Raw genomic sequence first — 225,415 nt, 5'->3', positions numbered from 1 at the left:
GGCCACCGCATCGCGCACCGTCGCCGGCCGCAGGCCCCAGATGCGTGCAACGACCGCCGTCTTGTTGCCGACGGTCGTCAGCGCATGTTCGCGGATTTCGGCTCCCGACATGCCGGCGGCCATGCCGGCCCCCATGATCGCGCCCATCGACGAACCCGATATCGCCACCGGGCGGATGCCGAGTTCGTCGAGCGTCTCGATGATATGGATGTGGGCAAGTCCGCGCGCGCCACCGCCGCCGAAAGCGACGGCGACCGTTGGAAGATCGCTGATCGCAGGCAGTTTCGGACTGATGATCTCTGCCTGCTGCACGCCCCGCCCCCGCTTATTGCGGCTGATACCGGAAGAAATGTACCCTCGTATCGCCAAAGATGCGGTTTTCGAGGAAAACATAGGAAGGATGCACGGATACGACAATATCGGCGCGTTCCTCGAGCACCGCGATCGCGCCGGGCCTGAGCCAGCCGCCGCCGGCCGCCGCCGCCATCGCCTTTTCGCCGAGGCCTTTGCCATAGGGCGGGTCGGCAAACAGCATGTCGAAAGCTTCGAGATTGCCGACGCTGCCGAGATCGGTCGCATCGCGGCGCAGGATGCGCGTGCGGCCGTGCAGGCCGAGCGCATCGATGTTTTCCCAGAGCAGCGCCCTGCCCTCGACGCTGTTTTCGACGAAGAGCGCGTGACGACAGCCGCGTGAAACGGCTTCGAGACCGACCGCGCCGGTTCCGGCAAAAAGGTCAAGGATCCGGGTGCCATCGACGCATTCCGGATAGGCATGGCTCAATATATTGAACAGGCTCTCGCGCGTCCGGTCGGCAGTCGGCCGGATCTCGTTGGATTTTGGCACGGCGAGAGGCCGCCCGCGAAATTCACCGCCGACGATCCGCACCGCGCGTCATTCCCTTTCCTTTTCCACTACCTCTGGACGGCCCGCCCGCGGGCCTGTCGCCGCCCGGTCTGTCGCCGCCTGATTTGGCGTCCTTCGGCTTACCGGAAAAATTCTTGGCCGCGCCCGGCTTGGCGCCAAAGCCCTTGCCGCGCGGCTTATCGCCCGAAGACCGGCCGCCCGCAGATTTGTCGCCGAAGGATTTCTCGCCACGCGGACGCTCGGAGCGGCCTTCGCCGGCAAAACTTCTGGCTGCGCGCGGACGTTCATCACCGTCCTCGCGCGGCCTGCGTTCACCCCGCGGCTTATCGCCGAAGGGGCGGTCGCCACGCGAAGGACGATCCCCGAAAGGCCGGTCACCGCGCGGACGCTCCGAACGGGCCTCACCGGTGGAGGATCTGGCGGCACGAGGACGTTCGTCACCATCGCCACGCGGTTTGCGATCCCCGCGCGGCTTGTCGCCGAAGGGCCGGTCGCCACGCGAGGGACGATCACCGAAAGGCCGATCGCCGCGCGGACGCTCGGGGCGGCCTTCACCGGCAGAGCTTCTGCTACGCGGACGTTCGTCACCCCCTTCACGGGGCCTGCGGTCGCCGCGGGCCGGGCGGTCGCCAAAACCGCGCTCTTCACGGCCCGGACGATCCCCGAACGGACGCTTGCGGCCGCGGGCTTCGCCTTCATCCTTGCGATTGGGCTGCTCGCTCGAGCGGATCCATTCGCCGTCCTCTTCGCGCACCCGATTGATCTGTGTGCGCGGGCGATCCTCGATATGTTGGGAACCGCTGCTTTTTGCCGGCACCTGCTCGCCGCGCCGGCGCGCGGTCTGCTCATTCTTGGCAGCTTTCGCCGCAGCTTTTTCGCCGAGCGGCCGGGCGCCCGGCGCCATCCAGACATTGGCGCTGCGGCGCTGGCCGAGCGGCTGGGGACGTTTCGGCTTGTCGTCGTCGAAGCGGCCGCCATCGCGGCGGTCGTCATCTCTACGCCCGCCACCGCGGCGATCGTCGCGCTTGGTGTCGAGGCGGCTCAGCGCCCGTTCGCGCTTGTCCTCGTCGCGGCGCGGACGCTGCTCGCGCCTTTCCGGTACTGGGGCTTCAGCCCCTTCCTCGGCGGCAACCGCCGGCGCGTTATAGATCGGCGCATCGAAATTCGCCTTGGCTTCCTCGATCAGGCGCGGGCCGAGCTGGTCGCGAAGCGTGCGGCCGCGCACTTCGATGACATGGCCTTCCGGTAAGTCGCCGAGCTGGAACGGGCCGTAGGAGATGCGGATCAGACGATTGACGTCAAGGCCGAGCGCGCCCATCACGTTCTTGATTTCGCGGTTCTTGCCTTCGCGAAGACCCATGGTGATCCAGACGTTCGAGCCCTGCGTGCGGTCGAGCGTCGCCTCGATCGAACCGTAGAGCACGCCGTCGACGGCAATGCCGTCCTTCAGCTTGTCGAGAGCGTCCTGATCGATGTCGCCATGGGCGCGGACACGGTAGCGGCGCAGCCAGCCGGTCGCCGGCAGCTCGAGCGCACGGGCAAGACCGCCGTCATTGGTCAGCAGCAGCAGGCCTTCGGTGTTGATATCGAGACGGCCGATCGACATGACGCGCGGCAGTTCTTCCGGCAGGTTGTCGAAGACGGTCGCGCGGCCTTCCGGATCGGCATTGGTGGTCACCAGCCCGGCCGGCTTATGATAGAGCCACAGCCTGGTGCGCTCGATGCCGCGGATCGGCACGCCGTCGACCTCGATGCGATCGGCCAGCGTGACGTTGACGACAGGGGTGTCGAGAACCGCGCCGTTCAGCGTCACGCGGCCTTCCATGATCATGCGCTCGATGTCGCGGCGGGAGGCGACGCCGGCGCGCGCCATCACCTTGGAAATGCGTTCGGCCTTGGCCTCGCCTTCGGTCTCGGCCGCGATCGCAGCCTTTGCCGGCTTCGTGCCGCCCGACTTCGCGCCGGCCTTCGGCCCGCTGTCGCGTGAAAAGGGCTTTGCGCCCGGGCGTTTTGGCTTGTCTTTGGGTGTCATTTGTTGTTTGCCTGCCTTTTGGGCCTGTCTATCAGGTCACGCATCTGCGGTTAAGTGGAAATTCTTGCGATCGTGAAGACAAATCGTTTCATGGAGATGGCGCTCGAAGAGGCACGCGCCGCCGGAGACCGCGGCGAGGTGCCGATCGGCGCCGTCGTCGTCATCGACGATATTGCCGTTTCGCGCTCGGGAAACCGCACGCGCGAGCTTAATGACGTGACCGCACATGCCGAAATCGCCGCGATCCGGCTGGCCTGCGAAGCTCTCGGCCAGGAGCGTCTTGTCGGCGCCGATCTTTATGTGACACTCGAGCCTTGCACCATGTGCGCGGCAGCCATCTCGTTTGCGCGTATCCGCAGGCTCTATTACGGCGCCGAGGACCCGAAAGGCGGCGGCGTCGACAATGGCGTGCGATTTTATGCGCAACCGACCTGCCACCACGCACCGGAAGTCTATTCCGGCTTCAACGAGGTGCAATCGGCCGATATATTGCGAACATTCTTCTCGCAAAAGAGAGAGGCGCCGTAGTCTCTACAGCGCCTCGCGTCTATTCAGGCAGATAAGGAGACTATTGCAGGAAGTTCCACCACTGCTTGCCGCTGTTGGCGATCGCCGCATCCTTCTTGCGCTTCTTCTGCTTCTTGAGTTCGGGCTCGCCGACATCATCGAGCTTTGCCGGGTCGTCGACGGTGCGGTAGCCGGGCGGCGGATCGGAAATATAGCGGCGCTGATCGACATAGGAGCCCTTCTGCAGGGCGCGGGCTTCGCGATAGGCCTTGGTCTGGGCTTCGGTCGTACGCCGGCCGCCCTCGATGGCGGAGCTTGCCAGCGGCGAGCGGTAATTCGGATTGTCGGAGTTGGCGTCGGCTTCCCCGACCAGGCGGGCGCGGGTTTCCTCCGGCGATTCAATCCACTGCGGATTGTCCTTGTTGGCGACGGTCGGCTGTGGCGCAACGAGGGTTTCCCTCTGCGCCTGGGCCGGCAGCACCAGCGTCGGGCGCGGCGTGTATTTGACGCCCTTGTTCTTCGGGTCCGGCCCGGTCAGCGACACGGACTGGCCGAGATCGTCGGTCAATTGCTCCATGGCGGTCTTGTCGGTGCCGTAGGTCGGGCTGCTGGCGCAGCTGGAGACCAGGGAGCATCCCGCCATGACAACAGACAGGCAGGCGCCCATACGGAACCAATGCGTTGCGAACATGAAAACCCTTCCAGCCACCGGTGCAATCGTTGCCCTACCGGACAACCGTCCCCCTGACGCAAAAATCCGGCCATTTTCAGGCAGCTTTTACCGGATGAACCGCGAAAACGCAATTCACCCGGCAATATTCTTCACGCGAGCCGGGCAAGCTCGCGAAGCGCGGCAGCGTCACGGGCCGAGACATCGGGATATTCCGGATCGGAACCGACATCCCTGGTGATGCGCCAGGAGCGGGCGCATTTTTGGCCCTCCGCCAGCTTCGGCACGACGCTGACCAGAGGCACCTCGGCAAGGCGGAAAGCCTCCGCCGGGCCATCGCCGGCCGCAATCTCGATTGCCGAGGTGATGCAGACTTCGGTGAAGTCCTGGCCTTCCAGCGCCTTCATCAGTTCCGGATCGGCGATGTGGACGACGGGAGCGGCTTCCAGCGAAGAGCCGATGCGCTTGTCCTTGCGCTCGATTTCCAGGGCGCCTGTGACAACCGAGCGGACAGCGCGGATCTTCTTCCACTTCTCGGCCAGGGCATCGTTGCGCCATTCCTTGGCAACAGGGGCAAACTGCTCCAGATGCACGGAAACGGCGGACGGGTTGCGCGACAGCCAGGCCTCCTCGGTGGTGAAGGGCAGCATCGGGGCAAGCCAGGTCACCATGCAATCGAAGATCTGGCGGATGACATGCAGGCTGGCGCGCCGGCGCAGGCTCGACGGCGCGTCGCAATAGAGTGCGTCCTTGCGGACATCGAAATAGAAGGCCGAAAGCTCGACATTGGCGAAATCGATCAGCGCACGGGCGATCTTCTTGAAATCGAAGGCATCGTAATTCTCGCGCACCAGCTCGTCGAGTTCGGCAAGCCGGTGCAGCATCAGCTGCTCCAGTTCCGGCAGATCGGCAAAAGCGATCTCCTCGCCCTTGTCGTGGGCAAGTGTGCCCAGCATCCAGCGGATGGTGTTGCGTAGCTTGCGATAGGCGTCGACATTGGTCTGGATGATCGTCTTGCCGACGCGCAGGTCGTCGGCATAGTCGGAGGTCATCACCCACAGACGCAGGATGTCAGCGCCGGCATCCTTCATTACTTCCTGCGGCGCGGTGACGTTGCCCTTCGACTTCGACATCTTCTCGCCCTTCTCGTCCATGGTGAAGCCATGGGTGAGGACGGCGTTGTAAGGCGCGCGGCCGCGGGTGGCTGCCGATTCCAACAGCGACGAATGGAACCAGCCGCGATGCTGGTCCGAGCCTTCGAGATAGAGATCGGCCGGCCACTTCAGGTCCGGACGGTCCTCCAGCGTGAAGGTGTGCGTCGAGCCGGAGTCGAACCACACGTCGAGGATATCCATGACCTGCTTCCAGCGGGAATGGTCATGGTCGTTGCCGAGGAAGCGCTCCTTGGCGCCATCGGCAAACCAGGCGTCGGCGCCCTCCTGTTCGAAGGCTTCGAGGATACGGGTGTTGACGGCTTCATCGACCAGGACCTCGCCCTCATCGTCGGCAAAGACGGCGATCGGCACGCCCCATGCTCTCTGACGGGACAGAACCCAGTCCGGGCGGCCCTCGATCATGGCGCGCAAGCGGTTCTGGCCGGCGGCGGGCACGAAGCGGGTGTCGTCGATCGCACCCAGCGCGCGCGAACGCAGCGTCGTGCCGTCGGCAAGCGTCTTGTCCATATAGACGAACCATTGCGGCGTGTTGCGGAAGATCACCGGCTTCTTCGAGCGCCAGGAATGCGGATACTGGTGCTTCAGCCGGCCGCGGGCAAAGAGCGCGTTGCGTTCGATCAGCGCCTTGATGACGCGGTCGTTGGCATCGCCCTTCTTGCCGTTGTCGTCGATGACGCGGGCGCCTTCGAAGCCGGGGGCGTCCGATGTGTAGAAGCCGCCGTCGTCGACCGGGAACGGGATCTTGGTGTCGATGCCGCGGGCCTCAAGCGTGCGGACAGCCGACATCCAGGCATCAAAGTCTTCGCGGCCGTGGCTGGGCGCCGTGTGCACGAAACCGGTGCCCGCATCGTCGGTGACGTGATCGCCATCGAGCAATGGCACTGGGAATTCATAGCCGCCGTCCAGACCCTTGAAGGGATGCGCACAGGCCATCGCTGCGAAGTCGGCCGCGGAGACATCGCTCAGGCGCTTGTACTGCAGCTTGGACTTGGCAAAGGACTCCTCAGCCAGTTTATCGGCAAAGATCAGCTTTTCGCCCGGACGCGGACCAAAATCGTTCTCGGCGGCCGTCACCTCATAGAGGCCGTAGGAAACACGCGCGGAAAAGGAGACCGCGCGGTTGCCGGGGATCGTCCAGGGCGTCGTCGTCCAGATGACCACGAACGCATCCTTGAGCGCAGCCGGACCTTCGACGACGGGGAATTTCACCCAGATCGTGTCGCTCTCATAGTCCTGGTATTCGACCTCGGCCTCGGCCAGCGCCGTGCGCTCGACGACCGACCACATGATCGGCTTGGAGCCGCGATAAAGCTGACCGCTTGCGGCGATCTTCAAGAGTTCGCCGGCGATGCGCGACTCCGCGTGGAAGTTCATCGTCGTATAGGGATTGTCGAAGTCGCCCTCGATGCCGAGACGCTTGAACTCTTCTGCCTGGACCTTGATCCAGCCGGCGGCGAATTCACGGCATTCCCGGCGGAATTCGTTGACCGGGACCTCGTCCTTGTTCTTGCCCTTTTCGCGGTACTTTTCCTCGATCTTCCATTCGATCGGCAGGCCGTGGCAATCCCAGCCGGGCACGTAATTGGCGTCGTAGCCGCGCATCTGGAACGAGCGGTTGATGACGTCCTTGAGGATCTTGTTCAGCGCGTGGCCGATGTGGATGTTGCCGTTGGCGTAGGGCGGGCCATCGTGCAGCACGAATTTTTCGCGGCCGGCGGCAGAGGCGCGCAGTTTCTTGTAGAGACCCATCTCCTGCCAGCGCTTGACCAGCTCCGGCTCCTTCTGCGGCAGGCCGGCACGCATCGGGAAATCGGTTTCGGGCAAATAGAGGGTCTTCGAATAGTCGATCTTTTCGGCTGTGTCGGTCATATCGGGACAATCGTTTCTGGCGGCCCAGGAAGGGGCGCAACGGCGTGAAAAAGCTGGTGACGGAAGCGCTCATATCCAAGCGCCAAAAACCCGGACCTCCCGGCCGCTTAGCGCGCGCGGAAGGCCGGGCCGATAATTCGCATCATCATTGCCAGCCGATATTTTGTCATCGCGCCGGTTCATAGGCGTTTTTGCCGGGAAAAGGAAGAGGCCGGCTGCCACAACGGAAGCAATTGAAGATGGCGCCAAATGCGCATATATATTGGGGCAAGTGGCATAAAGGTCATTCAGGGCAATGCTTGGTTTTCTTCAGACACCAGAATCGATGACTATACGCGAGCGCCTCGAGATCGCTTCGCACGGCTCCGTCCAGGTTTATGACGGAGCAATGGCATTGAAATTGACAGAACTCGGCTTTTCCGTGGAGGAAATATATCGTTTCGTCGCACCGCGCCGAACTCTGGCGAGACGCAATGCGAACGGCGAGCCGCTGACGGTCGAGGAAAACGACGGCGCCTTACGCATCGTGCGGATCGCGGACATGGCTAAGCGCATTTTCGGCGACAGAGCCGTTGCGTTCGATTGGCTGCGCAAGCCCAATCGCGGCATGGACGGCATCGCGCCGATCGATCTGCTGGAATCGGAAACCGGCGCCCGCCTCGTCGAGCAGGCCCTGCACCAGATCGACCACGGGATTTACGTCTAGGCCATGATCTTATGGCGTATCTCGAATTATGCCGATCTTTCCGGACGCGGCGGGCTGCTTGCACCGGGACGATGGCATCATCAGGGAATTCCCGTCGTCTATTGCTGTGATCACCCGTCGACTGCGCTCCTCGAAATTCTGGTACAGGTCGACCTGCATCAAATTCCGAGAGATTTTCAGCTCCTGAAAATCCGTTGCCCGGATAACATCGAAGTCTTCGATATCGGGATCGATCCTGCTGCGATCAACCAGACCAGCCTGACGCGCGACCGTGGCAACAAATTACTGGAAGACAATGAATTCTGTCTCCTGCGCGTCCCATCGGCAATCATGCCAGAGGCCGCGAATATTCTTATCAATCCGCGTCATCCGGACGCGTCGCGCCTGACGATCGAAAAAACGATCCGCTATCCTTTCGACAGCCGGCTATTGCGCTGAGGAAAAGCAGAGTTTCTGATCAAGCGCGCCGAGCGGCTTGACACCTGCAAGCAGCGCCCTCGCCTCTTCCTCATCGCGCTTAATCTGGGCGACCAGCGGATCGAGGCCGTCGAATTTTAGCTCGGGGCGGAGATAGCCGAAGAAGGAGACGGAGCAGAGCTCACCGTAGAGATCGCCGCTGAAATCGAAAAGATAGGTTTCGAGCAGCGGCGCGCCGTTCTCCGTCACCGTCGGGCGGCGGCCGTAGCTCGCGACGGCGTCGTGCAGCGTGCCGTCCTGGCGGCGGAAGCGGACGGCGTAAATGCCGGCAGCAAGTTCAACCTCCGGCGGCAGGCGCATGTTGGCAGTGGGAAAACCGAGCTGGCGGCCGAGCTTTTCGCCGTCGATCACCTCGGCCTCAACCGTATAACGATAGCCCAGCATGCCGGCGACTTCGCTGACGCTGCCTTCTTTCAGCAGCGCGCGGATATGGCTCGACGAGACGACATCGGCATTTTCGTCGCGGAAGGCATCGATCAGGGTGACGCCGAAGCCATAGGTCTGGCCGGCATTCATCAGGAAGGCCGGACCGCCCTCGCGGCCGCGGCCGAAATGGAAATCGAAACCGGTGACGACCTCAGAGGCGCCGAGCCAATCCTTGAGGATCGAATGGATGAAATCATCGGCCGAGCGCTGCGAGAACTCGTAGTCGAAGGGGTATTCGATCACCGCGTTGAAGCCCAGCGTTTCCAGGATGCGGGCCTTCAGCGGCGCAGGCGTGAGGCGAAAGACCGGGGTCTCGGGCCGGAAGACCGTGCGCGGATGCGGCTCGAACGTCAGCACCAAAGCCGGGATGCCGCGCGCCTTGGAGATTTCGAGTGCGCGGTTGAGCACCGACTGGTGGCCGCGGTGCACGCCGTCGAAATTACCGATGGCAATGACGCCGCCCTTGAGATGGGCGGGCAAGGGTTCCCGGGTTTCATTGCGGTGGAAGACGGTCATCGGCTGGCTTCTCTTTATGCAAGGCGTGTCTTCATGCAAGGCGGGGCATCCACCACTTCGGCGCGGCGTTTTCCCGATCGAGATAGGCGTTGAGGATCGCCTCGTCGGTCTCGCCGTTCAAGGTGTATTCCCGGGCGTGGATACCGCCGCTGATGTAGAGAAGGTCGAGGCCATAATTCAAGGCGCCGCGCACATCGGTCGGCATGCCGTCGCCGATTGCCAGCACGCGCTCGACGGGGAAATCGCCGCGAAGCTCGCGGGCAGCGGCCAGCGTCGCCTCATAGATCGGCCGGTGCGGTTTTCCGGCGATGCGAGTGCTGCCGCCAAGCTGCTCGTAATAGGCGGCCATGGCGCCGGCGCAGGGGATGATGCGATGGCCGCGCTCGACGACGAGGTCGGGATTGGCGCAGATCATCGGCACCTCGCGGGATTTGAACTCCAGAAGCATGTCGGTGTAATCCTCCGGCTTCTGGGTCTCATCGTCGAAAAAGCCGGTGCAGACGAGCGATTGCGCTTCTTCAGCCGGCCGGCGCTCGACATCGAGGCCGTCGAGCAGCGGGCTGTCACGCTCGGGGCCGAGCAGAAAGACCGTCTTCGGCCCTTCGGCGATCAGCCGGCGCGTGACGTCGCCAGAGGTGACGATCCGGTCATAGGCGCCGTCGGGAACGCCGATCTGGCGCAGTTGCTCGACCACCTGCCAGGAAAGGCGCGGCGAATTGGTGATGAGGACGACGGCGACGCCGCTGGCGCGGGCCGCTTCAAGAGCTGCGGCCGCCTTCGGAAACGGATCGACGCCATTGTGAACGACGCCCCAGACATCGCAGAGCACCACGTCATAGTGAGCTGTGATTTCCGAGAAGTTTTCTATCCGCCTGGCCATTCCGATTTCCCGATTTGCTTCAGTCACCGGTGACATTGCAAAGGCGCAAGGCGATGGCAAGGAATTTTCTTTGCCGTTCGCCCAGCATGCCGGTTTCGGCGGCAATCTCCGCAATTCTCCGGCCTCTTCACAATTCCGGCACAAAAATTCGTGATTGCTCTCATTGACTCCTCTCGGAGCCATCCCTAAATGCTCGTCGCTAGCACTCACTGCAAGGGAGTGCTAACATCTATCCATGTGGGCCGCTCCGGCCCGCGAATGTCATTCGATCGAGGGATTAGACAATGGCAAGCACCAACTTCCGCCCCCTTCACGACCGCGTCGTTGTTCGCCGCGTTGAGTCCGAAGCCAAGACCAAGGGTGGCATCATCATTCCCGATACCGCCAAGGAAAAGCCGCAGGAAGGCGAAATCGTCGCCGTCGGTTCCGGCGCTCGTGACGAGTCCGGCAAGGTCGTCGCACTCGACGTCAAGGCTGGCGACCGCATCCTGTTCGGCAAGTGGTCCGGCACCGAAGTCAAGATCGACGGCGAAGACCTTCTGATCATGAAGGAAGCCGACATTATGGGCATCATCGGCTGATCAGCCGCTGGCCTTTCCGACGTAGCCGACGGGTCCCAAAACCCGGACACTCGAATTGAGGAGTTTCAATCATGGCATCTAAAGAAATCAAGTTTGGTCGTACCGCGCGCGAAAAGATGCTGCGTGGCGTCGACATTCTCGCCGATGCAGTCAAGGTAACGCTCGGCCCGAAGGGCCGTAACGTCATCATCGACAAGTCCTTCGGCGCTCCGCGCATCACCAAGGACGGCGTTTCCGTCGCCAAGGAAATCGAACTCGAAGACAAGTTCGAAAACATGGGCGCCCAGATGGTCCGCGAAGTTGCTTCGAAGACCAACGACATCGCCGGCGACGGCACCACGACTGCAACCGTTCTTGCCCAGGCGATCGTTCGCGAAGGCAACAAGGCCGTTGCAGCCGGCATGAACCCGATGGACCTGAAGCGCGGTATCGACCTCGCTGTGGCCGACGTCGTGAAGGATCTCCAGGCCAAGGCCAAGAAGATCTCCACCTCTGAAGAAGTTGCACAGGTCGGCACGATCTCGGCAAACGGCGACAAGCAGGTCGGTCTCGACATTGCTGAAGCCATGCAGAAGGTCGGCAACGAAGGCGTCATCACAGTTGAAGAAGCCAAGACCGCCGAAACCGAACTCGAAGTCGTCGAAGGCATGCAGTTCGACCGCGGCTACCTCAGCCCCTACTTCGTGACCAACCCGGAAAAGATGATCGCCGACCTCGAAGACGTCTTCATTCTCCTTCACGAGAAGAAGCTCTCGAACCTGCAGTCGATGCTTCCGGTTCTCGAAGCTGTCGTCCAGACCGGCAAGCCGCTCCTGATCATCGCTGAAGACGTCGAAGGCGAAGCTCTTGCTACGCTCGTCGTCAACAAGCTGCGCGGCGGTCTCAAGATCGCTGCCGTCAAGGCTCCTGGCTTCGGCGACCGCCGCAAGGCCATGCTCGAAGACATCGCCATCCTGACCGGCGGCACCGTGATCTCCGAAGACCTCGGCATCAAGCTCGAGAGCGTCACGCTCGACATGCTCGGCCGTGCGAAGAAGGTTTCGATCTCCAAGGAAAACACCACGATCGTCGACGGTTCGGGCGCCAAGTCCGACATCGAAGGCCGTGTTGCCCAGATCAAGGCCCAGATCGAAGAAACCACCTCCGACTACGACCGCGAGAAGCTGCAGGAACGCCTTGCCAAGCTCGCTGGCGGCGTTGCCGTCATCCGCGTCGGCGGCTCGACTGAAGTCGAAGTGAAGGAAAAGAAGGACCGCATCGACGACGCCCTCAACGCGACGCGCGCTGCCGTTCAGGAAGGCATCGTCCCCGGCGGCGGTATCGCACTCCTGCGCTCCTCCACGAAGATCACCGTCAAGGGTGCAAACGACGACCAGGAAGCCGGCATCAACATCGTTCGCCGCGCCCTGCAGTCGCTGGTTCGCCAGATCGCTGAAAACGCAGGCGACGAAGCCTCGATCGTTGTCGGCAAGGTCTTGGACAAGAATGAAGACAACTACGGCTACAACGCCCAGACGTCCGAATTCGGCGACATGATCTCCATGGGTATCGTCGACCCGCTCAAGGTCGTTCGCACCGCGCTGCAGAACGCTGCTTCTGTCGCATCGCTGCTGATCACCACCGAAGCCATGATCGCCGAACTGCCGAAGAAGGATGCCCCTGCCGGCATGCCTGGCGGCATGGGCGGAATGGGCGGAATGGACATGATGTGATAGGCGAAAGCCTGCACTGATCACCATTCCGGCATCCGGAATAGGAAGGGCGGCCCTCGGGTCGCCCTTTTCTTTTGCGCTCAAAGCGATTCGGTCCGTTGCGCGCAATTTTATGGCGCGTTGCCGGCTCCTGCCCCGGAAACTTGCGCGAAACTTGCGTTGGCGCGTTTTTTCAGGCCGCCGGCCTCGGCGCGGGAATGCGGTGTTGGGGCGCCATTTCTGACCTCATATCGAGTGGAATGGTATCCAAATCGCGCGAAATTGATGTGTCGGCGCGGCTTTCCCGCTGGATAAGGCGAGAGTGGCGGCATCCCAGGGGAAAATGCCGATCCGAACACCCCTTAAAAAGCCGTTGCCGTTTGTTCAAAAGCTCCTATAAATCCGCGCTGCAATTGAAGTGCGCCTACCAAACGGGCGCGAGAGAGGATCCTTGACGTTCCGCCGGCCCGAGGGCCGCGGCAACAATCGCCGGTAAAAGCACGGGCATCATGCCTGCTGCTGCGTGATCCTGTTTTTGTGTTTACCGAGCGTGCGGCGGAGGAGCTGCATCCGAACGGGGGAACGCCTTGTTTAAGATCGCCAAAGCCAATGCAGCCGTACCTTTGACACCCGGCTCGCTGGAGCACCACAATCAAAATGACGAGATGGTGGCTCAGTTTTCGATTTCCGAGGCCTGGACCGGAGATTTGTCGAGCGGCATGCTCCGCCTCGGCGAATGGAGCGCGATGCTGCACGGCCTCTCCGCACGAGACTGCGGGCTATTGAGCCTGATCCGCTGCTATGACAGCAAGGACCGCGGCCACATCCTGGAGCTATTCGAGCAGGCGGCGACGCTCTGCTCCTCCTTCTGTTTTTCGACGACGATCATCATGCCGAACGGCTTGCGCCAGCCGCTCTTCTGCATGGGCGAGTCGAACGGGCTCGAGGAAAAATACAGCGGCAGCATGGTCGGCGTCTTTATTTTTCCGCGCTTCAAGCTCGAAGGCGCAAGGCAGATCACAAGTCCGCGATAAGACCACCCATGCAGAGCAAAAAGGCCGTCTCCGAGTTCCCCGGGGACGATCTTTGTGTTTTCCGGCAGTCCCTACTCCGGCTTGACCGGAATGTTGAGCCCCTTCTCGCTGGCCGGACGGGCGATGCAGCGCTGCAGCCAGTCCATCACGGCGGGGAAATTCGCATAGTCGAGAACCTCGCGGCCGCCGTAGAAGATATCGGCGCCGCGAACCCAGGTGAAGGTGGTGATGTCGGCGATCGTATACTGATTGCCCATGATCCACTGCCGACCCTTCAGGCGGCCTTCGAGCACGCCGAGCAGCCGCTTGGATTCGTCGCGATAGCGCTCCACCGGATAGGAATTGTTGGCGACCTTGTCGGCGGCGAATTTGTAGAAATGCCCGAACTGGCCGAACATCGGGCCGATACCGGCCATCTGGAAAAACACCCACTGGATGCATTCATAGCGGCCGGCAGCATCCTCGGGGATGAGCTTGCCCGTCTTTTCCGCGAGATAAAGCAGGATGGCGCCGGATTCGAAAAGGCCGATCGGTTTACCATCAGGCCCGTTCGGATCGATGATCGCCGGAATGCGGCCGTTCGGGTTGAGGGATTCGAATTCCGGCGACTTCTGCTCGTTGGCGGCGAAGGAAATATAATGCGGCTCATAGGCGAGCCCGAACTCTTCGAGGGCGACCGATACTTTCACCCCATTTGGGGTTTGCAGGGAATAGAGCTGGATGATGTCGGAATTTTTCGCCGGCCAGCGCTTCGTGATCGGAAATGCGGACAGATCTGCCATCGGATTCTCCTTGTTGGGCGCCGACCATAAGAGACCGGGTGCGGCAAAGGCAAGCGGCCGTCCGCAGGAGATCGTTCCACATTATTGAACGAACTGTCCGCGTCTGTTTATCTATCCATAACGGAGGAAAAGAGCGACATAGGACGCATCCGAGGTCCACACGGTGCCGGGGCACCAAGATCTCCAGAGCCATTCAAACGGAGACTGCATCCATGTCGAACGCCATTATCCTGATTGCCCGCATCCTTCTGTCTTTCATGTTCGTCCTTTCCGGCTTCATGAAGCTAACCGATCCTGCCGGTACTGCGGGCATGATCGCAGGTGCCGGCCTGCCGGCCGCAACCCTGTTGGCCTATGTCGCAGGCCTTTTTGAACTGCTCGCCGGCCTTGCGGTTCTCACAGGCTTCCAGGTCCGCATTGCCGGCTGGCTGCTGGCGGGCTTCTGTGTCTTCACGGCGGTTGCCTTCCATCTGCCCTACGCAAGTGGCGCGGATCTCGTGAATATTCTCAACCAGATCATGGTCATGAAGAACATCACGCTTGCCGGCGCGTACATATTGCTCGCCACCGTCGGTGCCGGTGCCTATTCGATTGACGCCCGCCGCGGCGCCTATGCGACTGCCTGATCCAGCAGACATCCTCCCAGACATGAGAGAACCCGCCGTCATTGAATTGACGGCGGGTTTTCTTATGCATTGATGGCTAGATCAGAGGGCGGCGCGCACCGCGTCGATAATCGCCTGCACGACGGGTTCATCGGCATGGCTTTCCTTGCGGGCGCGCACAAGGCAGGCCTGCGAATGCAGGATAACGCCGTCCTGGAGCACCTTCAGATGGTTGGCGCGTAGGGTCGAGCCGGTGGAGGTGATGTCGACGATGATATCGGCCGAGCCTGAGGCGGGAGCGCCCTCGGTGGCGCCGAGGCTTTCGACGATGCGATAGAGCTGGATGCCGTGCTGGCTTGAAAAGAACTGCTGGGTCAGGCGCCAGTATTTGGTGGCGATGGCCAGGCGCCTGGAGTGGCGGGCACGAAAATCGGCAGCGACATCGCCGAGATCGGCCATGGTCTCGACATCCAGCCAGATCTCCGGCACGGCGACGACGACGTCGGCATGGCCGAAGCCGAGGCGGGCGCAGAATTCGACGCGCTTATCCACTTCGGAAAAACCTTCCCGCATCAGATCCTCGCCGGTGACGCCGAAATCGACAGTGCCGTTGCCGAGTTCACGGGAGATTTCGGAGGCAGAGAGGAAGGCAACCTCGACATCGTCCCAGCCTTCAACGCGGCCGCGATAGGAGCGGTCGTTGCCGACAGCCGTGATCGGCATGCCGGCCCGCTCGAAGATCGCCGAAGCGTCGTCCTTCATCCGGCCCTTGGAGGGAAGCGCGATGGTGATGGTCATACGGCTGCCCTTTCGGTTTCGATGCGGTCGAGCCAGAAGGAGAAGCCGACAGCCGGAATGCGGTCCGTCGCACCGAGGAAAGTCAGGAGCCTATCGTAGCGGCCGCCGCCGGCCAGAACCGCGCTCGATCCCTCAGCCGTCACCTCGAAGACGAGACCGGTATAATAATCGAGCGGTCGTCCGAAGGCGGCGCGGTAGTCGAGACAGGAAAGATCGACGCCGGCATCGGCAAGGGCGCCGACACGACCGTTGAAGCGGGAAAGCGCATTGCCAAGTTTCAGGCCGGCAGCATCGGCAAAACCGGCCAGTGCTGCGGACGCATTGACGAGCGGTACGTCGAGCGACAGGAACTCTTCCAGCACATGGAAGGCTGCATCGTCGAGGCGCGTTTCGGAGAGGATGAGCTTTTCCTTGAGCCGCCGGGCGATCTCCAGCGGCGAGCGACCGGCATTGGTCGAATAGCCCGTCGCCTGCATTTCCTGCTCGAGATGGGCGACCAGCGCCTGCTCGTCGCCTGACGCAACAAGCTTGGCGATATCGTCGTCGAGGCCGGTGACGAATTGCGGGCTGACGAGACCGGCCAGCAACGCTTCCAGCTGCGTCATGTTGCCGAAGGCGTGGATCAGCCGCTTCTGCCAGCCGAGCGGCAGGCCGAGCGCCTGGACAACGGCCTCGAAGACCGCCTGGTCGCCCAGCGTCACCGACAGGCGCCGGCCCGGCAGCAGACGGGCGAGAATGCCGGTGGCATCGCCGATGGCGCGGGCATCGGCGCTCGGTATGTTGATATCGCCGAGATCCTCGATGCCGGCCTGATAGAACTCATTGGCGCCATCGCGGCGCTGGCGAAAGACCTCCCCGAGATAGGCGTAACGCTTCGGCGTGCCGGTCGCCGTCTCGATGTGGCGCAGACAGACGGGAATGGTGAATTCGGGGCGCAGGCAGAGGCTGGCGCCGGTTTCACTCTCCGTCATGAAGATGCGGCGACGCAGATCCTCGCCGGCGATATCGAGGAAAGGTTCGGCCGGCTGAATGACAGGCGTATCGATGCGCTCGGCCTTGCGGGCGTCGAATTCGGAAAGCAGGTCGTTGGCAAATTCGGGGAGGTTGATCAGGGGCATGGTGTCGCTCCCGGGAAAAGTCCCCTCCCCAACCCCTGCCCACAAGGGGGAGGGATTATCCCGTGGCGACCGTCGAAACAAATCGAAAGAACCGTCGAGGAAGCAGACGTTGAGTTGGGCACAGCGTCACCACTTGAAGCCCCTCCCCCTTGTGGGCAGGGGTTGGGGAGGGGTCTATTGCGCATCGCCCGCCCTCTTCCGATCCTCCGCCTGCGCCGCAAGGATTTCCCTCACCTTGGCGACCAAGTCGGCTTCCGGCGTCGTCTCCTGCGCCACGCGGGCTTCGCGCCAGCTGGCATTGTCCTCGATCTCGCCGGAGAGCCGCTTGCCCTCGATCAGATCCTTGATCTGCACCACACCGGTTGCGCGTTCGTCGCCGCCCTGGATGATGGCGACGGGGCAGCCGCGACGGTCGGCATATTTCAGCTGGTTGCCGAACTTCTTCCAATTGCCCTGGAACATCTCGGCGCGGATGCCGGCGGCGCGCAGTTGCTGCGTCATCTTCTGATAACGGCCCATCGCCTCGACGTCGCCATCCATGACGGTCACCAGCACCGGCTCGATCACTTCGCTGGCGCCAAGCTTGCCGAGGTTCTTCAGCGCCGTCATCAGCCGGGAGACGCCGATCGAAAAGCCGGTGGCCGGCACCGGCTGGCCCATGAAACGCGAGACGAGACCATCATAACGGCCACCGCCGCCGACCGAACCGAAGACGACCTTTTCGCCCTTTTCGTTGGTGACGTCGAAGCTCAATTCGGCCTCATAGACCGGGCCGGTATAATATTCGAGGCCGCGCACGACGGAGGGATCGATCTTGATGCGATCGGACTCGTAGCCTGCGCTCTTGACCAGCGCGCCAATGAAGTTCAGTTCCTCGACGCCTTCGCCGCCCTTCGACGTTCCGGCAACGAGTTCGGCGAGTCGGGCAGCGCTTTCGGCGTAGTCCTTGATGCCGACGAAGAACAGCACCTTGTCGATCTGCGCCTGGTCGAGACCGGCGCCCTTGGTGAAGTCGCCGGATTCATCCTTGCGGCCGGGGCCGAGCAGCAGCGCCACACCTTCGGGGCCGAACTTGTCGAGCTTGTCGATGGCACGCAACACGTTCAGCCGCTGGCCGGCCTTATCGTCGCCGCCGAGGCCGATCGCTTCCAAGACGCCGTCCAGAACCTTGCGGTTGTTGACGCGGATGACGTAGTCGCCGCGCTTGATGCCGAGCGCCTCAAGCGTATCGGCCATCATCATGCACATTTCCGCATCGGCCTGGACGCCCGGCGCGCCGACCGTATCGGCATCAAACTGCATGAACTGGCGGAAGCGGCCAGGGCCCGGCTTCTCATTGCGGAAGACGTAGCCGGCGCGATAGGTGCGGTAGGGAAGCTGGATCTCGTTGAAATTCTCGGCGACATGACGGGCAAGCGGCGCCGTCAGATCGTAGCGCAGCGACATCCATTGCTCGTCGTCATCCTGCAGCGAGAAGACGCCCTCGTTCGGCCGGTCGCTGTCGGGCAGGAACTTGCCGAGCGCATCGGTATATTCGAACTGCGGCGTTTCGAGCGGGTCGAAACCATAATGCTCATAGACTTCCCGGATCTTTGCCGTCATCTCGTTGACGGCGCGGATATCGCCGGCCGTCCGGTCGACGAAGCCGCGCGGCAGGCGGGCCTTGAGCTTTTGCGGTTTCTTCTGCTTGTCATTCATTTCCGGGAATTCCACTGACTGTGACAGTGGCGGTTTCCTAGCGGATTGGGCGGGGAGCGGCAAGGGCGAAGGGTCTTGAAGCCGCAAGCCGAATCGATTGAAGCAGAGGCGCCTATCAGAATGCGGATATGCTCATGATCACCGAAACGCTTCTTTATGCCGCGACATGGCCGCTGACCGGCAAGGCGCATCGCAAGTTCATCCGCTATTCCGTCAATCTCTGGTCGCGGGCCGGGCGTTGCGCCCGGGGTTGGGCCGAACATGAGACGATGAGCCGGAACGCGATCCGCGCGGCGGCGGCTGGTCTCAGGCAGAAACGGACCGCCGTCGTGCTCGGCTCCGGCTTGTTGCGCGACGTGCCGATCGACGAACTGGCAGGCGCGTTCGATACCGTCGTTCTGGTCGATCTCGTTCATCTCGCCTCGGTGCGCCTATGGCTTGCGGCCAAGGGCTATCGCAATATCACGCTGATCGAACGCGATCTCTCCGGCTATGACGATCTCGCCGCCGGCAAGGAGCCGGAGCCGCTCGGCTTCCTGCGCACCGTGCCCTATCTCGATTTCGTGGTTTCGGCAAATCTCCTGTCGCAGATCGGCCGCGGCGTAAAACGGCGCTGCGACGCCGAGGCGGCCGGAATGCCTGAAGATACGGTGGCACGGCTGATTGCGGCGCATCTCGTCGGGCTTTCGGGGCTCTCCTGCCGCCATTGCCTGGTGAGCGACATCGCCTATGCCGTCATCGACCGCAACGGCCGGACGCATGAGGAGGCCGACCTGCTGCACGGCATCCCGCCGCCGCCGGTCAAAGCCACCTGGACATGGCCGGTGGCGCCGCTTGGCGAGGAGAGCCGGGATTACCGGATCGAGCACAAGGTGATTGCCGCCTGGTGACCAGGATGTGACCGCCGATCGGCTTGGCTTGCATCCGGCATTCGCCTATATGAAGGACGATGCGCACGCTCGCTCTCATCACGATGGTTCTCGGCTGGCTGGTCTACAGCGCCATGTCTGCTTGGGCAGGCTGTCCGACCTGTGCGTCGATGAATGCACCCGCCGCCGCCGAAGCCGGCATGCATCATGAGATGGCCGGCATGCAGATGCCTGACGCGGCGGGCAAGGCGGATCCCTTGAGAGACCCTTGCACCAGCGGCAATGCCGCGCATATGCCGCTGTGCGCCGCCTGTCTTTTGCTGCCGCCGACGGTGACGGTCATGGATGGCGGAAAGTCCGTTTTCTTCTATCCCGCCCCCGCGCTTGCGCGCGCTCTGGATGACAGAAGACCCGCACCGCAGGCACCCCCTCCCCGACTGTCCTGACATCACGCTGATGCATTGAGAAGCGAGCGGCCTCAGTCGCCCGCGAACCTATTGTCAGAAAGAGGAAGGATCTTTCATGTCTCTGAAAATCATTACGTTTACCGCCATGCTCGCCATCATTGCCGCTCCCGTCCTTGCCGAAGACAAGGCCATGGATATGAGCAAGCCGATGGGCAGCCACGACGCGGCAAGCCATGCCTTCACCGAGGCGAACGACAAGATGCACAAGAATATGATGATCGAATATAGTGGCGATGCCGACGCGGATTTCGTCCGCGGCATGATCCCGCATCATCAAGGCGCGATCGACATGGCAAAGATCGAGCTTCAATACGGCAAGGATCCGGAAATCCGCAAACTCGCCGAAGGGGTGATCAAGGCGCAGGAAGCCGAGATCGCCGAGATGAACGCCTGGCTTAAGGCCCACGGCAAGTAAGTATCCCTAACCGGTGAAGGGGATTTCAGGCAAAAGGCCACGGTTCGTGCCGTGGCTGCCCCTCACCCTAACCCTCTCCCCGTTCTGACGGGGAGAGGGGACGTGCCTTGCGAGAGCGAGGTGGGAACCGAAAGGTTGCGGCATAGTCCCTTCGCCCCGCAAGCGGGGAGAAGGTGCCGGTAGGCGGATGAGGGTCCCCTGTCGGCGATCTCAGCCTTTCGGCTCGAAATCGGCCGGGCGGCGGCCGGCGCCTTGTCGCTCCAGCATCCAGCCCGGATATTCGGGGGCAAGCGCGCTGACCTCGTCGAGCTTCGTCATATCGTCCCCGTCGAGCTTCAGCTTGACGGCGGCAAGATTCTGGTCGAGCTGGTCGACATGCTTGGCGCCGATGATGACGGTGGTGACGAAAGGCTTGGCGAGGATATAGGCGAGCGCCACGGTGGCGACGCTGACGCCGTGCTTTTCGGCGACCTCACGCATGACGGCGACGCAGGCCCAGGCCTTGTCCTTATCGACCGGCGGGAAGTCGAAACTGGCGCGGCGGCCCTCGCCATTGCCGGGCGCGCCGGGACCGTATTTGCCCGACAGGAGACCGCCGGCGAGCGGCGACCAAACCATCAGGCCGAGCTTCTCCTCCTGCATCATCGGCACGATGTCGCGTTCGAGGTCGCGTCCGGCGATGGAATAATAGGCCTGCACCGTCTCGAAACGGGCAAAGCCGCGGCGTTCGGAGAGGCCGAGCGCCTTGGAAATGCGCCAGGCCTGCCAGTTGGAGACGCCGATATAGCGCACGAGGCCGCGGGACACGAGATCGTCGAAGGCGCGCAGCGTCTCCTCGATCGGCGTCACCGTGTCGGTCGCGTGGATCTGATAGAGGTCGATATGATCGGTCTGCAGACGCTTGAGGCTCGCCTCGACCGAATCCATGATGTGGCCGCGCGAGGCGCCGCGGTCGTTCGGCTTCTCGCCCATGACGCCATAGACCTTGGTAGCGATGACGACGTCCTTGCGGGGCACGTCGAGGTTCTTCAGCGCCTGGCCGAGCAGCCTTTCGGACTCGCCGGCGGAGTAGACATCGGCCGTGTCGATGAAATTGACGCCAGAGCCGAGCGAGCGCTCGACGATCCGGTCGGCGGCATTCTGGTCGACATCGGCGATGGCGCCCCACATGGTGCCCTGTTTGGCTTCGCCGAAGGTCATGGTGCCCAGGCAGATTTCCGAGACGAAAAGTCCCGTATTTCCGAGTTGATTGTAACGCATGGTCGAAAAAATCCTTTGTGTCTGCCGCAAGAGGGGCTTGCGAACCTAAGAACTTCATTTTTTGATTATTGGCCTGCGCGTGACAGGCACAGCCGTGGCTGGCTGCAGGGTGAGGCAAACTCGATGTAGTGCGGCGGCGGCGCTTTTCAACGCCGCGCCCTTTGCAGCCCGGGAAAGCGATGCCCTTGTCTCGACACAGGCGACCGATAGATTTCCGGTCATATTTCAAGAACAGGATGATTTTGGGCCGGGTCGGCCTCAGATCTGAATCCTGTTCTCAATTTTAGAGTTAGAGCATGATGTCGTCCGAAAGCCGCTCGCACTTTTCGGCATCATGCTCGAAGGTACGCATATGACGACGCGACCACTGACCACGATCGGGTTCGATGCCGACGACACGCTCTGGCAGAACGAACAATATTATCGGCTGACGGAAGCGCATTTCACCGGGCTTCTTGCCGATTTCGCCGAAGGGCCGAAGATCTCCGAGCGGCTGCTGGAAGCCGAGAAGCGCAACCTTCGCCATTACGGCTTCGGCATCAAGGGTTTTACGCTCTCGATGATCGAGACGGCGATCGAGATCACCGAAGGCAAGGTTCCCGCCGGCGTGATCGCCAAGATCCTCGATACGGGCCGCGATCTTCTTTCCCATCCTGTCGAGACCATGCCGCATGTGCGCGACACGCTGGAAGCGCTTTCCGGCAAATATCTGCTTGTGATGATCACCAAGGGCGACCTGTTCGACCAGGAGCGCAAGCTCGCCCAGTCCGGGCTCGGCGACTTCTTCGATGCCGTCGAGATCGTCTCCGACAAGACGGCCGTCACCTATCGTCGCATCTTCGCCAAGGTCGGCGATGGACCGGAACGGGCGATGATGGTCGGCAATTCGCTGAAATCGGACATCGTGCCGGCGATCGCCGCCGGCAGCTACGGTGTCTTCGTGCCGCATGAACTCACCTGGGTGCTGGAACATGTGGACGAACCGACGGAGGCGCCGCGATTCCGTAAGATCGGTCATCTCGGCGAATTGCGTGACCTGATCGACCGGCTGGCATAGGCGGGCCGCTCGCCCGCCTTTATTGCTGTTTGGCGGGCGCCTTCGGGAACAGCGACGGGCGTTCCGGCTCGGCCGGCGGCTGCGGCTGTTTCGGGGCAGCCGCCAAAGGCTCGATCAGGATGCTGAAGGGGGCGCCGAGGCCGCGGCGCGGCGACACCTTGGAATAATAGGGACGCATCAGCCAGGTGGTGTTTTCCTTGACCGTCGTCTCGAAGCTCATGCCGTCCTCGTCGGTGCCGAAGAAGGCCTCGTCATCCGGTTTCGACAGGTCGAAGATTGCCAGGAAGGCGAATTTGCTCTTGGTGGCAAAGTCGATCTTCATGTGCTGGCCGGCGCGCACCGGCAGCGTGTAGACATGGCCGTTGCCGAACTTCGTCCAGCCCTTCAACTGCATGGTGACGGCCGGGAATTGCAGCTTCTCCAGCTTTTCGCCGGGATCGAGCTGCGGCGTCTGCGCCAGAGCGGGGACCGTCAGGAGAAGGAGGGCAGCGGCGGCGATCAATGTTCTCACGGATGCATCTTCTTTCATGGTCGGACCAAAACGGCGCGCATCGCCTCGACCTCGGGCCGGCAGAAACAGCCCTCCAGATGATCGTTGACGAGGCCCATCGCCTGCATGAAAGCATAAACTGTGGTCGGGCCGACAAAGGTCCAGCCGCGTTTCTTCAGATCCTTGGAAATGATCGTCGAGGTCGGCGTCGTCGGATTGGCGACGATATGCTCGCGGTCGACTACTCCGGGCCGTTCGTTATGACCCGGCTCATAGCGCCAGAAATAATGGGCGAGCGAGCCGAATTCATCTCTCAGCGCAATGGCGCGCCTGGCATTGTTGATGGTCGAGACGATCTTGCCGCGATGGCGGATGATGCCGGCATCGGCAAGGCAGCGGGTGACGTCCTCGTCGCCGAAGAGGGCGACCTTTTCGAAATCGAAGCCGGAAAAAGCGGCACGGAAATTCTCGCGCTTGCGCAGGATGGTCAGCCAGGAAAGGCCGGACTGGAAGCCTTCGAGGCAGATCTTCTCGAAGAGGCGGATATCATCGGTGACAGGGCGGCCCCATTCCTCGTCATGATAGCGGAGATAATCCGGCAGATTGGCGTGCCAGTGGCAGCGGCTCCTGCCGTCCTCGCCGATGATGATGCCTGTCTCGCTCATGTCCGCTTCATTCCCGGGTCCGTCCGTTCGCCGGTCCGCTTGGGTTTCCGGTCATGATTCCGGCTTTACCATTTGCAAACCGTCTTTCCAAACCGAACGGTAACCCTGACGAAAAGTTTATTCGGCCGGTCGGGTTTTCATGAATCGATCTTTACCATTCGCTGGCGGATTGGGTGGCAGCGTCTTTCCCGGGCGGAACATCTCCGCCCGGGCGGACGTCTCCGCCAGCGCATTTTCGGCCATTTGTAGAGAGTCCGCCCGATGATGAAACAGCTTGTTCTTGCCGCAGCCCTGTTCGGCATATGCTCCACGGCCGCCCTTGCAGACGACCGCTACGCCACCCGTCCGCCGGTCGTGCTCAGCCCCGACCTGACCGCACCCTGGATCAACCAGCTCGGCGGCGGCACGGTTCGCCCCGTCGTCTATCAGCGACCGGTCGTCCAGTTGCAGCAGCGCGGCCTTTTCCAGCGCCGCGTCATCCGCCAGGCGCCGCAGATCGCACCGCAGACCGTTTCGGCGATCAACCCGGGCATACCGGCGATCCGCCATCCGATCGAGCCGCAATTCCTGCCGCAGATAGTCGATTACGACACTCAGGAAAAGCCCGGCACCATCGTCATCGATACCAACAACCGCTTCCTCTATCTGGTGATGGATGGCGGCAAGGCGCGGCGTTACGGCGTCGGCGTCGGCAAGCCCGGCTTCGAATGGGCCGGCGCCCACAAGATCACCCGCAAACAGGAATGGCCGGACTGGACGCCACCTTCCGAAATGATCAGCCGTGAAGCCGCCAAGGGCCACTACCTGCCGGCGCGGATGGATGGCGGTGCGGAAAACCCGCTCGGTGCCCGCGCCATGTATCTCGGCTCGACGCTTTACCGTATCCACGGTACCAACGCGCCTTGGTCGATCGGTAGCGCCGTCTCCTCCGGTTGCATCCGCTTGCGCAACGAAGATGTCGTCGATCTCTATGACCGCGTCCGCGTCGGAACCCGCGTCGTCGTCATGTAACGGCACATACAATATCTTGGAAGCCGCAAGAACAGCCGGCTTCCTTCCCCGAAATTGCTTTATCCGGCCGGGCCGATCTTGAATCGGGCAGAAGTTCATGTAGCTTCAGGCAGATTTGCTTGAGGGGAATCGATCATGATCAAATTGATGCCAGGTCTGGCCGCGGCCGGACTTGTCCTGTCCTTGATGTCTACATCCGCCTTTGCCGCGCCTACCGGCTCCGACAACACCCAGCGCCCGGCGCACGTCGTGCGTGTGGCGCAGATGCCGAAATATGTGAAGCCGCAGTTCAAGCGCAAGAAAGTGCGGCTGGTGACGACGGAAGCCGCCGGCACCGTGATCATCGATACCAACAACAAATATCTCTATCTCGTCGAAGGTAACAACCGGGCCACCCGCTACGGCATCGGCGTCGGCCGCGACGGGTTCGGCTGGTCGGGCGTCGTCAAGATCGGCCGCAAAGCCGAATGGCCGGGCTGGACACCGCCGGCCGAGATGCGCCGCCGCGAAGCCGCCAAGGGTCACATCATTCCCGCTTTCCAGGAAGGCGGCGAGGATAATCCGCTCGGTGCGCGGGCCATGTATCTCTACCAGGGCGGCCGCGACACGATCTTCCGCATCCACGGCACCAACCAGCCCTGGACGATTGGCCTCAACATGTCTTCCGGCTGCATCCGGATGATGAACGAAGATGTGACGCATCTCTATGATCGCGCCCCTGTCGGCACCAAGGTGATCGTCATCGGCCCCGGCAACAGGCAAGGCAAGGTCGCGTTCGAGGACAGAGGCATCGACGTGCTCCGCACAATGTTCGGCGGCTGAGCAACACTCACGAAAAAAACGAAAGGCGCTTTCGGATGCGCCTTTCGTTTTGCTTAGACATTGCGGCACAAAGCTGGCACATCTGCCGCAAGGTCGACTTATTTTACAATATCGGGGCTATTCAATGACATATGCGCTGCGTTCCTCAGCATCCCTGCTTGCGGGCATTGCGTTTTTCACGATCTGTTCGGCAGCCTCCGCTTCGGCGGAAGATCTGCAATTTTCTGTCTATGGCGGCTACCAGACGGCACCGCACAGCGGCGTCGATCTCTCCGACGGCACGCATTTCACCGCCGGCTGGGAAGGCAAATCCTTCGGCGCCCCGCCTTATTACGGCGGCCGCGTCACCTGGTGGCTCGAGAACTTCAACAAGCCGAACTGGGGTATCTCGCTCGATTATACCCATGACAAGGTCTATGCCGACGACGATACACTGGCCAAGACCGGCTGGTCGCATTTCGAATTCACCGACGGCCTGAACCTCCTGACGGTGAACGGGCTCTATCGCTTTCAGGATCCGAGCCGCCGCTGGACCCCCTATCTCGGCGCCGGTGTGGGCGTGAACATTCCGCATGTCGAAGTGATTCGCCCCGAAGGCAAGACCTGGGCTTATGAATTCGGCGGCGTGACGCTGCAGGCCCAGGCCGGCGTCGACTTCAAGGTGACCGACCGCTGGTCGACCTTCGTCGAATACAAGGGCACCTATTCGCGCATCGACGTTCCGATCGACAGCGGCGTGGACCTGAAGACCAACATCTTCACCAACGCCGTCAATGTCGGCGTCTCGTTCCACTGGTAATTAACTCATTAGAGCGGTCCAGCTTTTGGGGCCGCTCTATTTTTTTGCTAAGGCGCAATTCCAGACGGAAACGCGCTTCGTGGTTTTTCTGGCATTGCTCTATTTCTTGCCGCAGCTGACCTTGCCTTCGACGGCATAGGGTTTTTCACCGCCTTCGATCGTCAGGGAATAGGTGCCGCTGAAATTTGCCGCCGGCTTGCCGCGTTCGCCGGCAACCACGACCAGATCCAGCGTTGCCCCGCCGGTGTCATCTTCGCCGCCATCGAAGACCTCCAGAAGCAGATCGCCGTCGCGCGACCAATGGTTGGTCAGATGCTGCGATTCGAAAACACGCTTGCCGAACACGGTCGCCTGGGCCGGATCCTTGACAACAAGCGCGCCGCGGAAATGGTTGAGCTTGTGGCCGGCTTCGCTTTCGAAACCGCTTTCGAGCGTGAAGCGCGCTTCCTTGTCATCGGCGGAACAGAAAAAACGGCTGTCGGCATGGGCGGCGCCCGCCGCACCGAGCAGTCCCGCAAACACGATCATTCCCCGCCACATCGTCTAAACTCCCGAGACAGGCCCGACAGGCCTTTCACGTCAGCCTAACGGCAAACCTGTTAATTTTTCCGGCACAGCGCCGCCATAGGCCCAATCGAGCAGCTCGACCGTATGCAGGATCGGCATGCCGGTGCCGGTGGCGATCTGGGTGATGCAGCCGATATTGCCGGTGGCGATGATGTCGGCCTTGGTGGCTTCGATGTTTTTGACCTTGCGTGCCTTCAGCGCAGCCGAGATCTCCGGCTGCATGATGTTGTAGGTGCCAGCCGAACCGCAGCAGAGATGGCCTTCGGCGGGATCGCGCACCGTAAAACCCGCCGCCTTCAACAATTGCTTCGGCGTCAGCGTGATGCGCTGGCCGTGCTGCATGGAACAGGCGGAGTGATAGGCGATCGTGATGCCCTTCGGCGTGTGCACCGGCAGCTCGAGGGTTGCCAGATATTCGGTGATGTCTTTGGCGAGGCCCGAGACCCTCGCCGCCTTTGCGGCATAGGCGGGATCGAGGCGCAGCATATGGCCGTAATCCTTGATCGTCGTGCCGCAGCCCGAGGCGGTGATGATGATCGCGTCGAGCCCTTGCCCTTCGATCTCGCGCGTCCAGAGATCGACATTGGTGCGCGCACTGGCGAGCGCCTGGTCGGCGCGGCCCATGTGATGAACCAGCGAACCGCAGCAGACCTCGCCTTCTGGCAGCACCACCTCGACGCCGAGCCGGGTCAGCAGCCGGATCGCCGCCGCGTTGATACCGGGATCGAGCACCGGCTGGGCGCAGCCGGAGAGCATCGCCACCCGGCCGCGCCGTTCCGTTTCGGGCAGGTAGCTGCCGGGTTTTGCCATGGCTGAAGCGGCGGGGATGCGGCGCGGCGCAAGCGCCAGCATGGCGGCGAAGGGCTTGAGAGTGGCCCCCAGCATCAGCCCGGCGAAGGGCCGGCCGAGGCGGGCGAGATTGAGCGCCAGGCGAAATCGGCTGGGATAGGGCAGCACGGCGGCAAGGATCGCCCGTGTCAGCCTGTTCATCAATGGGCGCCGGTAGGTCTTTTCGATATGGGCGCGGGCGTGATCGACAAGATGCATATAGTCGACGCCAGAGGGACAGGTGGTGACGCAGGCAAGGCAGGAGAGACAGCGGTCGATATGGGTGACGACCTCGGCATCGGCCGGCCGGCCGTTTTCCAGCATGTCCTTGATCAGATAGATGCGACCGCGCGGGCTGTCGAGCTCATTGCCGAGCGTCACATAGGTGGGACAGGTGGCGGTGCAGAAACCGCAATGGACACATTTGCGCAGGATCTTCTCGGATTCGGCGACATCGGGATCGGCGAGCTGGGTGGGGGTGAAGTTGGTTTGCATTAGCGGGGCCTCCGCCTTGGGCGCGCTGTACCCGGGGCACCCCCCTCTGTCCTGCCGGACATCTCCCCCACAAGGGGGGAGATCGGATGGGATTGACGGCCTCCCCAAACAACGAAATTGCTGCGACTGCGATACGCCAGATAGGAAGCGATCGTCCCACCTCTTGCCGATCTCCCCCCTTGTGGGGGAGATGTCCGGCAGGACAGAGGGGGGTACTCCGCGCACAGGCTCATCTTCTCACCCCATCTTCCCCGGATTGAAGATCCCCGCCGGATCGAACTTCTCTTTCACCCGCCGCGACAGCATCGCCACCGCCTCGGCCTCCGGATGAAACGCCGCGGTTGCCGCCCGCACCTGCTCCGATGCACGGATCAGCGTCGCGTGGCCACCGCCGAGCGCCTTGATGTAGCGGCGGACCAGCTCGCCTTCGGGGCCGGCTTCCATGCGCAGCCAGACGAGACCGCCCTGCCAATCATAAAAGGCATCGACGCCGGCTTCGAGGCGAAGGGCTGCAACCAGCAGATGGCCGGTGCCGGGGGCGACCGAGACGCGCCAGACCGGCCGCGCCGTGCCGTCGGCATAGGGCAGCACATCGCGGATTTCTTGCCAGAGCCGGCGGCTTTCCGGCGCGTCCAGCCGCGTGACCGCTGCGAAGGCCGACATTGCTGCCGCAAGTTTTTCCAAGCGCGCGTCAACCGAACCGGCGAGACCTTCGATGCGCAGCACCGTCGCCTCGCCCTCGGGCAGGTTTCCGGCGAGGAATTTCCAGGTCACCGTCAGCGGCAGATGGGCGGCGCCGGAGACTTCGACCGGCAGCGCCATTGCCGCCGCCATGGCGTTGGCCGCCTCGGCGTCGTTGAGGCCCGACAGTACCACCGTGCGCTCGGTCTTCGGACGCGGCGGCACCCGGAAGGTGACTTCGGTGAGGAAGCCCAGCGTGCCGTGCGAGCCGGCGATCAGCTTCACGAGGTCGAGGCCGGTGACATTCTTCATCACCCGCCCGCCGGCCTTGATGATCTCGCCCTTGCCGTTGACGAAGCGTACACCGAGCAGGCTGTCGCGAGCAGCCCCCGCAACGAGCCGGCGCGGGCCGGAGACATTGGCGGCAAAGACGCCGCCGATGGTCGGCTCGCCCGATGTGCCCATGACAGGGCGATGATCCATCGGCTCGAAGACGAGCATCTGGCCACTCTCCTCAAGCGCCGCCTCGACCTCGGCGAGCGGCGTTCCCGATCGCACCGTCATGACCATTTCGCCGGGATTATAGGCGACGATGCCGGCAAGCCCGGTCGAGCGCAGCCGGTCCTCGGCGGCAACGGCATTGCCGAAGCCTGCGCGGCTATCGCCCCCGCAGATAGCCAGCGGCCGGCCGCTCCCGGCATGGGTGCGGACGATCGCTGCCGCCTCTTCCTCGCTCGTCGGCATCAGATCGATCATGCGGCGGGGCGCCCTTCGAGCGGAAAGACCTTCGACGGATTGAGAAGCCAGCCGGGATCGAAGGCGGCGCGCGCCGCCATCTGCTGGGCGAGATCGACTTCCGAATATTGGTGCCGCATCAGGTCGCGCTTCTCGATGCCGACGCCATGTTCGCCGGTGAGGCAGCCGCCGGCATCGACGCAGAGTTTGAGAATATCGTTGCCGGCGGCCTCGGCGCGGGCGGCATCCTCGGGATCGTTGGCGTTGAAGAGGATCAGCGGATGCATGTTGCCGTCGCCGGCATGGAAGACATTGGCGACCCGCAGGCCGTAATGATCGATGATCTCGGCCGTCTTTTTCAGCACATGGGAAAGCTGGCTGAGCGGCACGGTGCCGTCCATGCAGATATAGTCGGCGATGCGTCCGGTGGCGCCGAAGGCGGATTTGCGGCCCTTCCAGATCAGCGCCGCTTCGGTCGCCGACTGACATTCCCGCACCGTCTTGACGCCATGCCGGCGGGCGATCTCGACAATGTCCTTCAGCGTGGCGTCCATTTCTGCTTCCGAGCCTTCGACCTCGACGATCAGAAGAGCGCCTACGTCGAGGGGATAACCGGCATGGGCAAAGGCCTCGCAGATCTCGATCGCCGGCTTGTCCATGAATTCTATCGCAACCGGGATGATGCCGGCGGCGATGACATCGGCGACACAGGCGCCGGCCTCTTCCGAAGCTTCGAAGCCGAAGAGCACCGGGCGCGCGCCCTCCGGCTTGGCGATCAGCCGCACGGTCGCCTCGGTGACGATGCCGAGCTGGCCTTCGTGACCGCAGACGAGGCCGAGCAGGTCGTAACCCGCCGCATCCAGCGCCTTGCCGCCGAGTTCGATCACCGTGCCGTCGACCAGCACCATCCGGACGCCGAGCAGATTGTTGGTCGTGACGCCGTATTTCAGGCAATGTGCGCCGCCGGAATTCATACCGATATTACCGCCGATGGTGCATGCGAGCTGCGAACTCGGATCGGGTGCGTAGAAAAAGCCGTCCGCCGAGACGGATTCCGAAATATTGAGATTGGTGACACCGGCTTGAACCACGGCGACCCGGTTCGGCAGATCGATCTCGAGGATGCGGTTCATCTTCGACAGGCCGAGTACGACGGCATCCTCCTGCGGAATGGCGCCGCCCGAAAGCGAGGTGCCGGCACCGCGCGGCACGACGGGAATGCCGTAGCGGTGGCAATAGCGCATGACCGCCGAAACCTCAGCCGTGCTGCGCGGCAGGGCGACGGCGAGCGGCAGGCGGCGATAGGACACGAAAGCGTCGGTCTCGAAGGGAACCAGTTCGCGCGCCTCATGCACCAGGCATTCCGGCGGCAGAAGATCGGTGAGATCGGCGACGATCTGGGCTCGGCGCGCCAGGACATCGGCTCGGGGTTTGAGAAACGGGATGGCGTCGGACATGGCGTGCTCCCTAGCCCCTTTCATCGGGAAAATGACGACAGGAACCGGCGGCGAACCTTCTGCCGCCGATAAATCGGCTTAGCACTTTCCCGAAAGCGGCGCAAATGCTAAGCACTTATGCCAAAAGGGGAAAAAATCGAAAACCGTATGACCAATCTGGGCGATCTCGAAATCTTTGCCAAGGTCGTTTCGACGGGCAGCATGTCGCTTGCCGGGCGGGCGCTCGGCTTTTCCCCGGCCGTCGTCTCCAAGCGGATCAAGCGGCTGGAGGACCGGCTCGGCACCCGGCTGTTGCAGCGCACGACGCGGCAGATCTCGCTGACGGAAGCCGGCCAGGGCTTCTACGACCGCGTCCTCGGTATCCTCGCCGGGTTGGAAGAGGCGGAATTCTACATTTCCGGCCGCTCGGCGCAGATGCACGGGACGCTGAAAATCTCAGCGCCGACCTCCTTCGGGCGCATGCACATCGCGCCGCATCTGAAGGCGTTCATGGAAACGCATCCGGAGCTGGCGATCAACCTGGTGCTGACCGATGAATTCAGCGACATCGTCGGCGGCGGCTTCGATCTGGCGATCCGCATTGCCGAACTCACCGATTCGAGCCTCGTCGCCCGGCGGCTGGCACCGGTGCGCCGGCTGCTCTGCGCCTCGCCGGATTATCTCGCGGCACACGGCAAGCCTAGAGATATCGACGATTTGAAACATCATCGCTGCCTGCCGGCGCACAATGGCGACACTTGGCGGCTGAACGGGCCGGACGGAATGCTCAGCCTGCGGCCGGAGGGAATGCTGGTCACCAATTCCAGTGAGGTGATCCGCGAGGCAGTCATCTCAGGCCTCGGGATCGCGCTGCGCTCCACCTGGGATATCGGCGAAGAGCTCAAAGCCGGGAAGCTGGTGCAAGTGCTGCCCGCCTATGAGGGCTCGCACAATGTGGCGCTGTCGGCCGTCTATCCCAGCCGGCAATTCCTGCCGGCCAAGGTGCGGCTGTTCATCGACTATCTCGCCGAGCTTTACGGACCTGTCCCCTATTGGGAACGCTGACGGCGGTGCTCGCTCAGCGCGCCAGCCTCTCGATGACGAGATCCAGCAGGGCGCGCAGTCGCGCCAGGCGCTTCATGTCGCGGTGATAGCCGATCCAGGTGTCCCGGCCGGGCGGCGCCTCACCGAGATCGACCAGTTCGATGGCAGCAAGCGAATCGCCGAGAGGCCGCGGCAGGACGGCGAGCCCCGCTCCATTGGCACAGAGCGCCGCCTGAACATCGCGGCTGTTGCTGCGCATGACAATTTCGGCCCGCGGCAAGAGCCGTTGCAGCCAGCCGGCATCCGGCATGTCGCCGAAAGCTTGGTCCATGGTGACGAGGCGGGCGCCCACCCCTTCAAATGCCCTCGGGTGCGGCGCGCCGCGACGGATGTAAAGGCCGTATTTAATATGGATAAGCTTGCGGGATATGATCTCCGCTTCCGTAAAGGGCTGAATACGAAAAACGAGGTCGGCTTCGCGTCGTGGCAGGCTAAGCAGCCGGCTGTCGGTCAATAGTTCGACCACCACCTTGGGATGGAGTTGCGAGAATTCCGCCAGCACCGGCGAAAGCACATGCGCACCGAACCAGTCGGACGAGGACAGCCTGAGAAAACCACCGAGCTGGCGGCTGCCACCGGCAAGGATGCGCTCCATAGCAAGCGTCTCCTCCTCGATGCGTTCGGCACCGGCGAGCACGGCCGCGCCTTCCTCGGTCAGCACGAAGCCCTCAGTCGTGCGCTGAAATAACGTCTGCCCAACAGACGCTTCCAGGGCACGCAACCGCCGGCCCATCGTCGGTTGGGTCAAACCGAGGCTGCGGGCTGCGGCTCCGAGCGTTCCGAACCGCGCGATCGCCAGAAAAATCTTCAGGTCGCTCCATTCCATCGCGCGTATCCATCAAACAAAAATGCATGGGCTCCAGTCTTTTTCTTTTATTTTCATTCGCGTTTCAATGAGCGATCTTTCTTCCAGGAAAGCCCGTTGCGACCGTAGAGGCCGCGCGAACGAAGGAGAATTGCATGTCGAGACAATCAACGATGAAAGTGATGCTGGCGGAATCGCCGAATTCGCCATTACGGATCGCCGATGTTCCGAAGCCTGTGCCTGGTGAAGGCCAAGTCCTGGTGCGTATCTTGGCGAGCGGGGTCAATCCGCTCGATCTCAAGATCAGAGCCGGCAATGCGGCCCATGCGCGCCACCCGCTTCCGGCCGTGCTTGGCATCGATATGGCCGGCATCGTCGAAGAGATCGGACCTGGCGTCGGCGGTTTCCGTCGCGGCGACGCCGTTTATGGCATGACCGGCGGGGTCGGCGGCGTTCAGGGATCGCTTGCCGAATTCGCAGCGGTCGACGCCGCGCTGTTGGCGCCAAAGCCGCAGAACCTTTCGATGCGCGAGGCAGCCGCCCTGCCGCTGATCTCCATTACCGCCTGGGAAGGGCTGGTCGACCGCGCCGGGGTCAGCGCCGACCGCAAGGTCCTCGTGCTTGGCGGCGGCGGTGTCGGCCATATCGTCGCCCAGATCGCCAAGGCTGCTGGAGCCGAGGTCTATGTCGTCGACGGCGCTTCGAAAGCGGACTATCTCGCCGGCCTAGGTGCAACGCCGATCGATCGTGCCGCGGAAACAGTAGAAAGCTATGTCGCTAGACATACCGGTGGCAAAGGTTTCGATCTGGTCTACGACACGGTCGGCGGCCAGGGGCTCGATACGGCGTTCCAGGCCGTCAGCCGGTTCGGCCATGTGGTGAGCTGCCTTGGCTGGGGAAATCACGCGCTGGCGCCGCTCTCCTTTAAGGCGGCGACCTATTCCGGGGTTTTCACGCTGCTCCCGCTTCTAACCAGCGAAGGACGCCCACATCACGGCGAGATTATGCGGGAAATGACGAGACTGGTCGAAGCCGGCAAGGTGATGCCGAGGCTCGACCCGCACCGCTTCACACTTGACGATACCGACGAGGCACATCGGCTGATCGAAAACCGGCAGGCGGACGGGAAGGTCGTCGTCGACATCGACGGATCTCACGGTGCCGAATGACTGGAACAGGATGATTTGAGGCTCCGGTCGGCCTTAGATCTATTCCTTCGCTAAATGAGAGAGTTGCGCCTGGTGTCGTCCGAAAACACTCACATTTTTAGGCATCTTCCTCAGCACGTGAGATCAAGATAAGCATTGGCCACCATCGCGTCGATATCCCTGGGCACCGGCACGACGCAGGCTTCGGGACCGGCCTCGCCCCTGGCGATGCGTTCCAGGCAGCGGGCCTGCAGGGTGAAGCCGAGATCCATCGATTCGACCGTGTTGCCGAGCGGCCGCGGGCCGGCGAGATTGGCCATGTGGCCGCCGCCCAGCACGTGGAAGGAGCGGCCGTCCCGCAGATGGAAGGTCTCGATATGATCGGCCTCGTAGCGATCGATGCCGATGACATCGGGATGGCGGCGGAAGGCCTCGACATCGATCTCATGCGGGAAATGGCCGCCATTCATCAGGATCGCGCCATCCTTGACGAGCGGCAGGTCGGCTGCCGTGACGATGCCGGCAAACCCGGTGACGGTGACGATTATATCGGCCGAGCGGATTGCCGCCTCGCGCAGCGGCGTGGCGAAACCATCGAGATGGGCCTCGAGTGTCGTCACGGCGTCGATTTCGACGACGCTGACGGTGGAAAAAGCGTTGCGGAAACAGGCGGCCGTGCCCTTGCCGCAGGCGCCGTAGCCGAACACCGTCACGCGTTTGCCGTTGGTCGAGCGGTTGGTGAAGCGCAAATAGCTTTCGAACAGGCTTTGTCCGACGGCATGCCTGTTTTCGGCGAACTGCTTGATCGGGCTGTCGTTGATGACGAGGATCGGCATATTGAGGCGTTCGCGCAGCGGCAGCAAGCGGGTGCGGCCCGAGGTAGTTTCCTCAGTGCCGCCACGGAGATTGGCATGGGGTTTTTCCGCCGCGATGGCGAAGAGATCGCCGCCATTGTCGAGCAGCAGATCCGGCCTTTCGGCTATCACCGCTTCGAGGCTGGCATGATGGGCGGCCGGATCGATCGTCTGCGTGGCGAAGACCGTAAAACCCTGCGAACGCAGAAACTCGACCGTCGAAGGCTGGGTGCTGTTGAGATTGCCGGTGCAGACGAGGCGCGCCCCGCCGGCGCGAAGCGTCATCAGCAGCGCAACCGTCTTCGGCTCCAGATGAATGCCCGTGCCGATCGACAGTCCCTCGAAGGGCCGCGTCCGCTCGAATTCGGCTGCCGTCGCCTTCAGCAGCCGGCAGCTGCCGCCGATCCAGTCGATGCGCGTCGCGGTCTTTTCCATCATCTCATCCCTGTTGCCGATATCCCGCTATTTCTAGCGATGCCACAGGGCGGCGAATATGGAGTTTATTCTGATGTTGGAGCAGAAAAACTGCCCTTTCCGCGCCCGGATTGGCGCAGCCAGCCGGACAAAGCGGCGAAAGCCGGACGTTTTGCATCCGGCGTGCGGCAGCAGAGGCTGTAGCCGGACGGCCGGGCGATGAAACCATAGGGCGCGACCAGCTGCCCGCGCTGAAGATCGTCCTCGATCGAGGCGCGCGGCGCAAGGGCGATGCCGAGCCCGGAGCGGGCGGCACCGAGCGCCAGCAGCAAATCCTCGAATTCTTGGGCGCGGGAAAAGACGACCGGCGGCGTGCCGCTTTCGGCAAACCATTCGTCCCAGAGTTTTGGAACGCTGCGGCTCGCAAGCATCGTCAGCCGGCCCATCGCCGCCGGGCTCTCCGAGAGCGTCGCTGCAAGCGCCGGCGTTGCGACCGGACCGAACTCGTCTTCCATGAAGCGCACCGCGGTCACGCCGGCAGCCGGCCGGTATTCGCCGCCCATGATCACCGCGTCCAGTTCCGGGTGCATTTGCAATGGTTCGACGACGGTCATCGGCACGATATCGACCGCCGTATCGCCGAGGTTCGCCTGCATGTCGGCAACACGCGGCATCAGCCACCAGACGGCGAAGGCGGAGGGCACGCCGAGCCGGATGCGGCCCGGCACGATGCCCGAGAGCTCGTAAGCAGCGCGTTGCAGAATGTCGAAAGCCGCGCTCGATGCTGCGGCGAAAGCGCTCGCCTCTCCGGTCGGGACCAGCCGGCGGCCGTCACGAACAAAGAGCTTGCGGCCGAAGTGACCCTCCAGCGTGGCAATCTGCTGGCGCACCGCGCCGCGCACCACCTTCAGCTCTTCGGCGGCCTTCAGAATGCTGCCGTGGCGGCAGACGGCCTCGAAGGCGCGGACGGCATTGAGCGGTGGAAGACGCATGATTACCACGATCAGAAATGACAGTGGATCACTTGATCTTGCCATTGAAGGAAAGGCAAGACCGCGCCATATTGAACACCTGTGCAATGCGACGCATTCGAGACACGACGTGACGGATTTCTGAGCCTGCCCCAGCTCGATTTCCCTTATTGAACGGCGATCAAATCCCGTTTCGGAACGTCCGCGGCTTTGGATTGTGTAAGCTTTTCGTGATACACGTATATGAGTGATTCCTAACAACCACTGCGAAGGTGACCCGACAATTGACTCTTCTCGCCCGATTGGCATCCGATGTGCAACTGATGTTCCGGCGTCCGCCGCGACAGCAATACGGTGCGATCTGCTATCGGGTGAAAAAGAAGAGTGACGATGTCGAGGTGATGCTAATGACGAGCCGCGACACCGGCCGCTGGGTCATTCCCAAGGGCTGGCCGATGACGGGTAAATGCGCTCATGAGGTCGCCGCACAGGAGGCCTTTGAGGAAGCCGGCGTCCGCGGCGCGGTCGAGACGGAGACGCTCGGCGCTTACAGCTATTCGAAAGTCCTGCGGGACGGCGTACAGGTGGCCTGCAAGGTGCAGGTCTATGCGCTCGAAGTCACCGACATGGCGAAGAACTTCAAGGAAAAGGGTGAACGCCGCATCGAATGGGTCTCGTTCGACGAGGCGGCGGGGCGCGTGCGCGAGCCGGAACTGCGCGGCCTTTTCCTGGCCTTCAAGCGAAAGATAACTGAGCGGCTTTCGGCCAAAGCGGCAAAGCAGGGATCTGCGGGAAAGCAAATCCCGGCGGAATGAATCCTGCCATCTTGCGCTGCTAGGAAAGTGGCGTAGAAGCAGATTTCATCCCCCGGAATAAAGAATGCCGCCACGTCCCACAGTCCTCACGAAACGCACGCTCGACAAGGATCTCGACAAAATAACCCATGCCGAGGAGGCGGCGAAGCATGTTTTGCGGCGGCTGGTGGCGCCTGGCCTCGGGTTGATCTTTGTCGGCCTCGCCATGCTGTTTGCCGGTGTCTATGTGCTCGACCAACCGGGAGCGGTGCTCGTCGTGGCGGCGGCGGCGCTTGCCGGCTACATGGCGATGAACATCGGCGCCAATGACGTGACCAACAATGTCGGTGCGGCCGTCGGGGCGCGCGCCATGACGATGGGTCAGGCGCTGGTCATCGCCGCTATTTTCGAAGTTCTCGGCGCCACGGTCGCCGGCGGCGAGGTCGTCAAGACGATTTCCTCGAATATCGTCGATACCGTCGAGGTGCCGCAGGCGCTGCTCGGCTGGATCATGATGGCAGCGCTGATGGCGGCCGCCCTCTGGATCAATCTCGCAACCTGGATGAATGCGCCGGTTTCCACCACCCATGCGATCGTCGGCGCGGTGATCGGCGCCGGCATCGCAGCCGTCGGGACGGAACCGGTGAACTGGCGGGTGATGCTGGAAATCACCTCGAGCTGGATCACCTCTCCGCTGATCGGCGGACTGATCGCGGCCGGACTGCTTTATTTCGTCAAGACGCTGATCATCTATCGCGACGACAAGATCGCGGCGGCTCGGCGCTGGGTGCCGGTGTTGGTCGGGGTGATGGCCGGCGGCTTCATGGCCTATATGGTGCTGCAGCTGTCGCCCACCGGCAAATTTCCGTCTTTCACCATCATCCTTATCGGCATCGGCATCGGGCTGGTGAGCTGGCTTATTGCCCGGCCGCTTGTGCTCGCCCAGGCGCGCAATCTCGAAAACCGCAACAGCTCGCTGCGGCTGCTGTTCCGGCTGCCACTCATCGGCTCGGCGGCGCTGCTGTCCTTCGCACATGGCGCAAATGACGTTTCGAATGCGGTCGGGCCGCTTTCGGCGATCGTCCACTCGGTCGGCATCGGCGGCGGTGACGGCGTTGGCCATCCGCCGCTCTGGGTGATGCTGATCGGCGCCTTCGGCATCTCCGTCGGCCTGCTGCTGTTCGGGCCGCGCCTCATTCGCTTGGTCGGCGAGGAGATCACCAAGCTCAATCCGATGCGGGCCTATTGCGTCGCGCTATCGACCGCCTTCACCGTCATTGTCGCCTCCTGGCTCGGTCTGCCGGTCAGCACCACGCATATCGCCGTCGGCTCCGTCTTCGGCGTCGGCTTCTTCCGCGAATGGTACACCCGCCATTCGAAGCGTCGCATCGCCTATATCAGGCGCAGGGCCGAGAGCTTCGATATCGACGAGCCGGAGGATCCGAACATCCACGAGACGCGGCGGCGCTATCTCGTGCGCCGCTCGCATTTCATGACGATCATTGCCGCCTGGATCGTCACCGTGCCGGTTTCGGCAGCGCTTGCGGCAGTGATTTATTGGGTTATGTTCGCGCTTTTCGTCTGAAACTCACGGGTCCTAAATGCGCGCCAATTTCCGCATGCAACGGCTTTTCGTCGACGCGCCGCTTTCCGGCGGCGCCGCCCTCGAGGCGACTGCCGACCAGTTCAACTATCTCGCCAATGTGCTGAGGATGGAAGAAGGTGGGGAAGTCCTGCTCTTCAACGGCCGCGACGGCGAGTGGAAGGCCACCCTCACCTTCCCCACCCGCAAACGCATCCTGCTGACGGCGATCGAAGAGACGCGGCCGCAGCCGGCACCCTGCGACCTGCATTATCTCTTTGCGCCGCTCAAGGTCGGCCGCATGGATTATCTCGTGCAGAAGGCCGTGGAAATGGGCGCCGGCCTGCTGCAACCGGTCATGACCCAGCACGTACAGGGTAAGATCACCAATCTCGACAAGCTGCGTGCCAATGTCGTCGAGGCGGCGGAGCAATGCGGCGTTCTCGGCATTCCCGATGTCGCCGAGCCGGTGCGGCTTCTCGACCTGCTCGACCGCTGGCCGAAAGAGCGGCGCATCATCTATTGCGACGAGGGCGATGCCGGGCAAAACCCGCTGCCGGTGCTGTCGGCGATCCGGGAAAGGCACCTCGCGCTGCTCGTCGGGCCGGAAGGCGGCTTTTCCGAGGAAGAGCGGGCGCGGCTTCGAAGCCTCGATTTCGTCACCGCCATTCCGCTTGGACCGCGCATCCTGCGGGCCGATACGGCAGCCGTTGCGGCGCTCGCCGTGGTGCAGGCGGCGATCGGCGACTGGAACTGACGAGAAAAACGGGTGGACATGGAAATCGTTGTTATTTTTTTGATGCGTCATTGAAAGAATTTCACTTGCAACATACGTGACTTGGGTCCTAATCAGCCTTCCAGCTGCCCGGCCCCTGGGCGCCTTTTTGAATACAGGTACCCCGCATGGCCCGCGACACCACCGACCAGACACCGCTCTCTTCGGTTCAGGATCTGACCGATTATATCGCCGCCGGCAACAAGCCGCGGGAGCGCTTCCGGATCGGCACCGAACACGAGAAATTCGCCTTCTTCCGCGCCGACAACAGCCCGGTTCCCTATTTCGGCGATGCCAGCATTTCAGCCCTTTTGACCGGCCTGCAGGCGAAAAGCGGCTGGGAGCCGATCATGGACGGCGGCAACATCATCGGGCTTGCCGAGCAGAGCGGCATGGGCGCGATCTCGATCGAGCCCGGCGGCCAGTTCGAACTCTCCGGCGCACCGTTGGAAACGATCCACGAAACCTGCAGGGAATCGAACCAGCATCTGGCGACGCTGCGCGAAATCGCCGAGCCGATGGGTATTCGCTTCCTCGGCATCGGCGGCAGCCCGAAATGGACCTATGCGGAAACCCCGCACATGCCGAAATCGCGCTACGAGATCATGACCCGCTATATGCCGAAAGTCGGCAGCCAGGGTCTCGACATGATGTACCGCACCTGCACGATCCAGGTGAATCTCGATTTTTCCTCTGAAGACGACATGCGCAAGAAAATGCGCGTTTCGATGAAGCTGCAATCGCTGGCAACCGCCCTCTTTGCATCCTCGCCCTTCACCGAGGGCAAGCCGAACGGGCTGCTCTCCTGGCGCGGCGATATCTGGCGCGATACCGACAACCGGCGCTCGGGCTTGCTCGATTTCACCTTCCGCGACGATTTCGGTTTCCGCGACTATGCCGAATGGGCGCTCGATGTGCCGATGTACTTCATCGTTCGCGACGGCCGCTATCACGACTGTACCCATGTCACTTTCCGCCAGTTCATGAATGGCGCATTGAAGGGTGAGATCGCCGATCCGGCGCCGACGATGGGCGACTGGACGAACCATCTTTCGACGCTCTTCCCCGACGTGCGGCTGAAGCGTTTCCTGGAAATGCGCGGCGCCGACGGCGGCCCGTGGCGGCGCATCTGTGCCTTGCCGGCCTTCTGGGTCGGTCTGCTTTACGACGATGCCGCACTCGACGCCGCCGACCAGTTGACGAAAGATTGGAACTTTGCCGAGATCGGCGCACTGCGCGATGCCGTTCCGGCGCAAGGGCTGAAGGCTGAATTTCGCAGGCATCCGCTCTTCGACATGGCGCGCGAAGTGGTCGGCATTTCAAGGGCCGGCCTCAAGGCGCGCGGCAAGCTCAACCGGGAAGGCCAGGACGAGACGATCTTCCTGGCGCCGCTCGACGAGGTGCTCGCCAAGAAGGCGACGCTCGCCGAGGATCTGCTTTCGCTCTATCACGGCCGCTGGAACGACTCCGTCGAACCGGTGTTCGAGGATTATCAGTACTGAGCCTGCCCGGGGTCTTCGCCAACTCGGAAAACCACCCGGCAGCTTTGCAGTACGGCTTTAAGTTCTTATGGCAAAAAGCCGTTTGCACATTTCCTTTTCCGGATATAGTGGCGTGACACGCGTCACGACTCGGGGAAAGGGACCTCCATGCTGCCACTCTTCGACATGATGATGCAGGCGCAGAACGGCGCGGCGATGGAAGCGATCGCCCGCCAGTTCAACCTCGCCCAGGAACAGGCAACCAAGGCGATGGCGGCGCTGATGCCGGCCTTTTCTGCCGGCCTGAAGCGCAGCACCAGCAACCCTTATGACTTCGTCGGGCTGATGCAGGCCGTCTCCTCCGGCAATTATGCGCGCTATTTCGAGGATATGAACCGGGCCTTCACGCCGGAGGGCATTTCCGACGGCAACAATATCCTTGCCCAGCTTTTCGGCTCGAAAGAGGTTTCGCGGGCGGTCGCCGCCCAGGCCGCACAGATGACCGGCATCGGCCAGGATATCTACAAGCGGATGCTGCCGGTGCTGGCCGATACGCTGATGGGCGGGCTCTTCAAGCAGACGACCGGCCAGATGGCTTCGCCGATCAACCCCTTCGTCAATACGGCGATGGGCGAGACCATCCAGCAATGGCTTGAGAGTACCGGCTTCGCGCCGAAACCGAAGGCCGCGCAGCCGAGCATCTTCGACAATCCCTTCACACAGGCGATGCAGCAGATGTTTTCGGTGCCCAAGGCCGAACCGGCACCTCAGCCGAACCCCTTCCTCGACAACCCTTTCGCCAAGGCCTTCCAGGAGATGATGGCCGGGCTTGGGCAGCCGGCGGCGGCCAAGCAACCGGCTGCCAAGACGCAAGAGGCGCCGAAGGAAGAGGCGAAGGTCACTGCCGACAGCTATACCGAGATCCTGAACGCCATGTTCGACAGCGGGCTGGAAGTGCAGAAGACCTACCAGAGAAACCTGGAAGCGATCTTCGAAACCTACCGACCGAAGCCGCCTGAAACCAAGGCATAAAAAAACCCGGAGATGGCTTGGGAAAAGCCGGTCTCCGGGTCAAGCGGCAGGGCTATTGGCTATCACCCTGCGGGGAAACTCGACGCTCCTATTCGTTGTAGGAGCGGAAGAGCTGCAGGCGCCAGCGATTGCGCGCCGAGCGCGTCAGATGTTCCGATGGGTCCTCGAAAAAGGTCGAGGCCAGAAACGCAGAGGTCAGGTCAGCCCTGCTCAGGCCGATATCCCTCAGCTGACTGTCATTCAGATCGTGCAGCGTGTTGATCTCCATGCGATTGCGGAACCCGCGAAAGAGGGAGACCAGCGGAGCGAGGCCTGCGACCAGACGCTGGAAAAGCGTCGGGGCGAGCTTGCCGCAGTCGAGTTCTGTTGTCCGGTTTGTCATAAGCATCGAACTCTCCTTTCTCGAGGGCACGCAACAACCCACCCCTCCCGCGAGGTCGTGCGGGAAGGGATAAGGCTGAATTCTGCTTGGACAGGCAGGGCGTCTGTCCTTCACTTTGCTTGATTTGCATCCCGAAGATGCCAAAGACCTATTGATCAGTCCAACGAATGTTTCTAATGATTATCATCAGCTATCTTTATGGGTGACACAATGTCCGCGCCTCTTGATCTCGACCAGTTGCAGACTTTCATCGCCATCGTCGATTCCGGCAGCTTCACCAAGGCCGCCGACAGGGTCTACAAGACCCAATCGGCCGTTTCCATGCAGATGCGCCGTCTCGAAGAGCGCATCGGCAAGCAGTTGTTCATCAAGGACGGACGCGGCAACCGGCTGACGGTCGAGGGTGAAAAACTGCTCAACTATGCCCGGCGCATCATCCGTCTCAACAATGAGGCGATCGCCGCCTTCGACGACAACAGGCTGGAGGGGACGCTGCGCATTGGCACGCCTGACGATTATGCCGACCGCTACATGCCCGAAATCATCGGCCGCTTCGCCAAGACGCATCCGAATGTCGAGCTCTACATCGTCTGCGAGCCCTCGGTGGATCTGGCCGAGCGCATGCACAAGGGCGAACTCGATATCGCGCTCGTCACCCACAATCCGCGCGAGCGCATGTCCGATGTGGTAAGAACCGAGCCGCTCTGCTGGGTGGGTTCGGCCAACCATCCGATCCGCGACGACGCGCCGGTGCCGCTTGCCGTCGGCCGGCGCGATTGCCAATGGCGCCAGCTCGCCTGCTCGGCGCTCGATGCGGTGGGGCGCGAACACCAGATCCTGTTCACCAGCTGGTCCTGCACCGTCGTTGCCGCCGCCGTGCTTGCCGGCATGGCGGTCTCGGTGATGCCGGAATCGGCGCTGCGAACCGGCATGAAGGTGCTGAGCCAGGCGGACGGCTTTCCGGCGCTGCCGCCGGTGCAGATCGGCATCATGAAGCGCCCGGGCGTTTCGCTCTCGCTGATGAATGCGATCACCGCGCATATCACCGCCTGCCTCGACAACATCACGCCGGCCGTCGTCGACGATACGCTGGAGGCCGATGTCAAATCCGCCCAGGCACGCCTTTATCCGCGGCTGAAGGCGGCCAATATGGTGCCTAGCTGGTAAGAGGTAGAAGCTGAGTACCGTCAGGCGGCGCGCTTCGCGGTCGCGGCGAAAAGGGAAGCGCGGATGACGCGTTTCCACTCATCGAGCATGCGGCGCGCCAGGGCCTTGTCGCTGACGGCAGCAAGCCGGATGACGGCGCCGATCAGGTGGCTGAACAGGTAAGTGCGCGCATACATCTCTTCGTCGCAAAGGTCGGGCGCCAGCCGGCGCACGGCCTCCTGAAAGATGCCGGCGACGCGGCCGCTATGCTCGATGTTCAACTGCAGCAGATCCTGGTCGGTCTCCGTTCCCATCCAGACGCCGAGATAGACGGGATCATCATGGTAGGACTCGTAATACCAGTCGATGATGTCGCAAACGAGGTCGAGCGCCTGGTCGAGCGTCTGAACGTCGGCGAACATCGTCGCCGTCTTCGCCTGGATTGCCGCGGCGTGCTGGTCGAACAGAGCTTTGACGATCGCCGCCTTTTCGGGAAAATACTGGTAGACCGAGCCGATCGGCACTTTGGCGGCAACGGCAAGTTCCGTCATCCGCATGGCGCTGACGCCCTTTTCGGCAATGATCTTGGCGGCGGCGGCGAGAATGACGTCCAGCCTCTGGATACTGCGCTCCTGCTTCGGCTTCCTGCGCAAGCCGATCCGATCCATGCTTTCTACGCCCATGTCGTTCCCGTTCTTATTGTTCGCGCGGGGTAAGCATCATGCCAAATCAGCGCGTCGGGCGGGTATGACATTGCAGGTCTTCATCAGTCGTAAATGAAAACACTCGCATTTTAACGACCGGCAAAGCCATGTGAAATCAGGCCTCTAGATCATATCATGCTAATTGATCAGCGGTGGAAAGACCTGAAATAGTTGTAGGATTCTTTGACCGAAGAGATATCCATGCCACTGCCCGAGACGAGCGACAATTGCTGTCCACCCGGGCGCCTGACGAGGCTTCGCGCCGGTCCTCAGCCCATCACGATCCATGCGGCGAGCCAGACCCACATCGCTCCCAACGCCAGGTATCCAGCGGCGAAAAGCGGGCTGCGGTAGCGCAGATCGTTGCTGGTGACATGGACGGCGGCATGGGCGTACCGCAGGGCGACGAAGAGCCAGGCGAGGCCGACGGCGACGACATTATCGGACTCGGTGACATAGAGAAGAATACAGCAGGCATAGAACAGCACGGGCAGTTCGAACTGATTGGCGAGGCAGTTTTTGACGACGAGGCTTTCAGCCGGCTCGCCGCGATTTTCGCGGTAATCCGATTTCGCGACGTTGCCGGCGCGGACCATTTTTGCGCGCCGCTGCCCAAGAAGGGCATAAAGACCGTAGACCAGCGCCACATGGGCAAGGAGTGGCCAAAAGATTTGATAGCCGGTCATTTCGGCACTTCCTTTTCCGCTTTCGCATGTCGCGAGGAGCATTAGCGGAAAGGTTAAGCGGATGCCAGGGGCGGCTCGCCGCTGGCATCCTCAAAGCCGATATTGTCTTTACACCTGGGCGCTGCCGCCATCGACGAAGAGTTCGGCCCCGGTAACGAAGCTGGAATCATCCGAGGCGAGGAAGAGTGCGGCAGCGGCAACTTCCTCGGCACGGCCAACCCTGCCCATTGGCACCTGAGCCGCCAGGGCATCGAGCAAGCCCTGCTGTTGGGCTGGATCCTTACCCGCCAATTCGACCAGTCCGGTCGTTTCCGTCGGGCCAGGACTGAGCGTGTTGATCCGAATGCCGCGATCCTTCAAGTCGAGGATCCAATTGCGCGCAAAGCTGCGCAAGGCGGCTTTCGATGCGGCGTAAACGCTGAAGGCGGGTGTGCCGGTCGAGCCTGCTGTCGATCCCGTCAAGATGATCGACGATCCTCGCGAGAGCAGCGGCAAGGCCTTCTGTACCGTGAAGAGAACCCCCTTCACGTTTCGATCGAATGTGTCGTCATACTGCTCTTCCGTGATTTCGCCGAGGGGCAACATGGAGCCGCCACCTGCGTTGACGAAGAGCACGTCAACTCTCCCGGCCTCGGCCTTCACCTTCTCATAGACGCGATCGAGGTCGGCGAGATTGGCTGAATCAGCCTGAATACCCACAACTCCGCCGCCGATCTCAGCGATTGCTGCATCGAGAACATCCTTGCGACGGCCCGTGATGAAAACCCGTGCGCCCTCGGCCATGAAGCGCTTGGCTGCGGCAAGGCCAATGCCGGAAGTGGCACCGGTGATAACCGCAATCTTCGCATTCAATCGTTGTGTCATTGTCGTCTCCTTTGGTTCGACTGAAGCTGAGATATGGACGGGGGTATCGTTTCGGAATAGAAAGAATTGAAAGCCATTGTTTCAGGAATGAAATGAACAAATTTCCCGATTTCGAGGGACTGGCAATGTTCGCAAAGGTCGCCGAGGAGCGTTCTTTCGTTCGGGCTGCGCAGACGCTCGGCGTGTCGGTGCCGACGGTTTCGCGGGCCGTAAGCCGTCTTGAGCAGAGGTTGGGCGCAAGGCTCTTCAACCGCACCTCTCGACAACTCGCTTTGACCGATTTCGGCCTGCGACTGGTCGAAAGCGCCGCACGGATCTATGCCGAGGCCGAGATGGCAGAGGACACCGCCCGGGAGCTTGCCACCCGACCGAAGGGGCTCATCAGGCTTGCCGCGCCGATGGACTTCGGGACACGCTGGCTGGCCCCAATCCTGCCTGACTTTTTCGAGCTCTTTCCGGAGATTTCGATCGACCTGCACATGAGCGATGCCGTCGTCGATATCGTGGGAGACGGCTTCGATGCGGCACTCCGAATCGCGGTACTACCGGATTCGTCATTGGTCGCGCGCAGGCTGGCGCCGGTGGATCGCTTCATTCTCGCAGCACCCGCATACCTTAAACAGTACGGCGTGCCGGAACATCCCCGCGAGCTAACGGCTCACCATTGCCTCGGGTACGCCTACAGGGCGCGACAGGATGTCTGGCGCCTGCGCAATAGCGAAGGCAAGGAGGAGGTCATTTCACCAAGCGGCTCTCTCAGGGCCACCAATTCGCAAGCATTGGTTCCGATGGCGCTACGGGGCCTCGGGATCATCGAACTCCCCGAATTTCTCGCGCATGACTATCTCGTCGACGGCCAATTGACGCCAATCCTTCCCGACTGGACGCTGCCGACCGGCGCACTGTATTTCGTCACACCTTCGGCTCGGAGCCGGCCAGCGAAGGTCGAGGTCCTTGCCGATTTCATGATGGCGAGACTGTCAAATCCGGTTTGGCGGAGGAGGAACTGACGCCGCTTCAATCCCGGCCTGGCGACAGCCAACGGGCGATGGCAAGCCTGACAAGGACGATGCACGAGATGGCGAGGCTGGCGAATTTCAGCCTTGTCATCCATGGCAGCAGCTGCGCGGCAAGGCCTGCGGAAGGACTGTCGCCGAAGGCGATAAGGCTCGAGATGTTCTCGCCGTAGTCGGCGATGCCGTAGACGAAGGGCAGCAGATAAATCGCCTGGCCGACGAGCGGATGCGATCGTCCGAACCACGCGCCGAGAGGGCCAAGCTTGAGCAAGGCGAGAAATAGCAGCGCCGTCAGCAAGGCAGGAAAGATCAGTTCCGGCCCGAAATACATGGCGCTGAGCAGCTTCGCCGCAGTCTCGTTCTGATCGAGCAGCGTCTGCATGTGGAAGACGGCCGCTTCGTCGTAACCGGCGAAATATGTATCGAGCACCGCCTGCCCGGTTTCATGCTTGAAGGGAACGACGAAGCCGAAGGTCGTCCAGGCGAGCACGGCAAGGCAGAGGCCTGCGAGCAGCGCGATGATCCAAAGGGGAATCCCGCTGCCCGCCTTCATGATCAGAGACCGGCGCCCGGATAGTTCGGGCTTTCGCGGGTGATCGTCACATCATGGGCGTGGCTTTCGCGAAGGCCGGCGCCGGAGATGCGCACGAAGGTCGCGCGCTCCTGGAAATCCTTCAGGTCCTTGCCGCCGACATAACCCATGGCCGCCTTGAGGCCGCCGGCGAGCTGGTGGACGACGGCCGAGACCGGTCCCTTGTAGGGAACCTGACCCTCAATACCCTCCGGCACGAGTTTCAGCGTGTCGCGCACCTCAGCCTGGAAATAACGGTCGGCCGAGCCGCGGGCCATGGCGCCGACGGAGCCCATGCCGCGATAGGCCTTGAAGGAACGGCCCTGGTAGAGATAGACCTCGCCCGGGCTCTCATCGGTGCCGGCCAGCAGCGAGCCGATCATGACGGCGGAAGCGCCGGCGGCGATCGCCTTGGCAAGATCGCCGGAAAATTTGATGCCGCCATCGGCGATGACGGGCACGTCCTGAGCCTGTGCTGCCTGAACCGCCGACATGATGGCGGCAAGCTGGGGAACGCCGACGCCGGCGACGATGCGCGTCGTGCAGATCGAGCCCGGGCCGATGCCGACCTTGACGGCATCCGCACCCGCATCGATCAGCGCTCTGGTGCCGTCATAGGTGGCGACGTTGCCGGCCATGATGCGCACCGAGTTGGACAGCTTCTTGACGCGGGTGACGGCATCGAGGACGCGCTGCGAGTGGCCATGGGCGGTATCGACGACCAAGAGGTCGACGCCGGCCTCGATCAGCCGTTCGGCGCGCTCGAAGCCGTCATCGCCGACGCTGATGGCGGCGGCGGCGCGAAGCCTGCCCTGCGCATCCTTGGAGGCGTTCGGGTTCAGCTGCGACTTCTCGATATCCTTGACGGTGATCAGGCCGACGCAGCGGCCTTCGGTATCGACGACCAGCAGCTTCTCGATCCGGTGCGAATGCAGCAGGCGCTTGGCCTCCTGCTGATCGACGCTCTCCTTGACGGTGACCAGATTGTCCTTGGTCATCAGCTCGTGGATCTTCTGCTCCGGATCGGAGGCGAAGCGCACATCGCGGTTGGTCAGGATGCCGACGAGGCGGCCCGACTTCTCGACGACCGGGATACCGGAAATGCCGTGTGATTTCATCAGACCGAGTGCTTCGGCAAGCTTTGCCTCCGGACCGATGGTGACCGGATTGACGACCATGCCGCTTTCGAACTTCTTCACCTGGCGGACCTCTTCGGCCTGCTCGACCGGCGTCAGGTTGCGGTGGATGACACCGAGGCCGCCGGCCTGGGCCATGGCGATCGCGAGACGGCTTTCGGTGACGGTATCCATGGCTGAAGAAAGGATCGGGATGTTGAGTTCAAAATCCCGGGCGATGCGGGTCGCGATATTCGTCTGGCCGGGCATGACCTCGGAGTGGCCGGGCTGCAGCAGCACGTCGTCGAAGGTAAGCGCGTCCGCGCCGGTTGCCGTTTCAATGATGCGTGCCATGGCCAAATTCCTTCATTTAAGAAAATGCAACCTGGCCCGGAAACGAATCGTCCGCCCCGGCGGTGTGCATGGGATTGCTTGGAAGTTGGCGAGGGCTGGTAACACGTCTATGACAGGAAGGAAATAGCAAAAAGCCCGGCGTGTCCGCCGGGCTCGTCATGGGTGCCATGCACAGAGAGCAATTCCGGGAAACCCCGAACGGCTCTCGATCAGATGTCGAACTGATAGGTCTTCGGCACGAAGCGATAGCCGCCATCCTGCTTCTCGGCAAAACCGACCGCCGGGAACGGCATGTGATAGCCGAGGAAGGCGATCTTCTCGCTCGCGATCATGTCGAAGACCTTGCGGCGGGTGGCCGCTGCCTGCGCCTTGTCCATGTCGAAGCGCACTTCCCAATCCGGTCGCAGCAGCGACAGGATATAGTGATTGGCGGTATCGCCGGTGAGAACGAGGCGCTTGCCCTCGGATTCGACGTGGAAGACCATATGCCCCGGCGAGTGGCCGGCCGCCAGCATTGCCGTCATGCCGGGCGCGACACTGTCACCGTCCTTGATGAAGGTGGTCTTTTCGGCAAGCGGCGCAACATTGGCAAGCACCGCCTTGTGGCCGCCTTCGGCCGGCGTTCCCTCGCGTGCCTTGTTCGACCAGAAATCATATTCGGCCTGGCCGACGACATAGCGGGCGTTTTTGAAGGCCGCCGCGCCGTTTTCCATCAGGCCGCCGATATGATCGCCGTGCAGATGGGTGAGCGCCACCAGGGTGACGTCGTCGGTCGAATAGCCTGCGGCCTTCAGCCCCTTGGTAAGCTGGCCGGCGCCCCGTGCGCGGCCGCTTTCGCCAAAGCCGGTATCGATGAGGATGACATCCGAACCGGTATCGATGAGCGCCGGCGTATAGCCGTTCACGAATTTGTCGGCCGGCAGGAAGTTTGCCGTCAGCAGCGCCTGAACTATTTCGGGGGCCTGATTGGTCCCGAAGGTTTCATAAGGCTTTTCGGAGACATTGATGCCATCACGGACGACGGTGAACTTATAGGAACCAAGCTTGAATTGATTGATCTCGGGCAAAGGCGTCAAATTCATTTTATTGCTTTCTCCAGTCGCGGCCGCTTCGGCCTTCTCTCTCAAAATGACCGGCGCCACGAGCAGGCCGAGGCCTGCCGCAAAAAGGGTGCGCCGCTTTATTCCCGACGAAATTGCCATATGTCCATCCTTCCATGACGTGCTGCATCGCCGCACGGCCCCCGATGTCGATTCCAGCCGGATTTCTTCTGCCGACGGAAAAGACATATCTCAATCTTGACACGCGACGTTGTCGGACAAGCCGTTTCACGCAGACGTGAAGCAAACGTGTCGCCGAGGCGGATTGGGGGATTGGCAGGCTCCTGATGTGGGACTAAACAGCACGGGCCTTCCCAGCTCCCATCTGCAGCCCACCAAGGCCTCCCGACTATGAACCGCATCGTGCCGCTGATCCTCGCCGTCGCTCTTTTCATGGAGCAGATGGACTCCACCGTCATAGCAACCGCGCTGCCGGCGATCGCAGCGGATCTCAATGTCGGGCCGATCACGCTGAAACTGGCGCTGACCTCCTATATGGTGGCGCTGGCGGTGTTCATCCCGGTCAGCGGCTGGATGGCCGACAGGTTCGGCGCCAAGAAGATCTTCCGCCTTGCCATCTCGGTCTTCGTCATCGGCTCGATCTTCTGCGCCATCTCGTCCAACCTCGTCGAATTCGTGTTCGCCCGCTTCCTACAGGGCATGGGCGGAGCGATGATGACGCCGGTCGGCCGTCTGGTGCTGGTGCGCACGACGAAGCGCAGTGATCTGGTCTCGGCCATGGCGCTGCTCACCATCCCGGCGCTGGTCGGCCCGCTCACCGGTCCGCCGCTCGGCGGCTTTATCACCACCTATTTCAGCTGGCACTGGATCTTCCTGATCAACGTGCCGGTCGGCATCATCGGCATCTGGCTGGCGACGATCTTCCTGCCGGAGGTCGAGGCGACGGCGCCGCCGAAGCTTGATTTCACCGGTTTCATGCTCACCTCGCTTTCGGCCGCGGGCGTCGTCTTCGGCCTGTCGGTGGTGAGCCTGCCGGCCCTGCCGCCGATCATCGGCGTCACCGCCACCGCGATCGGCCTCATCTGCGGCTTCCTCTATATTAGCCATGCCAGACGCCACCCGGCGCCGATTCTCAACCTCGACCTGTTCAAGAACCCGACCTTCCGGGCCTCGACCCTCGGCGGCACGCTCTTTCGCATCTGCGTCGGCGCCATGCCCTTCCTGACGCCGCTGATGCTGCAGCTGGGCTTCGGGCTGACGCCATTCCAATCCGGCCTGATCACCTTTGCCGGCGCTATCGGGGCGATCACCACCAAGTTCATGGCAAAGCGCGTCTTCGCCGCTGCCGGCTTCCGCACGACGCTGCTTTGCGCCGCGATGGTGACGACCCTCGTGACCATCGTCACCGGCCTGTTCACGCCGGCAACGCCGCATCTGGTCATCATCGGCGTGCTGCTCATCGGCGGCTTCTCGCGCTCCTTCATGTTCACCGGCGTGAATGCGCTTGCCTTCGCCGATATCGACGATGCCGAAGCCAGCCAGGCGACATCGATGAGTTCGGTGATGCAGCAGGTCAGCCTGGCACTCGGTGTCGCGGTTGCCGCCGCGATCCTGGAAAGCTCGATCTATATCAGGGGAGAAGCGTTGCAGGTCGCCGATTTCCACCTTGCCTTCTATATCATCGCCGGATTGACCGTCATCGCCACCATTCCCTTCGTCAGAATGGACCGCAATGCCGGCGCACTGGTTTCCGGCCACCGCTCCAAGGTGGTGACAGTATCGACTGTTGAAGCCGAGCAGCCGGTCAAATAGGTTCAAGGTGCTACAACGTCCCTTGCGCCTCAAAAGGACACGCGGCGCTGTCGTATTATTCCGGATTTTCGCAAACGGCAGAGAGCTTGTTGCCGTCGAGATCGCGCACATAAGCGGCATAGAAATGGGCGTGGTAGGGGCGAAGGCCCGGCCCGCCTTCATCGACGCCGCCTGCCGCAATCGCAGCCGCATGGAAAGCATCGACGGACGCCCGGGTTTCCGCCGCGAGCGCGACCATGGCGCCGTTGCCTGATGTCGCCCGGCGGCGATTGAAGGGCGTCACCACCCAGAAGCGGCAGCGCGTATCGCTGTCGGCGGAATAGCCGATTTCCTCTTCCGAATAGTGCTGGCGGCGATAGCCGAGCAGCGGCAGCACGGCATCATAAAACTGTCCTGCGCGATAAAGGTCGTTGGTTCCGAGCGTGATGTACAGAAGCATGGGATCAGCAGTTCAACTCTTGAGACCGTCATCATCGGTCCGGACCGGCTGAAGATCAAGCTTTCTCAGCGTCGCCTTCGACCTTGCGCCCCTTGAAGCCCTTGGCCAGCAAAAACATCTCGACCGATTCGGCGCGTGAGGCATTCGGCTTGACATGAACGACCTGGCGGAAGTTCTGCTTCAGCATAGCGAGCAGCTCACGCTCGGTACCGCCCTGGAAGGTCTTGGTGAGGAAATGTCCGCCCTCCCCCAATACCTCGACGGCAAATTGCGCCGCGACTTCGCAGAGATGCATGGTGCGCAAATGGTCGGTGCGGTGGTGGCCGGTGGTCGGTGCTGCCATGTCGGAGATGACGAGATCGGGCGTGCCGCCGACGGCTTCCAGCAGCTTTTCCGGCGCAGTGGGATCGAGGAAATCGAGCTGCAGGATCTTGACGCCGGGCAGCTGTGCCATTTCGAGAAAATCGATCGCGGCCACACGGATATCCTCGTCCGTCGAGCCGGTGACCTTGGCGGCGATCTGCGACCAGCTGCCGGGTGCCGCACCCAGATCGATGATGCGCTTGGCGCCGCGCAGGATATGGTGCTTCTCGTCGATCTCCAAGAGCTTGAAGGCGGCGCGGGCGCGATAGCCCTCCAGCTGGGCGCGCTGCACATAGGGATCGTTGATGTGGCGCTGCAGCCATTGGCGGGAGGATGCCTTCATCTTCTTGTTCTTGACGCGCTGGCCGAGCTTGCGGCCGGTGCGGTTTCCCGCGATCGGTGCCTTGGTCATGCGTTCTCCTTATCTAGCACGCTGGCCGCGGCGGTTGCGGTTGCGTCGCCACACGCCGTCATCGGCCATCATGTCGGTGAGCAGGCCTTCCCTCAAGCCGCGATCGGCGACCCGCATGCGCGGGCTCGGCCAGCGGCGGCGGATCGCCTCGAGGATGGCGCAGCCGGCGAGTACCAGATCGGCCCGATCCGGCCCGATGCAGGGATTGGCGGCACGGCTTTCGAAATTCCAGGAGAGCAGCTTTGCCTGCATAGCGGAGACCTCGTCGTCGGACAGCCAAATGCCGTCGACCTTGCGCCGGTCATAACGCGGCAGGTCGAGATGGACGCCGGCAAGCGTCGTCACCGTGCCCGATGTGCCGATCAGATGGAAATCGCCGGTCTGGGCGACCTCGATCTCCGGGCAATCGAAGCCTTCGAGCATGCCGCCAACTTCGCGCACCATGCCTTCGAAAGCTTCCGGCGTGACGTCGCGCCCGCCATGACGCTCCGACAGCGTCACGACGCCGACCGGCAGCGATGTCCAGTGGGTGATGTGATTGGCCAGCCGGCTGTAGCGATTGTCGCCGATGCGAATGACGGCGATCTCCGACGAGCCGCCGCCAATATCGAAGAGCACGACGGAGCGGGTTTCACGCCCGACCAGCGAGGAGCAGCCGGAGACGGCGAGCCGCGCTTCGGTCTCTCGATCGATGATCTCGAGCGCCAGGCCGGTTTCGGCAACGACCCGGGCGAGGAATTCCTCACCATTGACCGCCTGGCGGCAGGCTTCGGTGGCGATCAACCGCATGCGGCGGATCTCCCGGTTTCTGAGCTTGGAGGCGCAGATCCTCAGCGCTTCGATCGCCCTTTCCATCGCCTCGTCGGACAGACGGCCGCTGGCCGCCAGGCCTTCGCCAAGGCGCACGATGCGGGAGAAGGCGTCGACCACCCGGAATTGCCCCGGGCGGGTCGGCTGGGCGATCAGGAGACGGCAATTGTTGGTGCCGAGATCGAGAGCCGCGTAGAGTTCGTCCGGCCACGCATGTTCGCCGGCCTGGCGATCCCCTGGATAACCGGAATTGCTATGACCATCCTGGCGCCCCCTGCGGCCGGCATTTGCGCTGTTCTGCGCCTCGCGCGATTCGGCGCGCTGCACCGTCTCTTCGGCGCGGCTCTCCTGCTGCGGCGGGGAAGGTTTTGCCGCCGTCAGCGGCCGGCCCTGAAGACCGCGCTTGCCGCGATGTTTGCGGCGGTTACGCCGGCTCGGCGTCTGCTCGCCTTCGGCCCGGGCAGCATTGCTTGCCGCTCTCGCCTGTTCCATCGCTTGAGGATGAGATGAACCGTCCTGCGCAGCGCCTTGGCCGCGACGGCGGCGACGCTTTCGCTTGCGGGCCGGACTTCCGGCCGCATCTTCCATCGGGCGCGCAGACTGCCCGGCATTGCCGGAAAGCTCATGCGAAGCGGGATGAGCCGCGTTGCGGGATTGCCCGCCACGCTTGCCCTTGCGGCGCCTGGACTTCTTTCCGTCCTTGCGCCCTGCCGCCGACGCCCCGTCAAATTGCGGCTTTGCGCCGCCTTCGGGGTCTTCCACGTTGTTTTTCCACCGCGCCGCGCAACTCCCTGAGGTATGCAGCAGGCGCTCGTTCGATTTTTGCGTTGCGGCAAGAATATCAGCGCCCGCCAAAATCACCAAATTCTTTTTTGTGAGCGGGATTTGGGGATCGTTTCACCGCTTCGCGGCAGCACCGAATTTTTTCAAAACGGGTATTTGCAATCCGCCCGCTTTTGGTTATAAGCGCCGCACAGCAGCCAAGCCATGCTTCGGCGGCGACTGCTGGGGAATAGTTCAATGGTAGAACGACGGACTCTGACTCCGTTAATCTTGGTTCGAGTCCAGGTTCCCCAGCCAAACAATTTCACTGATCAAACATTTGTTGAATCCAGGCGGCGACGATTTCCCGAGCGGGTTGCCGTGTTCGAACGGCTCGGGAAATTGACAGGAAAGGTGCTTCCGTCAACGGGCTGATCACCCAGACGGCATAGCGGCGATCTTATCACTGGCATGTTGCCCAGGCACCAGCCCTGCGACACCGTCTGTGTCGCAAAGAGCGGGGATAAATGCTGGTTTGCCTGATATCAGACCGCTGGGTCGGACGTATTCTCGAACTCCAGGAACCAAGCATAAGTGGCTCGGATGCCATCCTCAAGCGAGATGCGCGGCTTCCAGCCCATGTCCTGCAGCTTCTGATTGCTCATCAGCTTTCGCGGCGTACCATCGGGCTTGGAAAGATCATGAATGATCTCACCCTCATAACCGACAACGCGGCAGACCAACCGCGTCAATTCGATAATTTCGAGATCCGTCCCCGAGCCGACGTTGACGTGCTGCGAGCCCGAATATGTCTTGAGAAGAAACACCAGCGCGTCGGCGCAGTCATCGACGTGCAGAAATTCGCGGCGCGGGGTTCCGGTGCCCCACACCACCATATGCGGGTCTTTGCGAAGTTTCGCAGCGTGCGCCTTGCGGATAAGCGCCGGCAGCACATGGCTGGATGTCAGGTCGAAATTGTCGCCCGGGCCATAAAGATTGGTCGGCATGGCCGAAATATAATCGCGGCCGTATTGCTTACGATAGGCTTCCGCGAGCTTAATACCGGCGATCTTGGCGATCGCGTACCATTCGTTGGTCGGCTCGAGTGCACCGGTCAAGAGAGCCTCTTCGGGAATCGGCTGTGGAGCGAGCTTCGGATAAATGCAGCTTGAACCCAGGAACAGCAGCCGGTCCACTCCCCCCTGGTGGGCGGCTTCGAAGATGTTCGCTTCGATAATCAGATTGTCATAGATGAATTCTGCCGGATAACTGTCATTGGCGAGGATACCGCCAACCTTGGCAGCGGCGAGAATGATCGCGTCGGGTCGGTTTGCTTCAACAAATTTCTCGACCTCGTCCTGCCGCTTCAAATCGACCTCACGGCGCGTGGCCGTGATGATGCTGCAATCTTCGGATTGAAGCCTGCGCACAAGAGCACTGCCGACCATACCGCGATGACCAGCAACCCAAATCTTCTTGTTGGACAAGTCGTACACTTAGATCTCTTTCCGGCTGTTTTGCGCCTTCCAGTGCTTGACATCCTCGCGCACCATTTCGGCGGCGAGTTCGCGAACCGGGGTCTTGTGCTGCCAGCCCAGCTTCTGGCGCGCCTTGGTCGGGTCACCCAGCAGAAGATCGACTTCCGTCGGGCGGAAATACCGAGGATCGACTTCCACGAGGCACGCACCGGACGCGGAATCATAACCCTTTTCGTCTACGCCGGAACCCTTCCATTCCAAAGCAATACCGACGTCTGCAAACGCCCATTCGACAAACTGGCGGACACTCGTTGTCTCGCCTGTCGCCAAGACATAGTCATCCGGCTTGTCCTGCTGCAGCATGCGCCACATGCCTTCAACATACTCACGTGCATGACCCCAGTCGCGCTTGGCGTCAAGATTGCCGAGGAAGAGCTTATCCTGAAGGCCGAGATGGATGGCGGCTACGGCCATCGTGATCTTGCGCGTGACGAAGGTCTCGCCGCGAAGCGGGCTTTCGTGATTGAAAAGAATGCCGTTCGACGCATGCATGCCATAGGCTTCGCGATAATTCACCACGATCCAGTAGGCATAGAGCTTGGCTGCGGCATAGGGAGAACGCGGGTAAAACGGCGTCTTCTCGCTCTGCGGCACTTCCTGCACAAGACCGTAGAGTTCCGAGGTCGATGCCTGGTAGAACCGGGTCTTTTCCTCGAGCCGCAGGATACGGATCGCCTCGAGCAGCCTCAACGTCCCGATACCATCGGCATCCGCCGTATATTCAGGCGTTTCGAAGCTGACGCCGACATGGCTCTGGGCGGCAAGATTGTAGATTTCATCGGGCTGCGTCTGCTGCACGATCCGCAGGAGGTTGGTCGAGTCGATCATATCGCCATAGTGCAGAATGAAGCGTGGATGCGCCTCGTGTGGATCCTGGTAAATATGCTCGATACGGCCGGTATTGAAAGACGATGACCGGCGCTTGATACCATGCACCGTATAGCCCTTGCTCAGAAGCAATTCGGCCAGATAGGCACCATCCTGACCAGTCACCCCAGTAATCAGCGCGGTTTTTGTCATTTTTTCACATCGTCTTTCGATACAATCTTCGGGACGTGTTTATGGAAACGGCCGAACTAGCGCAACCCCCATGTGACCGCGGCCTGGCCAGCGAAATAAGCATGCTCGATCTCTTCGGTTGACGTGAGATCGGCACGATGAGACTAGAACACTCCATACTGTCAGAACTCCAAGGGAGAAAATATGATCCTGGTGACGGGGGGAGCTGGTTTCATCGGTGCGAATTTCGTGCTCGATTGGCTTGCGCTTCATGATGAACCGATCGTCAATCTCGATGTGCTGACCTATGCCGGCAATCTGGAGAATCTGGCCTCCGTCTGGAACGACCCGCGCCATCTCTTTGTCAAAGGCAGCATCGCGGATTACGATCTCGTTGCGGGACTGCTCCGGTCCCATAGCCCCCGTGCGGTCCTGAATTTCGCCGCCGAGAGCCACGTCGACCGATCGATCCACGGGCCCGAAGAATTTATCCAGACGAATATCGTCGGCACGTTTCGCCTGTTGGAGGCCATCCGCGGATTTCTTGCCTTGCAGGATGAAACCTTCCTGGAAAGCTTTCGTTTTCTCCATGTGTCGACGGACGAGGTCTACGGTTCGCTCGCACCCCTGGAAGCCGCCTTTAGTGAAGATCGCAAGTACGAACCAAACAGCCCTTATTCCGCGAGCAAGGCGGCCAGCGATCATCTGGTTCGCGCCTATCATCACACCTACGGCTTACCGGTGCTGACGACGAACTGTTCGAACAACTACGGCCCCTATCATTTTCCCGAGAAGCTTATTCCCCTGGTCATCCACAATGCCCTCTCGGGCAAACAGATTCCGATCTACGGGGACGGAATGCAGGTACGCGACTGGCTTTTCGTCAAGGATCATTGCAGCGCGATCCGACGCGTTCTGGAGGCTGGAAAAGCCGGGGAAACCTACAATGTCGGCGGCAGGAACGAACTGACGAACCTGTCGGTGGTCAATACGCTCTGCGGGATCCTTGATGAATTGAGGCCACGGCCCGACCGGGCAAGCTATACGTCGCAGATGACTTTCGTGCGCGACCGCCCCGGCCATGATCGCCGGTACGCCATCGATGCGGCCAAAATCGAGCGGGAACTGAACTGGCGCCCAAGTGAGACATTCGATACGGGCATCCGCAAGACCGTCGAATGGTATCTTGCCAATGAAGCCTGGATAGAAAACGTCACGAGCGGCAATTACCGCCAATGGATCGACCGTCAATACCAATAGGTTGGAGGACGCCAGATTTCTCGCGCCCGCTAAGGTGACCTCAATATCTGATGAAACGGTGGAGGAAACGTTTGATCGGCAGGGGTACATGACGCTGCACCCATCTGCGGAGCGCCACGGCACGAACAGGACGTAGGCCGCCGGAAAAGCCCGGCGAAATCGTCCTGATCGCATCCAGCGCTCGCATCAAGGCACGCTCGTAAGCTTCGTAAGCAACGACCGGTTCCTCGCAGACGGAGGTGTAGAATGTCGACAGTCGATTGAAATCGCCATTGGCCAGCAGCTGGAACTGATGGAAGTGATAGAAGATCAGAGGTGAGCCGTCGACCTCGATCTGACCGGACGCATCCTGCGTAAAATGCAGTTTCTCGTAATTCCAGGGGGCAACGCCGGCGCCCGGATGTTCGATGATGTGGCAATGCAGATAGAGATCCGGCCATTCGTCCAAATATTTCTGGTCGCCCATCTTGCCGTCTTCGAGGCGGTAGTAACACCATTCGATGCATTGCTCGCGCCAGCGGTCCAGGCAGCGCATTCCCTCCTCGTCGCGTCGGAAACTCACCCATTCCACGCAAAAGCGACCGTTCACCTCCCTGTCCTGCAGCCGCGGGGCAAAACGATGTTCGATAATCGCGATGGAATTATCGCCGATTTCATCGAAGATGGGTTGGATCGGCGAATAGAACAGCAGATCCGAGTCGAGATAGGTGATGAAATCGATTTCCGGGTGATGCTGCAGCACGAAGGTCGGCAGGCAGGGAGACAAGGTCCAGCAATACTCGGCGACGCCGCGCGATTTCTTGGCCTCCAGGAGTTCCGGCGTCTCCAGGTCGGCAAGCGCGATGCAGTTGATGTAGGACCTGTTGGAGGCGGTCAGTATCTCCTGCGCCTGCTGATCCATGCAGAGCACAAAAATATGCGCGTCTGGGCACCACTGGACGAGGCTCTCCATCATAGCCATGCCCTTGATGAGATAGCCACTGTCGAAAAGGGTACAGAAGTAGGTCGTCATGATTGAGATTGTTTCCTGCACAAATAGGTGCGGCTTGCATTGCCCTTGCTGCTGTCACGCGGGTCCGCATTCTCGTTCAGCGTGAAGGTCGCCAGGACTTCGAGGCCGTGAACCCGAAAGCTATCCAATAGCTCCGGCTCGGAAAAATGGATTTCCATGGTCTCGACGCCATAGGCCTGCTTGCGGAAATACTTGGTGGGTTCACCGTAGACAATGGGAGTGCGGTGAAAGATGACGTAGTCTTTGGCGACGCGGGCGCTTTCTGCAATCGCCGCTTCATAGTCGGCGATATGCAGCAGACAGCATCCCGAAACCACAACATCATAAGCATTGTCCTGATAGCTGAGCCGTGTTGCATCCTCCACATCGAACGACAGTGCCGGATAGATGCGGCGCGCCATCTCGATGAAGGCATCGGAATAATCGCAGCCGTGATACCGAAACGGCAGGCCATTTACCTCAAGCACTTCGGAGTAATATCCGCTGGAGCAACCGATTTCGAGCAACGAACCGGCCGCCGGAAGATTGTCGATCTTACGCAGCGCGGCGGTAAAGACATCGAATACATCGATGGAAGCACCGCCGCGATATTCCTTCAACTGGCGCTCGACGAGCGCTCTCTGGCGTGCAGGCAGATCATTCGCTTTCCACGATGCAGCTAGGCGCCAGCTTTCGCTGTCTCGCCGAGCTGAATCGATCTCGACGTAGTGGGACGATACCGATGCAGCCGGCAGCAGCCGTTCACGCAATCGCTTCAGCTGGCTCTTCAATACCGGAAAGCGGTTGAGAGTCGTACGAACAAATGACATCAACCCTGATTCTCCAGATGTCTCTCGAGGATCGGCATCAACTCTTTCATTCTCGACTTGTAGGTGTGATCTTTCAGCGTCCTCGCCTGGCCGGCCTTCGCGATGGCATCGGCCTCGTCGGGATGATCTATATAGTAGCGGATGAGTTCCGCGGCTTCTTCAGGACTGGAATAGGCAACGACCTCCTTGCCGACGTCGAAAATCTCACCGAGATTGTCTTTTTGGTCGGTAATGAGCAGCGATCCGACACCGGTCGCCTCATAAAGCCGCATGTTGTTGGCATTGCTCTCGGCAACATTGATATGTCGGTTGACGGTGATCCGGCTACGCGCCAGAGCGCGGTACATGTCCGGACCCCAGACTTCCCCATTATGACGCTTTCGGATGGGAGATGAGCGTGGAAGTGTCGCCGCACCATAGCCAAAAAACTGTATCGGCGTGGTTTCGGCGAGATGTTCGAGCATCGGGATCGCCTTGCCATGATGACGGCTTATGCCGCCGACGAAACTCACCGGCACGTCGCGTGGGACATCGCCGAGGATATCGAGCACCCGGGTATCGAAGCCGATCCTGAAATATTCGGATTTTATGCCCATTTCATGAAAACGAGGTACGAAATGGGGGAAGGAGGTCAGAATGAGGTCATAGGGCCGCAGAAAGTTGTCTGGCGGCAGGGGACAAGCGATTTGGCCGACGATCAAAGGCACAGTCTTTTTCAACCCCATCAGAGCATGAGGCGGAAAAAAACTGAGATCCTGACAATAAAGGACGTCCGGCTTGAATGATCGAACCCGCGCCATTGCGACTTCCAGCAGGCCGGGGAGCGCTGCCAGGCGCGCACCGATATAAGGCAGCCTAAAAAAACGATGCGGCAGTTTCATCGCCCATGGGCTGAATGGTTCGTTGTTCTCCCGCGCCCAGGCCGATTGCAGCGGAACGCAATTGCCGACGATATCGATGACATCGCAGCCGAGCTCTTTCAGGTGGCGCGAGTAGAAATCGGACGTGCCGAAAGCAGCCTCAAGCAGAGCGTCCGTCTGCTTTTGGGAGGAGGCGGACCTCAAATCCCGATTGCGATGATAATGCATCGTCAGGAATCGGGAATAGTAGGTATCGAATACGGCAATCCGCATGACGCTGATCCTAGTTCTCTGTCGCGGAGAGCCGGAGTTCGACCAGGAGACTATCGCCCTGCCCCGTTGCATCCAGAGCCCGGTTCATAAAGCCCATCATGGCGCCGGCAAGGCGTGCGCCGCGCGTAACGGTGACATTGCGGAGCTTTCGAACAAAGCTCGGGGGCTTCTGAGAACTGCCGCTTTCCGACCAGGTATTGGAGGCCCTTCCCTCCTGCCGCTGCTCCTGCGAGGTTCGCAGTTGGAGCACCGACCACAAATTGGGAGTGATCGTCCTGATGCGCTTGACATCGTAACCGGATTTTCGCGCAAGCAACGTGAAGGAGGTTCGGTTGAAATGGTTCTGATGGTACGGAATGTGCCAGTTTATCCAACGCAACTTCCAGAGCTTGCGATGAAAGGAACCGGTATTCGGGAAAGCCAATATGACGCGTCCGTCTTCATTGAGACGGCCCTTGAGGGCCGCCAGCATCGCAAGCGGATCGGGCACATGTTCGATGACCTGGTTCAGCACGATCAGATCAAATTTCTGATCTGCGAACGGCACGTCATAGATGTTGCCGATATGAACGCGTAAGCCATATTTTTCGGCAATTGTCCGAACGTTCGGATCAGCCTCCACACCCCAGCATTCCACGCCGAGCTTTTGCATCTCCAACAGAGAGAGGCAGGAGCCACAGCCGATATCCAGGACTTTCTGCCCCGGCTTGGCGAGATAATGCCCCTGGTTGTCGGTGCCGGCAGCCCACCGGCGGAATCCGGCAAGAGGTTTCTCGACAAGAGCGGCCTCTTTTTCAAGCGCATCAAAATCGATCTCCCGGCGGGGATAATAATTGCTGTAGAGCGCCGGCAGATCCTCTTCCGTCAGCCGTGGCGCAGTCGACATGTGGCCGCAAGAAACGCAGCGGTCTATCGAGTAGACGCCGGGGCAGCCGTATCGATCATCACTGATGCGCTCGATAAAGGTTCGCATCTTCGATCCGCACGCGATGCACTGCTGGTGCTGGCCGCCGCTCATATCGTTCCTTCCTTCCGTTTCGCCAATGACCTCCACGTTGAAAACGCGCGGCTGCAGGAGAAATACGCCATACGGATCGGCGCAGTTATGCGTTGCACCGGTGACCCGACAAGCGAGTAAAAAATAAGACGCTGAAACACGTTGTGCGCCGAACGCCTGCCAAACAACCGCTTTCGCCACGAAAGGCTGGACGCGTCGTTTCCATATACCGGAGGCGAATAGACGATTGCCTTGCTGCTGACAACCAGAGGCACTCCCGCACGCGCAAAGCGCATGGCGATTTCGTAGTCGGCCATGTAGTGCGGCAACAGGTTCGGTCGCATACCACCATGTCTGCGAAACAGGATCGCCGGGTAAAGCGTTCCCCGGCCACTCAGTGCATCAACACGATACTGGCGGGCGGGCGACTGTTTTTCCGTTTCGCTCAATTCCGAAAGCAGATCCCAGACAGCAAGCCGATTGATGTTGACCCTTGCCCCAATACTGACAAGCGGTGGATCCCGCCCCTCTTCATGGATGACGCTTCCGACCGCGGCTCCGCCGTTTTCTTTGGATGCCTGCACCAGCGCTTCAACAAAATTGTCGCCAAACCAGGTATCATTGTTGAGAAACAGGACATAGTCGTCCGGTCGGCAGCCGGGAAGCACATGTTTCAGTCCTTCCTCGATGGCGCCGCCCCACCAGAGATTACCGTCGCCTCGGATTTCGGTCAGATCGCTCTGCGATTGCAGGTATTTTGCGGTTCCATCGGTCGAACCGTCGTTGACGATGACGATCGTCATGGCGTCAAAGACGGTCTGCTTCCGAAGAGCTTCCAAAACCTTACGGGTATGTTCAAGGCGGTTGAAAACCGGGATAATGACGTTCACGCGCATTCGCTAGCTTTCCAGCTTCTCGAGAAACCAGCCAACATACGGCCATTCGTGCTGCTGAGGCGCTGGTGTAACGCCAATGCCCCAACGCTTCAGTTCTTGCAAGGGCGGCGGCGTCACTGAGCCAAATGTCCCGGCCGGCTGGAAACGATCCAGCACCTCATATCCATGCCTGGCAAAGCCGTCCTGCATTTCATCCGCGTTCAAGAACCATACCGGGTAGCTCGCGCTGTAGATCCACGCGGGCACATGCTGCACGAAAGGTGTGGCTGCGATATCGAACTGCGCTGCTGTCCTGTCAATCAGTATGAACTTGACGCCCTTCGACAGAAGATTTTCAAGATATTCAAGAGGGTATTCAAGATATTGGAGAACGCCGGACAGCAGAACGACATTGGGCTTCACCCGATCAATCGCCTCATCCAGACTGTCGGAAAAGCTCAACCGCGCATCTTCAAATTCCGTTCGGCCCGCGATCACAAAATGCGGCTGCTCGACGACGCACCATTTCAGTTCCGCAAGATGCGCCAATGCCGAGCGGTGCTGAAAATAAGAACTTCCCAACGCGCCCCCAAAATCGACCACCCTCAAATGAAGATCAGACCGGGATGCAACATAAAGAAGCCAGGCAAGCAGGGGGTGCGAATAGCTTCTTTCCGTGAAAACGACCGTGTCTCGCTCATATTCGGCACGACCCTGAACAACTGCACGTGTCGCTTCAACAACTTTGGCAAGAATAGCCGGCGCGTCATATCCATCTGCAGCAGCCAGTGCCGAGCGCCAATCGTTGTGAGGCCCGTCGAAAACGACGTTGTGACGCCGAAATTCGCTCAAAACGTCCTGTTCGCGGGCTTGCGGCGATTCCCGCGTGACCTCAAGCAAACAATGAATTCCCGGGAGCGAAAAATTAATCTGCCTCATTCTTCAAACCAAGCTTCGAAAGGCCGTCGGTCAAATTCGTCCAGCGCCCCACCGGGTGTAGAATTGACGATACAGATGCCATTCGCTTTCGCTATGTTTGCGATGGCTCGATATTGTCGCCACAGCCGCGCCAGCGTTTGAAAGTCATCGTGACGGTTCGTTCTCAAGGTGCCGTCCGCATTCGCGGTGCTATCCATGCCCTTTTGGACCTTGAGGTCGAACGCATATTGGTAGCTCGATGACAGGAAATGATCATGGTCGACGCCGAGCAGAATGATCTCCTTGAAACCCAGGTACATCGCTATCATCAGGGCCATCACCGGCACCGACTCGACACGCGGCACCGGTCGAGAAATATCGACGATTTCGTCCGATCGCTTATCGTCGAAGCTTTCGCCCAGCAGCAGATAGCGAACCGTTCGCCCTGCAAACAGATTGTGTTTCCGCACGAGTTCCGCTTCCGTGGAGCTGAGGAACAGTTCCGCAGCTCCCAGATGTGAGTGCATCTCCTCAAACCAGCGGATCACGTCCTCGGATGTCATTAATCCATAGGTAATCTGCGGAACACAATGATAACGAGATTGGAACTTGTCAAAATCGGAATGCAGGTAGCCGTTGGAAACGGTGATAACGTTTTGGCCTTGAAGCCGCGACAGATCCAAGCCCTTGACGCTCGGGCCATTTCCTAAGATGAAACAGCGTTGGCCGGCGTGCAGACCGGCAAGCTGTCGATTTCCTGCCAGGGATCTCGCAACATCAGCAGAGATTTTGTGACGACTACTTAGCCTGCGCCTTAACTCATGCACACCATAGGGAAGCAGCATGGAGCCAAAGGTCAAAACCTTTCTCAGGGCTGCAGCCACTTCACCACCTCAAACACTTCGGCATATTTTACACCGATGCGCTGGCCGGCGTTTTCCGCTTCATTGCGGAAGAAGCTCACCCATTTCCGCCCTGTACGCTCCATCTCGGATTCATGGGCAAGGATCGCCTTTTCCTTCTGGTCCCAGTGGGAGGTAATATCGACGTAGAAATTCCCCCGGAAATCGACCGTCGAGTGATACCAGTTGCTGCGGTACATCAGTAGGCGCGGCACATGGCGGCAGCTATGCAGCGAGGCGCGCGACAAGGCCAGATGGTCATGGTGGATATCTCCGACCCAGTGGGTGTAGACCATGTCGATCTTCAGATCCTGCACCAGCTTGAGGATCTCGATATTCAGCGGATCGACGAATTCGATCTGGAGCGTTTTGAACTCGCCGCAAAACATCTTGTGGACGCCGAGAATTTCCATCGCAGCATCCGCTTCCGCCCTGGCGACCTGGCTGCTGCGCACGGACTGATCATATTGGTTGGAAAAGCCGGATACGGTTGCAACATAGACATAAACCGTGTCGCCGTTTGCCGCATGGCGTGCCAGTGCACCGCCACAGCCGAGCTCCACGTCGTCAAAATGGGCACCGATCGCGAGAATATTCATTTGCAACTCCAGAGCAGGTCACGCGTGCCTGCAATACCACAATTCAGCAGTGTGTCGAGGATGCTGAGATAGGGCATGAACTCGCCGAAAGGCTGCGGGTATACGGGATGGACGAAATGTTGCCATTCGATCTCGACCCCCGCTGCCTCGAACACCTCAGGCCGCATGTAGTCGCGCGCGCCCAGGCCTGAGAGGTAACGCGTTGCTCCGACTTTGCGCAGCAGTTCGACGAGCAACTCATTCTTATGCCCCTTGGGGCTTAAAGTGCTCGACCGCACCGTCGGCATGGTGATCTCAAGCATCTCCAGAATGCCTTCGAGGAAATGCATGTTGAAATCGGCCAACAGCTCGAACCGCTGGCCGTAGAGGGCCTCGATACAGGGAAAGACTTCGCTCCAGCCCCCGGACTTGCGATAATTTTCGCGAAGCAGGGAAAGGTTCTGATCGATCCATCCGGTGCCCGGCGCCAGTTCCACCTCGTTAATCGGAGTGCCGAGACTCGGCTTTTTGATTCCGACGGTGAGCCACCGGTCACCTTGCGCGGTCTTGATCTTATCGCGGTGCGTCCAGCTTTTGCTTGTGCCATGGACGAACTGGACGTGATCCAGAACGATATAGAGGTCAGCGTTCAGGAAACGCTGAAAAAAGCCGAGATATGAAGCGAAGTCCGGCTGATGAATAACCGCCGTGATGGTCATGCAGCCAATCTTTCCAGCAAATCGGCAACACGCCCTACGCCGCCGAGGTCGACCCTGGTCATGGCAGTCTCGCTCATGCTCCTGATGGGAAGCGCCTCTTCCAGGATGCCCAGATCGAATGCCGAGTGATGTCCGGCAAAGAACGCGGCCCCCAATCCTTCCAGAGCACGGCCGACCGGGATTTCGAAAGCCTCGTTGGCGATCACCACGCACGGCAGGCCGGCCGCACAGGCTTCGAAGGGCGTAACGCCACCGCCGGTAATCGCCAGATCGTGCCCATACATCTCTGCCGCAAGCGACGGCACCTGGTTCAACAGCTTGAACCGATCCGGCTCTGCGGTCGAGACGACTTCTTCAAGCTCCGCCATATGCTGGAAGCTCGGGCCCGTGACGATGGTGACTGGAAAAGGCTTGCCGCTCAGCCATTTGGCGACGCGCACCGTCACTCCGTAGGTATCGGCGCCTCCGAGCGTGACGAGTATCGATGCAAGGCTTTGCCGAACTCTGCGATACCTGGCGATTTCAGGATTGAGTATCATGTACTCCACCCCCAGCCGAACATCCTCGCCCTTCAGATCCTCCGTCTTTTCGAAAAGGAGCGCGCAGATATTCATGTCGGCAAGTTCTGCGCCATTGCCGCGATCATCAAAAGTCACGAGCTTGGCGCCCAAACGCTTGATCGTTTCGCTGTGAGGTCTTCTCGTATTGAGGCGGTCGTTGATCCAGATCGGGGAAGGAACGGCGGGGTCGACGAAAGCCTCTTCCCATCCCGTGACGGCGGCGAGATCGTAGAGCGCGACATCAAAGCCGCGCTCCCGAATGATTCTCAGCGAATTCGGATGATTATTCGCCAGGAAACGGACCGAATACCCGCGCGAACGCAGTTCGGTGGCGAGCGTCAACGACCGAAACAAATGCCCCATGCCGCGGGCATGCGAACTCTCTATGCAGAGGACGAACATAGTCTGATCGCTTCCTCTGTCCCAAGCCAGGTCCCACCCGCCTGGGCGGCGAGCGCACAGGCACGTCGCCAGTCTTCCTCGGTATCCACCGTCAGACGCAGGTTCGGAGCGACTTTGGCCGGCGGAATATCGAGCTGACCGAGCTTGAAGAGCTCGGGCCGATCGGTGAAGTATTCGTTCACATGTTCGCGATGGTGCGGCAGTTTCCCGTCGCGATGACTGCGCGACAAGGCTTCGAATGTAAATATCTCGGCGCCGACACCGATGGGCAGTTGTCCGAACGCGTGCGTGTAGTCAAACCCGTGCTTTTGGTGCAGGGCGATCAGCCTCTCCAGCTCCTCGATATCAGTGAACGGATTATCGGCGGTCAATCGCACGATATCCGACATCCCAAGCGATCTTGCACATTGGAAATAACGATCGAGAACATCGGCTTCGTCGCCGCGAAAGCAGCTTACGCCGTGCTCGAGGCACCAAGCTTCGACAATGTCGTTCTCGCCGGCCGATGATGTCGCGACGACGATCTTGGCCGGCCGCTTCAACATCTGAAGCCTGCCAAGGACATGTGCGAGAAGGGGCTTGCCGGCAATGTCGCGAAGGACTTTTCCCGGTAGCCGCGTCGATCCCATCCGCGCCTGGATGATGATTCCAAGCGTCACGCCAGATCGCTCCACTGGAGGACGGCGTCGCCTTCGAGATCTCTTAGCAGTCGTCGCCCAGTGAGAGTTTCCAAATGCTTAGGCTCGATTCCCGTCCCCGGTCGCTTAACCGAAATGTCGCCGGCGGAAATGACGTCACCGGCTTTGAGCCGTCTATTGAGAACGACGCTCTTGCGGTTGTTCAATCTGGTCGTCGCCTCACTTGCAGCCGGCTCTTTGCGACCGCTGCCTTTCATGATCTCGAATGCGCGTATCGCATCCACAAGCCATTTCATTTCCGCTGGATCAGCCGAAAGCATGTGATCGGGACCATCGGCGGCTTTGTCGTAGGTGAAATGCCGCTCGATGACCCGGGCGCCCATCGCGACCGCGCAAAGGCTCGCGACAGGGTTCAATGTATGGTCGGAATAGCCAACATCGAGATCCGGAAACGCCTTCATCATCGTTTGCATCGCACCCAGGTTCACATTTTCCGGATGCGTCGGATAGCTTGTGATGGCGTGCAGCAGGATGAGCTTGTCGTTGCCGGCTTCCTTGATGGCTGCGACGGATTCCCGAACTTCTTCGAGCGTCGACATGCCCGTCGACAGGATGATCGGCTTGCCCGTTCTTGCAAGATAGCGGAGAAAGGGGATGTTGACCGCATCGTCCGAACCCACCTTGTGGGCCCCAACACCGCATCTCTCCAGCAGGTCGACATCCGTCTCATGCGAGGGAGACGAAAACCAGTCCAGGGCTTGCTCCTCGGCATAGCGGAAAACCGCTTCGTGAAGCTCGTGACCGATTTCATATTTACGGAAAAGCTCGAATTGCGAGGTAACGCCGGTGTTTTCCATGTCGAACATGGCATTCCGGCTCGACAATGTTTCGGCCCGATAGGTCTGAAGCTTGACGGCATCCACGCCTGACGCCTTTGCCTCGTCGATCAGGCGCTTTGCCTGATCGAACGTCGTAAAGTTGCCGCCGATCTCGGCTATGATATAGCAGCGATCGGGCCGGTAGTTGCGGAACATTCGTCACTCCCTGTAATTCACGACCGGCAAGCTGCCTTGCGCGCTGATGGCATGCCCTAGGAGTATGCGCACATTGCGGTCGATTATCGCCCGATTTCCTGGTTCCGGTCGACGTAATTCCGGACAATGACCTGCCTGCCGCAAATCTGTGCGGTTTCGTCGTTGGTCTCTCTCGGCAGGTAGCACCTGCGGCAGACCTCGCTCTTCAGGAAGCCCTGCGGTTCCTTGTGCAGAGCCCGGACGGCGTTCATTTTTTCCCCGTGCCATATCTGGTGCACGGTTTCGGTGTTCGCATTGCCGATAACCTCGCGGTTCTCCTCATCGTTCGAGCACTTCATCACCAAGCCGTCGGCACCGATCACCAAACGCTGGTATTGCTGCGGGCAGGTGAAGTTGTCGAGATAGGCGATGTCTGAATCGTTGCCGAGGTAGTCGATCAGCGGATTGAAGGCGACGAGATCCACGTGCGGCGCGAAAGTGTCGTAATAGAGATCGGGGTTTTCCCGGATCGCCGGCCAGATGCCCTGCACCTTGATGACAGGACGGTGGAGACCGCGCTCGTCCTTGTATTTCTTTATGTCTTTGATCTTGTCGAGCAGGGCTTGGAACTTGATCGGCTTGCGTATCTTCTCATAGGTCTCACCGGTGCCATCGATCGAAACGGTAATCCAGTCGATGCCGGCATCGACGAGCTGGGCGAAATAGTCTCTGTTGAGCTTGAAGCCGTGCGTGAGGGTCGAGACTTCTTTGATGCCGTGATCCTTGGCATAGCGTACGCAATCGGCGAAGCGCTTGTGCAGCGTGGCTTCGCCGCGCAGCGACAGACGGATCGCAGGAACCTTGCCGCCGATCTCATCGATGATGCGGCAGTAGAGGTCCCAGTCCATCCGAGTGGTGTTGACGCTCTTCTTGAACTCATCGCTGATCGTATAGCACATCGGGCAGCGCAGGTTGCAGATCGACGCCAGCTCGAGATCGACCAGCAGCGGATAATCCGAAACCTGCTGGTTCAGGGCATATTCCGACCACTTGCGACGGTAATCTGCGTATTCGGCTTCCCAACCCTCGCCACGGTATCTGTCGAACGCGGCTTCGCGCTCGTCCGTGTCCATCGAGTAGTTGCCTTTGTTGATCGGAACGTAACGCTCGTTCAATTTAAGACTCCTTCATCAGTTCGCGGATGCCGGCGGGCAGATCCCATTCTGGCCGCCATCCAAGAACAGCGCGAGCCCTTGTAATATCGGCCCGCACGTCAGGTATTTCATTCCGCCGAACGGCGCAAGATGACACTACAGGTAGAGCAGTGCCGGCGGCTTCTTGCAAGATATCGATGATTTCCTGCACCGAATACGACCTGCCGGAGCCGATATTGATGCAGTGGTAACCTTCCGGCACGCCCATGGCCTTGGCAAAGGCGCTCAGGACATCGTCAACGAAGACATAATCACGCCGCGGACTGAGGTCCATGACCTGTATGTCCTGCTTCGCCCGTATCCGGTTCAGAAGTGTCGGTATCAGGAACTCCGGGCGCTGCCCAGCCCCATATATATTGAAAAGCCGCAATACCACGACCGGTATTTGCTCGTGTGTGGCAGCAAACTCACAAAGTTGTTCGGCAAGATGCTTGGACAACGCGTAGGGGTTATTCGGCCTGACCGGATCGCTTTCCTGGATCGGCAGTCGCTCCGGCACTCCGTAGACATAGGCGCTTGCGAATACGAGCTTGGCCTTGTGCCGCTTGCACCAGTTCAGAGCATGCTGCGTACCGAGAACATTGGCGGCCATGAAACTCGGGCCTTGCGACCAGCTATCCGGGACAAACGTCCGGCCGGCAAGATGAAACAGCGTGCCGGCTGCGGGAAGTTCCTGCCAGATTCCCTCTTCGCTTATATCACCATGCGTTCGGTCAACCGCAAGCACGTCGACACCGGCCTTTTTAAGCCTCTCAACCAGACGCTTCCCGAGAAAGCCGCCAGCACCGGTGACGATTGCATCAACCATTCAAGAACCTGGATTGCATGGTTTCGAACTGCTCGATCGCCAGTGCATAATCGTCGGGCCGTCCGATATCGAGCCAATAGCCTGGAAAATCTCGAACCGTTGCCGGTTTTCCGGCCGCAAGAAGATCAAGCATCAGTTGGTCAAAACCGTAGGCGCCCCGTTGTGGTATGTGCTCGACCGCCCCCGAAGACACCATGTAGACGCCCATGCTGACTTTGTACTCAGCCGTCGGCTTTTCCCGGAACCCCGTCAGCAGCCCCGCCTCGCTGGTGTCCAGAACGCCGTAGTCTATCCGATGCTCCCGTGTCTTTGACGAGATGGTGAATATATTCCCCTCCCGGACGTGAGCGTCATGAAAATCGGCATAGTTCAGGTCCGTCAGGATGTCTCCGTTCATCACCAAAAAATTCTCAGGCAGATCCTTGATCAATCGTAGCGGACCCATGGTGCCGAGCGGCTGATCTTCGAGCGAATAATCGATGCGCACACCCCATTTGTCGCCATCCTGGAAAAAGGCTTTGATCAGTTCAGCCTGATGGTTGACGGCAAGCGTTATATGCTGAAACCCGCCTGATATCAGCTGGCGAATGATGACCTCTAGAATGGGATAATCGCCGATCGGCATCAGCGGCTTTGGGAGCACGACGGTATAGGGCCGCAGCCGCGTACCCATCCCTCCCGCCAGAATGACTGCACGCCTAGACATTGAAGATATCCGCCTTATATCGTGCCAGATTGTCAGGCTGACGCAGCCATTCAATCGTCGCCTGGAGCCCGTCTTTCAAGCTGTAGCGCGGCGAAAATCCCGTCAGAGACTTGATCAGGCTGTTATCACAGCACAGGCGTTCCACTTCGCTGTTTGCGGGACGCAAACGCTGTTCATCGCATTCAATCTCGATGTTGACGCCGATGATATCGGCGATCAGCCGAACGGTATCGCCGATCGATATCTCGCCGCCCGAGCCGATATTTACCGTCTGTCCGATGGCTTCGTCGCAGGCCGCGAGCGCCAGAAAGCCGTCGCATGTATCCTGCACGAAATTGAAATCCCGGGTGGGCGAGAGCGCACCAAGTTTCAGCGTCGTTCGTCCACTCAGAAGCTGCGAAATCACGGTTGGAATAACCGCCCTTGCAGATTGTCTCGGGCCGTAGGTGTTGAACGGCCGTGCGATCGTCACCGGCAGATCGAAGCTCGAATGATAGCTGTAGGCGATCGCATCGGCGCCGATTTTGGACGCCGAATAGGGCGACTGCGCCTGCAGGGGATGGCTTTCGCTGATGGGCACAAAACGTGCGGTCCCATAAACTTCGCTCGTCGAGGTCTGGATCACTCTTCCGACACCGGCGTCGAGAGCGCCTTGAAGGACGTTCAGCGTCCCATGCACATTGGTATCGATGTAGCTTGAGGGAGCCTGATAGGAATAGGGAATCGCAATCAGAGCGGCGAGATGAAAGATCGTGTCGACACCTTTGGCGACAGAGCGCATCTGAGCGGGATCACGGACGTCTCCGAGGATCACCTCGAACTTGCCGCGGTATTCGGACTGATCGAGCCAGCCCCAGCTGGAAAATGAGTTGTACTGGCAGAGGGCGCGGACTTCCACACCCGATCTCACCAGCGTCTCGACAAGATGAGAGCCGATGAACCCATCTGCTCCGGTGACAAGCGCCTTCTTCATTTCAAAACACCTTCAGAATCGCGGTGGAAGACCTTTTCAACCTCCCAAGGCAACTGTATCGCCGAAATCGACGGCTTCCGCTGTTGACCAAGCATCTGGATAATTCCGACATTATCCTCCACGTCAAACCGAATACCTTCGGCGACGGAATATATCGAGAACCGGCTCGATATGCCCAGTCGGAGGTAGAAGGTGCCGGTATTGAGAAGATATCCCGGAAATTTTACCCGAGCGCGATAATAACCGGCTGGCCGGGTATCCAAGCGCCCGACGTCGAGCTCAGGATCGGAAAGGCTGACAAGCGTGGTATAGCCGTCCTCCATCATGATCTGCATCCCGACCGAGAGACCGGAAAGAGGCTCCCTCAGCTCGTACTCGACCTCGACGGAAAATCCCTTCGACAGTTCCAGTGTTCCCGAAGCCTCGTCCTTCTCATTCAACACTGCGACACGGCATATAACCGCCTTGCCTTCGACGTCCTCGGGATTGACCGAGTAACTTGCGGTGCCGCCGAATTCCGGGCGATCGAGATAGGCCTTTATCACATCTGCCGTATCGCCCATCGCAGCGACTTTGCCATCGGCCATCAGAATCGATTTCGGGCAGATGCTGCTGATCGCCGTCATATTGTGGCTGACGAAGATAATCGTTCGACCGGCCTTCGTGACCTCCTGCATGCGCCCCATGCATTTGTTCTGGAAGTTGACGTCGCCGACGGCCAATACCTCGTCGACCAGGAGTATTTCCGGCTCGAGATGCGCCGCGACGGCGAAGGCCAGACGCACATACATGCCGGACGAATATCGCTTCACCGGCGTGTCGATAAATTCGCCGATCTCCGCAAACTCGACGATTTCATCGAATTTCGACCTGACCTCGGCACGGCTCATCCCGAGGATGGCGCCATTGAGATAGACATTCTCCCGACCGGTGAGTTCCGGATGAAACCCGGTGCCGACCTCAAGCAGGCTCGCAATTCTGCCCCGTATTCCAATGAAGCCCGAATTGGGCATGGTGATACGCGACATCACCTTCAACAGTGTGGACTTTCCCGCCCCGTTCCTGCCGATAATCCCGACGATCTCGCCCTGTCCGACTTCGAAAGAGACATCATCCAGCGCATGGAAGATGTCTCCCTTCAGCCGCGACTGTGCGCCGCGGTCGGACGTATGGTCGGATACCGAAACGTTCGGATCCGGAAGGTTGCGCCACTTCGCCCACCAGCTCTGAAGGTCGCGATAGAGGGTGCCGTGATTGATCACGCCAAGACGATAGAGTTTGCTGACGTGCTCCGCTCGAATAACGATGTCGTTCATCAGACGGTATCCATCGCATTGGCTTCCGCCCGCGAAAAAAGTGCCAGCCCGAACAGGGTGATTGCGATCGTCACTGCAAAATTGGCGAGGCAAAGACCAATGGGCAAGGCGGGAGCGTCGAATAGCGCCCAGCGGAAGGTTTGAACCGGCGTCGTCATTGGATTGAGGTAATAGAACCAATGATACCGTTCAGGGATCTGGCTGAAGGGGTACACGATCGGCGTGCCATACATCCAGAGTTGCGTCATGAACCCGACTGCGTAAACAAGATCGCGGAAACGGACCGTTAGCGCCGAAACGACAAGCCCGGCACCAATGCCCAGCACGGCGATATAGAGTAGCACCAGCGGCGTCAGCAACAGGAACCAATAGTTCAGGGCCAGATCTGGATTGGCAATTTTGAGGCCAATGGAAACCGTCAACAACAGCAGGAACTGGATCGCAAAAGCGACAAGGCCGCTCATCGCAACGGATAGCGGCACCACAAGTCTCGGAAAGTAAACCTTTCCGAACAGATTGGCGTTCTTCGAGAAGACCTCGGAGTTATTAGTCAAACAGGCAGCAAAGTAGCTCCAGATAATCGTGCCCGACATGTAAAACAGGAAGGGCGGAAGGCCATCGGTGGAAAGATTGGCGATTTTGCCGAACACGACATAATAGGTCATCGCCGTCAGCGACGGTTGGATGATATACCAGACCGGCCCGAGAATGGTCTGTTTGTAAAATGTGGTGAAATCCCGCTTGAAAAACATCCAGACGAGATCGCGATATTGCCAGACAAGGCCGAGATCCGGCGTATTTCCCTTGGAAGGCTTGATAACGATATCCCAATCGTCATCGGCACGTGCCGAGGCTGGTCCTTTCAGGTGCTCTGTCATGCCGCCAACTTCAGCTTTTCTGGCAGCGCCGCAAGAAGGCTGCAGACACGCTCTATCTCATCGCCGCTATGCCCGGCGGAAATAGGCAGGCTGAGCTCAGTGGCATGCAGCTCATCGGCGATGGGATAATCGCCGGAAAGAATGCCTTGCATTGCCTTCTGCCTATGCGGCGCGATCGGATAATGTATCTCGGTCTTGACTCCGTTATCGAGCAGCCACTGACGCAATTCGTCGCGGGCCGGGTGACGTATCCCGAAAATATGAAACACGTCATACTCGGCAGGTCGACGAAGCGGCTGTGCGAGCCATTTGGGCAGATTGGCAAAATAGATATCGGCCAGCGCCCGCTTATGTTCAGTGACCTGACCGAGGGAACGCAGTTTGACCCGCAGGAATGCCGCCTGCATCTCATCAAGCCTGGAATTTACACCGATATAGACGTTCTCATATTTCTTCTTCGAACCGTAGTTGCGCATGTGTCTCAAGCGATCTGCAAATTCGTCATCATCCGTGACGATCGCGCCCGCATCTCCGAGAGCTCCCAGATTCTTGGTCGGATAGAAGCTGAAGCAGCCGGCAATTCCGAAGGTGCCGGTCAGTTTGCCGTCATAGCGCGCGCCATGAGACTGCGCGCAATCCTCGATCACCCTCAGACCATGCTCGCTTGCAAACGCGGCGATCTCGGTCATCCGGCACGCTTTGCCGAAAAGATGCGTGACACAGATTGCCTGCGTGTGGCGAGTGAGCGCCGCAGGAAGGCGCTCCGGATCGATATTGAAGGTTTCGCGTTCGGGCTCCACCAGAACAGGTTTGTGGCCGGCGCGAAGAATTGCCAGAATAGTGGCTATATAGGTATTGGAGGCAACCATGATCTCGCTGCCTTTCGGCAGATCGAGCGCTTCGATTGAGAGGATCAACGCATCCAGACCATTGGCCACGCTGATGCAATGTTTGCTTTCCGCAAAGGCGGCGAATTCAGCTTCGAATGAGGAGACCTCATTGCCAAGTATGTACCACCCGGAACGAATGACACGGGAAGCAGCCGCCTCCAACTCTTCCATTAGCGCGCGGTTGGCCTGCGCAAGACTTTCATACTCAATCATCTCAGAGCCGCTCATAGGGGGTGTCGATGTAGTCGTCCTTATCATATCCGCGTGAGGCAAAAACGAGCAGGATCGAACCGGGACCGAAGGTCATTTCGTGCCAGTCCCTTGGCTCTACCAGCAGGCACTGGTCCGGTGACGACAAGGTGATCTCTTCCCGGGCCTTTCCATCGTCCATCAAAATCATCACGCTTCCCGAAAGCGCCACCAACGCCTGTCGAGTCTGGTGATGACGATGGCCACCGCGCGTGTATCCGTCGGCTCCATAGATCCAAAAGCTCCGGACGACCGGAAATGGCAGTATTCCGTCCATGACGGTCAGCGCGCCTCGTCCGTCGGACATCGTCTTTAACGTAAGCAGGGTAAAAGCAGACAAGATTGGTTTTCCAGTTTTGTCGGTTCAGCCGGTTGGGAAATGCGGAGCTGGCTCCCTCACCAGGCTGATGAGGTATCGACCGTAAGAGCTCTTTTCAAGTGGAGCCGCCAGCCTTAGCAATTGCTCGGCATCTATGTATTCCAAATGAAAGGCGATTTCTTCGGGGCAGGCAATCTTCAGCCCCTGGCGCCGCTCGATGGTGGCAATGAATTGACTGGCTTCAAGGAGTGAATCGTGCGTGCCCGTATCAAGCCAGGCATGCCCTCTTCCCAGGACGGCAACATTCAGCCTGCCGGTCGACAAATAATGCCGATTGATGTCGGTAATTTCGGTTTCACCGCGCGGCGAGGGTTTCAAACCGGCAGCAATGTCAATCACGTCATTGTCGTAGAAATACAAACCCGTCACCGCGTAAGAAGAGCGGGGCCTGGATGGCTTTTCCTCCAAGGTGAGGACTTTCCCCTCACCGTCAAATTCTACCACCCCATACCGTTCGGGATCGTGGACTTTGTACGCGAAGATCGTCGCTTCGTCCGATCTCGCCGAAGCCGCGGATAAATCATGCGTCAGGAGGTTGCCGTAAAAGATATTGTCTCCGAGCACGAGGGCGGTTGCCTCTTGCCCGATGAATTCCCTGCCGATCGAGAATGCCTGAGGAATGCCTTCGGGCGCGGCCTGCACGGCATATTGAAGGTTCAACCCCCATTGGGCGCCGTCACCTAGCAGCTGTTCAAAGCGCGGCGTGTCCTGTGGCGTCGAGATAATAAGGATATCCCGGATACCTGCGAGCATCAGCGTTGACAGGGGATAATAGATCATCGGTTTGTCAAAAACCGGAAGAAGTTGCTTCGAAATGGCGAGGGTCGCGGGATGGAGCCGGGTACCCGAGCCCCCGGCGAGCAAGATGCCCTTGCGCAGCTTTTTCTTCGAAGACAAGAGACCTCCTGCAACTGGTAAATCCGCGCGCATTCACGAGGCTTCGTGATGACGTCGCTGTTCGACATTGCTCACTACAGATAGATCGATCGGCATGCAATGCACTTACCGAGACGGGAAGTAGCCCAATCTCTCATCAATCGAGCATTGATCCAGGATAATCTGCAGTACCGGATTGCGACGCCGCCTTTCCGTCTGCTACGGCTTGGCCAGATTTCGCCCCTTAGAATGTGAGCAAGACACCCTTCAAAATGGCTGCAGACACTGCCGATCCACGCCCTCCCCGGATAAGTCTCATCACCGTTTGCTGGAACGCAGAGCGGACCATTGCCGATACGTTGCGGTCCATCGACCAACAAACCTACCGCGATTTCGAGCACATCATCATTGACGGTGGCTCAAGCGATTCCACACTCGCCATCATTGCTTCGGCGCCGGCGGAGAACCGCCGCGTATTTTCGGGACGGGACGGAGGTATCTATGAGGCCATGAACAAGGGGATTGGCCTTGCGAGCGGCGAGATCATCGGCTTCCTGAACGCGGATGACACTTTCGAGAGCAGCGGCTCCCTCGAAACCGTGGCGGCCGCGCTGGACGATGAAGCCTATGACGGCTGCTATGGCGATCTCATTTATGTTTCCAACCAGCATCCCGATCGCACAGTCCGTTATTGGAAATCCTGTGCGTTTGAACCCGGTTTCTTTAGACGGGGCTGGTGTCCGCCGCATCCGACATTCTATGTTCGGCGTCGCATCTATGACCGGTTCGGGACGTTCGATCTGCGTTATCGGCTGGCAGCCGATGTCGAGCTTATGATGCGTTTTCTGGAAGTTGCGCGCATCAGGACCGTTTATATTCCCCGCGTATTGGTGAGGATGCGCTTGGGGGGCGCCACAAACAAGAACATTCAAAACATATCGCGTCAGAACAAGGAAGTGCTGCGTGCCCTTGCCGACCACGGCCTGGGGGTCTCGATCCTCACGTTCTGGGCATCGAAGCTTGTGAACCGTCTCGGTCAGTTCGTGAAACGAGATCGATAGCAGGATTTATCACGCCCGATTTCAGGCCGGGCCAATGGCAGGTCAGGCAGCCACCCTCCCCCGCACTCCATCGGCAATCGCCGCCATCCTGTCCGCCGCTGCATGGCCGATCAGCATGAAGGCGTGCGTTCCGTTCGACCAGTAGACGACGTTCATGCCCTTGCGGCTTTCGAGATCCGGCGCTTTGGGACCGGCATCGGAGCGGACGATGCAGAGCGCCATCGGGCCGGTTTCGGGGTCGAGATAGGCGATCTGGGCGAGCGGTTTGCCATCATATTGCAGCAGCAGAGCACGTTTGAAATCGATGCCCGGCAGCGAAACGGATTCGGGGGAGAGCGATAGGCCGAGCTTTTCGTCGAGGCCTGCGAGCTGGGTGGCCTGGTCGTCTCTTGCGGGCACGGGACCGGCAAGAGTCTCCGGTGTATAGAGCGAGATATAGTCGGCGACCACGGCGCGCCATTCGCTGTTTTCGTCCTTCGCTGAAACGCCTCTGCCGATGGCGAGGACGGCGCGGTCGATAGCGACGCCGGCGACAAGTGAGGCGGCAAGCGCGCCGAGGAAGCGGCGGCGGCTGGCGGATACAGGCGTGGCGCCGGGTTTGGCGCTCTCAGGCACTGGGATGGCGGCGAGCATCGTTTCCAGTTTCTCGCGTGGAGCCTGCGACAGCAGCGGCGCAAAGGCCTGCGCGAAGGGCAGGCTGGCGCGGGCCAGGAATTCCAGCCGCTCGGCGACAGCCTTGTCTTCGTTCACCAGACTTTCGATGCGCGCAGCTTCGTCAGCCGTCAGTTCACCGTCGATGAAGGCGGTCAGGTCCTCGTCGGAGGGAATGGTGCGTTTCGTATTCATTGCCGTCCCCCTTCCCGCTCGTCACTGGCGAGCTTGGCGCGGGCTGCCGCCAGCCGGCTCATCACGGTTCCGATCGGAATATCCAGTATGCTTGCAACCTCGCGATAGGAAAGCCCTTCGACATAGGCGAGGAACACCACTGTTCTCTGCGCCTCGGGCAGCGCATTCACCCGTTTCAGCACCTGACCCGCCATCACATGGGTTTCGGTGTCGTGGGCGCCGTCGAAGGTCAGAGCCTCCCCGGCATCGACGAAACCCTGGCCCTCACGCACCCGGCGGGAGCGGACCTCGTTCAGCCAGATCGAATGCAGGATCGAAAACAGCCAGCGGTCGAGCCGGGTGCCGGCGACGAACTGATCGGCGCGTTCCAGCGCGCGCAGGCAGGTCGCCTGCACCAGATCGTCGGCGACATCACGCTGATGCGAGAGAACGAGACCATAACGCCAGAGCCTTGCCAGATTTTCCGTCAGGCCGCTCTTGATATCCGCTGCGCTCGCGATAGCCGCCTCCGACGATCCTGCCTGCCTCGGAACCGCCGGACGAACCGGCGATTCCGTTCTCGCGCGACTATAGGCAGGAAACGAAGTGCGCGCGACCGACATTCTTACATCCCTCCCCCGTGGTTTCCCGTTCCCGCCCGGTGCCGGCAATCAGATCTTCGACGGATCGATGATGGCTGCGCTCAAGTCCTGATATTCCTCGCAGTCGGTGCCGCAGATCGACTTGATTGACTTCAACTGGTCCTTTGCCAGATCGAGCCTGCCCTTGATGACATAGGCTTCGCCGAGATATTCACGGACCTTGGCGTATTGCGGATCCATCTTCACAGACTTGAGATAATAGGAAATGCCTTCGTCGGTGCGGCCGAGCTTGCGGGTGGCGTAACCGCGATAATTCAGCACCTCGGCGGTGTTCTGGTCCTTGACCGTGTCGAGCATGGCAAGCGCCTCCTCATAGCGACCGCTCTTGGCCAGTGAATAGGCGTAGTCGGTGCGGTTCTCGTCAGAGACGTTGGCGCTCTGCTGCTTGACGCATTTCTTGCTCTTCTGGTCGTAGATCTCACCCTTCTTGCAGGTCGGCATCGTGCTGTTGTCATTGCCGGCTGCGAAGACCGGGCCCGAGAAAACGGAAGCGGCAAGGCAGCCGCCGAGAATGAGGGAAGCAATACGGATTGTCATGATCGTCATCGGAAAACTCCTCGAAAGTGACGTTGCGAGGAGAAAACACCGCTGCCCCGAGCTTTATTCGGCAGCCTCTCTATTTTCTTCATCACGGCTTCGTGAAGCCACCGAGGCCGAATAGATCGTCGAAACCGGGTGTTCTCAACGTTACGCCGGGAACGACAAGGAGAACTTAGTGACCGATACCGTAAAACTCGTCAGCCTCGCCGTCGCCGCACCCGAACATGTCATTTTCCAGAAAGAAGCGGTCGAAGCCTCCGGCCGGCTGTTTGCCGACCGTTTTGAGGATTTCCGCCATCTTGCCCGCGTCTTCGACAGCGCTGGCATTCAAAAGCGCCATGCGGCGCGACCGCTTGCCTGGTTCGACGAGCAGCATGGCTGGCAAGACCGGATGCAGGCCTATGCGGAGGTGGCAGCTGAGCTCTTTGTCGAAGCCGCCAGCTCAGCGCTTTCCCGGGCGGGGCTTGAAGCCGGCGATGTCGACTGTGTCGTGACGGTCTCGTCGACCGGTTTTACGACGCCGAGCCTCGATGCGCAGATGGCGCGCCGGATGGGCTTCAGGGCCGATATCGAGCGCGTGCCGGTGTTCGGGCTCGGCTGTGCGGCCGGTGTGTCGGGCTTTGCGATCGCCGCGCGGCTGGCGCGCAGCCGGCCGGGCGCCGTCGTGCTCTTCGTCTCGATCGAGCTCTGCACGCTTGCCTTCCGGCTTGACGAGCTGACGCGGCCGAACATCATTGCGACGGCGCTTTTCGGCGACGGTGCCGCCGCCTGCGTGCTGCGATCCGGCGAAGGCGGGCTGGCGGAGGTGGAATCGACTGGCGACCATCTCTTTCCCGACACACTCGACATCATGGGCTGGAAGATCGACGACGGCGGTTTCGGCATCGTGCTGGCGCAATCCCTGCCGCCTTTTGCCGAAAAGGAGCTGGGCCCGGCGGTGACCGCCATTCTGGCGCGAAGCGGACTGACACCTGCAGATATCGATCGCTTCATCTGCCATCCCGGCGGCACCAAAGTCCTGGCGGCGATGGAGAGCGCGCTTTCGCTGACGCCGGGCACGCTCGATCACGAGCGCGGCGTGCTTGCCGACTACGGCAATATGTCCTCGCCGACCATTCTATTCGTGCTGGAGCGGGCGATCCGCGCCGGATTGCCGGAGCGCTCCGCGATGATCGCCATGGGGCCGGGCTTTTCGGCGAGCTGCGTGACGCTTCGGAGGGTGGCATGATCTGGCCGTCGATCGCGCTCCTTGCCTTCGTGACGCTGCAGCGGTTTGGCGAACTCGTGCTAGCCCGGCGCAACACCGCCGCCCTTCTCGCCAGAGGCGCCAGGGAACTGGCGCCGGAACACTATCCGGCCATAGTGGCGCTGCACGCCGGCTGGATCATCGGCCTCTGGCTGCTGGCACCCGGCAGGCCGGTCGAGCTCTTCTGGTTTGCCGTCTTCATCGGGCTGCAGGCGCTGCGGCTTTGGGTTCTGGCGACGCTGAAAGACCGCTGGACGACGCGCATCATCATCCTGCCCGGCGCGCCGCTCGTCACATCCGGCCCCTATCGCTTCCTCCGGCATCCGAACTACGCGATCGTCGTCGGCGAGATCGCCGCCCTTCCTCTGGCGTTCGGTCTGCCCTTTTACGCAATCGGCTTTTCGCTTCTCAACGCCTGCATCCTCTATGTCCGCATGAAGGCCGAAAATGCCGCACTGAAAAGCGCAATGATTTTGAAATGAAGGCGATTTTTCGTTTGCCCGGCGGTATCGGCAGGGGCATTTTCACTGCGATAACAAAGCGGAATGCAGGGAAATGACGAAAAACGCAATCGTGCTCGGCGCCGGCATCGTCGGCGTGTCGACGGCTATCCATCTTCAACGGCGCGGCCGGCAGGTGACGCTGGTCGACCGCAAGGATCCGGGCAACGAAACCTCCTTCGGCAATGCCGGCCTGATCCAGCGCGAAGGTGTTGCGCCCTACGGCTTTCCGCAGCAGCTTGGCCTGTTGCTGCGTTATGCGCTGAACAACCGCATCGATGCGCATTACCATCTGCGCACGCTGCCGAGCCAGCTTGCCTTTCTCGCCCGCTACTGGTGGAATTCGAACGCCCGGCGCCACGCTCTCATCACCCGAGCCTATGCGCCGCTGATCGAAAATTCGATTGCCGAACACAAGGATCTCATCGAGGCGGCGCATGCCGAAGCGCTGATCCGTAGGGACGGCTGGATGAAGATCTTCCGGACTGAGGCCAAGCGCGATCAGGCCTTAGCGGAGGCAGCACTCTGGCAGAGTGAATTCGGGGTGGAATATGACGGCCTGACTTCGGCCGACATCGCCCGCATGGAGCCTGACATGACAGGCGATTTTGCCGGCGGCATCCGCTGGCGTGATCCCTGGTCGGTGCTCGATCCGCATGCGCTGACATCGGCCTATCGCGGCTATTTCGAAAGCCTCGGCGGCAGGTTCGTCACAGGCGACGCCGCCTCGCTTGGCCAGTTCGGCTCCGGCTGGAAGATCATGACCGGGGAAGGCCCGCTCGAAGCCGACGATGCGGTGATTGCGCTCGGCCCCTGGGCGGCGCTTGCGACGCGCCGCCTCGGCTATTCCTTGTCCCTTGGCGTCAAACGCGGCTATCATATGCATTATGCCGCCAAGGGAAATGCAGTGCTCAACAACTGGATGCTGGATGCCGAACGCGGCTATCTGCTGGCGCCGATGCGCCGCGGCATCCGCCTGACGACCGGCGCGGAGTTCACAACGCTTGATGCGCCGAAGACACCGGTCCAGCTCGACCGGGCCGAGGTGGTTGCCCGCGCAATCTTTCCGCTCGGCGACAGGCTCGATCCCGAACCCTGGATGGGCGCCCGCCCCTGTACGCCGGACATGATGCCTATCATCGGCAAGGCGCCGCGCCATCAGGGCCTGTGGTTCGCCTTCGGACATGCCCACCACGGGCTGACGCTCGGGCCGGTGACCGGCCGCGTGCTTGCCGAACTCATTACCGGCGAGACGCCGTTCATCGATATTGCGGCTTATTCGCCGCAGCGTTTCAACCCGTGACGCCGAGCGTGGCAAGCCCTTCGAGAGCCGCTACCGCGATGCCTTCCACAGTATCGTCGATATTGACGGTGACGACACCTTGCTCGCCGGTGGGCACCTCAAGCGTTGCCAACTGGCTTTCGAGCAACGACACCGGCATGAAATGGCCTTTGCGCTCGCCCATCCGTTTGGTCAGCAAGGCTTTGGAGCCTTCGAGATAGACGAAGAACAGATTGCCGCCGGCCGCAGCCCGCAGCCTGTCGCGATAGATGCGCCTCAGCGCCGAGCAGGAGACGATGATGCCCTCGCCTTTCTCAAGCGAGGACTTGATGTCTTCGCCGATGCGGTCGAGCCAGGGCATCCGGTCCGCGTCGGTCAGCGCAATGCCCCTCGACATCTTCTCGACATTGGCCGCGGGGTGCAGTGCATCGCCTTCGACGAAAGCCAGGTGCAGGGCTTCCGCGAGCTTTTCGCCGACGGAGGATTTGCCGCAACCGCTGACCCCCATGACGATGATCGCATGAGGTTTGTTCGTCCGCCGTTCCGGCATGTTTCCTCCTGAACCTTCCAACCTGTCGGTCATTCCGGACGGAAAACCGCTTCACACTTTTCCTGGAATTACTCCATTTTCCCGCTCAATCGAGCGGGAAATGACAGGCATATTGTTGAGCATCCTCTCCCCTTAATTCGGGAGAAACCTGGCGGCAATAGTCCTGCGCCTTCCAGCAGCGCGGGTTGAAATGGCAGCCGGACGGCGGCTTCAGCGGCGATGGCAGTTCGCCCTGCAGGCGGATGCGGTTCTTCTCGCGCTCGGGATCGGCGATCGGCGTCGCCGACAGCAAGGCTGCCGTATAGGGATGGCGCGGCCGGGCGAAGACCTCGGCGGCGGGACCGGTCTCCACCGGGCGGCCGAGATACATCACCATCACCTCGTCGGCGATATGATGGACGACGGAGAGGCCGTGCGAGATGAAGAGATAGGCAAGGCCCATCTCCTTCTGCAGGTCCATCAACAGGTTCAGCACCTGCGCCTGGATCGACAGGTCGAGCGCCGAAACCGGCTCGTCGAGCACCAGCACCTTCGGCCGCAGCATCAAGGCGCGGGCAATGGCGATGCGCTGACGCTGGCCGCCGGAGAACATGTGCGGGTAGCGGCCATGATGCTCCGGACGCAGGCCGACGCGGGCCATCATCTCCTCCACCTTGCGGCGGCGGGCGGCGGCGTTGAGATCGGTATTGATCTTCAGCGGCTCTTCCAGGATCGAGCCGACCTTCTGGCGCGGGTTGAGCGAGCCGTAAGGATTCTGGAAGACGATCTGCACCTGGCTGCGCAGGCTGCGGTCGCCAACCTGGGCGGGCTTGCCGTCGATCAGCAATTCTCCCGCTGTCGGGTTCTCGATCATGGTGACGAGGCGGGCGAGCGTCGACTTGCCGCAGCCGGATTCGCCGACGACGGCAAGCGTCTTGCCGGAATGAAGGCTGAAGCTGACGCCGTTCAGCGCTTTGACCGTGGCATCGGCTTTGAAGAGACCACGGTTAACGGTGTAGAAGCGGGCGAGATCCCTGCCCTCAAGAACAGCGCCTGTCATACCAGGTCTCCTGCGGTTTCAGTGGCCATGACGCCGGGATGGCCGAGCGGCTTGCCGTTCTTCAAAGGATAATTGCACAAAGCCAGCCCGAGCTCCGGTCCCTGGCGTACGACGCCGCGATCGCATTCGACCGTGGCGTAGCCACAGCGCGGCGCGAAAAGACAGCCCGTAGGGCGGCCGTGCTGGCCGGGAACGACACCGGCGATCGAGGGAAGACGCTGGCCGACCTCAGCGCGTTCCGGCAGGGCGGCGAGAAGCGCTGCGGTATAAGGGTGGTGCGGATCGCGGAACAGCGCCTTCACCGGCTGCTCCTCGACCTTCTGGCCGGCATATTGCACCTGCACGCGCTCGGCAGTTTCGGCGACGACACCCATGTCGTGAGTGATCAGCACCAGCGCCATGCCCTGCTCTTTCTGTAGGCGCACGAGCAGATCGAGGATCTGCGCCTGGATCGTCACGTCGAGCGCGGTCGTCGGCTCATCGGCGATCAAGAGCTTCGGATTGCAGGCGAGTGCCATGGCGATCATGACGCGCTGGCTCATACCGCCGGACATCTGATGCGGGAAGTTCGACAGGCGGTCTTCCGGCGCCGGAATGCCGACGAGGTTCAGAAGCTCGATCGAACGTTCGCGGCGCTCCTTGCGGTTGAGGCCCATATGGACGCGCAGGGTCTCGCCGAGCTGGAAACCGACGGTGAAGCACGGATTGAGGCTCGACATCGGCTCCTGGAAGATCATCGCCATGTCCTTGCCGACGATCCTGCGGCGCTGGCGGCCGGAGATGCCGCGCAGATCCTGGCCGTCGAATTGCATGCGGTCGGCAGTGATCTTCGCCGTCCAGGGCAGAAGCCCCATCAGAGCGAGCATGGCAACGGATTTGCCCGAGCCGGATTCTCCGACGACCGACAGGATCTCGCCCTTGTCGCAGGCAAGCGATACGCGGTCGACGGCGCGGAAGAGACCTGAAGAGGTCTGGAATTCGACGGTTAGATTTTCAATTTCGAGAAGTGGCATCACGACCTCTTCAGCTTGGGGTCAAGCGCATCGCGCAGGCCGTCGCCCATCAGGTTGATGGCGAGAACGGTGATGAGAATGGCAAGACCGGGGAATGTTACGACCCACCAGGCGCGCGAGATGAACTCGCGGGATTCGGCGAGCATCGTGCCCCATTCGGGTGTCGGCGGCTGGGCACCCATACCGAGGAAGCCGAGGGCGGCGGCGTCGAGGATCGCTGCCGAGAAGGCGAGCGTCGCCTGGACGATCAGCGGCCCAAGACAGTTTGGCAGGATGGTCTTGAACATCAGACGGAACGTCCCGGCGCCGGCAACACGCGATGCGATCACATATTCCTTCTCGCGCTCCGTGATGACGGAGGCGCGCGTCAGCCGCACGAAATGCGGCTGGTTGACCAGCGAAATCGCGATCATCGCATTGGTCAGGCCCGGGCCGAGCACAGCCACCAGCACGAGGGCGAGCAGCAGCGACGGGAAGGCCAGGATGATATCCATCAGCCGCATGATCGCCGTATCGACCTTGCCGCGGAAATAGCCGGCGACGAGGCCGATCAGAACACCGCTTACGATGGAAAGGGTGACGACGACGACGCCGATGAAGAGCGAGAAGCGCGCGCCGTAGATCAGGCGCGAAAGGATATCGCGGCCGACGGCATCGGTTCCGAGCGGGAAGGAGATGCTGCCGCCTTCCATCCAGGCCGGCACGGCGAGCAATACCTGGCGGTTCTGCTCGTTCGGCGTATGCGGCGCAAAGACCGGCGCGAAGACAGCGACCACAAGGATAATGACGAAGACCACGAGGCCGATGACGGCGCCCTTGTTGCGGGAGAAATAATGCCAGAACTCCGCAAGAGCGGATGGCTGGCCGGTTTTGACGGTGACGGTGCTCATGAACCGCTCCTAATGACGAATGCGCGGATTGATGAAGCCGTAGAGGACATCAACAATCAGATTGACCAGCATGATGACGCCAGCGATCAGCAGGAGGCCGCCCTGGACCACGGCGTAGTCACGCTTGAAGACCGAATCGACCATCCATTTGCCGATGCCCGGCCAGGAGAAGATCGTCTCGGTGAGAATGGCGCCGGCCAGGAGAACGCCGATCTGCAGACCGATGGTGGTGATGACCGGGATCATCGCATTGCGCAGCGCGTGCACGCCGACGACGCGCAGCGGCTTCAGGCCTTTCGAGCGGGCCGTGCGGACATAGTCCTCGCCGAGAACCTCGAGCATCGCCGAACGCGTCTGGCGCGCAATCACGGCGAGCGGAATGGTGGCCAGCACGATGGTCGGCAGAATGAGATAACTGACGGCCGAGGCGAAGGCGCCCTTCTGGCCGGACAGCAGACTGTCGATCAGCATGAAGCCGGTGACCGGCTTGAAGAAATACATCAGCGAGATGCGGCCGGAAACCGGCGTCCAGCCGAGATAGCCCGAGAAGAAGATGATCAGCAGCAGGCCCCACCAGAAAATCGGCATGGAATAACCGATGAGGGCGACACCCATCACGCTTTGATCGAACCATGTGCCTCGCTTGACGGCAGCAAAGATGCCGGCGGGCACGCCAAGACAGACGGCGAGCATGATGGCACAAAAGGAAAGTTCGAGCGTTGCCGGAAACAGCGTCAGGAATTCGCCGAGAACCGGCCGCTTGGTGACGATCGAGGTGCCGAGATCGCCGTGCAGCACTTTTCCGAGATAATCGAAATACTGCACATACATGGGCCGGTCGAAACCGAGATCGTGCATGATCTGGGCGTGCCGGTCCGGCGCCATGACACGCTCGCCCGATAAAAGCATGACGGGATCGCCGGGCAGCATGCGGATGAACGAGAAGGCAATGAGGGAAACGCCGAGGAATGTCGGGATCAGCACCGCAAGGCGGCCGATGAAAAAACGCAACATGGCAGATGTCCAATAGTTTCCGGCGGTCAGGGGGTGCCTGACCGCCGGCTGCGCCCAGCTCTGCCGGGCATTCTTACATTTTTCTTGTTATTCGGATACGTCGACGCCGTCGAAGCGGTGAATGCCGAGCGGATCCATGAAGAAGCCGGAGACCTTCTTGCTCATCGGAACGAAGACGAGCGAGTGATCAAGCGTCGCCCAGGGGGCTTCCTTCTTGAAGATCAGCTGTGCCTGCTCATAGGCCTTGGTGCGCTCGCCGACATCGGCGGTCAGCTTGGCCTTGGTCATCAGGTCGTCATATTCCTTGTTGCACCACTGAGCACGGTTGTTGCCGCCGACGGCATCGCAGCCAAGCAGCGTATCCATGAAGTTGTCCGGGTCGCCATTGTCGCCGGTCCAGCCGAGGATGACGGCGCCGTCGCGCTTCACGTCGGAGGAGAGCTTCAGATATTCGGCCCATTCATGGGTGACGATCTCGACCTTGACGCCGGCCTTGGCAAAATCGGCCTGGATCAGTTCGGCAGCGCGGCGCGCGTTCAGCATGTAGGGACGCGAAACCGGCATCGCCCAGACCTTCATGCTGAGATCCTTGACGCCGGCATCGGCGAGAGCCTTCTTGGCGGCATCCGGATCGTACTTGTCGTCCTGAACGGCGTCGTTATAGGACCACATCGTCGGCGGAATGGGGTTCTTGGCAACGGCCGCTGCACCCTGGAAGACGGCGTCGATGATCGCCTGCTTGTTGATCGCCATGTTCAACGCACGGCGAACTTCCGGCTTGTCGAAGGGGGCCATCTGCGTGTTGTAGGCGAGGAAGCCGACATTGAGGCCGGCCTGTTCCATCACCGTTAGATTGCCGTCCTTCTTCAGCTCGGGAACGTCAGCCGCATTCGGATAAGGGATCAGGTGGCATTCGCCGGCCTTCAGCTTCTGCGCGCGGACGGCGGCGTCAGAGGTGATGGCGAAAACCAGATCGTCGATCTTTTCCTTGCCCTTGAAATAGGTTTCGTTGGCCTTGTAGCGGATGACGGCATCCGGCTGATAGGCGACGAAGGTGAAGGGGCCGGTGCCGAGCGGCTGCTGGTTGAGCTGCGCCATCTTGCCGTCGGCGGCAAGCTTGTCGGCATATTCCTTGGAAACGATCGAGGCGAAGTCCATGGCCAGGTCGGCAAGGAACGGCGCCTCGGGATGGTTGAGCGTGAACTTGACGGTGAGGTCGTCGACCTTCTCGATCGACTTGATCAGATCCGGGAAGCCCATGCCGGCGGCGTATTCGTAAGAACCGCCCTCGACATACTTGTTCCACGGATTGTCCGCCTTCAGCTGACGCTCGAAGGAGAACACGACGTCGTCGGCGTTGAAATCGCGCGTCGGCGTGAAGAAGTCGGTGGTCTGATACTTGACGCCGGGATGAAGCTTGAAGGTGTATTCCGTGCCATCGGCCGAAACGCTCCAGCTGTCGGCGAGGCCCGGTTCGATCTCGGTACCGCCATGCTTGAATTCGACCAGGCGGCTATAGACCGTGCGCGACGAGGCGTCGAAGGTCGTGCCAGCCGTATAGAGGCTCGGGTCGAAGCCTTCCGGCGAACCCTCGGAGCAATAAACAAGGGTCTTGGACCAGGCCGACGTCGCCATGACCGAAATCAGGGCCGTCGCTGCCAGCATGACAGAGATCTTTTTCATAATATTGTTTCCCGGTTGTTCTTTTTTAATGTCTGGAGACCGCAGATATGCATCCCGATCGACGGTCGATGGAACGACATTTATCTACTGAAAGCAACGGGCTACGGAGAAAATTTTTCCAGTTGGACAATTTTAGAAATTTTCAATCAAAAATCGGCCTCATTTGGACAGATTCGGATAAAAACGTCCGGGATTTCGTCGTATTTTGGATAATTGCGCCCTTTATGCGTGTCGTGATCGGTCAGAATCGCCTGCCAGGCTTGAGACGTTTATTCTCGCCGAACCGGTAGACGCGGCAAAATAAAAACCGCGATGGCCGGGGCCATCGCGGTTTCAGAACTCTGTCCTGCTCTTTTAAATTCAGGCGGCGGGCGCAACGATCGCGGGTTTGCGATATGGCTGCTCGCCGGTGATTCCGAGAAGGAAATTGATCTGCGGACGCGCCTTGACGAGGTCGTCGATGGAATATTCCGACAGCACGGCGAAGAAGGCGTTGAGCGCCTTGCGCAGCGCCGAATTCAGGCCGCAGCTGTCAACCAGCGGGCATTCGACCACGCCATCATCCTCGAAGCATTCGGCCATGGCGAAACTGTCTTCCGTCACCCTGACGACGTCGAAGAGCGTAATGTCGGCCGCCGGCTTGCCCAGGCGCACGCCGCCATTGCGACCGCGCACGGTTTCGACGAGGCCGGCCTTGTTCAGCGGCTGGAGGATCTTGAAAAGAAACAGTTCGGACACGCCGTAAGCCCTGGCAATTTCCGGAATCCGGCTCAAGTGCCCGTCGTTGGCAGCACAATACATCAACATGCGAACCGCATAGTTGGTCTGCTTCGTCAACCGCATGCCATTCTCCTGACTCGTGCCTGTTCAGACCTATATAGGCGGTTTGGTAGTTTTGAACAATTCCAAAATATGAAATTCGCATTCAGCTTATGAGGCCAAATGACGCGACGTCAATCCTGCGCCGAAATCTTCTGGTTGCAATCCATAATGTCATGCCCGCGCCCGCGCGCGCCGGGACGGTCGGAGATACCGGTGCGGTGTGATGGTTTCCAAGACAGCAAATAAAACGGGGGCCATAAGGCCCCCGAATTGCAAATCGATTTATCGTCAGATCACTTCATTGTCGGCATGACGAACTCAGCGCCGCTCTTGATGCCGGAGGGCCAGCGGGCGGTGACGGTCTTGGTCTTCGTCCAGAACTTGATCGAGTCCGTGCCGTGCTGGTTGAGGTCGCCGAAGCTCGAGGCTTTCCAGCCGCCAAAGGAGTGATAGGCGAGCGGAACCGGGATCGGAACGTTGATGCCGATCATGCCGATATTGATGCGCGAGGCGAAATCGCGGGCGGCATCGCCGTCACGGGTGTAGATCGCAACACCGTTGCCATATTCGTGCTTCATGGGCAGCGACAGGGCCTCTTCGTAATTCTGGGCACGAACGACGGAGAGGACAGGTCCGAAGATCTCAGTCTTGTAGATGTCCATCTCGGGTGTGACGTGATCAAACAGGCAGCCGCCGACGAAATAACCGTCCTCATAGCCCTGGAGCTTGAAGTCGCGGCCGTCGACGACGAGCTTGGCGCCTTCTTCGACGCCGCGGTCGATCAGGCCGCGAACACGGGTATAGGCATCCTTCGTGACCAGCGGGCCCATGTCCGCCTGGTCGTCGGTGTAGGGGCCGATGCGCAGCGATTCGATCTTCGGGATCAGCTTTTCGACGAGGCGGTTGGCGGTGTCCTCGCCGACCGGTACGGCAACCGAGATCGCCATGCAGCGCTCGCCGGCCGAACCGTAGCCTGCGCCCATCAGCGCGTTGACGGCCTGATCCATATCGGCATCCGGCATGATGATCATGTGGTTCTTGGCGCCGCCGAAGCACTGGGCGCGTTTGCCGTTCATCGCCGCCGTGCCGTAGACGTAGCGGGCGATCGGCGTCGAGCCGACGAAGGAGACGGCGCCGATATCGGGATCGGTGAGGATCGCGTCGACGGCACCCTTGTCGCCGTTGACGACGTTGAGGATGCCGGCGGGCAGACCGGCTTCGATCATCAGTTCGGCAAGACGAATCGGCAGGGAGGGGTCACGCTCTGAGGGCTTCAGGATGAAGGCGTTGCCGCAGGCGATCGCCGGCGCGAACATCCACATCGGGATCATACCGGGGAAATTGAAGGGGGTGATGCCGGCGCCGATGCCGACCGGCTGGCGGATCGAATACATGTCGATCGCCGGACCAGCGCCCTCGGTGAACTCGCCCTTGGCGAGATGCGGGATGCCGCAGACGAATTCGCAGACTTCCAGGCCGCGGATGACGTCGCCCTTGGCATCCTCGATCGTCTTGCCGTGCTCCTTGGAGAGCATCTCGGCGAGTTCATCCATGTGCTTGTTCAGGAGTTCGACGAATTTGAAGAAGACGCGGGCGCGACGCTGCGGATTGGTGGCAGCCCATTTCGGCTGCGCAGCCTTGGCATTTTCGACGGCGGCGCGCAGTTCCTCGACGCTTGCGAGCGCGACCGTCGCCTGCACTTCGCCGGTTGCCGGATTATAGACATTGCTCACGCGGCCGCTGGTGCCGGCGACCTGCTTGCCGCCGATGAAATGACCGATCTCACGCATGGATGCTCCTCCTGTTTTTGGGATGGCCCACAATCGCACTTCAATTTGCACAAATCAATGCGCTGATATAAGTAACCGTTGTGCGTAAATTATAGTGCCACCATTTGCATCAGGCGCTGCTGCTGCTCTCAAACTTGGAACGGCAGTCGGACAAGTCAAATCCCAAGGGGAGATCAAAACGATGAGCCGCAAACCCGTCGTCAGAATGGCGGAGCTGGAGATCGATCCGGACATGCTTGACGCCTATCGCGCCTTGCTCACCAGAGAAATCGAGGCATCCGTAGCGCTGGAAGCCGGCATCCTTTCTCTCAGTGCCGTTTGCATCAGGGACGTCCCCAACCGGATTCGCATTCTCGAGGTCTATACCGACAAGGAGGCATACGAGGCCCATCTGCGGACACCGCATTTCCTTGAATACAAGGCCGAAACGGCGGGCATGGTGACATCGCTGACGCTTCTCGACGTCGATCCGATCGTAATGCGGGCCAAGCCATGAACTGGGACGACGTGCGGATTTTCCTTGCCGTCGCCCGTACCGGGCAGATCCTTGCCGCCTCGAAGCGGCTGGGGCTCAATCATGCTACGCTCTCGCGCCGGCTGACCTCGCTGGAAGAGGCGCTGAAGACGCGGCTTTTCATCCGCCGGACCAATGGCTGCGAGTTGACGGCGGAAGGCGAAGTGTTCCTGGCGTCCGCCGAGCGGATGGAAACGGAAATGCTCGCAGCACAGGCCAGCCTCGGCCACACCGATACGGCGATCGCCGGGACGGTACGCGTCGGCGCGCCGGATGGTTTCGGCGTTTCTTTTCTGGCGCCACGCATGGGCCGGCTGATCGAGCGTCATCCGGCGCTGAAGATCCAGCTCGTCCCGGTGCCGCGCTCCTTTTCGCTGTCGCAGCGCGAAGCCGATATCGCCATCACGCTGGAGCGGCCCGAACAGGGCCGGCTCGTCTCCTCCAAGCTCACAGATTACACGCTCGGCCTTTATGCCTCGCGGGACTATCTCGCCTCTCGCGGCACGCCTTGTGATATCGAAGCGCTGAAGGCGCATCCGCGTATCGGCTATGTCGAAGACCTGATCTTTACCGCGTCGCTGAATTTCTCCGGCGAGGTGATGCGAAGCTGGGATGCCAGCTTCGAGATTTCGACGTCAATCGGGCAGACCGAGGCGGTGCGATCAGGCGCCGGCATCGGCATTCTGCACGATTATATCGCCCGGCAATATCCAGAGCTCCAGCGCATCTTGCCGGATGTGTCCATCAGACGCGCTTACTGGACGACCTATCACGAAACAGCCCGCGATCTGGTGCGCGTCAGGAGCGTTGTCGATTTCCTGCAGGAACTCGTCGGCGCCGAACGGCAGATCTTTCTTTAGTTCTCAGAGACGTGCTTGGCCGGTTCGTCGTTTTCATCGGGATTTGGAACCGGCGCCTCGTCCGGCAGCCTGTCCGGCTCCGGTTCGATGATCGGCGGCACCGGCTTCCAGCCGGGTGCCGGCATCGGCGGCTGATCGGGAATGGGTTCGTTGGGCACGGACATGGCCGCCTCCCTTTTGATGATAATGGATTAAACTGACGTCGGGCCGGCCTATTTGTCCGGCTTCAGCACATCGGCAGCACGCATCGGCATGCTGTCGATGATGGCGAAAAGCTCGCCATCGGTGATCGGTTCGCTGACCTTGAGTTTCACCGTACCGTCCTTGCCGACAAGGAAGGCGGCAAATTCCCCAATCTCGGCCGCCTCGAGATCAAGGCGGATCGCCTCGCCGTCAAGCCCGTCCGCCGCACCGAAGAGCGGCCGGACAGTTGCGCCCGAGATCTTGAGCACCACCAGATCACGCTCGTCTAGGGCTGAGCGGTCGGCCAAAAGCTGATTTTCCTGCCGGGCGGCGCGGGCATTATCCTTGTCGGCAAAAACGACGAAGACGCGGTTCTTCCACTGGAACGCCGCGAGGCTTTCGACCGGTGCATAAGCACTGTTCGTCTCGTCGATTTTGGTCGCGCCGTAGAGAAGGGTTTTCGACATGCATATTCTCCCGTTAACTTGGAGAACGGGTCGGGACGGCATGGGTTCCATCGAAATGGCTGGAAGCGGGGTTTCATTCTTATCGTGGAGAAAATGGTACGGTTGGGGGGTCTCGAACCTCCGACCTCAGGTGCCACAAACCTGCGCTCTAACCAACTGAGCTACAACCGCATAAATCACGCTTGGCGCGACGGGGGTCACATACGAGGACTTGGCGATGAATTCAAGCCCCATTCCTCGTCAATATACAAAAAGGCTGGACGCGTGGTCCAGCCTTTTGTCTCCGACCGGTTAAGATCGATCAGGCAACCTTGAAGGAAGCCATGGCCTTTTCGGCGGCGTCCTTGGAGGGCTTTGCGAGCTTTTCGGCAACCTGCTTGGTGGTTTCCTGGATCGACTTCGCCTGTTCGACGGTCAGCTCGGCCTGCTTGCGGATGAAGGCGGTCTGCAGCTCGAAGAATTCGGCGGCGGACTTGACGCCGAGCAGTGCTTCGAAATGCGAGAGCGAGTTCTCGGAATTGACGCGCAGGATGTCGATAGCCTTCAGGCCGAGTTCGACGCCGCCGGCCTGTGCCGTCTGGACGGTGGCTTCGAGGGTCTTGCCGGCTTCTTCGCCAGCGGTCTTCAGCTTGGCATAGGCGTCTTTGGACTGCTGAGCGCCTTTTTCGGCGAAATCACGGAAGGATTCCGCGAACTTGGACGGGTCGAAAGAAGCGATTGAAAAAACGTCGTCGGTCTTTATGGTAGCCATGGGTCGCATCCTTTGGGCTGAGGCAGTCGCTGCCTGCAATAGTTGGGATGATGCTTATATAAGACATTTCATTGTGCATTGCAACAATTATTGTGCAATGCACAAGACGTTAACCTTGCCGGCCGAAAACCCCCTGCTCTTCTGGACCCGCATGCGCCCCGCAGTTATTAATAAGCCGTTAATTTAAGAAGGCCGACAGCGACAAGGTTCGATCATGCCCGCAGTCCAATATCCGTTCATCGATATCGCCGTGCATGCACGGGTGCGGGAACGTTTTTCACGCGGCGAGGCGATGGTGCTGTTTTCGGCCGACCTTGCCCGCCTGCTCTGGGCAAACGGTGCGGGCGCCGAACTTTTCGGCCATTCGGCCGTCTATGATCTGCTCGATCAGGGCGTCGACCGCACGGATATCACCTTCCGCCAGCTGGAAACGGCCGCGCGCCAGCTTGCCGATATCGGTGACCACAGAAGCCTGATGATCCGCGTCGCCAAGGGCTTTCAGCGTGTGCAGGTGCAGGCGGCAGCCGAACTGATCCGGCTTTCTTCAGGCGAAAAGGCCATGCTGTTTTCGGTCCCGGTCTCGACAAAGCCGCTGACGTCAGGCGCATCGGCGGCGCAGATGCTGCAGGGGCTCGATGACCCGGACACCCATATGGCCGTGATCGGCGCCGACGGCGACGTCATCGCCGCTTCACCCGGCTTTGCCTCGCTCGGGATTTCGGCGCAGACGGCAAAGACCTTGATCAATCTTGCCGGCGCGCATCCCGACCGGCTGGTGAAGCGACCCGTTGCCACTAGCAGAGGCAATCTTCCGGCTGCGGTCGGCAAGCTCAGCGACGAGCCGGCGCTCAACCTGCTCTTTGCCGTGGAGACGGCGATCGGCCATCTCGACGCGATCGACGCAGCCGCGTCAAATCCGATCGATACCCCCGCCCTCGACTTGATTGATGCGCCCGTGCAGGAAGAAAGCGTGCCGCCGGCCGAAGATTTCCGCGACGAGCCCGTTGCCCACACAGGCTTTACCGAGATCATTGAGGCGGTCTCGGGGATCGAGGAAGTCGAGGAAACGCTCGAGGACATCACCGGCGAAAACGACCAGCCGGTGGAAAGCGCAGCGGCAACCGCAGACGAGATGGCCGAGGACGCCGGTCTCGCCGAGGATGCGGAGCCGGAAAGCGACGGCGGCGCGATCGACGGCAGCGCGGATGAGTCCCACGAGCCTGCTGCGATCATCGAGGACGACCTTGCCTCCGTCACGCAGACGGTGGAAACGGCGACGACGGCGGAACCGCCTGTTGAAGCCGGCGAAACGCCGGTCGAAGAGGCGCCGGAAGCCGTTCACGAAGAGCCCGTCGTTGCACCGCCTATGGTCGCCGACGCCTCCCCTGCTCCTGAGCTTGCGGCTGCGCCAGGCTTCGTCTTCAGGCCGAACAGCCGCGCCACGCGCTTCGTCTGGAAGATCGACGCCGAGGGCCGGTTCAACGAGGTCAGCCATGAATTTGCCGAGGCCGTCGGTCCGCATGCCTCCGAGATTATCGGCTCTGCCTTCGGCGATGTCGCCGCCCTCTTCAATCTCGATCCCGACGGCAAGCTTGCCGAAGCGCTCGCCCGCCGCGACACTTGGTCGGGCAAAACCATCCTCTGGCCGGTCGAAGGCACAAGCCTCGTCGTTCCCGTCGATCTGGCGGCCCTGCCGACCTATACCCGCAACCGCGACTTCGATGGCTTCCGCGGTTTCGGCGTCGTCCGGCTTTCCGATGCGCAGGAAGATCCGCTGGCGCTCGGCCTGACGCTCGGCCCGGATGGCGTCGGCCATGATGCGGCAAGCCTCGGTCCGGTGACCGAGACCGTCGCCGAGGCGGTACACGAGATGCCGGCAGTGCAGGAAGAGGTCGCGAGCGAACCCGCCCTGACGCAAGAGGTCGAGGAGCAGGCGCCTGCGGCAAGCGAGCCGCAGCCGGAGACGGAGCTGGCGTCTGAGGAGATTGCAGCCGAGCAGGCGTCCGACGAACCGCCTTTCCAGCAAAACGCTTCGGAAAAAGCAGACGATAGCGCCGATGCCGGCGATATCTCCGCCGCCGAACCGGCAACGAAAACGTCGAACGAGCCGCCGGCGCTTCGCATTTCGGAAACGCCCAACCGCCGCTTCTCCGACAAGATCGTTCAGCTCCATAACAGCGGCGCCGCACTGACGGCCGCCGAACAGGCCAATTTCCGCGAGATCGCCAAGCGTCTCGAGGCCTTCGGCGCCAGCAAGGACGAAGCTGCTGCGCCGGCGCGGAGCGAACCCGCCGCCACGGAAACGGCCAGCTTCGAAGAGGCTTCCGGGGCCGAAGAGTTCAAGGCCGAAACACCCATTGACGACGACACGGAAGCGCCATCGCTCGAGGAGATCGTGCCACAGGAGGCGATTTTCGAGAATGCCGCCGACGCCCAGCGCGACGACGATGGTGCCGAGGAGCCCGATGTCATCGATGAGGACGAGGTGACGGAAGGGCTGGGGGAGACGGTCAGCCAGATCGAGGTTCTGACAAGCTTCATCCCGCCGCGCGTCAAGATGACGGACGGGCTTTCGCTGGGAACGGTCGACCAGCTGCCGGTCGCCGTGCTTATCCATGTCGGCGATGCGCTGATCCATGCCAATCCGGAATTCATGCGGCTGACCGGCTACGCGTCGCTCGATGCTTTGCGCGAGGTCGGCGGCATCGAAGCCCTGCTGCAACGCCGCGAACTCGAGGAAAAAGCCGCCGGCTCCGGCACCATGATGCTCGTCAAGGCAGACGATAGCCTAGTTCCGGTGACGGCGCGGCTGCAATCGGTGCGCTGGGAAGACGCCAACGCGCTGATGCTGGCGCTCATGCCGGTGGAAGGCAAGGAAGACGGCCGCGGCGACGCAAGCCGCTCCGAGGGCCGGACAGAAGCGCGGCCCGAGCGGATGGTCGAGAAGGTCGCCAAGCTTCAGGTCGAAGTGGAGGAATTGCGCTCCATCCTGGAAACGGCGACCGACGGCGTCGTCGTCATCGGCACCGAGGGCGACATCCGCTCGATGAACCGGTCGGCGAGCGCGCTTTTCAATTACGACGAGCAGGAGACGCGCGGCAAACCCTTCGTCATGCTGTTTGCCCATGAGAGCCAGAAGGCGGTGCTCGACTATCTGAACGGCCTCTCCGGCCATGGCGTCGCCAGCGTGTTGAACGACGGGCGCGAAGTGATCGGCCGCGAGGCCGCCGGCGGCTTCGTGCCGCTGTTCATGACGATGGGCCAGCTCACCTCCTCCAACGGCTATTGCGCCGTGATCCGCGATATCACCCAGTGGAAGCGCACCGAGGACGAACTGCGCAACGCCAAGGGCGCGGCCGAAACCGCCAATGCCCACAAGACCGATTTCCTCGCCCGCGTCAGCCACGAAATCCGGACGCCGCTCAACGCCATCATCGGCTTTTCCGACATGATGGCCGGCGAGCGCTTCGGGCCGATCGGCCATCCGCGTTATATCGAATATGCCAACGACATCGGCCGTTCCGGCCGGCATGTGCTGGATATCGTCAACGACCTGCTCGACATTTCGAAGATCGAGGCGGGCGAGATGGATCTCGATTTTGCCGCCGTCGGCCTCAACGAGGCGGTCTCCGAGGCGGTCGCCCTGGTCCAGCCGCAAGCGAACGGCCAGCGCGTCATCATCCGCACGGCGCTGTCGCATGCGGTGCCTGAGGTCGTGGCGGATCTGCGCTCGATCAAGCAGATCGCGCTCAACATCCTGTCGAACGCCATCCGCTTCACTCCGTCAGGCGGGCAGATCGTCGTTTCCACTTCCTATGAGGCGAATGGCAGTGTCGTGCTGAGGGTCCGCGATACCGGCATCGGCATGACGCGCAGCGAACTCGATCAGGCGATGAAACCGTTCCGGCAGGTTTCCTCGACCCAATCGCGCCATCGCGGCGACGGCACTGGGCTCGGCCTGCCGCTGACCAAGGCGATGGTCGATGCCAACCGCGCGGTGTTCTCGATCAATTCGGCGCCGAACGAGGGCACGCTCGTCGAGATCACCTTTCCATCGCAGCGGGTGCTGGCCGGCTGAGCCATAAAGAAAAGGCAGCCGAGGCTGCCTTGAATTTGGTGCTGTTCAACAAGAGCTCAGTCGATCACCATCATGTATCGAAAGCCCTGCTGCATGATTGCGCGTCTAAGACGCGCGGCGCTGTAGGGCTCCAGGCCGCCTCGTTCATACACGGCCCCCAAGTTGGCTTTTAGATTTGACAAACCTTTCTTAACGAAAGGTTTCCATGACAGTGCATCGATGAGTGATAAAAGATTGTAGCTTCCAATCCGCTATCAATCCTTGAGCTCCGCCAGCCCGGCAAAGAGCCGCAGCGCCTCGGGATTGGCGAGCGCTTCCTGGTTTTTCACCGGCCTGTTGTGAACGACCTCGCGCACCGCAAGCTCGACGATCTTGCCGGACTTAGTGCGGGGAATGTCCGCAACCGCGATGATCTTTGCCGGCACGTGCCGCGGCGAGGCGCCGGTGCGTATCCGCGTCTTGATCGCCTTGACGAGATCGTCCGTCAGCGTCACGCCTGATGCAAGGCGGACGAAGAGGATGACACGGACGTCGTCGTCCCACTCCTGGCCGATGCACAGTGCCTCGGCCACCTCCTCCATCTGCTCTACCTGATTATAAATCTCGGCCGTGCCGATGCGCACGCCGCCGGGATTGAGCGTTGCATCCGAACGGCCGTGGATGACAAGGCCGCCATGCTCGGTCCATTCGGCAAAATCGCCATGGCACCAGACATTGTCGAACCGGTCGAAATAGGCGGCACGATATTTGGCGCCGTCGGGATCGTTCCAGAACATCACCGGCATCGACGGGAAGGCCTTGGTGCAGACGAGTTCACCCTTCTCGCCGCGCACCGGCTTGCCGTCGTCGTTCCAGACATCGACCGCAAGGCCGAGGCCGGCCCCCTGGATCTCGCCGCGCCAGACCGGCTGCAGCGGATTGCCGAGCACGAAGCAGGAGACGATATCGGTGCCGCCGGAGATCGAGGCAAGCTGCACATCTTGCTTGATGCCCTCGTAGACGAAGGTGAAGCCCTCAGGCGACAGCGGCGAGCCGGTCGAGGTCATCAGCCGCAGGCTGGAAAGATCGTGGCTGTTGCGCGGCGTCAGCCCGCTTTTGCGCACCGCATCGATATATTTTGCCGAGGTGCCGAAGATCGCGAAGTTCTCGGCCGCGGCATAATCGAACAGCACGTTGCCGTCGGGCGCAAAGGGCGAACCGTCGAACAGGCAGAGCGTGGCGCCGCTGGCAAGGCCGCTGACCAGCCAGTTCCACATCATCCAGCCGCAGGTGGTGAAGTAGAACAGCTTCTCGCCGGCCTCCAGGCCGCAATGCAGCCGCTGCTCCTTGAGGTGCTGCAAGAGCGTGCCGCCGGCCGAATGGACGATACATTTCGGCACGCCCGTGGTGCCGGAGGAAAACAGGATGTAGAGCGGATGGGCAAAGGCGAGCGGCTTAAACTCGACCTCTTTTACCTGATAGGGCGCGACGAAGGCCTCCAGCGTCGAAGCATCAGGCGTTTGCCGCGCGACCGCCTCGGCATCGCCGGCATAGTGGACGACGATCGCCGGCACGCCTAAGCTTTTCGCCACCGCGGCGACCTTGGGGCCGACATCCTGCAGCTTGCCGGAATACCAATAGGCATCGCAGGAGATGAACAGTTTCGGGCCGATCTGGCCGAAACGGTCGAGCACGCCCTGTTCGCCGAAATCTGGGGAGCAGGACGACCAGATGGCGCCGATCGAGGCGGCCGCCAGCATGGCGGCGACGGTCTCCGGCATGTTCGGCATCATCGCGGCAATGCGGTCGCCCTCACCGATGCCCTGCGCCTTGAAAGCCTGCTGCAGCTTCGAGACCAGCGCCCGCAGCCGGTCCCACGACCAGCGGTCGTCGGCTTTGTCCTCGCCACGGAAGATGATGGCATCCCCCTCACCGCGCCCCGACAACAAGTTCTCGGCAAAGTTCAGCGTGGCATTCGGAAAGAAGCGAGCCTCCAGCATCCGGTCGCCATCGATGAGCACCTCTGCGCCGCGCTCTCCCTTCACGCCGCAGAAATCCCAGACGGCCGACCAAAAATTCTCGCGCTCGGCCACCGACCAGGCATGCAGATCTTCAAAGCCGGAAAGCGAAAGCCCGAAATCGGCATTGCAGCGCGCCATGAAGGCGTGGATCGGGCTTTTTGCGACGGCTTCCGCCGAGGGCACCCAAAGTGGTCTGTTATCCTGCATTCAATCCTCCTCCCAATCCCGCCTTTATATCATGCTGCATTGCATTATAAAGTGCGGAACCGACGCGATCCCAGCCTATGCATTCAGAAGGTCGATGCGTCGCTTCGAAGGTCTGCAGCATGCCTCGGCGCGTCTGAATAGGGGCGCGGTGCTGCAGGGGATTTGCATATGCCCGATATTTCCTATATCCGGCGAAATCAGCGCTTAACGGGATAACCGGCGGAATTGCCGGCGGAGATCATGAGCACGTCAAGACATCGCAGGTGGCGCAGGAAGATCGGACCCGTTTCGCGCTGGCTTCCGGCCTTCGCCCGTCTGTCGACGGTGTTTCTGCTGATCGCGCTGGGGCTGTTCGTAGCGCTAAGGGTCGCCGCACCCTATCTCATCACCACCGGCTTCGTGCGCTCGGGTATCGAGGATGCGCTGTCAAAATGGACAGGCTACCATGCCGAGATCAAGGGCAGTCCGGTTCTCGAATTCTGGCCGACGCCGCGCATCACGCTGAACCAGATCACCATCCGCCAGCCGCGCGAAAGCGGCGACAAGCTGCTCGGCAGCATTGACAGCCTGTCGGCCGATTTCAGCCTCATCGACGCGCTGAGAGGCCGCACCAGCTTCCACGAATTCCACCTGGTGCGCCCCAACCTGGCGCTGACGCGCGACGAGAATGGCCTGATCGACTGGAGTTATGCCGGCCTGCTTGCCCGCGCGATCAGCGGCGTGCGCACCGAAAACGGCGCCGAGGTGCTCGATCCCGATCTCGACGCCGAGATCGGCGCGGTGACGGTCGAGGACGGCACGCTTGCGGTGACCGACATCAAGACCGCCAAAACCTATCGTTTCGACAGCGTCACCGCAGATATCGCCTGGCCGAGACTGTCCGGCGCGATCTCGGCTGTTGTCATCGCCCGCATCAACGGCGAAGACCTGAAGGTCGATTTCGCCTCGCGCCAGCCGCTGCTCGTCTTTGCCGGCCGGAATGCCGAGACGCGGACGTCGCTGACATCGAACCTCTTGACGGCGCACTTCCAGGGAATTGCCAACATCGCCAGCCTTTTGGCGCTTTCCGGCAATATCACCGCCAGCATTCCCGATATGCCGGCGCTTCTTACATGGTCGGGCAAATCCATCCCCGGCATCGCCACGCTGAAGAGCGCCTCGCTGGAATCCGACATCATGTCGTCGGGCAACGGTCTGCGCTTCAACAATCTCAGCCTGTCGCTGAACGAAGCGAGCGCCACCGGGGTGATGGACCTTCTCACCCAACCCGGCAAACGGCCGAAGATCGGCGGCACGCTCGCCTTCGACCAGATGAACCTCAAGCCGTTCCTCGACGCTTTCGCGCTGAGACTCGCCGCCGGCGAGGCGGAGGAAATCTCCGCCGGGATAAACGGGCCGCTGCGGCTGCTCGATGTCGATGTCAGGCTTTCGGCGCGGCGCGCCCAGATGGGTCTCTTCGAGCTTTCCGATGTCGGCGCCAGCATGATCGTTGCCGGCGGGGAAGCGAAATTCGACATCGGCGACAGCCGGTTCGAAGGCGGCGAGATGACCGCGCATCTGGAAGCGACCCAGCGCGACTTCGACGGCGGCGGCAAGCTGCAGCTGTCGATCCGCGATGCCGATTTCGCAGCCCTTGCCGAGCGCCTGCAGCTGAAAGGACCGCTGCCGCTGGCGACCGGATCGCTCGACCTCGACCTGCAGTCGCCGAAGGCGATCTGGACGACCGGTCTTGCCGACGTCACCGGCAGGCTGCACTTTTGGACAAGGGAAGGCACGATCCCCGGCATCGATGCCGCGGCGCTGAGGACCCAGGCAGCCCAAAAGCCGTTCTTTCCGCTGAGTGCTGCGGCAGGCGGCGCCTTCGCTTTCAACCAGTTGAACCTGCAGGCCGATTTTGCCAACGGTTCCGCCGAGATGCACGATGCCCGGATCGCCGGCACGGCCGAGACGCTGACGCTATCCGGCGTTATTACCTATCAGTCGAACGGGCTGGCGCTGTCCGGATCGCTCGAAGCGACCGATCCGGCCAAGGCGGCGGATCTGCCGCTTCTGCCGTTCTTCATCGGCGGCTCTTGGCCGAACCCGGTGATCTCGCCGGTGCCGCTCTTCGGCACGACACCCCACGCGCAGTAGGATCAAGCGCCGGCGGCCGCCGCACGTTCGTCCCGCTGGCGCTGGATTTCGCGGCGCTTGGTGACGATCGAGGCGCAGATGACGCCGACCGCGACGATGCCGATCAGGATGGTGCAGACGGCGTTGATCTCGGGCGTCACGCCGAGGCGCACCTGGCTGTAGATCCGCATCGGCAGCGTGGTGGCGCCCGGTCCCGAGGTGAAGCTGGCGATCACCAGATCGTCGAGCGACAGGGTGAAGGCCAGGATCCAGCCTGAGACCACGGCCGGCGCGATGATCGGCAGAGTGATCTCGAAAAAGGTGCGCACCGGCGGCGCGCCCAGATCCTGCGCCGCTTCCTCGATCGAGCGATCGAAGCTTAAGAGGCGCGACTGCACGACGACGGCGACGAAGCACATGGTCAGCGTCGTATGCGCCAGCGTGATCGTCCAGAAACCGCGATCGAAGCCGATCGCGACGAAGAGCAGCAGCAGCGACAGGCCGGTGATGACGTCGGGCATGACGAGCGGCGCGTAGATCATGCCCGAAAACAGCATGCGGCCGCGAAAGCGGGTGTAGCGCACCAGCGTCAGCGCCGCCATCGTGCCGAGGATGGTGGCGAGCGTCGCCGACAGCAGGCCGACACGGATCGTCACCCAGGCGGCGTCGAGCAGGCCCTGGTTCGAGAGCAGCGAGACATACCATTTGGTTGAGAAGCCGCCCCAGACGGTGACGAGCTTCGATTCGTTGAAGGAGAAGATCACCAGAAGCACGATCGGCAGGTAGAGGAAGGCAAAGCCGAGCGTGACGGAGACAATGTTGAAACGGGTCCATTTCAGCATGGCTTATTTCCCCCGCTCTTCGGCCTTGGCCTGGGCGTTCTGAAAGAAGACGATCGGGATCACCAGGATCATCAGCAGGATCGTCGCCACCGCCGAGGAGACCGGCCAGTCGCGGTTGGCGTTGAACTCGTTCCAGAGCGTCTTGCCGATCATCAGCGTCTGCGAACCGCCGAGCAGGTCGGGAATGACGAACTCACCGACAGCGGGAATGAAGACCAGCATGCAGCCGGCCACCACACCGGGGATCGACAGTGGAAAGGTGACGCGCCAGAAAGCCCGGATCGGCGTGCAACCGAGATCCTGTGCGGCCTCGATCAGCGTACCATCCATCTTTTCCAGCGCCGAATAGAGCGGCAGCACCATGAACGGCAGATAGGAATAGACGATGCCGATATAGACGGCGGTCGTGGTGTTGAGGATGATCAGTGGGCTGTCGATGATGTGCAGCGACTGGAGAAGCTGGTTGAGAAGCCCTTCCGGCTTCAGGATCGCGATCCAGGAATAAACCCGGATCAGGAAGCTCGTCCAGAACGGCAGGATGACCAGCATCACCAGCGTCGGGCGGATCGTGCGCGGCGCCTGCGCCATGCCATAGGCGATCGGATAGGCGATCAGCAATGTGAGGAAAGTGGCGATCCCGGCAATCACCACGCTTGAGATATAGGCATTGAAATAGAGCGCGTCGTCGGTGAGGTAGGCGTAATTGTCGAAGGACAGTTCTCCGATCTTGCTCCAGAGCCCGGCCCAGCCGTCGGCAAGCGAGAAGACCGGCTCGTAAGGCGGCATGGCGATTGCCGTCGTCGACAGCGAAATGCGGAAGACGATGAAGAACGGCGCCAGGAAGAAGAGCAGCAGCCAGGCATAAGGGATGGCGATGACGAGCCGATTGTAGAGGCCGGAGGTGAGCTTGCCCATGATCTCAATCCTTCAAGAGAACGCCGGCGTTCTCGTCGAACGAGATCCAGACTTCCTGGTCGTAGGTGAAGGGGTCGTCGACGGAGCGCTGCGCATTGAGGGACGAGGCTTTGACGATCTTGCCGCTCTGCAATTTCACATGGAAGACGGTCATATCGCCGAGATAGGCGATATCCCAGAGTTCCCCGCTGGCGGCGTTGACCGAAGCATTGGCGGGCGCTTGACGCAAGACCCGCATCTTTTCCGGCCGGATGGCGAAGCCGACGGCGCTGCCTGACGGCGGTGTCTCGGACGCGGCGACGCGCACGCTGAAGCCGCTGTCGACCGATATCTCGACGGTGCCGTTGCCGGATGAGGCGACCTTGCCGTCGAAGATGTTGACGTCGCCGATGAAATCCGCAACGAAACGGGAATTCGGCGCCTCGTAGATCTCGGCCGGTGTGGCCACCTGCACGACCTTGCCGTGGCTCATGACGGCGATGCGGTCTGCCATGGTCATCGCCTCTTCCTGGTCGTGGGTGACGACGACGAAGGTGAGGCCGAGGCTCTGCTGCAGATCCATCAGTTCGAACTGGGTTTCCTCGCGCAGCTTCTTGTCAAGCGCGCCGAGCGGTTCGTCGAGCAGCAGCACCTTCGGGCGCTTGGCGAGCGAGCGGGCCAGCGCCACGCGCTGGCGCTGGCCGCCGGAAAGCTGGTTCGGCTTGCGTGAGGCGAACTGCTCGAGCTTGACGAGCTTCAGCATCTGCGCGACGCGGTCGGTCATCTCATCCTTCGCCATCCCGTCCTGTTTCAGGCCGAAGGCAATATTCTGCTCGACCGTCATGTGCGGGAAAAGCGCATAGGACTGGAACATCATGTTGACCGGTCGCTTATAGGGCGGCGTGCCGGCCATGTCGGTGCCATCCAGCACGATCTCGCCCGCGGTCGGCTGCTCGAAGCCGGCGAGCATGCGCAGCAGCGTGGACTTGCCGCAGCCCGAAGCGCCGAGCAGCGCGAAAAACTCGCGGTGATAGATATTCAGCGACAGATTGTCGACGGCGGTAAAATCGCCGAAGCGCTTGGTGACATTCTTGAAAGCGATGAAGGGTTTTGCAGAGGGATCGGTCCAGGGCGCGAAAGCGCGGCGGATATTGCCGAGAGACTTCATATTATTCCCCGAATACAGGTTTTTTCCGGCCTCCACCCGGGCCGGTAATTGAAAGGCCCGGACGTTTCCGTCCGGGCCTAAGGCTGCATTACTGGCCGGTGACGACCTTCGTCCAGAGGCGCGTCCCCAGGCGCTGCGTTTTCGGATCCCACGGCTTGACCGTGAAGAGGTTCTTCATCACCGCCTCTGTGGGATAGACGGCCGGATCTTCCAGAATGTCCTTGCTGACGAACTGCTGCGAGGCCTTGTTGCCGTTAGCATAGAAGGTGTGGTCGCTCGCCTTGGCGATGACCTCAGGCTTCATCATGTAGTTGAGGAATTCGTGGGCTTCGGCGACGTGGGGCGCATCGGCGGGGATGGCCATCATGTCGAACCACATCTGGGCGCCCTGCGGGGGAACCGAGTAATTGACCTCGACACCATTCTTGGCTTCGGCCGCGCGGTCGCGCGCCTGCAGCATGTCGCCGGAATAGCCGAAGGCGATGCAGATGTCGCCGTTGGCAAGCGCATTGATGTATTCGGAGGAATGGAACTTGCGGACATAGGGGCGCATAGCCGTCAGCAGTTCTTCGGCCTTCTTGAAATCCTCAGCCTTCGTGGAGTTCGGGTCGAAGCCGAGATAACGAAACGCCGTGGTGATGACGTCCTTCGGCGTGTCGAGCACGTAGATGCCGCAATCCTTGAATTTTGCGGCGACCTTCGGATCGAAGATCACTTCGAGGCCGGGCTTGGCATCGGGACCGAGGATTTCGGCGACCTTCTTGACGTTATAGCCGATGCCGTCGGTGCCCCACATGTAATCGACCGCGTGTTCGTTGCCCGGGTCGTATTCGGCGGTCCGCTGCTGGATCAGATCCCACATGTTGGACAGGTTCGGCAGTTTCGACTTGTCGAGCTTCTGGAAGACGCCGGCCTGGATCTGGCGCTGCAGGAAGTCGGCTGTGGGAACGACGACGTCATAACCGGTGCCGCCGGCCAGCAGCTTGGTTTCCACGGTCTCGTTGGAATCGAAGGTGTCGTAGACGACCTTGATGCCGGTTTCCTTGGTGAAGTCGGCAAGGATGCTGTCGTCGATATAATCCGACCAGTTGTAGACGTTGACCACGCGCTCCTGCGCAAAGGCCGGCGCGGCGGCGAGCAGCGCGGCAACGGCGGCGGCCGTCACACTTGCAATGATTGACCTCATGACTTCTCCTGTTTGTTCAAAGAGCCCGCATCCCCGGACATCTTTTCCCTCTGGTTTTGCCAGCAGACTAAGAAGGAATTTCACAGCCCACAAGCGCAAAATCCTGCGCCTTCAATGATTTCACAATCACTGGAAATCGAAGGCGCTGAGCCCGGCCACCATCTCGTCGAGCCCGAGCGGCCGCGTCACCGGCGGCTCGGCCCGGGAAAGGCAGCCGCGCCGCTCGCAGAGGCGACAGGCAGGGCCGATCGCCACCGGCTCGAGCGCTGTCGCCTGGCCATAGATCAGCGCCTCGCCAAGCGCGGCGTCGCAGCCGATCAGCATCGCCGTGCGCCGCAGCCTTTCACCGAATTCGACGCTAGGCCCCTCCAATGTGCGGGCGACCGTCAGGAACGAGGCGCCATCCGGCATGACCACCGTCTCTGCCAGGACCTGGCCCGGCTGCAGGAAGGCGGCGTGGAGATTGAGCTTCGGACAGCCGCCGCCGAAGCGCGCCTGTGGAAAACCCTGGGCGCCTGCCCGGCGCAGCCGATGGCCCGCCGCATCGATCTCGATCAGGAAGAAGGGAATGGCGGCGGCACCTGGGCGCTGCAGCATCGTCAGGCGTGCGGCGGCATGGCCGAAGGAGACGCCGAAGCGGGCGCGCAGAATGTCGATATCGTAGCGCGTCGACTTCGCCGCGGACAGAAAGGCTTCGTAGGGCATGGCCAGCGCCAGGGCGGCGATGCGGGCAAGCTCGAAGCGGGCGATGCGGCGCGCCTCGGCGGAGGAGAGCGAGAGATCGTCGAGTTCGGCGTCGATGGCAGGCAGCAAGGCAAGCGTCGCTGCCTCAACTGATATCTCGTGGGCGCGGTCGGCCGGCGACAGGCGCTCCGAGATGAAAAGCCGCATCGAATGGCGATCGAAACGGCGGCGCAGATCCGGCATGACGTGCACAGGCAGGACCCGTACCGCGATGCCGCGCTCGGCGCGCAGCCAATCCTTCAGGCCGACAGCAAGATCGAGGCCGCCGGGAAGCGTTGCGGCAAAGGCTTCCGCCGCCGTCTCGATCCGCCCGAAATAGGCGGAGCGGCGTTCTAGCGTCTCGCGCACCTCGTCGAGCGGCAACCGGCCGGCGGCGACGGGCGCATGGCCTTCGGCGGCCATCAGCGCCGTCAGATCGGACAGTCTTGCCGCCTGCTCGCGATAGGCGCGGTAGAGCTTGATCATGCCGCTTGCCGCATTGGGCGCGGCTTCGGCCACCTCGACCAATTCCTGGTCGCCGGGCAATTCGCCCGCAAGCAGCGGATCGGCGAAGACCTCCTTGAGCTGGCCGAGACTGCCGCCGGTCTGCCCGCGCAACTCCTCCAGATCAACCCGGTAGACGGCGGCGAGCTTCAAGAGGAGCTGCACCGTCAGCGGCCGCTGGTTGCGCTCGATGAGGTTCAGGTAGGAGGGCGAGATCTCCAGCGCCTCGGCCATGGCGGTCTGGGTCAGCGCCAGCGCATTGCGAATGCGCCGCAATTTCGGGCCTGCGAATATCTTGCGTTCCGCCATTGTCACACCCTTTGACAGGCCCGCGGCGTCAACATTTACAAAATTTTACAAATTCACAGCGCCGCTCTGTCAATCCTCGTCATCTTAACCTCTTTCCCATTTGGAAATCAAAGGTTTTCCTGGTCATGCCGGGAGATATTGTCAATCTTGTCATCAACACCCGCAATATCGTTTTTTCGTGAGGAGATCAGCATGACCGATTTTTACAAACTTGTTCCCAATGCGCCGGCAGGCCGCTTCGACGGCCTCGACAGGCCCTATTCGGCCGATGACGTGCGGCGGCTCAGGGGCTCGGTGGCGCTGACCCATACGCTGGCCGAAATGGGGGCGGACCGGTTGTGGCGGCTGCTGCGCCAGGAGGATTTCGTCAATGCGCTCGGTGCGCTTTCCGGCAACCAGGCGATGCAGATGGTGCGCGCCGGGCTGAAGGCGATCTATCTCTCCGGCTGGCAGGTGGCGGCCGACGCCAATACGGCATCGGCAATGTATCCCGATCAGTCGCTCTACCCCGCCAATGCCGGGCCGGAGCTTGCCAAGCGCATCAACCGCACGCTGCAGCGCGCCGATCAGATCGAGACCTCGGAGGGCCAGGGGCTTTCCGTCGACACCTGGTTCGCGCCGATCGTCGCCGATGCCGAAGCCGGCTTCGGCGGGCCGCTCAACGCCTTCGAGATCATGAAGGCCTATATCGAGGCGGGGGCGGCCGGCGTCCACTTCGAGGACCAGCTTGCCTCGGAGAAGAAATGCGGCCATCTCGGCGGCAAGGTATTGATCCCGACCGCCGCCCATATCCGCAATCTCAACGCCGCCCGGCTTGCCGCCGACGTCATGGGGGTCGCGACGCTGGTGATTGCCCGCACCGATGCGGAAGCAGCAAAGCTGCTGACCTCCGATATCGACGAACGCGACCAGCCCTTCGTCGATTATGATGCCGGGCGCACCGTCGAAGGCTTCTATCAGGTCAGAAACGGCATCGAACCCTGCATCGCCCGGGCCGTCGCCTATGCGCCGTATTGCGACCTCATCTGGTGCGAGACCTCGAAGCCGGACCTCGATCAGGCGCGGCGTTTTGCCGAGGGCGTGCACAAGGTCCATCCCGGCAAGCTGCTCGCCTATAATTGCTCGCCGTCCTTCAATTGGAAGAAGAACCTCGACGAGGCGACGATTGCAAAGTTCCAGCGCGAACTCGGCGCGATGGGCTACAAGTTCCAGTTCATCACGCTCGCCGGCTTCCACCAGCTGAATTACGGCATGTACGAACTGGCGCGCGGCTACCGGCAGCGGCAGATGTCGGCCTATTCAGAGCTGCAGCAGGCGGAATTCGACGCCGAGGTCAACGGCTATACCGCCACCAAGCATCAGCGCGAGGTCGGCACCGGCTATTTCGACGCCGTGTCGCTCGCCATCACCGGCGGCCGGTCATCGACCACGGCAATGCACGATTCAACCGAACATGCGCAGTTCAAACCGGCTGCGGAATAACCCGAAGAAGAGGAGAAAGTCATGGCATCCATTTCACGCGTCAGGGAACGGGCCGAGGAACAATCGACCAGCATGAGCGAGGATCAGCAGACGACGATCCGCATGCTCGCCAATGACCTGCATCGGCTGAACCAATCGGTCATGAAGGCCGTCGAGGCCGGCGTCTCGGTCGAGCTGGTGCGCTCGGCCCGCCATCACGGCGGCGACGGCAACTGGGGCGACCTGCTGATCCCCGTCGTCGTCACCAACCGGCATTGAAGAGAACGCCCGCGCATCTTAAGAAATGCGCGGGCGCTTCATCGTAATTTCAGCCGCGGCTCGGCCGTTTTCCGGCAAAGAGATCGGCATAACTTCTGATCAGCTTGGTCATGCGGTCGGCGACGGTGCGGATCTCCGGGCGATGGCGGTCCTCGGCGTTCATCACGATCCATTGCGCATGGCGCAATTCCGGCAGTTCGCCGCCAAGGCGCTGCAAATCGGGATGGAGATCGCCGACAAAACAGGGAAGCACCGCCTTGCCCGCGCCGGCGCGCACCAGATCGGGCAGCGACCGCGGCCGGTTGACGCTGGCGACGATCGCGGCTGCGGCATTGGCGTGCGGCCAGCGCAGATAGGCGGAGATCGCCTCCTCCTCGGCAACGGCAATCCAGCGCTCATCGGTCTCGGCGGCGTTGCGTCTGATATAGACGGCATAGGCGACCTCGCCGAGCCGGCGGGCGGCAAGATTGGCCTCTTCCGGCTCGAAGGCGCGGATGCCGATATCGCTCTCGCGATAGGCAAGGCTTGCGCGCGCCTCGCCGATCGTCAGCGAAATGGCAAAACCATCGCCCGGCATGCGGATGGCGGCGAAATTCTCCGTCAGCAGCCAGGCGACCCAGGTGCCGGCGGCGATCCTGACGGTCGTGCCGCCCTCGCCCGATTGCCGCCATGCCTCCACCTTGCGGGCGGCGGCCTCCATCTCCTGAAGGTGATCGAGCAGTGCCTGGCCGTCCTGGGTCAGGCGATAGCCGGTCTGGCTGCGTGAAAACAGGGCGCGACCGACCTCCTGTTCGAGATCGAGCATGCGCCGGCCAACCGTCGCGGGGCTGAGCCCGCTTGCGGTGCTTGCCCCCGTCAGGCCACCGAGACGGGCGACCTGCAGGAACAACTGGTAGGAATCCCAATTCGCGTTTTTCATCAATGAAAAACATAGCGGGGTTTTCCCTGTTTATGAAGAGATATTCGATGCCTAAATCAGGAGATGTCTTCTACAGAAAGGACATCGCCATGATCGATCTGATCACCATCGCAGCGACCCAGGGATATCGACACACTTGCAGGCCGGGCAGAGGCAAGACCGACGAGGATCGGTTCTATGCCGAGTTCGGCGACAGCGGTCTCGTCAATTTCGCCGCCTGGCTGACCTCGCTCGATCTCAGTCTCAGACGACGCCGCAAAGCTGCGGCGCAATCCAGCGGCGGCTGCGCGCCTCAAGCGACCTTCCTGGCCCCGAGATGAGCGGCGGCGGGCTCGGCAATGATCCGGAACCGCTCGATCAGCGCCATCAGCGTATCGGCCTCGCCGGCAAGCAGGCGGCTTGCCTGCGTGGTCTCGGCCACCATCGAGGCGTTTTTCTGGGTCATCTGGTCCATGGCGTTTACCGAACCGTTGACCTCCTGAAGTGCTGCCGACTGATCGCGGCTTGCGGTGGCGATGGTCTCGACATGGCCGCTAATCGCGATGATCTCATGGCTGATCGCTGCGAGGACGCTGCCGGTCTTCTGAACCAATTCGGAGCCCACCGTCACCTCGCGGCTGGATGTCTCGATCAGCGATTTGATCTCGCGCGCTGCATCGGCCGAACGCTGGGCGAGTTCGCGGACTTCCTGGGCGACGACGGCAAAACCCTTGCCCGCCTCGCCGGCGCGCGCCGCCTCGATGCCGGCGTTGAGTGCCAGCAGATTGGTCTGGAAGGCGATGTCGTCGATCACCTCGATGATCTGCTCGATGCGCTGCGAGGCCTCTTCGATGCGCTCCATCGCGGCGATGGCATCGCCGACGACGGCGCCGGAATTGTCGGCGGTCTTCTTGGTCGCGGCGACGACGCTGTTGGCTTCGCGGGCGCGCTCGGCGGAAGAGCGAACCGTGACGGTGATCTCCTCCACCGCTGCGGCGGTCTCTTCGAGGCTTGCCGCCTGCGCCTCGGTGCGTTTCGAAAGCTCACTTGCTGAAACCGAGACGGCGCCGCTGTTGCGCTGGATGGTCGAGGCGCTGTCACGGATACCGGAGAGCGTATCCTGGAGCCGCAGCAGCGAAGCGTTGAAATCGACGCGCAGCTGCTCCAGCCGGCCGACGAAGGGCGTGCCGATCGTTTCCGAGACATCGCCCTGCGACAGGCGTCCGAGGCCGGCGGCAAGCTGATTGACCGCAAAGTCGATCTGGCTGTCGAGCGAGCGCTTGTCGGCATCGTTCCTGGCGCGTTCGGCATCGTTCAAGGCGCGCTGTTCGGCGGCCTGGGTTTCCAGATCGCGCCTGGCACGGGCGCTGTCGCGGAACAGCGCCAAGGCCCGGCCGATATCGCCGAACTCATTCTTCTTCGCGACGCAGGGGATCGCGCCGTCGAGATCGCCCGAGGAAATCGCGTGAACGCTCGCGGTCAGCGCCTGCAACGGCTTCACCGACAGGCGGATTGCATAGAAGGCGAGAACGCCGACGATGAGCATGACGATGGCGCCGACGCCGAGGACCAGCATCTGCAGCTCATACATGCGCTGGTAATAGACCTCCATCGGAATGCCGATGAAGAGAATGCCGACATTGGCATTCGATGCATTCTTGACCGGGAAATAACCGGTCATGAACTTGCGGCCGAAAAGCTCGGCCTGGCCATAATAGGCTTCGCCCCTGGCGAGAACCGGCTGGGCGGGGTGCTCGGCGACCAGCTTGGTGCCGACGGCGCGGTCGCCGTTTTCCTTCTTCACGTTGGTGGAGATGCGGACGTAGTCGCCGCCCTGCTTCTGGAAGATGGTCGCGACACCGGCGATCGACTGCGCCGTGCGGTCGACCAGCGAATGATCGGCAAGGGCGGGGATGGCGTCTTCCGTTACGGTCGCGAGTTGGTTGTCCTTAAGCTCGACCCTGGCGCCTTGATCGGCTGCACCGTAAAGGACAGCCATGGCGCGGGTGGCATCCCTGGCATCGGAGACTGCCCCGTCCATGACATAGCGGCTCAGATTGTAGTAGGTCGCGCCGACGATGGCGGCCGTGCTGACGGCCAGCAGACAAAGCGTGATCGCAACGATCTGGCGGACGATTGACGTAGAAAAAAGGCGCAGCATCAAAAACCCCCGGCAGAAAAACAAGGTTAAATTAGACGAAAAGCGTTAAGGAAAATTTTCCGTATATCAGGGCCGCAGGCAGCGCGATTTGAACGCAAAACGGTCCCGGAATAAAACCGGGGCCGTTCGATTGAAGGCAAATCGGGCGGCGATCAGGCGGCGCGGTAGACCGGGCTGGCTGCCGCCTCGCCGTCGATCTTGAACTGCTGGATCAGTCTGCGCAGGGAATCGGCCTCGTCGGCCAGTTCGCGGCTGGCGGCAGTCGTTTCCTCGACCATGGCGGCGTTCTGCTGCGTCATCTGGTCCATCTGATTGACCGTCGCGTTGACGCTCTGCAGCGCGTTGGACTGGTCGTGGCTGGCACGGGCGATCATCTCGACATGCTGGCTGATCGTGACGATCTGGGCGCTGATCTTGGCAAGCACCGTGCCGGTCTCCTGCACAAATTGCGAGCCGGAGCTGACCTCGTGGGTCGACTTGTTGATCAGGCCCTTGATTTCCTGCGCCGCGGCTGCGGAGCGCTGGGCGAGTTCGCGGACTTCCATCGCCACCACCGCAAAGCCCTTGCCGGCTTCACCGGCGCGCGCCGCCTCGATGCCGGCGTTCAGCGCCAGCAGGTTGGTCTGGAAGGCGATCTCGTCGATGACGCCGATGATCTGCTCAATCTGGCGCGAGGCATCCTCGATGCGACCCATCGCATCGATCGCATTGCTGACAACGACGGCGGAATCGTCAGCGCTACGCTTGGCCTGGCGGACGATCTGGTCGGCATCCTTGGCGCGTTCTGCCGAAGAGCGGACGGTAACGGTGATCTCATCGACGGCGGCCGCAGTCTCTTCGAGCGAGGCAGCCTGCTGTTCGGTGCGCTTGGACAGATCCTCGGCCGACTGGGCCATCTGGTTGCCGTTGCCCTGGATCAGTTCGACATTGTCGCGGATCTGGCTCATTGTCGCCTGCAGGCGCACCATCGACCCGTTGAAATCCTGGCGCAGCTGTTCGAGGCGGCCAATGAAGGGCGTTTCGATCGTCGTCGAGATATCGCCCTGCGACATGCGTTCGAGGCCGGCGGCGAGCGCATTGACGGCGAATTCGATCTGGCGATCCATCTCGCGCTTTTCGGCGTCGTTGCGCTGGCGCTCGTGTTCGGCGGCGGCGCGCTCCTCGTCGCTCTGCTCCTCGATGCGGATCTTCGAGATGGCATTTTCCTTGAAGATGCCGAGCGCGCGGGCCATGTCGCCGATTTCATCGTGGCGCTGCTCGCCGGAGATATTGGTCTCCAGCGCGCCTTCGGCGATACGGCGCATAGCCGCGGTGATCTGGCTGATCGGGCGCTGCAGCGTCAGCACCAGGGCAATGCCGCCGAGGATCGACAGGAGAATGCCGAGACCGGTGGTCATGACGGAGATGCTGTTTGCCTGGGTGCGCTCGGTGCCAGCCGTCTGCTTCTGCAGCTCGGCGAAATCGGTCAGCTTCGTCCAGATCTGGTCAAGCTCCTGGCGGGCTGCGGCATAGGCCGTGACGCGCTCGGCGATCGTGTCGACGATCTTCGAGCCGCCGCCGGAGATGGCGTCGAGCGCGGGCTGGATCGCGCCCGATATGCCTTCGGCAAAGCCCATGCCCTTGGCGCTGGTGATCAGCACCTGCATGTCCTTGCCAAGCGTGCCGGCCTGCTGCTGCAGGCGCACGAGGTTGTCCTTGCTGGAATTGGCGAGGAAATCGGAAAGCACGATCTGCAGTGCATAGACGGAATTTTCCAGACGCCTGGTATCCTGAAGGACGGAGTTGGTCTGGCCGATGCGGCCCTCGAGGTCGGCGAAACGCTGTGTCGCCTCGCGCATCTTCTGGGTTGCGGTCAGCTGCGTATAGGTCGAGGTCTGGCGGAAGCGCGACACGAGCCGGCCGAGTTCGGCAATGTTCTCATCGGTCGGAGCGGGCATCGCCGCGATCGCCTTGATGCTGTCGATGGTCGCGGCCAGTGCGTCGATGACGTTCTTCTGGTTGGTCGGAACCGAAATGGCGATCAGGCGCTGGGATTTGATGATCGCAGGCATCTGTTCGTTGATGTAGGCGATCTTTTCCTGCGGCGTCTGCGGCTTGCTGTAGCCGCTGGCAACGGTGCCGAGGAAGTCGCCGCCCTTCAACAGGCGGTCGGCCGTGCGAAGCGTGATGGTGGCGGCGCCCTCGTCCTGCTGAAGCGCGGTCTGCAATTCCTCGGCCTGATAGGAGACCGTGAAGCGAGTGCTGATCAGGCTCTTTTGCGCTGCGTCGATCTGCTCATGCAGTGCCTGCTCCTGCTCATGCAGGCCCCAGAGCTTGTCGACGACGCCGGATATATCCTTGGTGCGGCGCGATGCTTCGGCCAGGCTATCGCGGCCGGCAGCCTCTTCACCGACCTGGTTCAACGTCGCATCGAGTACGCCCTGCTGGGTCTTCAGATCCGCAAGCAGCTTGTCGCGCGCCTGCTGGCTGGTGATGCGCAGGAAATCGTCCATCGAACCGTAGAGATCCTTGAACCCGCTCAACGACTGCAAGACGCTGTTGGATATTTCCATACGCCCCTGCAGCAGTCCCGAAGCGTAAAGGCCCGTCAGGCCGACCGCCGAAATGGTGACGACGAAAGGCAGAACGAAGATCAGGACCTTCGTCTTGATCCTGAAGCGGGAAAGAATCTTGTCAATCAACATGGCGTTCCGGGCCTTTCATACACCACTCCTCCCGCAGGCGGCCATCTGGCGCCAGCCGGGTACACATCGAGCTGTTCGTAATTTACATTGGGGAACCCGGAAGCCAGGCGGCAGTCATTGCCAGTTCATGTCCAAACAACTTTGGAGATGCCCAAATAATCGCGGGCAATTGTGTCAGATTAGATATTAATTTTCGGATAAGCGGTTGCGGCGAATGAAGCCAAGGCAGTGAAATAGTTGCAATTTTGTAGGCCGTGGTGCAGCGGGGCGGCGCAATTGCACCGCGACCTTCGTTGCGGGCCTGAAGACAGGATCAGAGGACGTGCGAAAGAAGCAGCGCGAGGCTGGCGGCGGTAGCGCCGGCTACGAGCATCAGATAACGCAGGGCGACCATGCGGGCGTTCGGCTTCGCCTCGGCAATTGCGATGGCGCGGGCGCGTCGTGTGTTTCCGGTCATGCTCGAAACCTCACTTCTGTCTGACACAACAATCCAACAAAACGGCTTGCTGGTAAAGCTTATTTAGGAAGAGCTTTGCAGATCGCCAATTGAGACAGGATGGCGCACCTCTCTTAAGAAGTCTTGAATCGGTATTACCTAAAGAGCCTCGCATCGAATTTGATTCAAGCGATGCGCTACAGACCTTGTTTTATGCATGTCGTTGTCCCGGAACCGCTGCACACTTCCGGGCGACATGCATTGGATTTACGCATATTCGCCGGCGGCAAATCCGGAGGCCCAGGCCCATTGGAAATTATAGCCGCCGAGCCAGCCGGTGACGTCGACGCATTCGCCGATGAAATAAAGCCCGGGCACGGCCTTGGCCTCCATGCTGCGGGAATCGAGCGCTGCCGTATCGATACCGCCGAGCGTCACTTCAGCGGTGCGGTAGCCTTCCGAGCCGGACGGCTTGACCGTAAAGTTCTGCGCCGCCGCGGCAAGGCGCAGCAGGGCCTTGTCGGGCAGGTCGGCCATGTTGCCGGCGATCTTTTCGCGCTCGACGAGAAATTGGGCCAGCCGCTTCGGCAGGATGTCGCCGAGTGCCGTCTGCGGCGACTGGCGGCCATTCAGCTGCTTTGCCGTCTTCAGATGTGCTCCGATGTCGATATCCGGTTCGATCGAAACGACGATCTCGTCGCCTTCGCGCCAATAGGAGGAGATCTGCAGGATGGCGGGGCCGCTGACGCCGCGATGGGTGAACAGCAGCGCTTCGCGAAAGGCGGTCTTGCCATGACGGATTTCGGCCGGGGCGGAAATGCCGGCAAGCGGCGCGATGGCCTCGAGCAGGCCGGGATCGAGCGTCAGCGGCACGAGGCCGGGGCGGGTTTCGAGCACGGGAAGACCGAACTGCTCGGCCAGGCGATAGGCAAAGCCGGTGGCGCCCATCTTCGGGATCGACTTGCCGCCGGTGGCGACGATCAGCGCAGAGGCTTCAAAAGCATCTTCACCGGTCGAGACGCGAAAACCCGCCTCCACCTTTTCGACACCTGTTATCTCGGTGCCGAGATGCAGTTGCGCGCCGGCGCTGCGCATCTCCGTCAGCAGCATGCGGATGACGTCTTTGGCGCTATCGTCGCAGAAAAGCTGGCCGAGCGTCTTTTCATGCCAGGCGATGCCGTGCCGGTCGACCATGGCGATGAAATCGGCCGGCGTGAAACGGGCAAGCGCCGACTTGCAGAAATGCGGATTGGCGGAAAGGAAGTTCTTCGGCCCGGCATGGATATTGGTAAAATTGCAGCGGCCGCCGCCCGAGATGCGGATCTTCTCGCCGGGCGCCCTTGCATGGTCGAGGACCACGACGGAGCGGCCGCGATTCCCCGCCCGGATGGCCGCCATCATGCCCGCCGCCCCGGCGCCGATGACGATGACGTCGCTTTTGCGCTGCAAACCCGTTTCCCCGATCAAGACAGCGCCTTCTTTTTCCATCAAAGGGCGAAAGTCAACGTTCTCAACCTCTCGCCAATTGGCAAAGTCCGGTTATGATGGCGCCACGATCAACCAAACCGGTGTGTCATGTCCCCAAAAAAGACGACGCTGAAGCCTGCCAGAAACGTGCCCGCCTCGAAGAAAACTCCCCCGGACCCCGGGTCTCTGCGCGGCGTTGCGAACTGGAAGGAAGCAGCGCGGTGGCTGAGGGACAGGGGCATCGAAGACATCGAATGCATCACGCCGGACCTTGCCGGCGTTCCGCGCGGCAAGATGATGCCGAGCTCGAAATTCACCTCGAACACCTCGCTGGCGTTGCCGTCGGCGATCTACCGGCACACGATTTCGGGCGAGTATCCGGAGGAGACCGAAAGCTTCCGCTACGAGCCGCGCGACAGCGATCTGAAGCTGATGCCCGATCTTTCCACGCTTTCGGTCGTGCCCTGGGAGACCGACCCGACGGCACAGGTGATCTGCGACATCGTCGATTCCGACGGCGGCGAAGTGCCCTATACGCCGCGCAACGTGCTGAAACGCATCCTGAGCCTCTATCACGACCGCGGCTGGAAGCCGATCGTGGCGCCGGAGATCGAATTCTACCTGGTCGCCAAGAATGACGACCCCGACTATCCGCTGCACCCGCCCAAGGGCCGGTCCGGCCGCTCGATCCTCGGCGGCCAAGGCTATTCGATTGCCGGGATCAACGAATTCGACGAACTGATCGACGACATCTACCATTTCTCGGAGAAACAGGGCCTCGAGATAGATACGCTGATCCACGAAGAGGGACCGGCGCAGCTCGAGATCAACCTGCGCCACGGCAATCCGATCGAACTTGCCGACCAGGTGTTCCTGTTCAAACGCACGATTCGCGAGGCGGCGCTGAAGCACGACATCTATGCGACCTTCATGGCCAAGCCGATGCAGGCCCAGCCGGGTTCGGCGATGCATATCCATCAGTCGGTGGTCAATATCGAGACGGGCAAGAACGTCTTCTCTAATGCGGACGGATCGGCCTCGAAGGAATTCTTCCATTTCATCGGCGGCATGCAGAAATTCGTGCCGAGCGCGATGGCGATGCTGGCGCCCTATGTGAATTCCTACCGGCGCCTGCAGCCTGATATGTCCTGCCCGGTCAACAATGCCTGGGGTTACGACAACCGGACGACGGCCTTCCGCGTTCCGGTATCCGATCCGCAGGCCAGGCGCGTCGAAAACCGGCTGCCGAGCTCGGACGCCAATCCTTATCTGGCGCTTGCAGCCTCGCTTGCCGCCGGCCTGCTCGGCATCATGAAGCAGATCGAGCCGACGGCGCCGACCGAGGATTCGGCCAATGAAGGCTCGATCGACCTGCCGCGGGGCCTGTTGGAAGCCGTGGCGCTGCTCGAGGACGAGCCGGCTTTCGAGGAGATTTTCGGCAAACAGTTCATCGGTCTCTACGCCGGCGTCAAGCGCGGCGAGTTCGAGACCTTCATGCAGGTGATCAGCCCCTGGGAGCGGGAATTCCTTCTGCTCAACGTGTGAGGCAGCGCCATGGCATCGCAGGAGACGTGGCAGAGCCCGATCTCGCCGGGCCTATCCTGGTATCAGGCAACCGTCGGGGAGCGGCCGAGCTATGCCGCTCTCGACGGCTCGAGAACATGTGATGTCGCCATCATCGGCGGCGGCTATACCGGCCTGCAGGCCGCCTACAATCTGGCCAAATCGGGCGTCTCCGTGGTGCTGATCGAGGCCTGCCGCTTCGGCGACGGGGCGTCCGGGCGCAATGGCGGCCAGCTCGGCACCGGCCAGCGATGGTGGCCGGAAGAGCTCGAGGAGAAGATCGGCTACGAGCGCTCGAAGGCGCTGTTCGATCTTGCCGAGGCGGCCAAGCGCCATCTCCTCGATTTCGCCAGGGAGCATCAGATCGAGATCGATTATGTGCCCGGCCAGCTCAACGTCGCGCACAAGGCGAGCTATGAACGCGACTTTCGTGAGAACGCCGAAATCGCCGCGCAGCGCTACGGCTATCCGCATATCAGCTTCATGGACGAGACGGAAACGCAGGAGCGGCTCGGCTCCAAGCGTTTTTATTGCGGCGTGCGCGATGTCGGCACCGGCCATATCCATCCGCTGAAGCTATTGATCGGCCTGGCGCGGGTCGCAGCCAACGCCGGTGCTGCGATCTTCGAGATGACAAAAGCAAAGGCGATCCGCCAGGGCGGCGGCAAGGTGACGATCGAAACGGACAAGGGAACGATCACCGCCAGCCGCGCCCTGATCGCCTGCAACGGCCATATCGGCAATCTGGAGCCGGTGACGGCAAGTCATGTCATGCCGATCCGTTCCTTCATCGGCGCCACAGCTCCGCTCGACCGGCATCCCGACGTGCTGCCGGGGGGCGAGGCTGTGGCCGATTCGCGCTTCGTCGTGCGTTACTTCCGCCGATTCGAAGGCCGGCTGCTGTTTGGCGGGCGCGAGGCCTATACTGCAGACAATCCGCGGGACATTTCGCAGCATATCCGCCGGCAGATCGCCGAGATCTATCCTGAGCTGAAAGACATCGAGATCACCCACGCCTGGGGCGGCACTGTCGGCATCACCATGCCGCGCCAGCTGTTCGTGCGCGAGGTGATGCCCGGCGTCACCTCGATCGGCGGTTATTCCGGCCATGGCGTCATGCTGTCAAACTACTGTGGCAAGCTCTACGCGGAAACAGTGCTTGGAAAAGCCGGCGATCTCGATCTCTTCGCGTCGCTCGATATTCCCGCCTTTCCCGGCGGGCCCAGAATGCGGGCGCCGCTGCTTTTCCTCGCCTTGTCGTGGTTTGCGCTTCGCGACAAGTTTTAGTCTGATTGCGGATTTCCTCTTCCGGAAATTCGCACTAAAACCGGTGCCTGACAGATTCATTGCACTGCACACTGGCTTTTTTAAATCGATTAGATTAAAAGGGCCGCCAACCAGCCTGATTGAGAGACAAGCTCATGAGCAGCCAGATTATTCCCGTTGAGCCTTTTGATTACGTCGTCTTCGGCGGCAGCGGCGACCTTGCCGAACGCAAGCTTCTGCCCGCGCTCTACCATCGCCAGATCGAGGGCCAGTTCTCCGAACCGACCCGGGTGATCGGCGCTTCGCGCAGCCCGCTTTCCCATGAGGAATACCGCAAATTCGCCAAGGATGCGTTGAACGAGCACCTGAAGAAGGGCGAATATGACGAAGCTGAGGTGGAGAAGTTCTGCGCCCGCCTCTACTACGTCTCGGTCGACGCCCGCACGGACACCGGCTGGGACCAGCTGAAGAAGCTGCTCGACGAAGGCAAGGAGCGCGTGCGCGCCTTCTACCTCGCGGTCGCGCCCGGCATCTTCGGGGATATTTCGCAGAAGATCCACGACCACAAGCTGATCACCAAGTCGACCCGCATCGTCGTCGAGAAGCCGATCGGTCGCGACCTCGCCTCGGCACTGCAGCTCAACGACACGATCGGCCGCGCCTTCAAGGAAGAACAGATCTTCCGCATCGATCACTATCTCGGCAAGGAGACGGTGCAGAACCTGATGGCGCTGCGCTTCGCCAACGCGCTCTATGAGCCGCTGTGGAACGCCAACTATATCGATCACGTGCAGATCACGGTGGCTGAAGCGGTCGGCCTCGAAGGCCGCGCCGGCTATTACGATACGGCCGGCGCGCTCCGCGACATGGTGCAGAACCACATTCTGCAGCTGCTTTGCCTGACGGCGATGGAAGTGCCCTCTTCGATGGATTCGGAAGCCGTCCGCGACGAGAAGCTGAAGGTGCTGCGCGCGCTGAAGCCGCTCAATGCCTCCAATGTCGAGCAGGCGACGGTCCGCGGCCAGTATCGCGCCGGCGCCTCGGGCAGCGGCCCGGTCAAGGGCTATCTCGAAGAGCTCGAAGGCGGCGTCTCCAACACCGAGACCTTCGTCGCCATCAAGGCGGAGATCAACAACTGGCGCTGGGCCGGCGTTCCCTTCTATATCCGCACCGGCAAGCGCCTGACCGGACGCATGTCCGAGATCGTCATCACCTTCAAGCCAATCCCGCATGCGATCTTCGACCAGGCAGCCGGGCGTATCGTCGCCAACCAGCTGATCATCCGGCTGCAGCCGGATGAGGGCGTCAAGCAGTCGCTGATGATCAAGGATCCGGGGCCTGGCGGCATGCGCCTGCGCAACGTCTCGCTCGACATGAGCTTCGCCCAGGCCTTCAACGTCCGCAACCCCGACGCCTACGAGCGCCTGCTGATGGACGTGATCCGCTCTAACCAGACCCTGTTCATGCGCCGCGACGAAGTCGAAGCCGCATGGAAATGGGTGGATCCGATCCTGAAAGGTTGGGAAACCACCGGCCAGCAGGTGCAGGGCTATACCGCCGGCACCTGGGGCCCGAGCCAGGCCATTGCGCTGATCGAGCGCGACGGCCGCACCTGGCATGACGATATCTAAGGGGAAACCGATGGCATCGACCCTGCATTCCTTCGCCAGCCCCGCAGATCTCGCCGGCAGCCTCGCCGACAAGGTTGCCGATACGCTTTCGGCGGCGATCTCAGCCCGCGGAACGGCGTCCATCGCCGTTTCCGGCGGCTCGACCCCGAAGGCCTTCTTCCAGGTGCTGTCGACGCGCGACATCGCCTGGGACAAGGTGACGATCACGCTTGTCGACGAACGTTTCGTGCCGGCCGACAATGCGCGCTCGAACCATATGCTGGTCGATGCCAATCTCTTGCAGAACAAGGCGAAGTCGGCGCGTTTCGTGCCACTTTACCAGCCGGCCGCCGCCGTCGAGGAAGCCGCGCGGCTTGCGACGGAAAAGAGCGCCGAAATCGGCATTCCCTTCGATGTCGTCATCCTCGGCATGGGCGGCGACGGCCACACCGCCTCGTTCTTTCCCGGCGGCAGCAATCTTGCCACGGCGCTCGACGCATCGACGCCGCGCGGCGTCATCACCATGGAAGCGGAGGGGGCCGGCGAGCCGCGGCTGACCTTTACCTTCTCCAGTCTTCAGGATGCCGCACTCCTGGTTCTCCATATTGAGGGCGAAGGCAAAAAAGACGTTCTCGCCAAGGCAGAAGGCAGCGGTGAGGAGGCAGACATGCCGATCCGCGCCATTCTGCGCCGGGCCACTTCCCCGGTCGAGATCTACTGGGCTCCCTGATACGGCCTCACAGCCGCCGGAGCCGGCGAACACATTGAGACGAACCAGAACAAGGCAGGGATCTTCCATGTCCTCTCACGCACGCATTTCTGCGATCACCGATCGCATTGTCGAACGCTCGAAACCAACCCGCGAGCGGTATCTGGAGCGCCTGCGCGCCGCCGCTTCCAAGGGCGTCCAGCGCTCGGTGCTCGGCTGCGCCAACCTGGCTCACGGCTTTGCGGTCTGTTCCCCCGCCGATAAGGATGCGCTCGCCGGCGACCACATCCCCAATCTCGGCATCATCACCGCCTATAACGACATGCTCTCGGCCCACCAGCCGTTCGAGACCTATCCGGCGATCATCCGCGAGGCGGCCGCAGAGGCAGGCGGCGTGGCGCAGGTGGCGGGCGGCGTGCCGGCGATGTGCGACGGCGTCACTCAGGGGCAGCCGGGCATGGAGCTTTCGCTCTTCTCGCGCGATCTGATCGCCATGTCGGCGGGCGTCGGCCTGTCGCACAACATGTTCGATGCCGCCCTCTTCCTCGGCGTCTGCGACAAGATCGTGCCGGGCCTCGTCATCGCAGCCTTGTCCTTCGGGCACCTGCCGTCGATCTTCGTTCCGGCCGGTCCGATGACGACAGGCCTGCCGAACGACGAAAAGTCGCGCGTACGCCAGCTCTTCGCCGAGGGCAAAGTCGGTCGCGCCGAGCTGCTGGAGGCTGAATCGAAGTCGTACCACGGCCCCGGCACTTGCACCTTCTACGGCACCGCCAATTCTAACCAGATGCTGATGGAGATCATGGGATTCCACCTGCCGGGCTCCTCCTTCATCAATCCCGGCACGCCGCTGCGCGAAGCGCTGACGCGCGAAGCCGCCAAGCGGGCGTTGGCTATCACCGCGCTCGGCAATGAATTCACCCCGGCCGGCGAGATGATCGACGAGCGCTCGGTCGTCAACGGCGTCGTCGGCCTGCATGCGACCGGCGGCTCGACCAATCATACGCTGCACCTCGTCGCCATGGCGCGCGCGGCCGGCATTCAGCTCACCTGGCAGGACATCGCCGAGCTTTCGGAAGTGGTGCCGCTGCTTGCCCGCGTCTATCCAAACGGGCTTGCCGACGTGAACCATTTCCAGGCGGCCGGCGGCATGGGCTTCCTGATCAAGCAACTGCTGAAGCACGGCCTGGTGCATGACGACGTGCGCACCGTCTTCGGCCAGGGTCTCGAAGCCTATACGGTCGATGCCCGGCTCGGCGAAAACGGCACCGTCCTGCGTGAGCCGTCGCCGGAGAAGAGCCATGATCCGAAGGTTCTCTCCAGCATCGAAACGCCGTTCCAGGCCAATGGCGGGCTGAAGATGCTGCGTGGCAATCTCGGCAAGGCGGTCATCAAGATTTCAGCCGTCAAGCCGGAGCGCCACATCATCGAGGCGCCGGCAATCATCTTCCACAGCCAGCAGGAGCTGCAGGACGCCTTCAAGGAAGGCAAGCTCAACCGCGATTTCATCGCCGTCGTGCGCTTCCAGGGACCGAAGGCGAACGGCATGCCGGAGTTGCACAAGCTGACGCCGCCGCTCGGCGTGCTGCAGGACCGCGGTTTCCGCGTGGCGCTGTTGACCGACGGGCGCATGTCGGGGGCCTCGGGCAAGGTGCCGGCGGCGATCCATGTGACGCCTGAGGCGGTTGACGGCGGCCCGATCGCCCGCATCCGCGACGGCGACATCATCCGCCTGGACGCGATCAAGGGCACGCTCGAGCTGCTCGTCGATGCGGCCGATCTGGCCGAGCGCGAGCCGGTGACCGTCGATCTCTCCGACAATGAATTCGGCATGGGCCGCGAACTCTTCGCGCCGTTCCGCCGCGCCGTCGGCGCTTCGGATCAGGGTGCAAGCGTGCTCTTCCACCACTGAGCGTGGTCGCTGGAGACAAACAAAACCCGCGGGCGCGCGAAGCACCCGCGGGTTTTGCTATCCAGTCTTTATCCGTCAGGCGCGGATATCGAGCACGTAGTCGCGATGCGCCGGATGGGTGCTGTAGACGAAGATCTTGTTCAGCTCCTTTTGCGTCAGCAGACGCAGGAAGCGGACTTCGATCGTATTGTTGGCGTTGACCTTCATCAGTATGCAACCGACCTTGGTGATGCGGGCATCCGGAATATCCAGATAGAACTGCTTCGGCAGGTTGAACTGGGTGAGGATCGCGAGTGTGGCGCTGCTCATCGAGATCCGGACGATATCGCAGCGGCGCGAAGCCGCGTGCATGACACCCTTTTCCGTATATTCGATGCGCGCGGCATTCATCGTGTCCTCCATCTTGAACCGCTGCTCGCGGTCATACATGAAGGATTCTTCCTTACTCAGGAAATGAGATTTTGGCTGTGACGGATTGGAAGCGGCCACGTGCTTATCCCCCTCATAAATTGACCGGGAAAAGGTAGCAGCCGATCTTTAACAGAAAGTAAGAATCCGGTCCGTCAAGTATAATTCTCGGGATTATTACCCCAAAAATGGCTCTCTCATCTCCGGTAGCTATGGCCGGTCGCATCAAACAGATGCAACTTCTGCCTGTCGGCGGCAAAACGCATCCTCTGGCCCTTCTTCACATCGTAGATGCCGGGCAGCTTGACGACGATCGGCTCGCCCGGAACCAGGCCTTCGATATAAAGCAGCGTGACTTCGCCGAGCGCTTCGACGATCGACACCTCGCCCTCGAAAAGATAGTCGGCGCCGTCGGCGATCCTCAGATCCTCCGGACGAACGCCGAAGCTTGCCTGCTTGCCGGCTTCGGAAGCGCCGGTCGCTACATCGAGGGTCACCGACATGCCGCCGGTCAGCGTCACTGTCGTCTGGTTTCCGGTCGCAGCGACCGTCGCCGGGATGATGTTCATCGCCGGCGAGCCGATGAATTTCGCGACGAAGAGGTTGGCCGGGCGCTCGTAGAGTTCCAGCGGCGCGCCGACCTGCTCGATATTGCCGGCGGAGAGAACGACGATGCGGTCGGCAAGCGTCATCGCCTCGACCTGGTCGTGGGTGACGTAGATCATCGTCGTATCGGCCATCTGTTCGTTCAGGCGGGCGATCTCGATGCGGGTGGCGACGCGCAGCGCGGCGTCGAGGTTGGAGAGCGGCTCGTCGAACAGGAAGACCTTCGGATCCCGGCAGATGGCGCGGCCGATCGCCACGCGCTGACGCTGGCCACCGGAAAGCGCCTTCGGCAGGCGGTCGAGATATTTGGTCAGCTGCAGGCTCTCGGCCGCCGCCTTGACGCGGCGGTCGATCTCCTGCTTGCTTTCGCCGGCGATCTTCATGCCGAAAGCCATGTTGTCGAAGACGGTCATGTGGGGATAAAGCGCATAGGACTGGAAGACCATGGCGATGCCGCGCTTGGAGGGCGGCACGTCATTGACGAGATGGCCGTCGATATACATCTCGCCGCCGGTGATCGCCTCGAGACCGGCGATCATGCGCAGTAGCGTGGACTTGCCGCAGCCGGACGGGCCGACGAAGACGATGAATTCGCCTTGCTTGATATCGAGGTCGATGCCGTGGAGAACGTCCACGGAACCGTAGGATTTGCGGATATCCTTCAGCGTCAGTCCAGTCATGTCTCTCTCCCCTGCTGATCCTTAAGCGAGACGGGCGAAATACGCCCCCCAGGCCGGAATATCGATCTTGTCGCCATAGTTGTTGCTGATAAAGCCATGCCCCGTCAACGCCTGCCATTCTCCCGCAGGCAAAGTGACCCCGGTTTCGGCCGGGCTCATGTTGAAGATGCAGAGCAGCTTCTCATTGCCGTATTCGCGGGTGAAGACCAGCGCGTCGCCCTGCGGCTCCTCGAATTCGATCTCGCCCTTGGCAAAGGCCGGGTGCAGCTTGCGGAAAGCGATGAAGCGGCGATAGTGCTCCAGCACCGAAGCCTCGTCGCCCTGCTGGACGCTGACGGCGCGCAGGATATGCTCGACCGGCACTGGCAGCCAGGGTTTCACCGTCGAAAAGCCGCCCTGGGCGACCTGGCTGTCCCAGACCATCGGCGTGCGGCAGCCGTCGCGGCCCTTGAACTCCGGCCAGAACTGGATGCCGTAGGGATCCTGCAGATCCTGGTAGGCGAGATCAGCTTCAGTTAGCGCCAGTTCCTCACCCTGATAGAGGCAGACGGAACCGCGCAGCGTCATCAGCAGCGAGGCATAGAGCTTGGCGAAGGCGTCGTGATCGGCGACCAGCCCGCCCCAGCGGCTGACATGGCGCATGACGTCGTGATTGGAGAAAGCCCAGCAGGCCCAGCCATCGGGTGCTGCGGCTTCGAAATCCTCCATCACCTCCTCGACGCGCTCGGCGGTGAGCGGATCGGGGGCGAGGAATTCGAAGGCATAACACATATGCATCTTGTCATTGCCGGAGGTGTATTCGCCGACGATTTCGAGGCCGCGCTGGCTGTCGCCGACTTCGCCGACGGCGGCAATCGCCGGAAATTCTTCCAGAACGGCGCGGAAGCGCTTCAGGAAGGCAAGGTTTTCCGGCCGGTTCTTGTCGTAGACATGCTCCTGGAAATTATAGGGATTGACCGCCGGCGCCGTCGAGGCGTTGCGGCGCTCAGGCGCAAGTGCCGGATTGTCGCGCAACAGCGGGTCGTGGAAATAGAAATTGATGGTGTCGAGGCGGAAGCCGTCGACGCCGCGATTGAGCCAGAAGCGCACGACGTCGAGCAGACGGTCCTGCACCTCAGGATTATGCAGGTTCATATCCGGCTGCGAGGTCAGGAAGTTGTGCAGGTAATATTGCATGCGCGTCGGATCCCACGCCCATGCCGAGCCGCCGAAGATCGACAGCCAGTTGTTCGGCGGCGTGCCATCCGGCTTGGCATCGGCCCAGACATACCAATCGGCCTTGGCATTGGTCTTGCTGGAACGGCTCTGCACGAACCAGGGATGCTGATCCGAGCTGTGGGAGATGACCAGATCGATCATCACCCGGATGCCGAGGCGATGGGCCTCAGCGATCATCGTGTCGAAATCCACCAGCGTGCCGAAGATCGAATCGACATTCTCGTAGTCGGAAACGTCGTAACCGAAATCGCGCATCGGCGAGGTGAAGAAGGGCGAAATCCAGATCGCATCGACGCCGAGGCTTGCCACATGCGGCAGGCGGGCGGTGATGCCCTTCAGGTCGCCGATGCCGTCGCCGTTCGAATCCTGGTAGGAGCGCGGGTAGATCTGATAGATCACCGCGCCGCGCCACCAGTCTTTATCGGGGGTCGAGATCGATTGGGGAGCCACGGTCATGGAATATCCTGTCTGAAGTCACGTTTGGAAATTGTCAGCCTCCCTTGACCGAACCCGCCAGCAGGCCACGCACCAGATAACGCTGCAGCCCGAAGAAGACGAGCAGCGGCACGATGATGGTGACGAAGGCCGAGGCCGTCAAAATCTCCCAATTGCCGCCGCGCGAGCCGAGCAGCGCGTTCAGGCTGCCTGTGAGAACGAGGTGGTCCTTGTCGGTGCCGAGGAAGACCATAGCGACGAGCAGGTCGTTCCACACCCACAGGAACTGGAAGATGGCGAAGGAGGCGAGTGCCGGGAAGGACAAAGGCAATACGATGCGGGTGAAGATCTCGAAGTCGCTGGCGCCGTCGACGCGGGCGGATTCGATGATCTCCTTCGGCAGGCCGGCGATATAAGCCCGCAGGAGATAAATGGCGAGCGGCATGCCGAAGGCGGTGTGGGCGAGCCAAATGCCGGGATAGGTCTTGGACGGCTGGCCGAGCAGGTTGCCGATTTCGTTATAGAGGCGCAGCAGCGGGATCAGCGACATCTGCAGCGGCACGACAATGAGGCCGACGACGAGCGCAATCAGCAGCGCGCGGCCAGGAAATTCCATCCAGCTCAGCGCATAGGCGGCAAAGGCGGCGATCAGGATCGGGATAATCGTTGCCGGGATCGTCACGGTCAGCGAGTTGATGAAGGACTGGCCGATGCCTTCGCCCCGCAGAACCGTGTTGTAGTTCTGCAGCGTGAACTCTGGCGGCGCGGAAACCGACGCATAGATACGCCGCGGCCTTTCGTCGGGTGAAAAGGCGGCGTTCTTCATGTAGCGATAGCTGCCGTCGCTGTTGATCAGCAGGCTTTCGCCGTCGCCGAGATCGGCGGTCTCGCCTGCCTTGAAGGCGGCCGGCTGCTGGACGCGGTTGCCGAAGGCCTTCACCGAACGGCCGGTCTGTCCCTCCAGCACGTTGCCTGTGATGACATAGGTTGCGCCTTCCTGCTGCTGTTGGTCCGGCGTGCCCAGGCGGACGGCGACGGTCTGCGTCGAGCCGACAAAGGCTGTCCACCAGCCGGATACGACGATCTGGTCCTTGTCGCGGAGCGCGCTGACGAAGATGCCGAGCGTCGGGATCAGCCAGACGATGACGATCAACAGAACAGCGGCGTGAACGAAGAGACGGGCGGGGCCGATCTTGAAGTAGCTTCCGACAGCGGTCATCTCAGTGGCCCTTCAGTTCGCGGTTGGCGCGGCGGACGTTCCAGACCATGATCGGCGTGACGGCGAGCATGATGATGATGGCGATGACAGCACTTCGGCCGGAATCGCCGCCGCCGCGGAACAGCCAGTTGAACATCAGGTTCGCCAGCACCATCGACTGCCACTGGCCGTTCGTCATGGTCAGCACGATATCGAAGACCTTGAGGACGAGGATGGTGATCGTCGTCCAGACGACCGCGATCGAGCCCCAGACTTGCGGCACCATGATGCGCCAGAAGATCTGCCAGCCGTTGGCGCCGTCGATGACGGCGGCCTCGATGGTCTCCTCGGGAATGCCGCGCAGGGCGGCCGACAGGATGACCATGGCAAAACCGGTCTGGATCCAGATCAGGATGACCATCAGGAAGAAATTGTTCCAGAAGGGAACGGAGATCCACACCTCGGGCGTGCCGCCGAACGTCTGGACGATGGCGTTCAGCAGGCCGATCTGGACGTCGTTGCCGCCGCGATACTCATAGATGAATTTCCAGATGACCGATGCGCCGACGAAGGAAATCGCCATCGGCATGAAGACGATGCTTTTGGCGATATTGCCCCACCAGATGCGGTCGGTCATCACGGCGATCACGAGGCCGAAAAAGGTGCAGGCGGCCGGCACGACGGCGAGCCAGAGGATGTTGTTGAAGATCGACTGGCGGAATTCGCGGTCGCCGAGTGCCCATTGATAGTTGGCGACGCCGACGAACTGCTGGCCGGCGCGGTCGTAGAAGGAGAGGATGAAGGTCGCAACGACCGGATAGACGAGATAGACGACGAGCAGGAAGAGCGCCGGACCGACGAACAACCACGGCCGCACGAGGGCACGGCGGTTGAGATTGCGCGAGGCAGCGCGGATGTCGCCATCCTTGACCGGCAAAGCGAGATCCAGGATCTTGTTCGAAAAATAGAAATAGGCCGAGCACGCGAAAACGGCGACGACCACGACGCCCAAAGCGGACACTATCTGCGACAGCATTTCGTCCCTCCCCTGCTTCCCCTGATCTTATTGCGACCGGTTGTTATTCTGACGGGTCAGCGCCGGTCATCGTCAATCTGTTGTATTGCCCAATCACAATATATCCTGCGATGGCCGGGCTCTTTGCGAACCCGGCCAGCCATGCAGGCCATGCCGCCGGCAAGCCGGCGGCATCATTTTGGAAATTACTTGATGCCGTCCCAGGCGCTCTGGATTTCGCCAGCAGCCTCTTGAGCCGACTTGCCGCCGACGAAATCAACCATGCCCGTCCAGAAGGCGCCGGCGCCGATCTTGCCCGGCATCAGGTCGGAACCGTCGAAGCGGAAAGTGGTGGCGGAGGTCAGGATCTCGCCTTCCTTCTTCATCTGCGGGTTGGCATAGGCCTCAGTGCTGACGCCCTTATACGGCGTCAGGAAGCTCGACTGTGCCATCCAGACCTCATGCGCGATTGGGGTCTTCAGGAAGTCGATGAAGGCGCGAGCCGTCTTCGAGTCCTTGGCGATCGAGACGAGCGTGCCGGCGCCGAGAACCGGCTTGCCGAGTTCGGGATGCGACGCATAGGTCGGCATATAGAAGAAGTCGGCATCCTGGCCGAGCTTCGTGCCCTCAGGGAAGAAGGACGGAATGAACGAGGCCTGATGGTGCATGTAGCACTTCGGTGGAACGGAGAAGAGACCCTTCGGGCTGTCGCGGAAGTCGGTCGAGGCCACGGCCGCGACACCGCCATTGACGTATTTCTCGTTCTTGGCGAACTTGCCGAATTCGTCGATCGCGGCAACTACGGCCGGATCGGTGAACTTCAGCTCGTTGGTCGTCCACTTATCATAGGCCTCAGGCGGCTGCATGCGCAGCATGAGGTCCTCGACCCAGTCGGTCGCCGGCCAGCCGGTGGCACCGCCGGAACCGAGACCGATGCACCAGGGAACGCCGCCATCCTTGACGATCTGATCGGTCAGGGCATGCAGCTCTTCCATGGTCGTCGGGATCTTGTAGCCGGCTTCCTCGAAGTTCTCAGGAACATACCAGACGAGCGACTTGACGTCGGCCTTATAGGGGAAGGCGTAGAAGGCTTCCTTGCCGTCCTTGCCCTTATAGGTGCCGTACCCGACCCAGCTGTCGCCGGCGCCGTAATTGTCCTTGATCCACTTGGAGTTTTCGTCGCCGAGCGGCGTCAGGAAGCCCTTGCTGGCGAGATCGGCAAGGAGGCCCGGCTGCGGCAGAACGGCGATGTTCGGCGGCGAGCCCGCCTGCGTGTCGATGACGATCTGCTGTTCGTAGTTTTCGGAAGAGGAGTATTTGACATCGATGCCGGTGGCTTCGGTGAAATAGGCCAGAACGCTCTGGAAGAACGCCTCGTCCTCGCCGCGCCACGGCCCGAAGATCGTCAGCGGCTGACCCTTCAGATCGGCATGAGCGGCCTTGAATTCGTCATAGCTCTTCCAGTTGAACTTGGAATCCTGTCCCGGGGCAAATTTCAGATCGGCCGCGGATGCAGCACCGGCAAAAAGCGCTGCCACGGCAACGCCCATCAAAAATGACTTTTTCATGTGATCAACCTCCCATCACAATCCCAACCGCGCCGAATTCCCTTTAAAAGAAATTTCAAAGCGCTTTGACACCCAACTCATTCCACTTTCGGTGGAATGGAGTCAAGTCATTTCACGAAAACCCGCCGTCAACCTGGCCATTATCACGGTGCAGCAGCGGCTGTCGGGAAATATGGAGCGATTTTTCTTGAGTCAAGCGCGCCAGATGCTACATAATTGAAAGCGCTTTGGATGCCACTGGGAGGCGGCAGGCCTTTTAGAAACGGCCGACGGGCGGGCCGGGAGGAAGCATAGCAGGTGAATCTCAAACAGCTATCGGAAATGCTGGGGCTGTCGCAGACGACGGTGAGCCGAGCGCTCAACGGTTATCCCGAGGTCAATGAGGCCACCCGGGAGCGCGTGCTTCAAGCTGTCAAGGAAACCGGGTATCGCCCGAACAAGGCGGCGCAGCGGCTTGCGACCGGCAAGGCCGGCTCGATCGGCCTCGTCATGCCGACGGCGCCCGGCCACCAGTCCGACGTGCATTTCGGCGAATTCCTGGCCGGGCTCGGCGAAGAGGCCGTGCGCCACGACTTCCACTTCGTCATCATGCCGGCCGACCCGGATGACGAAGTTGCAGCGCTCAGACGCCTGGCGATCAGCGGCAATGTCGATGCGCTGTTCGTCGCCTATATGCGCGGCCACGACCCGCGGCTTCCCATGTTGAAATCGCTCTCCATGCCCTATGTCGTACACGGGCGATCCTTCGGTTCCGAGCCGGACTATCCCTATCTCGACATCGACAATGAAGGCGCCTTCTACGATGCGACGCGGCTGCTGCTGCAGCTCGGCCATACGCGCTTTGCGCTGATGAACGGGCCGATGCATCTCGATTTCGCCATCCGGAGGAAGAACGGCGTCATATCGGCGCTGGCCGAGCGCGGGCTGGCGCTCCACGAGGATTGCATCAGCCATGCGCTGATGACGGATGAGCAAGGGTTGCTGGCAATGGAACATTTCCTGCAGCTGCCGGCGAGGCCGACGGCGATCCTCTGCGCCAGCACGGTGCTGGCGCTCGGCGCGATCCGCGCGGTCAACCAGGCGGGATTGCGGCTCGGCGAGGACATCTCGCTGATCGCCCATGACGACGTGCTGCCGCTGTTGAAGCCGGAAAACTTCTCCGTGCCGCTGACGACGACGCGCTCTTCGCTGAGAGCCGCCGGCGTTCGCATCGCACAGCGGCTGATCGGCACGGTGAAGCAGGCAGGCCCCTTTCCCGAACAGGAACTCTGGAAAACCGAACTGATCGTCAGAGCCTCGACCGGCCCTGCCCCGCAGCAGCTCTAAAGCGCGTCGCGATCTTTCAGATTCGCTCCTCGCGCTTTAGCCTTTTTTGAGCATGTCGTTTGCGGCAAAAGCGCTTAGCGCTTTGCCTGGGCAAAACCGCCCCACACTTTGGTGCGACGCGCTTTAGCTCTTTATTTTATGCATGTCCTTATCCGGAACGGCTGCACACTTCCGGGCGACATGCATTAATCAAAACTGCGGCGGGGTCTGCCCTGCGGCGCGATGGGCGGCGATGACCGTGTTGGCCATCAGCATGGCGATGGTCATCGGCCCGACGCCGCCGGGAACCGGGGTGATGGTGCTGGCGACTTCGGAGACCTCAGCGAAGGCGACGTCGCCGACGAGCCGGGTCTTGCCCTCGCCCCTTTCGGGGGCTGGCACGCGGTTGATGCCGACATCGATGACCGTTGCGCCCGGCTTGACCCAGTCCGCTTTGACCATTTCCGGCCGGCCGACGGCGGCGACCAGAATATCGGCGTTGCGGCAGACCTCGGCGAGGTTCTTGGTTCTGGAATGCGCGATCGTCACCGTCGCATTGGCATTGAGCAGCAATTGCGCCATCGGCTTGCCGAACAGGTTGGAGCGGCCGATGACGACGGCGTTGAGGCCGGAGAGATCCTCGCCATGGGTGCGGCGGACGAAGACCATGGCGCCTGCCGGCGTGCAGGAGACCAGTCCGGTCTTCAGGTCGCCGATGGCGAGCTTGCCGGCATTGGCAATGCTCAAGCCGTCGACATCCTTTTCCGGCAGGATCGCCTGGATGATCGGCTCGCTGTCGAGCGGCTTCGGCAGCGGCAGTTGCACCAGGATGCCGTGGATCGACGGATCGGCGTTGAGGGTGGCGACGAGGGCTGCCAGATCCTCCTGGCTGGTCTCTGCCGGCAGCGTGTGCTGGACGGATTTGAAGCCGCATTCCTTGGCCATGCGGCCCTTGGAGCCGACATAGGCGTGACTTGCCGGATCGTCGCCGACGATGACGACCGCAAGACCGGTGGTGACGCCGCTGCTCTTTTCCAGCGCTGCCGTCGCACTCTTGACCATCTGAATGACCGATGCAGCTACGTTCTTGCCGTCGATTACTGTCGTCACGCGTCTCTCCGCCCTGTTTCGCGCCAATCTATGGATAATCGGCGAGCGTCAAATGCCCGCTAACGCCCTATCCTGTCGGAAAGCAGCAAGGCAATATCAAAAATGCAAGGAAATGACCGTTCAGCGCAGCGGCTGCCGCGCCTCGAGGCCATGAACAAGAAGCCGGTCGCGCAGGCCGGAGATTTCGGAGCGCAGCGCCTCCATCTCGTCGACCTCGGCCGGGACCGGCTGCGGTAAAGATAGCGGTTGAGACAGCGGCATTTCCTCTTCGGCTGCGGCCACGGGTTTACGCAGGCGCAACAGGAAGGCCGCAGCAAGACCGGCGGCGAGACCCGCGGCAGCACCGGCCAGCGAGCGGCTGGTCAGGCCCTCGGGCGCCGATACCGCCGTTGCCAGCGCCGGCTTCATCAGAGTGATATGGCCGTCGGCGGCCGTTCCCACCGAGGCGGAGGCCGCATCGTCCAGGCGCGAACGCGCGGCGGCCACCTTCTCGCTGAGTTCGGTCAGCCGGGCAAGATCGACGCCGGTATCCCGGCTTTGCGCAATCAGCGTGTTGCGCCGGTCGTTCAGGCCCTTGCGCGTATCGACGGCGGTCTTGGCGGCGACGTTGGCGGCCTGGGCAAGGCGGGTAAGCTCCTTGCCCATGTTCTCCTTCAGACCATCGATTTCGGCCTGCTGCTGCAACAGCCGCGGATGGCGCGGGCCGAGTTCGGCTGAAAGCTGCGCCAGCGCCGTCCTGGCGACCGCATATTTATCGCGCCAGTCCTGCAGCGCCGGCGAGAGCACATAGGAGGGGAGAGAACCATCGAGCACGCTGGCGAGTTTTGCGGCTTTCAACCGATCGGCCGGCGCCTTGGCCTCCAGAATAGTCTGGTCGGCCTGTTTTAGATCGGCATCGAGCCTGTCGATCTGGCGGCGAAGATCGACCGCCACCTTGACGTTGCCCTCGCCGCTCTTTGCCGTGAAGGCTGCAAGTTCCGCTTTCGCCTCGTCATAGGCCTTGCGCAAGGCGGCGTCGCTTTCGGTGTTGCCGCCGGTACGGTTCGCCGGGGAAACCGCTTCGGCAAGCCTTGCGGCGATACGCATGGATTTGCCGCTGTCGCCGGTCGTCACCCGCACGAGGATCGTGCCGGCAGCGGCATCGGGCAGGATCTCGACCGAACGCTTCAAGCTTGCCTCGGCGCGCGAGGCCGGGTCGGCAGCAGCCCCGGTCGCCGACAGCAAATCGAGCGCAACCCCGAGCGCATTGGCCTTCTGACCGGCAAATTCCGGATCGTGATCGAGTTTCAGAGCGGCGACCGTCGAAGCAACCACCCGTGCCGACATCAGTCCTTTCGCCGCAGCTTCAGTGAAGACGGCCCGGCTTGCGGCATCGGTCTTCACCGCAAGCGTTGCTTCGGCACGGTATAGGGCCGGCGAAGCCGGCATCAGCATCGGCAGACCGGCGCCGATCATCGTCGCTGCGGCGACCGTCATCACAAGTGCGCTGCCGCCGACGCGCCGCCGCGGCGCTGCTGTGCGAGGTTCCGCCGGTTCCTCACGGATCGCTGCCAGCGGTTCGGGCGAGATCATCGGCTCGATGGCCGGAGCAGCCGGTTCCTCACGGCGCGGATGTTCCTGCGGAAGCGGATGGCCGATGTCGTTGGCGGCCCGCAGGTGATTGCCAAGGATGGTTTCGATGCGATCGACCAGCGGTGGCGTGCGCGCGGCTTTGGCGCGTTGCTCTTCCAGCGCGCGACCGATGGCGCGCAGCAGTTCGGCCTCGGGCGGTGCGATATCGGCCCGGTTCGACCGGGGCACGCCAGGCAGTCCATAACCATCGTCATGGGCGCGCGCCGGTCCGGCCGCCGCCGGCCGGGTGGCTGCGCGATCGTGAAAGCTGCTTCTGGCCCTGATATCGTACATTTGCGCCACATCTCATGCACATGATGGCCGAATTCGCTCATCCGCACGGATGCAGATGATTAAGCCAGTCTAAATATTCATGGCAAAGAAATGGTTAACCGCAGCGTGTCAGAACTATGCATAGCTCCTCAAATCGGAATCGATCCAAGGATACATTCCAAAATCCTATAATGTCTTGCAAAGACGCGAGGGTCAGCTTGCCTTCTTGTGTTCCGACCGTGGCTGCAGCGCGGTGTTGTGTTCTTCCGGATGCCTGAGGATTCGCTCGCGCCGGCGGAAGCGGTAGCGCAGGACATGGAAAAGGAAGACCGGGATGCCGACGACGTAGCGGCGCCAGAGGCGCGTCGGCTCCTGCAGCAGGCGATAGGCCCATTCCAGCCGCATCATCCGCACCGTCCTCGGCGCACGCGGGACGGCGCCGGAGACGAAGTCGAAGAGAGCGCCCACCGTCAGCACCAGGCGCGCATGATCGGCACGGATATTGTCGTGGACCCATTTTTCCTGCAGCGGCGTTCCCATGCCGACGATCAGAATGTCGAGCTTCTGGCGCTCGATCTCCTCGGTGACCTCAGTGGAATCGACCTTGTCGAAATAACCGTCGGAAACCACGACGAATTCATGCCAGGGCGTATGCCTGCGGAAATTTTCAGCCGCCGCCTCGACGACCGAACGCGTGCCGCCGATCAGACCGATGCGGCGCGGAGCCTCCATGAAGGTGAGGAAGGCCGGCACAAAATCGGTGCCGTTCAAATTGGCGGGAAAGGGCGAACCATGGGCGATCTGCGATGCGATGTTGAGACCGATGCCATCCGGCAGCACCAAATTGTGCGACATGATCCGGTAGTATTCGTCATCGTGAAGCGCGGTCAGCATGTTGTGGGCGTTGACGAAGCAAACCACGGTCTGGCCGACGGGAATGGAGGCCAGCTCGTTGATGAAAACGAGGGCATCGTCCCAGCCGAGATCGCAGACCGGCAGATCGAAGATCGTCCGCCGCGATGCGAGCACCGCGAAGTTCGCAATCAGATTCATTCCTACCTCCTGCCTAGGATGCTTCATGCGCCCGACATCCCGGAAAACAAGCCCACACTTCCGCACCGGGCCTCGAAAGCCCCGGTCGCGTCCCGCCGTGACGGCGTCGCCCCGATTTCAGAAGCGGCGCATGTCAAGCTGTGACAGCTGGTATAACAGGACGGTTTCAAACAACCCTTAGGAAAATTCCTTGAATTTCCATGCTCGCATAAGTGGTTTGTTAACCACGCGCGCCAACGGAAAACGGCGCCTTCCGGCGCCGTTGTTCGTCGATATCATTGTCGTGCTTAGTGAGCGGCTGGCGCCGGCGCTTCACCGGCCGGTGCGGTCTCGACGATCTTGACGGGTGTGCCCACCTTCTTCGGCGCCCCGGCCGAGCTTTCCTTGACATCTTCCTTGGAGAGATAGTCGAGCTGCTCCAGCATGACCTCGGCGACATATTCGCCGCCGAGGCGCTCGTTCATGCCCTTCTTGATCTCTTCGCGGAAGGCCTTCGGATCGAAGGATTTGATGTGGGCGATATCGACCATCTTGTTGCCGACGAGCAGGCTGAAAAGCTGGTCGGTGGTCATTTCGGCCAGCGGCAGCGTCACGTCTTTCAGCATCTCCTTGTTCATCATGAAGGAAACGCGGCCGAGGAAGTAGCCGGTGATCGCACCATTGCCGATGATGGGGACCGTGATGGTTTCACCCTTCACCAGTTCAAGCGCGCTCTGTTTGGAATCCGTTGCCGCGGGCGCCGGCGCGGTCGCCAGGTACACGGAGAAATAGACCGATGCCAAGGTGATGGCGCAAACCCAGACACCGGTGAGGACGAGCTTGATCATCAGTTTCCACGCGCGGCAAATTGTTCCTGGGAATAGGTCCCGTCGGCATCGGCGTCCTGAACGGCGTTCTTCAGCAGATCGGCGACAGCGCGAACCGCTTCGAGATGCGCCTCGACCCGACGGGCGTTGAGAACCAGCTTCTTCTTCAGCCCGTGCAACTGATCGAGATGGGCAGCGGCAAGCTCGGCCGGATCGGTGTCGCGGAAAAGCATCGACAGCTCATAGAGGCAGCGGCTTTTATGCGCATTGGAGACCTTGAGATCGAACTGCGGATCGCTGCCGATCCGGGTGTTCTCATTGTCGATGATCATTTCGAGGCGTCCGAGAACGGATTTGATTCTGTATTCGTTCGAAACTATTTCCATTGTACCCTCGATTATGCGTCGCTTGGAGCGCCATGCCGAAAACTGTGCGCGGATTTCGCGCGACATCACGCTCTAACTATTTCATTGAGAACAAGATTCAGGTTTTAGGCCAACGGGCCCCAAATCATCCTGTTCTGTCGGTCTTGGCTTCAGCGGTGGGCGTGCCGAATGTCTTGCGCTGGAAGTCGTCGATCATGCTGAGCGCAGTGTTGCGGTCATCGTTATCGGTCGAGGCATTGACGATCTTGCCTTCCTGTCGGCGCAGCTGCTCGGCGTACATCTGCTTGGCGATGCCGATGCCGTCGCCCTTGGCCATGGTGTTGCCGAGCTGTTCGGCCATCATGCCCTTCCAGATATCGCCGGTCGCGCCCTTGCCGTAGACGTCTTCGCTTTCGCTCGGCAGCATGGACTTGACGAAATTCTGCAGCACCATGGCCTCGAATTTCCGGTAGCTTTCCGGCACTTCCTCGGCCTTCGTGCGGTTCTGGATGTTGTTAAGGCCGCTTTTCTGGCTGATATGGTCGAGGACGTCGACCGTATTGGAGAAGCCCTTGCCATTTTCGGCGAGGCTCGTTGCGGCAAAGGCCGCACGATTTGCCTTCAATTTTTCCTGGGCCGCCTGAACCTCCATGGGGTCGGCAGCTTTGACAACGTCCAGGACCAGATCACTGGGAGGCGAAATAGCCACGTTACAATCCTCTAATTTAAGATCGTAACGACTATGGGTTTCGAAGCTTGCTGGAGGCTGGCGTTGCGAATTGCTGATCGATGACATCGTAGACGGCATTGTCGTCGGCCTCGCGGCGCTCGGCCTCGAGGGCTTCTTTCATGCCTTCTTCGAAACGGTCGCCCTTGGCGCGCTCACGCGCCAGCCGCATTTCGTGAACCTCCTGCATGCCGGTCAGCTGCAGGTCCTTGATCGAAAGCCTGCCGAATCGGTCGGCGTAATTCTGCGAAAAGGCATGGTGGACGGGGTCCATCGAGCCGAGTGCGAGGATCACGTCATCCATCGCCGCATTGACCTCGACGCGCTGGCGGCTGGTTTCGGCCAGATCGTTCTCGGCCATCCTTTCGATATGCCTTTGCACCGAGAGCAGTCGCTTAAGCTTCTGGGAGCGGTTCTTATCGATCATCGCCTCATCGCCCGATATAGATCGAGCCGAAGGACTGGCCGAACTGGCTGACCAAGGCCGCAATCGAGAAGTAGATCAGGAAGAGCCCGCCCATCAGCAGATAGGGCGTCGAGATGAAGTAGACCGGGATCTGCGGCGCCAACTTGTTGATGAAGCCGATCGAGACGTTGAAGATCAGGCCGTAGATCAGAAAGGGGCTCGACAGCCGCAGCATGATGTAGGTGGTCTGCTCCAGCGTGTCGCTAAAGGAGATCAGCGTCGCCCGCATCTGCATCAGGCCGCCGAAAGGCATGGTCGTGTAGGAATCGATCAGCGCCCGAAAGACGATGTGATGGAAGTCCATGATGAACAGGATCATGATGCCGGCAAAGGTGATGAAGCCGGAAAGGCTGCTCTCCGGCGTGTCTTCGATGATATCGGCCGAGCCCGGCTGGGTATAACCAACCATGGTGGCAATGATCGTCGCGGCGAACTGCATGCCGAGCGTGTAGATCCGCGCCAGCATGCCGTACATCACGCCGATCAGCGATTCGCTGACGATCAGGCCGATATAGGTTCCGGAACCGGTGTGGACGGCCGGATAGACCGTGTCCCACAGCAGCGGCATGACGGCGATCGACAGCGCGACGGCGATGAAGACGCGCAGCTGTTCGGGCACGCGCGCCGAGGAAAAACCCGGAAGAGCCAGCACACAGCCACCGATCCGGCAGAAAACCAGAAACAGTGCGAGAACGGTCCCTTGCGGGTCTGTTATCATGAAATAGAGCCCAAAATCTTTATCTCGATGCCCTTGGCCAGTTCGACATGCGACAGGACCGGCAGCGTGGCGAACAGGCGTTCGATGATCATGCGCACATAGGAGCGTGTTTCCGGCGAGGTGACAAGTGCGAATGGCAGACCGCGATCCATGAACTCACGGATAACTTTGGTGGCCTGTTCGCTGAATTCTTCCAGGTTACGCGGATCGATGTCGAATTCGATCACCTCGCCCTTGGCGTCGCGCTTCAGCGCCTGGTGGAAAGCGAGATCCCATTTGCTGCCCAGCCTAAGGACGCGCAGCACGCCGTTGTCGGCAAGGTCGCCGCAGAGCTGCTGGGCCATGCGGATGCGGACATGCTCGACGATCTGCTCGGTCTTCCTGACATGCGGGGCGAGTTCGGCCACCGCTTCGAGAATGAGGTGCAGGTTGCGGATCGAGACGCGTTCGGCAAGCAGGAGCTTGAGCACCGCCTGCAGGCCCGAATAGGACATATGCGACGAGCAGATCTCGTCGGCGAGCTTCTTGTATTCGGGGTCGAGCCGGTCGATCAGCACCTTGACGTCCTTGTAAGACAGAAGCTGCGGCAGGTTGTTGCGGATGACCTCGCTCATATGGGTGAGCACAACGGAAACGTTGTCGATCGGCTGGAAGCCCTCGCGTTTCAGATCGTCGGCAAAGTTTTCGAGGATCGAGACGGCCGGCATGCCGAAAGCGGGTTCGCGGATTTCATCGCCGGGGATGCTCGGCCGGCGGCCGGCGCCGGTGACGACCAGGACTTCGCCGACGCGCAGCAGGTTGGAGGCCACCGTCGTGCCGTGGATGCGGATCTGGTAGGACTTCTCGGCGATGGCAATGTCGTCGGTGACCTTGATCTCGGGCACGACGAAACCGTATTGGGTGGCGAACTTCTTGCGCATCTTGCCGACGCGGAAGGCGAGTTCCTGGTGGGCGCCGAGCAGGCGGGTCGAGACCATCTTGCCGAGCGCAAGCTCGATCTCGGAGGTCCGCAGCACCGACTTGACCGAATCCTTTTCCAGCTCCTTGCTCTGGACGACCTTCTTTTCCTCCTGCTCGCGGCGAAGCTTGTTTTCAGCCTCGACCTGACGCGGGATAAACCAGGCGCCGAAGGCAAGAAGACTGCCGAGGATCACGAAGGGGACGAAGGGCAGTCCCGGCATCAGCGCCAGGACGAACATCAGCACGGCCGAGACCGAGAGTGCGCGGGGGTAACCGCTCAACTGGTTGACGACCGCCTGGTCGGTGGAGCCGGTCGTGCCGCCGCGCGAGACGAGAAGGCCGGCGGCGAGCGAGACGATGAGGGCCGGCATCTGCGAGACGAGGCCGTCGCCGACGGAGAGCTTGACGAAGACGTCGGCTGCTTCGCCGATCGGCATGCCGTGGCGGAAATAGCCGATGATGATGCCGCCGAAGACGTTGATGGCGGTGATGATCAGGCCGGCGACGGCATCGCCGCGCACGAATTTCGAGGCACCGTCCATCGCACCGAAGAACGAGCTTTCCTCTTCGAGTTCCCGGCGCCGGCGCTGGGCTTCCCTTTCATCGATGATGCCGGCCGAAAGATCGGCGTCGATCGACATCTGCTTGCCGGGGATGGCATCCAGCGTGAAGCGCGCGCCGACTTCGGCGATACGCGTGGCGCCCTTGGTGATGACGATGAAGTTGATGGTGATGAGGATCAGGAAGACGATCAGACCGATGACGAAGTCGCCGGACATCACCAGGCTTGCGAAACCGGCGATGACGCCGCCGGCCGCGTCATGGCCTTCATTGCCGTGGGACAGGATGACGCGCGTCGTCGCGATGTTCAGCGCCAGCCGGGTCATCGTCGCGATCAGCAGAATGGTCGGGAAAGACGAAAAATCGAGCGGTTTCTGGATCCACAGCGCAACCATCAGGATCAGCACCGAGAAGGCGATCGAGAAGGCCAGCCCCATGTCGATCAGGAATGGCGGGATCGGCAGGAAGAGAATGCAGATGATGCCGATGATGCCGAGGGCAAAACCGACATCGCGCAGGCTCGGGGCGACTTTCGGAAGGGGGAGTGCAGGTGGTTGCGCCATAACAGTTCCGTCTCTTCATGAGAGGAGGCGGACTCGGTCCGCCCAATTCGGATCGAGAGTTAAATGGCGAAGCTTGCGCGAAGGTGGCTCAGAAACCGGACTGGATGCGCGAAAAGACGAGATTGGTGAAAATCGAGATCTGCGAGCCGACGAAGGGTGCTGTGACGCCGACGGTGATCAGCACGGCGACGATCTTCGGCACGAAGGTCAGCGTCGCTTCCTGCACCTGGGTCAAGGCCTGGATCAGGGCGATGACGAGACCCACGACCATCGCAGCAATGACGGCCGGACCGGCGGCAATCAGGACGGTCCAGATCGCAGCCTGGAACAGATCCAATGCATCAGCTTCATTCATCTGAAGGCAACCTCATATCGCCTCGAAGCAGCCCGCCGTGGCCGGGCCGCTATTGATTGGTGTCCCTCGGCGCGTCGGCGCCGTGGTATCAGGTATCGCTGTCGCTGGTCGGCGCCTTGTCGGCAACAGTGATTCCCGCCTGGACGAGTATATTACCGCCATCGGTGGTCGTCGCAATGATGCCGTCGGAATAAACCTTGACGGATTCGATGGTGCCTTTGACGGTGCCGTCTGCGCTTTCCATGTATTTGCCGACGTAGCTGCTGGCCTGGGTGAGGCTCGAGCTTGCCAGCAGCGTATCCAGCTTGGTGTTGGTCTGGATCGTCTGCTCGACCTGCGAGAAGCTTGCCAGCTGCGACATCTGCTCGCTGGCATCGACCGGATCGGTCGGATCCTGGTTCTTCATCTGCGCAATGAGCAGCTGAAGGAAATTGTCGTAGTTCAGCGTCGCCTTGCTCTGGGCCGAACTGGTCGAGCTCGTCGTACTCGTCGTGCTGACGCTTGATGTCGCATCTACCGCCATGGTGCAATCTCCCTGCGAATCTGCTCGACCATTGTCGGCGGCATCTCGTGGTTGTTGAGGATATTGTCTTCGATCGCGTAGAGGCCACGGATCGCCTTCAGCGCATCGAAAGCGCGGCCGGTCGAGACGAGTGCATCGATGCGCTTCAGTTCGGCGAGGATTTCCTCGTTTTTGAAGCAGCTGAGCAGCATGGTGATCGACTTGCGGAACATCGCCGTCGAGTGGTCCTTGCCCTCGGGATTGATGAGGATCATCTGTGCGATGAAATACAGCTGACGCAGGGGCGTGGTGGCGCCTTCGGGCTGGAGGACGTGGTTTTCGAGAAGGAACGTCACATCATTCAGGAATTCCAGCGCGACCTTGCGGTCGACACGCAGGACGGCGCCGTTGATGAAGATTCTTTCTCCGGCTTTCAGAGAAATGCGAAGTGTACTTTTCATTTAAGTCCATCCCTGATGATGGTGGTAACGTCGATGATGCCCTGGTAGTTATTCGACAGACGTTTTCGGATCCTGTCGCATTCCTTCAAAATCCAGATTGCGATCGAGATGAGGTTGGCCCTGAGCTCGATCTCCAGCTGGTTGTCGGGATGCTTCAGATCCTCGATGAAGCTGATCCATACCCTGCGCGTATAAAACAGGGCTTCGATGGCTTCCCGGCCGTATTTTTCCTTTTCGCGCGCCAGCGACAGCAGATCTATGGACCGGTCAAGAACCTGCCATTCCCGCTCTTTCGCGTCGGCCACCGAGTCCTGCATGACTTCGGCATAAGAGAACTGATACATTCATGCATCCTTCTTAGTCTTGCGCGCCTTTGCTCATCAAAGGTAGTTTACGAGACTCAACTGCTGGATCTTCGAGACGATCGTGTAAGCCGTTTCAAGCTGCGTTTCCAAGGTCTTGACGAGGGTCGAAGCCTCGTAGGGATCGACGCCCTGAAGGTCGACGAGCTTGTTCTTGATGATGTTCGACTGGGCGTCGAGGGCGTCGTTGGACTTCTTGACGCGCTCCTGGGAAAGACCGAGCTGGCTTGCCTGCGTCACGAGGCCGCTGGTCGCCTTCGTCGTGTAGCTGATTGCCTGCTTCGACACCGTGCTCATCGCGTCGCTGCTCAGGTCCTGGCCAAGCAGCGCCGAGGTCATCACCGAGGCGAGCGCCATGTAGCGCATGCCTTCGGAATTGGCGTTGGTCGAGGATTCGATGACTTCCGAATTGCTGATGCGGCTCGTCATGTTCTGGCTCGATGCCTGCGACCAGCCGGTCGTCGCATTGGTCCAGTTTGCCTCGCTGAACATCGGCTCGACCATCGTCGTAATGAAGGTCTCCATTTCGTCGCCGGTGAGATCGCTGACGCCCTTGCCGAGGCCCGTCGCATATGTATTCAGCGCGGTGACGATATCCGCGCTCGTCGCCGTCGTCTGGTCAGTCAGCGGCTGCACATCGGTGTTGATGCCGGAGAACAAGTATTCGCCGTTCACCATGGTATTGGCCGTGTCCATCATAGTGGACAGCGCGCTGGTCGCCGACTGGATGGCGACGGTAATGCTGCCGGGATCGTGGCTGCCCTGGAGCGCCGTCAGCTTCGAAACGAGACCGTCGCCGACGTCCTTCATCTTGGACAGGCCGAGTTGCGAGGATTCCATGCGCGCGGTGACGAGCGAATTGCTCGATTTGATCGTGTCGATCCTGTCGACCTCGCGGCTGAAGTCGACGCTTCTGGCGGCGTTGCCGCCGAGCGAGACACCGATGTCGGCATAGACACCCGTCGTTGCCTCCATCGTCGCCTTCGTCATCTGGTTCTGCCCCTGACGAATGGTCAAGCGCATCGCATTCTGAATGGCTGAACTTGAAATAAATGAGCTCTTCATGGCTTAACTCGCAATATCCAGCAATGACTTCAACATTTCGTCGACAGCGTTCAGGATTTTGGTCGCCGCCTTGTAAGATTGCTCTATGTCAAGGAGCAGCGTCAGTTCCTCGTCGAGGTTGACACCCGTCTCGTTGGAATAGGCTTCGTCCGAGCGCGACAGCGCCGCCGAGGTGTTTTCCGCCGCGGTCGTGGCATTGCTGCGATACTGCTCGAGCCAACCGAGGGAATTCGTGGCGTATTCCATGATGCTGACGTTCGAATCGATGCCCGTCGAGGTGTCGAATCCGGCCGTCGTCCCCGTTGCCGGATCGAAATCGATATCGGAGCCCAAGGCATTATAAAGACTATCGAGGTCCGTCGTATAACCACTGAGGTGGGTAGGATTGTTGACGACGCCGTCGGCGTTGACGCCGCCATCGCGCAGGCGCATCGGGTCGCCGCCCTGCGAGGTGATGACGGTGCTGCTGACGGTGATGGTCGACGCCATACCGGCAACCGCGGTGCTGCCGGCCTCGACCGTGTCGCCGCTCCAGGTGAAGAGACCTGTCACATAGGCCGGGGTCCCCGACGTGCTCTGCTCCTTGAAGAGCGATACCAGGCCGCGGGCGATTTCATCGAGCTGCTTCTGGAAGTTGGGAGCGATCTCGTCACGGACCTGCAGGAGCGACTGAAGGCTTCCCTGCCCCGTCGCCGTCGATCCGCTGCCACGCGGAAGCGCGACACCGTCGATATAGACCGAATTGCCGGCGATGGTGGCATTGTAGGCATCCTTCGCCTGGAACGTCACCGTGCGCGGGATCGTCTCGAAGAGAATCGTCCCGTCAGACGTGCTCAGCACCATGTCGTTGTTGTCGCGCGTCGTGGCGCTGACGCCGACGATCTGCGAAATCTGCTTGAGGGCCTTCTCGCGTTCGTCGAGAGCGCTGGAGGGATCCGCGCCCGTGGCCGTGGCGGTCTTCACCGCATTGTTGGCGGTCTCGAACTGGCTGAGCAGCGTATTCAGCGTATCGACCGCGGTAGCGATCTGCTTGTCGGCGCTGGCGCGGACATCCTGTACGGAACTCGACGCATTGTTCAGCGAGTTGGCGACGTCCTGGGCGGCGGTGATCGCGCCCTGGGCGGCGACGGTGCTGCCGGGCGTCGTGCGGAAGGCCTGAAGTTTCTGCTGGAAAACACCGAGATAGGTGGATGGCGACGTCTCGTAGTCGTTGCCACCCATGATCGACTTGAGGTCCTCGAGACCGCTGAGCAGGGTTTGCTGGGCGCTGTCCTGGGAGGACGACTTCAGATATTGGCGCAGCAGCGCATCTTCCTGCGCCCGGTCGATCTTGACGACCTGCGCGCCGTTCAGGGACGTGGTGAGCATCGCCTGCCGGCGCACGTAATCCTTGTTGCCGGCATTCGAAATATTGTTCGATACGACACTGCTCTGCGTGCCGGTATTGTTGAATATTCCCTGCGCGGTATTAAGTGCGGACGTGAGCGACATGGCTTACCCGTTACCCTGATTATCTCTTGAGGTTGACGAGGACGTCCATGATGTCGGACCCCGTCTGGAACACCTTGGAATTGGCGGTATAGCTGCGTTGGGATTCGATCATCTCGGTGAGCTCGCCGGCAAGGTCGACGTTCGAACCTTCGAGAGCACCCGACTTGATCGTGCCGAGGCCGTTGGTCTGCGGGAAACCGGTGACAGTGACGCCCGACTGGCCGTTGGCGCTGTAGACGTTTCCGCTCATCAGCGTCAACTTGTCCGGACTTGCGACATTCGCGAGCGGAATGCGGTAGAGCGGCTTGGTGCTGCCGTCCTCGTATTTGGCGTAGACTATGCCGTCGCCGTCGATCGTTACGTCCTTGACCGGGCTTGCGGCTTGACCGTTCGGCGTGCCGGTGCCGGCAAACTCGGCGCCGAGCTGCGTAAAGCCCGTGAGATCCATGTCGATATCCAAACCAGTTACCGGATCGGAGATCGTGACGGTGCCCGTTGAGTTGGTGATCTTGCCGGTTGAGTCGAACTCGAGCGTGGTCTCTGCCACGGTGCCGCCGGTGGGGGTGGTGGTACTGTAGGGGAAGGAGGTCGTTCCGCCGGTTGCCGCATCGGCGTTGCGGAAGATCGCAACCTCCCAAGTGCTGGCGGTGCCGGTTGCCGGCGGTGGTGTAGTAACCGAGGTCTTGGTGAAGTAGAAGTCGTACATCACCTTGTTGCCGAGCGTGTCGTAGGCGACCATCGAGAACTTCTTGGTGTCGGTTGTCGGGGTGCCGGTTGCGCCGTTGTCGCTCGGAAGCGTCGCAGGAGCGACCGGAGCAACGTTAGCGTTGGAATTAAGGTTGCCCTTGAAGACGCCTGACGTCGAGGCGATGGCAGTTAATCCTTCCTGGTTGACATTGACGGGAACGAGGCCGTCGAAGCCGTTGACGACGACGGCGGGAGCGCCGGAGTCGTAGGAATAACCCATCAGGCCGAAGCCGGCGGCGTTGACGAGATTGCCTTCGTCGTCCTTCGTGAAGTCGCCGGCGCGGGTCAGGACAGGCGTGCCGTCGGCGCCCTGGACGATGAAGAAGCCGTCGCCCGAGATCGCAAGGTCGGTGGTGGAGGTGGTGTAGGAAATATCGCCCTGGTCGGAGACGGCCTGGCGGACGGAGGTCTGAACGCCGCCGGAATTGTAGTTGCCGCCCGAGGATGGCAGAACCAGCGACGAGAAGCTCGTCGACACGGCCTTGTAACCGGTCGTGTTAACGTTGGCGATATTGTCGGAGACCGTGCTGAGGCGGTTCGCCTGCGCATTCATGCCCGATACCGCCGTCTTCATGCTGCCGAAAATGCTCATCTGAAAACCTCGTTTTACCTGTTAAGCTCGAGAGTATTTGTCGGGCCTTGCGTGAAGCTGTCTGTGATGGCGCGCTGCGAGGCCAATATCGAGGTTCAGCCGGGCGTCGCCGCCCGGCCGGAAAAATCAGGCCCAATCGATGCAGTAGCCAAGGAAGCGCTTGGAATCGACCGGATCGACGCCGAGCTTCTTGCGCAGCTTCTTGCGCAGCTTCGAGATATGGCTTTCGACGACATTCTCCTCGACCTCCTCATCGAAGATGCCGTAGATGGCGTTGAAGATCTGGGTCTTGGTGACCCGGCGACCGCGATTGGCGATTAGATATTCGAGGATGCGGCGCTCGCGCCGGGGAAGCGCGAAGACTTCGCCGTTGATCTCAGGGTCGCGGCCGTCCGAGAAGACGCGGATCCCGCCGATTTCGGTGTAGTTGGCAATCGCCTTCAGCCGGCGCCGGATCGCAGCCGCCCTTGCCAGGATTTCGCGCGGATGCACCGGTTTGCGCACCACATCGTCGACGCCACAATCGAATAGCGCAAGGGTGTTTTCGAGCGAGGGCTGGTCGCTGACCGCAATTACCGGCGCCATCGACCGGTCCCGGATCGCCCGGGGGAGTTCGAGGCTGCGCTGGCCCTGACCGATCAGGAAGGCCTCGACTGCCGCAATATCGGAATCGGCGGCGGTCTGTACCCACTCGCCAAATTCCGCTGGATCAAAGCCGGTGGAGGGAATGCCCTCACGACCAAACAGAGATGTGTATCCATCTTTCACGAGCTCACGCTCATCAACCACGACGATCATTCGTCCGCCTCCGAATCAGTGTGGCACTTCGATGATCTATGGGTACGAATCGCACGAATCGGCGACAACTCGTTAAAGTTAATGGCAGAAACTAATAATTGATTAAGATCTGGGTAGCGATTTGATCTATATCTAGTGGGTCTAGCTGTTTATGCACACCAAAATTTCGTGGAAAAGTTAACGGCCCCTTAATTATGACTTGCGCAGGGGATTCATGCCGGATTCCTGCCATATTGTGACACAGTTTCGTCACAATGGGCCCATTCCATCTTTGGTTGAATTAATTTCGGCAAAAGTTACTCGCATTGGGAGTCCACTTGCCGTAGCCCGTGGCGACCAGATTGGCGATGACGCGGCAGACATATTGCTTCTGCGCGGGGTCATTGTTGGGGCCTGCATGGTATCTGGCTACCGCCATCGTCCATGTCTCGTGACGGTCATGCAGGTCGCGGAGGAATTTTGCTGCATACTCGACGTTGCGATGCGGGTCGAACATATCCTCGGCCGAGCCAAAATTTTCGCCATGATAGTAATGGTTGATCTGCATGCAGCCGATGTCGATGAGCTTGGCGCCGCTGCTGCGGGCGACATCGAACTGCCGCATCGCGTCCTGTTCGGAGGGCGGAAAGATCGCCTTGCCTTCGACGTTCATTGCATAGGGATAGAGCGAGCCCTTGCGGCCGGTCTCCGTCAGGCCGACCGAATAGAGGATGCCTTCCGGGATACCGTATTTGGCAGCTGCCGACTGGATCTCACGCTCGCAGGCGCCGGTGGAGGCTTTGACCTCAGAGGTAAACGCCGCCAGTGCCGCCGCTGCGGCCAGCATTAGCGTCTTCAATACCGGTCTCGCCTCCACCATTGAAGCCTCCGTCCGCCCGCTGTGCCGTCTGATTGTGACGCTCGCGCGCCTCGCCGCCCTGCCCCTGCTGGGCGAGCGACTGCTGCTGGGAGGCCTGGCCTTGACTGCCTGCCTGGTTGCCGGCGTCGCTACGCTCGACCGGCGCCATGCTGATGGTAACGTTGTCGACGGCGTAGCCCTGGCTGCGCAGTGCTTCGAGAATCTTGCCGTGATCTTCCTTCATCTGACGGTAGGCCGCGCCGGTTTCGACCTTGAGGTCGACATTCAGGGCGTCGCCGGACAGGCGCATGGTCGCCGTCACCATGCCGAGATCGAGCGGATTCATCTGGATCTTCAGCGTATTGACCACCTTGCCGGTGCTTGTCCATTCCGCCGCATTGGAGAGCGCCGAGCTCGGTTCCATGGCGCGCGCCCATTCTGAATCGCCGGAGAGAGCGGCAGTGAGGGCGGCGGAATTCGAATTCTGCATCAGGCCGATATAGCGGCGCGACTCGAGAACCGAAACGTTTTCGACATCGGCTTTCTTGGCGCTGTCCTTAGGCCCGGCCTGATCGGTGCCGAGGTGAACATCCATCGACACGCCACGGCCATCGGCGCGGCTGATCCTGAACGTCCTGCCGTCGGCGGCTTCGGCATTCTCCGATCCCGGCACCTTGACGTCACCTACCATGCCACTGTCGACGTTGCCGCTGACGGCCGCCAAGGCGTCGGACGCATGGCCGCCTGCCTTGGCTTCGATATCCTCGATCTTCTTGTCGGCTTCATCGGCTTTGGCGGACGCATGATGGACGCCTGCGGTCACCGGCAAACCAACGGCGCCGTCGGCAGGTCCCTGCTTCAGCAGGCCGAGGACATCGGAAATGCCGCCGTCATTATCCTCACTGTCCTTGTCCGTATCGGTATCCAACGCGTCGGCTTTGGCATGCTTGCCGCCTTTGGCCGCCTCGGTCGAGCGGTCTTTCGGGTCGACCTTGCCGAAGGCGATATCCGCCTGCACCTTGACTGCAGCCTTTGCGGGCTTTGCCGCGACGACATTTGCGATGGTCTCCGGCGGCCCTTCAGCCTGCGCCTTCAAAGCGGCATCGCCGAGATCGATCAACGGCTTTGCGCCATTGCGGCTGCGGATGGTCCGCGCCACTTTCTCGGCGCCGGCATCGGCAACTGCACCCTGATCCGGCTGCGCATCGTCGGCGTCGTCATTGACGGCGCCGTTGCTTGCCTTGGCAAGCGCGTCGGAAAAGCCGTTCTTTTGGCCGCCAGCATCGTCTTTGCCCATCGGCCGTGCAGATTTCACAGCCGCGGCAGAATCAGGACCGGCGGCTCCGCCCAAGACGCTCATATCCATCATTGTTCGTTGCCTTCCTGCGCCAGAAGACCGTCGATCTCGTCGAGCTTAGACCGATTGGTCGTCACAAATGCGTTGAATGAGGGGTCGGTACCCTGGCTCTGGCCAGTCGATGCCACACCTCCCGGAACAGGCTCGGAAAGCGCGCCTGGCGCTCCCGGTTGCGGAGCTATAGCCGCAGCCTTTTCAGAAGTGATTTCTTGATCAGAAGTGTTAGGGCCCGAGGCTTGCGTCAGGCTTGCCGGGTCGGGAGCGCGCAGGATCTGCTCGGCAACCGATCGTGCCGCCTCCTGCAACGCCTGATCCCGCGGCGAAAGCGTGTCACCGGCGATGCCGCTGACATTCTTCGCTGCCCGGTCGATATCCTCTGTGGTAAGGCCGGCCATGCCGCCATAGAAATCCGCAAGAGGACCGAAGGCATTGTCAGTGCCGGCGCCAAGCGACTGCACACGGTCGACCGCCATATGGGCCAGCTGCGGCTTTCCCGCGATCGCCGCAGCGCGGGCGATGCGCAGATAGACCTCGCGCTGGCGCGGCGCGTCCATGAAGGACAGGATGTCGATGACATCCTGCGGCTTCACGTCGTGATCATGGCCGACGACGAGTGTCACGAAAAGGTCGGCGAACTGGCTGGCATAAGGCGAATGTAGGAAGCGCCTGATATAGCGCTGCGAATAGGCCATGCCCCTGTCGAGCATCCCCTTGTCGACGCAGATGGCGACGGAGCGGCGCAACGCCGCTTCCTCGACGATCGTGCCGGGTGCCGCAAGGCGCGCCTGGTCGTAGAGATCCAGTGCGTCTGTCGGCTTCGTCGCGATCAGCACGTTGCCGCCGATCAACGCAAGGTATGGGCCGATCTTCTTGTCGCGGTATTCCCTGGCCGTCTCCTCCAGGGTCTTGGCGACGAGCAGCCCCTTACCGCTCAGATATTTTCTGAGCACATCGGTGACACGGTTGTCGAAATAGCCGTTGACGTCGTGGGCGATCAGATATTCGAGCGTCTGCGGATTGCCGCCGCTCATCGCGTAGATCAGCGCTGCATCGACGTTGCGGTCGTCATCGAAGACCGAAGTATCGACGCTGCGCAGCCGCTCGTCGATCGTTCCCAGCATGAAGCGCTGCATCTCTCCGGCCGAATGATCCCCGGAGACGACGGAATCCTGCACAAACTGCAGCGACCGCAGCATCTTGTACGGTGCAAGATCGTCCGGATCCTGCGCCTTGGCTGCGGCCGGCGAAAGCATCGCCAGACCGAGAGCCACAAATCCGACATAGCGATGCTGCCGACGCGCCATCCTGTTATCCTCGATCCGCCTGCACCAGGATCTCGATCCGGCGGTTGGTCGCGTTGAACGGGTCGGACGGCAGCTTCAGCCGGCGGTCGGCAAAGCCCGAAACCTGGGAGATGCGTTTTTCGTCGAGCCCGCCGCGCACAAGCATATAATAAGCGCTCTGGGCGCGGTCCATCGAAAGCCGCCAGTTTTCATTCTGCGCGCCCTTATACTGGCGCCCGTCCGTATGGCCGCGGATGGCGACCGCGCCGCCCCTTTCCTTCAGGATCGCGCCGATCTTTTCCATGGCGAGCACCATTTCCTGGCGGGGAACCGCGGAACCGATATTGAACATCGAGTCGTCGCTCTGGTCGGAGATGCTGACGAGCAATCCGCCTTCGGATGCCGTTACGGTCAGGCCTTCGGCAAGCTTGCCGGCAATGCCGCCGATCTGCTGAGCGATCTGCTCCTGCAGTTGCTCGGCTTGTTTCTGCTGCTGCTGTTCGGTCTCGGCCGCGCTCTTGTCCGCATCCTTCTGATGATCGGCGTCCTTCTGCGCTGCATCCTTTTGCGCTGGGGCCTTCTTGTCCTCAGCCTTCTTATCGCCAGACTTCTTGTCATCCGGCGCCTTGCCGTCCTTGGCCTCGGCCGCGCCCTTGGCTTCCTGAGCGGCCTTCTGATCGGTGGTCAGCGGTATCGGCTTCATATCCTCGACCTTGGCCATCTCGGTTGTCGCGCTTTCAGCCGCCTGCTCGTCGCTCTTGCCGGGAGGCGCGGACTTGCCGGCTGTCGTGACCTCAACCTGCTTCGTCCAGAAATCCGGATCGAAGGGATCACGATAGGCTTCGCCGCCATCGGCGCCGGTGGCCGGGCCGGAATCGGCGGCACCGCCATCGCCCTTGGCGCTGACATTGGCCTGCTGGCCGACTTCCTGCGCGATCTCGGCCAGAACCGAATACGGATTTTCGAAGAAATCGGCCTCGGAATAATTGGTCTGGTCGCCTGATGTCGATGTCTGGTCGTCACCATCCGCCGAAGCCTTGCCGTCGTTCGGATTTTCTTCCTTCTGTTTCGACTTCTCCTGCTTCTCCTCGCCTTCGGCGTTGTCGACGGGCTTCTTCAATCCCTTCTCGGTCGGCTTTTCGTCGGAAAGCTTGATCGGATTGAAATAGGTCGCGACCGAGGCCTTGGTCTCCTCGTTGGCGGCATTGACCAGCCACATGACCAGGAAGAACGCCATCATCGCCGTCATGAAGTCGGCATAGGCAATTTTCCACGCACCGCCATGGGAGCCATCGTGATCACCGCCGCCATGTCTCTTGACGATGATGATCTCGTTCTTGCCGTGGTGGTGGTTTTCGCCTTCGCTCATTCGAGAACTTTCTTCAAGCTGGCTGCCCAGGCGGACATACGGGTGACGATGACGGAATCGCCGATTTCGACGGCAAGATCGATATCGTCAGTCTCAATGTGTCGAACCGCCTCGGCATGTTCACCGAGCTCGGCGGCTAAGAGTTCGAAAAGCCGGCTGGGCCCGCGGACGACGATCGGTCCGGCAGCGCCCTCGAGGATCGAGTCGCGCAGCAGCACGGCGAGGCTTTCGGCTGCCCTGGCGGCAAGCGCTTCGGTCATCACGGGCGCGATGGCGATAGAGGCACCGGCACTGACCAGCTGCGCGACCTCTTCGGCAATATCGCGGACGCGGGATGCAATGACCGCTGCCGCCTCGACTTCGTAGCGAAGCCTCAGCTCGGCAAGCTCACGCGCGTGAGCCTCGGCCAGCGTCCGCGTCTCGCGTTCGTATTTTTCGGTCAAATCAGCGGTCGCTGCGGCATGACCTTGCGCATAGGCATTGCGGCGCTCCGCCTCGACGTCGATTACCGGTTCGCTCGGCATTTCGGGAAAACCGTCGCCGCCGAAATCGTCCATCTCGATGATCGGCGCTGACGGTTCCGGTTCACCGAAATCCTTCAAATACCGGGAAAGCGTAATGCTCATAAAAAACCATCCAGCATTCGGGAGGCATGCAGCATATCCACCCCCGCTCAAAACGAACTTGCGCGCCGGCACGTCGCTTCGAACGGGCAAGGGCTTCACCTTGCACCGGCACGGATTCGGACGATGCCTTCATGCCGGAAACTAGGAAGTCAAACTTGCGCGAGGATGAATGGCACCGCCATCCGCGATCGCGCCCACCTTTATTCCAGCAGGATCAAAATCTTGCTCGAAGCCGTGTTGAGGATCGAGATCGCTTCGACGGCCATCTGCTTCTGGGTTTCGATCGCCTTTTGCCGGATCGAAGCCTCGTCCATGTCGGTATCGACGAGCGCGCCGACGCTCTTGTCGATCGAATCGGAGAGATCGGCCGTATAGTCCATCTGATCGTCGATACGCGTCTTCATCACACCGATGGAAGCGGCCGTCGTCGTCAGCGAGGAAAGCAGCGAGTCGGTCACATCGAGCATATCGGTGAGTTGCGCATCGGTCGTATTCTTGTCGATCGCAATTTCCGTGCCCGTCGCCGGCGTGGTCGAGCTGGCGTCCAAAAGGTAATAGTTGCGCGCCGTCGCGCCGCTGTTGTTGATCGCGTTGGCATCGACCGCCTTGGTAAACAGTCCGCCGCTCGCATCGTTCTTATCGATGAGGATGGTTTGCGACGAGGGGAAATCGATGGTCTGAGCTTGATATTCGCCAGTCGGCGCGCGCACGAAACTCGAAATCACCGACCATGTCGGCGGCGCGGCGGTGTCGCCGTTCAGCAGCCAGTTTTCGCCGGCAAACGACGTCGATTCAACGACGGTCTTCAGCTGCTCCTTATATTCGCTGATCTCAGCATTGATCTTGTCCTTGTCGGTGCCGGGCTCTTTTGCCGCAACCAGCTTGGCGCGAATCTGGCCCATAAGATCAATCGCCGAGGTCATCGCCGTGTAGGTCGCATCCACCTTGGCAGCGCCGAGTCCAAGCGCATCTCCGATCGTGCCCAGATTGGTGCTGTCTGAGCGCATGACGGTTGCGATCGACCAGTAGGACGCATCGTCGGAGGCCGTCTCGATACGGTAACCCGAGGAAACTTGCTGCTGTGTCTGGCTGGCTTCTTTGTTGATGCTGCGTAGCACCGCAAGCGCATTCACCGCGGCCGCGCTGGTAATCTTAACGGTCATCGACAGGTCTCGGAATAAGGTCAAGGGGCAGGCCGGAATGCCGGCGGCGACTGAAGTGGCATCATGCCTCCGGTAGAGTTTCTACCGGCGTGTCGCAAAAGCAAATCAACTGAAAGCGAAGGTAACTCGATATCAACCCGTTGGGCAAGAGCGCAGCGCCGAACGCGCCGCGTCGATCGCGACGCAATTCAAGCCATTGATATAAAAGAAAAAACCGCGCCGTTTCGGACGCGGTTCGTAGGCTTTTCGCTTGTTGCCGGACGAGGGCGCAAGATTCGGTCCAGCTTCAGCGCCCGATTTAGCTGCGGAACAGCGTGAGAATGTTCTGAGCGCTGGAGTTGGCGATCGACAGCGACTGGATCGCCAGCTGCTGCTGCGTTTGCAACGCCGTCAGCTTACTCGATTCCTCCTCCATATCGGCATCGACAAGGCGGCCCACGCCCGAGTCGATCGAGTCGCTGAGCGCGCCGACGAAATTTTCCTGCAGTTCGATTCGCGTGGAAATCGAGCCGAGCTGCGATGCGGCCTTGGTCATCGCGTCCAAGCCGGCCTCGATCGAGGTCAGGGCCATGGAGATCTCAACCGAGCCGAAGGTGCTGATGTCCATCGAGTAGATCGAGCCGATCGTACCGTATGATGTGCCAATAATGCCGGAGCTCGTCTCGATCGAGCCGACCGAGTCCATGCCGAAGAGGACGTTGCCCGTGGAGCTTGAGTCCAGGATGTAGTCCGTCGTCTTGACGGAGACATTGCCGTTGCCATCGCGCACGAAGGTGGAAACCACGCTCTTAGTGCCGTCAGCGCCGGCAACCCAGTTTTCACCGGAAAAGGAAGCCGATTGGGCAATGCTGAGCAACTGCTGCTGCAACTGGCCGATTTCTTCCTGGACCTTGGTCTTGTCGACGCCCTTTTCGGTCGCGGCGACGATCTTCGCCTTGATTTCGCTGATGACGTCGATAGCGCTGTCCATGGCGGAATAAGCGGTATCGACCTTGGCGGCACCGAGGCCGAGAGCGTCGGAGACGGCGGAAAGTGCCTTGTTGTCCGAACGCATGGTCGTTGCGATCGACCAGTAGGCGGCGTTGTCGGACGCTTTTTCGACGCGATAACCCGACGATACGCGGTTCTGCGTAGCCTCGAGGCCGTCATTGATTCCGCGGAGTGTCTGAAGGGCGGCCATCGCCGCAACGTTCGTCAAAATGCTGGTCATGAAATGATTGCCCCTTGTCGGCAGTTGATAAAAAGGGACATTCCGGAAGCTACCGGGAACGGGGACCAGCCTCATGCCTGTTAACCGGTTCTTAAATTTGGTTAACCCGCCGTCTCGTTGACCTGAGAAAACAGCATTATGGTTAATCAACCGTTAACAGACACTAAAAAAAGCCGCGCTCCATTGAAGCGCGGCTCGTTTCCGAAGTCCCGCCGGAGACCGGCGGGCCGATATTTCCGAGGGTTATTAGCCGCGGAACAGCGTGAGGATGGTCTGCGAAGAGGAGTTCGCGATCGACAGTGACTGGACGGCCAGCTGCTGCTGGGTCTGCAGAGCGCTGAGCTTGGAGGATTCTTCTTCCATGTCGGCGTCGACGAGACGGCCGACACCGGAGTCGATCGAGTCGCTGAGAGCGGATACGAAGTTTTCCTGCAGTTCGATGCGCTTGGAGATCGAGCCGAGAGCAGCGCCGGCGCTGGTCATGGACTTCAGAGCCGCTTCGACATTGGTCAGAGCCGTCTGGATCTCGCCGAGGGTGAAGTTGGTGATGTCCATCGCGTAGACAGAACCGGTGGCGCCGTTCGACGTGCCGAGGATACCCGTGGAGGTTTCAACAGCGCCGCCGCTCATGCCGAACAGAACGTTGCCTGCGGAGCCGTCGTCGAGAACGTAGTCGGTCATCACGACCGAGACAGCGTTGGAGCCGTCACGAACGAAGGAGGCAACGACGTTCTTGGTGCCGTCGGCGCCGGCAACCCAGTTTTCACCGGAGAAGGAAGCCGACTGAGCGACGCTCAGGAGCTGCTGCTGCAGCTGGCTGATTTCTTCCTGGACCTTGGCCTTGTCGACGCCGTTTTCAGTCGCGGCAACCAGCTTGGCCTTGATGTTCCCGACGACATCGATGGCGCTGTCCATGGCGGAATAAGCGGTATCAACCTTGGCGGCGCCGAGGCCGAGAGCGTCGGAGACGGCGGAAAGCGCCTTGTTGTCCGAACGCATGGTCGTTGCGATCGACCAGTAAGCAGCATTGTCGGAAGCCTGGCCAACGCGATAGCCGGACGAAACGTGAGCCTGGGTTGTCTGGAGACCCTGGTTGATGCCACGGAGAGTCTGGAGGGCTGCCATCGCAGCGTTATTGGTGTTGATGCTCGTCATAGTTTGTTTGCCCCTTGTTGGCAGATTTTAAAAAGGGACATTCCGGATTTTCGGCCGGCCCACAGCGATCAGCATCATGCCTGTTAACCAGTCTCGTTAAGGTTAACTCGCCGTTTCGATGGGCCTAGAAAACAGCAAGATGGTTAAGGAAAGCTAAATTCAAAATGGAAATAGCGTAAAAATATCTGACACTTAGAAGGTTTTTCATTAACCTTATGTTAAAACATTTCGCGGCCGGGAATGACCCGGCCGCGAAACTTGAAAACCTTTGCCGACCGCTCTTAGCGGAAGAGCGACAAGATGTTCTGCGAAGAGGAATTCGCAATCGACAGCGACTGGATCGCCAGCTGCTGCTGGGTCTGCAGGGCGCTGAGCTTGGAGGATTCTTCTTCCATGTTGGCGTCGACGAGACGGCCGACACCGGAGTCGATCGAGTCGCTGAGAGCGTTGACGAAATCGTCCTGGTTGTCGATACGCTTGGAGAGCGAGCCGAGAGCAGCACCGGCGCTGGTCATGGACTTCAGAGCCGCTTCGACGTTGGTCAGAGCCGTCTGGATCTGGCCGGCGGTGAAGTTGGTGATGTCCATCCCGTAGATTGAACCGGTGGCGCCGTTCGACGTGCCGAGGATACCCGTGGAGGTTTCGACCGAGCCGCCGCTCATGCCGAACAGAACGTTGCCTGCAGAGCCGTCGTCGAGAACGTAGTCGGTGGTGGTGACCGACACGGCGTTGGAGCCGTCGCGGACGAACGAGGAAACGACGCTCTTGGTGCCGTCGGCGCCGGCAACCCAGTTTTCACCGTTGAACGAAGCCGACTGAGCGATGCTCTTCAGCTGTTCCTGCAGCTGGCTGATTTCTTCCTGGACCTTGGCCTTGTCAACGCCGTTTTCAGTGGCGGCAACCAGCTTGGCCTTGATGTCGCCGACGACGTCAATGGCGCTGTCCATGGCGGTGTAAGCGGTGTCGACCTTGGCAGCGCCCATGCCGAGAGCGTCGGAAACGGCAGAAAGCGCCTTGTTGTCCGAACGCATGGTCGTTGCGATCGACCAGTAAGCAGCGTTGTCGGAAGCCTTTTCGACGCGGTAGCCCGACGAAACGTGGTTCTGCGTGCTGTTCAGGTTCTGGTTGACGCTGCGTAGCGTCTGGAGAGCGGCCTGTGCGGAAGAATTGGTGTTAATGCTTGTCATAAATCTGTCCCCTGGAAACTAGATACAAAAAGGAGGACATACCGGACTATAGTACCGGCGATGACGGACCAGCTTCATGCTACTCGGCGCCTTTTTTTGTTTGGCCCAAACCCGTCATGTCCAGGGCAATCTCGCAGCCAATGCTTGCCAACTTCTTAAAAACAGAGGCCCCGTGCCGGCTCCTTACATCGCATAGTTAATGCCGGCTGAATCTATTCCTTCGCATGCTAACATGCCGAGAAAGAAACCGTTTTCTCTCATGAAGGAAGCGCCTTCATGCGGCACACCGGTTTCAAGCAAGCTTCACCTGGCAGTGTGGCAGGCGCCGGGATAGCATCATCGGATCGATCCGCCCGTTTTCGGGGAGGACGGCTCGGGCGTGCGTCGGCGATCGACAGAAATGCCAGAACATTTCCTTCACGGAGTTGGGTTTTGAACAGCAAAGTTTCGTTCTCTGCGGCATCCAGAGATTACCAGGCGGGCCGCTACACACAGTCCCTGGCGACGCTCAACCAGCTCATGGATATCCAGCAGGACGCCAAGACCTATGCGCTGCTGGCCAAGAACCTCCTGCAGCTCGGCTTCAAGGCCGATGCCGCGAAAGCCTATGGCTTGGCCGGCAACTGCGAAGGACCGAATGCCTACGAATACCAGAAGCAGGCTGCCAAGCTGCATTATGAGATCGGCAACGAGGATGATGCTCTGCTGATCGCCATGCGAAACCTCGCCAAGGCCAAGGACGACGCAGAACTCGCCTTCATCATCACGGCGATCTATCTGAAGCGCCAGCAGCGGGATATCATTCGCCCGTTCAAGACGGTGCTGTCACAGAGTGCCAATCCCGATCATATGCGCCTGGCGGCCCTGCTGCTGAGCGACGATCTGAACGACGCAACCAACCAGAGCCTCTCGCGCAACCTCTTCAAGCGGTTTCCGGGCAATCTCGCATTCCGCTTCCTGCATCTGGTTTTCGCCCGCGAATTCAACGAGTTCGAAGAGGCCAGCAAACATCAGGCGGTGATCGACTCTGCACTCGCAAAGGGCGATATCGAGATCCTGCGCAAGGACAACCCGTTCTATCATCTGCACTGGTGCGGCAACGAGGATTTCAACCGCTATGCCACGATCGGCACCACCCCCCTCAACCCCGAACGGGTGGCCTTCCGCCGCAACCAGCCGCACACGTGGTCCGACAAGATCCGGATCGGCTACATGTCATCGGACTTCTGGGATCGCCATGCGACGATGAAGCTCCTGCAGCGGATCCTGGAACTGCACGACAGGGACCGGTTCGAGGTGACGCTGTTCTGCCATACGGGTCCGGAATACCTGAAGCACAACGTTACCGACCGCAGCCGCTGGGGCCGGATCGTCGACGTTCACGGCTTCTCCGATCAGGCGGTGCTGGCAGTCGTGCGCGAGCATAATATCGACATCATGGTCGACCTGAAGGGCCATACCTCCGGCAGTCGCGCGACAGCCTTCAACCTGCCGCTGGCGCCAGTACACGTCGGCTGGCTTGGTTTCCCCGGCAGCACCGTCAATATCGATCTCGACTACGTCATCGGCGACCATTCGGTACTGCCCGAGGTGGCCAAGCCCTTCTACCATGAGAAATTCTGCCGGTTGCCGGAAAGCTATCAGCCGAACGACCCGATGCATCGCCCGAAGCCGCGCCCCGTCACCCGCGAGCAGCTCGGCCTGCCGAAAGAGGCCTTTATCTTCGCCTCATTCAACGGCAACCGCAAGATCACGCCGGAGACGATCGACAGCTGGTGCCGCATTCTCAAGCGGGCGCCGAACAGCGTGCTCTGGCTGATGGCGAACACGCCGCGCAACCAGGCGAATCTGTTGAAGCACTTCCAGACGGCAGGCATTTCGCCCAAGCGGATCATTTTCTGCCCGCGCGCGCCCTACGAACAACATATCGACCGTCAGCAGGCGGCCGACCTCGGCATCGATACCTTCCCCGTCAACGGCCATACGACCACCTCGGAGCAGCTCTGGGGCGGCCTGCCGGTTCTGACCTTCAAGGGCACCAACTTCGCCTCACGCGTCAGCGAGAGCCTGCTGCGGGCCATCGACCTGCCCGACCTCGTCGCAAGCGACCTGCAGGCCTATGAAGATATGGCCGTCGAACTGGCGCAGAACCCCGGAAGGATCGCCGAATACAAGGCGCATCTGAAAGAGAAGCGCTATATCGCACCGCTCTTCGACGCCGAACGTTTCTGCAATCATCTGGAGCAGGCCTACGAAATCATGGCCGAGCGCGGCAAGCAGCGTCTCGCCCCCGAGCACATGGACATTGCGGCGCTGCCGCCGCGCACGGTGCCGTTCGGCGCCGAGTGAGCCTTTCAATCGTCACGAAAACCCGCCGGAGCGATCCGGCGGGTTTTCTCGTTGCCGAAAGCCTAGACGAAGATAGGAACGGGCAAAGATAGGAGCGGCGGTCGGTCAGTTGAACGAGCGCACCAGACTGCCGACCAGCAGGTTCCAGCCGTCGATCAGCACGAAGAAGAGAATCTTGAACGGCAGCGAGATCGACGTCGGCGGCAGCATCATCATGCCCATCGCCATGGTGATGGTGGCGACGATGAGGTCGATAACGAGGAACGGCAGGACGACGAGGAAGCCGATCTCGAAGCCGCGGCGAATTTCCGAAATCATGAAGGCCGGGATCAGCACGCGATAGTCGATCGGATCCGTCGTCTGGATAGTCTGGCCGCGTTCACGCGCCAGATCGACGAATAGCGCCAGATCCTTGTCGCGGGTGTTGGCCGCCATGAAGGTGCGGAAGGGTTCGGCAATCCGCTGGACGGCCTCGGTCTCGTTGATCTGATTGGCAAGCAGCGGCTGCACGCCGTTCTGCCAGGCCTGATCGAAGGTCGGCGACATGACGTAGAAGGTCATGAACAGCGACAGCGACAGGAGGATCATGTTGGAGGGGGTCGACGAGAGGCCCATGCCTGAGCGCAGGATCGAGAAGGCGATGATGAAGCGCGGGAAGCTCGTCACCATGATCAGGATGCCCGGCGCGACCGAAAGGATGGTCAGCAGGCCGAACGTGCGGATGATCCAGGCGGCGACGGAGCCATCGACGGGTACGTTCAACAAGTCAGTCGGCAGCTGCTGTGCCACCGCCAGTTCCGGTACCGCCATCATGGCGGCAAGGAAAACTATGAGACGAATCATTCGATGACAAATGTCCTGAACATGACCTTCGATACCCGCCCTTGCGAGCGAAGGTCAACACGTTCCTGTATGTCATCCTTGAGATATTGAAAGCCCCGCGGCCCCTCGATCTGCTGCAGGGAAACGGTCCTGACATAGGCGAGGATATCCTGGTGGATATCCTCGGAAACCTTGACATCCGGTGGTCCGTTGAACAGCAGCGCGACCTCGAGTCGGACCCAGTTTTCCGAGGGGTAGGCGAGGTTCGAGGTGATCGGCTCGAGCTGGACAACGTTGTTCGCCTCGGTCGAGATGTGGGCCAGGCCTTCCTCGGCCTTTTTCTTGGCCTCGGCGTCCTTGGCCTGCTCGGCCTCCTTGGCGCCCTTGATGTTGGGCGCGACGATCGTGCCGACCGCCCAGCCGCCGCCGGCGCCGAGCAGCGTCAGGACAGCGATACCGATGATCGTCATCAGCGTGGCGGATTTCTTCTTTGGTTGACCTGTGCTTGCGTCTGGCTCTGCCATCGTCGTTCAGCCTCAAAGCGGCGAGAAAAGATCGACGGCCTGCTGGCCGCGCGGAGGCTGCTGTACTTCCATCAGGCGGCCGCGGCCACCGTAGGAGATGCGGGCCTCGGCGATCTTGTCGTAGGAAATCTGGTTGTCGGCATTGACGTCCTGCGGGCGAACGATACCGGCGACGTTCAGGATGCGCAGTTCCTGGTTCAGACGGACTTCCTGCGAGCCCGAGATGACGAGGTTACCGTTTTCGAGAATGCCGGTGACGACGGCGGCGACCAGAAGGGTGATCTTGTCGGTGCGCTCGATCTTGCCCTTGCCGTCGGTGCTGGTGTCGGAACCATAGGTGAGGTCGGTCTTGGACTCGGGCGTCCAGCCGAAGATCTGGGCGTTGACGTCCCAGTTCATGCCGCTCGAATTGGTGCGGCTGCGGTTGGTCTCGTTGTCGAAGGAGGCCTTGTCGTTGATCTGGATGTCGACGGTCAGGATGTCGCCGACATTGAGCGCACGCGCATCCTTGAAGAGCGCCGCCTGCGAATCGCTCCACAGGGAATAACCCTGCGCCACGGCGCGCGGCTGCTTCGGATAAAGCGCCATCTGCGGCGTCTGGCCATAGGCCAGGCCGCTGCCGATCGGGCTCATGGCGGGCGCGCGGCCGATCTCGCTGACTGCCGTCGGAGACTGGCAACCTGCAAGGAGTGCGAGGGCGGCGATCGCGGCCGGGAAACGCATATTCATGAAGGATCCTTCGACGTATTGGGATCGGACGCACTGGCGATGACGCTGGCGATGGCCGCGGCCTTCTTCGGGTCCATCTCGTTGAGGATGAGGCTCGACTGACGCGGGCCGAGCCGCATGATCACGGCGGAGGCCACCTCGATCTTCATGTCCTGTAGTTGCAGTGCGGCCGAATCCGGCTTCATCTTCTTGTAGATTTCAGTGAGGCCGGCTTCCGCTTGCTTCAGGAAATCGTCGCGCCGCTTCAGCCAGTCCTGGTACTCGGCCTTGCGCTTATCCATCTCCGCCATGCGGGCGTCGATGTCGGCGCGAAGCTTTTCCAGCTCCTGCTTCTGCAGGAGGTAACGCTGGTCGCGGGCGGGGTCGGCAATGTTGGTGCAGAACTGCTTGACTTCGTCCTGGGAGGTGATGTCGCCCGCCGGCGCATGCTCCTGCGCGAAGGCGCCCGGGATCGACAGAAGGACGAGGCCTGCTGCCGGCAGCGCCAGCCGGCGCGCCAATTGCAGGACCGTCATGTCTTTGATGATCTTTATCATTGCAGCACAAGCTCCGCCTGCAGGGCGCCCGCCGACTTGATGCCCTGGAGAATGGCGATGATGCCATCCGGCTTCACGCCGATATTGTTGAGGCCGGCAACGAGGGTCCTGAGGTCGGGACCGTCGATGATCGCGACGCGCCCGCCGGTCTGCTCAGCGGCGATATCGGTCTGCGGCTGGACCGCGGTGCGGCCACGCGAGAAAGGTTCGGGCTGGATGATCTGCGGCGTCTCGGTGACCTGAACCGTCAGGGTGCCGTAGCTGACGGCGACCGGCGAGACGCGGACGTCGGAGCCGATGACGATCGTTCCGGTACGCTCGTTGATGACAACCTTGGCCGGCGTATCGGTTTCGACGATGAGATTTTCGATGTCGGCCATCAGCCGGGTGAGATCGGCCGTGCGCGGCTTCTGAATCACCACTTCCTGAGAATCCTTGGCTTCGGCGACCGGGCCGCCGAAACGTGCTGAGGCATAACCATTGACGATGTCGGCGATGCGGATCGCCGTCGAGAAGTCGGGATTGCGCAGCTGCAGGACGAGATTGACCGAGTCCTTGAAGCGGGACGGCAGTTCACGTTCGATGATCGCGCCGCCGGGCACGCGGCCGGCGGTGGTCACACCTTCGGTCACGGTCGCCGCCTGGCCCTGGGCCTGGAAGCCGGTGACGATGGCAGCGCCCTGAGCGACAGCGTAGATCTGGCCGTCCGCGCCGGAAAGCGAGGTCATGACGAGTGTGCCGCCGCGCAGCGATGTTGCGTCGCCGAGCGAGCTTACCGTTACGTCGATGCGGCTGCCGGGGCTTGCGAAGGGCGGCAGGTTGGCGGTGACCATGACGGCCGCCGTGTTCTTGGCGTTGGATTGGCCGCCCTGCGTCGAGATGCCGAGATTCTGCAGCATAGCCCGCATCGACTGCTCGGTGAAAGGCGAAGCACGGAAGCCGTCGCCGGTTCCCTGCAGGCCGACGATCAGGCCGTAGCCGATCAACTGGTTGTCGCGTCCGGCCTGAAGGGAGGCGATATCCTTGATGCGGGATGTCAGCGCCCAGGCGGGCGCGACGTCGACGAGGTTCATGGCAAGCACCGCGACAAGGGTCAAGAACCGGAAGAACAATTTCATTTTGCCCTCACATGGACCGTGCCGTCCGCAAGCACCGTGCCGCTGACGATGACGCCGGAATCCATATTGCGCGCGCGGATCAGCTGCCCTGTGGCGCCGTCTTCGAGCGGCGAGCCGGCGGCTGAGATGGTCATCGCACCGAGCGAGAAGACCAGGCGGATCGAAGAACCGCGGGTCACCGTATAGGGCTCACGCAGACCCGAAACCGAAATCGTGCGGCCCGGCAAAAGCGTGCGCTTGGAGACCAGGCCTTCGACCTGGGAGATGGATTTGGCGAAATCGCCGGAAAGGTTGGGGTTGGTGACCTCGACCTCCTGAAGCTGGCTGGCCGACAATGTGTCGCCGGGGTAGATGATCGTCGTCGGGACGACGGCATAACCCATGCCGGCATCCACGTCCGCGGGCAAGAAAATGCCCGTGACTGCGATCGTGGCTGCCGCCACCCATCCTGAGATGTGTCCTGCCCGGCAAAACATCATGTTTCGGCCCTTCCCTTTACTTCAGGTTCTTGCTGACGATGGAGGCCATTTCATCAGCGGTGGTGATCACCTTGGAATTCATCTCGTAAGCGCGCTGGGCCGAGATCAGCTCGGTGATTTCCTTCACCGGATCGACGTTCGACGATTCCAGATAGCCCTGCTTCATGTAGGCGAAACCTTCCTCGTCAGGATTGCCCACGACGGCTTCGCCGGAGGCTGCCGTTTCCTGGAAGAGATTGTCGCCGAGCGGCTGGAGACCAGCCTCGTTGACGAAGTCGGCAAGCGTCAACTGGCCGAGCACGGTCGCATCCGCCGCACCCGGCAATTTGGCCGAAACCTGGCCGGAGCGGCTGATCGTCAGCTCGGTCGAGCCCGTCGGGATGGTGATACCGGGCAGGACCTCGTAGCCGTCGATGGTGACGAGCTGGCCCTGGTCGTTCTTGTTGAAGGCGCCGGCGCGGGTGTAAAGCGTCGTCCCGTCGGTCGACTGGATCTGGAAGAAGCCCTTGCCGATCAGCGCCACGTCGAGGTCGTTGCCGGTCTGGGTCAGTTCGCCTTGGAGATGCAGGTTGCGGACCGCCGATGTCTGGACGCCGAGGCCGATATTGGCGCCTTCGGGAACGACGGCCTGGTTGGCGCGGTTGGCGACGCCCTTGGCGCGTTCGGTCTGGTAGAGAAGATCGGAGAATTCGGCGCGGGCGCGCTTGAAACCCGTCGTATTGATGTTGGCGATATTGTTCGCGATGACTTCCAGATTGGTCTGCTGGGCATCCATGCCCGTTGCTGCAATGGCGAGCGCTCTCATGTGTTCGTCCTCAAATCAGTTACATCTGCATCTTGGTGACTTCGAGAAAGGCCGAGACGACCTTGTCGCGGATGGCGATCGCCGTCTGCAGCGTCTGCTCGGCCTGGAGCATGGAATCGACGACTTCACGCGTCGTCGCCGTGCCTTTGATCCCGGCAAAGGACATGCTTTCCGCACCCTTCAGGCTGCTGACCGCGTCGCTTGCCATGTTGCCCATGACGGAGGCGAAGCTCATATTATTGGCCGCACCTGCGGTGCCTGGCATGGTGGCGGGAGACGACGAGGCCGAATTTTCGGTGTCGACGGCGCCGAGCGCACGGGTCATCGAAAGGTTGCTGACATTCTGGACGCTGCTGATCATTATTATTGGCTCTTCAGGAGATCGATCGTGGAGGAGATGAGATCGCGGGTCTGCTTGATGGTCTGCAGATTGGCGTCATACGAGCGGTTGGCTTCGCGCATGTCGGCCATCTCGACCAGGATGTTGACGTTCGGCAGCTTGACGACGCCCTTCTGGTCCGCAGCCGGATTGCTGGGGTCGAATTCGGTGCTGAAGTCGCCTTCGTCGACGCCGACCTTCTTGACGTCGACCGTCTCGACGCCGCTCACACGATCCATCTGTTGGCCGAAGGTGATGGTCTTGCGGCGATAGGGGTCGGCACCGGGCGTGTCACCGGTCGAGCGGGCGTTGGCGATGTTTTCCGAAACGATGCGCAGGCGCGTCGACTGCGCCTCGAGCCCGGAACCGGCGATTTTCATTGCTGCTGAAAGCGGATCCATGACTTTTACTTCCTGACGGTCATCAGCATCATGCGGTTGAAGGAACTGACCAGCGAGGTATTCAGATCGTATTGGCGCTTGATATCGCCGGACTTGGAAAGCTCCTCGGCCAGACCGACCGTGTTGCCGGATTCCTGGACGCCGATTTCCTGGTCGAGTGAGGCGTCCTTGACGTCGATATCGCCGCTGGCGCTGAAATCATTGCCGCTGAGATGGGCCGGATTGGTGCGCGCCATGGTGATGTCTGATTTGTCGAGCACGGCGTCGAAGGGCGTGACGTCCTTGGCGCGGAACTTCGGAGTATTGGCATTCGCGATGTTGCCGGCAACAACCTGCTGACGGATCGTCAGCCATTCCGCCTGTCGCGAAGCCAAGTCGAAAAGTTGGATCGGTTGCATGAGACTCTCCGTTTTTACTGTCCCCAACCTATTGCGGTAATCTTGCGTGGGACTTACGGGAGTTCAGGTTTCAAGGCGCTTTTCGGCGAGCGGGGGGCCCCAAAAAAACCGAGGCCCCGGCCGGTTCGCGGCGGAGCCTCCATTGCCTCCGGCGTTGGCCGACAGGTTCAGTTGTTCTGGTAGGTCTCACCCTTGGAGGTGACGATCATCCACTTGCCCCCGCGCTGTTCGATTGTCGCAAGGCGGCTCTGATCCGGCAGTATCGAGCCGACGCGCACCACATACATGCCGGAGGTATCCTCGATCAGCGCCCGCCCATTGGAGACGTGCAGCAGGCGGAAGGACGACTTGCCGGGAAAGGGCTGATCCTCCAGGATGGGGCGGCCCTCGCGCTCCTTGCCGAGGTCGGAGACCGTCGCCGTCGTCAGCGGATCGATCGGCGGCGCCTTCTTGTCCGGCTCGTTCTTGTTGACCATGGCCAGCGGCGAGACGCTGAAGACATTGCGCGCCGGCCAATCCGGCAGTTCGCGCGAATTGTCGCTGGCGGCGACATTGATGCCGAATTTGTCTTCATTGAAGAAAACATACCAGGGAAAGAACGCAGAGGCGCCGGCAAGCGCCAGGCCGGCAAAGGTCAGAAACCGATCCAAGCGGGCGGCCTTCCCGCGCTGCTTCGGGGAAGCGATGCGTTCGTCGTCGAATTCAGCCACATCTATCTCCTCTGGATGGCTCCGCCCTGATTGCCGACACCGGCTGCAGCCTTGAGGGCGCTGGCGAGATCGGCAAAGGCATCGGGCGAGTTGCGATCGCCCGGCGACTGTTTCAGGACGTCGTAAATGATCGGGACCTGCTTGACCGCCATGTCGAGATCGGGATCGGCGCCCTGGCGGTAACCGCCGATCAGGCGCAGGTCGCGCGTTTCCTCGAAGCGGTGGATCAGCACCTTCAGCCGCGACACCAGCTTTTCCTGGTCCGGCGTCCAGGCCTTGCGGGCAAGACGCGAGATCGAGGCGAGCGGATCGATCGGCGGATAACGCCCTTCTTCGGCGAGACTGCGCTGCAGGACGATATGACCATCGAGAATGCCGCGCGTCGAATCGGCGATCGGGTCGTTGTGGTTGTCGCCGTCGACGAGGATCGAGATGATCGCGGTGATTGTGCCGGCGCCCTCGGGACCGGGACCGGCGCGCTCCAACAGGCGCGGCAGCTCGGTGAAGACGGAAGCCGGGTAGCCGCGGGCAATCGGCGGCTCGCCGGAGGCGGTCGCCACCTCGCGGATCGCATGGGCGAAACGCGTGACGCTGTCGACGATGAACAGGACGTTCTCACCCTTGTCGCGGAAATGCTCGGCGATGGTGACCGCCGTCAGCGGCGCCATCTTGCGCAGCATCGGGCTCTCGTCGCTGGTGGCGACGACGGCGATCGCCTTCTTCATATTGCTGCCGAGCGTATCCTCGATGAATTCGCGCACCTCGCGGCCGCGCTCGCCGACAAGCGCAATGACGACCTTGTCGAAGGCATCGGCGCGGGCGAGCATGGACAGAAGCGTCGACTTACCGACGCCGGAGCCGGCGAAGATGCCGAGGCGCTGCCCGAGGCAGAGCGGCGAAAAGATGTCGATGGCGCGCACGCCGGTCTTGAAGCCGGCCTCGACACGCTTACGGGTCATCGAGGGCGGCGCGGTATTGGAGATCGAGCGGCGGTCGAGGCCCTCGGCGATCGGGCCCAGTCCGTCGATCGGCTCGCAGAGCGAGTTGACGGTGCGCCCGCACCAGCTGTCCGACGGGGAGATGCGGAAGGCGCCCTTGCGGATGACGGTATCGTGGATGCCGATCGGCTCGCCTGGCTCGATCGGGCAGACATAGATCAGATCAGGCTCGACGCGAACGACCTCGCCCAAATGGATGCCGGTTGCCGATTTATGGGCGACGAACTCGCCGAGGCGAACATGGCGGGAAAGACCGCGAACCGTGTAGTGACCGGCAGCGATGGTCTGCACGCGACCGCCATGGGCAACCGAAAACTCCGGCGATGCGTATCGCTCGACGAGGCCTGCCAGATGCGCCAGCTTCGGGGAAAGACCGTCCTCGGACAGCAGCGTGGTGCTCATGCTTCAATCCCACCCGAAAATACGACGCATTTTCGATCTCTGTTCTTATGCATGTCGTCCTCCCAAAACCGCTGCACACTTTTGGGCGACATGCATTAGCGGCTACCCCCAAGCGTCTGGACGGCTTCCTTGAAGGAATCCTCGCTGTCGCGCATCAACGACGAGACGCTTTCGAAGGCGCGGTTGACTTCGATCAGCTGGGTAATCTCGCGCATGGCGTTGACGTTAGAGTTTTCGAGATAACCCTGCTCGACACCGACATTGAAGCGGTCGACGACGGCGCGCGGCTGGTCGGTGGTCATGATGCCGCTGTTTTCGTAGCGCAGATAACCCTTGCTGATATCGGCCTCGAACAGGCCGAGCGATCCGACCTGGCGGTCACCCTGATAGATGATGCCGTCGGTGCCGACGGCCGGCTCGCCGCCTTTGGAGTTGAGCTGGATCGGCGCGCCGCCGGCGTCGAGAACGGGATATCCGCGGATCGAAACCAGTTCGCCGGTATCCTTTAGGGTGAAGCGGCCGTCCCTCGTCAGCACGCGGCCAGCGGGCGTATCGAGCGAGAACCAGGCATCACCCTTGATGGCGAAATCAAGCATGTTGCCGGTGTGCTGCAGCTCGCCGTTTGACTCGTTCAGATAGTCATTGCCTTGGGAAACGAAGGCGACCTTGGTGTTCAGCTTGTTCTTGGTTGCCGCCACCATCTCGTCGAACTTCACCTCGGTGGCGCGAAAACCGGTCGTGTTCACGTTCGCCATGTTGTCTGCGATGGTGTTCAGGCGCTTTTCGAGAGCCATCTGCGACGACAGAGAAACATAAAGACCGGATTGCATGTCGGTAGGCTCCAAGCATTGGCGATGAACGGAACGAAAAACCGGGCGTCGTCTTATGAGGTTCGGCCGGGATTTCGCTGAGGCGGCATCTCAGAAACGGGTGCGGGCACCCATTCGTCTCCTTAAGACTGACGCCAGATGCTTGCGCGAAGCTGGCACGCGGAAATGCCTGGCGCGCGGCCCGTTCATCAGCCTCACGCAAGGCAGAAACCCTAACCGTCTTAGAGAAAAGTAACGTTCAGATTGGGCTGACGATGAATATCATTATCGGATTTATAGTGACTTGCGGCTGTGTCATCGGCAGCTTCATGGCAATGGGCGGCCACGTGGACGCGCTATTCCAGCCCTTCGAATTCGTGATCATCGGCGGCGCCGGTCTCGGCAGCTTCATCATGGCGAACCCGATGAAGGTGGTGAAGGATTCCGGCAAAGCGCTCGGCGAAGCCTTCAAGCACGCCGTGCCGAAGGAACGCAATTATCTCGATACGCTCGGCGTGCTCTATTCCTTGATGCGCGACCTGCGCACCAAGTCGCGAAACGAAATCGAAGCCCATATCGACAATCCGGCAGAATCGACGATCTTCCAGTCGGCCCCCACCGTTCTGAAGAACAAGGAATTGACGGCCTTCATCTGCGACTATGTGCGCCTGATCATCATCGGCAACGCCCGCAGCCACGAAATCGAAGCGCTGATGGACGAAGAGCTCAACACCATCATGCACGACAAGATGAAGCCCTACCACGCGATCCAGATCATGGGCGATTCCTTCCCGGCGATCGGTATCGTCGCGGCGGTTCTCGGCGTCATCAAGGCGATGGCTCACATCAACGATTCGCCCGAAGTGCTCGGTCACCTGATCGGCTCGGCGCTGGTCGGCACCTTCCTCGGCATCCTCCTGTCCTACTGCGTCTGCTCGCCGCTGGTCTCCCAGATCAAGATCGTGCGCAACAAGCAGCACCGCCTCTACGTCATCGTCAAGCAGACGCTGCTTGCCTACATGAACGGCTCAGTTCCGCAGGTCGCTCTCGAATACGGCCGCAAGACGATCTCGGCTTACGAGCGTCCATCCATCGATGCGGTCGAACAGGAAATGATGAACCCAGGCGGCGAAAACAAGGCGGCTTAAATGACCATGAGCAATGCTTCGCACGACAAACCGGCAATGGATCCTGCCCTTCTCGCCAAGCTGACCGGCGGGCTCGGCGACAAAGGCAGGGTCGCCAAGATCTGCAGTTCCTTCGGGGAAGTCTACAGCGAATTCTTTCCCGACGTCATCAAGAGCGAGACCGGCCTCGACGTGACGGTCAATTATCTCGGCTGCGAGATCGGCTACAAGAACCACCTGATCGACGACCTGAACTCGAACGTCACGCTCGTCGACGTGACTCTGCGAAACTGGTCGCAGAACATCACGCTTGCCTGCGGCAACGGTTTCGTCATCACCCTGATGGAGCACCTGCTCGGCGCCACGGCCGATACGATCGAGGAGCCGGCCGACCGGCTGCTGTCGATCATCGAAATGGACCTGGCGGTGATGGTCTTCGACAAGATCGCCAAGGTGCTGCGCTCAGCCGTCAACGCGCCCGGCGGTTTCGAACCGAGCCTCTCGGTCCCGCACGCCCTTGAGATGCGCGCCCGGCCGCCGGAGGACCGCCCGGACGAATTCGCCGCCGCCATCAATATGTCGATCACGCTTGCCGGCATCGTGTCGGAATTTTCGCTGATGGTTCCGCAGACGGCGCTGCTGAAAACCAAAGTGACGCCGCCGAAGCCGAAGCGCCAGTCAGGCGGCAGCTCAGCGGAATGGACAGAACAGCTCGGCGATCAGGTCCGCCGCTCGCAGGTCACGCTCGAGGCCAAGATCAGGCTGCAGGACCTGACATTGCGCACGATCTCGAAGCTGATGGTCGGCGATGTCATTCCGTTCCGTGACCATGGCGACGTGCGCGTCGAGGTCAGCGCCAACAGCAAGGAATTGTATGTGTGCGAGTTCGGGCGTTCAGGCGAAAACTACATGGTCCGCGTCAAGGATACGATGAACTCGGATGACGAACTCATCCGTCATTTAATGAATTAATCGGTTCTCTGGCTTTCGGGCTGCAAAGGCAGTTTGAGGCAAGTTTCAACTGGAATAGTGATTTCATGGCTACGAAGAAAACACAGCAGAACAGCGACCTCTCCCTGGATATGCCGGGCAGCGAAGCGGATCTCGATCAGGCGATCGACGATCTGCGCGGCGTGCTGAAGCAGGATGCCGATGGCGACCTGCCGCAGTTTGGCGACGACCTGCAGAACGACGCCTTCGCAGCAGGAACCGATCTGGCGGCTTTCGGCGGCGAGATTTCGGACAGCCCGTTCGGCGGCGACGATTTCGGCGGCGATTTCGGTGCCGGCAATGCCGGCGCGGCTGCCGGCATGGATTTCGGCAGCAGCCCTTCCTTCGAGGCTTCGCCGGCTCCGCTCGGCAGCGCTTTGAATTCCAATTTCGAACTGATCATGGACATTCCGATCGATGTCCAGATCATGCTCGGCACCAGCCGCATGCAGGTCTCCGGCCTGATGAACCTCAATGAAGGGGCGACGATCGCCCTCGACAAGAAAATCGGCGAGCCGGTCGAGATCATGGTGAACGGCCGCAGGATTGCCCGCGGCGAGATTACGGTGCTTGATAACGACGACACCCGATTCGGTGTGAAACTGATAGAAGTTTTGAGTACGAAAAAAGCCTGATCCCTGTGTGGGACGGAGAGGTTAGACCATGATGGACTTTGACGATTTCGGCGGCGCGCTAGCCGGGAAACCGTTGACCCAGGCTGAAAAGGCGGCGGCTGTTCTTCTCGCTATGGGAAAGGGCGTCGCCGGCCGGCTGTTGAAATATTTCACCCAGGCCGAATTGCAGACCATTATCTCATCCGCCCAGTCGCTGCGCGCCATTCCGCCGGACGAACTCTTGATGCTCGTCTCCGAGTTCGAAGACCTCTTCACCGAGGGCGCCGGACTGATGGACAACGCCAAGGCGATCGAAGCCATTCTGGAAGAAGGCCTGACGCCCGACGAGGTCGACAGCCTGCTCGGCCGCCGCACGGCGTTCCAGGCCTACGAAACCTCGATCTGGGATCGCCTCAGCGAGGCGGAGCCGACATTCGTCGCCCAGTTCCTACTGCGCGAACATCCGCAGACCGTTGCCTATATTCTTTCGATGATGCCTTCCAACTTCGGCGCCAAGGTGCTGCTGCAGCTCCCCGACAACCGCCGCGCCGACATCATGAACCGAACCGTCAACATGAAGACCGTCAGCCCGAAGGCTGCGCAGATCATCGAGAACCAGGTGATGACGCTGCTTGCCGAGGTCGAGGCAGAGCGCAATGCCGCCGGCTCGACGAAGGTCGCCGATCTGATGAACGAGCTCGACAAGCCGCAGGTCGACACGCTGCTCACCTCGCTTGAATCGATCAGCCGCGAATCCGTCAACAAGGTCCGCCCGAAGATCTTCCTGTTCGAGGATCTCATGTACATGCCGCAGCGCAGCCGCGTCTTGCTGCTCAACGACATTTCGACGGATGTGCTGACCGTCTCGCTGCGCGGTTCGCCGCCCGAGATCCGCGAATCGGTTCTCTCCGCCATCAGCCCGCGCCAGCGCCGCATGATCGAATCGGATCTGCAGAGCGGCATGGGGGGCGTCAATCCGCGCGAGATCGCCATTGCCCGGCGCGCCGTGGCGCAGGAAGCGATTCGCCTGGCCAATTCAGGCCAGATCGAACTCAAGGAAAAGGAAGGCGACGCTTCGGCAGCCGCCTAATCCTGCGAGACTGTTGACAAATCCAGCCGCCCGCAAGGCGGCTGTTGATCGCCATGCCACAGGCGACTACCCTTCCAGCAATAGGCCGCGCTCTAAAGCGCGTCGCAGGGAACCCGGTTTCCGCGACGCGCTTTAGCTCTTTGTTTTGATGCATGTCGTCATCCAAAACCGCTGCACGTGTTTGGGCGACATGCATTAGCTGCGCTCTATATCTTTGACGGAGGGCCGCGACTTGGCAGATGATGACAAGGACAGCAAAACAGAAGCCCCGACCGCGAAAAAGCAAACCGACGCCGCCGAGAAAGGCAACGTGCCGTTTTCGCGCGAACTGTCGATCTTCGCGACCATCCTTGCCACCTATATCTACCTGGTGTTCTTCCTCCCCGACAGCGTCGGGCGCATGGCTGAAACGCTGCGCGACATCTTCGATCAGCCCGACCAATGGAAGATCGAGACGGGGCCTGACGTCCTTTCGCTGTTCGTCAAGCTCGGCTGGGCCACTGCGGCGCTGCTGGCGCCCGCTTTCATCCTGTTCATGGTGTTCGGCATCGCCTCCTCCATCTTCCAGAACCTGCCGACGCCGGTGCTCGAACGCATCCGGCCGCAGGCCTCGCGCATCTCTCCCGTCAAAGGCTGGGAACGGCTCTTCAGCCTGCCAGGCCTCATCGAGTTCGGAAAATCGCTGTTCAAGGTCGTCGTCGTCGGGGTCATCCTGTTTTTCGTGCTGAGGAGCGAATATTTCAGCTCGATCGACGCAATGTTCTCCGACCCGCAGACGATCCTGGTGCGGATCTCGACGGCGATGCGCAAGATCATCATCGTCGTGCTGATCGCCACCGCGATTGTGGCGATCGTCGATGTCTTCTGGACGCGTCATCACTGGTTCACCGAGCTGAAGATGACGCGGCACGAGATCAAGGAAGAAAATAAGCAGGCGCAGGGCGACCCCTTCGTCAAGGGCCGGCAGCGCTCGCTGATGCGCGACCGCGCACGCCGGCGTATGATTTCCAATGTGCACCGGGCGACGCTCGTCATCGCCAACCCGACGCACTATGCGGTGGCGCTGCGCTACGCGCGCGAAGAAAACGACGCGCCGGTGGTGCTGGCCAAGGGCCAGGACCTCATCGCGCTCAAAATCAGGGAGATTGCCGAGAAAAACGGCATCCCGGTGTTCGAGGATCCGCCACTTGCGCGCTCCATGTTTGCGCAAGTCTCGGTCGATACTGTCATCCCGTCAGTCTTCTATAAGGCCGTTGCGGAGCTGATCCACCGGGTTTACGCCGCAGACGCCAAGAACAAACGGGTAAGATAAGCCGAATGAAAAAATGCCCTCACTCTACCCAGCGTGAAAAAATCCTCGCAGTTGCGATCAGCCCGGTCGCCACGGAACTGCGCCTTCTGGATGCTTCTGACCTTATTTCGCTGCTGCGCTTCGAGTATTACGGCAATCTTTCCGATCTCGTCGCTTCGGCGGCAGAGCTTTTCTTTCATCCGGGCACTGTGAATTTCGGCCTCGGCGGCAACTATACGCTGGAGTGGGGCGGCAAGCCCGAAGTCGTTCTCGATCTGGAAATTAAGCCGCGCGGCGTCACCGTCTATGCGCAGCTGACGCTTGCCGAAGATCACGCCGGCATCGAGATCAACCATATCGCGTTCCAGGATCCCTCGGCCGATCCCGATGAAAACACCCGCTTCCTCGAAAAGAGCCTTCGAGAATCGCGCTACAGCGTCAGCCAGGCGCCGCGTGCGCTGGCCAGCTGATTTGTCATCGAGACATGAGAGCTTTCATCCGCTCAGCTGAGCTGAGTGGGGTTCAGCTGATATAGCCGAGCCGGATCGCCTTGGCGATCGCCTGGATGCGATTGACGGAATCGAGCTTGATCGTCGCCGAGCCGAGATAGGCGTTGACGGTATGCACCGACAGGCCGAGCTTGTCGGCAATCTCTTCGCTGATGCGGCCGTCGCCGGCAAGCTGGAGACAGGCGATCTCGCGTTCGCTGAGGGCTTCGGCGGCCGCCGTGCGGCGTTCGTCGAGCGAGAGCAGATCCATCATGATATGGCAGCAGCGACCGTGCAGCTCGACGATGGTATCACTCGAGGGATCGATCTCATCGCCGGTGAAAACGATAAAACCGTTGCCGACGGCGCCGAGCCGCACCGGAAAGGCAAGGCCGGAAAAGGGCACGATCCCATCCTGCAGCCGCGTCATGAACGGCGCGAAGTCGGCAGGACCGGGGGCGGCACGGTCGCAACCGCCGGCCCATGAGAGCGGCAACAACGACTTCTCGATATGCTCGAGAAGGACATCGCCATAGGCATCCGTGAAAGCCTTGCCGAAACCGGCATTGGAAGACCCCCAGTTTTCGAGCTCGCAGACAAGGCGCTGCTTTGCCGGAATACCCGAGCCGCTGACGCGGAAGATCGCGAAGCCGTGAGCATCGGCGAGTTTCTGCATGGCAATCAGCCGCGGAAAAAGATCGGACCGGCTGGAAATCCTGTTCACACGCACCATGCGCGACTGCTCGGCACTGCTCATCGTCCTGGCTGATGGATGCGCCATGGCTCCCCCTATACGAGATTGTTGCGGACGGCGAAGGCAATGGCCTCGGAGCGGGTCTTGGTCGCCGTCTTGCGCATCACGCTGGTAATGTAGTTGTTGATGGTATTGCGGGAGATGCCGAGGATCATCGCGATCTCGTCGCTCGTCTTGCCCTCGGCGATCCAGAACAGGCATTCGAGCTCGCGGTCGGTCAATTCGAAATCGCGATCGACCCTGGTACCGCCGCAGCGCAGGAAACTCGCGACGTAACCTGCAAGCAGGCCGACATCCCGCAGGCGCTCCGGCGACAGGATGAACCCCTCGCCGAACAGGAACATCAGGGCGAGCCGCGACCGGCCGACATTGAAGGTCACGGAGCAATATTGGCGGCTGGCGCCGTCCGGCACGTCGGCATTGTCAGGCATAAGAGCAAAATTCGGCTGGAAAACCTGCATGCATTTTTCCAGCTCCGTCGAACGGGCGTAGCCGCGAACCAGATCGTTGGCGATATCCCTGACCAGGTCAAAAGGCCAATCCGACGAGACGATGAAATCGAGGCCGCTTTCCTGGAGGAGATCGCAGCGCGCCAGAAGGTAGTGCGAAGCACCGACATACTCCGTCAGCGCGCGCAGACCGGACTGCAACCTGCCAGTGTTGGCGACACCGTGCAGGCGCTGGAGCAGTTGATCGCGCGGCAACAGATCCGGCACCACAGCGCTCGCAAAATTCGACATTTGCCTCTCGCCTTTGCTCGCCTGAATTACATCCATATCCATTGGCAATGTCCTGCGGCTGAGAAACGATCAAACTCGGTGCAACAGCAATTTTTCTATAAGGGATTCAATTCGAGTCCCGCTCGAATCCCATTTCGAATCACCCAAGGGTAAGCCAGCCGATGCAAATCACCATCTCCGACTTCTAGGGATTTACTTCCACTGCCGCGCATGCACTGATTCGATGATCAATTCCAGCCCTCAAGACAAGGAGAGGCTAAGGTGATTCTGGCTGTATCGCAACTTCATTCGCGTTTTACGCGAGTCCAGGATCAGACAACTATCCCTTTACAGAAACGACACTGGGCATCGACATGAAAAAAGGCCGGTTGCCCGGCCCTTTTCTTACGCTGCTTCGTCGATCGCCCATTTCCGGAGGATTTTCGCAGCGCGTTCCTCGTTGATCTCGACCATGCGGGACAGCTTGCGTTCCGGGCCTTCCTTGACGCGGCGGTTGAAGTTGCCGTCGTCGTCGCCGAGGCTGAGAAGATCCTCGGTGCTGTCGAAGCCGAAGTCGGATCCGAAACCGTCCATGAGGGCTCCTCCGGAAGCGCCGGCTGCCGGCGCGAAGTCCGGAAGCTCGAGGCCGGCCGCCTCCGGCGTGGCGTCGCCGAGAACCGAAGAGCTGCCGTTGCCGCTGACGCTGCGCACCAGAGGCCGCAGGCCCATCCAGACCACCACAAAGGCGACCGCGACAAAGGCTAGCGAGTTGATGATGCCGGCCAGGTTGCGGCTCAGCATATCCATGACGCGAACACCACCGGTGGCGTCTTCTAGCAGCTGGTTCTCGAGGAAGTCCATCGCCGTAACGGTGACGACGTCGCCGCGCTTGGCGTCGATGCCGGACGCCGAAGCAACGATCTTCTGCATTTCCGCAAGATAGGCGTCGATCTTGGCCTGGTCGGCCGGCTCGCCGACCATCTTGGCGATGCGGCCCTTATTGACCACGACGGCGATCGAAAGCTTCTCGACCTTGTAGCTGTTGCGGGTGGTCGCCGTCGTCCGGCTGTTGATTTCGTAGTTGGTCTGCTCTTCACGCTTGTCGGACTTATCCTGCGATTCCGGTCCGGCCGAACCACCGGCCTCGGGAGCTGCCTGCGGAATGTTCTGCTCGACCGTCGTCGCGCTGTCGGACTGCTTCTGCTGCGACTGCTGGGCTTCCTTGGTGGAGCGGACCGAGCGTTCGACCTTGGATTCGGGATCGTAGGTGGTTTCCTGGATCTGCTGGGCGTCGGTGTTGAGATCGGCGGTGACGCTGGAGCGGAAGTTGTCCATGCCGAGGAAGGGTGCGAGCGCCTTGTCGATGTTGGATTCGACTTCCTGTTGGACGTTCTGGACGATGTTGAGCGAGCGGTTCAGCGAGCTGTTGCTGGCTTCGTCGCCGGACGCGAGCAGCTGACCGGCCGAATCGAGGATGGTCACGTCATCGACGTCAAGCCCCGGCACGGCCGAGGCGACGAGGTGGCGGATCGAGGTCGCAGCACTGCGCCCGGTGGTGGCGCTGGCGCGAATCATGACGGAGGCGGTCGGCTTCTGCTCCGCCTTCCGGAAGTTTCCGACCTCCGGCATGACGATATGCACACGCGCGGCTGTTATGCCCGAGATCGACTGGATGGTGCGGGCGATTTCGCCTTCCAGCGCGCGAACCCGCGTCACCTCCTGCATGAAGGAGGTCAGGCCCAGCGAGCCGACATTGTCGAAGAGTTCGTAACCGGCATTGGCGCTGTTCGGCAGGCCGCGCTCGGCAAGCAACAGGCGGGCCTTGCCCGTCATCCCCGCGGGGACGCTGATGCTGGTGCCGTCCGTGCCGACCTGGAAATCGACGTTGGCTTCGGCAAGCGCCATGCTGATCTGGTTGAGATCGGGCGAATCCAGACCGACATACAAAGTTTCCTGTGCCGGCTTGTTGACGAATAGAGCGGCCGCAAGGACGATTGCGATGGAGACGGCACCGACGCCTCCGAGAATCATCAGGCGTGTTCGGCCAAGGGAACCGAAGTTCTTAAAGATCTGAACTAATTGATTTAACAGATTCATTCTGTTCTCGCACGATTCGTCAAAGACAAAGCAGGCTTATTGCCTCATCTGACGAATAATCGGCGAAACTTGCGCGAGCGTTTCGTAAAGGGCGCGCAGCCCCTGAAGGGCTAGAAGAAATCGAAGTCGCCGGCTGCCTTGCTCAGGGGCTGGGAATGGCCGTGGCGCGTGGCGCCGCCCAATGCCTTCTGCATCTCCGCCAGCTTGACGAGGCTGAGCGCGGTCGCAACGTCGACGGCCCAGCCGTGCGGGATTTCGCCGGTGATGGTGTCGATGAACTCGGCAAGGCCGCGCGATTTCTGCACGGCGAGATCGATGCCCTGCATGACCTTCATGGCATCCGGCGAATTCAGAATTTCGGCGCCGCCGAGATCGAGAAGCTGCGGCTCGATGCGCTCGATGAGATAGGCAACGTCGTGCAGTTCGGAAACGATGCGCATCAGGATGTCGCTCAACGCTTCAACTGGCGCAGGCGGCTCCATGACCGAATTAAACGTCATATAAAAATCCTCGCCATCAAAAAAATTCGATACTGGTTTCGACGGGCTTCGGCGGAGCGGCGGGGCGCTGCTCGAGAGCAACGGTTCTCTGCGTTTCGGCGCCGGTCAGCGGGTATTGCCGGGCACGGCCGGAGACGGGCCAAAATTCAAGCTTGCGTCCATGATCTCCGCCTGTGGAGGAGCCGACCACCGGAATGCCTTCATCGCGCAGGAACTGCATGGCGAAGGCCGCGTTCTGCTCACCGACATTGGAGAATGTCGAGATCGTTTTCGCACCGCCGAAGATCTTGGCCTCCAGCCGGTCGCGCCGGGCGCCCTGCTTGAGGAGACCGTTGATCAGCAGCTCCATCAGATGCACGCCGTAGCGCGTCGCATCGCCGCCTGACGTCGGCGAGGTCGCCGAGCCCGGCAGCAAGAAGTGGTTCATGCCGCCGATACCGGCGACAGGGTCTCTGAGACACGCAGCCACGCACGAGCCGAGAATGGTCGAGAGGACCGCATTCGGATCGCTCAGAACCTTGTACTCGCCCTGAATGATGTGCACGCGGCGGGCTGCCCCCTCAGTCATCATTTCAAGGCTCCAAACACGGCTTCGATAGCCGCTTTCATCTTCTCGATCGTGAACGGCTTGGCGAGCACGTTGTTGGCGCCGAGCTGGGCTGCCTTCTGTACCAATGCGCGGTCGCCTTGGGCGGTGAGGATGATAAAGGCCGCCTTTTTGGTGTTCGGGTTGGTGCGCACGGCCTGAAGGAAGCCGATGCCATCCATCTTCGGCATGTTGAAGTCCGAGATCACCAGGTGGTGCGGTTGCTCGGCCATGATCTTCATGCCCTGCTCGCCGTCGCCTGCAGACGTGATCTGCTTGAAACCGAGCTGGGTCAGCGCGTCGCTGAGCAGCAACCGGCTCGTCACCTGATCGTCGACGATCAGAACTTTGATTTTCTCCGCGATCGACATTTTATTCGGTCCCTTCCTTTCGGGCGGCTGTCATTTTCAATATTTCTTCACCGATGGCAGACAGGGGCAACTGCTGCTCCACGGCGCCAAGTTCATGAGCAACCCTTGGCATTCCGTAAACGACACAGGTTTTTTCGTTCTGGCCGAGTGTTCTGGCGCCGGCGTGGCGCATTTTCAACAATCCGGCGGCGCCATCGCGGCCCATGCCGGTCAAGATCACGCCGACGGCGTTGCGGCCAGCCAGCTCGGCGACCGAATCGAATAGCACGTCCACCGATGGGCGGTGACCGTTGACCGGCGCCCGGTCGACGAGACGGCAGCACGGCGCCGAGGCGTTGCTGACCTGGAGATGACGCTCGCCGCCCGGCGCCAGATAGATCTTGCCGATTTCGAGGCGGGCACCATCGGTCGCTTCCTGCACCACCGGCGCACAGAGGCGGTTCAGGCGTTCGGCGAAGCTCTTGGTGAAGGTCGGCGGCATATGCTGGGTGATGACGGTCGGCGGGCAATTGGCCGGAAACTTCTGCAGCACGGCGATGAGCGCCTCGACGCCGCCTGTGGACGAGCCGATCGCGACGATCTTGCGGCCGACGCGGAAATCGGCGACGGCGGGCGGAGGTGCCGGGGCGGCCACCGGCTGGGAAAACTGGCGCTGCGTGCGGGCGGCTGCCTTGACCTTCTCGGCGAGATCGCCGAAGGGCCTGAGTTCGCCCGGCGCCGGCTTGCCGACGCAATCGAAGGCGCCTATCTCGAGCGCTGCAAGCGACGCCTCGGCGCCGCGATGGGTCATTGTCGATACCATGATGACGGGCATCGGACGCAGGGTCATGATCTTTTCGAGGAAATCGAGACCGTTCATGTTCGGCATCTCGATGTCGAGCGTCACGACGTCGGGGTTCAGCCGCTTGATGGCCTCGCGCGCTTCCAGCGCATCGCCGGCCTGGCCGATGACATTGACCTCGGGGTCGGAACTGAGGACGGCGGTGATCAGCCCCCGCATTGTCGGGGAGTCGTCAACGACGAGAACCCTTGCCGGAGCGCTCATGCCTTCCTCCCGAGACCTTTGGCCGTGTAGCGATAGGTTGTGATGCCGATATTGTCGAAGACGTGTTTCGCTTCGCCGGACACACGCTCGGAATGGCCGATATAAAGATGACCGCCCTCCGGCAGCAGGCCGGCGAAACGCTGCCAGATCTTCATCTGCGTCGGTTCATCGAAATAGATGACGACGTTGCGGCAGAAGATGACGTCGAACTTGCCCTTGAACGGCCATTGCGCCATCAGGTTCAGTTCGTTGTAGGTGATCAGCCGCTTGACGCGGTCATCGACCTGGAACTTTCTGCGGCCCTGGATCTCGACTTCGCTGAACCATTGCTTGCGCATGGCGGGCGAAACGGTTTCGAGCGCGTTTTCGTCATAGGCGCCAGCCCGGGCGATCGCCAGGATCTTCGGGTCGATGTCGGTTGCCAGGATCTTGAAGTCGTAATCGGCGACATTCGGCATCAGCGACAGCACGGTCAACGCGATCGAATAGGGCTCCTGCCCGTCCGAAGAGGCGGCCGACCAGATGCGCACCCTGCCGCCCGATTTCGCCCGCTGCAGAAGCTCCGGCAGGACATGGTCGCGCAGGTGGTCGAAATGATGGTTTTCGCGGAAGAAGCGGGTAAAATTGGTCGTCAGATGCGACAGCATCTCGCGGCGCGGCGCCGCACCCGCCGGCGAAGCGACGAGGTCGCAATATTCCCGGAAACCGGACAGGCCGAGATTGCGGATATGCTTCGACAGGCGCGAATAGACCAGAGACGCCTTCGTCTCGTTGAGGAAGATGCCGGCATCCGAATAGATCATCGCGGCGATCTCCGTGAGGTCGCGGCGCGTCAGCGGATATTCTCCGCTCGCCAGGACCTCGTCGGACCCCTGTCTCTGATCTTTTGCGCCCATTGCGTTCATGCGGCTTCGCTTTCGGTCTCGGGAAAGAGGGATTCGAGTTCGATCAGGCAGATCATGCGCTTTTCGATGGCAAGAATGCCGCGGGCAAATTGACGTTCGAGCTCGGAGGAAATCTCGGGCGTCGGCTGGATGGTTTCGTCGGTCACCGTCAGGATATCGGACACGGCGTCGACCAGGAGGCCGACCACCTTGCGCCGCACCTGGGCGACGATGATGACATGACGGGCCGTCGGATCGGCCGGCTTCATGCCGAGGCGGGCGGCAAGGTCGATGATCGGCAGCACCGCACCGCGCAGGTTGATGACACCGAGCATATAGCCAGGCGAGTGCGGCATCGCGGTCGCCGGGGTCCAGCCGCGGATCTCACGAACCGACATGATGTTCACGCAAAATTCCTGATCCCCGATGCGGAACGCGATCAGCTCGCGATCCCCTTCGTTCAGATTTTTTACGGCGTACGACATTCCCTTACCCTACCGCTGCTAACGACATTTCTGCTTTGAGCGACTGGCCGCGCGAGGCGCCGACAACCGCGTCGACATCGAGAATGAGAGCGACGCGCCCGTCACCGAGAATGGTGGCGGCGGCAATGCCCGGCACATGGGTGTAGTTGGCTTCCAGGCTCTTGATGACCACCTGGCGCTGGCCCTGGATGGCGTCGACCATCAGGGCGCGCTGGCCGCCGCCTTCGGATTCCACCAGAAGCGCCACGCCCTCGACCGGGTTGGCCTGGGTCGCGCGGAAGTTCAGGATGCGGCCGACATCGACCAGCGGGCAGAAGCTGTTGCGGATCGAGATCAGCCGGTGGTTCGCACCGAAGGAGTGGATCGCGGAGGCTTCCGGCTGCAAGGTTTCGACGATCGCGGTCAGCGGCACGACCAGCGTCTGGCCGGCGACGGTGACCACCATGCCGTCGAGGACGGCGAGCGTCAGCGGCAGGCTCATGGTGAAGACCGAGCCGTGGCCGGGCTTCGAGGTGATGTTGATACGGCCGCCGAGCGCCTGGATCGAACGCTTGACGACGTCCATGCCGACGCCGCGGCCGGAGATGTCGGAGATCTTGTCGGCCGTCGAGAAGCCCGGCAGGAAGATCAAGTTGTCGATTTCCTCGTCCGACAGGTTGGAATCGGCCGGGATGAGGTCGTTGTCGATCGCCTTCTGGCGGACCTTCTCGCGGTTGATGCCGGCGCCGTCGTCGGCAAGCTCGATCAGGATGCGTCCCGAACGGTGCTTGGCTGTCAGGCGAACCGTGCCTTCGGTGTTCTTGCCGGCGGCTGCGCGCTTTTCCGGCGTTTCGATGCCGTGGTCGACGGCATTGCGGATCATGTGGGTCAGCGGCTCGGCCAGCTTGTCGATAACCGTCTTGTCGACTTCGGTGTTTTCACCTTCGGTGATCAGACGGATCGACTTGCCGGTCATGTCGGCGATTTCGCGGACGATACGCGACATGCGCTGGAAGACCGGCTTCACCGGCTGGGCGCGGATCGCCATGACCGAGTCCTGGATCTCGCGGGTGAGCTGCTGCAGCTCTTCCAGGCCCATGTTGATCGAGGAGGTGCCAGTCGTGTCGTTCTCGATGACGCTCTGTGACAACATCGCCTGGTTGATGACCAGCTCGCCGACGAGGTTGATCAGGCGGTCGACACGGTCGAGATCGACGCGGATCGTCTGGCCGGCGCCGGCGGCATTGTTCTGGGCGGCAGCAGCACTTGCGGCGGCTGCTGCGGCGGCTGCCGATTCCTTCTTTTCGACGCGGGCGGCAGCGGCGGCCATCTGCGTGACGTTGGAAGCGGTCTCGGCGGCGGCAACGGCAGTGGCGGCCTCGGCTGCCGCAGTGCCGGAAACGTCTTCCGCAGCACCCGCTTCGTCCAGGATCGACAGATCGAAGGGAACCGGCACCATCGGCAGTTCGTCGTTGCTGGTCGCCTCAGCCCTTGCTTCCTCGACCGGCTTCACCGTCAGTTCGCAATCCCATTCGGCGAATTCGAAGACGGTGCGAATGGCGTCTTCGCCCTTGTCCGTCTTGATCGTGACGTTCCAGAAGAAATAAGCGCCTTCCGGATCGAGTTCATCGAGGCCCGGCAACTCATCGCTATTGCAATAGATGGTCATCTCGCCGAGGCGCGAGAGGTCGCGCAGTAGCAGCGTGGCGTCATTGCCCTTGGAATAGAGTTCGTAGCGCGGCTTGAAGATGACTTCATAGGCCGGCATGCCGGAGCCTGCATCGCCCTCGCCGCCAAAATCGTCGAAGGAAAAGGGGACCGGCTGGAAGCCGCTGTCGTCGGTCGGCTTGGGAGCCGGCGCCGGAGCGGCGGCGGGCTTTGCGGCGGCCTTGGGCGCCGGTGCCTCGGCCAATGCCGAGGGAGACGGCAATTCACCGTTGGCCAGCGCCTCGAGCTCCTTGACGAGACCGCGGCTGCGGCTTTCATCGACACTGCCGCCGTCGCGCGCAGCATTCGTCAGGTCGGCGAGCACGTCGGCCGACTTCAGCATCACCTTCAGGACGTCCTGGGTCGGCTCAAGCTTATTGGATCGAACGCAATCGAGAGTGGTCTCGAAAACATGGGCGAAGGCGACCAGATCATCAAGGCCGAAGGCGCCGGCGCCACCCTTGATCGAATGCACGGCGCGGAACACCGCATTGACGGTTTCCGGATCGCGATCGCCATCATTCATTTTCAGAAGACCGGATTCCAGCTCGGCGAGCTGTTCCTCGCACTCCTGGAAAAAGATCTCTTTGATTTCGTTCATATCCATAGGAGCAAATCCTGGGTTTAAGCGGTTACACGCTCAATGGCATCGATCAGCTTGGCCGGGTCGAAAGGCTTGACGATCCAGCCGGTGGCGCCAGCCTGGCGGGCGCGGTTCTTCTTTTCCGCGTCGCTTTCGGTGGTCAGGACCAGGATCGGGATCGCCCGATATTTCTCGTTGCGGCGGACACCTTCGATGAAGCCGAAGCCGTCGAGGCGCGGCATGTTGATGTCGGTCACGATGACGTCAGGATTGGACTCTTCGAGAACCTCAAGACCCTCGACGCCGTCTTCCGCCTGAATCGTCTCGAAGCCGGCATTGTTAAGCGTCACGAGAAGCATGTTTCGGATGGTGCGGGAATCATCCACGGTAAGAACTTTTTTCTTCATTGCCGAATCTCCTTGGCAAGCAGGTGATCAATATTGACGCCCACCAGCTGCATGGTTTTCTGAAATGCGTCGGACACCTTGGAAAAGGTGAATGGCTGCTTGTCCTGCTCCCAGGTCTTCTCGGCGGACATCAGAACCTGGGCGCACAGAGCACCGATCCGTTCAACGCCGGAAGCGTCGATCGACAGACCGCTGCCCCTGAGGGAGAGGAGTTTATCGCGCAAGGCGGAAGCCTCGTTGAGGTCGAGCACCGCTGTCAGATCCAGCGTCTTGCCACTCTTCTTTGCTACCATCAGCTTTTCCTTGTCCCCTTGTCCCCGGCTCGAGCGGACGAGCTGAGGCAATCATCCGATAGGTTAGTAAACATTCCGCCCACCTCCGACGCCTGCGAAAGGCTGCGGAAGGCTAAAATCATCATTTTCGTAGTCGTCCTCGGCCACTGCCGGACGGGCGGCGGCTTCGATGGCGCGCGGCGGCGTCCCACGAACCGGCGCCGGGCGCCCGGCATTGGCGTTTTCCCGGGCGATGCGGAATTCGCGAATCGTCTGGCCGAGCTCGACAATGACGGTATGGAGGTGGTCGGCGCCTTCGGCCGAGCGCTCCGCAAGGCCGGCGCTGCCTGCCACTTCGCCGCCCAGACCCTTGACGTCTGAAGTCACGCTATCCAGGCTCGCGGCATGTTCGCCGGTACGGGTGGCGATGCCGGCGATGGCGGCATTGATGTCGGTAACCTGGCGCACGATGCTGCCGATGGAATCCTGTGTGCGGCCGACCATCTGCACTCCGGCATCGACCTGCGATTTGGTCGTCGTCACCAGCGTCTTGATCTCGCGGGCGGCTTCGGCCGAACGCTGGGCGAGCGCGCGGACCTCCTGGGCGACGACGGCAAAACCGCGGCCGGAATCGCCGGCGCGGGCGGCCTCGATGCCGGCATTCAGCGCCAGCAGATTGGTCTGGAAAGCGATCTCGTCGATCGCGCCGATGATCTGGCCGATCTTTTCGGCCGACTGCTCGATATCGGCCATGGCGCTGATCGCGCGGCCGACGACCTCACCGCTTTCCTCGACGGCGGCGCGCGTCGAGGCGGCGGCCTGCTCGGCGGCGCGGCTGTCGGCGGCCCCGTCGCGAACGCTGGCGGCGATGCCGGCAAGCGCGGCGGCGGAAAGCTGCAGCCGGTCGGCTTGGCCGGACGCCGTGCCGGCGAACTGCCTGGACAGGCCGGCAAGCGAACCCGTCGCCGCTTCGGCCTTCAACGTGCGTTCGGTGATGGCAGTAAACTCTGCCTGGAGACCATCCAGTGCGCCGTTCAGCGCGGCGGCAGTCGCCGCATGGGCGCCGTCGACCGGCGCGCGCCGCGTCAGGTCGCGGGCGGAAAGGCCTTCGATGACATCGCCGAAGATCCTGACGATCTCGGCTTCGTTGTCGGCGCGCTGATCGGCGAGCGCACGGCTCTCGGCGGCGCGTTGAGCATTGAAGCGCAGCGAGACGGCAATTTCCACATCGACCATGACGAGGCGGATGATCGCCGTCATCAGATCGGAGATTTCGCGGGTGCGGCGCTTGGCCGACGGCAGCAGCGGACGGCCGGCAATTTCCTCGGCGAGACCGGAAACGACATGCTCCAGCATGACGCCGTGGCCGGCCACGTGCCAGCGCGGATCGAGGCCGATCTTGCTTTCGGTATCGGAGAGAACTTTGACGCGTTCGGCATAGAGGCTATCGAACCGTGCATCCGTCAGCACGTCCCAATGCGAGGACTGCAGATCATGCAGGCGCTCGACCTGGCGCTCGCTGTCGAAATTGCGCGCCGCGTCGGGGAAAGACTGGAACCTGTGGAAGAGATCTCTGAGGCCTGCCTTCAGATGCGCTTCGAGGGACGACCGGTTGCGGCGCACCAGCTCGCACTGGTCGGCATCGAGGCCGGCAAAGCGCAGGCGGTCGCGCAAGCTGCCTGCCTGTGCTCCACGAGCCTGTTCTGATGGCATGTCCTGCCTCAACGCCTGTCCCCGACCCACTGTCCAGGCGAATGCCTGGTTAAAAACTTTCGCAGCATCCAGAGAACGCAAAGCCTCGAGACGGTTCTCACCACCGGTTACAACCGGCGGGTCGAAGCCCCCTGATCAGCTATGTTTCGGAGCTGTCTGAAGAGATGGATACCGGATCAACCCGGTACGGCGGGACGGCGTCATGCCTGGTGGGAACGAGTGCATCTTCCCATTCCGACGTGTAAACCAATGTTTATGGTTAATTCCTTGCTTGAAGGTTAATAAGCCCTTCGCATTGCCGGCTTTTGAAGCAATTCAAGGCCGCTTGCAGCAAATACTGCGGCGGAGTTGCACGGCTGCTACAAGGCACACGCAAGCTCCATGTTATAGGCCGGTCGATAACCAAGACATGACGTCGACAAGGACAGAGCAATGATTGTTCTCGGATTGGGTGCCTGCTTGATTGCAATGACGCTGCTTGCCGCCGTCGCCCGCCTCGATTCTCTCGCCGCAAACCGCGATATCAGCGCGCTTCGGGTTTTCTAAAACCCCTCCCTGCCCGTTGGCAGTCCGGCACCTTTGGTGTATCGCACTGGCGCCTTTCATGTCAGCGGAACACGTGGTTCATGTCCCCCAGATCTGGTCTTCTCATCGTTCTCGGCTTCACGCTCTGGCGCGTCGTCACGCTAGTTTTCGACCGGACGGACCTTTTCGTCGATGAGGCGCAGTACTGGTTCTGGGCGCAGAATCTTGATCTCGGCTATTATTCCAAGCCGCCGATGATCGCCTGGGTAATCCGGGCGATGACCGCGCTTTCCGGCTCCGACGCCATCTACTGGATCAGGCTCTCCGGGCCGCTCATCCACATGGCGGCGGCACTTGTTTTGATGAAGGTTGCAAAGCGTTTCGTCGGCCCGGAGATCGAAGGCTGGACGGGCGCCGCCTATATTACCCTCCCGGGTGTGGCGCTTTCTTCGGTGTTTTTCTCGACCGATGTCATCCTGCTGTTCTTCATCGCGATCACCCTGCTTGCCTATTTCAGCCTGACACAGCGGCGCTCGGTCGGGCTGGCGCTGGTCATGGGCCTCGGCGTCGGCCTCGCCTTCCTGACGAAATATGCGGTGCTGTTCGTTGTTCCGGGCGGCGCGCTTGCCCTCCTCCTCATTCCGGCGGCGCGCATCGCCATCCGGGATTTCATCGTCGCGGTTGCGGTCGCGGCGGTCGTCGCCCTGCCCAACCTCTGGTGGAACCTGCAGCACAACAATACGACGGTGCGGCATACGCAGGATATCGCCCATTGGAGCGATCTCGGCATCAATCTCCGTCGCGGGCTTGAATTCTTCTCCGCCCAGTTCGGCGTCGTCGGGCCGATCATCTTCTTTGCGATGCTTTGGGCGGTCTATCGGATGATCAGGGGCAGGAGCGACGACCGGGAAAAGATGCTGGTCTGGCTGTCGATGCCGGTGGTGGTGCTGATCACGCTGCAGGCAACGGTCGCCAAGGCCTATGCCAACTGGGCCGTGACCGCCTATGTCGCCGGCACCATCCTCGCCGTCTGGCTGCTTTACCGGATGTGGCCGAAGGGCCTGCGGCTGTCGCTCGGCATCAACGGCATCGCCAGCCTGCTCTTTCCGCTGGCGACGATCTTTCCGCAGCAGTTGCTGCTGCCGAACGGCGACGAAGTGATGAAGCGCTATCTCGGCCGCGCCGAGGTCAGCCGCGAGACCGCCGCACTCGCGGCTCAGGCCGGCACCGACATCATCGTCACCGACGATCGCGACATGGTCGCCGATCTTTTCTACACGCTGCGCGATGCGCCCTACAGAATCTATGCACGGGCGCCCGCCGGCCTTCCGGAGAGCTATTACGAACAGGAATTCGCGTTGCCGGCCGACATCCCCGGAAAGGTGCTTTACCTGACGATCGGGCCCTTCAGCTGCGCCTCCGAGACGCCCGAGGTGCTGAAGAACTGGCAGCCGACCGAGGGCTATTACAAGGGCAAGTCGCTCTCCGTCTACAAGGTCGCCGCAGCCTGCCTGGCACCCTGAGCCAATCGATTCCGATTTAAAGCCTGTCGCGCAAACCCGTGCCGCGGTTTTCCCAGGCAAAGCGCGAAGCGCCTTTGCCGCAACGACATGCGTAAAAACGAACAGCTAAAGCGCAAGGAGCGAATCTGAAAATCGCGACGCGCTTTAGGAAATTATGCCGTGGGCAGGCAGAGGCCGGTGCCCGCCCCTTCGATCTCGACGAATCTGACGCCGCCTTCCTCGAAGGCGAGGCGCAGCTGCGCCTCCGTCGCGCGGTGGATGTTGTGGTGGCGCCCCTCATAATCGCGGATGGTGCTGCGGGAGACGGCCGCCCTTTCGGCAAGATCGGTCTGGGTCCAGTCGAGCAGGCCGCGCGCCGCCCGGCAGAGAGCCGGGGTCAGAATTGTTTCCCTTGCGCCTTGACCCATGATTACAACTTGCCCATATTGGTCGATATAAACCATATATGTCACATTATAAACGGGATTTCCAGATCGGGAGACAGCAATGCCGCACGATACGCCCTTGATTTCGACAATCGTCGGCGGCCTCGTGCTGGCTTTCATCTTCGGCGCGTTTGCCCATCGGCTGCGCATGCCGCCGCTGGTGGGCTATCTGATTGCCGGCGTTCTGGTAGGCCCGCATACGCCGGGTTATGTGGCGGATCAGAGCCTGGCTCCGGAGCTTGCCGAAATCGGCGTCATCCTGCTGATGTTCGGCGTCGGGCTGCATTTCTCGCTCAAGGACTTGCTGTCGGTGCGCGGCATCGCCGTGCCCGGCGCGATCGCCCAGATCGCCTTTGCGACACTGCTCGGCTGGGGGCTCGGTGCCTTCTTGGGCTGGCCGACCGGCGGCAGCCTGGTCTTCGGCCTGGCGCTTTCGGTCGCTTCCACAGTGGTGCTGTTGAAAGCGCTGCAGGAGCGGCGCCTGGTCGAGACGGAGCGCGGCAGGATCGCCGTCGGTTGGCTGATTGTCGAGGATCTCGCCATGGTGCTGGCGCTGGTGCTGATCCCGGCCGCAGCCAGCATCGGCGGTGAGGGTCACGCGCCGGTCGAGCCGCTCTCGGCCGGACTGAACCGGCTGTTCGGGCTCGATCTCGGCATCGGCGGCATGATCGCCATGACGCTGGTGAAAGTGGCGCTGTTCGTGGCGCTGATGCTGGTCTTCGGCCGCAAGCTCATTCCCTGGACGATGCACCGCATCGCCCATACCGGGTCGCGCGAGCTCTTCCGGCTCGGCGTGCTGGCGATCGCGCTCGGCGTCGCTTTCGGCGCGGCCAAGCTTTTCGGCGTGTCGCTGGCGCTCGGCGCTTTCTTTGCCGGCATGGTGCTTGCCGAAAGCGAACTCAGCCATCGCGCCGCCCAGGAAAGCCTGCCGCTGCGTGACGCCTTCGCCGTGCTCTTCTTCGTCTCGGTCGGCATGTTGTTCGATCCGAACATCCTGATCGACAGGCCGCTGCCGATCCTCGCCACCATCTTCATCATCGTCATCGGCAAATCCGTCGCCGCCCTGCTGATCGTGCTCACCTTCAAGAAGCCGCTCGGCACGGCGCTGACGATTTCGGCCAGCCTTGGCCAGATCGGCGAATTCTCCTTCATTCTCGCCGCCCTCGGCGTCGAACTCGGGCTGCTGCCGGAGGAAGGCCGCGATCTGATCCTGGCCGGCGCCATCATCTCGATCATCCTCAATCCGCTGCTGTTCTTCCTCTGCGACCGCATGCGGCCGATGCTAGAAGGCGCAAAAAGAGAGGAAGCCGCGGTGGAATCCGCCCCCTCCGCGGATGCGGCGGTCGCTCATGAAGAGGTGCAGCCCGAAGACGACGAGGTGCACCCGACTGCTCTCCGCGGCCACGCCATTCTCGTCGGCTACGGGCGGGTCGGCAGCATCGTCGGACAGAATCTCAAATCGTCAGCCACACCTTTTCTCGTCATCGAGGATTCCGACAAGCGCATCGGCGAGCTGAGGGCGCAAGGGGTCGAAACCCTGATGGGCAATGCGGTGATGCGGGAAACCCTCGACCTCGCCAATCTTTCCGGCGCCCGCAGCATCGCCATCGCCATCCCGAACGCCTTCGAGGCCTGCCGCATTGCCGAGCAGGCGCGCAGCGTCAATCCGTCGATCCTCATCGTCGCCCGCGCCCATTCCGATGCCGAGGTCGATGAATTGAAGCACTATGGCGCCGACACCGTCATCATGGGCGAGCGTGAAATCGCGCTTGGCATGGTTGACCGGCTCGCTCAAGTGCATCATGACAGTGTGCCCTATGAAGACGGGCATGGGCCTGATACAATTATTGCGGCGGATGAGCCTCCGCCGCCAAAAGAATGAGAGATTGGCGCGCTTTTGAGCCGATACGGGAGTGACATCGCCGGGACGGAGAAGGTGGAGCTGGATCAGCACCATCTGACCAGCCGTGTCGCCGCTTCCCTGCTTGTCGCCATCCTTGCCTATATCGGCCTGCTCGTCGGCGGCAATCTGGTCATTTCGCCGGCTGCCGCCGTCAATACGCTTTCCTCTTCCGGCCGGGATACACAGCCGCCGCAGCTGACCGCGCGCGATGCCGTGCGTGGCGTGCTTGCCACCGAGCGCCGGCTTGCGCCGAAGCAGGCGGCCCATGACGGCGGATCGCCCATGCTTGCCGCTGCCCCGGATGTCGATCTCGCCGGCTGGACCATTGCAGCCGCCTTTCCGGCATTTGATGCTCCGCGTCATGCCGCGATCTCCAGGACCCATCAACCGCGCGGACCGCCGGTCGCTGCCTGACGTTTGCGCCGAGGCGCTTCCGACATCTGACGACATGCCGCCAGCGCCCGAGCGCCGGCCCTCGATTATCTAAGGAATACAACATGCGTACTTCACCATGGCTGGTGTTCACCTATACGGTGATCATCCTGATCGGCCTATTGATCGCCCTGCCTAACGTCCTGCCGCAATCTGTCCTTCAGCGCGTGCCGGCATGGCTGCCGCATGAACAGGTGTCGCTCGGTCTCGACCTTCGCGGCGGCTCGCATCTCGTTCTGGAAGTCGACGAGGCGGATCTGACCAAGGAGCGGCTGCAATCGCTGCTTCAGGATGCGCGTCGCGTGCTGCGCGAAAAGGGCATCCAGCCGAAGGCCGTCGTCCGCAGCCAGAACCAAATCGTCGTGACGCTGACCGATGCCACGCAGAGCGATGCTGCCGTCACCGACCTCAAGACGCTCGCCAACCCGATCAGCACCGGCCTCAGCGCCGGCCAGTCGGATCTTGATGTCATAGCGAACGGAGCGACCATTACCATCGGCTTCTCCAAGGCCGGCATCTCCGCCAATGTCGACAACGCCGTCCAGCAGAGCCTTGAAGTCATCCGCCAGCGCGTCGACCAGGTCGGCGTTTCCGAGCCGACCATTCAGCGCATCGGCGCCAATCGCGTGCTCGTGCAGCTGCCGGGCGCACAGGATCCGACGCGGCTGCGCCAGCTTCTCGGCTCCACGGCGAAGATGTCGTTCCATATGCTGTCGCCGAACAACCAGCCCGGCCCCGGCGTGACCATGCTGAAGGACGATGAAGGCCGGACCTATCCGGTGCTTGACCGCGTCGAACTCTCCGGCGACCGGCTTTCCGACGCCCGCGTCAGCTTCGACCCGAACACGCATGAGCCGATCGTCAGCTTCCGCTTCGACAGCGCCGGCGCCAGCCGTTTTGCCGATATCACCCGTCAGAATGTCGGCAATCCCTTCGCTATCGTCCTCGACGACAAGGTGCTGAGCGCGCCCGTCATCCGCGAGCCGATCACCGGCGGTTCCGGCCAGATCTCCGGCAACTTCTCGGCCGACAGCGCAACGACGCTTGCCGCCATGCTGCGCGCCGGCGCCCTGCCCGCCAAGCTGACGGTCATCGAGGAACGCACCGTCGGCGCCGACCTCGGCGCCGATGCCATCAAGATGGGTATTTATTCCGGCATCGTCGGCTTTATCCTCGTTGCAGTCTTCATTTTCGTTCTCTATGGCACCTGGGGCGTGCTGGCGAATATCGCGCTGCTGATCCACACGATCCTGACCTTCTCGGCCCTGACGCTGGTCGGTGCGACGCTGACGCTGCCGGGCATTGCCGGTATCGTTCTCGGCATCGGCCTTGCGGTCGATGCGAACGTCCTCATCAACGAGCGTATTCGTGAAGAGACCCGCAAGGGCAAGGGCGCCTTCGCCGCCATCGATACCGGCTTCAATCGTGCCTATTCGACGATCATCGACGGCAATATGACGGCCCTGATCGCCGCGGCCATCCTGTTCTTTTTCGGTTCCGGCCCGGTTCGCGGCTTTGCCGTGACCATGGCGCTCGGCCTGATCATCTCGATGTTCACCTCGGTCGCCTTCGTTCGCGTTGCGATGATCGAGATCACCCGCCGTCGGAAGTTCAAGGTGCTGAATATCCGGCCGTTGATCCCGTTCAGCCCTTATGACAAGCACATCGAGTTCATGAAGGCACGCTTCTTCGGCGTCACCGTGTCGGCGCTGCTTTCGATCGCCTCCGTCGTGCTCTTCATTCACCCCGGCCTCAACTACGGCGTCGATTTCCGCGGCGGCATCCAGATGTCCGTCAAGACCCAAGGGGTCGCCGATCTGGCAAAGTTCCGCGAAGGTCTTGATAGTCTCGGCCTCGGCGAAATCACGCTGCAGTCCTTCGGCGACAAAAGCAGCATTCTGGTTCGCGCCCAGCGGCAGGAAGGCGGCGAAGAGGCGCAGACGGCAGCGGTGACCAAGCTGAAGGCCGAAGTCGCCAAGATCGATCCGACCGCCACCGTCGAAGGCACGGATGTCATCGGGCCGAAGGTCAGCGGCGAGCTTGCCTGGGCCGGCATCCTGTCGGTGGTGATCGCCAGCCTCGCGATGCTCATCTATATCTGGGTGCGGTTCGAATGGCCGTTTGCCGTCGGCGCCATCGTCACGCTGGTGCTCGACGTCACCAAGGCGATCGGCTTCTTTGCGATCACCGGCCTCGACTTCAACCTGACGGCCATCGCCGCCATCCTGACGCTCGTCGGTTACTCGGTGAACGACAAGGTCGTCGTCTATGACCGCATGCGTGAAAACATGCGGCTCTACAAGTCGATGCCGCTGCGCGAGATCATCGACAAGTCGATCAACGAGACCCTGGCACGAAGCCTCTACACCAATGCGACGGCCTTCCTCGCCCTGGTGCCGATGGCGATCTGGGGCGGCAGCGCCGTCTCGAGCTTCGCAATCCCGATGGTCTTCGGCATTCTCGTGGCCGGCGCCTCGTCGATCTTCATCGCGGCACCGATCCTGCTCTTCCTCGGCGACTGGCGCCGCCGCCATGCCAAGGCGGCAGCGGCAACCGATGGCGCCGTCGAAATCATCCCGCCGGAACAGGGCCGCCCGCGCAAGTCGGCGAGCTAAAATCCGCCTGTTAACACATCCTTGAAGAGGGCGCCGGTTGCAGAGCCGGCGCCCTCTTTCTATTGTCGATGACTGCAAGGATAAAATCCTGCAGCGATTCAAAGGATTACCGCGCCCGTGGCGCGTCTGATAGGATGTGGGGCGCTAGCAGCAGAGATCGGGGAAACCGCCAAATGTCATCAAACCCGACGAGACGACCGGAAGTGGACGATAGCAGCGAGGAGCGCATCAAGCGTTTTCTCGCAACCGCCTCGCACGATTTGCAATCGCCGCTGCGCCATATCGCCATGTATGCCGAACTGCTGCTCGACGATCTCGAGGGAACGCTCGACGGCGAACAGCTTCAGAGCCTCCGGATGATCATGGAAAAGGCGCAAGCCGCGCAGCGCCTGACCAAGGCATTGATGAGCCTTGCCGGTGGAGCACCTCAGGTGACGCCCGAAGAGGTCGATCTGCAGGCGCTGGCCGAAAATGTCTGGGGCGAACTGACCGATGAAACCGCGGTTTCCGATGCGACACTGGAAAGCCAGGGTCTGCCCTCGCTCCGGAGCGATCCCGCCCTGCTCGGCCTAGTGCTGCGGCATCTGCTGATCAATGCGCTGACCTATCGCAGCGAAGCGCCGCTTCATGTGGTCATCAGCGCGGAGCGGGAGGTGGCGAATTGGTTCATCCGGATTTCCGACAATGGGGCGGGCATTGATCCGGCCTATCGGGAGCGGATCTTCGAGCCGTTCTGGAAATTGCCGAAGGCGGGAACGGTGCCGGGCGCCGGCCTCGGACTGACGACGGCGCGAGAGTTTCTGGCAGCGCTTGGCGGCGATCTCAGCCTCGAACATTCGGATCAAAGCGGCAGCCGCTTCCTCATCCGCCTTCCGGTCGCCTGAGCTTAAAGCGCGCCGCGTCAAACTTGATTCATGCGACGCGCTTTAGTTCTTTGTTTTGATGCATGTCGTTATCCCGGAACCGCTGCACACTACCAGGCGACATGCATCTGAAAGCGTGCGTCTTTTCAGATGCTGTAATCGTCCTTCCAGAAATCCGGGACGTCATAATTCACATATTCGCGGATGATGTGCTGCAGCGTCTGGGCGTCGATTTCGTCCTTGCCGATGCGGAAATCGACGCCGTAATCGGGGAATTCCTGGAAATAGCCGCCCGATATGTCGGTCGAGACGACGCCGATCGGGCCGGTGAAGCCGATGCCGCGCAGTTCCGGCACCGTTTCGCGGAAATCGGCGTTCGGCAGCAGGCGGTTGTCGAGCAGGATGAGATCGAAACGCGCCAAGCGGATCTTTTCCAGCGCGTCACCGATCGATGGCGAATATTCAACCTCGACGGCCGGCTCGGAGAGATCGGCGATCTTCTTCTTGAGCGCACGGAATTCGATGAATTCGTCGTCGACGAAGAGAACCTTCACGGCATTCTTTCGCACAGTTTCGGTGATCATCGACTTAATTTCCCCAATCCCGAAACCGGCTTCACGTGACCAAGCCGTTCCGCAAGGCGATCGCCACCATGTGAACGCGGTTGACGGCGTCAAGTTTGCGCGCAGCCGCGGTGATGTGCGAATTGACCGTATGTTCGGAAAGACCGAGAATGATGGCGATCTCAGCCGACGTCTTGCCTTCGCTCGTCCATTTGACGATTTCCTGCTCGCGCTGGGTGAGCCGCCCGGACATTTCCTGTGTCAGGATTTCCTCATAAAGCTTGTCGAAAATGCGCATCGCGTCGAGAAGCATATCGGCGATCTCGCTCTGATCCGGCTCCTGACGCTCGCCGCTGAGGACGAGGCAATAGCGCCGCCCTTCGGGGGTGAACAGCGGGATGAACAGAAAGACGCCGCTCAGGAACTCATTGAAAACGAGATCCGAGCGATAATCTTCCGGCCGTACGCTCCTGCCATGAACCGGCGTTGCCAGAAACTGGGCGGACTTTGCCCGGACGGTCCCGAGCGCTTCCTTCAACGTCGTGATGAAAAGGCCGACACGCCGTTCGGCGACATTGGTGATGACGATATCGCGTTCCCCGAAAGGGGCAGACGCCTCGGAAATACGGGCAAGCGCGAAATTGTCGAAGTTGTAGTGCTGTGCCGCCGACTTCAGCAGCCGGAAAAAATCGGTGCGGTTGATCGCCCGGCTCAGCTCCGGTCCGGCATGAAAGGGAATTGCCGGGGCGTTGTTCATTCCCACTCTTCCTCTCCTCGATGCCTCCGATCCCGAAATCTTGGGATATACGTCTTAAACGCGAAGAGCTACAAAAATTGCGAGACAGTTGATGACGAATATCGAAACGGGGACTTTCGGCATTCAAAGGCGGAAATCATCAATTATCTCAGCTACAGGTGATGCACGGGCAGATTTTACTGAGCGCAGTAGTTCTTACCTGGGTATCGTTTTCTTCCTGCATTCAACATCCAAGAATGCAGGAAGGCAGTGCCAGACGTAAGCGCGAGAGAGCCGACAGACCCATTTGGCTAAGGGGTTGGCTGATGTTCGTGGCGGCGAACGCGGGTCGATCGGTTCTCTCAGCGCTTATTTTGCCAATCATTTGCTTCGCTTCGGTTGCATCTTGTGGTGCGGCCTCGACCTTGTCAATTGCGCTTTGTCAAATGGTTGGGACATGGGACGGGGAACAGGTTACCGGGCCTTCGCCGCTTCCTACAGCTCAAGATTGAGAATAATCCCGGCAAGATCAAGCGGCTTTTCCAGATAGGCGTCGGCGCCGGCCTCAAGCGAGCGCGCGCGGTCCTCGGCAGCATCCGAGCCGCTGCAGATGGCAAGCCGCATCGCCTTGAAACGGTCGTCCCGGCGCAGCCTTGTTACCAGGGCGATGCCGCTGTCGAGCGGCATGTACAGATCGGCAACCAGCAGTTCCGGCAGCGCCCAGCCTTCCGCCGCGCGCTGCTCCAGCGCCGCCAGTGCCGTCTCGGCGGTCGAAAAACAGAATAGATCGACATCTATCTGCTGCTTCCTGCGGATATAGTCGAGATAGAAGAGATCATCCCTGCTGTCGTCGACGTAAATTATGGTTGGCATTCAGCACCATGATTTGGATATTGTTCGATGAACCTTGCTGTCCTTCGACCTCACGATATCGCGATTTCGCGAAAATTCGATCCATCTTGTCGAAAAATCGTTTCGGAAAAAGCGCGGCGTCGTTCTCCCCTGCCTATTGAGTATTCCTCGATTTCGGAAAAAATGGCCGCGCGAACCGAGGAGGACATGACGGGTGCAGGATAGTGGCAACGTGGACCTGCAGGACCAGCGGCAGCGGCAGCGCTACCGTGGCTTTGCGATTGCGGTCGGCTGCCTGATGTTCCTTCTCGGAATGAGCGCCCTTGCCGGCTGGCTATTGCAGATCCAGGTGATCATTTCGCTGGTTCCCGTCTTTCCGTCGATGGCCTTCAACACCGCGCTCTGCTTCGTGCTGTCCGGCCTTGGGCTTGCCGCCTCGACGCTGGCTGCCCGTCGCTTTCTGATTGCCGCAACGGTCATGACAGGGATTGCGGCGGCGATCGCTGCGGCCCGGCTCTTGGAAATCGTCACCATCGGCCGGACGTTCCACAATATCGACCTGCTGATCACCCGCTTCGTCATTCCGCCGGATTTCATCGCGCAGATCGGCGGCGGCATGGGCCCAAACACGGCCCTGGTCTTCCTGATCGCCAATCTTTCGCTGCTGTTCTCTCTCTACGTCGAGAGGAGAAGCCAGGTGGTGCAGGAGCTGACGAGCTACATCGTTATCACCCTGGGCATGATCGCGCTCGCCAGCTATGTCACCGATGCCGAACAGGGTTACCGCTGGGGGCCTTATGCGGCGATGGCGCTGCATACGGCGGTCGGCATGGTGATCTTCGGCTCAGGCCTGCTGGCGCGCTCCTGGTGGATGCAGCCGGCAAACCGCGCACAGATTCCGCTCTGGATCCCGGCTGCGGTCTGCTTCACCGGCCTCCTCGTCGATCTCTACACGCCGCTCGGCGTTGCCAACGGCATTCTCTATGTGCCGCTGGTGCTGACGGCGCTCTGGTTCGGCAACAGGAATGCGCCGCTTTTCTTCGCGTTTGCCTGCACCGTGCTGTTGATGCTCGGCTTCTTCGCCGTCAGGCACAACGAGGCGGCATTCTGGCAGGAGATCGCCAACCGCACGATTACGGCTGCGACGCTCTGGCTGATCGCGATCCTCGTCTTTTATTTCATGCGCAACAATCATAACCTCGAAACCGAGCGCGTCCGTTTCGGCGCGCTGGTGCGCGGCACGCCCGATGCCGTCATCGTCATCGACGAGAGCGGAACGATCAGGAGCTTCAACCCGGCGGCTGAAAGCATGTTCGGTTACACCCCGCAGGAGACGATCGGCCGGAATATCAAGATGCTGATGCCCGAACCCTACCACTCCGAGCACGACGGCTATCTCGCCCATTACCGGAAGACCGGTGAGGAGCGCATCATCGGCACGACGCGGATGGTTTCCGGACGACGCAGGAACGGCATCGTCTTTCCGATCGACGTTTCCATCAGCGCCGTTTCCACCGGCGATGCGAAGATCTTCGTCGGCATCGTGCGCGATATCAGCGAGCGGGCCCGGCAGGAAGAGCGGATGAAAACGACGCTTGCCCAGCTCGAGGCCTACACGGCCGAACTCGAGCGCAGCAATCACGACCTCGACGAATTCGCCTATATCGCCTCGCATGATCTCAAGGAACCGCTGCGCGGCCTGCATAACCACTCCCGATTCCTGCTAGAGGACTACGAAGACAAACTCGACGACGACGGCGTGCGCCGACTGAACCGGCTGGTGCGCCTCAGCCAGCGCATGGAAAAACTCGTCAACGACCTGCTGTATTTCTCCCGGCTCGGGCGGCAGCAGCTGGCGGTCAAGCGCAGCGATATCGGCCTGATCGTCAAGGATGTCGTCGCGACCATGGAGCTGCTGCTGGAGGAACGCCATGCCAAGGTCATCATCGATGGCCAGTTGCCGGATGTGGTCTGCGACGCGCCGCGGCTGACCGAAGTGTTCCGCAATCTCATCACCAATGCGATCAAATACAACGACAAACCGGCGCCGCTGGTGTCGATCGGCTATCTCGATCGGTTCGTCGGCCAGGACGGCACGATTGCCCGCAACGTGTTTTTCGTCAGGGATAACGGCAAGGGCATACCCCAGGAATTCCATGAGGATATTTTCCGCATTTTCAAACGGCTGGAAAAATCGCAGGATTCCGACGACGGCACCGGAGCAGGCCTCACCTTCGTCCGCAAGATCATCGCGCGGCACAATGGCGATATCTGGCTGGAATCCGAGGTCGGCGCCGGCACCACATTCTACTTCACTCTGGGAAAAAAGCGCGAGGGGCAGAATGCAGCAGCGTGACACGCAACCGATCCTGATCGTCGAGGACAGCGAAGACGATTTCGAAGCGACGATGCGCGCGTTCAAACGCACCAATCTGCGCAACTCGATCCGTTGGGCAGCCTCGGGGCAGGAAGCGCTCGACATGCTGGCCGTGATGGTGCCGAAACCGGGGCTGATCCTGCTCGATCTCAACATGCCGGGCCTTGACGGCCGCAAGACGCTGGAGGCGATTAAATCGAACGCCGGCTGGCGCAAGATCCCGGTGGTGATCCTCACCACGTCCGACGACGAACGGGATATCGAAGGCTGCTATGCGCTCGGCGCCAATACCTATGTCCAGAAGCCGGTCGATCTCGACGGGCTCTTCGCGGCGATCCAGCGACTGAAGGAATACTGGTTCGAAATCGCCATTCTGCCGCTCGAGGACTGACAGATTGGCCGAAGAGTGCAGCATTCTCATCATCGACGACAATATTGACGATCGCGAGGTCTATCGCCGCATATTGGGCCGCGTCTCCAGCACCGCCTATAGCGTCCTGGAGGCGGAGACGGGCGAAGAGGGCCTTGCGCTGAACGGCCGCAAACGGCCGAACTGCATCCTGCTCGACTATTCGCTGCCGGGCCGCAACGGGCTCGGCGTTCTTGCCGATATTCTGGAGAACGATCCCGCCGCCAACGTCATCATGTTGACCGGCCAAGGCAGTGAAACCGTCGCCGTCGAGGTGATGAAGGCCGGCGCACGCGACTATCTCACCAAGGATTCGCTGTCGCCGGAAACGCTGCATCGCTGCATCCAGAACGCCATCATGCACGGCATGCTGGAAGCGCAGTTGGAACAGAAGCGGCAATCGCTCGAGATTTTCACACGCGCCATGGCCCATGATCTGAAGGAGCCGCTCAGGACGATCAAATCCTTCAGCCGCATCCTGCACGGTTCTGCTGCGCTTCCGGCCGACGACCGGGAACTGCTCGATTACGTGTTGAGTGCCGCCGACCATATGGAAGACCTGATCGTCAAGGTCTCGGGCTTCACCAGGCTCGAAGCCTCCGGCGGGCCGGAGCTCACGCCGGTTTCGCTCTCTGCCGTACTCGACCAGGTGGAGGACAATCTGCGCCAGCAGACCGAAAGCCGCGGCGCGATCATCATCCGCGGCGCGCTGCCGGAGGTCATGGGCGATGCGACGCTGCTGACCCAGCTGTTGCAGAACCTCGTGTCGAATGCCATCCGCTATTGCGAGCAGAAGGTTCCGGAGGTCACGATCTCAGGCGAAGCCCATGGCGATTTCTGCCGCCTCACCGTACGCGACAACGGGCCCGGCATCGATCCTCAGCATCGCGAATTGATCTTCCAGCCGTTCAAACGCCTCGTCGGCCGCGGCATCGAGGGCACCGGGCTTGGCCTTGCCATCTGCCGCCGCATCGCACAACTGCATGGCGGCTCGATCTGGTGCGAGGCGGAGGATGGCCCGGGTGCCACTTTCGTTCTCGACGTGCCGCTCGCCGAGACGAGGCCCGAGCCGCTGCCGGCAGCGGCCATCCCGCACAGCGGCAAGCCTGCGGAGCAGCCGGGTGAAGGCGAAGGCAGGCTTGCCGAAGTGCTGTTGGTGGAGGACAGCCCGGCCGATATCCAGCTTCTGAAGATCAAGCTGATGCGGCGGGAGAAGGTGAATTTCAATCTGCATGTCGCCACCAACGGGCGCGAGGCGATGCGGCTGCTCGAAGAACGCGCCTGTATTGCCGAGGTGCCGCAGATCGACCTGATGCTGCTCGATATCAACATGCCGATCATGGACGGCTTCGAGGTGCTGCGTGCGCTTTCCACCGATGTCCGCCTCAACCAGATTCCCGTCTGCATTCTCAGCACGTCAAGCGATGAGACCGACCGGCAACGGGCCAGAAATCTCGGTGCGCGCGCCTATATGGTCAAGCCGCCGACCCTGCAGCAACTCGAAGAGGCACTCGAATATGTCGATCATCTGGAATTGCTGCAGCGCGGCGATTCGCTTGCGCTTTGTGCGGAACAAAACTAAGCGGTGGTCATTGGCAACGGTATGACCTTCGCAACTCTCATACTCGCGCTCCTGACGACTCCGCTTCAATCAGGACTGCTTCCGATGGTATCAGGCATACATCACGTCACGGCCGTCACCCGAAAGGTGCAGGCGAACGTGGACTTTTACGCAGGTTTTCTCGGCCTGCGGCTGGTCAAGCAGACGGCCGGCTACGAGGACGCGACGCAACTCCATCTGTTCTACGGCGATGCGGCAGGGACGCCGGGTTCGCTGCTTACCTTCCTCGCATGGGAAGACGGTGCGCCCGGCCGGGCCGGCTACGGCCAGATCAGTGAAATATCACTGTCGATCGATCCCGCCAGCATCGGTTACTGGCTGACGCGCGCCATGAGCTTCGGCCTGCGCTCGGAAGGACCGGCGGACGAATTCGGCGAGCCCGTGCTCCGGCTGAAGGACCCCGACAACATCATCCTCAAGCTCGCCGGTGCAAAGCACGTCACATCGCCGGCGGCCTGGCACGGCGCCTCGATCCCCGCGGAGCACGCCATCCAGCGCGTGCGCGGCGCGACCATGCTGACGGAAAAGCCGACTGAAAGCCGCAGCTTCCTCGAGAGCCATTTCGGCTACCGCTTCCATGCCAATCGCGGCACGATCGACAGACTGGTTTCGCAGTCCGGCGACGTCATCGACGTGCGCGATGCCCGCGGCTTCTGGTCCGGCGCGCCGGGCACCGGGACCGTCGATCACGTTGCCTTCCGCGCTGCCGACGAGGAGACGCTGCATTCCGTCCGCAAGGCCCTGGAAGCCACCGACGCATCGCCGACCAACATGCACGACCGCAAATATTTCCGCTCACTCTATGCCCGTGAGCCCGGCGGCACGTTGATAGAGCTTGCGACCGACAAGCCGGGCATGATCGTGGATGAAGAGCAGGCCGCTCTCGGGACGAAGCTGTTTGCGCCGCCCGAAGCGATCACCAATCTCCATGACCTGAAGGTCGTGCTGCCGCAGTTTGCAATGCCCGGCCAACCGCGCATCAATTACCGCGAGCTGCCTTTCGTCCACCGTTTCTATACGCCGCCGGATCCCGACGGCAGCGTCTTCGTGCTGCTGCACGGCTCCGGCGGCAACGAGACGACGCTGATGCCGCTGCTGAACAAGGCGGCACCGCGGGCGACTCTGCTCGGCGTGCGCGGCAGGGCGACCGAGGAAGGGTTTCCGCGCTGGTACAAGCGCATTACTCCCTTCTCCTTCGACCAGAACGACATCAAGACCGAGGCGGAGGCCTTCGCCGCCTTCATCGAGGGCGCCGTCAAATCCTACGGGCTCGATCCCCAGAAGGTCGTCTATGTCGGCTACTCCAACGGCGCCAACCTGTTGAACTCGCTGCTCTACCTGCATCCGAACCTGGTTCACAAGGCGGTGCTGCTGCGCTCCATGCCGGTGCTCAGCGACTATCCGCATGCCGACCTGAAGGGCACCGACCTGCTCGTCATCAGCGGCAAGACGGATGCCTACGGCAAATATGCGAGCGAGCTGGAAGATCGGCTGAAGAGTTCGGGCGCCACGGTCGATTCCGACGTCATTCCCGGCGGCCATGATCTCGGCGATGCCGATGTGCCGATCATCCAGAAATGGCTGCTGCAGGAAAACCGCTAAAGCATGTCGCGCAAAACTGCGCAGCGGTTTTGCGGCAACGACATGCGCAAAAACAAAGAGCTAAGGCGCGGGGAGCGAATCTGAAAGATCGCGACGCGCTTTAGGCGCCGGTTCCGAAATGCTTAAACCAGAACGCGGGAAGCGCGGGCAACCATGATGCCGGCGAGCACGACGGCAGCGCCGAGCGCCTGCATCGTGCCGATCGCTTCGTTCAGCAGCCCCCAGGCAAGGATAGCCGCGATGACCGGCTGCAGCAGCAGCGTCAAAGAGGAAAAGGCCGGCGGCAGATAGGCCAGCGCATAGGTGATCGCCACCTGCCCGCCGGCATGGCTGATAAAGGCGAGACCGAAAAGGATCGACCAGCCATAGAGGCTCGCGGGCAGCATCTGACCTTCGTAAAAGAAGCCGATCGGGAAGATGAAAATGGCAGCGGACGCCGTGCTCCACATCATGATTCTGATCGTATCGAACCGGCTGCGCAGCCTGCCGATCGCCAGGATATAACAAGCGTAGAAGAAGGCCGCGATCATCGCGATGCCATCGCCGCTGAGGTCGCCATTGCCGATGGCTGCCGGCCCGCCCTTTAGAACGACGACGCCTGCCAAGGCCAAGGCAAGCCCGAACAGGAAAACGCCGCTGATCCTCGCTCCGAAAAAGACGAAGGCGATCATCGTGACGAAGACCGGTGCGAGGTTGGCCAGCAGCGTCGCATTGGCAACCGAAGTCATGGTGAGCGAAAGGTGCCAGGCGGCGAGATCGAGCGACAGCATGACGCCCGGCAGGATCAGCATGCCGTAATCGGAAAGGCTTTGCGGCCTCGCCCCCGCATCCTTCTTCATGAGCGAGACGATGAAGATCGGGATCAGTGCCAGCGCCACGCGCCAGAAGGCCGTCGCCATCGGCCCGACCTCGGAGAGCCGGACGAAGATCGGCGAGCCGCCGATTGCCGCCCCGCCGAGAATGAGGGCTGCAAGGGCGAGGCGATTGGAAGGCGAGGCTTCGGAAAGGGTGGAGGCAGCCTGCAACATGATCTCGATATTTCTGGTCGCCCGAAAGCAGGGCGATGGGATGTTGGCTGCCGTGAGTATCAGATGTCGATCATGAACGACAGCCGCCAAGCGACATAGGAATGTAAAATCAGGGGGAATGTAAAATCAGGGGAATGTAAAATCAGGCCGGATGCGTGTGTGTCGTGTTCACCCGCAGCTTTCCGGCAATCTCGTTTGCGACGAAGAAGGCATGCTCGGTCACCTGCGGCAGGCCCATCAGCTCGCCGAAGGTGCCGCGCGCCAGCGGGCCGGAGATCAGCAGCGACGGATCCGCCTCTCCTGACCGGCCGATCGCCTCCGAATGCCCGGTGCAGGCAAGGCCGAGGCCAGTGGGATCGAGCGACAGGTGGCCGTTTGCCGCAAGGGCTGCAAGCCAGGGCTGAGTTTCGAGAATGCCGCCATGGGCCGGGCCGGTGGTGACGATGACGGCGTCATAACTCCGCTCCAGCGGCTGGCGGTGCTGCCGCGGCTGCAAGGTGCACAGGATGAACTCGCCCTCGATGCGCGCATCGGCGACGGAGCCGGCAAGGATCTCGAGCCGGCCGGTAGCAATCGCCGCGTCGAGCACGGCCTCGACTTGCGGAGCGATGCGGAACCGGTGCACGTCCCAATAGGGACGAAGATGGCGGACGAGGCGGCGGCGTTCGGCAACCGGCAACGCCTGCCAGAGATCATATCCCTGCGCCCGCACCTGATCGATCACGCCGTGCCAGCTGATCCCTTCCGCTTTTGCCGCATCGATGGCGGCGCGGATCCTTGCCAGCAGCGAGCCGGCGGAATGGGTCGCATCGGCGAGGAAATCGCCGAAGAGCGGCTGCGGCACCGGCGCATGCCCGCGCGAACGCAGGCCACGGCGCGAGATCGCGGTCACCGGCCCCTCATGTCCGTGCTCGGCAAGCGAGGCGATGACGTCGGCCGCCGTCAGGCCGTTGCCGATGACCAACACCCGGTCATGCGGGCGGATGACCTGGAGCGCGCCGGGTTTGGTGGTATCCACGACGAAACGCGGATGGTCGGCGAGCCGGCTCGCCAGCTGGCCGGGGGCTGCGGGCGGCGGATGGCTGGTGGCGATCGCGATGATATCGGCCTCGGTCACGCCGCCTCTATCGTCGCGGATCGTCCAGCGGCCGGCACGACGCTCGACGCCGGTGACCGCGGCGTGACAATGACGCACGCGACCGTCTTCCAGCAGTGGTTTCAGCAGCGAGGCGACATATTCGCCGAACAGCTGGCGCCGCGGGAAAAGCGAGCCATCGGGCTGTTTGGCCTTGCTGTCGCCGGCAACGGCATCGCGAGATTCGATCCAGGCCTGGAATTCGCCCAGATCGTCCGGCTGCAGGCTCATCTTGGCAGCCGGGACATTGATGCGGTGCGCCAGATCATCCGTGTCGTAGGCAAGGCCGCGGCCGAGTTCGGCGCGCGGCTCGAAGACCAGGATGACGGGAGCTTCGCCGCAATTCGCCCGGGCGAGATGATAGGCGACGCCGGCGCCGGAGACGCCGCCGCCGATAATGGCGACGACAGGCCGTTCGGATTTCGGGAAAGGCTTGGACTGCATGGTGGCCGTATCATCGCTTTAGATGCCCAAGCATAGAAGCCGGGCATGGGCCGCGCAATCCTCTGCCGGCAATTGTCTATAAATATTATATAGATTGAACCTATGCCGATATCGTCGTCGAAAAATCGGGGTTGCCGCGGATCGTATTGCTCACCGTGCAGATCTCGTCTTCGGCCGCATGGACGATTCTCTGCCGGGTCTCCTCATCGATATCGCCTCTGATCGAGAAGGCGATATTGAACCTCGCAACGCGCGAAAGGCCTTCCGTCGCCTTCTCGCCGGTGACCTCGGCGGTGATGCCGCTGATCCTGTCGAGAACGCCCATCTGGCTGGCGGCCATGCGGGCGCTGAGCACGAGGCAGGCCGAGAGCGAGGCATAGAGCAGGTCGAGCGGATTGAAACCCGGCTGCGACGGCGCGGTGACGATATCGATCTCGCCTTTGGTGGCGGAGGTGACATGCGGAAAACCGGTGCGGCCGAGAGCGGCGGTGGCGCCGGTCGGGCGGGGGCGGGCCTTGAGATCGACCATGGTGAAATCCTTTGACGAACATTCTGCAGATGGCAATCGCCGCCCGGCGCCGCAAGAGGCAAGTGCCACCCATCGGTTTCGGAACCTTTCCATCCGTCATCAGTTGATTACACCTGAACGAAATCGGTGCCAAAGGTGGATTGCGATGCCTGATGTCCGCAGTATGGATCGCCAAGGCCGGCGCATGGACGCCCGCGATCGGCTGATCGTCGCGCTTTATGTGCAGCTGAAGGCCGAGCGCGAAACACGCGAGACGCTGGAATGGGCGATTCGCAACGGCGCCGTCTCACAAGAGGTGCTGGAGGCGATCGCGGGCGATCCGGTGCCTGTCGTCACCAGCGAGGATATCGCCTCCGTGGAGAAGATCATCGCCCTCGACGAGCGGCGCAAACCAAATCGGAACTAAAGAGGAGATCCGAAATGGCCGATATCACCTATCAGGTCGTGCCGCATGACAATGGCTGGGCTTACAAGCTCGGCGACACGCTTTCTGAAACCTATGCCACGGCCGATGAAGCGATCGTTCACGCCAGGGACGCCGCGTCGCGCCAGAAGATCGGCGATGGCGACGCGCTGCTCGCCTATCCCGCGCCTGACGGACGCGGCTGGGCCTTTCAAGAACTCGAAACCGACAAGAGCAACAGTCGGCTCTGATTTGCGACGGAGGATGGAATGGCCGCGCGGGCAAGCTGGAAAGGTCATCTGAAAGTGGGCGACCTTGCCTGCGCCGTCGGGCTTTACACCGCCATTTCCTCCTCCGACCGCGTCTCCTTCAACATCATCAATCGCAGGACCGGCCACCGGGTGGAGCGGCAATTCATCGACAGTGAAACCGGCAAACCGGTCGAGCGGGACGACCAGGTCAAGGGCTACCAGTTGGAGAATGGCGATTACATCGTCATCGAGGGCGACGAGATCGCCGCACTCATGCCGGAAAGCGACAAGGTGCTGAATATCAAGGCTTTCATCGCCTATGACGGCATCGACAAGCTCTATTTCGACCGTCCGTACTATCTCGCGCCCGTAGACGAACATGATGAAGAGGCGCTGGCGCTGATTGCCAGGAGCATGCTTGACGGCAAAGTCGCAGCACTTGCCGAAGCCGTGCTTTTCCGACGCAACCGGACGCTGCTGATCCGCCCGCATGACGACCACATCGTCGCGACCATGCTGAACTTCGACTACGAGGTGCGCTCGGCCGACAGCGTCTTTGACGACATTCCCGACTTTAAATTCGACAAGGAGATGCTCGAGCTCGCAGGCCATATCCTCAAGACCAAGCAAGGCACCTTCGAGCCGAGCGAATATGAGGATCGTTACGAGGCTGCCCTCGTCGAGCTGGTGAAGGCAAAAATCGAGGGCCGGGCACTGCCAAAGAAAAAGCAGCCCCGGGAAAGTAAGGTCGTCGACCTGATGGAGGCGCTGCGACAGAGCGCCGGGCTGAGCGGCAAGGCCACTGCAAAGAAGGCGCCAGCGAAGAAGGCACCGGCACGCAGCGACAGCCGCAGCAAGAAGGCGAGCTGAGCTGGCTTTTGAGATCTATCGAGTGAAATGCCCTCACCTTTTCGCTAATGCGGTTTGCGCCCGTCATCCGCGGCAAGGCTCTTCTTCAGCGCATCCATGATGTTGATGACGTTGCCGGTCGATTTCACCGGCGCGGGCTTTTTCGCGGGAGCGGCCTTCTTCAGGCTCTTTTGCTTGCCGCGGATCATCGATTTCAGGCGCTTCTGGATCGGATCCTGCACCATGGCCGGGCTCCAATCCTTGGTCTCTTCCTTCACCAGCCGTTTCATCAACGTTAGAAGCTTGCTGTCGATCTCGGCCTTGCTGTCGAGTTCGGTCACCGGTTCACGCACCTCGTCGCCATAACGCAGCGTCCAGAGAATGATGCCCTTGCCCTGCGGCTCCAGGAGCACGGCACGCTCGCGACGATAAAGCACCAGCCGGGCGATGCCGACCACATCGTTTGCCTTCATTGCCTCACGAATGACGCAGAAGGCTTCCACCCCAACCTTATCCTCGGGCGCCAGAAAATGCGGTTTGTCGTACCAGATCCAGTCGATCGAGCCGCGCGGCACGAAGCTGTCGATATCGATGGTGCGGGTGCTTTCGAGCCCGACCTCCTCGATCTCCTCGTCTTCCAGCAGAACATAGTCGTCCTCGCCGCGGGGATAACCTTTCACCTGATCCCGGTCGGCGACCGGCTTGTGGGTGACGCTGTCGACATAGCGGCTTTCGACGCGGTTCTTCGTCTGGCGATTGAGAACGTGGAAGCGCACCTTATTGCTTTCGGTCGTCGCCGGCGTCAGCGAGACGGCTGCCGTCACCAGCGAGAGCTTGAGGTAGCCCTTCCAGAATGTCTGACGTGCCATGTCTGTCTCCCGGACACGGTTGGACATCGCATTCAACGGCGGAGCCGATGTTTGGTTCCGAAAATTGGGTGCGCCGTAAAATCGCCTGGGTAGTGCCAATAGTCCAGAGTCGATCGGATGGTTAACGGCGCGACATGATGACATGATTATATCGGCTGGATTCGCGGAATGAGTTCGCTTAAAGTCGCGCCGCATGGCGAAGTGAGACGTGCCGCCTCGAGAAGCTTGGGGCCACTGGTCAAATTGCCCTGGCCAGATCGCCCACCGAAACGGGCAGTTTGGGAAACTAGGACGACGTTATCGAAACCGCCAAAAACGAATTCGTTCTTCGCGAGCGGAAGCCGAGGATGCGCAGATCAGTTCCCGCCTCCGTTCAATCGAATACCGGCATCGCCTTGATCGTGGCGAACAGCCGGGGTTCTGCAGATTGATTTATATGAGCCCTTGATGACGATAGAAAATGCAGCTTTGGCAAGACACCACTATCCGGCGGGCTACCACCGGCAGTCTGTGCCTCGGTGGCGCGTCCGGCGCGATGTGCTGGCAAAGCTGGTCCTTACGATAGCATTTTACGCGTCTCTATGGCGGGCGACAGGCATGTGGTACGGCCTGCCTGCAAACTTCGACGACGGCGCCGCGGTCGACCCGCTGCCGATGAAAATATTGCTCTACGGCCTTATCCCTTTGTCAGGATTATATTTTCTGTTGGAACAGAAACAGTTCCTACGGGTCTTTTCAAGGTTTTCGCCGTTCATCGTGGTTGTCGGCATTTCCTGCCTGACATCGATCGTCTTCTCCATCGACAAGACCGCATCCTTAAAGGGATTGGCTGCGGTCATCGTTCTCGCCATCCCGCCTCTTCTGTACCGCGCGCGCTACGGCAATGTCGAAGCCTTCCGAGTCCTCGGGCGTTTTGCGATTGCCGCCGCATTCATCAACGTTCTCTACACAGCAGCTTTCCCACAATTCGCCATCATGCGTGGCAGCTATGCGGGCATGGTCAAAGGCGCATTTTATCATAAGAACACGTTGGGGCAGTTTTGCTCGGTCAGTTTTGTCTGTCTGCTATCGACGGAGAAATTCGGCCGGCTTCGTTACAGTACCCTGGTACGCTGGGCTGCAATGCTCTGCCTTCTCGCCTTGATTGTGGCAACGAAGTCCTCGACGGCTGTCGTCTTGACGATGTTCGGCAGCATGATGCTGTATGGCATTCGCGTTATTCACATTTACCCGAACCGCCTTTTTCGTTCCTTCGTCGTTTTCCTGTTGTTCGTGATCATCGGGTTCGGCGCCAGCTTCGTTTACCTCGGCGTGGCTTCAGCGGTTGCAGAAGCATTCGGCAAAGATATTACTTTCTCCGGTCGCACCAATATCTGGGAACAGCTATTGCCATTGATCTGGGATAGGCCCCTAACAGGTTATGGGTTTGCGATGTTTCGTCAGCCCGATGTCATGGAAGAGTACGTCAAGGTTACCTTCGATGCACGATCGACCCATAACACCTATCTTGAGCTAGCGCTCAATATCGGCATTCCAGGCGTTACCGCATGGACGTTGTTTGCGCTGACCCGCGTGTTCCGGAAGATGACAATCGTCGACCCCGATCCGGCAGAATCCGGCGCCAGGCGAAAGGAGATTGTTATCATCATCCTCATCATGCTTGGAGCCATGACCGAGGCAGGCATGATGCTGGCACCTTTCATTTGCTGGCCACATATGGTCATCGCACTCTCGGAACTGCGTCCCAGGTTGCGAACAAACCGGAATCAACGCCAGCCTTGAGGGAGGGTGTGTTCGACGTCTGGCGATAGAGCGCCTCATTCCGTCCTTCTTGTCGCATCGGTCAATATCGTCGGCCGCCGGATGGGCATGCGAGCAGCCGTTCAAATCGAGAAATACCGCTTCTGCCAGGGCAGCATGTTTTCCTGCCACGCACGCGGCGTGAAATCGTCATAAGCAGTCTCAGCGATCGCCAACATCCAATTCTGCTCCTTGCGGGCCAGCAAGACGCATGACAGTTCCATGCCGGCTTCGACCGTTATAGATGGCCGGTTTGCGCCCGGTATATCGATCCCCTTGTTACGCCACTGGATGCGGATTTCGTCGGGCTCGGATGTCCATTCACCTGAAGAAACGGAAGCCTTTCCGTCGGGTTTGACGCGAAGCGGCGGCGGAGTGACGTTCAGAAAGCTGCCGTCATTGAAATAGTTGCCGTCAATGTCCCCCGCAGTCGCCTCCCCGTTTCCCTTCAGCAGAATGCCCTGCTTGCACCGCAGGAATATGTTGCGCCGAAAGCTTCCGGACCATGGTCGATTGGCGAAAAAAGCGATGTCACATTCGCTGATGACGTTATCGTGGATATTCATATCTTTGCGAAATGCCAGATTCTGATCGGAATAACCGCTCAAACTCACGCCGCGATTGCTGTTCTCGATCCTGTTGTCATAAACATGGTGGCCGGCATGGCTGACTTGATCGCCAACTCCATAACCGAAGGAATAATCGTTCATCCTGCCGTCGCGCATGATGTTACTGCGCACGACGGCGTCGTCGCCGATCGATGAAAAAGAAAAATTCTTCCCGCCGATGAAATTATATTCAACGAGGTAGTTTCGGGTCCTGCCGCAAACCAGCGCCCCCTTGTTCGAGGTGCTGGTCGGTCTTTGTAAAAGAAGGTTGCCCCGGACCACCACATTGGAACTTATATAGCTATCTTTGTTTTCGTAGGCGAATTGGCAACAATCCGCTCCTTGGCCGGGCGCTGCGCCGACGCGGTTGTTTTCCAGCAAAACATTCGACGTCATCGTAAGGTAAATGCCGTCGCCGTTCACATTTTCTGTTTCGCAGCGCCTTACGACAAGATTCTTGCCGTTGTGAAATTTGAAGCCGCGCGGAGAGTTCTTGACCACCACGTCTTCGACCACCGTGTCGGAAAACACCTGATAAGCGACGCCGATATCCTCAGCACCGTCGATGACCTGCCCCCGTGTGGATGCTCCATGAATTTTCTTTCGCAAGATGGCGGGCATCAGATCTTCCTTCGATACGCTTGTCGCTGACAATAGTGAGCGACGGTGTGGCGGATGTTTGAATATCTGAAAATTATCTTCACCTGAACGGCCGCTGAGAATCTCTGCACATAGACCAATAGAGACAGTCCGCCCCGATTATCGCGTTCAACCAGCCGACGCCCTCGCAGCGAGTTGAAGTCGCATTGCATCTCGGGTCGAGGATCGGCCGGTACCGGGCTCGTCACATGTTCGCCCGATTTTTCCTGCATGGCGTTCTGGCAACGCCGCCGCTGCGTTTCAGCAGCTCATTTTAATCGCCCGTCAGTCTTCTTCTGTGGCCTGAGTTGGGGACCGTTGAAAGGCAGCTGTTTAGTCAATCACTGTTGAGTTGATGGACGCCATTCTTCTCCTCGTCGGCGCCATCGGACCAGTGGTAAAAAAAACACTATCTCGAAAACATAGATGACCTTGCGCTCGCTCGCTGGGCCTCTATCTCTGGGCCGAAAGCGCCTCTAAGGCGAGTTGTTTTCATTTTACCATGACTCTGGTTGCATATTGATCGGTCTCACGTTACGAAATCCCGGGAGGCCAAACACCGAGGCCGACAATGATTACGCATCGTCAAGATATCGACGGCCTGCGAGCCGTAGCCGTCATTTTTGTGATTCTTTATCACTGCGGATTTGATCGCATTCTCCCCGGCGGATTTATCGGGGTGGACATTTTTTTCGTGATATCGGGCTTCCTGATAACAAAAATAATCCTCGCCGAAGTAAGCGATGGCCGATTTTCGATCGGCAACTTCTACAGCCGTCGGGCCAAACGAATTCTTCCCGCTGTCGTGGCCATGTATGCTGTCGTGATGGCGGTTTCGTATTTTACGATGCTGCCTGACGAAAGCCTGCGGGTCTTCAAGTCAGTGACGTCCTCCGCGCTCTTTGCTTCCAATGCCTATTTCTATTTGACGACTGGATATTTCGATGATTCCGCGGAATTCAATCCGGTCCTGCACACATGGTCGTTGTCGGTCGAAGAGCAGTTCTACGTCATTTTTCCGCTGATCGTCATGGCAGCGAGCCGTTATGGCCGCAGGGCAACCGGGATAGCCATTGCGGGACTTTTCGCAGTCAGCATCATTGCTTCCATCATCGCTGTTCCAATCAACCGCTCTGCAGCTTTCTATCTTGTGCAATATCGCGCGTGGGAGCTGCTGGTAGGCTCCCTCATCGCAGCACCGGCATTGACGAAATTTTCCGATATGCGGATCAATAATGCGCTTTCGGCAATCGGCGCCTTGGCGATCGGCCTCAGCGCGCTGCTGTTGTCGAAAACCTCTGAGTTTCCAGGGCTAATGGCCTTACCCGCGACGGCAGGCACGGCTCTTATCATCTGGGCGGGTCCAGGCACGCTGGTCAGCAGGCTTCTATCATTGAGGGTCGCCACCTCGATAGGTTTGATCTCGTATTCCCTCTATTTGTGGCATTGGCCGATCTGGGTGTTTTCGAACCAGTACGGGGCGTGGGAGCATGGCTGGCAATTGGTGCCCGTCGCTTTGAGTTTTGTCGTCGCATATTTCTCGTGGCGATTTATCGAAACGCCCTTCCGAACGATGCGATACCGGCCTCTGGTGTCCGTGGCCGCCGGGGCTGCCTCAATTGCTTCCGTAGCAATGCTGGCATTCGTCGGGCAACTCGCCGCCGATCAAATGAAGGACGACAACAAGCTCGTTGAGCGGGTGGCGGAATTTGCCGATTACGACCCCTCGAAAGCCTTCCGCAGTGGAAAATGCTTCCTTACGTCAAACGACGGTATCGAAAAATACGATCGTGATACCTGCTTGGCTCTCTCAAATAGTCAGCAAAACATAGCGCTCATCGGTGATAGTCACGCTGCGCACCTATATCCGGGCTTGAAAACGCTGCCGGGGACCAACGTCCTTCAAGCTAACGCATCAGGATGCCGTCCTACTCTTGAAGCCGAAGGCGAAGAGCGCTGCCTAGACCTCATGAACTACGTCTTCAAAGAGTTTTTGCCGAGCCACAAGGTCGATGTTCTCGTGTTGGCCGGACGCTGGACTGAAGATGACGTCAAACTCATCAGAAAGACGGTGGACTACCTCTCACCCTTTGCCAAAAAGATCGTCGTCTTCGGACCAGTGGCAGAATATAAATCTTCCCTGCCGCGGCTGCTCGCTCATAGTCTCTATGAGAAGCAGCCATTTCATGCCGCCGATCATTTGGCGCCTCGGCAGCGCATCGGTGTAGATATTCACGACGCATTGGCCGGAAGCGGAGCAATGTACATCTCCACCTATAAGACCATGTGCAATCCCGACTGCATCGTGTGGACAAAAAGCGGGGACCCGGTGCAATTCGACTACGGGCACTTCACCGCTGACGGCTCCCGCCTGCTGATTTCAAAGGTCAAGCAGGACCTCATCGTTCAACGGTGAGGTCAGCCCACGCTGTGCGTTTTGAAACTGTCGATGAGGCAACTGTCGGTGTTCAGCTTGCGAACCGTCCATCCTGCAGAAACGACAGGGCTTGCCTCCACATGATCTTGTTGACCGGCAAGAAAGTGTGGTTGGCGGGAATGACGATATGCGCCGCGGCGCCGTCGAGGCGTGTGCTCTCCACCGACACCTTTCCATCATTCGGAATTCTAAGGCCGATGATCAGGGAAGAGACCGGGTCGATGGTCCGGTTCCCCGCGATGATGCCAAGTTCGTAATCGACCGTGCCGAACAGCTTGGTCATTGCGGTTTGATCGGTAATCAGCTGCTGCCCTGCCGGTCCATAGAACTTCCTGTAGAGCGGCCAGGTCTTGAGGAAATCGGCGATCTGGCTGCCGTTGTTCGGCGTTCCGACCATGACCACTCTTCCCAACTTCGGCGGGCGATGGTTCCGGAGAAAAGCACGGATAAGCAGCCCACCCATCGAATAACCGATGAAATGCACACGGCCGTCGCCTGCCTCCTGCACAGCCGCGTCGATCTGCGGCCGAACGATGTCGACAAGGTCGCCGATCGAAAACCTGGTGGAGGGGTAACCGACATTCGCAACCCGATACCCCTTCCCGGACAGGAAGGCTGCGAGCTTCTCCATGCTTTTCTTCGTCCGGGCAATGCCGTGAAAAAGGATGACTGTGTCGTTCATCAGGTGTCCATGCCGAATAGCCATTCATTCGAAATGGCTTGGTTGTGGCGTACGAATTGCTTAGATCGGAATCGATTTAAGGATAAGTTGTGCAGCATTCAAACTGCTGCAGCGTCCTTTGCGCAGCTGCAAAGACGCTCAGTGCTGCACAAAGAGAGAAATGCGGGCCGTGACGACCAGCATCAGACATATCGCCAAACTTGCAGGAACGTCGGTCTCTTCGGTCTCGCGTGTGCTCAACAACAGCGGCTACGCCTCGCCTGAGCTCCGGCATCGCGTAGAGTCGGCGATCCGGACACTGAACTACACACCCAGCAAGGGTGCCCGTATGCTGCGCGGTGCACCAAGCCGGATGATCGGGCTGATGCTGCCGTCGATTGACGTGCCGTTCTTCGGTATCCTCGCCCATGCCATCGAACAGGAACTGTTTCAGCACGGCTATCAGACGCTGATCTGCAGCACGGCGGAAAATATGGATCACGAGGCGCGCTATATTTCCATGCTGCTTGCCCAGCGCGTCGACGGTGTCATCGTCGCAAGCGCCTTCGGCAGCATCGAGCATTTCGGGGTGCTGCGGGATGCCGGTATACCGATCATCGCCATCGACCGTGAGCTGAGCGGCATCGCCGACGACGCTGTCATGGCCGATCATGCGGAAGGCGGACGGCTGATGGCGCGCCATCTGATCGACCTCGGCCACCGGGCGATCGCCATCGTCGGCGCGCCGGCACACAGCCAACCTATCCAGCTTCGCCTTCAGGGCATCACGGCGGAAATGGCCAAGGATGGCATCGCACCTGCCATCGTGGCGATGGCGGAAGAGCACAGCTTTGCGGAAACCTACCGACTGGCGCGAGAATTGCTGGCGTCTCGACCTGAGGTCACCGCGATCATCGGCACAACCGACGTTTCGGCGATTGCCGCAATCCATGCCGTCCAGGATCGCGGATTTTCCGTTCCGAACGACTATTCGGTCGTCGGCTTCGACGACCTGCCGGAGGCAGCCTATGTCTTTCCGCGGCTGACAACGGTCGCGCAGCCGATCCGCGATGTCGGGCAGCAAGCAGCACGGTTACTGGAAGCGCTGATCGAAGAGCACCAGACAGGGGACGCATCTCGGCAGGGTGCGATCGTAAAGGTGCCGGTCACGCTGATCGAGCGCGATTCCACCGGCCCCATCCGCAGCTGAGCAGGCGGTGCGGATCAGAGTGGCGCGGCGAAGCTAGGGTCGGACGATGACCTTGATCTCGCCCGGTAATGGCACGTTGCCCACCACGTCGGCGACCTCCTCGAGACCGATGGTTTTGGTGACCAGCGCGTCCAGCTCCAATGCCCCGTTTGCTACCATTGCAGCAGCGCGCGAATGGGTGAAAGGATTGAGGTAGGCCGGCCTGATATCGACTTCGTTCACCAGCAGATCGAAGGGCAGAACCGGCACCTCGACACCTGCCGGCGTGACCCCGAAAAGCACGAATGTGCCACCGCGCCGCGCCATCCTCAGACCGCTTTGAAGCGTATCGGGCACGCCGGCGCACTCGATGACCACGTCTGTGCCGCCTTTGGTAACCTCTCGCACGGAAGCGATCGTGTCGGAGGAGGCCGGGTCGAAGGCATGTGTCGCCCCCAGGCGCAAAGCGGTTTGGCGTCTCGACTGCTGGCGCGTGATCAAAATGATCTCGCTCGCCCCCGCCAGGCGGGCGAGTTGCACCATCAGCAGACCGATCACGCCCCCGCCGAGGATCGCGACGCTTTCACCCGCACGGATCCTTGCCTTGTCGATGGCGTGGATACAGCAGGCCAGCGGTTCACTGAAGGCGCCGTGAACGGGATCGAGGTTGGCCGGCAACACGAAGGCCTGCGCATGCGGCACCGCCACATATTCCGCAAAGCCGCCATCCCGCGTCACGCCGATGGCAGTCAAGCTCTCGCACAGGTTCGGCCGCGCCTGCGTGCAAGCCGGACAGATGCCGCAGGCGATATTGGGGTCGACCGTCACGAGCTCCCCGCCGCTAAACCGTGTCACACCATCGCCGATCTCTTCCACGATGCCGCAGAATTCGTGGCCCAGCGTGACGGGGATCGCTGTCGGATATTCGCCCTTGTACATGTGGCGATCGGAACCGCAGATGCCGGCTGCTGCCACCCGGATAAGCAGCTCGCCTGGCCCGGCAACCGGTTTCTCAACGTTGCGCATGGTCAAAGACCCGATCGACTCCAAGCGTACAGCCTTCATTCCACTCCCCCAGACCTAAAGTTCGATTGCCGGTCGTGCTGATGAAGCCGCCTTGTAGGATGATGCACCCGCGACGCGGCTCAAGCGCTCAGCTCATGACATTGCCGCCGTCGACATTGTAGCACTGCGCCACGATATATGCTGCATCAGGCCCGGCCAGGAAGGCAGCCATTGCAGCTTGTTCTTGGGGAGCGCCAAATCGTCCGGCGGGAACGGCGGCAGCCACGCGGCGCTTGACGTCACCGGGTTTCAAACCTTCCCGGCTGCCGAGTTTTGCATCGACGACGTCCCACATCGGCGTATCGACGACACCGGGAGCGATGGCGTTGACGTTGATGCCGTAACGGATCAGCTCCAGAGCGCAGCTTTGCGTGATGCTGATGACCGCCGCCTTGGATGCGCAGTAAGCCACAGCAGGTCCTTCGCCCCGACGCCCCGCCTGGGACGAGAAGTTGATGATGCGTCCACCTTCCCCTCTCTCCACCATGTGCCGGGCAACGGCCTGTGTCATGAAAATCACGCCTTCGATATTGACCTGAAATACCCTAGCGGTGCGCTCCCGGGATATTTCCAGAATGGACTCGACCTCGTAAATGCCTGCGGCATTGACCAGGATATCGATCTGACCGGCAGTGGCGATGGCGAAGCGTGCAGCTTCTTCGATGCTGTCCTGGCTGGTCACGTCAAGCGCCACACCCCAGGCATGCGGACCGATCGCTTCCGCCACCCGTGCGCATCGTTCACCGTCGAGATCCGCCACGACAACCCTGGCGCCTTCGGCGGCGAAGCGTTCGCATACGGCCTTGCCGATACCGCTCGCTCCCCCTGTGACCAATGCCACCTTGCCCGAGAGCCGCGCCGTTTCCGTATGGGTCATCGTACTGCCTCCCCACTCGGACCTGCGCCGGCAAGGGTGCCATGCGCGGCTGCCATAGTGAATAGCTTCATGTCTGCTCCTCCATTCTGACTGGATGGTTATTGGAACCGCCCTCTCCTGAGGCGACACCAATGGGCTAAGCGGATTGCGGGCTCGCCTCCTGCGCCTCTGGAAGGAGCACAGACATGTCGGGGATGCCATCGGTGGCCGTCGCACCCGCGAGGCAATGCGCAGCGGCAGCATGGGCGACGGCGCAAATATGCTCGACCGGCCAGTTCTCATGCAGACCGTAGAGCACGGCGGCACAGAAGGCGTCTCCTGCGCCGACCGTACTGACGATGTCATCAGGATCGACGGGTCGTGAACGCGTCATGATCGGGGAAGCGCCTGATGCAAACCAGAAGCAGATTTCCGGTGCATGGATGATCGCGCCTTTGGTGACGCCTGCGGCAAGCAGGCGCTCGCCCGCTTCCAAAAGCCCCGCCTCGATCAAATCTCCCTTCGCGTCGCGAACGACAACATCGGTTGCCCGACCCGCCTCCATCTCGTTGATGATCAGATAATCGCAGAAGGGCAGAGCGACGCCGACCTTGGACGCAAATTCCGGGTCTTCGCTCGATACGAAATCCACGCAGGTCGTGAGCCCGGCGCGGCGCGCAGCCTCCAGCAGGCGCGACGCTCCCGAACGACCGTCAGGGCCGATGCGGTCGAGACCCGGCAACAGCATGAGATAACCGAGATAGAACAGCCGATAGCCGGCCTCAGCGAAGGCGGCTGGTGAGACGAGCTCATCCGTGACGGCATCGTTGGCGCCGCCATGATAGAAGAAGGTGCGGTTCTGGCCGGGCACATTCATGACATGCGTATGCGCCGTCACCCGGTCGGCAAGCGCGGTCAACCCACCGACATCGACGCCGGCAAGTGTAAGGCGGGCCTTGACGATCTCCCCGTCCTGATCAGCGCCGATGCATCCCGCCGCCGCCAGCTTTCCGGGAAATCCGAGCGAGGCCAGATCGGTGACGACATTGGCCGCCCCGCCGCCCACGCCCAGATCCTGGTGCAGGATATGCGCGAGGTTGCCCTGTTCTGGCCAATAGGACAGGGTGTGGACGCGATCGACGATGAAGTTTCCCGCGCAGACGATGCCGCCGTGCTTCTGACTATCGCGATCGCAAACCTCCTCCCCGGCTCGCATCAGCTGACTCCTTCATTCCACAAGGGTCTCAGCGGCGGCTCATCTTCCTCGATCGCGGCAAAGCGCCCGATCGGTTCCAGAAAGAAATTGTCGCTGTTGTCGTCGTTGACCTGACTGACCTCGCCGACAAGGACAGGTCCGCCCCCTTTCCTGCCGTAAAAGCGGTGGTAAAGCCCGGTGCGGATCGTCACGCTTTGGCCAGGCTCAAGAATCAGCGGCTCCCATGCCGCGAGCCGGTGCGGCAGCCCGTCGACCGGAACCGTCACATCCTCCGTCAGCACATTGCCATCGGCGTCGGTTGCGGCGAATTCGATGACGAGATCGCCGCCGGCGCGATTGATGATGTCTTCCATCTTCGCCGCATGACGGTGGGTCGGCGTAAGCTGCCCTTCCTCGACGAAGAGCAGCTTTTCGGCATAGGTCCGCTCACCCCAGATATCAACGATGCCATTGCGCAGGCAAAACAGCACGAGGCCGCATTCGGCGAAGCGGTTCGAGCCGAAATCGGTGACATCCCAACCCAGCTGATGGGCGCGCAAATAGGCCGATGCCTCGGGATGAGCGGCAAAATCCGCCGCCGTCCAGGAACCCCATGCCGGCAGGGACCAATGCCAGCGCTCGAGGGTCTCGGTTGCCCGCAGCAAGGCGGCGTTGATCGCGGAGCGCTGCATCAGACGGACACCCCGTCATACGCGACCGGCACCACGACGTCCTCGCGACCGGATTTGAGGGCTGCCGTCAGGACCGCATGATGCGCCTGCGCCTCGGCCGGCGTCGCACAGCCGAAACCGTTCGCATCCCCGCCGGCAAGCTCATCGACGAAGGCCGCCCACATCTGCTGTATGGCGTCGGCAAAACCGAATTCAAAGATCTTGCCTGTGATGGCCGGAAACAGCGAGCCATAACCGAGATCCTCGGTGCTCCAGGCCTGCGCTCCGCCATTATAATCCATCCACTGCCACTGGCGCGGCGACTTCGTGCTGAAGAATGCGCTTTTCTTCATGCCGAGAACCCTGATGTACCAGGTGTTGGATTCGCCGGGCGCGATGCGCCAGGTTTTCAGCACCATCGGGAAATCCTGATCCCCAGTGCGTACGCGGCTGCTGATCGTGGCATTGTCCCAGGTGGTGCAGGGCAGCATGCCGCCCTTGCCGTCGGGACGTTCGGTAACCTTCTTGACCAGTTGCGCATGCAGGGTCGTCGGGCGCCAGCCGAGACGCAGCGGCACGTGCAGCACATGCATGCCGAGATCACCCATGCAGCCATAGTCGCCATTGATCTCGGCCATACGCTTCCAGTTGATCGGCTTCTGCCGGTCGATATCCGAAGAGTGCAGGAAACCCGCCTCGACTTCGATTATATCCCCCATCTCGCCGCTTTTTGCGAGCGCGATGACCTTCTGTGCGCCGGGGAAGAAAGGCATTTCCGACGAGCAGCGGACCAGGAGTTCGGGATGCTCGGCGAGAACCGCCATGATTTCCCGATTCTGCGCGGCGTCCATGCCGAAGGGTTTTTCGCCGAGAAGATGTTTTCCGGCCTTCAGGACGTCGATGTAGAATTGCTGGTGCAGCACATGCGGGACGGCGCAATAGACCGCATCGACCTCGGGATTGGCCAGAAGCTCCCTATAATCGGCGGTGAACTGCCGAACCGTCGGTACATGATCCTTGAACCAGTCGAGCAGCGTCGCGTTGGTATCACAGACGGCGACGATTTCCGGTCGCGCCTTCACATCGGCCAGATGCAGCCAGCGCGCCGCGGCACTCGCGAATTCGCGCCCCATCAGACCGCAGCCGATGACGCCGAAGCGGAATATTTTCGTCATGACATGCCCTCCCCAGACGCGCGTCAGCCAATATGAAGCGAGGCTTGCTCGACGGAAGCCTTGTCATGGACGATTGCCATCAAGGCCCGCGTCATGCCGCCGGGATTGTGATGCTGGATGACGTTGCGGCCATAGACGATGCCACGGGCGCCTTGCTCCATCAACTGCTTGGTGCGGATCAGGATTTCCTGATCGGAAACGCGGCCGCCGCCGCGCACCAGCACCGGCAGGCCCTGGGCGATTTCGACCACGCGGTGATATTCCTCGACATTGTCGCAGGGGTCGGCCTTGATGATATCGGCGCCGAGTTCAGCCGCCTGGCGCACGAGCGGCAGGATCTTGTCGATCGCGCCGTCGACCATATAGGCGCCCTTGGAATTGTCCTGCATGACGAGCGGCTCGACCATCAGCGGCATGCCGTAGATCTCGCACTCGCGTTTCAGGCTGTTCACATTGCGCACGCAGGCGCGGTAGACTTCCGGCTGGTCCGGCAGCATCAAAAGATTGACGACGACACAGGCAGCATCCAATGCAACGCCCTGTTCCACCGCCCTGTCGATCATTTCGGAAAACAGCTGAGACGGCAGGGGATTGCCATAGATGTTGGCGATGTCGGTGCGCAGCACCAGCGCCGGGCGATGCTTGCCGGGAATAGCCTGCAGCATGGGCGCCGTCCCCGGCGGCAGTTGGATGGCATCCGGCGCCGCTTGCGCGATCACCTCGATGGCAGTCTTCATGTTCTCGATGCCGGCGAGGAAAGTCCGTTCATTGAACATGCCGTGATCGATAGCAACGTCAAAACAATTTCCAGACACGCCGAAAAGTCGGTTCAACCGCGCGGATTTCATCAGCTTCCTCCCAATATGGCAACGTTTCCACATTCGAATAAACGCAGGAGAATTGCGAGTCAAGAAAATGTGGTAACGTTTCCATATTCGCTTTAATTGTCCATTTGGCGCGCTGAATTCGCCTCATCAGCCATGCAGGCCGTCGCGGCCCTGAGTCAGGCGGGGCCGCGCTGATACAATTGCAAGAGATCAGAATCGTTTACGGTCGGAGATTTGCATAAGAGTATCGGTTTTTAGCTCCTCAAGCGCTAGTTTGCTCCCACTGGCCATTTAAATTGCATCCCACGCTCACCTTTGGAGGAATGGCTGACGTTTCGGGGTGAGTTGTCTTGGGAGGATCCATGAGACATTATTTGGCAGGCGCACTCGGCGCCTTTATTTCCGTAGCACTCAGCTCCACCGTTCTGGCTGAAACGCTGACAATCGCGACCGTGAACAACGGCGACATGATCCGGATGCAGAAGCTGACGGATGACTTCAAGGCGAAGAATCCGGGCATCGACCTTGAATGGGTAACCCTCGAAGAGAATGTGCTGCGCCAGAAGGTCACGACCGACATCGCGACCAAGGGCGGCCAGTACGACGTGCTGACGATCGGCACTTATGAAGTTCCGATCTGGGCGAAACAGGACTGGTTGCTGCCGCTCGACAATCTCGGCGCCAACTACGACGTCGACGACCTGCTGCCGGCCATCCGCAGCGGCCTGACTGTAGACGGCAAGCTCTATGCTGCGCCGTTCTATGGTGAAAGCTCGATGGTCATGTACCGCAAGGACCTGTTCGACGCTGCCGGCCTGAAAATGCCCGACGCGCCGACCTGGGACTTCATTGCCGACGCTGCCCGCAAGATCACCAACAAGGACAAGGAAGTCTACGGCATCTGCCTGCGCGGCAAGGCCGGCTGGGGCGAGAACATGGCCTTCCTGACGGCCATGTCCAATTCCTTCGGCGCCCGCTGGTTCGACGAGAAGTGGAAGCCGCAGTTCGATCAGCCGGAATGGAAGGACACGCTCGATTTCTACGTCAAGCTGATGAAGGATGCCGGCCCTCCGGGCGCCTCCTCCAACGGCTTCAACGAGAACCTGGCGCTGTTTCAGACCGGTAAGTGCGGCATGTGGATCGACGCAACGGTTGCCGCTTCCTTCGTCGCCGATCCGAAGCAGTCGCAGGTCGCCGACAAGGTCGGCTTCGCGCTCGCCCCGGACAAGGGCCTCGGCAAGCGCGGCAACTGGCTCTGGGCCTGGAGCCTCGCCATCCCGGCAGGTACCCAGAAGGCCGAAGCGGCTGAGAAGTTCGTCGCCTGGGCAACCAGCAAGGAATACAGCAACCTCGTCGCCGAGAAGGAAGGCTGGCTGAATGCACCTCCGGGCACCCGCAAATCGCTCTATGCGAATGCGGACTACCAGAAGGCGGCGTCGTTTGCCAAGATGACGCTCGACTCGATCGAGGCGGCCGATCCGACCAAGCCGACCGTCAAGCCGGTCCCCTATGTCGGCGTCCAGTTCGTGGCGATCCCGGAATTCCAGGGCATTGGTACGGCGGTGGGTCAGCAGTTCTCGGCAGCCCTTGCCGGCCAGATTTCGGTCGATCAGGCGTTGAAGAGCGCCCAGCAGCTGGCAACCCGGGAAATGACCAAAGCCGGCTACATCAAATAACAACCTC

218 protein-coding genes and 2 tRNA genes (1 of these 220 cut by a window edge) are annotated in these 225,415 nt (G+C 61.0%); 66 read left to right on the top strand and 154 right to left on the bottom strand.

Annotated features, from left to right (window positions below; all coding sequences use genetic code 11):
• The 3 genes in view from K6N12_RS18060 to K6N12_RS18050 are tightly spaced (at most 13 nt apart) and all read right to left on the bottom strand, a layout consistent with a single transcriptional unit that may run on beyond the window.
• Nucleotides 1–312: the 5' end (the start) of a patatin-like phospholipase family protein gene (locus K6N12_RS18060; protein ID WP_097624003.1), read on the bottom strand. 570 nt of this gene lie to the left of the window's left edge; only the first 312 of its 882 coding nucleotides appear in the window; it begins with the start codon at nt 310–312; the stop codon falls past the left edge of the window.
• Nucleotides 313–325: 13 nt separating this feature from the next.
• Complete coding sequence (gene rsmD, locus K6N12_RS18055) at nt 326–886, bottom strand: 16S rRNA (guanine(966)-N(2))-methyltransferase RsmD (RefSeq protein ID WP_097624002.1); 561 nt, start codon at nt 884–886, stop codon at nt 326–328.
• Entirely contained in the window at nt 867–2,897 is a 2,031-nt protein-coding gene (locus tag K6N12_RS18050; protein ID WP_097624001.1) for a pseudouridine synthase, read from the bottom strand. Before K6N12_RS18050 ends, rsmD begins: the two co-directional genes overlap by 20 nt.
• Nucleotides 2,898–2,987: 90 nt before the next feature.
• Here K6N12_RS18050 and K6N12_RS18045 point away from each other — a divergent pair, with 90 nt between their 5' ends.
• A complete protein-coding gene (locus K6N12_RS18045; protein ID WP_097624000.1) occupies nt 2,988–3,425 on the top strand; it encodes a nucleoside deaminase in 438 nt (145 codons plus the stop codon).
• Between the two features lie 40 nt (nt 3,426–3,465).
• Here K6N12_RS18045 and K6N12_RS18040 read toward each other — a convergent pair whose 3' ends face one another.
• Both K6N12_RS18040 and ileS read right to left on the bottom strand, forming a co-directional pair.
• A complete protein-coding gene (locus K6N12_RS18040) occupies nt 3,466–4,095 on the bottom strand; it encodes a hypothetical protein (protein ID WP_097623999.1) in 630 nt (209 codons plus the stop codon).
• A 131-nt stretch (nt 4,096–4,226) separates the two neighbouring features.
• Nucleotides 4,227–7,118, bottom strand: coding sequence for an isoleucine--tRNA ligase (gene ileS, locus K6N12_RS18035; protein ID WP_097623998.1), 2,892 nt, complete (start codon nt 7,116–7,118; stop codon nt 4,227–4,229).
• A 325-nt stretch (nt 7,119–7,443) separates the two neighbouring features.
• On the opposite strand from ileS, the gene K6N12_RS18030 reads away from it, so the two are divergent.
• Together K6N12_RS18030 and K6N12_RS18025 are read left to right on the top strand one after the other, a co-directional pair.
• Complete coding sequence (locus K6N12_RS18030) at nt 7,444–7,824, top strand: antitoxin Xre/MbcA/ParS toxin-binding domain-containing protein (protein WP_239619830.1); 381 nt, start codon at nt 7,444–7,446, stop codon at nt 7,822–7,824.
• Nucleotides 7,825–7,827: 3 nt separating this feature from the next.
• Nucleotides 7,828–8,262 (top strand): RES family NAD+ phosphorylase, encoded by a 435-nt coding sequence (locus tag K6N12_RS18025; protein WP_097623996.1) that lies wholly within the window; start codon nt 7,828–7,830, stop codon nt 8,260–8,262.
• Here the strand turns inward: K6N12_RS18025 and K6N12_RS18020 are convergent.
• Nucleotides 8,251–9,243: a bifunctional riboflavin kinase/FAD synthetase gene (locus K6N12_RS18020; RefSeq protein WP_097623995.1), complete on the bottom strand. Its 993-nt coding sequence runs from the start codon at nt 9,241–9,243 to the stop codon at nt 8,251–8,253. The two genes, K6N12_RS18025 and K6N12_RS18020, sit on opposite strands and share 12 nt — an antisense overlap.
• A gap of 31 nt (nt 9,244–9,274) precedes the next feature.
• Nucleotides 9,275–10,123 carry a TIGR01459 family HAD-type hydrolase gene (locus K6N12_RS18015; RefSeq protein WP_097623994.1) on the bottom strand — a complete coding sequence of 283 codons (849 nt, stop codon included), beginning with the start codon at nt 10,121–10,123 and terminating at the stop codon, nt 9,275–9,277.
• A gap of 284 nt (nt 10,124–10,407) precedes the next feature.
• On the opposite strand from K6N12_RS18015, the gene groES reads away from it, so the two are divergent.
• The 3 genes from groES to K6N12_RS18000 all read left to right on the top strand — a co-directional run bounded on the left by groES (nt 10,408) and on the right by K6N12_RS18000 (nt 13,429).
• On the top strand, nt 10,408–10,704 hold the full coding sequence (gene groES, locus K6N12_RS18010) for a co-chaperone GroES (protein ID WP_003545797.1): 297 nt from the start codon (nt 10,408–10,410) through the stop codon (nt 10,702–10,704).
• Nucleotides 10,705–10,775: 71 nt separating this feature from the next.
• The gene (gene groL / locus K6N12_RS18005; RefSeq protein ID WP_097623993.1) at nt 10,776–12,416 is read left to right on the top strand and encodes a chaperonin GroEL; all 1,641 of its coding nucleotides are present in this window, start codon (nt 10,776–10,778) and stop codon (nt 12,414–12,416) included.
• 566 nt (nt 12,417–12,982) lie between these two features.
• Nucleotides 12,983–13,429, top strand: a complete 447-nt coding sequence (locus tag K6N12_RS18000; RefSeq protein ID WP_097623992.1) for a hypothetical protein — start codon at nt 12,983–12,985, stop codon at nt 13,427–13,429.
• A 71-nt stretch (nt 13,430–13,500) separates the two neighbouring features.
• On the opposite strand, the gene K6N12_RS17995 is transcribed toward K6N12_RS18000, so the two are convergent.
• A complete protein-coding gene (locus K6N12_RS17995) occupies nt 13,501–14,211 on the bottom strand; it encodes a glutathione binding-like protein (RefSeq protein ID WP_097623991.1) in 711 nt (236 codons plus the stop codon).
• Nucleotides 14,212–14,423: 212 nt separating this feature from the next.
• Between K6N12_RS17995 and K6N12_RS17990 the strand changes: the two genes are divergently transcribed.
• A complete protein-coding gene (locus tag K6N12_RS17990; protein ID WP_097623990.1) occupies nt 14,424–14,837 on the top strand; it encodes a DoxX family protein in 414 nt (137 codons plus the stop codon).
• A gap of 81 nt (nt 14,838–14,918) precedes the next feature.
• On the opposite strand, the gene hisG is transcribed toward K6N12_RS17990, so the two are convergent.
• From hisG to hisS, 3 genes are all read right to left on the bottom strand, one after another.
• Nucleotides 14,919–15,614 carry an ATP phosphoribosyltransferase gene (gene hisG, locus K6N12_RS17985; protein WP_097623989.1) on the bottom strand — a complete coding sequence of 232 codons (696 nt, stop codon included), beginning with the start codon at nt 15,612–15,614 and terminating at the stop codon, nt 14,919–14,921.
• A complete protein-coding gene (locus tag K6N12_RS17980) occupies nt 15,611–16,732 on the bottom strand; it encodes an ATP phosphoribosyltransferase regulatory subunit (RefSeq protein WP_097623988.1) in 1,122 nt (373 codons plus the stop codon). The genes hisG and K6N12_RS17980 overlap by 4 nt, the downstream gene beginning before the upstream one ends.
• A gap of 174 nt (nt 16,733–16,906) precedes the next feature.
• Nucleotides 16,907–18,430 carry a histidine--tRNA ligase gene (gene hisS, locus K6N12_RS17975; RefSeq protein WP_097623987.1) on the bottom strand — a complete coding sequence of 508 codons (1,524 nt, stop codon included), beginning with the start codon at nt 18,428–18,430 and terminating at the stop codon, nt 16,907–16,909.
• A 134-nt stretch (nt 18,431–18,564) separates the two neighbouring features.
• On the opposite strand from hisS, the gene K6N12_RS17970 reads away from it, so the two are divergent.
• The 3 genes from K6N12_RS17970 to copM all read left to right on the top strand — a co-directional run bounded on the left by K6N12_RS17970 (nt 18,565) and on the right by copM (nt 20,181).
• On the top strand, nt 18,565–19,320 hold the full coding sequence (locus K6N12_RS17970) for a hypothetical protein (protein ID WP_097624170.1): 756 nt from the start codon (nt 18,565–18,567) through the stop codon (nt 19,318–19,320).
• Nucleotides 19,321–19,379: 59 nt separating this feature from the next.
• On the top strand, nt 19,380–19,745 hold the full coding sequence (locus tag K6N12_RS17965) for a hypothetical protein (protein WP_097623986.1): 366 nt from the start codon (nt 19,380–19,382) through the stop codon (nt 19,743–19,745).
• A 76-nt stretch (nt 19,746–19,821) separates the two neighbouring features.
• Nucleotides 19,822–20,181, top strand: coding sequence for a CopM family metallochaperone (gene copM, locus K6N12_RS17960; RefSeq protein ID WP_097623985.1), 360 nt, complete (start codon nt 19,822–19,824; stop codon nt 20,179–20,181).
• 210 nt (nt 20,182–20,391) lie between these two features.
• On the opposite strand, the gene K6N12_RS17955 is transcribed toward copM, so the two are convergent.
• Nucleotides 20,392–21,441: an aldo/keto reductase gene (locus tag K6N12_RS17955; RefSeq protein WP_097623984.1), complete on the bottom strand. Its 1,050-nt coding sequence runs from the start codon at nt 21,439–21,441 to the stop codon at nt 20,392–20,394.
• Nucleotides 21,442–21,793: 352 nt separating this feature from the next.
• On the opposite strand from K6N12_RS17955, the gene K6N12_RS17950 reads away from it, so the two are divergent.
• Nucleotides 21,794–22,498 carry an HAD family hydrolase gene (locus K6N12_RS17950; protein WP_003588314.1) on the top strand — a complete coding sequence of 235 codons (705 nt, stop codon included), beginning with the start codon at nt 21,794–21,796 and terminating at the stop codon, nt 22,496–22,498.
• A 19-nt stretch (nt 22,499–22,517) separates the two neighbouring features.
• Here K6N12_RS17950 and K6N12_RS17945 read toward each other — a convergent pair whose 3' ends face one another.
• Together K6N12_RS17945 and K6N12_RS17940 are read right to left on the bottom strand one after the other, a co-directional pair.
• On the bottom strand, nt 22,518–23,027 hold the full coding sequence (locus K6N12_RS17945) for a hypothetical protein (protein ID WP_097623983.1): 510 nt from the start codon (nt 23,025–23,027) through the stop codon (nt 22,518–22,520).
• Nucleotides 23,024–23,653, bottom strand: coding sequence for a DNA-3-methyladenine glycosylase I (locus K6N12_RS17940; protein ID WP_097623982.1), 630 nt, complete (start codon nt 23,651–23,653; stop codon nt 23,024–23,026). Before K6N12_RS17940 ends, K6N12_RS17945 begins: the two co-directional genes overlap by 4 nt.
• Before the next feature lie 261 nt (nt 23,654–23,914).
• Between K6N12_RS17940 and K6N12_RS17935 the strand changes: the two genes are divergently transcribed.
• The 3 genes from K6N12_RS17935 to K6N12_RS17925 all read left to right on the top strand — a co-directional run bounded on the left by K6N12_RS17935 (nt 23,915) and on the right by K6N12_RS17925 (nt 26,285).
• Entirely contained in the window at nt 23,915–24,664 is a 750-nt protein-coding gene (locus tag K6N12_RS17935; RefSeq protein ID WP_097623981.1) for a L,D-transpeptidase, read from the top strand.
• A 135-nt stretch (nt 24,665–24,799) separates the two neighbouring features.
• A complete protein-coding gene (locus K6N12_RS17930; protein WP_097623980.1) occupies nt 24,800–25,486 on the top strand; it encodes a L,D-transpeptidase in 687 nt (228 codons plus the stop codon).
• Nucleotides 25,487–25,610: 124 nt separating this feature from the next.
• On the top strand, nt 25,611–26,285 hold the full coding sequence (locus K6N12_RS17925) for an outer membrane protein (RefSeq protein WP_097623979.1): 675 nt from the start codon (nt 25,611–25,613) through the stop codon (nt 26,283–26,285).
• 99 nt (nt 26,286–26,384) lie between these two features.
• Here the strand turns inward: K6N12_RS17925 and K6N12_RS17920 are convergent, their stop codons facing one another.
• From K6N12_RS17920 to K6N12_RS17905, 4 genes are all read right to left on the bottom strand, one after another.
• Entirely contained in the window at nt 26,385–26,825 is a 441-nt protein-coding gene (locus tag K6N12_RS17920) for a hypothetical protein (protein ID WP_097623978.1), read from the bottom strand.
• Between the two features lie 39 nt (nt 26,826–26,864).
• Nucleotides 26,865–28,175 (bottom strand): glycolate oxidase subunit GlcF, encoded by a 1,311-nt coding sequence (gene glcF, locus K6N12_RS17915; RefSeq protein WP_097623977.1) that lies wholly within the window; start codon nt 28,173–28,175, stop codon nt 26,865–26,867.
• A 237-nt stretch (nt 28,176–28,412) separates the two neighbouring features.
• Nucleotides 28,413–29,612, bottom strand: coding sequence for a glycolate oxidase subunit GlcE (gene glcE, locus K6N12_RS17910; protein ID WP_097623976.1), 1,200 nt, complete (start codon nt 29,610–29,612; stop codon nt 28,413–28,415).
• Nucleotides 29,609–31,048, bottom strand: a complete 1,440-nt coding sequence (locus tag K6N12_RS17905) for an FAD-linked oxidase C-terminal domain-containing protein (RefSeq protein ID WP_097623975.1) — start codon at nt 31,046–31,048, stop codon at nt 29,609–29,611. The genes glcE and K6N12_RS17905 overlap by 4 nt, the downstream gene beginning before the upstream one ends.
• A gap of 147 nt (nt 31,049–31,195) precedes the next feature.
• Here K6N12_RS17905 and K6N12_RS17900 point away from each other — a divergent pair, with 147 nt between their 5' ends.
• Nucleotides 31,196–32,092, top strand: a complete 897-nt coding sequence (locus K6N12_RS17900) for a LysR family transcriptional regulator (protein WP_097623974.1) — start codon at nt 31,196–31,198, stop codon at nt 32,090–32,092.
• A gap of 13 nt (nt 32,093–32,105) precedes the next feature.
• On the opposite strand, the gene K6N12_RS17895 is transcribed toward K6N12_RS17900, so the two are convergent.
• Nucleotides 32,106–32,957 carry a LysR family transcriptional regulator gene (locus K6N12_RS17895; protein ID WP_097623973.1) on the bottom strand — a complete coding sequence of 284 codons (852 nt, stop codon included), beginning with the start codon at nt 32,955–32,957 and terminating at the stop codon, nt 32,106–32,108.
• A gap of 134 nt (nt 32,958–33,091) precedes the next feature.
• Between K6N12_RS17895 and K6N12_RS17890 the strand changes: the two genes are divergently transcribed.
• Nucleotides 33,092–34,105 (top strand): zinc-dependent alcohol dehydrogenase family protein, encoded by a 1,014-nt coding sequence (locus tag K6N12_RS17890; protein WP_097623972.1) that lies wholly within the window; start codon nt 33,092–33,094, stop codon nt 34,103–34,105.
• Between the two features lie 110 nt (nt 34,106–34,215).
• Here K6N12_RS17890 and K6N12_RS17885 read toward each other — a convergent pair whose 3' ends face one another.
• Complete coding sequence (locus K6N12_RS17885) at nt 34,216–35,373, bottom strand: adenosylhomocysteinase (RefSeq protein WP_097623971.1); 1,158 nt, start codon at nt 35,371–35,373, stop codon at nt 34,216–34,218.
• 65 nt (nt 35,374–35,438) lie between these two features.
• The gene (locus tag K6N12_RS17880) at nt 35,439–36,344 is read right to left on the bottom strand and encodes a LysR substrate-binding domain-containing protein (RefSeq protein WP_097623970.1); all 906 of its coding nucleotides are present in this window, start codon (nt 36,342–36,344) and stop codon (nt 35,439–35,441) included.
• A 263-nt stretch (nt 36,345–36,607) separates the two neighbouring features.
• On the opposite strand from K6N12_RS17880, the gene K6N12_RS17875 reads away from it, so the two are divergent.
• The 5 genes from K6N12_RS17875 (at nt 36,608) to K6N12_RS17855 (ending at nt 41,987) form a co-directional block, all read left to right on the top strand.
• A complete protein-coding gene (locus tag K6N12_RS17875; RefSeq protein ID WP_097623969.1) occupies nt 36,608–37,138 on the top strand; it encodes an NUDIX hydrolase in 531 nt (176 codons plus the stop codon).
• A gap of 64 nt (nt 37,139–37,202) precedes the next feature.
• Nucleotides 37,203–38,702, top strand: a complete 1,500-nt coding sequence (locus K6N12_RS17870; protein ID WP_097623968.1) for an inorganic phosphate transporter — start codon at nt 37,203–37,205, stop codon at nt 38,700–38,702.
• A gap of 16 nt (nt 38,703–38,718) precedes the next feature.
• On the top strand, nt 38,719–39,456 hold the full coding sequence (locus K6N12_RS17865; RefSeq protein WP_097623967.1) for a 16S rRNA (uracil(1498)-N(3))-methyltransferase: 738 nt from the start codon (nt 38,719–38,721) through the stop codon (nt 39,454–39,456).
• A 146-nt stretch (nt 39,457–39,602) separates the two neighbouring features.
• Entirely contained in the window at nt 39,603–40,976 is a 1,374-nt protein-coding gene (locus K6N12_RS17860) for a glutamate--cysteine ligase (RefSeq protein WP_097623966.1), read from the top strand.
• Nucleotides 40,977–41,123: 147 nt separating this feature from the next.
• On the top strand, nt 41,124–41,987 hold the full coding sequence (locus K6N12_RS17855; RefSeq protein WP_097623965.1) for a DUF937 domain-containing protein: 864 nt from the start codon (nt 41,124–41,126) through the stop codon (nt 41,985–41,987).
• A gap of 88 nt (nt 41,988–42,075) precedes the next feature.
• On the opposite strand, the gene K6N12_RS17850 is transcribed toward K6N12_RS17855, so the two are convergent.
• A complete protein-coding gene (locus K6N12_RS17850; protein WP_012556688.1) occupies nt 42,076–42,375 on the bottom strand; it encodes a DUF1127 domain-containing protein in 300 nt (99 codons plus the stop codon).
• 204 nt (nt 42,376–42,579) lie between these two features.
• Between K6N12_RS17850 and K6N12_RS17845 the strand changes: the two genes are divergently transcribed.
• Complete coding sequence (locus tag K6N12_RS17845) at nt 42,580–43,536, top strand: LysR substrate-binding domain-containing protein (RefSeq protein WP_003588350.1); 957 nt, start codon at nt 42,580–42,582, stop codon at nt 43,534–43,536.
• A 20-nt stretch (nt 43,537–43,556) separates the two neighbouring features.
• Here the strand turns inward: K6N12_RS17845 and K6N12_RS17840 are convergent, their stop codons facing one another.
• From K6N12_RS17840 to K6N12_RS17830, 3 genes are all read right to left on the bottom strand, one after another.
• On the bottom strand, nt 43,557–44,198 hold the full coding sequence (locus tag K6N12_RS17840) for a TetR family transcriptional regulator (RefSeq protein WP_097623964.1): 642 nt from the start codon (nt 44,196–44,198) through the stop codon (nt 43,557–43,559).
• Between the two features lie 290 nt (nt 44,199–44,488).
• Entirely contained in the window at nt 44,489–44,905 is a 417-nt protein-coding gene (locus K6N12_RS17835) for an MAPEG family protein (protein WP_097623963.1), read from the bottom strand.
• Nucleotides 44,906–45,013: 108 nt separating this feature from the next.
• Entirely contained in the window at nt 45,014–45,769 is a 756-nt protein-coding gene (locus K6N12_RS17830) for an SDR family oxidoreductase (RefSeq protein ID WP_222148918.1), read from the bottom strand.
• Nucleotides 45,770–45,861: 92 nt separating this feature from the next.
• On the opposite strand from K6N12_RS17830, the gene K6N12_RS17825 reads away from it, so the two are divergent.
• On the top strand, nt 45,862–46,779 hold the full coding sequence (locus K6N12_RS17825; RefSeq protein WP_097623961.1) for a LysR family transcriptional regulator: 918 nt from the start codon (nt 45,862–45,864) through the stop codon (nt 46,777–46,779).
• A 7-nt stretch (nt 46,780–46,786) separates the two neighbouring features.
• On the opposite strand, the gene K6N12_RS17820 is transcribed toward K6N12_RS17825, so the two are convergent.
• From K6N12_RS17820 to K6N12_RS17810, 3 genes are all read right to left on the bottom strand, one after another.
• Entirely contained in the window at nt 46,787–47,338 is a 552-nt protein-coding gene (locus K6N12_RS17820) for a hypothetical protein (RefSeq protein WP_097623960.1), read from the bottom strand.
• 2 nt (nt 47,339–47,340) lie between these two features.
• Entirely contained in the window at nt 47,341–48,825 is a 1,485-nt protein-coding gene (guaB, locus tag K6N12_RS17815; protein ID WP_003588358.1) for an IMP dehydrogenase, read from the bottom strand.
• 209 nt (nt 48,826–49,034) lie between these two features.
• Entirely contained in the window at nt 49,035–50,027 is a 993-nt protein-coding gene (locus K6N12_RS17810) for an MBL fold metallo-hydrolase (protein ID WP_097623959.1), read from the bottom strand.
• A gap of 249 nt (nt 50,028–50,276) precedes the next feature.
• Between K6N12_RS17810 and K6N12_RS17805 the strand changes: the two genes are divergently transcribed.
• Complete coding sequence (locus K6N12_RS17805) at nt 50,277–51,698, top strand: DHA2 family efflux MFS transporter permease subunit (RefSeq protein WP_097623958.1); 1,422 nt, start codon at nt 50,277–50,279, stop codon at nt 51,696–51,698.
• A 55-nt stretch (nt 51,699–51,753) separates the two neighbouring features.
• Here K6N12_RS17805 and K6N12_RS17800 read toward each other — a convergent pair whose 3' ends face one another.
• From K6N12_RS17800 to K6N12_RS17790, 3 genes are read right to left on the bottom strand one after another with little or no spacing between them, the layout of a single operon-like run.
• Nucleotides 51,754–52,137 (bottom strand): VOC family protein, encoded by a 384-nt coding sequence (locus tag K6N12_RS17800; protein WP_097623957.1) that lies wholly within the window; start codon nt 52,135–52,137, stop codon nt 51,754–51,756.
• Nucleotides 52,138–52,192: 55 nt separating this feature from the next.
• Nucleotides 52,193–52,912: an RlmE family RNA methyltransferase gene (locus tag K6N12_RS17795; protein WP_012556679.1), complete on the bottom strand. Its 720-nt coding sequence runs from the start codon at nt 52,910–52,912 to the stop codon at nt 52,193–52,195.
• A 9-nt stretch (nt 52,913–52,921) separates the two neighbouring features.
• Nucleotides 52,922–54,484, bottom strand: a complete 1,563-nt coding sequence (locus tag K6N12_RS17790) for a Ppx/GppA phosphatase family protein (protein WP_097623956.1) — start codon at nt 54,482–54,484, stop codon at nt 52,922–52,924.
• Between the two features lie 244 nt (nt 54,485–54,728).
• Between K6N12_RS17790 and K6N12_RS17785 the strand changes: the two genes are divergently transcribed.
• Nucleotides 54,729–54,802, top strand: a tRNA-Gln gene (locus K6N12_RS17785).
• Between the two features lie 227 nt (nt 54,803–55,029).
• On the opposite strand, the gene fcl is transcribed toward K6N12_RS17785, so the two are convergent.
• On the bottom strand, nt 55,030–55,980 hold the full coding sequence (fcl, locus tag K6N12_RS17780; protein WP_097623955.1) for a GDP-L-fucose synthase: 951 nt from the start codon (nt 55,978–55,980) through the stop codon (nt 55,030–55,032).
• Complete coding sequence (gene gmd, locus K6N12_RS17775) at nt 55,981–57,042, bottom strand: GDP-mannose 4,6-dehydratase (RefSeq protein WP_012556676.1); 1,062 nt, start codon at nt 57,040–57,042, stop codon at nt 55,981–55,983. It abuts the gene before it with no gap.
• A gap of 183 nt (nt 57,043–57,225) precedes the next feature.
• Here gmd and rfbB point away from each other — a divergent pair, with 183 nt between their 5' ends.
• Nucleotides 57,226–58,281 (top strand): dTDP-glucose 4,6-dehydratase, encoded by a 1,056-nt coding sequence (gene rfbB, locus K6N12_RS17770; RefSeq protein WP_097623954.1) that lies wholly within the window; start codon nt 57,226–57,228, stop codon nt 58,279–58,281.
• A gap of 40 nt (nt 58,282–58,321) precedes the next feature.
• On the opposite strand, the gene K6N12_RS17765 is transcribed toward rfbB, so the two are convergent.
• The 21 genes from K6N12_RS17765 to rfbA form a co-directional block, all read right to left on the bottom strand.
• A complete protein-coding gene (locus K6N12_RS17765) occupies nt 58,322–59,293 on the bottom strand; it encodes a hypothetical protein (protein WP_097623953.1) in 972 nt (323 codons plus the stop codon).
• A complete protein-coding gene (locus K6N12_RS17760) occupies nt 59,290–60,102 on the bottom strand; it encodes a class I SAM-dependent methyltransferase (protein ID WP_097623952.1) in 813 nt (270 codons plus the stop codon). The genes K6N12_RS17765 and K6N12_RS17760 overlap by 4 nt, the downstream gene beginning before the upstream one ends.
• Nucleotides 60,102–60,983 carry a CgeB family protein gene (locus K6N12_RS17755; RefSeq protein WP_239619872.1) on the bottom strand — a complete coding sequence of 294 codons (882 nt, stop codon included), beginning with the start codon at nt 60,981–60,983 and terminating at the stop codon, nt 60,102–60,104. Before K6N12_RS17755 ends, K6N12_RS17760 begins: the two co-directional genes overlap by 1 nt.
• 262 nt (nt 60,984–61,245) lie before the next feature.
• Nucleotides 61,246–62,253, bottom strand: coding sequence for a class I SAM-dependent methyltransferase (locus tag K6N12_RS17750; protein WP_097623950.1), 1,008 nt, complete (start codon nt 62,251–62,253; stop codon nt 61,246–61,248).
• Nucleotides 62,250–63,128 carry a glycosyltransferase family 2 protein gene (locus tag K6N12_RS17745; protein ID WP_097623949.1) on the bottom strand — a complete coding sequence of 293 codons (879 nt, stop codon included), beginning with the start codon at nt 63,126–63,128 and terminating at the stop codon, nt 62,250–62,252. Before K6N12_RS17745 ends, K6N12_RS17750 begins: the two co-directional genes overlap by 4 nt.
• A gap of 3 nt (nt 63,129–63,131) precedes the next feature.
• Entirely contained in the window at nt 63,132–64,046 is a 915-nt protein-coding gene (locus K6N12_RS17740; RefSeq protein ID WP_097623948.1) for a TIGR04325 family methyltransferase, read from the bottom strand.
• Nucleotides 64,043–64,909 (bottom strand): hypothetical protein, encoded by an 867-nt coding sequence (locus K6N12_RS17735; protein ID WP_165503917.1) that lies wholly within the window; start codon nt 64,907–64,909, stop codon nt 64,043–64,045. Before K6N12_RS17735 ends, K6N12_RS17740 begins: the two co-directional genes overlap by 4 nt.
• The gene (locus K6N12_RS17730; RefSeq protein WP_003556714.1) at nt 64,894–65,526 is read right to left on the bottom strand and encodes a PIG-L deacetylase family protein; all 633 of its coding nucleotides are present in this window, start codon (nt 65,524–65,526) and stop codon (nt 64,894–64,896) included. The genes K6N12_RS17735 and K6N12_RS17730 overlap by 16 nt, the downstream gene beginning before the upstream one ends.
• Nucleotides 65,523–66,224, bottom strand: coding sequence for a WbqC family protein (locus K6N12_RS17725; RefSeq protein WP_097623947.1), 702 nt, complete (start codon nt 66,222–66,224; stop codon nt 65,523–65,525). Before K6N12_RS17725 ends, K6N12_RS17730 begins: the two co-directional genes overlap by 4 nt.
• A complete protein-coding gene (locus tag K6N12_RS17720) occupies nt 66,221–67,186 on the bottom strand; it encodes a PseG/SpsG family protein (RefSeq protein WP_097623946.1) in 966 nt (321 codons plus the stop codon). The genes K6N12_RS17725 and K6N12_RS17720 overlap by 4 nt, the downstream gene beginning before the upstream one ends.
• Entirely contained in the window at nt 67,168–67,845 is a 678-nt protein-coding gene (locus K6N12_RS17715) for a cytidylyltransferase domain-containing protein (RefSeq protein ID WP_097623945.1), read from the bottom strand. The genes K6N12_RS17720 and K6N12_RS17715 overlap by 19 nt, the downstream gene beginning before the upstream one ends.
• On the bottom strand, nt 67,842–68,858 hold the full coding sequence (locus tag K6N12_RS17710) for an N-acetylneuraminate synthase family protein (protein ID WP_097623944.1): 1,017 nt from the start codon (nt 68,856–68,858) through the stop codon (nt 67,842–67,844). The genes K6N12_RS17715 and K6N12_RS17710 overlap by 4 nt, the downstream gene beginning before the upstream one ends.
• 83 nt (nt 68,859–68,941) lie before the next feature.
• On the bottom strand, nt 68,942–70,012 hold the full coding sequence (locus K6N12_RS17705) for a radical SAM/SPASM domain-containing protein (protein ID WP_097623943.1): 1,071 nt from the start codon (nt 70,010–70,012) through the stop codon (nt 68,942–68,944).
• Nucleotide 70,013: 1 nt separating this feature from the next.
• Nucleotides 70,014–70,859, bottom strand: a complete 846-nt coding sequence (locus tag K6N12_RS17700; RefSeq protein ID WP_097623942.1) for an NAD-dependent epimerase/dehydratase family protein — start codon at nt 70,857–70,859, stop codon at nt 70,014–70,016.
• Nucleotides 70,852–71,565, bottom strand: coding sequence for a nucleotidyltransferase family protein (locus K6N12_RS17695; protein ID WP_097623941.1), 714 nt, complete (start codon nt 71,563–71,565; stop codon nt 70,852–70,854). The genes K6N12_RS17700 and K6N12_RS17695 overlap by 8 nt, the downstream gene beginning before the upstream one ends.
• Nucleotides 71,558–72,538, bottom strand: a complete 981-nt coding sequence (locus K6N12_RS17690) for an NAD-dependent 4,6-dehydratase LegB (protein WP_097623940.1) — start codon at nt 72,536–72,538, stop codon at nt 71,558–71,560. Before K6N12_RS17690 ends, K6N12_RS17695 begins: the two co-directional genes overlap by 8 nt.
• The gene (locus K6N12_RS17685) at nt 72,535–73,854 is read right to left on the bottom strand and encodes an ABC transporter ATP-binding protein (protein ID WP_097623939.1); all 1,320 of its coding nucleotides are present in this window, start codon (nt 73,852–73,854) and stop codon (nt 72,535–72,537) included. The genes K6N12_RS17690 and K6N12_RS17685 overlap by 4 nt, the downstream gene beginning before the upstream one ends.
• Nucleotides 73,854–74,732: an ABC transporter permease gene (locus tag K6N12_RS17680; protein WP_012556661.1), complete on the bottom strand. Its 879-nt coding sequence runs from the start codon at nt 74,730–74,732 to the stop codon at nt 73,854–73,856. Before K6N12_RS17680 ends, K6N12_RS17685 begins: the two co-directional genes overlap by 1 nt.
• A complete protein-coding gene (locus K6N12_RS17675; protein WP_097623938.1) occupies nt 74,729–75,835 on the bottom strand; it encodes a DegT/DnrJ/EryC1/StrS family aminotransferase in 1,107 nt (368 codons plus the stop codon). Before K6N12_RS17675 ends, K6N12_RS17680 begins: the two co-directional genes overlap by 4 nt.
• A 1-nt stretch (nt 75,836) precedes the next feature.
• A complete protein-coding gene (locus K6N12_RS17670; protein WP_012556659.1) occupies nt 75,837–76,211 on the bottom strand; it encodes a sugar 3,4-ketoisomerase in 375 nt (124 codons plus the stop codon).
• A 24-nt stretch (nt 76,212–76,235) separates the two neighbouring features.
• Nucleotides 76,236–77,147, bottom strand: a complete 912-nt coding sequence (gene rfbA, locus K6N12_RS17665) for a glucose-1-phosphate thymidylyltransferase RfbA (protein ID WP_097623937.1) — start codon at nt 77,145–77,147, stop codon at nt 76,236–76,238.
• A gap of 251 nt (nt 77,148–77,398) precedes the next feature.
• On the opposite strand from rfbA, the gene K6N12_RS17660 reads away from it, so the two are divergent.
• Nucleotides 77,399–78,187 (top strand): glycosyltransferase family 2 protein, encoded by a 789-nt coding sequence (locus K6N12_RS17660; RefSeq protein ID WP_097623936.1) that lies wholly within the window; start codon nt 77,399–77,401, stop codon nt 78,185–78,187.
• Nucleotides 78,188–78,229: 42 nt separating this feature from the next.
• On the opposite strand, the gene K6N12_RS17655 is transcribed toward K6N12_RS17660, so the two are convergent.
• Genes K6N12_RS17655 through K6N12_RS17645 form a run of 3 tightly spaced genes read right to left on the bottom strand, consistent with a single transcriptional unit; the run spans nt 78,230 to nt 80,220 of the window.
• The gene (locus K6N12_RS17655; protein ID WP_097623935.1) at nt 78,230–79,033 is read right to left on the bottom strand and encodes an anti-sigma factor family protein; all 804 of its coding nucleotides are present in this window, start codon (nt 79,031–79,033) and stop codon (nt 78,230–78,232) included.
• A complete protein-coding gene (locus K6N12_RS17650; RefSeq protein ID WP_097623934.1) occupies nt 79,030–79,635 on the bottom strand; it encodes an RNA polymerase sigma factor in 606 nt (201 codons plus the stop codon). The genes K6N12_RS17655 and K6N12_RS17650 overlap by 4 nt, the downstream gene beginning before the upstream one ends.
• 48 nt (nt 79,636–79,683) lie before the next feature.
• Complete coding sequence (locus tag K6N12_RS17645; RefSeq protein WP_097623933.1) at nt 79,684–80,220, bottom strand: tetratricopeptide repeat protein; 537 nt, start codon at nt 80,218–80,220, stop codon at nt 79,684–79,686.
• A gap of 169 nt (nt 80,221–80,389) precedes the next feature.
• Between K6N12_RS17645 and K6N12_RS17640 the strand changes: the two genes are divergently transcribed.
• The 3 genes from K6N12_RS17640 to K6N12_RS17630 all read left to right on the top strand — a co-directional run bounded on the left by K6N12_RS17640 (nt 80,390) and on the right by K6N12_RS17630 (nt 83,263).
• Entirely contained in the window at nt 80,390–81,442 is a 1,053-nt protein-coding gene (locus K6N12_RS17640) for a type III polyketide synthase (RefSeq protein ID WP_097623932.1), read from the top strand.
• A complete protein-coding gene (locus K6N12_RS17635; protein WP_097623931.1) occupies nt 81,439–81,942 on the top strand; it encodes an isoprenylcysteine carboxyl methyltransferase family protein in 504 nt (167 codons plus the stop codon). The genes K6N12_RS17640 and K6N12_RS17635 overlap by 4 nt, the downstream gene beginning before the upstream one ends.
• A 73-nt stretch (nt 81,943–82,015) precedes the next feature.
• Complete coding sequence (locus K6N12_RS17630; protein WP_097623930.1) at nt 82,016–83,263, top strand: NAD(P)/FAD-dependent oxidoreductase; 1,248 nt, start codon at nt 82,016–82,018, stop codon at nt 83,261–83,263.
• On the opposite strand, the gene K6N12_RS17625 is transcribed toward K6N12_RS17630, so the two are convergent.
• The 8 genes from K6N12_RS17625 to K6N12_RS17590 all read right to left on the bottom strand — a co-directional run bounded on the left by K6N12_RS17625 (nt 83,253) and on the right by K6N12_RS17590 (nt 92,043).
• Nucleotides 83,253–83,792, bottom strand: a complete 540-nt coding sequence (locus tag K6N12_RS17625; RefSeq protein WP_097623929.1) for a gluconokinase — start codon at nt 83,790–83,792, stop codon at nt 83,253–83,255. The two genes, K6N12_RS17630 and K6N12_RS17625, sit on opposite strands and share 11 nt — an antisense overlap.
• 85 nt (nt 83,793–83,877) lie before the next feature.
• The gene (locus K6N12_RS17620; RefSeq protein ID WP_097623928.1) at nt 83,878–84,831 is read right to left on the bottom strand and encodes a peptide ABC transporter ATP-binding protein; all 954 of its coding nucleotides are present in this window, start codon (nt 84,829–84,831) and stop codon (nt 83,878–83,880) included.
• Nucleotides 84,828–85,844: an ABC transporter ATP-binding protein gene (locus tag K6N12_RS17615; protein WP_097623927.1), complete on the bottom strand. Its 1,017-nt coding sequence runs from the start codon at nt 85,842–85,844 to the stop codon at nt 84,828–84,830. Before K6N12_RS17615 ends, K6N12_RS17620 begins: the two co-directional genes overlap by 4 nt.
• A complete protein-coding gene (locus K6N12_RS17610; protein WP_097623926.1) occupies nt 85,844–86,734 on the bottom strand; it encodes an ABC transporter permease subunit in 891 nt (296 codons plus the stop codon). The genes K6N12_RS17615 and K6N12_RS17610 overlap by 1 nt, the downstream gene beginning before the upstream one ends.
• Nucleotides 86,735–86,743: 9 nt before the next feature.
• On the bottom strand, nt 86,744–87,748 hold the full coding sequence (locus K6N12_RS17605) for an ABC transporter permease subunit (protein WP_222148917.1): 1,005 nt from the start codon (nt 87,746–87,748) through the stop codon (nt 86,744–86,746).
• A gap of 87 nt (nt 87,749–87,835) precedes the next feature.
• Nucleotides 87,836–89,431: an ABC transporter substrate-binding protein gene (locus K6N12_RS17600; RefSeq protein ID WP_003588419.1), complete on the bottom strand. Its 1,596-nt coding sequence runs from the start codon at nt 89,429–89,431 to the stop codon at nt 87,836–87,838.
• A 360-nt stretch (nt 89,432–89,791) separates the two neighbouring features.
• Entirely contained in the window at nt 89,792–90,274 is a 483-nt protein-coding gene (gene rirA / locus K6N12_RS17595; RefSeq protein ID WP_003588420.1) for an iron-responsive transcriptional regulator RirA, read from the bottom strand.
• A gap of 272 nt (nt 90,275–90,546) precedes the next feature.
• Nucleotides 90,547–92,043, bottom strand: a complete 1,497-nt coding sequence (locus K6N12_RS17590) for a CoA-acylating methylmalonate-semialdehyde dehydrogenase (protein ID WP_097623923.1) — start codon at nt 92,041–92,043, stop codon at nt 90,547–90,549.
• A 181-nt stretch (nt 92,044–92,224) separates the two neighbouring features.
• On the opposite strand from K6N12_RS17590, the gene K6N12_RS17585 reads away from it, so the two are divergent.
• Together K6N12_RS17585 and K6N12_RS17580 are read left to right on the top strand one after the other, a co-directional pair.
• Nucleotides 92,225–92,539, top strand: coding sequence for a putative quinol monooxygenase (locus K6N12_RS17585; protein WP_097623922.1), 315 nt, complete (start codon nt 92,225–92,227; stop codon nt 92,537–92,539).
• The gene (locus K6N12_RS17580) at nt 92,536–93,417 is read left to right on the top strand and encodes a LysR family transcriptional regulator (RefSeq protein ID WP_097623921.1); all 882 of its coding nucleotides are present in this window, start codon (nt 92,536–92,538) and stop codon (nt 93,415–93,417) included. Before K6N12_RS17585 ends, K6N12_RS17580 begins: the two co-directional genes overlap by 4 nt.
• On the opposite strand, the gene K6N12_RS17575 is transcribed toward K6N12_RS17580, so the two are convergent.
• From K6N12_RS17575 to K6N12_RS17560, 4 genes are all read right to left on the bottom strand, one after another.
• Nucleotides 93,414–93,581: a hypothetical protein gene (locus K6N12_RS17575; protein ID WP_097623920.1), complete on the bottom strand. Its 168-nt coding sequence runs from the start codon at nt 93,579–93,581 to the stop codon at nt 93,414–93,416. The two genes, K6N12_RS17580 and K6N12_RS17575, sit on opposite strands and share 4 nt — an antisense overlap.
• A 48-nt stretch (nt 93,582–93,629) precedes the next feature.
• Nucleotides 93,630–94,067 (bottom strand): DUF4174 domain-containing protein, encoded by a 438-nt coding sequence (locus K6N12_RS17570; RefSeq protein WP_097623919.1) that lies wholly within the window; start codon nt 94,065–94,067, stop codon nt 93,630–93,632.
• 94 nt (nt 94,068–94,161) lie between these two features.
• Nucleotides 94,162–94,238: transfer RNA gene (locus K6N12_RS17565), tRNA-His, on the bottom strand.
• A gap of 130 nt (nt 94,239–94,368) precedes the next feature.
• On the bottom strand, nt 94,369–94,818 hold the full coding sequence (locus tag K6N12_RS17560; RefSeq protein WP_097623918.1) for a phasin: 450 nt from the start codon (nt 94,816–94,818) through the stop codon (nt 94,369–94,371).
• A gap of 214 nt (nt 94,819–95,032) precedes the next feature.
• On the opposite strand from K6N12_RS17560, the gene K6N12_RS17555 reads away from it, so the two are divergent.
• Complete coding sequence (locus tag K6N12_RS17555) at nt 95,033–98,896, top strand: ATP-binding protein (protein ID WP_097623917.1); 3,864 nt, start codon at nt 95,033–95,035, stop codon at nt 98,894–98,896.
• 254 nt (nt 98,897–99,150) lie between these two features.
• Here K6N12_RS17555 and K6N12_RS17550 read toward each other — a convergent pair whose 3' ends face one another.
• A complete protein-coding gene (locus tag K6N12_RS17550; protein WP_097623916.1) occupies nt 99,151–101,103 on the bottom strand; it encodes an acetoacetate--CoA ligase in 1,953 nt (650 codons plus the stop codon).
• Between the two features lie 240 nt (nt 101,104–101,343).
• Here K6N12_RS17550 and K6N12_RS17545 point away from each other — a divergent pair, with 240 nt between their 5' ends.
• A complete protein-coding gene (locus tag K6N12_RS17545) occupies nt 101,344–103,236 on the top strand; it encodes an AsmA family protein (protein WP_097623915.1) in 1,893 nt (630 codons plus the stop codon).
• 2 nt (nt 103,237–103,238) lie between these two features.
• On the opposite strand, the gene K6N12_RS17540 is transcribed toward K6N12_RS17545, so the two are convergent.
• The 5 genes from K6N12_RS17540 to K6N12_RS17520 form a co-directional block, all read right to left on the bottom strand.
• Entirely contained in the window at nt 103,239–104,057 is an 819-nt protein-coding gene (locus K6N12_RS17540) for an ABC transporter permease (protein WP_003588469.1), read from the bottom strand.
• A gap of 3 nt (nt 104,058–104,060) precedes the next feature.
• Nucleotides 104,061–104,972, bottom strand: a complete 912-nt coding sequence (locus K6N12_RS17535; RefSeq protein WP_097623914.1) for an ABC transporter permease subunit — start codon at nt 104,970–104,972, stop codon at nt 104,061–104,063.
• Nucleotides 104,973–104,976: 4 nt separating this feature from the next.
• The gene (locus K6N12_RS17530) at nt 104,977–106,119 is read right to left on the bottom strand and encodes an ABC transporter ATP-binding protein (protein ID WP_097623913.1); all 1,143 of its coding nucleotides are present in this window, start codon (nt 106,117–106,119) and stop codon (nt 104,977–104,979) included.
• A gap of 88 nt (nt 106,120–106,207) precedes the next feature.
• The gene (locus tag K6N12_RS17525) at nt 106,208–107,305 is read right to left on the bottom strand and encodes a polyamine ABC transporter substrate-binding protein (protein ID WP_097623912.1); all 1,098 of its coding nucleotides are present in this window, start codon (nt 107,303–107,305) and stop codon (nt 106,208–106,210) included.
• A gap of 126 nt (nt 107,306–107,431) precedes the next feature.
• Entirely contained in the window at nt 107,432–108,841 is a 1,410-nt protein-coding gene (locus K6N12_RS17520) for a helix-turn-helix domain-containing protein (RefSeq protein ID WP_097623911.1), read from the bottom strand.
• Nucleotides 108,842–109,033: 192 nt separating this feature from the next.
• On the opposite strand from K6N12_RS17520, the gene aceA reads away from it, so the two are divergent.
• Nucleotides 109,034–110,323 (top strand): isocitrate lyase, encoded by a 1,290-nt coding sequence (aceA, locus tag K6N12_RS17515; RefSeq protein WP_097623910.1) that lies wholly within the window; start codon nt 109,034–109,036, stop codon nt 110,321–110,323.
• Between the two features lie 21 nt (nt 110,324–110,344).
• Nucleotides 110,345–110,581: an SMc00767 family acetate metabolism repressor gene (locus K6N12_RS17510; protein ID WP_003584324.1), complete on the top strand. Its 237-nt coding sequence runs from the start codon at nt 110,345–110,347 to the stop codon at nt 110,579–110,581.
• Between the two features lie 49 nt (nt 110,582–110,630).
• Here the strand turns inward: K6N12_RS17510 and K6N12_RS17505 are convergent, their stop codons facing one another.
• Nucleotides 110,631–111,500, bottom strand: coding sequence for a LysR family transcriptional regulator (locus K6N12_RS17505; protein WP_097623909.1), 870 nt, complete (start codon nt 111,498–111,500; stop codon nt 110,631–110,633).
• A gap of 89 nt (nt 111,501–111,589) precedes the next feature.
• Between K6N12_RS17505 and K6N12_RS17500 the strand changes: the two genes are divergently transcribed.
• On the top strand, nt 111,590–111,820 hold the full coding sequence (locus K6N12_RS17500) for a hypothetical protein (protein WP_097624168.1): 231 nt from the start codon (nt 111,590–111,592) through the stop codon (nt 111,818–111,820).
• On the opposite strand, the gene K6N12_RS17495 is transcribed toward K6N12_RS17500, so the two are convergent.
• The 4 genes from K6N12_RS17495 to K6N12_RS17480 form a co-directional block, all read right to left on the bottom strand.
• A complete protein-coding gene (locus K6N12_RS17495) occupies nt 111,793–113,640 on the bottom strand; it encodes a methyl-accepting chemotaxis protein (protein WP_097624167.1) in 1,848 nt (615 codons plus the stop codon). The two genes, K6N12_RS17500 and K6N12_RS17495, sit on opposite strands and share 28 nt — an antisense overlap.
• A 152-nt stretch (nt 113,641–113,792) precedes the next feature.
• Entirely contained in the window at nt 113,793–116,324 is a 2,532-nt protein-coding gene (locus K6N12_RS17490) for a methyl-accepting chemotaxis protein (protein WP_097623908.1), read from the bottom strand.
• 313 nt (nt 116,325–116,637) lie between these two features.
• The gene (locus tag K6N12_RS17485; RefSeq protein ID WP_165503916.1) at nt 116,638–116,781 is read right to left on the bottom strand and encodes a hypothetical protein; all 144 of its coding nucleotides are present in this window, start codon (nt 116,779–116,781) and stop codon (nt 116,638–116,640) included.
• Between the two features lie 246 nt (nt 116,782–117,027).
• Nucleotides 117,028–118,248 (bottom strand): BaiN/RdsA family NAD(P)/FAD-dependent oxidoreductase, encoded by a 1,221-nt coding sequence (locus K6N12_RS17480; protein ID WP_131711074.1) that lies wholly within the window; start codon nt 118,246–118,248, stop codon nt 117,028–117,030.
• Between the two features lie 87 nt (nt 118,249–118,335).
• Between K6N12_RS17480 and K6N12_RS17475 the strand changes: the two genes are divergently transcribed.
• From K6N12_RS17475 to edd, 5 genes are all read left to right on the top strand, one after another.
• Nucleotides 118,336–119,772: a glutamine synthetase family protein gene (locus K6N12_RS17475; protein ID WP_097623906.1), complete on the top strand. Its 1,437-nt coding sequence runs from the start codon at nt 118,336–118,338 to the stop codon at nt 119,770–119,772.
• A gap of 9 nt (nt 119,773–119,781) precedes the next feature.
• Nucleotides 119,782–121,077: an NAD(P)/FAD-dependent oxidoreductase gene (locus K6N12_RS17470; protein ID WP_097623905.1), complete on the top strand. Its 1,296-nt coding sequence runs from the start codon at nt 119,782–119,784 to the stop codon at nt 121,075–121,077.
• A gap of 134 nt (nt 121,078–121,211) precedes the next feature.
• A complete protein-coding gene (gene zwf / locus K6N12_RS17465; RefSeq protein WP_003570253.1) occupies nt 121,212–122,687 on the top strand; it encodes a glucose-6-phosphate dehydrogenase in 1,476 nt (491 codons plus the stop codon).
• Nucleotides 122,688–122,697: 10 nt separating this feature from the next.
• Nucleotides 122,698–123,396, top strand: a complete 699-nt coding sequence (pgl, locus tag K6N12_RS17460; RefSeq protein WP_097623904.1) for a 6-phosphogluconolactonase — start codon at nt 122,698–122,700, stop codon at nt 123,394–123,396.
• Between the two features lie 67 nt (nt 123,397–123,463).
• Nucleotides 123,464–125,287, top strand: coding sequence for a phosphogluconate dehydratase (edd, locus tag K6N12_RS17455; protein ID WP_097623903.1), 1,824 nt, complete (start codon nt 123,464–123,466; stop codon nt 125,285–125,287).
• A 75-nt stretch (nt 125,288–125,362) separates the two neighbouring features.
• On the opposite strand, the gene K6N12_RS17450 is transcribed toward edd, so the two are convergent.
• The 6 genes from K6N12_RS17450 to K6N12_RS17425 all read right to left on the bottom strand — a co-directional run bounded on the left by K6N12_RS17450 (nt 125,363) and on the right by K6N12_RS17425 (nt 132,415).
• A complete protein-coding gene (locus tag K6N12_RS17450) occupies nt 125,363–125,716 on the bottom strand; it encodes a hypothetical protein (protein WP_003588490.1) in 354 nt (117 codons plus the stop codon).
• Between the two features lie 176 nt (nt 125,717–125,892).
• Complete coding sequence (locus K6N12_RS17445) at nt 125,893–126,981, bottom strand: ABC transporter ATP-binding protein (RefSeq protein WP_097623902.1); 1,089 nt, start codon at nt 126,979–126,981, stop codon at nt 125,893–125,895.
• A gap of 21 nt (nt 126,982–127,002) precedes the next feature.
• Complete coding sequence (bglA, locus tag K6N12_RS17440) at nt 127,003–128,655, bottom strand: beta-galactosidase BglA (protein WP_097623901.1); 1,653 nt, start codon at nt 128,653–128,655, stop codon at nt 127,003–127,005.
• 34 nt (nt 128,656–128,689) lie between these two features.
• On the bottom strand, nt 128,690–129,853 hold the full coding sequence (locus tag K6N12_RS17435; protein WP_097623900.1) for a carbohydrate ABC transporter permease: 1,164 nt from the start codon (nt 129,851–129,853) through the stop codon (nt 128,690–128,692).
• Between the two features lies 1 nt (nt 129,854).
• Nucleotides 129,855–130,868, bottom strand: a complete 1,014-nt coding sequence (locus K6N12_RS17430; RefSeq protein ID WP_097623899.1) for a carbohydrate ABC transporter permease — start codon at nt 130,866–130,868, stop codon at nt 129,855–129,857.
• Nucleotides 130,869–131,053: 185 nt separating this feature from the next.
• Nucleotides 131,054–132,415 carry an ABC transporter substrate-binding protein gene (locus K6N12_RS17425; RefSeq protein ID WP_097623898.1) on the bottom strand — a complete coding sequence of 454 codons (1,362 nt, stop codon included), beginning with the start codon at nt 132,413–132,415 and terminating at the stop codon, nt 131,054–131,056.
• Between the two features lie 297 nt (nt 132,416–132,712).
• On the opposite strand from K6N12_RS17425, the gene K6N12_RS17420 reads away from it, so the two are divergent.
• Nucleotides 132,713–133,741 (top strand): LacI family DNA-binding transcriptional regulator, encoded by a 1,029-nt coding sequence (locus K6N12_RS17420; RefSeq protein WP_097623897.1) that lies wholly within the window; start codon nt 132,713–132,715, stop codon nt 133,739–133,741.
• 189 nt (nt 133,742–133,930) lie between these two features.
• Here the strand turns inward: K6N12_RS17420 and folD are convergent, their stop codons facing one another.
• The 26 genes from folD to K6N12_RS17290 all read right to left on the bottom strand — a co-directional run bounded on the left by folD (nt 133,931) and on the right by K6N12_RS17290 (nt 159,494).
• Complete coding sequence (folD, locus tag K6N12_RS17415; protein ID WP_097623896.1) at nt 133,931–134,830, bottom strand: bifunctional methylenetetrahydrofolate dehydrogenase/methenyltetrahydrofolate cyclohydrolase FolD; 900 nt, start codon at nt 134,828–134,830, stop codon at nt 133,931–133,933.
• A 120-nt stretch (nt 134,831–134,950) separates the two neighbouring features.
• Nucleotides 134,951–136,735 (bottom strand): GumC domain-containing protein, encoded by a 1,785-nt coding sequence (locus K6N12_RS17410; protein ID WP_222148916.1) that lies wholly within the window; start codon nt 136,733–136,735, stop codon nt 134,951–134,953.
• Between the two features lie 192 nt (nt 136,736–136,927).
• Nucleotides 136,928–137,767, bottom strand: coding sequence for a WecB/TagA/CpsF family glycosyltransferase (locus K6N12_RS17405; RefSeq protein WP_097623894.1), 840 nt, complete (start codon nt 137,765–137,767; stop codon nt 136,928–136,930).
• Nucleotides 137,768–138,054: 287 nt separating this feature from the next.
• Nucleotides 138,055–138,594 (bottom strand): hypothetical protein, encoded by a 540-nt coding sequence (locus K6N12_RS17400; protein ID WP_097623893.1) that lies wholly within the window; start codon nt 138,592–138,594, stop codon nt 138,055–138,057.
• Nucleotides 138,594–138,959 (bottom strand): hypothetical protein, encoded by a 366-nt coding sequence (locus tag K6N12_RS17395; RefSeq protein WP_003570277.1) that lies wholly within the window; start codon nt 138,957–138,959, stop codon nt 138,594–138,596. The genes K6N12_RS17400 and K6N12_RS17395 overlap by 1 nt, the downstream gene beginning before the upstream one ends.
• Before the next feature lie 124 nt (nt 138,960–139,083).
• Nucleotides 139,084–139,647, bottom strand: coding sequence for a rod-binding protein (locus tag K6N12_RS17390; RefSeq protein WP_054183705.1), 564 nt, complete (start codon nt 139,645–139,647; stop codon nt 139,084–139,086).
• A gap of 31 nt (nt 139,648–139,678) precedes the next feature.
• Nucleotides 139,679–140,092, bottom strand: a complete 414-nt coding sequence (locus K6N12_RS17385) for a hypothetical protein (RefSeq protein ID WP_003588513.1) — start codon at nt 140,090–140,092, stop codon at nt 139,679–139,681.
• A 4-nt stretch (nt 140,093–140,096) separates the two neighbouring features.
• Nucleotides 140,097–140,849 (bottom strand): flagellar biosynthetic protein FliR, encoded by a 753-nt coding sequence (locus K6N12_RS17380; protein WP_097623892.1) that lies wholly within the window; start codon nt 140,847–140,849, stop codon nt 140,097–140,099.
• A complete protein-coding gene (gene flhA / locus K6N12_RS17375) occupies nt 140,846–142,933 on the bottom strand; it encodes a flagellar biosynthesis protein FlhA (protein WP_097623891.1) in 2,088 nt (695 codons plus the stop codon). Before flhA ends, K6N12_RS17380 begins: the two co-directional genes overlap by 4 nt.
• A gap of 88 nt (nt 142,934–143,021) precedes the next feature.
• Nucleotides 143,022–143,288 carry a flagellar biosynthesis protein FliQ gene (fliQ, locus tag K6N12_RS17370; protein ID WP_009992823.1) on the bottom strand — a complete coding sequence of 89 codons (267 nt, stop codon included), beginning with the start codon at nt 143,286–143,288 and terminating at the stop codon, nt 143,022–143,024.
• Between the two features lie 88 nt (nt 143,289–143,376).
• Nucleotides 143,377–143,811, bottom strand: coding sequence for a flagellar hook assembly protein FlgD (flgD, locus tag K6N12_RS17365; RefSeq protein WP_097623890.1), 435 nt, complete (start codon nt 143,809–143,811; stop codon nt 143,377–143,379).
• Nucleotides 143,802–144,251 carry a flagellar biosynthesis repressor FlbT gene (gene flbT / locus K6N12_RS17360; protein WP_003584285.1) on the bottom strand — a complete coding sequence of 150 codons (450 nt, stop codon included), beginning with the start codon at nt 144,249–144,251 and terminating at the stop codon, nt 143,802–143,804. Before flbT ends, flgD begins: the two co-directional genes overlap by 10 nt.
• Entirely contained in the window at nt 144,248–144,595 is a 348-nt protein-coding gene (gene flaF / locus K6N12_RS17355; RefSeq protein ID WP_012556615.1) for a flagellar biosynthesis regulator FlaF, read from the bottom strand. Before flaF ends, flbT begins: the two co-directional genes overlap by 4 nt.
• A gap of 36 nt (nt 144,596–144,631) precedes the next feature.
• On the bottom strand, nt 144,632–145,678 hold the full coding sequence (locus K6N12_RS17350) for a flagellar hook-associated family protein (protein WP_097623889.1): 1,047 nt from the start codon (nt 145,676–145,678) through the stop codon (nt 144,632–144,634).
• Nucleotides 145,679–145,681: 3 nt separating this feature from the next.
• Nucleotides 145,682–147,169 carry a flagellar hook-associated protein FlgK gene (flgK, locus tag K6N12_RS17345; protein ID WP_097623888.1) on the bottom strand — a complete coding sequence of 496 codons (1,488 nt, stop codon included), beginning with the start codon at nt 147,167–147,169 and terminating at the stop codon, nt 145,682–145,684.
• Between the two features lie 19 nt (nt 147,170–147,188).
• Entirely contained in the window at nt 147,189–148,508 is a 1,320-nt protein-coding gene (locus tag K6N12_RS17340; RefSeq protein WP_097623887.1) for a flagellar hook protein FlgE, read from the bottom strand.
• Nucleotides 148,509–148,634: 126 nt separating this feature from the next.
• Nucleotides 148,635–149,306: a transcriptional activator Rem gene (rem, locus tag K6N12_RS17335; protein ID WP_003588527.1), complete on the bottom strand. Its 672-nt coding sequence runs from the start codon at nt 149,304–149,306 to the stop codon at nt 148,635–148,637.
• A 280-nt stretch (nt 149,307–149,586) separates the two neighbouring features.
• Nucleotides 149,587–150,144, bottom strand: coding sequence for a lytic transglycosylase domain-containing protein (locus K6N12_RS17330; RefSeq protein WP_097623886.1), 558 nt, complete (start codon nt 150,142–150,144; stop codon nt 149,587–149,589).
• Nucleotides 150,092–151,513 carry a flagellar hook-length control protein FliK gene (gene fliK / locus K6N12_RS17325; RefSeq protein ID WP_222148915.1) on the bottom strand — a complete coding sequence of 474 codons (1,422 nt, stop codon included), beginning with the start codon at nt 151,511–151,513 and terminating at the stop codon, nt 150,092–150,094. Before fliK ends, K6N12_RS17330 begins: the two co-directional genes overlap by 53 nt.
• Complete coding sequence (gene motC / locus K6N12_RS17320; protein ID WP_097623884.1) at nt 151,510–152,805, bottom strand: chemotaxis protein MotC; 1,296 nt, start codon at nt 152,803–152,805, stop codon at nt 151,510–151,512. Before motC ends, fliK begins: the two co-directional genes overlap by 4 nt.
• 4 nt (nt 152,806–152,809) lie before the next feature.
• Complete coding sequence (locus K6N12_RS17315; protein WP_097623883.1) at nt 152,810–154,153, bottom strand: MotB family protein; 1,344 nt, start codon at nt 154,151–154,153, stop codon at nt 152,810–152,812.
• Nucleotides 154,150–154,779, bottom strand: coding sequence for a hypothetical protein (locus tag K6N12_RS17310; protein WP_097623882.1), 630 nt, complete (start codon nt 154,777–154,779; stop codon nt 154,150–154,152). Before K6N12_RS17310 ends, K6N12_RS17315 begins: the two co-directional genes overlap by 4 nt.
• A gap of 200 nt (nt 154,780–154,979) precedes the next feature.
• The gene (locus K6N12_RS17305; protein WP_097623881.1) at nt 154,980–155,942 is read right to left on the bottom strand and encodes a flagellin N-terminal helical domain-containing protein; all 963 of its coding nucleotides are present in this window, start codon (nt 155,940–155,942) and stop codon (nt 154,980–154,982) included.
• 298 nt (nt 155,943–156,240) lie between these two features.
• Nucleotides 156,241–157,152, bottom strand: coding sequence for a flagellin N-terminal helical domain-containing protein (locus K6N12_RS17300; protein WP_097623880.1), 912 nt, complete (start codon nt 157,150–157,152; stop codon nt 156,241–156,243).
• Nucleotides 157,153–157,398: 246 nt separating this feature from the next.
• Nucleotides 157,399–158,307 (bottom strand): flagellin N-terminal helical domain-containing protein, encoded by a 909-nt coding sequence (locus tag K6N12_RS17295; protein ID WP_097623879.1) that lies wholly within the window; start codon nt 158,305–158,307, stop codon nt 157,399–157,401.
• 281 nt (nt 158,308–158,588) lie between these two features.
• A complete protein-coding gene (locus K6N12_RS17290) occupies nt 158,589–159,494 on the bottom strand; it encodes a flagellin N-terminal helical domain-containing protein (protein ID WP_097623878.1) in 906 nt (301 codons plus the stop codon).
• Between the two features lie 432 nt (nt 159,495–159,926).
• On the opposite strand from K6N12_RS17290, the gene K6N12_RS17285 reads away from it, so the two are divergent.
• Complete coding sequence (locus K6N12_RS17285; protein ID WP_097623877.1) at nt 159,927–161,843, top strand: O-linked N-acetylglucosamine transferase, SPINDLY family protein; 1,917 nt, start codon at nt 159,927–159,929, stop codon at nt 161,841–161,843.
• Between the two features lie 105 nt (nt 161,844–161,948).
• On the opposite strand, the gene fliP is transcribed toward K6N12_RS17285, so the two are convergent.
• The 13 genes from fliP to flgF form a co-directional block, all read right to left on the bottom strand.
• Nucleotides 161,949–162,686: a flagellar type III secretion system pore protein FliP gene (fliP, locus tag K6N12_RS17280; protein WP_003584259.1), complete on the bottom strand. Its 738-nt coding sequence runs from the start codon at nt 162,684–162,686 to the stop codon at nt 161,949–161,951.
• Entirely contained in the window at nt 162,683–163,189 is a 507-nt protein-coding gene (locus K6N12_RS17275) for a flagellar basal body-associated FliL family protein (protein ID WP_097623876.1), read from the bottom strand. The genes fliP and K6N12_RS17275 overlap by 4 nt, the downstream gene beginning before the upstream one ends.
• 12 nt (nt 163,190–163,201) lie before the next feature.
• On the bottom strand, nt 163,202–163,918 hold the full coding sequence (gene flgH / locus K6N12_RS17270) for a flagellar basal body L-ring protein FlgH (RefSeq protein ID WP_097623875.1): 717 nt from the start codon (nt 163,916–163,918) through the stop codon (nt 163,202–163,204).
• Nucleotides 163,915–164,454: a MotE family protein gene (locus tag K6N12_RS17265; RefSeq protein WP_097623874.1), complete on the bottom strand. Its 540-nt coding sequence runs from the start codon at nt 164,452–164,454 to the stop codon at nt 163,915–163,917. The genes flgH and K6N12_RS17265 overlap by 4 nt, the downstream gene beginning before the upstream one ends.
• Entirely contained in the window at nt 164,451–165,572 is a 1,122-nt protein-coding gene (locus K6N12_RS17260) for a flagellar basal body P-ring protein FlgI (RefSeq protein WP_097623873.1), read from the bottom strand. The genes K6N12_RS17265 and K6N12_RS17260 overlap by 4 nt, the downstream gene beginning before the upstream one ends.
• Nucleotides 165,569–166,051 (bottom strand): flagellar basal body P-ring formation chaperone FlgA, encoded by a 483-nt coding sequence (gene flgA, locus K6N12_RS17255; protein WP_097623872.1) that lies wholly within the window; start codon nt 166,049–166,051, stop codon nt 165,569–165,571. Before flgA ends, K6N12_RS17260 begins: the two co-directional genes overlap by 4 nt.
• Nucleotides 166,052–166,067: 16 nt before the next feature.
• Nucleotides 166,068–166,856 carry a flagellar basal-body rod protein FlgG gene (gene flgG / locus K6N12_RS17250; protein WP_012556600.1) on the bottom strand — a complete coding sequence of 263 codons (789 nt, stop codon included), beginning with the start codon at nt 166,854–166,856 and terminating at the stop codon, nt 166,068–166,070.
• Nucleotides 166,857–166,875: 19 nt separating this feature from the next.
• On the bottom strand, nt 166,876–167,217 hold the full coding sequence (gene fliE, locus K6N12_RS17245) for a flagellar hook-basal body complex protein FliE (protein ID WP_222148914.1): 342 nt from the start codon (nt 167,215–167,217) through the stop codon (nt 166,876–166,878).
• Nucleotides 167,218–167,219: 2 nt separating this feature from the next.
• Entirely contained in the window at nt 167,220–167,636 is a 417-nt protein-coding gene (flgC, locus tag K6N12_RS17240) for a flagellar basal body rod protein FlgC (protein ID WP_003570338.1), read from the bottom strand.
• A 5-nt stretch (nt 167,637–167,641) separates the two neighbouring features.
• Nucleotides 167,642–168,034 (bottom strand): flagellar basal body rod protein FlgB, encoded by a 393-nt coding sequence (gene flgB, locus K6N12_RS17235; protein WP_003588551.1) that lies wholly within the window; start codon nt 168,032–168,034, stop codon nt 167,642–167,644.
• A gap of 167 nt (nt 168,035–168,201) precedes the next feature.
• Nucleotides 168,202–168,744: a flagellar protein gene (locus K6N12_RS17230; protein ID WP_097623871.1), complete on the bottom strand. Its 543-nt coding sequence runs from the start codon at nt 168,742–168,744 to the stop codon at nt 168,202–168,204.
• 2 nt (nt 168,745–168,746) lie between these two features.
• The gene (gene fliI / locus K6N12_RS17225; RefSeq protein WP_097623870.1) at nt 168,747–170,144 is read right to left on the bottom strand and encodes a flagellar protein export ATPase FliI; all 1,398 of its coding nucleotides are present in this window, start codon (nt 170,142–170,144) and stop codon (nt 168,747–168,749) included.
• A 95-nt stretch (nt 170,145–170,239) separates the two neighbouring features.
• Nucleotides 170,240–170,974, bottom strand: a complete 735-nt coding sequence (flgF, locus tag K6N12_RS17220) for a flagellar basal-body rod protein FlgF (protein WP_003588556.1) — start codon at nt 170,972–170,974, stop codon at nt 170,240–170,242.
• A 254-nt stretch (nt 170,975–171,228) separates the two neighbouring features.
• On the opposite strand from flgF, the gene motA reads away from it, so the two are divergent.
• From motA to K6N12_RS17190, 6 genes are all read left to right on the top strand, one after another.
• Nucleotides 171,229–172,101: a flagellar motor stator protein MotA gene (gene motA / locus K6N12_RS17215; RefSeq protein ID WP_012556597.1), complete on the top strand. Its 873-nt coding sequence runs from the start codon at nt 171,229–171,231 to the stop codon at nt 172,099–172,101.
• Nucleotides 172,102–173,052: a FliM/FliN family flagellar motor switch protein gene (locus K6N12_RS17210; protein WP_097623869.1), complete on the top strand. Its 951-nt coding sequence runs from the start codon at nt 172,102–172,104 to the stop codon at nt 173,050–173,052. It abuts the gene before it with no gap.
• Nucleotides 173,053–173,117: 65 nt separating this feature from the next.
• Complete coding sequence (gene fliN, locus K6N12_RS17205) at nt 173,118–173,705, top strand: flagellar motor switch protein FliN (RefSeq protein ID WP_097623868.1); 588 nt, start codon at nt 173,118–173,120, stop codon at nt 173,703–173,705.
• A gap of 28 nt (nt 173,706–173,733) precedes the next feature.
• Nucleotides 173,734–174,774, top strand: coding sequence for a flagellar motor switch protein FliG (gene fliG, locus K6N12_RS17200; protein ID WP_097623867.1), 1,041 nt, complete (start codon nt 173,734–173,736; stop codon nt 174,772–174,774).
• Between the two features lie 232 nt (nt 174,775–175,006).
• Complete coding sequence (gene flhB / locus K6N12_RS17195; RefSeq protein ID WP_054183728.1) at nt 175,007–176,086, top strand: flagellar biosynthesis protein FlhB; 1,080 nt, start codon at nt 175,007–175,009, stop codon at nt 176,084–176,086.
• A gap of 5 nt (nt 176,087–176,091) precedes the next feature.
• Nucleotides 176,092–176,535, top strand: a complete 444-nt coding sequence (locus tag K6N12_RS17190) for a hypothetical protein (protein ID WP_003588567.1) — start codon at nt 176,092–176,094, stop codon at nt 176,533–176,535.
• 52 nt (nt 176,536–176,587) lie between these two features.
• On the opposite strand, the gene visR is transcribed toward K6N12_RS17190, so the two are convergent.
• The 13 genes from visR to K6N12_RS17125 form a co-directional block, all read right to left on the bottom strand.
• Nucleotides 176,588–177,334 carry a transcriptional regulator VisR gene (gene visR, locus K6N12_RS17185; RefSeq protein WP_003588568.1) on the bottom strand — a complete coding sequence of 249 codons (747 nt, stop codon included), beginning with the start codon at nt 177,332–177,334 and terminating at the stop codon, nt 176,588–176,590.
• An 8-nt stretch (nt 177,335–177,342) separates the two neighbouring features.
• Nucleotides 177,343–178,089, bottom strand: coding sequence for a transcriptional regulator VisN (gene visN, locus K6N12_RS17180; RefSeq protein WP_003584236.1), 747 nt, complete (start codon nt 178,087–178,089; stop codon nt 177,343–177,345).
• A 342-nt stretch (nt 178,090–178,431) separates the two neighbouring features.
• Complete coding sequence (gene fliF / locus K6N12_RS17175) at nt 178,432–180,123, bottom strand: flagellar basal-body MS-ring/collar protein FliF (RefSeq protein ID WP_003588571.1); 1,692 nt, start codon at nt 180,121–180,123, stop codon at nt 178,432–178,434.
• A gap of 110 nt (nt 180,124–180,233) precedes the next feature.
• The gene (cheT, locus tag K6N12_RS17170; protein WP_003588573.1) at nt 180,234–180,623 is read right to left on the bottom strand and encodes a chemotaxis protein CheT; all 390 of its coding nucleotides are present in this window, start codon (nt 180,621–180,623) and stop codon (nt 180,234–180,236) included.
• A 16-nt stretch (nt 180,624–180,639) separates the two neighbouring features.
• Entirely contained in the window at nt 180,640–181,194 is a 555-nt protein-coding gene (gene cheD, locus K6N12_RS17165; protein WP_003588575.1) for a chemoreceptor glutamine deamidase CheD, read from the bottom strand.
• Nucleotides 181,191–181,580 (bottom strand): response regulator, encoded by a 390-nt coding sequence (locus K6N12_RS17160; protein ID WP_003556488.1) that lies wholly within the window; start codon nt 181,578–181,580, stop codon nt 181,191–181,193. Before K6N12_RS17160 ends, cheD begins: the two co-directional genes overlap by 4 nt.
• Nucleotide 181,581: 1 nt before the next feature.
• Nucleotides 181,582–182,625 carry a protein-glutamate O-methylesterase CheB gene (gene cheB / locus K6N12_RS17155; RefSeq protein ID WP_131711073.1) on the bottom strand — a complete coding sequence of 348 codons (1,044 nt, stop codon included), beginning with the start codon at nt 182,623–182,625 and terminating at the stop codon, nt 181,582–181,584.
• Entirely contained in the window at nt 182,622–183,530 is a 909-nt protein-coding gene (gene cheR / locus K6N12_RS17150) for a protein-glutamate O-methyltransferase CheR (protein ID WP_097623865.1), read from the bottom strand. The genes cheB and cheR overlap by 4 nt, the downstream gene beginning before the upstream one ends.
• The gene (locus tag K6N12_RS17145; RefSeq protein ID WP_088937874.1) at nt 183,527–183,994 is read right to left on the bottom strand and encodes a chemotaxis protein CheW; all 468 of its coding nucleotides are present in this window, start codon (nt 183,992–183,994) and stop codon (nt 183,527–183,529) included. Before K6N12_RS17145 ends, cheR begins: the two co-directional genes overlap by 4 nt.
• 4 nt (nt 183,995–183,998) lie before the next feature.
• Complete coding sequence (locus K6N12_RS17140) at nt 183,999–186,287, bottom strand: chemotaxis protein CheA (protein ID WP_097623864.1); 2,289 nt, start codon at nt 186,285–186,287, stop codon at nt 183,999–184,001.
• A 17-nt stretch (nt 186,288–186,304) separates the two neighbouring features.
• The gene (cheY1, locus tag K6N12_RS17135) at nt 186,305–186,670 is read right to left on the bottom strand and encodes a chemotaxis response regulator CheY1 (RefSeq protein WP_003570362.1); all 366 of its coding nucleotides are present in this window, start codon (nt 186,668–186,670) and stop codon (nt 186,305–186,307) included.
• On the bottom strand, nt 186,667–186,963 hold the full coding sequence (locus K6N12_RS17130; protein WP_003588585.1) for an STAS domain-containing protein: 297 nt from the start codon (nt 186,961–186,963) through the stop codon (nt 186,667–186,669). Before K6N12_RS17130 ends, cheY1 begins: the two co-directional genes overlap by 4 nt.
• A gap of 63 nt (nt 186,964–187,026) precedes the next feature.
• Nucleotides 187,027–188,655: a globin-coupled sensor protein gene (locus K6N12_RS17125; RefSeq protein WP_097623863.1), complete on the bottom strand. Its 1,629-nt coding sequence runs from the start codon at nt 188,653–188,655 to the stop codon at nt 187,027–187,029.
• 626 nt (nt 188,656–189,281) lie between these two features.
• On the opposite strand from K6N12_RS17125, the gene K6N12_RS17120 reads away from it, so the two are divergent.
• Entirely contained in the window at nt 189,282–190,703 is a 1,422-nt protein-coding gene (locus K6N12_RS17120) for an ArnT family glycosyltransferase (RefSeq protein ID WP_097623862.1), read from the top strand.
• Nucleotides 190,704–190,855: 152 nt separating this feature from the next.
• Here K6N12_RS17120 and K6N12_RS17115 read toward each other — a convergent pair whose 3' ends face one another.
• Nucleotides 190,856–191,155 (bottom strand): helix-turn-helix domain-containing protein, encoded by a 300-nt coding sequence (locus K6N12_RS17115; protein WP_179867052.1) that lies wholly within the window; start codon nt 191,153–191,155, stop codon nt 190,856–190,858.
• Between the two features lie 34 nt (nt 191,156–191,189).
• Here K6N12_RS17115 and ybaL point away from each other — a divergent pair, with 34 nt between their 5' ends.
• From ybaL to K6N12_RS17095, 4 genes are all read left to right on the top strand, one after another.
• On the top strand, nt 191,190–193,010 hold the full coding sequence (ybaL, locus tag K6N12_RS17110; RefSeq protein ID WP_097623861.1) for a YbaL family putative K(+) efflux transporter: 1,821 nt from the start codon (nt 191,190–191,192) through the stop codon (nt 193,008–193,010).
• A gap of 54 nt (nt 193,011–193,064) precedes the next feature.
• Nucleotides 193,065–193,445, top strand: a complete 381-nt coding sequence (locus K6N12_RS17105) for a hypothetical protein (protein ID WP_097623860.1) — start codon at nt 193,065–193,067, stop codon at nt 193,443–193,445.
• A gap of 83 nt (nt 193,446–193,528) precedes the next feature.
• Entirely contained in the window at nt 193,529–196,078 is a 2,550-nt protein-coding gene (secD, locus tag K6N12_RS17100; RefSeq protein WP_097623859.1) for a protein translocase subunit SecD, read from the top strand.
• 173 nt (nt 196,079–196,251) lie between these two features.
• The gene (locus tag K6N12_RS17095; protein ID WP_097623858.1) at nt 196,252–196,962 is read left to right on the top strand and encodes a sensor histidine kinase; all 711 of its coding nucleotides are present in this window, start codon (nt 196,252–196,254) and stop codon (nt 196,960–196,962) included.
• Between the two features lie 125 nt (nt 196,963–197,087).
• Here K6N12_RS17095 and K6N12_RS17090 read toward each other — a convergent pair whose 3' ends face one another.
• From K6N12_RS17090 to K6N12_RS17080, 3 genes are all read right to left on the bottom strand, one after another.
• Nucleotides 197,088–197,525, bottom strand: a complete 438-nt coding sequence (locus tag K6N12_RS17090; RefSeq protein WP_097623857.1) for a response regulator — start codon at nt 197,523–197,525, stop codon at nt 197,088–197,090.
• A gap of 31 nt (nt 197,526–197,556) precedes the next feature.
• On the bottom strand, nt 197,557–198,261 hold the full coding sequence (locus K6N12_RS17085) for a helix-turn-helix transcriptional regulator (protein WP_097623856.1): 705 nt from the start codon (nt 198,259–198,261) through the stop codon (nt 197,557–197,559).
• A 474-nt stretch (nt 198,262–198,735) separates the two neighbouring features.
• The gene (locus K6N12_RS17080; RefSeq protein WP_097623855.1) at nt 198,736–199,113 is read right to left on the bottom strand and encodes a response regulator; all 378 of its coding nucleotides are present in this window, start codon (nt 199,111–199,113) and stop codon (nt 198,736–198,738) included.
• A 193-nt stretch (nt 199,114–199,306) separates the two neighbouring features.
• Here K6N12_RS17080 and K6N12_RS17075 point away from each other — a divergent pair, with 193 nt between their 5' ends.
• From K6N12_RS17075 to K6N12_RS17060, 4 genes are read left to right on the top strand one after another with little or no spacing between them, the layout of a single operon-like run.
• A complete protein-coding gene (locus tag K6N12_RS17075) occupies nt 199,307–201,448 on the top strand; it encodes a sensor histidine kinase (RefSeq protein WP_222148913.1) in 2,142 nt (713 codons plus the stop codon).
• Nucleotides 201,435–201,860 (top strand): response regulator, encoded by a 426-nt coding sequence (locus K6N12_RS17070; RefSeq protein ID WP_003584210.1) that lies wholly within the window; start codon nt 201,435–201,437, stop codon nt 201,858–201,860. Before K6N12_RS17075 ends, K6N12_RS17070 begins: the two co-directional genes overlap by 14 nt.
• A gap of 4 nt (nt 201,861–201,864) precedes the next feature.
• Nucleotides 201,865–203,460 (top strand): response regulator, encoded by a 1,596-nt coding sequence (locus tag K6N12_RS17065; RefSeq protein WP_097623853.1) that lies wholly within the window; start codon nt 201,865–201,867, stop codon nt 203,458–203,460.
• Nucleotides 203,461–203,481: 21 nt separating this feature from the next.
• Entirely contained in the window at nt 203,482–205,101 is a 1,620-nt protein-coding gene (locus K6N12_RS17060; protein WP_179867051.1) for a VOC family protein, read from the top strand.
• A gap of 122 nt (nt 205,102–205,223) precedes the next feature.
• On the opposite strand, the gene K6N12_RS17055 is transcribed toward K6N12_RS17060, so the two are convergent.
• The 3 genes from K6N12_RS17055 to K6N12_RS17045 form a co-directional block, all read right to left on the bottom strand.
• Nucleotides 205,224–206,129 (bottom strand): DMT family transporter, encoded by a 906-nt coding sequence (locus tag K6N12_RS17055; protein WP_097623852.1) that lies wholly within the window; start codon nt 206,127–206,129, stop codon nt 205,224–205,226.
• 142 nt (nt 206,130–206,271) lie between these two features.
• Nucleotides 206,272–207,708 carry an FAD/NAD(P)-binding protein gene (locus tag K6N12_RS17050; RefSeq protein WP_222148912.1) on the bottom strand — a complete coding sequence of 479 codons (1,437 nt, stop codon included), beginning with the start codon at nt 207,706–207,708 and terminating at the stop codon, nt 206,272–206,274.
• Between the two features lie 100 nt (nt 207,709–207,808).
• On the bottom strand, nt 207,809–208,237 hold the full coding sequence (locus K6N12_RS17045; protein ID WP_097623850.1) for an OsmC family protein: 429 nt from the start codon (nt 208,235–208,237) through the stop codon (nt 207,809–207,811).
• Between the two features lie 145 nt (nt 208,238–208,382).
• On the opposite strand from K6N12_RS17045, the gene K6N12_RS17040 reads away from it, so the two are divergent.
• Genes K6N12_RS17040 through ku (K6N12_RS17030) form a run of 3 tightly spaced genes read left to right on the top strand, consistent with a single transcriptional unit; the run spans nt 208,383 to nt 209,761 of the window.
• Nucleotides 208,383–208,643, top strand: coding sequence for a hypothetical protein (locus K6N12_RS17040; RefSeq protein WP_097623849.1), 261 nt, complete (start codon nt 208,383–208,385; stop codon nt 208,641–208,643).
• A 14-nt stretch (nt 208,644–208,657) separates the two neighbouring features.
• Nucleotides 208,658–208,891 carry a DUF2188 domain-containing protein gene (locus tag K6N12_RS17035; protein WP_003570400.1) on the top strand — a complete coding sequence of 78 codons (234 nt, stop codon included), beginning with the start codon at nt 208,658–208,660 and terminating at the stop codon, nt 208,889–208,891.
• An 18-nt stretch (nt 208,892–208,909) separates the two neighbouring features.
• Nucleotides 208,910–209,761 carry a non-homologous end joining protein Ku gene (gene ku / locus K6N12_RS17030; protein ID WP_097623848.1) on the top strand — a complete coding sequence of 284 codons (852 nt, stop codon included), beginning with the start codon at nt 208,910–208,912 and terminating at the stop codon, nt 209,759–209,761.
• Between the two features lie 44 nt (nt 209,762–209,805).
• Here ku (K6N12_RS17030) and ku (K6N12_RS17025) read toward each other — a convergent pair whose 3' ends face one another.
• Entirely contained in the window at nt 209,806–210,609 is an 804-nt protein-coding gene (gene ku, locus K6N12_RS17025; RefSeq protein WP_097623847.1) for a non-homologous end joining protein Ku, read from the bottom strand.
• A gap of 447 nt (nt 210,610–211,056) precedes the next feature.
• On the opposite strand from ku (K6N12_RS17025), the gene K6N12_RS17020 reads away from it, so the two are divergent.
• On the top strand, nt 211,057–212,391 hold the full coding sequence (locus K6N12_RS17020; RefSeq protein WP_097624164.1) for an O-antigen ligase family protein: 1,335 nt from the start codon (nt 211,057–211,059) through the stop codon (nt 212,389–212,391).
• 101 nt (nt 212,392–212,492) lie between these two features.
• Here K6N12_RS17020 and K6N12_RS17015 read toward each other — a convergent pair whose 3' ends face one another.
• Nucleotides 212,493–213,638, bottom strand: a complete 1,146-nt coding sequence (locus K6N12_RS17015; RefSeq protein ID WP_097623846.1) for a right-handed parallel beta-helix repeat-containing protein — start codon at nt 213,636–213,638, stop codon at nt 212,493–212,495.
• Nucleotides 213,639–214,227: 589 nt separating this feature from the next.
• Here K6N12_RS17015 and K6N12_RS17010 point away from each other — a divergent pair.
• A complete protein-coding gene (locus tag K6N12_RS17010; protein WP_131711070.1) occupies nt 214,228–216,072 on the top strand; it encodes an acyltransferase family protein in 1,845 nt (614 codons plus the stop codon).
• Between the two features lie 52 nt (nt 216,073–216,124).
• Here the strand turns inward: K6N12_RS17010 and K6N12_RS17005 are convergent, their stop codons facing one another.
• Complete coding sequence (locus tag K6N12_RS17005) at nt 216,125–216,775, bottom strand: esterase/lipase family protein (protein WP_097623845.1); 651 nt, start codon at nt 216,773–216,775, stop codon at nt 216,125–216,127.
• Nucleotides 216,776–216,944: 169 nt separating this feature from the next.
• Between K6N12_RS17005 and K6N12_RS17000 the strand changes: the two genes are divergently transcribed.
• Complete coding sequence (locus K6N12_RS17000) at nt 216,945–217,964, top strand: LacI family DNA-binding transcriptional regulator (protein ID WP_097624163.1); 1,020 nt, start codon at nt 216,945–216,947, stop codon at nt 217,962–217,964.
• A 33-nt stretch (nt 217,965–217,997) separates the two neighbouring features.
• On the opposite strand, the gene K6N12_RS16995 is transcribed toward K6N12_RS17000, so the two are convergent.
• From K6N12_RS16995 to K6N12_RS16970, 6 genes are all read right to left on the bottom strand, one after another.
• Nucleotides 217,998–219,008, bottom strand: coding sequence for a zinc-dependent alcohol dehydrogenase family protein (locus K6N12_RS16995; protein ID WP_097623844.1), 1,011 nt, complete (start codon nt 219,006–219,008; stop codon nt 217,998–218,000).
• A gap of 88 nt (nt 219,009–219,096) precedes the next feature.
• Nucleotides 219,097–219,885, bottom strand: coding sequence for an L-iditol 2-dehydrogenase (locus tag K6N12_RS16990; RefSeq protein WP_097623843.1), 789 nt, complete (start codon nt 219,883–219,885; stop codon nt 219,097–219,099).
• 136 nt (nt 219,886–220,021) lie between these two features.
• On the bottom strand, nt 220,022–221,080 hold the full coding sequence (locus K6N12_RS16985) for a carbohydrate kinase family protein (RefSeq protein WP_097623842.1): 1,059 nt from the start codon (nt 221,078–221,080) through the stop codon (nt 220,022–220,024).
• Complete coding sequence (locus tag K6N12_RS16980; RefSeq protein WP_097623841.1) at nt 221,080–221,751, bottom strand: D-lyxose/D-mannose family sugar isomerase; 672 nt, start codon at nt 221,749–221,751, stop codon at nt 221,080–221,082. The genes K6N12_RS16985 and K6N12_RS16980 overlap by 1 nt, the downstream gene beginning before the upstream one ends.
• Complete coding sequence (locus K6N12_RS16975; protein ID WP_097623840.1) at nt 221,751–222,905, bottom strand: Gfo/Idh/MocA family protein; 1,155 nt, start codon at nt 222,903–222,905, stop codon at nt 221,751–221,753. The genes K6N12_RS16980 and K6N12_RS16975 overlap by 1 nt, the downstream gene beginning before the upstream one ends.
• A gap of 23 nt (nt 222,906–222,928) precedes the next feature.
• Complete coding sequence (locus K6N12_RS16970) at nt 222,929–223,753, bottom strand: class I fructose-bisphosphate aldolase (RefSeq protein WP_018072509.1); 825 nt, start codon at nt 223,751–223,753, stop codon at nt 222,929–222,931.
• A gap of 341 nt (nt 223,754–224,094) precedes the next feature.
• Between K6N12_RS16970 and K6N12_RS16965 the strand changes: the two genes are divergently transcribed.
• On the top strand, nt 224,095–225,408 hold the full coding sequence (locus tag K6N12_RS16965) for an ABC transporter substrate-binding protein (protein ID WP_222134984.1): 1,314 nt from the start codon (nt 224,095–224,097) through the stop codon (nt 225,406–225,408).
• The last annotated feature ends 7 nt before the right edge of the window (nt 225,409–225,415 follow it).

This window comes from Rhizobium redzepovicii (genome assembly GCF_019793435.1).
In the GTDB taxonomy this organism is placed as follows: domain Bacteria; phylum Pseudomonadota; class Alphaproteobacteria; order Rhizobiales; family Rhizobiaceae; genus Rhizobium; species Rhizobium redzepovicii.
This window is presented reverse-complemented; position numbering and strand designations above follow the sequence as displayed.

Excerpts from the sequence above, each read along its gene's own strand:
- K6N12_RS18050 (WP_097624001.1), bottom strand. The coding sequence starts at position 2,897 with ATGACACCCAAAGACAAGCCAAAACGCCCGGGCGCAAAGCCCTTTTCA.
- K6N12_RS18045 (WP_097624000.1), top strand. The coding sequence starts at position 2,988 with ATGGAGATGGCGCTCGAAGAGGCACGCGCCGCCGGAGACCGCGGCGAG.
- K6N12_RS18040 (WP_097623999.1), bottom strand. The coding sequence starts at position 4,095 with ATGTTCGCAACGCATTGGTTCCGTATGGGCGCCTGCCTGTCTGTTGTC.
- ileS (WP_097623998.1), bottom strand. The coding sequence starts at position 7,118 with ATGACCGACACAGCCGAAAAGATCGACTATTCGAAGACCCTCTATTTG.
- K6N12_RS18030 (WP_239619830.1), top strand. The coding sequence starts at position 7,444 with ATGACTATACGCGAGCGCCTCGAGATCGCTTCGCACGGCTCCGTCCAG.
- K6N12_RS18025 (WP_097623996.1), top strand. The coding sequence starts at position 7,828 with ATGATCTTATGGCGTATCTCGAATTATGCCGATCTTTCCGGACGCGGC.
- K6N12_RS18020 (WP_097623995.1), bottom strand. The coding sequence starts at position 9,243 with ATGACCGTCTTCCACCGCAATGAAACCCGGGAACCCTTGCCCGCCCAT.
- K6N12_RS18015 (WP_097623994.1), bottom strand. The coding sequence starts at position 10,123 with ATGGCCAGGCGGATAGAAAACTTCTCGGAAATCACAGCTCACTATGAC.
- groES (WP_003545797.1), top strand. The coding sequence starts at position 10,408 with ATGGCAAGCACCAACTTCCGCCCCCTTCACGACCGCGTCGTTGTTCGC.
- groL (WP_097623993.1), top strand. The coding sequence starts at position 10,776 with ATGGCATCTAAAGAAATCAAGTTTGGTCGTACCGCGCGCGAAAAGATG.
- K6N12_RS17995 (WP_097623991.1), bottom strand. The coding sequence starts at position 14,211 with ATGGCAGATCTGTCCGCATTTCCGATCACGAAGCGCTGGCCGGCGAAA.
- K6N12_RS17990 (WP_097623990.1), top strand. The coding sequence starts at position 14,424 with ATGTCGAACGCCATTATCCTGATTGCCCGCATCCTTCTGTCTTTCATG.
- hisG (WP_097623989.1), bottom strand. The coding sequence starts at position 15,614 with ATGACCATCACCATCGCGCTTCCCTCCAAGGGCCGGATGAAGGACGAC.
- K6N12_RS17980 (WP_097623988.1), bottom strand. The coding sequence starts at position 16,732 with ATGCCCCTGATCAACCTCCCCGAATTTGCCAACGACCTGCTTTCCGAA.
- hisS (WP_097623987.1), bottom strand. The coding sequence starts at position 18,430 with ATGAATGACAAGCAGAAGAAACCGCAAAAGCTCAAGGCCCGCCTGCCG.
- K6N12_RS17970 (WP_097624170.1), top strand. The coding sequence starts at position 18,565 with ATGATCACCGAAACGCTTCTTTATGCCGCGACATGGCCGCTGACCGGC.
- K6N12_RS17965 (WP_097623986.1), top strand. The coding sequence starts at position 19,380 with ATGCGCACGCTCGCTCTCATCACGATGGTTCTCGGCTGGCTGGTCTAC.
- copM (WP_097623985.1), top strand. The coding sequence starts at position 19,822 with ATGTCTCTGAAAATCATTACGTTTACCGCCATGCTCGCCATCATTGCC.
- K6N12_RS17955 (WP_097623984.1), bottom strand. The coding sequence starts at position 21,441 with ATGCGTTACAATCAACTCGGAAATACGGGACTTTTCGTCTCGGAAATC.
- K6N12_RS17950 (WP_003588314.1), top strand. The coding sequence starts at position 21,794 with ATGACGACGCGACCACTGACCACGATCGGGTTCGATGCCGACGACACG.
- K6N12_RS17945 (WP_097623983.1), bottom strand. The coding sequence starts at position 23,027 with ATGAAAGAAGATGCATCCGTGAGAACATTGATCGCCGCCGCTGCCCTC.
- K6N12_RS17940 (WP_097623982.1), bottom strand. The coding sequence starts at position 23,653 with ATGAGCGAGACAGGCATCATCATCGGCGAGGACGGCAGGAGCCGCTGC.
- K6N12_RS17935 (WP_097623981.1), top strand. The coding sequence starts at position 23,915 with ATGATGAAACAGCTTGTTCTTGCCGCAGCCCTGTTCGGCATATGCTCC.
- K6N12_RS17930 (WP_097623980.1), top strand. The coding sequence starts at position 24,800 with ATGATCAAATTGATGCCAGGTCTGGCCGCGGCCGGACTTGTCCTGTCC.
- K6N12_RS17925 (WP_097623979.1), top strand. The coding sequence starts at position 25,611 with ATGACATATGCGCTGCGTTCCTCAGCATCCCTGCTTGCGGGCATTGCG.
- K6N12_RS17920 (WP_097623978.1), bottom strand. The coding sequence starts at position 26,825 with ATGTGGCGGGGAATGATCGTGTTTGCGGGACTGCTCGGTGCGGCGGGC.
- glcF (WP_097623977.1), bottom strand. The coding sequence starts at position 28,175 with ATGCAAACCAACTTCACCCCCACCCAGCTCGCCGATCCCGATGTCGCC.
- glcE (WP_097623976.1), bottom strand. The coding sequence starts at position 29,612 with ATGATCGATCTGATGCCGACGAGCGAGGAAGAGGCGGCAGCGATCGTC.
- K6N12_RS17905 (WP_097623975.1), bottom strand. The coding sequence starts at position 31,048 with ATGTCCGACGCCATCCCGTTTCTCAAACCCCGAGCCGATGTCCTGGCG.
- K6N12_RS17900 (WP_097623974.1), top strand. The coding sequence starts at position 31,196 with ATGACCAATCTGGGCGATCTCGAAATCTTTGCCAAGGTCGTTTCGACG.
- K6N12_RS17895 (WP_097623973.1), bottom strand. The coding sequence starts at position 32,957 with ATGGAATGGAGCGACCTGAAGATTTTTCTGGCGATCGCGCGGTTCGGA.
- K6N12_RS17890 (WP_097623972.1), top strand. The coding sequence starts at position 33,092 with ATGTCGAGACAATCAACGATGAAAGTGATGCTGGCGGAATCGCCGAAT.
- K6N12_RS17885 (WP_097623971.1), bottom strand. The coding sequence starts at position 35,373 with ATGGAAAAGACCGCGACGCGCATCGACTGGATCGGCGGCAGCTGCCGG.
- K6N12_RS17880 (WP_097623970.1), bottom strand. The coding sequence starts at position 36,344 with ATGCGTCTTCCACCGCTCAATGCCGTCCGCGCCTTCGAGGCCGTCTGC.
- K6N12_RS17870 (WP_097623968.1), top strand. The coding sequence starts at position 37,203 with ATGCCGCCACGTCCCACAGTCCTCACGAAACGCACGCTCGACAAGGAT.
- K6N12_RS17865 (WP_097623967.1), top strand. The coding sequence starts at position 38,719 with ATGCGCGCCAATTTCCGCATGCAACGGCTTTTCGTCGACGCGCCGCTT.
- K6N12_RS17860 (WP_097623966.1), top strand. The coding sequence starts at position 39,603 with ATGGCCCGCGACACCACCGACCAGACACCGCTCTCTTCGGTTCAGGAT.
- K6N12_RS17855 (WP_097623965.1), top strand. The coding sequence starts at position 41,124 with ATGCTGCCACTCTTCGACATGATGATGCAGGCGCAGAACGGCGCGGCG.
- K6N12_RS17850 (WP_012556688.1), bottom strand. The coding sequence starts at position 42,375 with ATGCTTATGACAAACCGGACAACAGAACTCGACTGCGGCAAGCTCGCC.
- K6N12_RS17845 (WP_003588350.1), top strand. The coding sequence starts at position 42,580 with ATGTCCGCGCCTCTTGATCTCGACCAGTTGCAGACTTTCATCGCCATC.
- K6N12_RS17840 (WP_097623964.1), bottom strand. The coding sequence starts at position 44,198 with ATGGGCGTAGAAAGCATGGATCGGATCGGCTTGCGCAGGAAGCCGAAG.
- K6N12_RS17835 (WP_097623963.1), bottom strand. The coding sequence starts at position 44,905 with ATGACCGGCTATCAAATCTTTTGGCCACTCCTTGCCCATGTGGCGCTG.
- K6N12_RS17830 (WP_222148918.1), bottom strand. The coding sequence starts at position 45,769 with ATGACACAACGATTGAATGCGAAGATTGCGGTTATCACCGGTGCCACT.
- K6N12_RS17825 (WP_097623961.1), top strand. The coding sequence starts at position 45,862 with ATGAACAAATTTCCCGATTTCGAGGGACTGGCAATGTTCGCAAAGGTC.
- K6N12_RS17820 (WP_097623960.1), bottom strand. The coding sequence starts at position 47,338 with ATGAAGGCGGGCAGCGGGATTCCCCTTTGGATCATCGCGCTGCTCGCA.
- guaB (WP_003588358.1), bottom strand. The coding sequence starts at position 48,825 with ATGGCACGCATCATTGAAACGGCAACCGGCGCGGACGCGCTTACCTTC.
- K6N12_RS17810 (WP_097623959.1), bottom strand. The coding sequence starts at position 50,027 with ATGGCAATTTCGTCGGGAATAAAGCGGCGCACCCTTTTTGCGGCAGGC.
- K6N12_RS17805 (WP_097623958.1), top strand. The coding sequence starts at position 50,277 with ATGAACCGCATCGTGCCGCTGATCCTCGCCGTCGCTCTTTTCATGGAG.
- K6N12_RS17800 (WP_097623957.1), bottom strand. The coding sequence starts at position 52,137 with ATGCTTCTGTACATCACGCTCGGAACCAACGACCTTTATCGCGCAGGA.
- K6N12_RS17795 (WP_012556679.1), bottom strand. The coding sequence starts at position 52,912 with ATGACCAAGGCACCGATCGCGGGAAACCGCACCGGCCGCAAGCTCGGC.
- gmd (WP_012556676.1), bottom strand. The coding sequence starts at position 57,042 with ATGACAAAAACCGCGCTGATTACTGGGGTGACTGGTCAGGATGGTGCC.
- rfbB (WP_097623954.1), top strand. The coding sequence starts at position 57,226 with ATGATCCTGGTGACGGGGGGAGCTGGTTTCATCGGTGCGAATTTCGTG.
- K6N12_RS17765 (WP_097623953.1), bottom strand. The coding sequence starts at position 59,293 with ATGACGACCTACTTCTGTACCCTTTTCGACAGTGGCTATCTCATCAAG.
- K6N12_RS17760 (WP_097623952.1), bottom strand. The coding sequence starts at position 60,102 with ATGTCATTTGTTCGTACGACTCTCAACCGCTTTCCGGTATTGAAGAGC.
- K6N12_RS17755 (WP_239619872.1), bottom strand. The coding sequence starts at position 60,983 with ATGAAACTGCCGCATCGTTTTTTTAGGCTGCCTTATATCGGTGCGCGC.
- K6N12_RS17750 (WP_097623950.1), bottom strand. The coding sequence starts at position 62,253 with ATGAGCGGCGGCCAGCACCAGCAGTGCATCGCGTGCGGATCGAAGATG.
- K6N12_RS17745 (WP_097623949.1), bottom strand. The coding sequence starts at position 63,128 with ATGCGCGTGAACGTCATTATCCCGGTTTTCAACCGCCTTGAACATACC.
- K6N12_RS17740 (WP_097623948.1), bottom strand. The coding sequence starts at position 64,046 with ATGAGGCAGATTAATTTTTCGCTCCCGGGAATTCATTGTTTGCTTGAG.
- K6N12_RS17730 (WP_003556714.1), bottom strand. The coding sequence starts at position 65,526 with ATGAATATTCTCGCGATCGGTGCCCATTTTGACGACGTGGAGCTCGGC.
- K6N12_RS17725 (WP_097623947.1), bottom strand. The coding sequence starts at position 66,224 with ATGACCATCACGGCGGTTATTCATCAGCCGGACTTCGCTTCATATCTC.
- K6N12_RS17720 (WP_097623946.1), bottom strand. The coding sequence starts at position 67,186 with ATGTTCGTCCTCTGCATAGAGAGTTCGCATGCCCGCGGCATGGGGCAT.
- K6N12_RS17710 (WP_097623944.1), bottom strand. The coding sequence starts at position 68,858 with ATGTTCCGCAACTACCGGCCCGATCGCTGCTATATCATAGCCGAGATC.
- K6N12_RS17700 (WP_097623942.1), bottom strand. The coding sequence starts at position 70,859 with ATGGTTGATGCAATCGTCACCGGTGCTGGCGGCTTTCTCGGGAAGCGT.
- K6N12_RS17695 (WP_097623941.1), bottom strand. The coding sequence starts at position 71,565 with ATGTCTAGGCGTGCAGTCATTCTGGCGGGAGGGATGGGTACGCGGCTG.
- K6N12_RS17690 (WP_097623940.1), bottom strand. The coding sequence starts at position 72,538 with ATGAAGAAGGCGCTTGTCACCGGAGCAGATGGGTTCATCGGCTCTCAT.
- K6N12_RS17685 (WP_097623939.1), bottom strand. The coding sequence starts at position 73,854 with ATGAACGACATCGTTATTCGAGCGGAGCACGTCAGCAAACTCTATCGT.
- K6N12_RS17680 (WP_012556661.1), bottom strand. The coding sequence starts at position 74,732 with ATGACAGAGCACCTGAAAGGACCAGCCTCGGCACGTGCCGATGACGAT.
- K6N12_RS17675 (WP_097623938.1), bottom strand. The coding sequence starts at position 75,835 with ATGATTGAGTATGAAAGTCTTGCGCAGGCCAACCGCGCGCTAATGGAA.
- K6N12_RS17660 (WP_097623936.1), top strand. The coding sequence starts at position 77,399 with ATGGCTGCAGACACTGCCGATCCACGCCCTCCCCGGATAAGTCTCATC.
- K6N12_RS17655 (WP_097623935.1), bottom strand. The coding sequence starts at position 79,033 with ATGAATACGAAACGCACCATTCCCTCCGACGAGGACCTGACCGCCTTC.
- K6N12_RS17650 (WP_097623934.1), bottom strand. The coding sequence starts at position 79,635 with ATGTCGGTCGCGCGCACTTCGTTTCCTGCCTATAGTCGCGCGAGAACG.
- K6N12_RS17645 (WP_097623933.1), bottom strand. The coding sequence starts at position 80,220 with ATGACGATCATGACAATCCGTATTGCTTCCCTCATTCTCGGCGGCTGC.
- K6N12_RS17635 (WP_097623931.1), top strand. The coding sequence starts at position 81,439 with ATGATCTGGCCGTCGATCGCGCTCCTTGCCTTCGTGACGCTGCAGCGG.
- K6N12_RS17630 (WP_097623930.1), top strand. The coding sequence starts at position 82,016 with ATGACGAAAAACGCAATCGTGCTCGGCGCCGGCATCGTCGGCGTGTCG.
- K6N12_RS17625 (WP_097623929.1), bottom strand. The coding sequence starts at position 83,792 with ATGCCGGAACGGCGGACGAACAAACCTCATGCGATCATCGTCATGGGG.
- K6N12_RS17620 (WP_097623928.1), bottom strand. The coding sequence starts at position 84,831 with ATGACAGGCGCTGTTCTTGAGGGCAGGGATCTCGCCCGCTTCTACACC.
- K6N12_RS17615 (WP_097623927.1), bottom strand. The coding sequence starts at position 85,844 with ATGCCACTTCTCGAAATTGAAAATCTAACCGTCGAATTCCAGACCTCT.
- K6N12_RS17610 (WP_097623926.1), bottom strand. The coding sequence starts at position 86,734 with ATGAGCACCGTCACCGTCAAAACCGGCCAGCCATCCGCTCTTGCGGAG.
- K6N12_RS17605 (WP_222148917.1), bottom strand. The coding sequence starts at position 87,748 with ATGTTGCGTTTTTTCATCGGCCGCCTTGCGGTGCTGATCCCGACATTC.
- K6N12_RS17600 (WP_003588419.1), bottom strand. The coding sequence starts at position 89,431 with ATGAAAAAGATCTCTGTCATGCTGGCAGCGACGGCCCTGATTTCGGTC.
- rirA (WP_003588420.1), bottom strand. The coding sequence starts at position 90,274 with ATGCGGTTGACGAAGCAGACCAACTATGCGGTTCGCATGTTGATGTAT.
- K6N12_RS17590 (WP_097623923.1), bottom strand. The coding sequence starts at position 92,043 with ATGCGTGAGATCGGTCATTTCATCGGCGGCAAGCAGGTCGCCGGCACC.
- K6N12_RS17585 (WP_097623922.1), top strand. The coding sequence starts at position 92,225 with ATGAGCCGCAAACCCGTCGTCAGAATGGCGGAGCTGGAGATCGATCCG.
- K6N12_RS17580 (WP_097623921.1), top strand. The coding sequence starts at position 92,536 with ATGAACTGGGACGACGTGCGGATTTTCCTTGCCGTCGCCCGTACCGGG.
- K6N12_RS17575 (WP_097623920.1), bottom strand. The coding sequence starts at position 93,581 with ATGTCCGTGCCCAACGAACCCATTCCCGATCAGCCGCCGATGCCGGCA.
- K6N12_RS17570 (WP_097623919.1), bottom strand. The coding sequence starts at position 94,067 with ATGTCGAAAACCCTTCTCTACGGCGCGACCAAAATCGACGAGACGAAC.
- K6N12_RS17560 (WP_097623918.1), bottom strand. The coding sequence starts at position 94,818 with ATGGCTACCATAAAGACCGACGACGTTTTTTCAATCGCTTCTTTCGAC.
- K6N12_RS17555 (WP_097623917.1), top strand. The coding sequence starts at position 95,033 with ATGCCCGCAGTCCAATATCCGTTCATCGATATCGCCGTGCATGCACGG.
- K6N12_RS17550 (WP_097623916.1), bottom strand. The coding sequence starts at position 101,103 with ATGCAGGATAACAGACCACTTTGGGTGCCCTCGGCGGAAGCCGTCGCA.
- K6N12_RS17545 (WP_097623915.1), top strand. The coding sequence starts at position 101,344 with ATGAGCACGTCAAGACATCGCAGGTGGCGCAGGAAGATCGGACCCGTT.
- K6N12_RS17540 (WP_003588469.1), bottom strand. The coding sequence starts at position 104,057 with ATGCTGAAATGGACCCGTTTCAACATTGTCTCCGTCACGCTCGGCTTT.
- K6N12_RS17535 (WP_097623914.1), bottom strand. The coding sequence starts at position 104,972 with ATGGGCAAGCTCACCTCCGGCCTCTACAATCGGCTCGTCATCGCCATC.
- K6N12_RS17530 (WP_097623913.1), bottom strand. The coding sequence starts at position 106,119 with ATGAAGTCTCTCGGCAATATCCGCCGCGCTTTCGCGCCCTGGACCGAT.
- K6N12_RS17525 (WP_097623912.1), bottom strand. The coding sequence starts at position 107,305 with ATGAGGTCAATCATTGCAAGTGTGACGGCCGCCGCCGTTGCCGCGCTG.
- K6N12_RS17520 (WP_097623911.1), bottom strand. The coding sequence starts at position 108,841 with ATGGCGGAACGCAAGATATTCGCAGGCCCGAAATTGCGGCGCATTCGC.
- aceA (WP_097623910.1), top strand. The coding sequence starts at position 109,034 with ATGACCGATTTTTACAAACTTGTTCCCAATGCGCCGGCAGGCCGCTTC.
- K6N12_RS17510 (WP_003584324.1), top strand. The coding sequence starts at position 110,345 with ATGGCATCCATTTCACGCGTCAGGGAACGGGCCGAGGAACAATCGACC.
- K6N12_RS17505 (WP_097623909.1), bottom strand. The coding sequence starts at position 111,500 with ATGAAAAACGCGAATTGGGATTCCTACCAGTTGTTCCTGCAGGTCGCC.
- K6N12_RS17500 (WP_097624168.1), top strand. The coding sequence starts at position 111,590 with ATGATCGATCTGATCACCATCGCAGCGACCCAGGGATATCGACACACT.
- K6N12_RS17495 (WP_097624167.1), bottom strand. The coding sequence starts at position 113,640 with ATGCTGCGCCTTTTTTCTACGTCAATCGTCCGCCAGATCGTTGCGATC.
- K6N12_RS17490 (WP_097623908.1), bottom strand. The coding sequence starts at position 116,324 with ATGTTGATTGACAAGATTCTTTCCCGCTTCAGGATCAAGACGAAGGTC.
- K6N12_RS17485 (WP_165503916.1), bottom strand. The coding sequence starts at position 116,781 with ATGACCGGAAACACACGACGCGCCCGCGCCATCGCAATTGCCGAGGCG.
- K6N12_RS17480 (WP_131711074.1), bottom strand. The coding sequence starts at position 118,248 with ATGGAAAAAGAAGGCGCTGTCTTGATCGGGGAAACGGGTTTGCAGCGC.
- K6N12_RS17475 (WP_097623906.1), top strand. The coding sequence starts at position 118,336 with ATGTCCCCAAAAAAGACGACGCTGAAGCCTGCCAGAAACGTGCCCGCC.
- K6N12_RS17470 (WP_097623905.1), top strand. The coding sequence starts at position 119,782 with ATGGCATCGCAGGAGACGTGGCAGAGCCCGATCTCGCCGGGCCTATCC.
- zwf (WP_003570253.1), top strand. The coding sequence starts at position 121,212 with ATGAGCAGCCAGATTATTCCCGTTGAGCCTTTTGATTACGTCGTCTTC.
- pgl (WP_097623904.1), top strand. The coding sequence starts at position 122,698 with ATGGCATCGACCCTGCATTCCTTCGCCAGCCCCGCAGATCTCGCCGGC.
- edd (WP_097623903.1), top strand. The coding sequence starts at position 123,464 with ATGTCCTCTCACGCACGCATTTCTGCGATCACCGATCGCATTGTCGAA.
- K6N12_RS17450 (WP_003588490.1), bottom strand. The coding sequence starts at position 125,716 with ATGTATGACCGCGAGCAGCGGTTCAAGATGGAGGACACGATGAATGCC.
- K6N12_RS17445 (WP_097623902.1), bottom strand. The coding sequence starts at position 126,981 with ATGACTGGACTGACGCTGAAGGATATCCGCAAATCCTACGGTTCCGTG.
- bglA (WP_097623901.1), bottom strand. The coding sequence starts at position 128,655 with ATGACCGTGGCTCCCCAATCGATCTCGACCCCCGATAAAGACTGGTGG.
- K6N12_RS17435 (WP_097623900.1), bottom strand. The coding sequence starts at position 129,853 with ATGACCGCTGTCGGAAGCTACTTCAAGATCGGCCCCGCCCGTCTCTTC.
- K6N12_RS17430 (WP_097623899.1), bottom strand. The coding sequence starts at position 130,868 with ATGCTGTCGCAGATAGTGTCCGCTTTGGGCGTCGTGGTCGTCGCCGTT.
- K6N12_RS17425 (WP_097623898.1), bottom strand. The coding sequence starts at position 132,415 with ATGAAAAAGTCATTTTTGATGGGCGTTGCCGTGGCAGCGCTTTTTGCC.
- K6N12_RS17410 (WP_222148916.1), bottom strand. The coding sequence starts at position 136,735 with ATGTACGATATCAGGGCCAGAAGCAGCTTTCACGATCGCGCAGCCACC.
- K6N12_RS17405 (WP_097623894.1), bottom strand. The coding sequence starts at position 137,767 with ATGAATCTGATTGCGAACTTCGCGGTGCTCGCATCGCGGCGGACGATC.
- K6N12_RS17400 (WP_097623893.1), bottom strand. The coding sequence starts at position 138,594 with ATGATCAAGCTCGTCCTCACCGGTGTCTGGGTTTGCGCCATCACCTTG.
- K6N12_RS17395 (WP_003570277.1), bottom strand. The coding sequence starts at position 138,959 with ATGGAAATAGTTTCGAACGAATACAGAATCAAATCCGTTCTCGGACGC.
- K6N12_RS17385 (WP_003588513.1), bottom strand. The coding sequence starts at position 140,092 with ATGATCGATAAGAACCGCTCCCAGAAGCTTAAGCGACTGCTCTCGGTG.
- K6N12_RS17380 (WP_097623892.1), bottom strand. The coding sequence starts at position 140,849 with ATGATAACAGACCCGCAAGGGACCGTTCTCGCACTGTTTCTGGTTTTC.
- flhA (WP_097623891.1), bottom strand. The coding sequence starts at position 142,933 with ATGGCGCAACCACCTGCACTCCCCCTTCCGAAAGTCGCCCCGAGCCTG.
- fliQ (WP_009992823.1), bottom strand. The coding sequence starts at position 143,288 with ATGAATGAAGCTGATGCATTGGATCTGTTCCAGGCTGCGATCTGGACC.
- flgD (WP_097623890.1), bottom strand. The coding sequence starts at position 143,811 with ATGGCGGTAGATGCGACATCAAGCGTCAGCACGACGAGTACGACGAGC.
- flbT (WP_003584285.1), bottom strand. The coding sequence starts at position 144,251 with ATGAAAAGTACACTTCGCATTTCTCTGAAAGCCGGAGAAAGAATCTTC.
- flaF (WP_012556615.1), bottom strand. The coding sequence starts at position 144,595 with ATGTATCAGTTCTCTTATGCCGAAGTCATGCAGGACTCGGTGGCCGAC.
- K6N12_RS17350 (WP_097623889.1), bottom strand. The coding sequence starts at position 145,678 with ATGAAGAGCTCATTTATTTCAAGTTCAGCCATTCAGAATGCGATGCGC.
- flgK (WP_097623888.1), bottom strand. The coding sequence starts at position 147,169 with ATGTCGCTCACGTCCGCACTTAATACCGCGCAGGGAATATTCAACAAT.
- K6N12_RS17340 (WP_097623887.1), bottom strand. The coding sequence starts at position 148,508 with ATGAGCATTTTCGGCAGCATGAAGACGGCGGTATCGGGCATGAATGCG.
- rem (WP_003588527.1), bottom strand. The coding sequence starts at position 149,306 with ATGATCGTCGTGGTTGATGAGCGTGAGCTCGTGAAAGATGGATACACA.
- fliK (WP_222148915.1), bottom strand. The coding sequence starts at position 151,513 with ATGATGGATATGAGCGTCTTGGGCGGAGCCGCCGGTCCTGATTCTGCC.
- motC (WP_097623884.1), bottom strand. The coding sequence starts at position 152,805 with ATGGCGCGTCGGCAGCATCGCTATGTCGGATTTGTGGCTCTCGGTCTG.
- K6N12_RS17315 (WP_097623883.1), bottom strand. The coding sequence starts at position 154,153 with ATGAGCGAAGGCGAAAACCACCACCACGGCAAGAACGAGATCATCATC.
- K6N12_RS17310 (WP_097623882.1), bottom strand. The coding sequence starts at position 154,779 with ATGAGCATTACGCTTTCCCGGTATTTGAAGGATTTCGGTGAACCGGAA.
- K6N12_RS17305 (WP_097623881.1), bottom strand. The coding sequence starts at position 155,942 with ATGACCGTTAAGATTACCAGCGCGGCCGCGGTGAATGCGCTTGCGGTG.
- K6N12_RS17300 (WP_097623880.1), bottom strand. The coding sequence starts at position 157,152 with ATGACCAGCATTTTGACGAACGTTGCGGCGATGGCCGCCCTTCAGACA.
- K6N12_RS17295 (WP_097623879.1), bottom strand. The coding sequence starts at position 158,307 with ATGACGAGCATCAACACCAATAACGCTGCGATGGCAGCCCTCCAGACT.
- K6N12_RS17290 (WP_097623878.1), bottom strand. The coding sequence starts at position 159,494 with ATGACAAGCATTAACACCAATTCTTCCGCACAGGCCGCTCTCCAGACG.
- fliP (WP_003584259.1), bottom strand. The coding sequence starts at position 162,686 with ATGATTCGTCTCATAGTTTTCCTTGCCGCCATGATGGCGGTACCGGAA.
- K6N12_RS17275 (WP_097623876.1), bottom strand. The coding sequence starts at position 163,189 with ATGGCAGAGCCAGACGCAAGCACAGGTCAACCAAAGAAGAAATCCGCC.
- flgH (WP_097623875.1), bottom strand. The coding sequence starts at position 163,918 with ATGAATATGCGTTTCCCGGCCGCGATCGCCGCCCTCGCACTCCTTGCA.
- K6N12_RS17265 (WP_097623874.1), bottom strand. The coding sequence starts at position 164,454 with ATGATAAAGATCATCAAAGACATGACGGTCCTGCAATTGGCGCGCCGG.
- K6N12_RS17260 (WP_097623873.1), bottom strand. The coding sequence starts at position 165,572 with ATGAAATTGTTCTTCCGGTTCTTGACCCTTGTCGCGGTGCTTGCCATG.
- flgA (WP_097623872.1), bottom strand. The coding sequence starts at position 166,051 with ATGATGTTTTGCCGGGCAGGACACATCTCAGGATGGGTGGCGGCAGCC.
- flgG (WP_012556600.1), bottom strand. The coding sequence starts at position 166,856 with ATGAGAGCGCTCGCCATTGCAGCAACGGGCATGGATGCCCAGCAGACC.
- fliE (WP_222148914.1), bottom strand. The coding sequence starts at position 167,217 with ATGATCAGCAGCGTCCAGAATGTCAGCAACCTTTCGATGACCCGTGCG.
- flgC (WP_003570338.1), bottom strand. The coding sequence starts at position 167,636 with ATGGATCCGCTTTCAGCAGCAATGAAAATCGCCGGTTCCGGGCTCGAG.
- flgB (WP_003588551.1), bottom strand. The coding sequence starts at position 168,034 with ATGCAACCGATCCAACTTTTCGACTTGGCTTCGCGACAGGCGGAATGG.
- fliI (WP_097623870.1), bottom strand. The coding sequence starts at position 170,144 with ATGAGCACCACGCTGCTGTCCGAGGACGGTCTTTCCCCGAAGCTGGCG.
- flgF (WP_003588556.1), bottom strand. The coding sequence starts at position 170,974 with ATGCAATCCGGTCTTTATGTTTCTCTGTCGTCGCAGATGGCTCTCGAA.
- motA (WP_012556597.1), top strand. The coding sequence starts at position 171,229 with ATGAATATCATTATCGGATTTATAGTGACTTGCGGCTGTGTCATCGGC.
- K6N12_RS17210 (WP_097623869.1), top strand. The coding sequence starts at position 172,102 with ATGACCATGAGCAATGCTTCGCACGACAAACCGGCAATGGATCCTGCC.
- fliN (WP_097623868.1), top strand. The coding sequence starts at position 173,118 with ATGGCTACGAAGAAAACACAGCAGAACAGCGACCTCTCCCTGGATATG.
- fliG (WP_097623867.1), top strand. The coding sequence starts at position 173,734 with ATGATGGACTTTGACGATTTCGGCGGCGCGCTAGCCGGGAAACCGTTG.
- K6N12_RS17190 (WP_003588567.1), top strand. The coding sequence starts at position 176,092 with ATGAAAAAATGCCCTCACTCTACCCAGCGTGAAAAAATCCTCGCAGTT.
- visR (WP_003588568.1), bottom strand. The coding sequence starts at position 177,334 with ATGGCGCATCCATCAGCCAGGACGATGAGCAGTGCCGAGCAGTCGCGC.
- visN (WP_003584236.1), bottom strand. The coding sequence starts at position 178,089 with ATGGATATGGATGTAATTCAGGCGAGCAAAGGCGAGAGGCAAATGTCG.
- fliF (WP_003588571.1), bottom strand. The coding sequence starts at position 180,123 with ATGAATCTGTTAAATCAATTAGTTCAGATCTTTAAGAACTTCGGTTCC.
- cheT (WP_003588573.1), bottom strand. The coding sequence starts at position 180,623 with ATGACGTTTAATTCGGTCATGGAGCCGCCTGCGCCAGTTGAAGCGTTG.
- cheD (WP_003588575.1), bottom strand. The coding sequence starts at position 181,194 with ATGATGACTGAGGGGGCAGCCCGCCGCGTGCACATCATTCAGGGCGAG.
- K6N12_RS17160 (WP_003556488.1), bottom strand. The coding sequence starts at position 181,580 with ATGTCGATCGCGGAGAAAATCAAAGTTCTGATCGTCGACGATCAGGTG.
- cheB (WP_131711073.1), bottom strand. The coding sequence starts at position 182,625 with ATGAGCGCTCCGGCAAGGGTTCTCGTCGTTGACGACTCCCCGACAATG.
- cheR (WP_097623865.1), bottom strand. The coding sequence starts at position 183,530 with ATGAACGCAATGGGCGCAAAAGATCAGAGACAGGGGTCCGACGAGGTC.
- K6N12_RS17145 (WP_088937874.1), bottom strand. The coding sequence starts at position 183,994 with ATGTCGTACGCCGTAAAAAATCTGAACGAAGGGGATCGCGAGCTGATC.
- K6N12_RS17140 (WP_097623864.1), bottom strand. The coding sequence starts at position 186,287 with ATGGATATGAACGAAATCAAAGAGATCTTTTTCCAGGAGTGCGAGGAA.
- cheY1 (WP_003570362.1), bottom strand. The coding sequence starts at position 186,670 with ATGAAGAAAAAAGTTCTTACCGTGGATGATTCCCGCACCATCCGAAAC.
- K6N12_RS17130 (WP_003588585.1), bottom strand. The coding sequence starts at position 186,963 with ATGGTAGCAAAGAAGAGTGGCAAGACGCTGGATCTGACAGCGGTGCTC.
- K6N12_RS17125 (WP_097623863.1), bottom strand. The coding sequence starts at position 188,655 with ATGCCATCAGAACAGGCTCGTGGAGCACAGGCAGGCAGCTTGCGCGAC.
- K6N12_RS17120 (WP_097623862.1), top strand. The coding sequence starts at position 189,282 with ATGTCCCCCAGATCTGGTCTTCTCATCGTTCTCGGCTTCACGCTCTGG.
- ybaL (WP_097623861.1), top strand. The coding sequence starts at position 191,190 with ATGCCGCACGATACGCCCTTGATTTCGACAATCGTCGGCGGCCTCGTG.
- secD (WP_097623859.1), top strand. The coding sequence starts at position 193,529 with ATGCGTACTTCACCATGGCTGGTGTTCACCTATACGGTGATCATCCTG.
- K6N12_RS17095 (WP_097623858.1), top strand. The coding sequence starts at position 196,252 with ATGTCATCAAACCCGACGAGACGACCGGAAGTGGACGATAGCAGCGAG.
- K6N12_RS17090 (WP_097623857.1), bottom strand. The coding sequence starts at position 197,525 with ATGATCACCGAAACTGTGCGAAAGAATGCCGTGAAGGTTCTCTTCGTC.
- K6N12_RS17085 (WP_097623856.1), bottom strand. The coding sequence starts at position 198,261 with ATGAACAACGCCCCGGCAATTCCCTTTCATGCCGGACCGGAGCTGAGC.
- K6N12_RS17080 (WP_097623855.1), bottom strand. The coding sequence starts at position 199,113 with ATGCCAACCATAATTTACGTCGACGACAGCAGGGATGATCTCTTCTAT.
- K6N12_RS17070 (WP_003584210.1), top strand. The coding sequence starts at position 201,435 with ATGCAGCAGCGTGACACGCAACCGATCCTGATCGTCGAGGACAGCGAA.
- K6N12_RS17060 (WP_179867051.1), top strand. The coding sequence starts at position 203,482 with ATGACCTTCGCAACTCTCATACTCGCGCTCCTGACGACTCCGCTTCAA.
- K6N12_RS17055 (WP_097623852.1), bottom strand. The coding sequence starts at position 206,129 with ATGTTGCAGGCTGCCTCCACCCTTTCCGAAGCCTCGCCTTCCAATCGC.
- K6N12_RS17050 (WP_222148912.1), bottom strand. The coding sequence starts at position 207,708 with ATGCAGTCCAAGCCTTTCCCGAAATCCGAACGGCCTGTCGTCGCCATT.
- K6N12_RS17045 (WP_097623850.1), bottom strand. The coding sequence starts at position 208,237 with ATGGTCGATCTCAAGGCCCGCCCCCGCCCGACCGGCGCCACCGCCGCT.
- K6N12_RS17040 (WP_097623849.1), top strand. The coding sequence starts at position 208,383 with ATGCCTGATGTCCGCAGTATGGATCGCCAAGGCCGGCGCATGGACGCC.
- K6N12_RS17035 (WP_003570400.1), top strand. The coding sequence starts at position 208,658 with ATGGCCGATATCACCTATCAGGTCGTGCCGCATGACAATGGCTGGGCT.
- ku (WP_097623848.1), top strand. The coding sequence starts at position 208,910 with ATGGCCGCGCGGGCAAGCTGGAAAGGTCATCTGAAAGTGGGCGACCTT.
- ku (WP_097623847.1), bottom strand. The coding sequence starts at position 210,609 with ATGGCACGTCAGACATTCTGGAAGGGCTACCTCAAGCTCTCGCTGGTG.
- K6N12_RS17020 (WP_097624164.1), top strand. The coding sequence starts at position 211,057 with ATGACGATAGAAAATGCAGCTTTGGCAAGACACCACTATCCGGCGGGC.
- K6N12_RS17015 (WP_097623846.1), bottom strand. The coding sequence starts at position 213,638 with ATGCCCGCCATCTTGCGAAAGAAAATTCATGGAGCATCCACACGGGGG.
- K6N12_RS17010 (WP_131711070.1), top strand. The coding sequence starts at position 214,228 with ATGATTACGCATCGTCAAGATATCGACGGCCTGCGAGCCGTAGCCGTC.
- K6N12_RS17005 (WP_097623845.1), bottom strand. The coding sequence starts at position 216,775 with ATGAACGACACAGTCATCCTTTTTCACGGCATTGCCCGGACGAAGAAA.
- K6N12_RS16995 (WP_097623844.1), bottom strand. The coding sequence starts at position 219,008 with ATGAAGGCTGTACGCTTGGAGTCGATCGGGTCTTTGACCATGCGCAAC.
- K6N12_RS16990 (WP_097623843.1), bottom strand. The coding sequence starts at position 219,885 with ATGACCCATACGGAAACGGCGCGGCTCTCGGGCAAGGTGGCATTGGTC.
- K6N12_RS16985 (WP_097623842.1), bottom strand. The coding sequence starts at position 221,080 with ATGCGAGCCGGGGAGGAGGTTTGCGATCGCGATAGTCAGAAGCACGGC.
- K6N12_RS16980 (WP_097623841.1), bottom strand. The coding sequence starts at position 221,751 with ATGCAGCGCTCCGCGATCAACGCCGCCTTGCTGCGGGCAACCGAGACC.
- K6N12_RS16975 (WP_097623840.1), bottom strand. The coding sequence starts at position 222,905 with ATGACGAAAATATTCCGCTTCGGCGTCATCGGCTGCGGTCTGATGGGG.
- K6N12_RS16970 (WP_018072509.1), bottom strand. The coding sequence starts at position 223,753 with ATGAAATCCGCGCGGTTGAACCGACTTTTCGGCGTGTCTGGAAATTGT.
- K6N12_RS16965 (WP_222134984.1), top strand. The coding sequence starts at position 224,095 with ATGAGACATTATTTGGCAGGCGCACTCGGCGCCTTTATTTCCGTAGCA.